Here is a 230,686-nt window from a genome sequence, read left to right as displayed (position 1 = left end):
GATTATCGTGACCAGCTGCAACGTCAGCGCGATGCACTACTGGAGCTCAAGCCCGTACTCAGCGAGCAGATCAGTGGCCTGGCCCGCCGTGATGAGGTGCAGCAGCGTCTTGTCGAGCTGGAGCAGCAGCTGCCCCGACAGCAACAGGCGTTGCGGGATGTGGCTGGCCGGCAGGCGCAGGCATTGCAGGCCCGTGATCAGGCGCGCCACGAGGAAGACGCCGAGCGCCGCCAGCAGGAGCAGGAGCGTCTGGCGCGCAGCGACAACGTGATGGCGCTGCGCCGCGGGCTGGTCCAGGGCGAGGAGTGCCCGGTGTGCGGCAGCCACGAGCACCCCGCCGCCGGCCAGGCCGCACCGGCCGAGGCGCTGATCGCTCAGCTGGAACAGCAGGCCCGCGAGCGTCTTGACCAGCGCCGCCAGGCCACGGCCACCGCGCAGCAAGCCATGGAGACGGCCAGTCACGAGCATGCGCGCCTCGAGGAGCAGCTCGGCTATCTGCAGCAGGAACAGACCCAGCTGCATACGGAGCTGCAACGCCTGCAGCAGCAGGCGCAGAGCTGCCAGACGAACCTGACCGAGCTTCTGGCCCGGCACTCGCTGTCAGAGCAACCCCAACTTGCCCCCTTGCCGCAGCTGCCGGCTGCCCACGCACTGCAACTGATCGAGCAGCGCCTTGGGGAACTGGACGCCCGCCAGAACACGCTGGTGACGACACTGCGCCAGCTGACGCCGCTGCGTGAGCAACGCCAGGCACTGGCAACACGTCACGCCACGCTGACGTCGCAATGCCAGCATGGCGAGGCGCAGCTTCAACAGTGCGAGACGCAGATCACTGCGCTGGCGAGTGAGATCGAGCAGCTCAGTGACACGCTTGCCCAGCAGCTGAGCGCAGACCCCAAGCGACAGCATGCCAGCGTGAGCGACTGGTCCGACTGGATCGAGTCGCTGACCACCCGGATGCGCAACGAGCAAGAGGATGCACGGCAGGCACTGCAGGAATTGAGCGACCAGCAACAGCAGCTGACGCAGCAGCAGGCCAACCTGCAGCAACGCCAGACGGAGCTGCGCGAGGAGCAAGACTCGCTCGACCGCGAACGCGCGCATTGGCAGGCAGCGAATCCCGGCCTGGATGACGCGCGCATCGCGGAGTTGCTGGCCGTCGAGGATCACGAGTTGCAGGCACTGCGCCAGCAACTGCGCAGTGCCCACGAGCGAGTCGCACGCGCGGATGCCCTGTGTGAGGAGCGCAATGCGCGTCAGCTCAAACACTGGCAGGCCGCTCGAACCTCCAGCTGGCAGACGGTACTCGAGCAGCTGGCAGGACTCGAACAGCTGGCAGCGCCCGCCGAGGAGACGCCGGGAGCAGGTACCGCTGGAGAAGGTGTGGCGGGAGAAGGCAAGGCGGGGACTGGAGAGACGGGCGTCATCCGCGCCCAGGCCCAGCAGGCACTGGCGCTGCATGCTCGCTTGCAGACTCATCTGCAACCCCCGCAAGAAGAAGCCGCTGGTGCGCCGGAGGATGCGCAGCCACAGCCCGAGGAAGATATCCACGCGCTTGGCGAGGCGTTGGCCACTCTGATCGCGGCGCTCAAGACACCCCTCACTGCCGTGCGCGAGGCCCATCAATCGGCGCAGGCGGCGATACTCAATGATGATCGGCGCCGCAGCGGCAGCGCCGAACTTGGCGAGCAGCTGGCCCGCGCCCGCGCAGTCCATGAACGCTGGGGCGCGCTGTCGGAGCTGATCGGCAGTGCCAGCGGTGCCAAGTTCCGCACCATCGCCCAGGCCTTCAATCTCGAGCGCCTGATCGAGCATGCCAATCTGCATCTGGCCAATCTGGTTCGTCGCTATCGTCTGGCGCGCGGCGCCAGCCCGCTGGGGCTGGTGGTGGTGGATACCGAGATGGGTGACGAGCTGCGCAGCGTGCACTCGCTGTCCGGCGGCGAGACCTTCCTGGTCTCACTGGCGCTGGCGCTGGGCCTGGCGGGCATGGCCTCCGGTGAGCTGCGCATCGAATCGCTGTTCATCGATGAAGGCTTCGGTAGCCTCGACCCGGATTCGCTGGCCCTGGCGATGGAGGCGTTGGATGGCCTGCAGGCCAGCGGCCGTCGCGTCGGGGTCATCTCGCATGTGGCCGAGATGCATGAACGCATTCCGGTGCGTATCGCGGTGCGCCCCTCGGGCAACGGCCAGAGCCGACTGGAGATCGAAGGCTAGCGGCGGTCAGGCATCACGAAGCCGCTTGAGGCGGCGGCTGGCGAGCTGGTCCGCCAGTCGGGTCGGCTCGGGCAGCTTGGTCTTGCCCAGACAATGCAGGGTCATCGCCAGCGCCGTGTCCAGGTTCATGCGCTGGCCCGGCGAGACGAACACCGGCTTGACCTTCGCGCGTGAGCGCAGCACGGCGCCCAGCTGGCTGCGCTGTTCGCGTTTGGGCAGCTCGCTATTCTCGATGACGCCGAGCTCGCCATCCGCCTCACGCACGCGATCCGTCAGCGCGACCCAGTCGCCGCGCGCATCGCCCGGTTCACCATGCTTGCCGCACAGACGCTTCTTGGCCACGCCGAAGGATGGCAGGTCACACCACAGGCCGAGATGCGCCGCCACGCCCAGGCGGCGCGGGTGCGCGATGCCGTGGCCGTCCACCATCAGACATTCAGGCGCACGCTCCAACGATTCGAGGGCAGCGATGGCGGCAGGCAGCTCCCGAAACGACAGCAAGCCCGGAATATACGGCATGCGTGTCGGCTGGCGAATCAGCTGCTGCTCGAGGGGCTCCAGCGTCGCCAGATCCAGCGTCACCACCGCCGCGCGTGTCACCTCGCCCCCATCCTCGAAGCCGATATCGACCCCCGTGATGGTCGCTGGCCACTCGCCGGGGCTTGCTCCCCAGGGCGGCGTCAGCGTCAGTCGTGTGGCCATTTCGCGTTGCTTGGCAACGGCGGCGGCAGGGTCGAGATTCCAATCGTGCAGTGCTGTCATCCACTCACTCATGCATTCCCTCACGGTGGTTGCGGGTCTCTCCCCCTCAGATGCTATCGATCGCCCTCACCTTCAAGCTGCTTGCCCAGTGAACGCAGCACCTCCGCCGCCTGATTGCGGAAGGTGTCCAGCCCGTTGCCGACCTCCCCCATGCTGCGTTCCAGCTGACGCGACAGGCGATTGGAAAGCGGCTGGTCCGCGCGGGCCGTCAGCTGCTCCGGCGTCATGTCGAGCACCAGTCGGTAACGGATGTCGCCGGGGGCCGCGGCCGCCAGCGGGTCACTGACCGCCTCACGAGTGAAGCGCGCGAAGTCGATGCTGGCCGCCTTGTCACCGCCGTCAGGGCGAATCAGCAGGCGATGGATCTGACCACGGGTGTCGCTGAGCACATCCTCGACCTTGCCCAGCGCCTCGCCCTGCGGTGAGACCACCGGCGCCAGACGCAGGGCCTCCAGCGAGACCAGCGGCACGCGAATCTCCGGCGTGGCGCTGCTGGCCGGCATGTCGGACTCGGCGTGGGCCGCACTGAGCGACAGCCAGGATGTCGCCAGCAGAGCGCACAGCATCAGCTGGCGGGCAGGCGTGGCCTGCAGGCCACGGCGCAAGGCATCGAGTGAAGAGATCATGTGGGCATCCTCGGGAAATGATGAGCGGTGGAGCTATGATGAGCGGTGGACCTACGCCAGCACAGGATACCAGCCCCTGTAGCGCCTTTCGTCCAGACACAAAAAAACCGGCACCTCGTGAGAGGTACCGGTCTTTTCAGAAGCCGTGGCCAGCACTGCGATCAGTGCCGGCCCGACTCAGGCCTGATCAGGCGCGACGACGGTCGTCGTTGCCACCTTCACGGCGCTGCGGACGAGCGCCCGCACCGTCTTCTGCCAGTTCCAGCGGACGGCCAGCGACGCGAGCACGCGCCATCTTGGACACGATGCTGGTCGGCAGACCGCTCGGCAGTTCCACGACACTGTGCGTGTTGCGGATGTCGATGCGACCGATGCGTGAACCTTCGATGCCGCCTTCGTTCGCGAGAGCGCCAACCAGCTGGCCCGGCTTGACGCCGTCACGGTGGCCGACGGCCACACGATAGAGCTTCATGCCTTCACGTGCGACCGGCGCGGAGTTGCGACGCTCACCGCGTTCCGGACGCTCGGTGCGCTCACCGCGCTCGGAACGCTCGTTGCGACGCGCACCCGGCTTCGGCAGAGACTGGATCGGCGTCTCTTCGGCGCGAGCCATCTTGACGAAGACAGCGGCCAGTTCGACCGGATCGTGACCTTCTTCGACCAGGCTCTGGACCAGAGCGCGGTGACCGTTGGAGCTGCTGCCCAGGGCTTCGACGACGCGAGCACGGAAGGCGGCGTCACGGTGGCCACGGATCTCTTCTTCGCTCGGCAGCTGGCGTTCGGTGATGCGCTGGCCCAGGGCCTGCTCCATCCAGCGAACCTTGCGCATTTCGCGACCGCTGACGAAGGTGATGGCGCGACCTTCACGACCGGCACGGCCAGTACGGCCAGTACGGTGGACGAAGGATTCGCTGTCACCCGGCAGGTCGTAGTTGAAGACGTGGGTGATACGCGCCACGTCCAGACCACGAGCGGCGACGTCGGTCGCGACCAGCACGTCGACCTTGCCACGCTTCAGGCGAGTCACGGTGCGCTCGCGCAGGGACTGGTCCAGATCACCGGACAGTGCTGCCGCGGAGATACCGCGAGCGATCAGCTGTTCGACGACAGTGGTACAGGCGGCACGAGTGCGCACGAAGACGATGGCCGCATCGACGGTCTCGACTTCCAGCAGACGGGACAGCGCTTCCAGCTTGGCACCGCCTTCGACACGCACCATCATCTGTTCGATGGTGGAAGCGGTGCGCGATTCGGACTTGATGGCAACCTTGACCGGATCAACCAGGTAACGGTTGACGATACGCTCGATCTCGGTCGGCAGCGTCGCGGAGAAGAAGACGCGCTGCGCTTCCTTCGGGGTATCGGCGACGACGCGCTTGACGTCATCGATGAAGCCCATGCGCAGCATCTCATCGGCTTCATCCAGCACGAGGGCTTTCAGGCCGTTCAGGTTCAGGCTCTTGCGGTCCAGGTGGTCGATGACACGACCCGGGGTGCCGACGACGATCTGCGCGCCGCTCTTGAGGCTACGCATCTGCTCGCGGTAGTCCTGACCACCGCAGAGAGTGGCCACTTCCAGGCCACGCATGAACTGACCGTAACGTGTGAAGTTGACGGCGACCTGTTGGGCCAGCTCACGGGTCGGGGCCAGCACGAGAACCTGCGGTTCACGGCGGTCGAGGTCCAGACGGGTCAACAGCGGGAGTGCAAAGGCAGCGGTCTTGCCGGTACCCGTCTGTGCCTGGCCGATCATGTCACGGCCTTCGAGCAGACTCGGGATGGTCTGAGCCTGGATCGGGGACGGAGTTTCGTAGCCCAGCTTCTCGAGAGAGGTCAGGACGGCAGGCAGCAGGGCAAGATCGCTGAAGCGATCGACGACGGAAGTCGTGGTCATGTATATCTCACACCTAAATGGCTACAAGTAAGGCTTGCAGCTGAAGAATGGGTCGGGTTGAACCGACACGAAGCGTAAGGGCTCCGTCTGGCGATGCAGTCAGGCACGAGGCGCTGGCATCATCAGAAAAAACGTACGAGTGCTGGACGTCTTGGCATGGACGGGCCCGGGTTGCTCTGAAGGTGGACGCAATTCCACTTTCAGGCACAACGCTGCGGCGACCGTACAGCAACCAGAGGCTCTTCTACTCAGAGTCTCGGGGCGCTCCATCATGCACACTGTGGACAGGGACGGGTCTTGCATCGCGGCGGCCGGACATCGATCGAATCGAGGGGTCACGGATGGCTGGGGCAAGCTACGCCACGCGGTCCGGGAGGCGCGAAATACCGGCTGATGGCCACAAGATAACGGCGATCACGTCGGGCTCGGCTACTCAGGATGGTGGGTCACTACATGCGAGGAGCTGGCATTCTAGCAGCCTCTCACGCATTCTGCATCCTTTCTTTTGACCTTGGTCGCAGGCCGGCCGCCTTCGGGCAGGCATGCGCCCCGCCATCACGACTCGCTGAACAGCCACCTGACAGGAGCCTGCATGACTGACGCGCAAGACCATGACGCCCCCTCCCCACAACATCCCGCCGAGCATGTCACCACGCTGTGGGTCGACGCCGATGCCTGTCCGCGCGCCGCGCGTGACATCCTGGTGCGCGCGGCGGAACGCACCGCGACCCCTACCTGGTTCGTCGCCAATCATCAGGTGCCGCTGCCGCGCTCGATGCACGTCAAGGCGCTGTCGGTCCCACAAGGGGCCGATGCTGCCGATCAGTTGATCGTCGAGCGCGCCCACCCCGGTGACATGGTGATCACCTCCGACCTGCCGCTGGCGCTGGAGGCGATCGAGAAAGGCGCTCTGGTGATGACGACCCGCGGCGAAGCGCTGGATAGCAACAACATTCGCGCCAAGGTGCAGATGCGCGACTTCATGGAGAGCATGCGCTCCAGCGGCGAGCACACCGGCGGCCCGTCCGCCTATGGCCAGCGCGAGCAACGCGACTTCGGCAATGCACTGGACCGCTGGCTGGCGAAGATCAGACGCCCGACACCGCGCGCCTGACCCAACCGCCGCTGCTCGCCATCAACTCGGGCGCGATCAACTCACACTTCAAGACCTCAGGCGTGACGACGAATGCCCTGGCCCGGCAGACGCTCGCGGTCATGGGGAGCGTCGAGCGCCAGGCTCGGGCCGACCGGCACGATAGCGGTGGGATTGATGGTCTGCTGACTGGCGTAATAGTGAGTCTTGATATGCGCAAGATCGCAGGTCTCGGCGATGCCCGGCCACTGATACAGCTCGCGCAGATAGTGCGAGAGGTTGGGATAGTCGGCGATACGGCGCTGATTGCACTTGAAGTGCCCGAAGTAGACGGCATCGAAGCGGATCAGGGTGGTGAACAGGCGGATGTCGGCTTCGGTCAGCCACTCACCGGTGAGATAACGCGAGTCGGCCAGCCGGCGCTCCAGTGAATCCAGGCACTCGAACAGCGCCGTGAAGTGACGCTCGTAGACCTCCTGCCGCGTGGCGAAGCCGGTCTTGTAGACGCCATTGTTGACCTTGTCATAGACCTCGGCATTGATCGCATCGATCTCGCCGCGCAGGTCTTCGGGATAGAAATCCAGATCATTGCCGGTCAGCGAATCGAAGGCGTCATTGAAGATGCGTACCAGTTCCGCGGACTCGTTGTTGACGATGCGACCGGTCTGCTTGTCCCAGAGCGCCGGCACGGTGACACGGCCGGTGTAGTGCGGGTCGGTCAGGGTGTAGAGCTGGTGGTGATAGCGCACGCCATTGATCGGGTCACCGCTGGAGCCTTCTTCCTCGAGATAGCTCCAGCCATGTTCGAGCATCAATGGGCTGGTGTAGGACATGCCGACCAGCGGCTTGAGCCCCTTGAGAGAGCGCATGATCAGCGCGCGGTGCGCCCACGGGCAGGCCAACGAGACGTAGAGGTGGAAGCGGTCTGCGCTGGCGGGCACGGCCGCTTGTCCCTGCGGCCCTTCGAGCGGGGCATCGGGCGCCACGACCCAATCCCTGAGCCGCGCGCTCTCGCGCTTGAATTCACCGCCGGTGCTGTCGGTGTCATACCAGCGATCCTGCCACTTGCCGTCGACCAGTAAGCCCATCTTGCACGCTCCTTATATGGCTGAGGGGATGCCCCCAGCCTAAGAGCCAAGCGCGACAGCGCAAGCGAATTCACTGCGTGGCAACGATCGAGTTTCTCGAACGATCACGTCGCGCGCTCTTCTCAAGCCCTCACGCTTTTCAGACCCTATACGCTTTCAGGAGCGCCGCTCGCTTGCGTCCTGCTCGACGGCAGCGTGCAGCTGCGCCTTCATCGCGCGGACGGCGGGGCCCGCGCGATCATCGTCCGGCAGATAGAGCATCAGCGATACTTCGCGTTCGCCGCTATTGGCCAGCGGCAGTGGCAGCAGCCGCCCCCGGGCCAGAGCCTCGCTCATGCGGGTGCGGGGCAACCAGGCGAAGCCCAGTCCGCGTTCTGCAAGATCGACTGACGTGGCCAGGTGGCTCACCGTCCAGCGCGCCTCGGCCTTGAGCCAGCCGGCATCCATGCCGCTGGAACGACTGCTGTCGCGTACCACCAGCTGGCGATGCTGCACGAGATCACGCAGATCCAGCGGCCGTCCGAGAGCATGCAGCGGGTGCCCCGGCGCCGCCACGGCGATGAAGGTTTCACGCAGCAACGGGGTGCCGAGATGGCCATCCAGCATCAGGCCGCTGATCAACAGGTCCGCTTCCTTCTCCTCGAACAGCTCGCGCCCGCCGGTCAGCGTCGTTTCGTGCAGCTGGACACGCACCTGAGGGTAGGCCGTCGAGAAGGCTTCCAGCGCCCGTGCCAGCACATCCGACGGAAACAGCTGATCCACCGCGATGGCGATCTCGCTCTCCATGCCCGCCGACAACGCATCGGCCACATCCTCGAGTGCCCGCGCATTCTCGATCAGCTGACGCGCCCGGCGCAGCAGCAATTCACCCGCCTCGGTCAGCCGGACATTGCGCCCGACCGGCTCCAGCACCTGCACGCCCAGCAAGGCCTCCAGGCGATGCACGGCGTGATTCAGAGTCGAGGGGCTCTTGTGGATCGCGGCCGCCGCGCGCGCGAAGCTGCCGTGGTCCACCACGGCGGCCAGCATCTGCCACTGAGCCAGTGTCACGCGTGACGACATCAGGATTCCTCTTGCAGAACGTACGGGAATGCACGGGGCAATCCTGACATGCCAGACGCAAAAAACCAGACACCTGATACTGCAACCCGACGGGAGCAAAAGAGCATTCTGTGCTGTCAGACTCCCGACATCTGGTCGCAATCCTCGGACATCAGGACGGCATCCTCTGAAATGCAGGAGGCCAAATACGCTATTTTGCGTAACTTTACAAAATTTAACACCAAGCAGGATTTACTGCCTGAACAGCGTTTCCTAAGCAAAAATGGCGCTATTTTCGCCAGACCTCATGTTGCCGGTACCGCCAATTGCGCCGTCAATGATCTAAACAGGGTTGAATTACTCATACTGGACATGCGTCCAGCCTATCGAACGATGGGAACCTTGGTTAAGGTTCGAATGCCTCATTGTTGCCATCTTTTCATTTCACATAACTTTATCGGTCACATATGCTGCGAATCCTTCATTCGCTCCCTCGCGCGCACAAGTATCTTCTTTTACCTGTTGCCACCATGGTTACCGTGCTGGGTGCTCACAAGCTTCTCGAAACATTCGATGCTCCTGATGTCTCTACGGCCTCACAGTCCATCGCCATCGACCTGGCCAGTGCAAATTCCAGCACCCCGGCCAAGCTGCCGCTGGCGATTGCTGCCGCCGATGACACTCAGTCTCCTCTGAGCCCGGCGCAGCTCGCCAATCAGACAGCGGCCAGCTCGGCCTCCGGTGACATTCCGCTGGCAACACTGACGCCCAGCGAGATCGTCGCCATCGATTTCGACATGCCGACGCTGCTGACGGATGCCAACTATCATCCCGACAGCCAGACGGCAGGCCCCATCGTGGCACTGGCGCCGGCGGCAGTGAAGACCGCAGAAGCCGTCATCGGCACCGCGACCGACGAACAGGCCGGCGGCACCTCCTATGACGACCTCTCCGTCGACCCGGTCGAGCTCGGCGAAAGCCCGACGCTGCAGACCGAGCTGGCGGCCGAGGAAGTCTATGTGCCCGAGTGGCAGACCTATACCGTGCAGGCCGGCGATACCTTCGCCGTGATGGCGGAGCGCTCGCTGGGCCTTGGCTACAGCGAAACCACGCGCATCCTCAAGGCGCTGCCTGACAAGCGTGTGCTGACGCATTGGCGCATCGGCGACAGCTTCGATTACAAGCTGGATGAAGACGGCAACCTGCTGGCGTTGCGCATCATGAAGGACGCGCGTCGCGGCTTCATGGTCAAGCGTGAGTCCGGCGGTGAAAGTTTCAATGTCGCCAAGATCGAGAAGGCAACCCAGGCCACTCAGCGCATGTTCGCCGGTACGGTCAGTGGCAGCTTCTCCCTGTCGGCGGAAGCCACTGGCCTGGGCGTCGCGGAAGTCAGCCAGCTGACCCAGGTGCTGGGCAAGAAGATCGATTTCCGTCGCGATACGCGCAAGGGTGACAGGTTCCAGGTGCTGGTCGAGTCCGACATGATCGACGGCACCAGCATGGATTCCCGCATCCTCGCCGCACGCTATGAAGGGTCTCGCAAGTCACTGACCGTGGTGCGCAACAGCAGCGATGGCCGCTACTACACCCCTGATGGCAAGGGCCTCGACCCGGCCTTCAATCGCTATCCGCTGGCGCACAAGGCGCGCATCAGCTCGCCGTTCAACCTCAGCCGTCGCCATCCGGTGACCGGACGCATCAGCCCGCACAAGGGCACTGACTTCGCGGTGCGTATCGGCACGCCGGTGCTTTCCACCGCGGATGGCGTCGTCGAGCTGGTCGGCAATCACCCGCTGGCCGGTCGCTATCTGGTGCTGCGCATGGACAACGGCTACAAGACCCGTTATCTGCACCTGTCACGCCCGCTGGTCAAGAAAGGTGAGCGCGTGACCATGGGTGAGAAGATCGCCCTGTCAGGCAACACCGGCCGCTCCACCGGCCCGCACCTGCACTACGAGGTGATGGTCAACAACCGCCAGGTCGATGCCATGCGTGTTCAGCTGCCGAACAACAAGTCTTTGTCCGGCAAGGCGCTCGCCAACTTCAAGCGTCAGTCAGAGAACATGCTGGCCAAGCTGGAAGCCGCCGACAACACTGGCGCCATCGCCAAGGCCTCTACCCCGAGCCAGGGTGACGAGAGCTAGAGGCGAACCCAGGCGCGGGCCCGCAAGCACAGGGCCTGCGCCTGACATGAAATGCGCCTGGCATGAAATGTGCCCGATAAAAGAAAAGGCCCCTCACCTCACGGTGGGGGCCTTTTCTTTTATCGGTGTCTCATGCCAGAGATCAGGTCACTTCTTCATACCCTTGTTGGACGCCTGCTCCAGCAGCTCTTCCGCTTCGCTGCTCGCGCCCTCCTCTCGCATCTTGGCCACATCGGCATACAGGCAGACGTAGGTGCCGCAGGATGCACAGAACACCTTGTCGTCGGGATTGTGGACCTGCGAGACGCGGACTCGCTGGCTGCCACAGTCCGGGCACGGCTTGGGGATACGCAGTTCCTCGGAAAGATCTGACATGAAGCATTCTCCTGTTCGGTGTCTGGGCAGCTCGCCTTGAGACTGGTCGATTGACGTCTCCCCAAGACATGGGGCCACTCACACGGCATGCAACCCCGCTGGCGGGGAGTCGCTCGTCATTCGGCTCGAGCTACCTTACCGAGATACCTCACCGAGCTACCTCGCCCTGGCACTGCCAGGCACTGCGCTCAGACGCAAAGCCCCGGCACGGTGGCCGGGGCTTGAGAGGCAGGCGCGAACAGACGGATGTCAGGCGGCGCTGATGCTGCCGGCAAGCGACTCATGGCTGGTGCCGTGGCTTGCGGTGTTGGACATGCGCGCGACGGGGCGCTCCGGTACACGGTGCTGGCCGTGTGACCTGGCGCCATCACGCGTCAGGCGGAACTCTTCCTGCAGCGCCATCTCTCGTGCCGCCAGGCGAAAATCGCCCATCGAACACAACGCATGGCCGTTGGGGCACTTGAGGATGTGATCATCCGGCAGATCACGGGCAGGCCAATCCAGCGCTTCGTTGCATTCGGGACACTGAGGGCCATTACGGGTCGGGACTGATGGGGTAAACATGCGCGAACTCCTTTTCGACGCAAAAGATGACGATGTCATGACCAGATTCTCAGTACAGAAAACATCAAGACGTGGCTCGGTTTGCGTGCGCATGATGGAGACAGATAGCGACAGACTCCATTGCACTTTCGGTTAGATGCCACAATTTTATCGCTGGTCAGTCTCTGCGCTCACGGCTGCGGAAGGTATCGCGCAGAGCGCGGAACACACTTCATGGCAGCGCGACGGGCAAGAGTCTGACAGCACTATCTTACAGTCTGATAACACCTCGCGAATGACGCAGATCAAACGCATACCAGATCAGGGGGGTGTCCGCCGCACCGTTCTTCAGACGGGCGTCAGACGGGCATTCATGGGCTTGAAGCCAAAAAAATCCCGACCAAAGGCCGGGAAAACACTCTCAGGCAGAACAGGACCTATCGCGGAAGCAACGCGGCTCGCCGCAGGTCGACCAGGACGCTGAACAGTCGTCAGCGGTATCACGGAAATCTCGACTCCACCTGCAGTGCCATAAATTCAGTTTCGTTGCCTTGGGCAACAAGCCCGCGACCAGGGCGAAACAGCGAATCCGACTGGCACTGAGGTAAAAATTCTTGTGCGCCCTCACACGCACTGGCGAACACTGGGCCTTACCGGCGCTTGCTTCAGGCCGAGGCGTCCAGCTGCTGGACCACCTTCTGCGCCATCAGGGCCGGGTCAATCGCAGCTCGCTTGCGGGCACTGACTTCAAGGCGATCACGCAACATGAACCAGACACCCAGAAACTCATCACATTCTGCACAACTGACGATGTCATCATCTGCCGGGGAATCTTCGAGGTGAACCCGGTTGCTGCCACAGCGTGAACACTCCATGGGAACCTTGCGTACTGTGTTCATCTCAATGCCCTCCACTGGATCCATGATGAAAACCTTGTGCTCGAAACCGGTGGAGCGGGCGGCATGACGATGTGAAAACTTGCGGCAACCTGACAAGGGATTGAAAAAGCGGCTCTGCAGCTCCATCAATGCTGTATCAGGTGATCTCCTGCCTGCCCCGCCGTGCTTCGACAGTTGCAAAGTTAGACACTTCCAAAACCGTGTACAAGTTTTAACGCGTATCAGAACGTATCTGTATAGCTAATGTAGACGCATTGGCAGGCGTTTTCGTGTGCGCTGATCAAGCGTTTACCTCTCCCCATGCGCCCGCTGTGGCACGAGAGCGCCCCGCCAGAGCCGTGTAACACTTCGCTACAAAAAAGCCTCTTTTGACGTGCAAAAACATCTTGCCCCTCTCGTCAGACAGCCAATCAGCGAGCAGAAAAAGACTTGAACGCGCACTGATTGCGGCATATCCACGTGCCTTGTCTCGACTTCTTGCCTTGAACGGCGCGGGCCTTGGCATCCAAGCGATCCTTCAGCACCTCACCTCCCTGCTCGGCCCCTCTACTCGAACCCTTCGTCAGGGCCCTGCTGACAGAGCGCTTGCGGGCGGCCTGTTCGCGACAGGTACGGAGCACCAGAAAGCTCACTCTCTTGGCACGACGACATTGCTCCACTACACCTTGCATGTGACAGACAGAGGAATTCTCGTACAAGTTTTTCTTTCACCCCCTTGAAACTTGTCGGTCTCGTCAGGATCTCAGTGGGTAGGGTCATGGTTCTGGCGAATCATTTGCGCCACGAGCGAGAAGGAAGCGCTTGAGGGACCGGACCAGAAGTACCGATTCAACACGCAAGGAGTACGGCATGAGCAATATGAACCGCAAACAGATTCTGGGTGCGATCACCGCGACCACGCTGCTGTCCACTACCAGCATGGCCATGGCCAGTCCGCAGGGGCTCTACTCCGCAGATGAGCTGATGGATGCCGATGTCTACCTGCAGAACGATGACAACAACGTGATCGGTGAAGTCGAGGACATCCTGCTCGACGACAATATGCAGGTCGCCGCTCTGGTCGTCGAAAGCGATGACTCCATGGGGCTGGACGAGAACCAGTACGTCGTGGAAACGGGCAAGTTCACCCTCGAGACCGAACAGGGCGATGATCTGGATGCCCTGGAATACCGCATCCACCTCGACATGGATGTGAGCGAGTTCGAGCAGCAGCCGAACTACACCACCGACTGGTGGCAGGACACGCGCAAGAGCGCCGCAGCGGCCTGGGATGAAACCAAGAACACCGCTGCCAGCGCCTGGCAGGACACTCGTCAGGCGACCGCCAATGCGCTGACCACCGCCGGCAACGCCATCAGCGGTGCCGCCAATGACACTGAGCAGGAAATGGAAGAAGAGACTCAGTGATAGCGACCCTGCAAGAGATCACCCGAACCGGATGATCCGCGCCAATGCAGAGGAAAACGCCTCATGCCCCATGGCATGGGGCGTTCGTGGTTCAGGACCACGAGAAATCACGCCATTGATGCACTGGTGGGGGGAAAGAAGGGAAAGAAGAGAAAGAAAGAACAGCAAGAGAGGCCAGAGTGACAGGCACAAAAAAAGCCGCCATTGGCGACTTGTCGGGGCACTGGAGCTTTTGAGCATCAGCTGAATGTAACTCCACTGGCATGCATGGTGGGCCCAGCAGGACTTGAACCTGCGACCAATCGATTATGAGTCGAGTGCTCTAACCAACTGAGCTATGGGCCCATGCAGCGCGCATATGATAGCGAAAGCATGAGCCTCGGGAAAGCCCGAAAACTCAACAACATAGCGATTTCCCCCTCCCGGCTGCGACGCGAGATGTGCGTTGATCATCCCCGTCAGCCTGCGGCTGCGACGAGTGTCGCGAACCCTTGGAGCCGCCGCCTGTCCAATGTCCCATCTGCAGCATCGAATCTTTTCCAGGCGCTCATGGCGGGCCTCGCCCGATCAAGCCCCTGGCCATCAGGAGTCATGACATGTCATTGCCTTTCTCTCGCTGGACCCGCGCCCTGAGTCGCACGCTTGCGCGTCGCTCGACCGGCAAACCCGCCAGCCGCCTCACCGCCACAGCCGCCAAAAGCCGCTTCGGCGCCCCGATCAAGGCCGCGGCACTGGCCTTCGCCATGAGTGGCATCGGTGTCAGCCTGCCGACACAAGCCGCCTGGCAGCTGGTGCCCGACAGCAGCGGCGCCACCGCGACGCTGACCGCGCAGGGAAGCCAGGGCAATGTGGAGCACGTGCATCATCTCAATGGCCTGAGCGGCACCGTGGGAGATGACGGCAAGATGAGCATTCCCTTGAGCGTCGGCCAGACCGACCTGCTCGACAAGGTCGGCGAGCTGCCGCCGTGGCTGTCCGGCGTCAGCCAGATGCGCCTGGCCACGCTGACCCTGAATCTTGATCCGCTGGCCATCGCGGCGCTGGAACCCGGTCAGACGACGCGCATGCAGGTGCCCTTCTCGGCCACCGATGGCAACCGCACCCACCGCGAGACCCTGCCGCTGGAGGTCACCCGTCAGGATGCCACCCACCTGACCTTCATCAACGCCGACCCCATCTCACTGGACAGTGCAGAAGTCGCCAGGAATCAGGTCGGCAGCACCCTGCTCAACCTGCTGGGCTACGGCAAGCTGGTAGGCGACATCCCCGTCACGCTGCAGGGCGAGATGGTCGACCAGTAACCTTCAGCACAGCGCGACGCCGCCAGGCGAGCGCGACCCAATCGCAAGCCTGCGCATCGCGTCATCAGAACCGCCCTACGGGGCGGTTTTTTTGTGTTGGTAGCAGCCGAGGATGAAGCCTGCGCCAGCCAGCGAGAGCGCGCATGACGGCGATGGTCAGCCCTCATGACGCCACGACATAAGAGAATGATAAAAATAATTCTCATTCATGGTTCAGAAAGCTGTCATCTGAACGTCTACCCACAGGAGAGAACGACGAACAAGAATCATTCCTATATAAATCATTCCGGATGGAACACCGCGCTCATGAAAGACTCCGCCGCACATAAAGCCACTCGCTCCCTGCTGATGACCCTGCCCAGGCACCCTCTGGCACTGGCGATTGGCCTTGGCCTGCCCTTCGCCGGTCAGGCCATGGCGGCCGACCACCGTGAGTCTCAGGACGAGACCCTCGACACCATGACGGTGACCACCACAGCGGCTACCAAGACCGATACCGGCTATCTGGAAACCCCACAGGCCGTCTCCACCATCACGCGCGACGATATCGACAAGCGCGCAGCCGAGACAGTCCAGCGTGCCGCGGACTACACGCCGGGCGTCTTCACCAACCAGATCGGTGCCTCCAACCGCTATGACTATCTGGTGCTGCGTGGCTTCTCCGATGGCAGTGTCAGCAACACCTTTCTGGATGGCCTGAAGCTGATGGGCGACTCGGGTTCCTACAGCTCGATGACCATCGACCCCTACTTCCTCGACAGCATCGAGGTGGTGAAAGGGCCGTCCTCCGTTCTCTACGGACGCTCCTCGCCGGGTGGCCTGGTCGCGATGCAGTCCAAGCGCCCCGAGTTCCAGGACTCCGGCCAGGTCCGCTTCACCGTCGGCGACGACAACGAACGCAGCGCGGCCTTCGACCTCACCGGCCCGCTGGATGACGAGAAGCGTATCGCCTATCGCCTGACCGGCCTCGCCAGTGCCGAGGACACCCAGGTCGACTCCGTCGAGGAAGAGCGTTACGCCTTCTCGCCGCAGATCACCATGGACGTCACCGACGACACCACCGTCACCCTGATGGGCTACTTCCAGAAGGACCCGGAAGGCGGTTACCACTCCGGTCTGCCCTATGAAGGCACGGTGGTCAGCTACAACGGCACCAAGCTCGGCAACGATTTCTACGAAGGTGACGAGGACTACGAAGAGTTCGATCGCACCGAACGCATGCTTGGTTACGATTTCGAGCACCGCTTCAACGACGATGTGACTGCACGCCAGAAATTCCGCTATCTGCGCTCCGATGTGGACCTCGAGCAGGTCTACGCCTATGGCTGGGCCTCGGACACCGAGCTGACCCGCTACTACTCCGGCGGCGAAGAAAGCCTGCGCGCCTGGACCGTCGACAACCAGCTGGAGAGCCGCTTCTCCACCGGCGCCTTCGATCACACCCTGCTGTTCGGTGCCGACTATCAGACGCGCACCAATGACGTGGACTGGGAATACGGCACCGCCAGCACGCTGGATGTCTCCAGCAGCAGCGATGCCGATGTCTCCATCTATGCCACCGAGAACCAGAAGCGTGAACTGGACCAGACCGGTGTCTACCTGCAGGACCAGATCAGCTGGGGTCGCTGGAACCTGGCCGCCGGTCTGCGTCAGGACTGGGTCAACATCAAGAACACCGATCGTGACTACAACACCACCAGTGAGCTGAACGACAACGAGATGAGCGGCCGCATCGGCCTGATCTACGGCTTCGACAACGGCATCTCGCCCTATGTCAGCTACTCCACGTCCTTCTCGCCGAACTCCTACACCGATGAAGACGGCGACCTGCTCGACCCGACCACCGGCAAGCAGGTCGAGGTCGGCATGAAGTACCAGCCCAACGGCACGCGTGATCAGTACAGCGTCTCGCTGTTCCGCATCAATCAGGAAAACGTCGCCTCCAAGGACCCGGAAGACAGCTACTACACCGCCTACGGTGAAATCGAGTCCCAGGGCCTGGAGCTGGAAGCCCGTACCCAGGTGACCCGCGACTTCGCGCTGCAGGCCGGTTACAGCTACACCGACGTGACCTATGCCAAGGCGGAAGATGGCACCGAAGGCAACGATGCCAACCAGGTGCCCAAGCACCAGGTCAGCGTCTGGGGTGACTACGCCTTCAATGAAGGCCCGCTCACGGGACTGAATGCCGGCCTCGGCGTGCGCTACTACGCCGACATGTGGGCGGATTCCGAGAACACCGAGAAGGTGCCGAACTACGCGCTGGTCGATGCCCTGGTCGGCTACGACCTGAGCCAGATCGGCTGGAGCGGCACCAGCGTGCAGCTCAACGTCAGCAACCTGTTCGATAAGGAATACATCGCGTCCTGCTACAACACCAGCTTCTGCTACTACGGTGCCGAGCGCAGCATGACCGCGACACTGACCTATGATTTCTGATTTCGAAAACCCCGCAGTCCGTCGATTCTGAATCGACCCGCACGACCCGCCGGCGGCAAGGATGTCGCCGGCACCATCGCCCTGAACCACTCATCGTCTGATAGCTCTGGCGTGTCCAGCACATGCCACCGGGGATGCCGGCCACCGGATTTGCCCGATACAGGGGCACTCGGTGACGACTCACTCTGCCGATGCCCACGGCAGACGTGACTGATCACGCCGACGGCTTTGCCAACAGCTTCACCAACAACAACGACCGCAAACGCGGCACTTGATGAATGTCCTGACTGGTCCTCGCACCTGAGCCATCTGTCCCAGCTGGCTGCGAGTCTCTTCCAAGTCTTTATCTGCGAACATTCGCATAAGGTTATGTAATGCACAGCCTTCAAGATTCCGCCGCCACCTACGGCGCTGCCGCAGGATCCTCCGTGTCTGACGACCAGACCGACGCCTGTGCGCACTCACTGTCCAGCTCGCCGCGCGCCGCCTTGTTCTCGCCTGCCAACATGGATGCCTGGCAGACAGGCATGGACCGCATCAGCCAGCTGGTGGCTGAACAGCTCGACAGTGTTCAAAAGCCGTTCAGTGGCATCACCCCGGAGGCCCTGCGTCCGGCCTTTGCCGACCTCGATCTCGAGACGCCCCTCGAGAACCTCGAAGCCGGTCTGGAGGAGCTCAAGTCGCTCTACCTGAAGGATGCCGTCTACTTCCATCACCCTCGTTACATCGCGCACCTCAACTGCCCGGTCGTGCTGCCCGGTGTATGGGCCGAGAGCCTGCTGGGCGCGATCAATTCCTCACTCGACACCTGGGACCAGAGCGCCGGCGGCACCCTGATCGAGCAGCGCCTGATCGACTGGACCACCGAGCGCCTGGGGCTGGGCCCGACCGCCGATGGCATCTTCACCAGCGGCGGCACCCAATCCAACCTGATGGCACTGCTGCTGGCACGTGATGCGGTCTGCGAGAAGCTGCCCAACCACCCCGGCAACCAGACCCACGGCCTGCCGCCGGAAGCCGGACGCCTGCGCGTCTTCGCCTCCGGCATCAGCCATTTCAGTCTGCAGAAGGCCTGTGCCCTGCTCGGCCTCGGCCACAATGCCGTCATCCCGGTCGCCGTGGATGAGCGCCGCCGCATGGACCCCGTGGCCCTGCGTGACGCCCTCGACAATGCCCGCGCCGAAGGCCTGATCCCGATGGCCGTGGTCGCCACTGCCGGTACCACCGACTTCGGCAGCATCGACCCGCTGCAGGCCATCGGCCGTGAGTGTCATGCCCGCGGCATCTGGTTCCATGTCGATGGCGCCTACGGCGGCGGCCTGATCACCTCGCGCCGCCACGGTCACTGGCTCAAGGGCACCGAGATGGCGGACTCCGTCACCATCGATTACCACAAGACCTTCTTCCAGCCGGTCAGCTGTAGTGCCTGCGTGGTACGTGATCGCACCCAGCTGCGCCACGTCACCTATCACGCCGACTACCTCAACCCGGAGCTTCAGGCCCGCGAAGGCACGCCGGATCAGGTCAACAAGAGTCTGCAGACCACGCGTCGTTTCGACGCCCTGAAACTGTGGATGACACTGCGCCTGATGGGCGCCGATGCCCTCGGCGACATGCTTGATTGCGTGATCGACCTCACCCGCGAGGGCTACCAGCTGCTCGAGGCGGCGCCGGACATCGATGTCGTCCAGGCGCCGGAGCTCAGCACCCTGGTGTTCCGCTTCCATGACGCCAACGAAGAGACCCTCAGCGCCGAGCAGTGGGACGCCTTGAATCGCGAGATCCGCAAGCGCCTGTCGCGCAGCGGTGAGGCCATCGTCGCCGCCACCAAGGTCTCGGGCCGTCAGTACCTGAAGTTCACCCTCCTGAACCCGGAAACGCGCCAGGAAGACCTGGCCGCCGTGGTCGAGTTGATCCGCCAGCACGGCCAGGCGCTGGTCAAGGCGCATCATCTGGCCGTCAGCACCACCGCCCAGCCGAACCATGGCGCACCACTGGCCGACATTCCGGCCGCCAGCCGTCGCAGTCACACCACAGAAGCCAAGGAAAGCCGTCATGCATGACACCTCGAACCCTCACGTCACAGACACTCTGGAAGCGCGCGATGATGTGCTGGACTTCGTTGCCATCGGCATCGGCCCCTTCAACCTCAGCCTTGCCTGTCTGAGCGAGCCGCTGGAAGACGTCCAGGGCGTCTTCCTCGAGCGCAAGGCCGCGTTCGACTGGCACCCGGGCATGCTGCTGGAAGATGCCAGCATGCAGACGCCCTTCATTGCGGACATGGTCTCGCTGGCCGACCCGACCAGCCACTTCAGCTTCCTCAACTATCTGAAGCTGCACGACAAGCTCTACAACTTCTACATCCGCGAAGACTTCTTCCTGCTGCGTCGCGAGTACAACCAGTACTGCCAGTGGGCGGCGCGCGAGCTGAGCTGCCTGCGCTTCGATCACGACGTCCAGGACATCCAGCATGTCGGCGACATCTATGTCGTGCGCGGCACTCGCCCCAGCACCGGCGAAGCCTTCGCCTATCGCGCACGCAAGCTGGTACTGGGCACCGGCACCCAGCCCTACCTGCCGAAAGCCGCCGACGCCGTGCGTGACGTCGTGCCGGTCGCAGGCAGCCGCGTGTGCCACAACGCCCACTATCTGGCGCGCAAGGATGAGCTGACCTCCCAGCCGGCCATCACCATCATCGGCTCCGGCCAGAGCGCCGCCGAGATCTATCTCGACCTGCTACGTGAGATCGACCAGCACAGCTACCAGCTCAACTGGATCACGCGCTCGCCGCGCTTCTTCCCGCTGGAATACGGCAAGCTGACGCTGGAGATGACCTCGCCGGATTACATCGATTACTTCCACGCCCTGCCGCGTGAGCAGCGCAACACCCTGCTGGCGACCCAGAAGGGCCTCTACAAGGGCATCAATCTCGAGCTGATCGACGAGATCTACGACACCCTCTACGCCAAGCAGCTGCAAGGCGTGGTGCCCACCACCCTGATGACCAATACCGAACTGACCTCGCTGAACAAGCAAGAGACCGACGGCGACTTCACGCTGGGGCTCTATCAGCGCGAACAGCAGCAGGCCTGGCGTCATGACACCAGCGCCGTGGTGCTGGCCACGGGCTATCACTACGTGGCGCCGCCCTTCCTGCGCAGCATCGAATCGCGCATTCGTCGTGACGAGGAAGGCCGCTACGCCGTCGGTCGCTTCTACGCCGTCGATACGCAAAGCACCGCAGACGCTGACGGCAACGAGGGCGATCAATCACCGTTCGCCGGCGAGATCTTCGTCCAGAATGCCGAGCTGCATACCCATTCGCTGGCCGCGCCGGACCTGGGCATGGCCTGCTATCGCAACAGCTGCATCCTGCGCGCCATCACCGGTCGTGAGGTCTATACCATCGAGCGCCGCATCGCCTTCCAGAGCTTCGGCGCGCCCGGCTCTGAAAAGGGCTGTGGCAATGGCTTCACACCGCTGCCCGCCGCACACCTGCCCTACGGCGAGACGGATATTCACGCCGGCACCTCTTCTACCGGCCCATCCTCTGCCGGCACCGCCTCTGTCGACACCATCTCTGCCCCCCAGGCCGACACGACTCACACCGCTGCACCGCAACACCGGGAGACCACCGCATGAACATGCCAGTCGACATCACCAGCGCCGCAAGCACCGAACAGTCCAGCAGCGCGGCAAGTTCTCACAGTGCAGCGACCCCGTCACAGCAGCTGTTCGGGACGACCTCACTCGCCGCGCCCGCAACGATCAATCTGCTCAGCCCGGCACCGGGAACGCGCTTCACCCGCCGCGCGGTGGAGCTGGAGCAAGCCCAGGCACGCCTGCGCAAGCCGCAGGACGACAGCACGAGCGAGCGCGCCGAATTCGCGCTGCGCCCGCTCGACCTTGCCGCCGACATGGCGATGGTGGATGAGTGGACCAGCGGTGAACGCGCCAGCTTCTGGGGCATGAGTGATGACCTCATCACCACCAAGTACGACTTCTACCAGGGCCTGGAAGAGAGCCAGCACGCCCAGGGCTGGGTCGGTTTCTACAATGACCAGCCGGCCTTTCTGGTCGAGCTCTATGACCCGGCGCACGACCCGCTCGGCAAGCATTACAGTGTGCAGCCCGGCGACTTCGGCATGCACTTCCTCGTCGCGCCGCGCAGCGAGGACCAGGCCCCCATCAGCGGCTTCTCGCGGGCGGTGATCGAATCGATCATGGCGATGATCTTCGCCGGCCAGTTCCGCGATGAGCATGCCGATGAAGGGAAAGATGCAGTCCGTCCCGTGACCCGTGTGGTAGTGGAGCCGGACAGCCGCAATCGCGCCATTCACCCGCTGAATGCCGCGGTGGGCTTCGTCGATCATGGCCCGCTGGATCTCGACGGCAAGCCGGCGCGCCTGTGCTTCTGCACCCCGCAGGACTTCCGCGCCGCCCTGGCCAGCCGCAGCCCGCGTCTGGACAGCGGCGTGACCGCCAACCCGGCCGCGGCCAGCCAGCATCTCACCGGCCCGGACTGGCAGCAGGCCAATCGCCTGCTGGTGCGCAAGGCGCTGGCCGAGTTCAGCCACGAGCGTCTGATCCACCCGCAATGCGCCGATGACTGCGGCACCCGCACCGCCTGCCAAAGCCATGACAACTGGCATCACTTCCGCCTGCCGCTGGCAGCGCAGGTCAGCGACACGCCGCCGGTCAGCCGCCGCGCGGTGGAATATCGCTTCGTGGCGCGCCGTTTCCAGCTCGATCACTGGCTGATCGATGCCGCCTCCATCCAGCGTCTGGATGCCGACGGCAACGCCCTGCCGCTGGACGCGCGTGAGCTGATTCTGGAACTCAATGACGTGCTGGAGATTCCGCCGCGCCTGCTGCCGGTCTATCTCGAGGAGGTCAGCGCCACGCTTGCCTCCAGCGCCTGGAAGATGCAGCGCGCCGTGCGCGAGAATCAGTCCGCCCGCGTGCTGGCGGGCGCCTCCTTCCAGACACTGGAATCGGCAATGAGCGAAGGTCACCCGTGCTTCGTCGCCAACAATGGCCGCATGGGCTTCGATGCGCTGGACTATCGCGCCTACGCGCCGGAAGCCGCGCAGCCGTTCTCGCTGGTGTGGATCGCCGTGCATCGCGACAACGCCCATTACTCGGCCGTGGATGGTCTCGATCCGCGCCGTCTGCTCGAGGAAGAGCTGGGTGAAGCCGAACTCGCCCGTCTGGAGCAGCAGCTGACCGAGAAGGGCCTTGCGCCCTCCGACTACCTGATGATGCCGGTGCATCCGTGGCAGTGGAGCCACAAGCTGGCGATCACCTTCGCCGCCGAGATCGCCAGTCAGCACATCGTCTGTCTCGGCCTGGGGGAGGACCGCTATCAGGCGCAGCAGTCGATCCGCACGCTCTACAACCGCAATCAGCCGAATCGCCGCTATGTGAAGGTCGCGCTGTCGATCCTCAACATGGGCTTCATGCGCGGCCTGTCGCCCTATTACATGCGTGCCACTCCGGTCATCAATCAGTGGCTGCAGGGCCTGATCGATTCGGACCCGTCCTTCGAGAAGTGGGGCTTCCGCCTGCTGCGTGAAGTCGCGGCCATCGGTTATCGCGATGATGTGCTGGAAGACGCGGACCCGGCGGCAGTCGGCTATCGCAAGATGCTGGCCAGCCTGTGGCGCGAGAGCCCGGAAGACGTCAAGGACGAGGGCGAGCGCCTGATGACCATGGCCGCGCTGCTGCATGTCGACAACGATGAAAAGGCCTTGCTGCCGGCGCTGATCGAACGCTCCGGCATCGGCGCCGAAGCGTGGATCGACAAGTGGCTGACGGCTTACATGACGCCGCTGCTGCACTGCTACTTCAAGCACGACCTGGTGTTCATGCCGCACGGCGAGAACCTGATCATGCGTCTGCGCGATGGCGTGCCGTGCGGTGCGCTGATGAAGGACATCGCCGAGGAAGCGGCGCTGTTCGCCACCGAGGAGACGCGTGCACTCGAACTGCCGGCAGGGGTCGAGCGTCTGGTGGTCGAGGTGCCGGAACCGATCCGCATCCTGTCGCTGCTCACCGATGTCTTCGACTGCATCTTCCGCTTCGCGGTACCGCTGCTGGTGCGCGAGCAGGTGATGACGGAGGAGGCCTTCTGGTCTCGCGTCGCGGCCTGCATCCATGACTATCAGGATGCCCATCCGGAGATGGCCGACAAGTTCGCGCGTCATGATCTGTTCGCGCCGCGCTTCACGCTGTCGTGCCTCAACCGCCTGCAGCTGCGCAACAACCAGCAGATGGTCGATCTCACCGATCCGTCCGGCGCCCTGCAGCTCAAGGGCGAGCTGGATAACCCCATCGCGGCCTTCGCCCGTCGCTGAGCGCTGACACATCTGGCGATCACCAGGTCGCGATGACCTGGTGATCGCCATGACCCGTCAGCTACGACCCGTCAGCCAAGACCAGCTAACTACGACCATCTAACTACGACCAAGCAGCACCGGGACCGCCCTCGTCATGCACGGGGGCGGTCCTTGGCGTGTCTGACACTCAATCATTGATAATGATTCGTAACAACAATACCATTACCCTCCCATCACGACAGATCTCATTGCGAGCCGTGGATGTCCTCTCACGCCAAGCCCCCAGTTCGGCCTCATCGCGACACGGATGAGCGAACGCCTGACGCACACGGGCCAGAAGCTGAAACGCCCGCTGAGCTGCAGGCTTGTGCTGCACAGCAATACCGCCACTCGCTGGACCAGCTGTTTGCCGAGCATCGTCACGAACTGACCGGCTTTCTGGTGCGCCAGCTGGGCTCGCATGAGCTGGCGGAAGACATCAGCCATGAGGTCTATCTGCGTCTGCGCCTGACCGGAGACTGGCCCGCCAATCCGCGCGCCTGGCTATTTCGCATCGCACGCAATCTGATCATCGACCACCACCGTCACCAGTCCCGCGCACCGGAATTCGAATCGGTGTCCGAGGGCGATGAGCGCGTGGCGGCCGCCCATCTGGACCCGGAGAGGAGCCTGGCGCGCCGCCAGAAGCTGCAGGTCGTCGATGCGGCACTCTCCGAGCTGGCGGGCCACTTTCGCCTCGCCCTGACCTGGTATCGCCTCGAGGGCCTGACCAAGCGCGAGATCGGCGAGCGACTCGGCGTGTCCGAGCGCATGGCGGGTCGCTACGTCACCCAGGCGCAGCAGCACTGCGAGATGCGGCTGGCCGCGGCGGGCTGTTATCGCAATGAAGTCAGCCGCGACTGTGCCGCCTGCCAACAGGACACCGCGGATTCGCCGCCAGCCGTGCGCCAAACGTCAACCGCGCCCGGCAAGGCGCGACGACGAAGCCGGCGTGATGACATCCCGACAGCAAGAGGCGATCAGCACTGATGGCCCCGCGGAGCACGGATGGGCGAACGTCTCCGCGTCATGTCGCCCAGAATGAATCGCCCTTAGCCTGACGCCCTGACCACGGATGACGATGCTTTCATGTTCACTCTCGACCACCTGCGCTTTGACCTCGGCGAGCGCTGCCTGCTCAAGACGCAGTCTCTCGATTTCGCCCCCGGCCAGGTGCATGGCCTGATCGGCCACAATGGCTCCGGCAAGTCGACACTGCTCAAGCTGCTGGCGCGTCAGAACACGCCGACCAGTGGCAAGCTGGCGCTGGATTATCGCCCGCTCTCGCAGTTCGGCAGTCGGGAATTCGCGCGGGCGGTGGCCTACCTGCCGCAGCACCTGCCGGCGGCCGAAGCGCTGACCGGCCGCGAGCTGGTCGCCTTCGGCCGTTATCCGTGGCACGGCCTGCTCGGCCGTCCCGGCCCCAAGGATGAAGAAGCCATCGAGCGCGCCATCGCGCTGACCCACACCGAAGCCTTCGCCGAACAGCAGGTCGATACCCTTTCCGGTGGCGAACGTCAGCGCGTGTGGCTGGCCATGCTGCTGGCCCAAGGCAGTCGTTATCTACTGCTGGATGAACCGCTGGCGGCGCTGGATATCGCCCATCAGATCGAGGTGATGGAGCTGGTCTCGCACCTGAGCCACACCCTGGGGCTGGGCATCATCATCGTGCTGCACGACATCAATCTGGCCGCGCGTTACTGCGATCGCCTGGTGGCGCTGCACGGCGGCCAGGTGCTGGCCGAAGGCGCGCCCGACGCGATGATGAACCCCGTCACGCTCAAGGATATCTACGGCGTCGAGATGCAGGTGATCACCTCGCCGCAGAGCCAGCAGCAGATCGCGGTGCCGCTATGAAGTGGCTGTTGGCACTGATCAGTCTGAGCCTGCTGGCGGTGGGGTCCGCCAGCGCTGCCGCAACGGAGGAGGCAGTGGCAGACGAGGCAGCGGCGGACGTGGCTGCGATGAAACAGACAGCGATGACCGAGACAGCCCAGCCACCGGCCGGCTTCGTCGATCGCCCCATCGTGGCACTGGACTGGACCCTGGCCGAGACCCTGACCGGGCTCGGAGTGCGCGCCATGGGCGTAGGCCAGGTCGCGACCTACGCAAGCTGGGTGGCCCAACCGGCGCTGCCGCAGGGCACGCGGGACCTCGGCCTGCGCACCCAGCCGAACCTGGAGCAGCTGGCCGCTCTCGCCCCCGCCGACATCCTGATCAGCCCGATGCTGTCCAGCCTCGCGCCGCGCCTGTCGGCCATCGCGCCGGTCACCAGCATCGCCATCTATACCCCGGACGCCGACACCTGGCAGACACTGGTCAAGGCGACCCGCCAGCTGGGCAAGCTGACGCAGCGCGAGCCACAGGCCGAACAGCTGATTCGCCTGAGCACCGCTCGCCTTGCCGGTTACAACGCCGCACTGCGCCAGCAGGCGGCACGCAAGGGCCAATCGCCCCTGCCACTGTTAATGGTGCAATTCATGGATGACCGCCATGTGCGCATCTTCGGCGACAACAGCCTGTTCCAGGCCGTGATCGAGCGCATGGGCATCGACAACGCCTGGCAAGGGGACACCAACGCCTGGGGCTTCGCCACCGTCAGTCTCGAGAAGCTGGTGACGCTGAAGGGCCGCATGGTAGTGGTGGAACCGCTGCCGCCCGGCGGACACCAGGCACTGGCGCATAACGGTCTGTGGCGGGCCATGCCGGGCGTGCGCGAGAACAGCCAGGCCTCGGCGCCGCTGTTCCTGCCACCGGTCTGGAGCTTCGGCGCCCTGCCCTCGGCCAATCGTTTCGCCGCACTGCTTGCCAGCCATCTGATTGATGATGAGGCGACACTTGAGGGGGAGACCACCGATGGCAACCACTGAGCAGGCCATGAGCACTCGCCCCACATCAAACCATCGCCCGCTGCACCTCACGCCGGGCCGGGCCTGCAGCCTGTTGACCTTGGCCCTTGTGGTGCTCGGCAGCCTCGCGCTCAACCGTGAAGGCCTGAGCCTGATGCAGGGCCTGACCGCACTGTGGGCATCGCCCGACTTCAGCGCTGCGGCCAGTCTCGGCCAGGCAGACAGCGCGCTGCTTTCTGCGCAGCTGGTGGCGCATGTCAGCTGGTGGCCGCGTCTGGTCTGCGCGCTGCTGGCCGGTGGCGCGCTGGGCATGGCCGGCGTGCTGATGCAGCAGGTGCTGCGCAATCCACTGGCCGCGCCCACCACCCTCGGCGTCGCCAGTGGCGCGAGCCTGGCGATGATGCTGGCGACGCTGTTCGCCCCGGCGCTGATGGCCGGCACGGGTCTTGGGGGAGACGGCTTCCAGCTGGGCCGTGAATGGGTCGCGCTGGCCGGTGGCCTGGCCGCCATGGGGCTGGTGTTCGCGCTGGCCTGGGCGCGTGGCATGTCGCCGACCGTGGTGGTGCTGGCAGGGCTGGTGGTCAATCTCTACATCGGCGCGCTGGGCATGGTGCTGTTGCTGTTCAATCAGGAGGCCCTGCACGGCACCCTGGTATGGGGCGCAGGCTCGCTGGCCCAGAACAGCTGGGATGGCGTGATCACGCTGCTCACCCGCCTGCTGCCGGGCATGTTGCTGGCGCTGGTGCTGATGCGCCCGCTGGCGGTGCTGGACCTCGACGAGGCCAATGCCAGAAGCCTGGGCGTCTCGCTGCGCAAGCTGCGCCTGATGAGTCTGGGACTGGCGGTATTTCTGAGCGCCTGCGTGGTCAGCGTGCTGGGCATCATCGGCTTCATCGGCCTGGCCGCGCCGGCCTGCGTGCGTCTGATGGGTGCGCGCCGTCTGGGCCAGCGCCTGCTGTGGGCACCATTGTTCGGGGCGCTGCTGCTGGCGGTGACGGACCAGGTGGTCGCCAGTCTCGATGGCCTGCTGCCCAACCTGATTCCGACCGGCGCGATGACGGCGGCCCTCGGCGCGCCGCTGCTGCTGTGGCTGATTCCGCGCCTCAAGATGGCGCAGGGGGCTGGCCCCGCCAGCCATCACGGCATGTCACTGACGCATCGTCATCCCCGCCCCGACCGCCTGCTCGGCTGGTTGCTGGCCGGGGTCTGCGTGGCCCTGATGCTGGCCCTGCTGGTCGGCAATGGCGCCGATGGCTGGACCCTGGGCAGTGACATGCTCCAACAGCTGATGGCCGGCCAGGCCAGCGTGCTGGACTTCCGCCTGCCACGGGTACTGGCGGCGGCAGGCGCCGGCGTGCTGCTGGCCCTGGCCGGCACCCTGTTGCAGCGTCTGACCAGCAATCCGATGGCCAGCCCCGAGATTCTCGGCATCAGCGGCGGCACCGCCATCGCCCTGATGCTGACGCTGCTGCTGGTCCCGTCACCGGGGCAGCTGACCCTGCTGGGCGCAGGCATCTGCGGGGCGCTGGCCTGTCTGGCGCTGCTGGTGGTGCTCAATCATCGCAGTGGCTTCATTCCCGAACGCGTGCTGCTGTGCGGGGTGGCGATCACGGCGCTCTACGATGCGGTGCGCGGCATCATCCTCGCCGATGGTGACCCGCGCGGTCAGCAGATTCTGGCCTGGCTGTCCGGCTCCACCTATTACGTGGGTCTCTCCGCGGCGGTCGGCGTGCTCGCGCTGGCGATCATCGCGGTCCTGCTGGCGCGTCCGCTGGCGCGCTGGCTGGATATCCTGCCGCTGGGCATGGCGAGCGCCAGTGCGCTGGGCATCGGCGTGACCCGCGCCCGCCTGGTGCTGCTGGGCGCGGTGGCGGTGCTGACCGCGCTGGCGACCCTGATCGTCGGCCCACTATCCTTCGTCGGCCTGCTGGCCCCGCATCTGGCGCGCCTGCTGGGGCTGAGCCGCGCCCGCGAGCACATGCTCGGCGCGGTGCTGTGCGGCGCGCTGTTGATGGTGCTCGCCGACTGGCTGGGCCGCCAGCTGCTGTCGCCCTACGAGATCCCCGCCGGCCTGATGGCCTCGCTGATCGGCGGCAGCTACTTCCTGTGGAGCCTGCGCAGAAGCTGACGCGCATCCGCACACGCATAAACGACGAAGCCCGCCACCGAAAGGTCGCGGGCTTCGTCGTTTGTGGAGTCTGTGGAGTTCATGGATGGAGTGAGCTGGCGGACGCAGCCCGGACTCAGTTGCCGAACACCACCGTGCGCTTGTCATGCAGGAAGACGCGACGCTCGAGGTGATAACGCACGCCACGCGACAGCGTCAGGCACTCGATATCACGGCCCTTGGCGATCAGGTCTTCGGGATAGTGGGCGTGATCCACCGTCTCGACGCCCTGGGTGATGATCGGCCCTTCATCGAGATCATCATTGATGTAGTGCGCAGTGGCACCGACCAGCTTGACGCCCTTCTCGTAGGCCTGATGATAGGGGCGCGCGCCCTTGAAACCCGGCAGCAGCGAGTGGTGGATATTGATCGCCCGCCCCGAGAGCTTCTCGCACATGTCGCTCGAGAGCACCTGCATGTAGCGCGCCAGAATCACCAGCTCGGCCCCGGTGTCCTGCACGATCTGCCATACCTGGGCTTCCTGCTCGGCCTTGGTCTCGGCGGTGATCGGCAGGTGGTGATACGGCAAGCCATGCCACTCGGCCAGCGGTGCCATGTCCGGATGGTTGGAGATGACGGCGGTGATATCCATCGGCAGCTGGCCGATGCGATGGCGATAGAGCAGGTCGTTCAGGCAGTGGTCCGAGCGCGAGACCATGATGACCACCTTCATGCGCTCATCCGGCGCACTCAGGCTGACGTCCATCTCGAAGTCGGCGGCACGCGAGCCCAGGCCCTGCTCGAAACTCGCGGCATCGAAGCCGTCATCGAGGGCACCGGCCTCGGTCTGCGGACGAAATTCGGCCCGGATGAAGAAGCGCCCCGACAGACGGTCATCGAAGGAATTGAGCTCGGTGATATAGCAGCCCTGCTCGCGCAGGTAGCGTGTCACGACGTCCACCGTGCCGATGCGGCTGGGACATTGGGCGGTCAGAATCCAGGTATCACGCATACGTAGGTGCCTGTCATGTAAGGATTATCTATTGTTGGAAGCAGCAACGTCAGGGTTGCATCCGAGGCTCTGCGCGACAAACCAATATTATTGAGGCGGGCTTCAGTATTTCTGAAGCCCGCCTCCTGTCCCGGGCAAGGCCCCTGGCAGCCGATTCAGGTCATGGCGCGCGCCTGCGACAGACCTCTCTCCAGACGCAGATCTCTCTCCAGACGCAGATCTCAGGCCTCAGATCTCAGGCCTCAGATCTCAGGCCTTGATGCAGACCCCGAATTCCTCGCTGGCATCCAGCAGCCAGCGGCCGAGGTAATCGGCGAAGCTTCTGCGCACCACCAGCTCGAATTCGCTCTCGCTGACGCGGCGCAGCACCAGTGTCGCCTTGGCGAACACCGCCGGCACGCCACGTCCGACCGGGAAGGCACGCGGGTGCACATCAGTCGGCGTCGACTTCATCAGCACCTGACGCGCCTGGTCGCCACTCAGCGAGATGACGGTCTGGCCACCGCTGACGTTGACCACCTGATAGCGACCGGCCAACGCCTCATGCAGCGCCTTCTCGACAGTGAAGGCTTCCTCGCCGGGCACCAGGATCAGCCACTCATCCGGTGACAGCCACTGGATCGAGCGACCGCCCTCATTCTGATGGAGGGTCGCCGGCGTCAACGGCAGCGCCAGACCCAGCGCCGCCTCGACACCCGCGGCGAAGCCCGGCTGCGCGGGGTCACCGCGCAGCGTCAGGTGTCCGAGAAACGCCTTCTCCTGCAGCACGACGCCGGCATCGCCGTCATCGCGGGCCGTGAACAGATGCGCCAGTGGTGAACGGGCGCACTGAGCGTGGACCTCGGGCGTCGGGCGCTGGTCGATCACCGACGTCTGAGAACTAGTCATGTCCTGCGGCTGCGCATCGACGGCGGCACCCGCTTGCGGGTCGAGTGTGGTGGCATCAGACATGCTGGCGCTCCCCTTTCTTGTCGTAGAACACCGGTGAGGTGATTTCGGCTTCCAGCGTCGTGCCATCGGCCTGCGGCAGGAACACCGTCTCGCCGATGCGCTTGGCACCGCCCTTGACCACCGCCAGCGCGAAACCATGCCCCAGCGTCGGGCTGTAGTAGCTGGAGGTCACGTGGCCGACCATCGGCATCGGGATGGCATGCTCAGGGTCGAAGACGATCTGCGAGCCTTCCGGCAGCACGATGCGTTCATCGCCGGCCTTCTTGCGTGTCGGTATCAGGCCGACCATCTGCTTGCGGTCGTCGCGACGGGTATCCGGGCGCGACAGCGCACGCTTGCCGATCCAGGAATACGGCTTGTTGTAGCCGACACACCACTGCATGCCGAGATCTTCCGGGGTGATCGAGCCATCGGTGTCCTGACCGACGATGATGAAGCCCTTCTCGGCGCGCAGCACGTGCATGGTCTCGGTGCCGTAGGGCGTGAGGCCGTACTTCTTGCCGCACTCGAACAGGCGCTTCCAGACATGCAGCCCGTAGTTGGCCGGCACGTTGAGCTCGTAGGACAGCTCGCCGGTGAAGGAGATGCGGAAGATGCGCCCGGGAATGTCGGCGATCAGCCCTTCACGCACTTCCATGAATTTGAAGCTGTCACGGTCAAGGTCGATGTCGGTCAGCTCGCCGACCAGCGCACGCGCCTCGGGGCCGGTGACGGTCAGGGTCGCCCAGTGATCGGTGACGCTGGTCATCTGCACGTCCAGTTCCGGCCATTCGGTCTGGTGCCACAGCTCCAGCCATTCCAGGATCGAGGCCGCGCCACCGGTGGTGGTGGTCATCAGGAAGTGGTCTTCGGCCAGACAGGTGGTGACACCGTCGTCCATCACCATGCCGTCGTCGTGACACATCAGGCCGTAACGCGCCTTGCCGACGCCCAGCTTGGCCCAGGCGTTGGTGTAGATGCGGTTGAGGAATTCGCGCGCATCGCGACCGGTGATGTCGATCTTGCCCAGGGTCGAGGCGTCCAGCACGCCGACCTTCTCGCGCACCGCCAGACACTCGCGCTCGACCGCGGCATGCATGTCCTCACTGCCTTGCGGGTAGTACCAGGGGCGCTTCCACTGGCCGACATCCTCGAACTTGGCGCCCTGCGCTACGTGCCATTCGTGCATCGCGGTGTAGCGGATCGGGTCGAACAGCTCGCCGCAGTGACGGCCGACGATGGCGCCGAAGGTCACCGGCGTGTAGTTGGGGCGGAACACGGTGGTGCCGGTGTCGGGGATGGTCTGCCCCAGACAGCGCGCGGCAACCGCCATGCCGTTGATGTTGCCCAGCTTGCCCTGGTCGGTGCCGAAGCCCATCGCGGTGTAGCGCTTGACGTGCTCGATGGACTCGAAGCCTTCGCGGGTGGCGAGCTCGATACCGGCGGCGGTGACGTCGTTCTGCAGATCGACGAACTGCTTGGGCGCGCGTGCGGTGGGCTTGTCATGCGGCACCTGATAGAGCGGCAGCATCGGCGTTTCCGCAAGTTCGGAGACCGCAGGCACCTCGGTCTGGGCGGTCTCGAACTCGCAGGCTTCCACCGCGGCGACACCGCTGGCGTAGGCCGCGACCAGCACATCTTCCAGCGCGAAGCTGCCATTGGCGGCGCCGCAGGCATCGAAGCCCTTGAGCATCGGTGCGCCCAGCGCGGGCAGGAAGCCGTGGATCTCGTCGCTCCATACCGGACGCGCACCGGTGTGCGCTGCCAGGTGAACCACCGGGCTGTAGCCGCCGGAGCTTGCGATGGTGTCGCAGGCGAGCTCTTCCACTGCCCCCGTCACGCTGAAGGCATCGATATCGATGGCCGCGATGCGCGCGCCTGTCACGCGGCGCTCGCCCTTGGCCTCGATCACGGCGGCGCCGGCGATGATGCGGATGCCCGCGGCACGCGCCGCCTCGACCATCACGCCGGAGGGCGCCGGACGCGCATCGGCGATCGCGACCACTTCACGACCGGCCGCCGCCCAGGCAAGTGCCGCGCGATAGGCGTGGTCGTTGTTGACCGACAGCACCAGCTTGTCACCGGCGGCGACGCCGTAACGGGTCAGATAGGTGGTGACGGCACCGGCCAGCAGGTTGCCCGGCACATCGTTGTGGCTGTAGACCAGTGGCCGCTCGTGGGCGCCGGTGGCCATGATGACGCGATGGGCGCGCACGCGGTGCAGGCGGGAGCGTGCCTGCTGGGCGCCACGTGCATTGCGCGGTGCGAGGTCGGCCTGATGCTCGGTACGGCGCTCGTGCAGGGTCACGAAGTTGTGATCGTGATAGCCATTGGCGGTGGTGCGCGGCAGAAGCTGCACATCCTCGCAGGCTTCGAGCTCCGCCAGCACCGCGTCACGCCATTCGATGGCAGGCTTGCCGTCCAGGGTCTGATCGAGACAGTCCGCCGACATGGAGAGCAGCGAGCCACCCAGCTCTTCCTGCTCGTCACACAGGATGACGCGCGCGCCGCTGCGGGCCGCGACCAGCGCCGCCATCAGGCCCGCCGGGCCGGAGCCGATCACCAGCACATCGGTGTGCTGATGCAGGTGATCATAGATATCCGGGTCGTCCTCGAGCGGAGAACGCCCGAGACCGGCGGCCTTGCGGATGTACTTCTCGTAGGTCATCCACAGCGAGGCCGGCGCCATGAAGGTCTTGTAGTAGAAGCCCGGCGGCATGAACTTGCCGCCCAGCTTGCCGACCTGCGGCAGGAAGCGGCTCATCAGGTCCTTCTGGGCCTTGACCCAGCCGCTGACGGCGTGGGCTTCCAGGCCGTCGTAAAGCGCCTGCTGGGTAGCACGCACGTTGGGCACCTGGCCGGCTTCGGTGCTGCCCAGCTGCAGGATGGCGTTGGGCTCTTCAGCACCGGCGGCGACCAGGCCGCGCGGACGCGCATACTTGAAGCTGGCGTTGAGCACGTCGAGGCCGTTGGCCATCAGTGCCGAGGCGAGGGTATCGCCTGCCAGGCCCTGATAGCGCTTGCCATTGAAGGTGAAGGTCAGCGGCGTGGCGCGGTCGATGCGTCCACCCGAGGCGAGACGGCGCGGGGCAGCGGCGGTCTGGTTGTCTTGCTGGCTCATGCGCTCACCCCCTTGGCTTGCGTGGTCGGATCGGCTTTCGTCTCACCGGTGATGGTGGGCTGCTCGCCCATGCGATAGGTCTCGAGAATCTCGTAGGTCACGGTGTGGCGGGTGATGTTGAAATACTTGCGACAGCCCACGGCGTGAATCCACAGCTCGTGGTGGACGCCACGCGGGTTGTTGCGGAAGAACAGATAATCCCCCCACTCGGCATCGGAGCAGGCTTCGGGGTCCTTCGGGCGCTCGATATGCGCCTGACCCTTGACGTGGAATTCCTCTTCCTCGCGCAGCTCGCCGCAGTAGGGACAGAAGATATGCATCATGGTCGGTCGTCTCCTGACGGCAGGTTCAGTGCGCGACGCCAGCGGCGCCATGTTCGTCGATCAGCTTGCCCGTGTTGAAACGGTCATAGGAGAAGGGCTCTGCCAGCGGATGGGTGCGCCCCTTGGCCAGTGTCCAGGCAAAGACGTTGCCGGAACCCGGCGTGGCCTTGAAGCCACCGGTACCCCAACCGCAGTTGAAATAGAGCCCCTTCACGGGCGTCTTGGAAATGATCGGGCAGGCGTCCGGGCAGGTGTCGACGATGCCGCCCCACTGACGGTTCATGCGTACCCGCGAGAAGATCGGGAACATCTCGACGATGGCCTGCAGGGTGTGCTCGATGGTCGGGTAGCTGCCACGCTGGCCGTAGCCCACGTAGCCGTCGATGCCGGCACCGATGACCAGGTCGCCCTTGTCCGACTGGCTGACATAACCGTGGACGTGGTTGGACATCACTACGGTGTCGAGAATCGGCTTGAGCGGCTCGGAGACCAGCGCCTGCAGCGGGTGGGATTCCAGCGGCAGACGGAAGCCGGCCTTCTCGGCCATCACGCCGGAGTTGCCGGCGGTGACCACGCCGACACGCTTGGCACCGATGAAGCCGCGCGAGGTTTCCACCCCGACGATGGCGCCATCCTGCTTGCGGAATCCGGTGACTTCGGTCTGCTGGATCAGGTCGACGCCGAGGCTGTCGGCGCCGCGCGCGAAGCCCCAGGCCACGGCGTCGTGACGTGCCACGCCACCGCGCGGCTGCCAGGAGGCACCGAGAATCGGGTAGCGTGCGCGGCTCGAGCAGTCCATCGCCGGCACCAGTTCCTGCACCTGCTGGGCGTCCAGCACTTCGCCATCGATGCCCTGCAGACGGTTGGCATTCACGCGGCGCTGGATATCACGCATGTCCTGCAGGGTGTGGCCCAGGTTGAGCACGCCACGCTGGGAGAACATCACGTTGTAGTTGAGATCCTGGGACAGGCCTTCCCACAGCTTCATGGAGTGCTCGTAGAGCGCCGCCGCCTCGTCCCACAGATAGTTGGAGCGCACCAGGGTAGTGTTGCGCGCGGTGTTGCCGCCGCCCAACCAGCCCTTCTCGATCACCGCGACATTGGTGATGCCGTGTTCCTTGGCCAGATAGTAGGCCGTGGCCAGACCATGCCCGCCGCCACCGACGATGACGACGTCGTATTCCTTCTTGGGTTCTGGGCTACGCCAGACCTTCTGCCAGTTCTCATGGTGGCTGAGCGCATGCTTGACCAGCCCGAATCCCGAGTAACGCTGCATTTGCCACCCTCCTCACATCTTTGCCACCGCAAGCGCTGTCCGGTGCTCTCGCCCGAGTGATGTCTGTTGTTGTCACCCGAGTGATGTCTCTGCGCTTGCGGCATGTGTCGTTGTTATCGTTGTCTCTCGCCAGCGCCTTGTTCAGGCAAGCGCGGCGGGGTCGGTCACGCTGGCGGAGGCGTAGACCGGGAAGCGGGCACAGACTTCCTCGACCTTGCCGCGCACCTCGGCTTCCACCTTGGCGCTCTCGCCGGTGGACAGCGCGTCGAGCAGATCACAGATCCAGCCGGCCAGTGCCTCGCATTCCGCCTCGCCGAAGCCGCGCGTGGTGGCGGCAGGGGTGCCGATGCGCAGCCCGGATGTCACGAAGGGGCTCTGCGGGTCATTCGGCACGCTGTTCTTGTTGACGGTGATATGGGCGCGGCCCAGTGAGGCATCCGCGTCCTTGCCGGTCACGCCCTGACGGATCAGCGAGACGAGGAACAGATGGTCATCGGTACCGCCGGAGACCACGTCATAGCCGCGTGCCATGAAGACCTCGGCCATCGCGCGGGCATTGGCGATCACGCGGGCCTGATAGCTGACGAAGTCCTGGCTCATCGCTTCCTTGAAGGCCGCGGCCTTGGCGGCGATGACGTGCATCAGCGGGCCGCCCTGCTGGCCGGGGAAGACGGCGCCATTGAGCTTCTTGTGCAGCGCTTCATCACCGGTGGCGGAGAGAATCAGGCCACCGCGCGGGCCGCGCAGCGTCTTGTGGGTGGTGGTGGTGACGACATGGGCGTAGGGCAGCGGGCTCGGGTAGTGACCCGCCGCGACCAGACCGGCCACGTGGGCCATGTCGACCATCAGCCAGGCGCCGATCTCGTCGGCGATATCGCGGAAGCGACGCCAGTTGACCACCCGCGAGTAGGCGGAGAAGCCAGCGATGATCATCTTCGGCTTGTGCTCGCGCGCCAGACGCTCCATCTCCTCGTAGTCCAGCTCGCCGCTTTCGGTCAGGCCGTACTGGATGGCGTTGTAGTGCTTGCCGGAGAAGTTGGGTGCCGCGCCGTGGGTCAGGTGACCGCCATGCGCCAGGCTCATGCCGAGGATGGTGTCGCCCGGCGAGACGAGTGCCATGAACACGGCCGCGTTGGCCTGGGCGCCGGAGTGCGGCTGCACGTTGGCGTAGTCACAGCCGAACAGCGCACAGGCGCGCTCGATGGCCAGTGACTCGACCTTGTCGACGAATTCGCAGCCGCCGTAGTAGCGCTTGCCCGGATAGCCTTCGGCGTACTTGTTGGTCAGCTGGCTGCCCTGGGCTTCCATCACCAGCGGGCTTGCATAGTTCTCGGAGGCGATCAGCTCGATATGCGCTTCCTGACGCGCTGTCTCTTCGAGGATGGCCTCGGCCAGTGCAGGGTCGAGTCTGGCCAGTCGGTCATCACGGGTGTAGCCATGTTGCTGAGACATTGCGCGCCTCCGGTAAGCGGATCGTTGTTGTTGGAGTGGTTCGATGAAAGGTGATCAGTGATCGTCTGTTCGCTCAAATCCTGTCGAGTCAGCCCGGCGCCAAGGCCTTGAGTGGCTGTCTTGACCCGATACTAGCCCTGCCCCCCTGCGGCAAACTGCTTGTCAGCGTCACCCCGCAGCGCGAATGCGACATCGGCAGGCAAAAGCGACATCTCGACGGCCCGCACAGAGCTGCTGCGAATAGTGGCTGCCCGCCACTGGCGCTACACCGAAGCCCTTGCGGGCAGGTATGCTAGACACCGATATCGTGCGATCAGGCGCCGGATGACGACTGATCCATGCAAGCGCGCGCCTGAGGAAGGGAGTTGAGAATATGCTGATGGAATTGCTGGCGGTGATGGCACCGGTACTGTGTGGCGCCGCCATCGGCTTCTTCTGGGTCAGGCTGGGCAACGACTACCCGATGGCCTTCGTCACCCGGCTGGTGCTCTACATCGGCACGCCGGCGCTGATCCTCAATGCGCTGGGCAGCGCCGAGATCGACAACTCGAGCTTTTTGCGCACGGGCCTGGCGACGCTGTCCGTGATGGCCCTGCTGCTGGCGCTGAGCTGGCCCTTCGCGCGCCTGATCGGCAAGCCCTGGAAGGTCGCGGTGGCGCCGTTGCTGTTCTCCAACGTCGGCAACATGGGCCTGCCCGTCTCGCTCTACGCCTTCGGCCAGGCCGGCTTCGCCTACGCCATCACCATCATGGTCACCATGTCGCTGCTGCAGTTCACCCTCGGCGCCTGGCTTGCCAGCACCAGCGGCAACCCGCTGCGCAGCGTGGTGCGCTCGCCGACCATCTGGGCCAGCATCGTCGCCACCCTCATGCTGCTCTGCGATGTGCACATGCCGCGCTTCGTCGCCAACAGCCTGGAGCTGATCTCCGGCTTCACCGTGCCGCTGATGCTGATCACCCTGGGCGTGTCGCTGGCCAGCATTCGTGTCAAGAATCTGGCGGCGGGCGTGGGCTTCAGTGTCCTGCGCATTCCCTTTGCCGCCCTGTGTGCCTGGGGGATCGGCACCCTGCTGGACCTGCCCCCGCTGGCGCTGCACGTGTTGACCATGCAGATGGCCATGCCGGTGGCGGTCTACAACTACATGTTCGCCCAGAAGGCCGGGCGTGAACCGGAGTACGTCGCTACGCTGGTGTTCTGCTCGACGCTCGCCGCCTTCCTCTATCTGCCCATGCTGCTGGCGGCGATGGGGGCGACACTGGGCTGACCCGACGGAAGCCGCCCGAGCCTTCCCGCAGAGAATGACAGGCACAAAAAAACCACGCGAGCCTGAGCTTGCGTGGTCGTGTGACACCTTCCTGCGGAAACTGCCGTGCCGTGAAGAAGACGGTATTGCACCATCCCGATATTGAGCAGCACGGCGCTTCCTGTTGCGACGATCAGCCTTGTAGTCCTGCTGGCACCCGCTCCCGGCCTGGAGGTGGCGCACCGTTCCCCTGTGTCATCATTGCCCTTTTGACCAAACCCGTGACTGGAGTGGCAGTCGTGGACCTGACGTGAACGCTCTCCGCTCTCGACCCGCAGCTGAAGAGGGCATGCAGCCCAACGGGGCCTTGTGCTTATGGCACCAGGGCGAACCCTGGCATGGCCTGGCGGGACTTCCCGCAGAGCCCCCTGCACTGCATGCGCTCATTCACGTGGCAACATCTGAAGGGTAGCCCCGAAGTCGTCTGCACCTCCAGATGGTTTGTGCCGTCTTCCTGCGCGAGTCGACTTGCTCATGAACCTGAGCATGAAGTCTTAGAGCACTCATGCCGAGCAGACTGTCAGCGCACCTCGGGCGTGGCGGCTGGCAGTCCCGCCAGGCCCTCGGCCTGCTGCTGACGCAGCTGGGCCAGCGTTGTCACGGCATGTCCCCTGGCTTGCCATTCGGCACGCTCATCATCATCGGCCCGGATGATGAAGCGTCCAAGCAGGGTGTAGAGCAGCCCCAGCAACGGTGACAGCCAGCAGGCGAATGCCAGCGGAATGTAAAGCAGCCCCTCCATGCCCGCGCCACCGGCCATCAGCCCCAGCGAACTGATCACCACCGCACCACTCGCATTCCAGGGCACCAGCGGCGAGATCAGCGTGCCGCCCTCTTCCAGTGAGCGTGACAGATTGAGCGTCGAGTAGCCTTCTCCGCGGAATACCGGCGCGTACATGCGCCCCGGCAGAGCAATGGAGAGGTAGGGGTCGCCCGCGATGACATTGGTCAGCGCCGCCGTGGAACTGGCCGCGACCTGCAGCCCGAAGATACCGCGCACCTTGACCAGCACCGCGGCGCACAGCACCTCCAGACAGCCGATCACCTCCAGCATCCCCCCGAAGGCCAGTGCGATCATCACCAGCAGGATGACCCAGGCCATCGACATCAGGCCACCGCGATTGAGCAGGCTGTCAATCTCGCTCACCCCGGTGTTCAGGGTGTAACCACTCTGCATATAACCGAACAGTGCCTTGATGGCCTCGCCCTGGACACCATAGGCCACCACGGCGCCCGCCAGCACCCCGACGAACAGCGCCGGGAGTGCCGGCATGCGCGCGATCGCCAGCGCCATGACCAGCAGCGGCGGCACCAGCACCCAGAGATTGAATTCGAAGGCACCTGACAGCCCAGCAGTGATGGCAGTAATTCGCTCGAGATCCAGCGACTGGCCAGCGGCGAGCAGGTTGCCGGCGATCAGGTAGATCACCAGCGCGATCAGCATGGAGGGAATGGTGGTCGGCATCATGTTGCGGATGTGCGCAAACAGGCTCACGCCGGTGACGGCAGGCGCAAGGTTGGTGGTATCCGACAGCGGCGAGACCTTGTCACCGAAGAAGGCGCCGGACACCACCGCACCGGCGGTCCACCACGGCGGAATGTCGAAGCCGGCCCCGATGCCCATCAGCGCAAGCCCTACCGTACCCACGGTGCCCCAGCTGGTACCCAGCGTGACCGAGACCACCGAGCACAGCAGCATGGCCGCCGCCAGGAAGTATTCCGGCGAGACCAGCTTGAGCCCGTAGTAGATGATCATCGGCACGCTACCGGAGGCGATCCACACCCCGACCGTCATGCCGACCAGAATCAGGATCGCGATGGAAGGCAGGCCGACACGCACGATGCGCATCATGCCCTCTTCCATCGCCGACCAGCCGTAACCCAGCTTCCAGCCGACCAGCGCCGTCATCGCGACGCCACAGATCAGCGGTACGTGCGGAGTGAATTCACCGAAGACAAACAGTTGCAGGGCCAACACGGCCAGCGTTGCCAGGATAGGCAAGCTGGCCATGGGCAGGGAGGGGCGTTGCGGTGCATCGACATCACGAGTCATGAGACATTGCTCCATTAGCCAGTTGTACTTGTTGTACCCCCACGCTAACCGACCCATGTCCCGACAGATGACTGACAGCGTCACCGGCCTCCCTGTATGCGACATCGTCTACGACTTTCCGCCTATCACTTGCGCAAGATTCATTCACCTCGCCGGGGACTGTCACCAACTTCATCTTGTGGTGAAAAGACGCTCTCCACTAGAACCTCAGATCCTCAGTAATCGATCACCACATCGCCATTGGGCACGCTGCAGCAGGACAGGATGAAGCCTTCGGCGACGTCTTCATCGGTGATGCCGCCGTTGTGTTCCATCTCGACCTCGCCCGCGACCTTCTGCACCCGGCAGGTGCCGCAGATGCCCATGCCGCAGGCCTTGGGAATATGCAGGCCGAGCTTGGCGGCAGCGGCGTGGACGGTCTCGCCCGGGGCGATCTGCACCGACTTGCCGGTGGCGGAGAACTCGACCCGCGTGAGATCGGAGCGGTCCAGCTCATCGGCCAGCACCTCGGCCTGTTCGGCCTGCTCGATGGCCTCTTCCTCGACATCGACCGGCGTGGCACCGAAGGACTCCTCGTGATAGCGACTCATGTCGAAGCCGTGGCTGCGCAGCAGATGCTTGACCGCATTCATGTAGGGCGTGGGGCCACAGCAGAAGATCTCGCGCTCCATGAAGTCCGGCGCGATCATCTCGAGCATCGCGTCGGTGAGATAGCCGCGATAGCCGGACCAGGTCTGGCCGGTCTCGAAGCGCTCACAGATGACGTGCATGTTGAACTCCGGCACGCGGGAATCCATGAACTCGAGCTGACGCCAGAAGATGATGTCGCGTGGGCTGCGCGCACTGTGCACGAAGGAGATGTCCACATTGGCATTGGTATCGAAGTACCAGCGCGCCATCGACATCAAGGGCGTGATGCCCACGCCACCGGACAGCATCAGAATGCGCTCCGCCGGGTAGTCGATGCAGTTGAAGTTGCCGACCGGGCCGTGCACCGCCAGCACATCGCCTTCATTGAGGTTGTCGTGCAGCCAGTTGGAGACCAGCCCGCCCGGCACGCGCTTGACGGTGATCGAGAAGCTGTAGGGCACCGACGGTGAGCTGGAGATGGTGTAGGAGCGCATGATCTGCTGGGCATCGATCTCGAGCTCCAGGGTCACGAACTGCCCCGGCTTGAAGAAGAACATCACCGGCTGTTCGGCCATGAAACAGAAGGTGCGGACGTCCCAGGTTTCCTGAATGACCTTCACGCAGCGCACGCTATGTCGACCGTTGGTCCAGGTCTGCGTCGTAACCGGATTGAAGTTGCTGAGAGTGGTGCTCATGAAGGCCTCGCTGGGCATGTTGTTCTAGGAGACATGTTCTTGAAGAGACAGTGTCAGGCCACCCTGCGCTGCGTGCGCGGCCAACGGTGGGACATGCTCAGGATTGTCGAGTCAGCGCCCGGCAAGCATTTATCCGTGCACGACAGAAACATGCCCGATCACTCCAATCCCGCCCCCGCAGCGCCCTGTCCCCGCCTCATCGCTACGCCTGCCTGTGCCTCAAAGCCCCTGCGCAGACGACCGGCGTCGGAAATACATCATTGAGCGTCGCCATCAGACATAAGTCGCGACTTGACCTCAGCCACACTGCGATCCATGCGTGGCAATGCCACTCAGATGTCATGCGGGCTGCCTGAACTTCCACGCTGACTATCCTGTCGAGCGAGCGGCACTCTGCCAGCGCCGCCCTCGACACCCGAACCGACCAGGACGGGATGACGCACCGCGCGATGCATCGGCACTCCCTCATGGGTGCGCCGATTTCGCCCCGCGGTGCTGCCCGGCAATGGTCTGTTCACTCGTTCCCTCTGTCCCGGCTTCACAACAACAATGATCAGCACACTCACTCAACCCAAGGCGACCCTGCTCCCGGCGCCTACCGACCGTGCGAGGACACCGCGATGAGCGACTTACTGGAACACGCTCAGGATCAGCAGCGTCAGGCGGTACGCGAGGCCGCCGCGCGGCTTCTAGAGGCCCGCAGCCCCGGCTACACCCTGCCCCAGCCCTTCTACAATGATCAGCGCCTGTTCGATCTCGACATGAAGGAGATCTTCGAGCGCGAGTGGCTGTTTGCCGGTCTCAGCAGCGAGATCCCGCTCAAGGGCAACTTCATGACCATGGACGTGGGCAACAGTCCGATCATCATCGTGCGCGGTGACAACGGGGCCATCCATGCCTTCCATAACGTCTGTCGCCATCGCGGGTCCCGCCTGTGCAGCACCGAGCGCGGCAAGGTCGCCAAGCTGGTGTGCGGCTATCACAAGTGGACCTATGAGCTGGATGGTCGCCTGCTGTTCGCCGGTTCCGACATGGGCACCACCTTCGACACCAGTGAATACGGCCTGCACCCCGTCCACGTGCGCTCAGCCGGCGGCATGCTGTTCATCAACCTCGCCGAGCAGCCCGAGAACTGCGAGCCGTTCTTCAAGACGCTGGAGTTCTACCTCAAGCCCTACGACATGGAGAACGTCAAGGTCGCGGCCAGCTCCTCCATCATCGAGGAAGGCAACTGGAAGCTGGTGATCGAGAACAATCGCGAGTGCTATCACTGCGATGGCTCCCACCCGGAGCTGCTCAACACCCTGCAGGAATTCGATGACACCGATGACCCGCGTGCCACCGAGGCCTACAAGGCGCTGGTCGCCAAGAAGCAGGCCGACTGGGATGCCGAGAAGGTGCCCTATCAGCTGGTGCGCTTCGGTCGCCGCAATCGCATGACGCGCACGCCGCTGCTGGAAGGCACCGTCTCGATGACCACGGACGGCACCCCGGCATGCAAGAAGCTGTTGGGTCGCCTGCAAAGCCCCGACATGGGCTCGCTGCGCATCCTCAACCTGCCCAACTCCTGGAACCACTTCATGGGCGATCACGCCGTGGTCTTCCAGGTCGACCCGATCGGCCCCCTCAAGACCCGCGTGACCACCAAATGGCTGGTGCACAAGGACGCGGTGGAGGGTGTCGACTACGACCTGGCGAAGCTGCGCAAGGTGTGGGACGCCACCAATGATCAGGACCGTCAGCTGGTGGAAGAGAACCAGCGCGGCGTCAACTCCAGCGCCTATCAACCCGGCCCCTACTCGGCGACCTTCGAGTTCGGTGTCGTCGACTTCGTCGACTGGTATGCCGAGCGCATGCAGGAAGCGCTCAAGGAACAGCAGGAGCCGCATCTGCAGCTGGCCTGAGGATTTGTGAGCTTCTACTAAAAGACAGGCAAGAAAAAACCCGCCACCGGCAAGCCGGTGGCGGGTTTTTTTGGCTTTCACCCGGGCAACACGCCGAAGGCGGGTCACCCGAGAGGTACTACGGCTGGATTACAGCTGCGTGTCCAGACTCATCATCAGGCTGAGCGCCATGACGATGATGATGGAGAAGCCGAACAGCTTGCGTGCCCAGGAGGCATCAGGCTGATCCTTGAGGCGCCAGGCGGCCAGATACAGCCACCAGCCACCCGTGACGGTCGCGACTACCAGATACCAGATGCCGGTATATCCCCACAGTGTCAGCAACAGCGACACCGGGATGAAGCCGGCAATGTACCCCGTCACTACACGCTTGGCATGCTCCATGCCTCGCGCTACCGGGAGTACCGGAATATTGGCGGCCCGATAGTCATCGACACGAAACATGGCAATCGCATAGGAATGCGGCATCTGCCACATGCTGAAGATGATCAACAGCAGCAGCGCCCCCATGTCCGCCTGACCGGTGACGGCCAGGTAGCCGACCACTGGCGGCGCAGCGCCGGACAGTGAGCCGATGAGGGTGCCATACACCGAACCACGCTTGAGCCACATGCTGTAGGCCCCGACGTAGATCACGAAGCCCAGCCCCACGGCGATCATCGCCATGAGATTGGTCATCGCGGCCAGAAGCCAGAAGCCTGCAAGGCCCAGCACGCTGCCGAAGACGAAGGCCCCCTTCAGCGAGATGTCGCCCTGTACCAGAGCACGGCCCTGGGTACGCGCCATGTGGCGGTCGATATCGCGATCGATGCAGTTGTTGAACACACAGCCTGAGGCCACGATCAACGCCACCCCGACCAGGGTGGCGATGAACAGCGCCCAATCCACCTCACCACCGGAAGCGAGAAAGAAGCCGCCGCTGACGGTGATCAGGTTGCCGAAGATAATGCCCGGCTTGGTGGTACGCAGGTAGTCCTTGATCATCAGGCTCACGCTATCAGATGGGCATCATGTTCTGATTCAGCTCGATCATGATCCACATGGAACCACCAACGACGATTGCCACGATCACCAGGGTGAACAGCATGGCCATGACATTCCAGCTCTGCTCCTTGGAGCCGTCCAGGTGCAGGAAGAAGTACAGCTGCACGAAGACCTGAGCGATGGCGAAGCCGTAGACGGCCCAGATCACGCCGACACCCGGATCGTCCATCATCATCACCATCCCGAACGGGATGATGGTCAGGATGATGGAGAGAATCAGACCGGTCACGTACTGCTTGACGCTGCCGTGATTGTCGTTGTGGTCGTTGTTGGAATGGCTCATAGCATCACTCCTGTGAGATAGACGACGGTGAAGACGCAGATCCAGATGACGTCCAGGAAGTGCCAGAACAGGCTGAGCATCATCAGACGACCGCGATGCATTTCCGTCAGGCCCTTCTGCTTGACCTGGAAGATCAGCAGCGCCATCCAGATCAGACCGACGGTCACGTGCAGACCGTGGGTGCCGACCAGGGTGAAGAAGGCAGACAGGAACGCGGACTTGTCCGGACCATGGCCGTTCACGATCAGGTGGTGGAACTCATAGATTTCCATCGCGATGAAGCCTGCGCCACAGGCGAAGGTGATCATCAGCCACTTGATCACCGCGGAGCTGTCTCCGCGGTTCATGCCCAGCATCGCCAGGCCGTAGGTGAAGCTCGAGGCCAGCAGCAGCGCGGTCTCGACCAGCACGAAGTCCAGCTCGAAGATCTCGGCGCCCGTCGGGCCACCGGCATACGCCTGGCTCAGTACCACATAGCCCGCGAACAGCATCGCGAACAGGATGCAGTCGCTCAGCAGATAGAGCCAGAAACCGAAGACCTTCAGGCCGTTGGTATCGTGATGCTCGTGATCGTCATGGGCGTCATGCGCCCCATCGTGAGATGTCATTGCATTATTCGCCATGATTACCCCTGAACCACTGTGTCGTTAGGTGTGCGGGCGCTGGGCAGGGCGCGACGCTCGCGACCCTCACGCTCGACACGCTCCACTTCCTCGACGGACACGTAGTAGTCGATGTCGTAGTTGAAGGAGCGCACGATGAAGGTGGCGATCATGCCGACCAGCCCGACCACGGCCATCCACCAGATGTGCCAGATCAGTGCGAAACCGAACACCAGGCTGAAGGCGGAGATGATGACGCCAGCAGCGGCGTTGCGCGGCATGTGGATCGGCGCATAAGGCTTCTTGGCCTCCTGCTCGATGCCACGTTCCTTCATTTCCCAGAACTCGTCGAGCTCGGAAACCTGCGGCTCGTGAGCGAAATTGTAGAACGGTGCCGGTGAAGTGGTGCTCCACTCCAGAGTACGACCGCCCCAGATATCGCCAGTGGTGTCCTGCAGCTGCTTGCGGTTCTTGATGCTGACCGCGATCTGGATCACGGTGCAGGCGATACCGATCATGATCAGGCAGGCACCGATGAAGGCGACGACCAGGTACGGCACCCACAGCGGGTTGTCGACGTGCTGCAGACGACGGGTCATGCCCATGAAGCCGAGGATGTACAGCGGCATGAAGGCGAGGTAGAAGCCAGTGATCCAGAACCAGAAGGAACGCTTGCCCCACTTCTCGCACAGCATGAAGCCGGTCGCTTTCGGGAACCAGTAGGTGATACCGGCCATCGCACCGAAGACCACGCCGCCGATGATGACGTTGTGGAAGTGAGCGATCAGGAACAGCGAGTTGTGCAGTACGTAGTTGGCGCCCGGAACGGCCAGCAGAACGCCGGTCATGCCACCGATGGTGAAGGTGACGATGAAGCCCAGGGTCCACAGCACCGGAGAGGTCATTTCGACGCGACCGCGGTACATGGTGAACAGCCAGTTGAAGATCTTCACACCTGTCGGGATCGAGATGATCATCGTCGCGATACCGAAGAAGGCGTTCACGTCAGCGCCGGCACCCATGGTGAAGAAGTGGTGCAGCCAGACGATGAACGACAGGACGGTGATGACGAGAGTCGCCCACACCAGCGAGGTGTAACCGAACAGCTTCTTCTTGGAGAAGGTGGAGATGACTTCGGAGAACACACCGAAGACCGGCAGCACCAGGATGTACACCTCAGGATGGCCCCAGGCCCAGATGAGGTTGACGTACATCATCATGTTTCCACCAAGGTCATTGGTGAAGAAGTGGAAGTCGAGGTAGCGATCGAGCGTCAGCATCGCGATGGTAGCGGTCAGAATCGGGAAGGCCGCGACGATCAGGACGTTGGCGCACAGTGCGGTCCAGGTGAAGACCGGCATCTTCATCAGGGACATGCCCGGCGCACGCATCTTGAGGATGGTGGCGATGAAGTTGACACCTGTCAGCAGGGTACCGACACCGGAGATCTGCAATGACCAGATCCAGTAATCCACCCCGACCCCGGGACTGTAATTGGCCCCCGACAACGGCGGATAGGCCAGCCAACCGGTTTTGGCGAACTCACCCAGACCCAGAGAGATGTTGACCAGCAGCGCGCCGACCACGAACAGCCAGAAGCTGAGCGAGTTCAGGAACGGGAAGGCCACGTCACGTGCGCCGATCTGCAGCGGCACGACAACGTTGATCAGACCGATGACCAGCGGCATCGCCACGAAGAAGATCATGATCACGCCGTGGGCAGTGAAGATCTGGTCGTAGTGATCCGGGGGCAGATAGCCGTGCCCGCCGGTGGACGCCAGCATCTGCTGGGAACGCATCATGATCGCATCGGAGAAACCACGGATCAGCATCACCAACGCGACGATGATGTACATCATGCCGATCTTCTTGTGATCGACAGAGGTGAACCACTCATTCCACAGGTAGGCCCACTTTTTCTTTACCGTGATGAAGCCGAACAGGGCTGCACCACCGAGGATTACCGCCGCAAGCACGATCATGACGATCGGCTCGTGATACGGAACAGCCTCTATTGTGAGTTTTCCAAGCATTGCTTATTCCTCGGTTGCCATCGCAGATTCAGCGTGACCAGAAGCGTCATGATCGGACATGCCGTGTTCGGCGCTGTCGTGATGCATTCCACCCTTCTTCATGTGGCGCATCTGATCATCGCTCATGCCCAGCTCCATGCCGTCCATGTAGGGCGCCATGATCTGCTCATACAGGTTCGGCTTGACCTGACCATAGAAGGTCGGGGCGACGTCCTCGCTCGGCTCCTTGAGAGCGGCAAGACCAGCGTCATCCAGCACCTTGCTGCTGCCGCGTGCCTTCTCGATCCAGGCGTCGAAGTCGCCTTCGCTCATGACATGCGCCTTGAAGTGCATGTCCGCGAAGCCGGCGCCGCTATAGCTGGCAGAGATACCGTCGTAGGTACCCACTTCACTGCCGATCAGGTGCAGACGGTTTTCCATCCCCGCCATTGCATAGATCTGGCTACCGAGCTGCGGGACGAAGAACGAGTTCATCACCGTGTCGGATGTGATGTGGAAGCGAACCTGACGATCCACCGGCATGGCCAGTTCATTGACCGTCGCGATCCCCTGCTCCGGATAGATGAACAACCACTTCCAGTCCATGGACACGACCTGCACCTCGATCGGCTCACCGCCGTCGACGATCTCGGCACGCGGGTCCAGCTCGTGCGTGCTCTTCCAGGTCAGGATGCCCAGAGCGAGGATGATCAGGCACGGAATGCCCCAGACCACGATCTCGATCTTGGTGGAATGCGCCCAGTTGGGCGTGTAGGTCGCCTTGCTCTGCTTGGTATCGCGATAGCGCCAGGCGAACCACAGCGTCATGAAGATGACCGGGATAACAACCACGAGCATCAGGTAGGTAGCAGTCAGGATCAGCGACTTTTCGGATTCACCGATAGGCCCCTTGGGATCGAAGAGTACGGCGTCACAGCCGGACAGCATCAATAATCCCGCGAGGATAGGGAGTCCCCGCAGAGCCCCCCGCATTAGGCTTTTTCTCATCTCACGACCTCGTTGGAACACGCCATGGCGTCATGACGAGCCCACATGTGGAACACAGCGTTCGAAGAAATGACCAACAGGAAGCCGTCGATCTTTCGAACGAAATCAGAAGATTTCCCGCAGGCGGGCACAGGATAGAGAAAAGACAGGGGGGCTGACTACGGGGCAGGATGACGCACCAGGGGCCACATGCGGATGACTTCGGCCATCCGGTGCGCGCCAATCATGCCTTGAGCGGCATGAGTTCTCTCACGCTCGAGGGAGGTTAAGGCAGCGGGATCGGGTGGGGAAGCCGACACTCACGGCGATGATGTCGCGACAGCGCATGCCTTGCAGGGCCAGACAGCTCGTCATTCACCGGCCTTCTCCGCGATGCCAGCCCCCCTGCCCTGCTTGATGATGCCCGTGAGAATCACGACCTTGTCGCGCCACAATTCAGTGCATCCCCGCAGATGTCCTCGCCATCGGCGCACCAGGTGGCGTCGAAGCAACCACTACCACTACACGATACCGCGCAACAAAAATCCAATAAATGACCATAATTTGAAATTAAATGCCAAAAATTTTGCCGCTGAGCCTTTCAAAAGTTGCTGAAGTACTCCCCCAACCCGGGCGAGAGAGGCATTTTCCCGACATGATACTTGTATGAGGCCGGCGTTCATTGACGAGAAAACATGCATCATTATCGATCATGACCTGACAGGTAAATGCACCATGATGCGTCTCACACGATGCTGGCATTCCCGATCAACAGGGGACACTTTTTCGCAACCTTGGCATGCCATTCTCATGATCAATGCCGAACCAAATGACCTGATGAGTGTCATTTTCCGCCATTCATTTACGCGGACTCACCACCTTTCTGCCAGATGACGCCCGGCCCGCCATCATAAAAAACACACAAATAAACACAATGCAGAAACCATCTGGTTACCAATTTTGCACAAAAATCCGGTTTCCCGCCCCCATTGTGTGACTTGAGTCAGACAAGGAATGAACTCGACCGCGGCGTCAGGAACAACATCCTCGAAAAAGGTCAATACCTGCGACAATTGACCACACCAAAAATAGGGACAATGATCTGGGAGAATTTCCCGGGGCCTTTTCCACGCCCAGCGGCCACACAGGCCACTCTTCATCAGCACCACCGGCCTGTGGTCAGGCGCGATTCGCGCTCTACATCAGCGATGATTCGCGGCCGCCACTCGCCGCGACGGCCAGATTCTCGAGCTCTCGGTCTAGCGACCTCTTGGCTTATCGGGCTCTGGGCCTGGCGGGCTCTCACTCTCTCCAATATCAGGCGCCGTGCGACATGCTGGCTGAGCGGGTCGAGAGCCATGCCCTGTGACGGCAGCTCTGCAATGACAGCTCTGCAATGACAGCTCTGCGACGAAAGCTCTCTAACGACAGCTCTATAACAACGGCCCTACAACCAGAGCCCTGCAATGAGACCCTCACCATGACTGCCTCCTCGACCACGCATTCCCTCATCGCCGCCGACCAGCTTCCCGCAGGCATCCTCTATCGCCTGTTCTCGGGCAGCATCGCGCCCCGGCCGATCGCCTGGGTCTCGACCATCGATGCGGCAGGCAACACCAACCTCGCGCCCTTCTCGTTCTTCACCATCGCCAGCATCAATCCGCCGGTGCTCGCCTTCAGCCCGCTGCGCAATGGCGAAGGCAAGACCAAGGACACCCTCAACAACCTCGGGCAGGTGGCGGAGTGCGTCATTCACATCGGTGGCGAGGCGATGAGCGAGGCGCTCAATCTCACCAGCGCCAGTCTTGCCGCCGACGAGGATGAGTTCACCCACGCGGGCCTGAACAAGGTGGCCATGCCGCCGCTTGCGGTTCCGCGCGTGGAAGGCGCTCCGATCGCCTTCGGCTGTCGACTGCGCGACATCATCTCGTTCGGTGATCAGCCGCTGGCCGGTTCACTGGTGCTGGCCGAGGTGGTGGTGATGCATGCCGACGCAGCGGTCTGGGATGGGCGGCATGTCGACAATGAGGTGCTGCGTGCCATCGGGCGCATGGCCGGCAGTGACTATGCACGCACGGACAGCCTGTTCAGCCTACAGCGCCCCGAATGAGTTTCCGGCACGGACAGGAAATCCATAAACCTCAATACAATCAATGCCTTTCAGCGCATAACAAGGATGACTCAAGGTTTGACGCCGTCATCTGCAACTGGCAGAAAGGCGCATGTTGCACAAGGCTTCAGACCAAGGTCTGAACGCTTCCACCAGGCGGGACAAGGTCCCTCATTCTGACTCGAGATGCCCACAGGAGCGGCTATCGAAAGAAAACATACGAGGTAACTCCATGTCATCGAATCCGTATGTGACGGATTACCAGATCGGTCAGGACAATGTTCAGCGACTCGGGCTGGATGTCCACAAGCCGGTCTTCACCATCAGTGCGCTGCTGATCGTAGGCTTCATCCTGTTCACGCTGCTGATGCCCGAGTCGGCCGAGTCGGCACTGGGCGGTGCCAAGGCATGGTCCATCACCCATGGTGATTGGCTGTTCATGCTCTCCAGCAACTTCTTCATCCTGTTCTGCCTGCTGCTGGTCCTGCACCCGGTCAGCCGCCTGCGTCTGGGCGGGCGCGACGCCAAGCCGGAATTCAGCCGGATGGCCTGGTTCGCGATGCTGTTCGCGGCCGGCATGGGCACCGGCCTGATGTTCTGGGGGGTCGCCGAGCCAGTGGCGTACTACACCGACTGGTCCGGCACGCCACTGAACGCGCCACCGCGCACGCCGGAAGGCGCGACGGCGGCACTCTCGGCCACCGTCTTCCACTACGGGCTTCACCCCTGGGCCATGTATGCCGTGATCGGCCTGTCGTTGGCCTTCTTCGCCTACAACAAGGGCCTGCCGCTGACGCTGCGCTCGGTGTTCTACCCCTTGCTGGGTGAACGTGTATGGGGCTGGAGCGGCCATATCATCGATATCGTCGCGGTGCTCGCCACCCTGTTCGGCCTTGCCACCTCTCTGGGGCTGGGCGCGGCACAGGCGGCCTCGGGGCTGGACCATCTGTTCGGCATCGGCGATGGGCTGGTCAGTCAGATCGGCGTGATCGTGGCGGTCACGCTCGCGGCCATCTACTCGGTGAGTCGCGGTCTGGATGGCGGCGTCAAACGCCTCTCCAATCTCAACATGATGCTGGCCGCGCTGCTGGTGGTGTTCCTGTTCATCGTCGGCCCGACCATGGACATCATCACCGGACTCGGCACCACCAGCGTCGGCTATCTGGAATATCTGCTGCCGCTCTCCAACTGGATCGATCGCCCCGACGAAGGCTGGTTCCATAGCTGGACCATCTTCTACTGGGCCTGGTGGATTTCCTGGTCGCCGTTCGTCGGCATGTTCATCGCGCGTATCTCGCGCGGACGCAGCGTGCGCGAATTCGTCACCGCCGTGCTGGTGGTACCGACCCTGGTCACCATCGTGTGGATGACCGTCTTCGGCGGCACCGCACTGGAAGAGGCACGAGCCGCCGGCAGCGAGCTGGCCCAGGGCATCGACACTCCCTCGATGGCCATGTTCCAGATGTTCGACAGCCTGCCGCTGTCCTCCATCACCTCCTGCGTCGCCATCGTGCTGGTGCTGGTGTTCTTCGTGACCTCCTCCGACTCCGGCTCGCTGGTGATCGATTCCATCACCGCCGGTGGCAAGCAGGATGCCCCGACGCGCCAGCGCATCTTCTGGGCAGCGGCCGGCGGCCTGATCGCCTGTGCCCTGCTGTATGGCGGCGGCAGCACCGCACTGAGTGCGCTGCAGGCGGGCGCCATCTCCACGGGTCTGCCCTTCACGATGGTACTGCTGGTGATGTGCTTCTCGCTGTTCCGCGGTCTGCGCTGGGAGAAGCGCGAATACGATCGCGCCAACGCATCGAGCTGAAACACTGCGCGCAGTGAAAAGAGGCGAGTGAGCACCCACGCAAAAGGGCCTGTCAGTCGACAGGCCCTTTTGTTCATCTGGCAATCAGTGTCAGTGCGCGGCGCGCAATCTTTCAGGAGTGTCGCGCCTAGCGCAGCCCCGGCAGCAGATACTTGTCCAGCGCCTGGCGCACCGATGGCAGCAGGATATCGGAGTGCATCACCAGCTCGCGCACCAGTTCCTGCAGGCCCGGCACGCCCACCTCGGCATGCTTTCTGAGTGCCATGCGCGCGCAGGTGTCCGCGCAGGCATGCTCGGAAATCTGCACGCCCAACGCCACCAGCCGCTCACGAAAGTCTTCGTGATCAATCAGCTCCACGATCATCATCGTCATTCTCCTTGCTCGCTGACGGCGGGCATTGTCATTGGTATTGACCCACTCTGTTCTGAGCATAGCCCTTGTGAGGATAGCCGAAATGCACGACGGGCTGTCTCCGACATTCTGGTCAGACCGGGGCGCCCTCTGCGTGCCTGCCCACGCCACTGGCGTAGGCATTTGCGTCAGGCGCGTCTGGCTCGATTGCGGTCTATTGCCTCAATCTATCCGCTCGGTCCAGCCCGTTTGCCATGCCCACCTCACATGTCCGCCTTACATGTCTGCTTCAGCTCTCCACACCCGCCTCGGCGGGTTCGGCTCTGGCCAGACGGCAGGCGGCGTACTTGAACTCCGGAATCTTGCCCACCGGGTCGAGCGCCGGATTGGTCAACAGGTTGGCGGCGGCCTCGGCGTAGCAGAAGGGCACGAAGACCATGCCAGCCGGCGTCAGCGGATCGGCGCGGGTAGCAAGGGTGATCTGGCCACGTCGCGTGGTAATCGAGAGCGGCTCACCCGGCGTGATGCCCAGGCGCTCCAGCTCCACCGGATTGAGCGTGGCCACGGCGGCCGGCTCGAGATTGTCGAGCACCGCCGCGCGGCGCGTCATCGAGCCGGTATGCCAGTGCTCCAGCTGACGACCGGTGGTCAACACCGTCGGATAGTCGTCATCCAGCGTCTCATCCGGCGGCGTGGGCCAGGTCGGCACGAAGCGGGCACGGCCGCTGGCGCGCGGGAAGCCCTCGCCGAACACCACATCCTCACCCTCGCCCCCCGGCGTCAGGCACGGATAGGTCACCGAGTTCTCCGCGGACAGCCGCGCCCAGTCGATGTTGTCGAGGGAATCCATGCCCTCTTGCATCTCGGCGTAGATCTCCTCCGGCCCGGCGTAATCCCAGCCAAGCCCCATGCGCCGCGCCAGCTGCTGGGTGATCCACCAGTCCGGCTTCGCCTCGCCTGGGGCGCGTAATGCCGCCCGCCCGCGCTGCACCTGCCGGTTGGTGTTGGTGACGCTGCCGTCCTTCTCCGGCCAGGCGTACGAGGGCAGCACCACATCGGCGAACTGTGCCGTCTCGGTGACGAAGATGTCCTGCACCACCAGGTGCTCCAGATGCGCCAGCGCACTGCGTGCATGTTCGAGATCCGGGTCCGACATCGCCGGATTCTCGCCGAGAATGTACATGCCGCGGATCTGATCGGCGTGGATGGCATGCATGATCTCCACCACCGTCAGGCCCGGCGTCGCCGAGAGCGGGGTCTGCCACAGCGCTTCCAGCCGCTCGCGCGCCGCCGTGTCGCCCACCGGCTGATAGTCGGGGAACACCATCGGAATCATCCCGGCATCCGAGGCACCCTGAACGTTGTTCTGGCCGCGCAGCGGGTGCAGGCCGGTGCCTTCACGCCCGACATGACCACACACCAGCGCCAGCGCGATCAGACAGCGCGCGTTGTCGGTGCCGTGGGTGTGCTGCGAGATGCCCATGCCCCAGAAGATCATCGCGCGGCTGGCGGTCGCGTACTCGCGGGCCACGGCGCGTATCTCTTCTGCCGCCACGCCACACAGCGGCGACATCGCCTCCGGCGTCAGCGCCGCGACATGCTCCGCCAGCGCAGCGAAGTCCTCGGTGTGTGCCTCGATATAGGCCTGATTGGCCAGCCCCTCGGTGATGATGACGTTGAGCATGGCATTGAACAGCGCCACGTCCGCCCCCGGCGTGAACTGGATCGAGCGATGCGCCTGACGACGCAGCGCCAGCGCACGCGGGTCGATCACCACGATGCGCGTGCCACGCTTGGCGGCGCGCTTGAAGAAGGTCGCCGCCACCGGGTGGTTGACGCCCGGGTTGCAGCCGGTCAGCACGATCAGATCGGACTGCTCGGCCTGCATGAAGGAGGCGCTCACGCCGCCCGAGCCGACGCCTTCCATCAGCGCCGCCACCGAGCTTGCATGACACAGGCGCGTGCAGTGATCGACATGGTTGGAACCGAAGCCGGTGCGCACCAGCTTCTGGAACAGCCACGCCTCCTCGTTGGTGCACTTGGCGCTACCGAAGCCCGCCAGGCTGTCGGGGCCATGCACACGCTTGAGGCGCATGAGCCCCTCGGCCGCGACCTCGAGGGCCTCGTCCCAGCTGGCCTCACGGAAGTGGGTCAGCGGGTGGGCGGGGTCAAAGTTCGCGTCCAGCCCCCTGGCCACGCCGTCACGGCGAATCAGAGGGCGGATCAGACGCTCCGGATGGCGCGGATAATCGAAGCCGAAGCGCCCCTTCACGCACAGCCGGCCGTGGTTGGAGGGCCCATCGCGCCCACTGACCGCGATGATGTTGTCCAGCCGCGTATCCGCGACACGTTGCCGGCGCTTATCAGTCTGGAGGGAGTCAGCGCCCGCCATGCACTGCTGGGTATCCGCCAGGGTCGCGACCGGCTGACCCTCGACACTCAACGCCTCGCCGCTGCCGCGGCTGACCTGATACTCCAGCTGACAGCCCACGCCGCAGTACGGGCAGATGGAGGCGACGCGCTCATCGACGGCGGCGCTGTCGCCGAAGCCCTGCTCATCCACCTGGGCAGCGGGCATCAGGGCGCCGGTCGGGCAGGCCTGCACGCACTCGCCGCAGGCGACACAGGTGCTGTCGCCCATCGGGTCCTCGAGATCGAACACGATGCGCGTATTGCTGCCGCGCCCCGCCAGCCCGATCACGTCATTGACCTGCACCTCGCGACAGGCGCGCACGCACAGGCCGCAGCTGATGCAGGCATCATGATTGACCGCCATCGCGGTATGGGAGTGATCGAGAGCTCTGGCATGCGTCGGCAACCACTCCTCCACGGCCTCCCCCAACCACTCGCGGACCGTCTCGCGGGCGCCGCCTAGGGTCTCGCGCGCGTGCCCGACATCCACCGCCAGCAGCTCGGCCATCGCCATGAAGTGGCTGCTGACATCGGGGTTGTGCGCCTCGGCGGGCATGTCGGCGGCGAGCATCTCCACCACCATCGCGCGCGCCTCGCCGGCACGCCGTGAACTGGCACTGCGCACCACCATGCCCGCCCGCGCCTCGCGGATGCAGCTGGCAGCGAGAGTGCGCTCGCCGTCGATCTCGACCATGCAGGCGCGACAGTTGCCATCGCCGCGATAATCCGGCGCTTCGCTGTAGCAGAGGTGGGGAATCGTCTCGCCGGCACGCTTGGCGATCTTCCATAGCGTCTCGCCGGGATAGGCCGTCACCTCGGCGCCATCCAGCGTGATGGTGAAGCCATCCTCGCGCAGCGGCTGATCATCCGAGGACGAGTTGCCCAATCCTGTCAGCGCATTCATGCCTCACCTCCCGTGGTGTCAGCCGCGTGGCTCGTAGCGATCAAGCGCACCCCGCTGCTGGCGAGGGTCTCCCGGAAGTCCTTGAGCAGGCCGAGCACCGGATTGGGCGCGGCCTGGCCAAGCCCGCAGATCGAGGCGTCCATCATCACCTGCGTCAAGCGCGTCAGCAGCGTCTCATCCCACTCATCACCACTGAGCGCCGCCAGCATCTGGCGCGTGCCGACACGACACGGCGTGCACTGGCCGCAGGACTCGTCCATGAAGAAGCTCATCAGATTGCGCGCCACCGCCGCCAGGTCGTCCTTATCCGACAGCACCACCACCGCGGCCGAGCCGATGAAGCAGCCGTGGGCCTGCAGGGTGTCAAAGTCCAGCGGCAGGTCCGCCTTGCTGGCCGGCAGAATGCCGCCGGAGGCCCCGCCGGGCAGATAGGCACGCAGGCGATGGCCGTCGGCCATACCGCCGCCATATTCCTCGACCAGTTCGCTGAGCGTGATGCCAGCCGGTGCCAGATACATGCCCGGGCGTCTGACGCGCCCGGAGAGCGAGAAGCTTCGCAGCCCCTGACGTCCCTGACGCCCGGCCGCGACGTAGTGGTCATGGCCTTCGCGATGGAGCCGCACGATCCAATAGACCGTCTCGACGTTGTTGACCAGGGTCGGGCGACCGAACAAGCCACATTGCGCCACGAAGGGCGGGCGCTGACGCGGCTTGCCGGGCTTGCCTTCCAGCGACTCGATCAGCGCCGATTCCTCGCCACAGATATAGGCGCCGGCGCCACGCCGCAGCTGGATATAGCCCGGCGCGACGAGGCCTGCGGCTTCCAGCTCCGCGATGCAGTCGCGCAGCACCTCATTCAGGGTGGGGTATTCGTCGCGCAGATAGAGATAGAGCGCCTCGGCCTCGATGGCATGCGCACTGGCCAGCGCGCCCTCGAGGAAGGTGTGCGGCTCACGCTCCAGATAGCAGCGGTCCTTGAAGGTGCCGGGTTCGCCTTCATCGGCGTTGATCACGCAATAGCGCGGCCCCGCCTCGGCACGCACGAAGCCCCACTTGCGAAACGTCGGGAAGCCCGCCCCGCCCAGGCCACGCAGACCGGCCTGCTCGATCATCTGCGCCAGGTCCTCGATGCTGACCTCGCCGCCATCCAGCGCGGCGAGCAGCCCATAACCGCCACTGGCGCGATATTCCGCCAGCCGCGGATAGTCGAGACTCGCAGCCGGCGCAGCATGCACATGACCTTCGGCAATCGCCGCCGTGACGTCTTTCACGCTGGCGTGGCCGAGATGGTAATGCCCGACCTCCGCCACCGGCGCACTGTCGCAGCGCCCCATGCAGGGCGCACGCAGCACGCGCACCTGTTCGGGGTCCAGCCCCGAGGCGAGACCGGCGCGCAAGGCCTCGGAGCCGGCCAGCTGGCAGGACAGCGAATCACAGACGCGCACGGTCAGCGCCGCGGGCGGCGTCTCGCCATCGCGGACCACGGTGAAGTGGGCATAGAAGGTGGCCGTCTCGTAGACCTCGGCCATCGGCAGGCGCATCCACTCGGCCAGCGCACGCAGATGGGCCAGCGTCAGGTAGCCGACCTCATCATTGAGCACATGCAGATATTCGAGCAAAAGGTCACGCTGCGCCGGGGCATCGCCCAGCAGGCGCTGTACCTCGGCCCAGGCCTCGGCATCCAGCGGACGGCCGCGCAACTGGCTGCGCGAACGGCGGCGAGCGACAGGTGTCGGCTCGGTCAGGGTCTCAGGCGTCATGGCGGCACCACGGTGTTGTTATTGGGCAGGAGCAGGCAAGTACTGGCGTATCGCGCGAGGAGTGAAGTCTCGGGCGCGAAAGTGGTGCGCGGTCAGGGAGTACGCACCACTTTCCTTCACTGTAGATCGCAATCTACAAAGCGGGCACACCTGCGACAACCGCTCTGAGCGCTGAATCGCCCCCTGTGTCAGTCACGCATATGCCGGCGTCGTATCCAGCTAACTCGCTCTCGCCCAGCCCTCACACAATCACGAGGGCCTGGCGCAGCATGCCTGGCACGACGCGCTGTCGTGGCTGGCTGATAAATCTGTCGCAAGCCGGCCCACTCGACGATTCGTCCGTGTCCTGATGAGGCAGCGACCGTCGAGGGTCTTCGTCACCGAGGGATATTCCTGATCGCCATTGCACTGGGGATCCGTGCCATCCCGGGTGACAGCACTCCCTGCCCTGCACTGGCGTCTTCCGCTCCAATGGCTCCTTCAGCACCACCCGCTCCTCACAGGTGGCAACACCAATAACAATATGAGGTAACTCCATGGCTTCGAACCCGTACGACACGGATTACGAGATAGGCCGGGACAACGTCCAACCGCTGGGCCTTGATATCCACAACCCAGTCTTCGCGATCAGCGCCGTGCTGATCGTCGGCTTCATTCTCTTCACGCTGCTATTGCCCGAGCAGGCCGAAGTGGTACTTGGCGGTGCCAAGGCCTGGTCCATCTCGAATGGCGACTGGCTCTTCATGCTCTCAAGCAACGTCTTCGTGCTGTTCTGCCTGCTCTTGATCGTGCATCCGGTCAGTCGGCTGCGCCTTGGCGGCAGCAAGGCCCGACCGGACTTCTCGACCCTGGCCTGGTTCTCGATGCTGTTCGCCGCCGGCATGGGCACCGGCCTGATGTTCTGGGGCGTGGCAGAACCCGTCGCCTACTACACCGACTGGTACGGTACGCCACTCAATGCCGCACCACGCACTCCCGCCGGCGCCGAGACCGCACTGGCCGCCACCGTCTATCACTATGGATTGCATCCGTGGGCCATGTACGCCGTGGTCGGTCTGTCACTGGCCTTCTTTACCTACAACAAGGGCTTGCCGCTGACGATGCGCTCGGCCTTTTTCCCGATTCTCGGTGAACGTACCTGGGGCTGGGCGGGACACATCATCGATATCCTCGCCGTGCTGGCGACCATCTTCGGTCTGGCGACATCACTGGGGCTGGGGGCGGCGCAGGCCGCGTCAGGGCTCGATCATCTGTTCGGCATCGGTGCGGGTCTGCCCAGCCAGATCGCCATCATCGTGGCAGTGACACTGGTCGCGATATTCTCGGTCAGCCGCGGCCTGGATGGCGGCGTCAAGGTGCTCTCGAACTTCAACATGATCCTGGCCGCCGCACTGGTCGCCTTCATCATCGTCGTCGGCCCGACGCTCGCCATCTTCACTGGCCTGCCCACCACTGCCATGCACTACGTGGAATATCTGATCCCGCTCTCGAACTGGATCGATCGCCCCGATGAAAGCTGGTTCCACGGCTGGACCGTCTTCTACTGGGCGTGGTGGATCTCCTGGTCACCGTTCGTCGGCATGTTCATCGCACGCGTCTCACGCGGACGCACCGTACGCGAGTTCGTCACCGCCGTACTGGTCGTCCCGACGCTGGTGGGCATCGTGTGGATGACCGTCTTCGGCGGCACGGCGCTGGAACAGGCCATCGATGGCGTCGGCGCGCTGGCCAACGGTATCGACTCACCGTCGATGGCCATGTTCCAGATGTTCGAGAACCTGCCGCTGTCCAGCGTGACCTCCTTGATCGCCATCGTGCTGGTACTGGTGTTCTTCGTGACCTCGTCCGACTCGGGCTCGCTGGTGATCGACTCGATCACCGCCGGTGGCAAGATCGACGCCCCGACCAGCCAGCGCATGTTCTGGGCAGCGATGGGCGGCCTGATCGCCTGCGCCCTGCTCTACGGCGGCGGCAGCACCGCACTGGGCTCGCTGCAGGCGGGTGCCATCGCCACGGGTCTGCCGTTCACGCTGGTACTGCTGGTGATGTGCTATTCGCTGTTCCGTGGTCTGATGCAGGAAAAGAAGGCACAGGACATGCTCATTCGTCCGGTCGCCGGCGCCTGACATGCGGCGCTGACCATAGCTTTACTGACCAAGGCGGTACTGACTGACAGGCCGCAAGACATGGGCACAAAAAAACGCCGCCCCCGGCAACCGGGGGCGGCGTTTTCATTGGATGACCCGAACGTCATCCAGGCGAGATCAGGAGTTTTCCTGAGCCAGCTTCTGCACCTTCTTCATCAGGTCCGGGTCGTTCTGGACCGCTTGACCGATGGAGTTGAAGGTGGCGACTTCCAGACCGGAGTCTTCGACAGCGCTGACCATCTCGTCGTTGGCTTCCTGACGCACGCTCTGCTTGGCAGTCTCGTCGTCGGCTTTCTGCAGCTTGCCGGCGAATTCCTGAGAGATGCGTGCGATGTCCTGAGAGGCCGCAGCGAACTGTTCCAGCTGAGCGTCAGTGAAATCGCCAGCCTGAGCCTGTGCCGCCTGGGCAGTAGACTGACCCTGGGCCGGTGCGTCAGCAGCGAACGCCGGTGCCGACATCATGCCCGCGGAAATCAGGGCAGCCGTCATGTATGCAGTCATCCGTTTCATTGCAGCCTCCAGCAGTGATCAATAAGTGTTTGCCCTAACTCAGACGGGCCTGACGACAGGATGTTCATTTTTTCATGCAACTCTTTGAAAACATTCTGTATCTCCAGAGTTACATGAGTCGCAGATCAGCAACGTAAAAACCGCGGGGCCGCGCATGGCGGGCGTCATGACGGCTGGACGCGCATACAGCTTGCACCACGATTGTGAAAATATCTGCAGCAAGCCGCGTGAAGTCTGCCCGCCATGCACTCGACCCGCCCTCGATACAGACATGCCTCTGCGCTCGCTACGCGCTCTAGCAAGGCATGTCTCCTGCTGCCGCCGCTATCGGCATGTCGCCATTGGCCTTTTCACAGGCTGAATGAGGGCGGCATGTCGTGAAGTACCACCTAAACCGCGCGCCAACGGGCAGCAAACTCTCGGCGACTGTCTTAGTCTTGAAGGAGAGGCTGTCATCCGGGTGTGCCATTCTCCTGTGCAACCTGCTTCTGCAGCCCAGGCTGGCACGCCCAGCTCATATCATTCGTTGCCGGAGGACTGCCATGTCCACGCACATACCGTCTGCGCAGATACTGTCCAAGCAGAGACTGTCCTCGCAGGTACTGTCCACACAGATACCGCCCGCGCTGCCTCGTCTGCTCTCGCATCACAGGCTGATGCCGGGCCTGATGAGCCTCTTGTTGCTGGCCCTGCTGCTGAGCTCGCCGGTGCATGCCATCAGCCTGCTGGATTCGGACGCCGACCTGAACGCGCCCGCCGAGACATCCACTGGCGCACCACCGCCCCCGACCTCACCGGAAACCGCGGAGACCACCATGACCGCCGCCAATGTCGACCCCGCCGCCAACCCGCTGCTGGGCGAGACCTGGAACCGACGCTCGCTGGTGCTGATCGCGCCGGATGAGCAGGACCGGGACCTCGAGCGTCAGCGCGAGGAACTGCGTGCCACGCGTGGCGAGATGCAGCAACGCGACATGACGCTCTATACGCTGATGGGCACGCGCGGCATCCACGATGGCGTGCCGATGAGCTTCGAGGAGGTGCGTGCCCTGCGCGATGCCATGCAACTGCGCGAGGGCGCGCCCTTCACCGTCATTCTGATGGGCAAGGACGGCGGCAAGAAGATGCAGCAGGAAGGCTTCGTCTCCCCCGACCAGATCTATCAGGTGATCGACAACATGCCGATGCGCCAGCGCGAAGCCAGTCAGGCAGCGCGCAAGCCCCCCCAAGGCACCGACGAGCACACCTCGCCCGAACCCTTGAACGATGAGGACTGGCAGTGGGAGGAGTGATCTTTCTGTGAGAAACGACCTTCTGTGAGAAGCGACCTTCTGTAAGGAGCGACCTTCTGTGAGAAACGACCTTCTGTGATGCATGAAAAAGCCCCTGCCAGCCGAGCTGACAGGGGCTTTTTACCGTCTGCGCGGCTTCAGCGCAGTACGCCTTCCTCACGCAGCAGCTTGAGGATTTCCGCCGCGCCCTCCTCGGCGCTCACGCCTTCCAGACGCTTGCCACCGCCCCCTTCGGCCTTGGCGGCCGCAGCCTTGAAGCGGTCCCGCGCGCTGGTCGCCTTGATGCGCTTCAAGCGCTTGGGACGCTTGCGAGCCGGGGCCACGCCGAAGGCCTCGGCCTGCGCATCATGGACAAGCTCGCCACTGGCCAGTGTGGACAGTTCACCACGCCGCGCCTGCGCGAAGGCCGACTGACGCGCCGCCGGCGCCGCGGAATCGACACTGACAAGCGCCGGCAGCTTCACGCGCAACCGTCGCCGCTGGCCACGCGGCAGCGCCTGCAAGGCGGTGAGATGCGCGCCATCGCAGCTCTCGATCGCGACGATACCCTCCACCAGCGGCCAGCCAAGACTCTCCGCCAGCAGATGCGGCAGCAGGCCACTGCCCTCACCGGTCTCACCCTGGCCGCCACACACCACCAGCTGCGGTGCCGCCTGCTTGAGGCGCGTGACCAGCAGTGGCCAGACATCAACAACCGGTTGATCAGCAGCCTTGAGCGACGAATTGTCAGCCATGAGCGAATCAGCAGCCTTGAGCGACGAATCGTCAGCCATGAGCGGATCAACAGCCTTGAGCGGATCAACAGCCTTGAGCGGGTCAGCGCCGAGAGCATCCGGCGTCACCAGCGTCAACGACTCCAGCCCCATGCCCAGATAGCCGCGTAGCGCCTGATCCTGCTCGCTGCCGGGCGCGATCTCGCTGCCACTGGCGTGCCAGGCGCTGAGGCTTACGGCACCGGGTGCCGACTGACGCTCCAGCGCCAGACACAGCTCCAGGGCGCGGGCGTCCTGCTCGGCGCGCCGCAGACGTCCCGAAACCGGGTGCTGCCCCAGCGACACCAGACTCACGACCTCAAGCGGCACCGAGGCCTGCTGCGCAACGGACGAACGATCTGCCTTCATGTTCTTCTCCTTTCACCTGTCGCAGGCGCGAGTTCAGGCCGCGTCGGCGGCAAGCGTGGCGGATGACGTAGCGGACACGGTAGACGACTGCCCCGCCGCCGAGGCAGTACCTGCCGCCGACGAGGTATCACCGCCGGCACTGCGTTCGGCCTCGAGCTGCTGGCAGAGACTGGCGAGAATCGCCCCGGCGTCACCGATCACCGAAAGATCGGCACGCTTGACCATGTCACAGCCGCCATCGGTGTTGATCGCCACCACCTTGTCGCAGCGCTGGATGCCCTGCAGATGCTGGATGGCCCCCGAGATGCCCACCGCGACATAGACCCGCGCCGTCACCCAGGTACCGGTGGCACCGACCTGACGGGCACGCGGCATGAAGCCGTCATCCACCGCCACCCGCGAGGCGCCTTCGGTGGCGCCCAGCAGGCTGGCGGCGCGGTGGAAGCCATCCCAATCGCGGATGCCGTTGCCCGCCGAGAGAATGAATTCGGCCTCACCCAGCGCGATCGCGGAGGGATCGACAGCCACCGGGCCAAGATCTTCGATCACGTCTGGCACGGCGCGCGCGGTGCTGGCCGCCTCCCACTCGAGCGGCAGCGCGGCGTGGCGCACATCTTCCACCGGCTCGGCGCATTCCGCCTCGCACAGCACGATACGGCTCAGCGGGCGGGTCAAGTCCTGCTGACCATTGCCGCTGCGCCCGGTGACGTTCACCTCGGCAAGCTCGCCACGCCCGATGGCGGCAAGCTCGCCGTCGAGCTGATAGGCATTGCCGCTGGGCCGCGCCAGCGCATCGCCCTGGCACAGCAGGCGCGCACCGAGACGTCGGCCGCGCTCGCCGCCGCCGGTGCGGGATTCCGGCAGCAACCACAGCCGTGGTGCCAGCTTGCCATCGATGGCCTCAAGCTCCGCCAGCTGGGCCAGCGGCGCGTAGCCATCGTGGAGAGTATCGGCAAAGTGCAGCCAGCGATCGGCACCCGCCGCGCCGAGTCCGACACTGTCGGCGGCGTCACCATCCTCACGCAGCGTGCCGAAGGTGACGGCCAGCACCGCGCCCTGATGGGCGGGGTCGGCATCGGCGATCTGACGCGCCAGCCCCAGTACATCGCGGTCCTGACTCGAGAGTCGCCCACCGGTCATGTCCGGCACCACCGCGATCAGGAAGGCGGGTGATGCGATCTCGACCAGCGGCAGCACGCGCGCCTTGGCCACGGCCGCGGGCTGGCCAGCACCCGCCGCGGCAGGCCCGGAGCGGCCACTGCGGTCGATGCGCTTGCGGCCATTGGCGGCGATGAAGTGGCCCACGTGGGGGTCGCGACGCATCACACCCTGCGGGCCCATCCAGCGTTCCTGAGGGGCTGTCGCGCCGCGGCCCAGCGCCTGCAGCGCGATGAGGTGCTGCGGGTGCAGGCGATTGCGTGCCTGCTGCTCCAGACGCGGGTCACGGCGTGGCAGTGACTCGCGCTCGGATGCGTGTGGATGCCCTGATGGGTGTGGATCTGGGGAAATCGTCATGCCGCCACCTCCGCGTCAGTGGGCTGCGTGGTCGACGCCGCCAAGCCTTGCGTGGACGCTTCCAGTACCAGAGCCCGCGCCATCAGTTCCGCCAGATCCAGCACCTGGGGTTCGGCTTCACCGGCCGGAGCTACCACGCCTTCCAGCATCGCGGTGCACTGCGGGCAGCCGACCGCCACCACCTCGGCGCCGGTCTCGCGCACATCGCCCATGCGCATGTCGGGGATACGCTGCTTGCCGGGGATATCCGTCACCGGCGCGCCGCCACCGCCGCCGCAACAGCGTGAGCGGAAGCCGGAGCGCTGCATCTCGCGCACTTCCAGTCCCAGCGCCGCCAGCAGGGTACGCGGCGCCTCGAATTCACCGTTGTAGCGACCCAGATAGCAGGGGTCGTGCCAAGTGACCGCGCCGAGCGTGGCCAGTCTGGTGGCATCGAGGCTCAGGCGACCGGCCGCCAGCAGCTCATTCATGTAGCTGGTGTGGTGGTTGACGAGGTAGTCGCCACCGAAGGCGGCATATTCACGTCCCAGCACATGGAAGCTGTGCGGATCGCAGGTGATGATGCGCGCGAAGCGATACTTCGACAGGGTGGCGATATTGCGGGTGGCCAGCGACTGGAAGGTCGCCTCATCCCCCAGGCGGCGCGCCACGTCGCCACTGTCACGTTCTTCCGCGCCAAGGATGGCGAAATCCACCCTGGCGGCGCGCAGTACCTGCACGAAGGCACGCAGCGTGCGCTGGTTGCGCATGTCGAAGGCGCCATCGCCCAGCCACAGCAGCGCTTCCACCGGACGCGGATCACGCGCCGCCTCGCGGGCGGCCTGAAGCTCGGCGATGCGCGGCAGGTCGAGGTCCGCCGCCCAATGCAGACGCGCTTCGAGCGCGAAGCCGCCCGGATTGTCGGTGGCGATCAGGTTGTCGAGCACCTCGACACCCTTGCCCGGCGTCGCGCCCTGCTCCAGCGTCATGTGACGGCGCATGTCGACGATGGCATCGACGTGCTCGATCATCATCGGGCACTCCTCGACGCAGGCGCGACAGGTGGTGCAGGCCCACAGGGTTTCCGGCTCGACCAGTACCTTGAACTCGTGGATCAGCTTGTCGCCATCTGTCGCCTCACCCGCAGCACCCGGTGCCGCCTTGATCTGGATCGGCCCAGAGGCAACGGTCTGGCTATCAGAGTCAACGGCCTGAGCTGCCGGGCGAGCATGCGGAGAGGCCCCGACGATGGTCTGCTGCGGGCCGCCGCCATGCTGGCCGGGCGCGCGCCTGGGCTCATCGCCCGGATAGGGCGAACCGGCGTAGGCGGCATCGCTGCCACCGGCCATGCCGACCACCATGTCCTGGATCAATTTCTTGGGATTGAGCGGCTGACCGGCCGCGAACGCCGGGCACACCGCTTCACAGCGCCCGCACTGCACGCAGGCATCGAAGCCCAGCAGCTGACGCCAGTTGAAATCGGACGGCTTGCCGACACCCAGCGGTGCCTCGGGGTTGGTCAGGTCCAGCGGCAGCAATGCGCTGTCGCGGATGCCCGCACTGTCACGGGTGCTGAAACGTGCCGGACGCCGATGGAAGGCCAGATGCAGCGCGCCGGCGAAGGCATGCTTCATCGGCCCGGTGATTCGCGAGCCGCCGCCGGTCATGCCGACGATCATCTCCAGCAGCCCCCAGGCGATGCCCGCTACCAGCACCAGCCCGAGGATGCCGCCGGAGATCATGCCGCCGACGCCTTCCGGCAGCACCAGTGACAGACTCATCACGAACAGGCTGGCGGAGAACACCAGCAGACTCTTGGGCAGACGCATCCACGGGCCACGCGACAGGCGCGCCGGCGGGTCGAGGCGACGACGACGCACGAACAGCGCGCCACCGAACATCGCGCCACTGGCCAGCAGCAGCAAGACGCCCAGCCAGGCGGAGTCGATGCCGAAGCCGTAGACCACCACCATCAGCAGCGCCGCGGCCACGAAGCCGCCCCCGGTGGCGACGTGGGTGTTGGCCATGTAGCGGTCCCGCGCGACCACGTGGTGCAGGTCCACCCCGTAGCGGCGCGGTACCTTGGCAAGGCTCGCGATCAGCTCTCCTACACTCATGGACGTGGCGTCCGCCCGCCCCTGGCGCCACAGGCCGATGCGCTTGACCGCGCCGATGGCAGCCAGCGCCAGCGCGGCGAAGATCAATACCGACAAGATCGTGTCATTCATGCTGCTCACCCTCTTTCTTCAAGCCCGCTGTCGACCGGACGACTGCCGAGCCGGCGCATAGGAGCAGCCGGCTCGGCAGATCACGTCATCAGAAGTCCTTGCACAGACGCAGGGCGTCATAGATGGCGGCGTGGGTGTTGCGCGGTGCGTTGCAGTCACCGAGGCGGAACAGCAGGTAATCATTGCCCTCGGTGGCCTGGCTCAGGCACGGCTGCGGCTTGATGGCGTAGAGCGACTCGACGTCGATCTGGCCCTTGTTGAGCGAGCCGTCCTTGAAGGCGTAGTAGAGCGCCTCATCCGGGCGCACGCCGTTCTCGACCACGATCTGATCGACGACGCGCTCTTCCAGCGTGCCGGTGTATTCGTTCTCGAGCACCGCCACCAGGCCCTCGCCTTCGCGGTAGACCTCATGCAGCACCATGTCGGAGGTCATCACGACTTCCTTGGCATACAGACTGCGGTAGTAGGTCGGGAAGGTGGTGCCGCCGACCGCCGCACCCGGCTTGATGTCGTCGGTGACGATCTCGACCCTGGCGCCCTTGTCGGCCAGATAGTCGGCCACCGAGACCCCGGAGAACTCGCAGATGCTGTCGTAGATCAGCACATTGCTGCCCGGTGCGACGCGCCCATCCAGCACATCCCATGAAGAGACGATCAGGCTCTTGGCCGGGTCTTCGTCATAGCCCCAGGACGCGAACTGGTCCATGAACGGACGACCGCCCACCGCGAGGATCACCACATCGCCGCGCAGGTCACGGATGGTGGCCTCATCGGCCCGCGTGCCCAGGCGCAGGTCGACCTTCAGGCGTGCCAGTTCCAGCTGGTACCAGCGCGTGATGCCGGCGATCTGATCGCGCTGCGGCGCCTTGGCCGCGATGGTGATCTGGCCGCCCAGCTCGTCACGGGCCTCGAACAGCGTCACGTCGTGGCCGCGTTCGGCGCACACGCGGGCCGCCTCCATGCCGGCCGGACCGCCGCCGACGATGACGACCTTGCGCACCGGGCCGCTGGTCTTCTCGATCTGATGCGGCAGGCCCATGTATTCGCGCGAGGTGGCGGCATTCTGGATGCACAGCACGTCGAGACCCTGATACTGGCGGTCGATGCAGTAGTTGGCGCCGACGCACTGCTTGATCTGGTCGAGCTGGCCCATCTTGATCTTGGCGATGATGTGCGGGTCGGCGATATGGGCGCGGGTCATGCCGACCATGTCGACATAGCCGCCTTCCAGAATGCGCTCGGCCTGGTTGGGGTCCTTGATGTTCTGGGCGTGGATCACCGGAATCGAGACGACTTCCTTGATACCGGAGGCCAGGTGCAGGAAGGGTTCCGGCGGGTAGGACATGTTGGGAATGACGTTGGCGAGGCTGTTGTGGGTATCACAGCCCGAGCCGATCACGCCGAAGAAGTCGAGCAGACCGGTGGCGTCGTAATAGGCCGCGATCTGCTTCATGTCGTCGTGTGACAGGCCATCGGGATGGAATTCATCGCCACAGATGCGCATGCCGACCACGAAGTCGTCGCCGACTTCGGCACGCACCGCCTTGAGCACCTCGAGACCGAACTTCATGCGGCCCTCGAAGCTGCCGCCCCACTCATCGGTGCGCTTGTTGACGCGCGGGCTCCAGAACTGGTCGATCAGGTGCTGGTGCACGGCGGACAGCTCGACGCCGTCCAGGCCGCCTTCCTTGGCACGCCGCGCCGCCTGGGCGAAATCGGCGATGATGCGCTGGATCTCCTCCACCTCGATGGTCTTGCAGGTGGAGCGGTGCACCGGCTCGCGGATGCCGGACGGTGACATCAGCGAGGTCCAGTCGAAGCCGTCCCAGCGCGAGCGACGGCCCATGTGGGTAATCTGGATCATGATCTTGCCGCCATGCTTGTGCACGGCATCGGCCAGATTCTGGAAATGCGGAATGATGCGGTCGGTCGACAGATTGACGGAGCTCCACCAGCCCTGCGGGCTGTCGATGGAGACCACCGAGGAGCCACCACAGATGCACAGACCACACCCGCCCTTGGCCTTCTCTTCGTAGTAGCGCACGTAGCGCTCGGTGGTCATGCCGCCATCGGTGGCATACACCTCGGCGTGGGCGGTACTGACGACGCGGTTGCGGATGGTCAGCTTGCCGATCTCGATCGGCTGGAAGAGTGCGTCGAATGCCATGGTGAGAGCTCCTCGCCGGGGAGAGCGCCGCCTCGTCACGCTGGCCTGGCCTGCCCGCCGCCACGAGTCGTTGCTGGTGGCGGCGGGGTCGGCGTCAGGCGTCTTGCATGTCAGGAAAGGCGGCGCTCAGGCGTTGCGTTGTCGTTGTTGTGGGTGGTGAGTGTCGTGACAGAGAGATGCTCGGGCAGCCGGCTTGTGCTGTTGCCTTTTGCCTGGGCCGGGCCTGGGCCTTGACCCGAGCCATGGAATAGAGAGTGGCGGATCCGAAAACGTCACACTGTTCCGGGAGCGACCTCGAAATACCCCACGTCACAGCCTTCCTCACCGCCGCTCTGGGTCTGCACGGCGACGGTGCGCAGCTCGCTGCCACGCGCGGCCAGAATCTGGTCCATCGCGCCGGCGAACCAGCCGGTGAACATGTACTCGAGCCTGGTGCCGGTCTTGCCCTGCTGATAGACGAAGCAGGAGTGTTCCAAGCGCACTTTGCAGGTACCGCGCTCCAGATCGATCTCCTCGGTGATGAACAGACCCCAGCCACGCTGCGACAGGCGCTTCATGTAGTGCTCGAAGACTTCCACGCCGACCAGGCCATGCAGCTCGGCTTCCTTCTCGCACCAGTGCCAGGCGCTCTTGTAGCCGGCGTGATAGAGAATCTCGGCGTATTTCTCCACGCCCAGCGCCTCTTCCACCGCGACATGGTTGTTGATGAAGAAGTGGCGCGGCACGTACAGCATCGGCAGCGCATCGGACGTCCAGACGCCAGTCTCGCTATCCACTTCGATCGGCAGTTCAGGGGCCATCTTGCTCATGTCGGTGTCCTCCAAAGGGGGCTTGAGGGAATTGCAAAAGAGAGATCAGGAAAGAGAGATCAAGTAAGAGCGATCAATAAAGGGCACGGGCAGCCAGACTCAGCCGCCCCAGACGTTTTCCAGCGTGCGCAGCCAGTTCTCGCCCATGATCTTGCGCACCTGATGCTCGCTCATGCCGCGACGCAGCAGCGCCTCGGTCAGATTGGGGAACTCGCCGATGGTGCGGATGCCTTCCGGATTGACGATCTTGCCGAAGTTGGTGAGACGACGGGCGTAGCCCTTGTCGTGGGTCAGCCACTCGAAGAAGTCCTGACCGTGGCCCTGGGTGAAATCGGTGCCGATGCCGATGGCATCCTCGCCGACCAGGTTCATCACGTATTCGATGGCCTCGACGTAGTCGTCGACGGTGGCGTTGACGCCGGCCTTGAGGAAGGGGGTGAACATGGTGACGCCGACGAAACCGCCGTGTTCGGCGATGAAGCGCAGCTCGGCATCGGACTTGTTGCGCGGGTGGTCCTTGAGACCGGCCGGCGCGCAGTGGGAATAGCAGACAGGTACCTTGGATTCGAGGATGACTTCCTCGGAGGTCTTCGAGCCGACGTGGGAGAGATCACACATCACGCCGACGCGGTTCATCTCGGCGACCATCTCGCGCCCGAAGCCGGACAGGCCGCCGTCGCGCTCGTAGCAGCCGGTGCCGACCAGATTCTGGGTGTTGTAGCACATCTGCACGATGCCCACGCCGAGCTGCTTGAAGACATCGACATAGCCGATCTGGTCTTCATAGGCGTTGGCATTCTGGAAGCCATAGATGATGCCGGTCTTGCCGGCGGCCTTGGCGGCGCGGATGTCGGCGGCCGTGCGCGCCACGCAGACCAGATCACTGCTCTCGGCGATCAGCTGGTTGCTCTTGACGATGTTGTTGACGGTCGCCTGGAAGCCTTCCCAGACCGAGACAGTGCAGTTGGCAGCGGTCAGACCGCCCTTGCGCATGTCCTCGAACAGCTCGCGCTGCCACTTGGCGATCACCAGACCATCGATGACGATGCTGTCATCGTGCAAGGCGCGGGCCGCATCGGACCCACCGAAGGAGGAGGAGAATTCGGACATCATGTCGCTCCGGCGCTGGGCAGGCGGCTCTGGAAGTCAGGTCACTGCCCGTACCCGGCGGACAGGGCCTGCCGGAACACGATCTCCAGCAGGCTGTGCCAGCATAGTCCTGCCCTCTTTCCCCTCTGACGCCAGATGCGACCCGTGGCTATCGAATCGCGTCAGGGCTGTCGTTTCTGAAACGACGACGCCCCGACTCGAGAGAGCCGGGGCGTCGTGGGACAGCCGATGGTGTAGCGTCAAGCCGGTCAATGCGCGGGGGACAGCTCCTTGAGCGAAGGCAGCAGGTCCCAGCTCAGCCAGCCACGCGGCTGTTCCAGACGCTTCAAGTAGCCCATGCCGAGATTGTTCATCTGACGGCGCGTCCAGCTGGCGCGGCGCTGGATATAGGCCGAGGGCTTGCCGGCATTGAAGCGGATCGGGTTGGGCAATACCGCCGCCAGCAGACTGGCCTGGTAGGCGGAAAGGCTGGCGGCATCGGTATTGAAGTGATGCTCGGCCGCGGCCTCGACGCCGAAGACGCCCGGCCCCCATTCGGCGACGTTCAGGTAGACCTCGAGAATGCGCTCCTTGGGCCAGATCATCTCGATCAGGATGGTGAACCAGACCTCCAGCCCCTTGCGCACCCAGCTGCGCCCGTTCCACAGGAAGACATTCTTGGCGGTCTGCTGGCTGATGGTACTGGCGCCGCGCAGACGCTCACCGGCCAGCCGCGCATCGATGGCCTTGACGATCTGATCGACATCGAAGCCGTAGTGATCGGGGAATTTCTGGTCTTCCGAGGCGATCACCGCCAGACGGGCATTGTTGGAAATCTGCTCCATCGGCACCCAGTCATGCTGCAGCGCCATCGGCTCGCCGGTGACCAGGCCATAGCCCCACTTCTCGAGCATCACCATCGACACCGGCAGCGGCACGAAGCGCAGCAATACCACCAGGCCGATGCAGGCCACCATCCAGCAGGCGATGACCTTGAATGTCCACACCGCCAGCCAGCGCAGACGCTCCATCGGGCGCATGCCGGCACGCGGCGCCGGGCGGCGTGTCGCCCCGCGCCGAGCACCCGCCACACGCTCCGTGCCTTCCTGCCTGCGTTGCTGTCCTCGTGCCATCCCTTGCCGTCCCCTGTCGTGCGTGTCGTGGCTCGTCATTCCGCCGCCGAGCCATTGTCGTGTCAGCCACTGCTTCCTGGTGCCTTCGAGTGTACCAGAGCGTGCCGGTGGCTCCTGTGAAAACGACAACGCCCCTGCCGGAGCGGCAGAGGCGTTGGATGTTGCAGGAAACTGGCGTCAGTCGGCAGGTATCAGCCCTGCAGGCGCACGCTGGCGTAGGTCGGCTCACCGCGCGCATTGGCCAGTGCCAGAATCGCCGAGGAGACGGGGGACTCGCTGGCCGGTTGCAGGGGCGCATTGCCGACCATGCTCTGGCCGATCGACTGGTGCAGCAGCCCTTCCAGACTGGCGACACCGGTCAGCTGATGATCGCCATCGGCGCGACACGGCACCTCCAGCACGCTGACACTGCGCTCGCCCCCGATGCGCTCGTCACGCGGCGGCATGCCGAAGTACTCGCGGTAGCACTTGGAGAAGTGCGGCGTGGACACGAAGCCACAGGCCGAGGCCACCTCGATGATCGACAGCGCCGTCTGCTTGAGCAGCTGACGCGCGCGGGTCAGGCGCAGCTTGAGGTAGTAGCGCGACGGCGAGCAGTGCAGATACCGCTGGAACAGCCGCTCCAGCTGACGGCGCGAGACATCGACATAGTGCGCCAGCTCGTCCAGGCCGATGGGCTCTTCCAGATTGGCCTCCATCAGCGCGACGATTTCCAGAAGCTTGGGCTGGGTGGTGCCCAGCACATGCTTGAGCGGCACGCGCTGCTGGTCCTGCTCGCCACGCACGCGATCGCAGATGAACATCTCGGAGATGCCCGCCGCCAGCTCGCGGCCATGCTCGCGACCGATCATGGTCAGCATCATGTCCATCGGCGCAGTACCGCCGGAGGCCGTGGCGCGGTCCTGATCGATGGAGAACAGTCGTGTGGTCAGCGGCACGCGCGGGAAGGCTTCCTGCATCGCGGCCAGACACTCCCAGTGGATGCTGGTCTCATGGCCTTCGAGCAGCCCCGCCTGGGCCAGCGCCCAGCTGCCGGTGCAGACGGCACCCAGCTTGCGGCCGGCACGTGCCTGGGCCTGCAGCCAGCTGACATGCGGACGATGCACGGAGCGCTGGATGCCGACGCCGCCGCACACGATGACGATATCCAGCGGCGGGCAGGCCTCGGTGGAAGTATCGGGCGTGACCTGCAGGCCATCGCTGGCGCGCACGGGGGCGCCTTCCAGCGTCACGGTATACCAGCGGTACAGCTCGCGTCCGGCCAGCTGATTGGCCATGCGCAGCGGTTCCACCGCCGAGGCCAGCGAGATGAGCGTGAAGCTGTCGAGCAGCAGGAAGCCGATGGTCTGCGGCTGGCGCGTCTCGCCGGCCATTCCTGCAGCGGATGAGTGAGCTTCGTACGGGCGGGCGAAACGGCCACTGGTCAATGCCATGAGGGGAGTCCTTCTCTATATCTGCTTGAGTGGCAGACCGGGGCCTCGTGGTGCCCTCTCCCGTGGCCTGATGAGGCCGGCGGGGGTCCGCAGTATTATCGTTATTGGGTCTCAGCAGGGAGCGAACCCTGAGGGGTTGGCTCCAGCAGCGACGACATCGGCGATCGGCCCCATCAGGGGGAGGTCAATAAGCGACCTCTGCAATTCCGATAGCGTCAGGGATGTCGTGATTTACTGCCTGGACGTCGTGCGTTGTCCACCTCTCGACAGTAAACCATCGCGCCTGCCTGGCGCAGTGACTTTATCGCCGCTGTGCAGCAAATCATCGTTGCCGTACGGCACAGAATAACGCCTGAGTTGGCTACCACTGACGCAGCATAAGCAAACGCCACCAAAACGGGCCTTCATGCCTGAAGGTTCTGAAAAACTCTGCTTCTCATGACGAAAAAACGACAGTCCCGCTATCCATCAATCGATAGCGGGACTGTCGTTTCTGTCTTTCACGCAGTGTCTCTGCTCGGCGAGCGATCAGCTGCGATTGGCGCTTTCATACCTCAAAGCAGGTGCTTTGAAGGCTTTTCATTTCTACCGGCGACCACACTCACATCTCAAAGGAGGTGTTTCGCGTGGTAGGTCAAATGCTCATCGATGAAGCTGGCCATGAAGAAGTAGCTGTGGTCGTAGCCGGGCTGACGACGCAGGACCAGCGGGTGATCCAGCTCGGCGCAGACCGCCTCCAGGCGCTCCGGCTTGAGCTGCTCCTCGAGGAACTGATCACTCTCGCCCTGCTCGACGAACAGTTCCTGACGCGCGGCGCCGTTCTTGCTCGCCTGCTTGACCAGTTCGCAGGTGTCCCACTGCGCCCACTGAGTGCGGTCATCACCGAGATAGCCGCTGAAGGCTTTCTCGCCCCACGGGCAGGCCATCGGATTGACGATCGGCGCGAAGGCCGAGACCGAGCGATAGCGGCCCGGATTCTTCAGCGCGCAGATCAGGGCGCCGTGGCCACCCATGGAGTGGCCGGAGATGGACTCACGCTCGCCATCCACCGGGAAGTGACGCTTGACGAGCGCCGGCAGCTCCTCGGTGACGTAGTCATACATGCGGTAATGACGCGCCCACGGCTCGCGGGTGGCATTGACGTAGAAGCCTGCGCCACTGCCGAAGTCGTAGCTGTCGTCTTCGCCGACCAGATTGACGCCGCGCGGGCTGGTGTCCGGGCAGATCAGGGCGATGCCCAGCTCCGCCGCCTTCTTCTGCGCGCCGGCCTTCTGCATGAAGTTCTCGTCGGTGCAGGTCAGCCCCGACAGCCACCACAGCATCGGCACCGGGCCCTGTTCGGCCTGGGGTGGCAGATAGATGGCGAACACCATGTCGCAATCCAGGCTGCCGCTGCGGTGACGGTAACGCTTGAGCCAGCCGCCATGCACCTTGTTGGCGTTGACCAGCTCGAGTTGTTCGGTCGCGGTCATCATGCTCTCCCTTGTGATATCGCCCATGAAAACGGCGTCGGCAAGCCGACGCCGTTTCGCGTTCCAGACCTCACCGGGTAACAGGTGTTTCCCTGTTGCCCGGCGGCAGTTCAGCCCCGGATCAGAAGCTCAGCACGGTACGGATCGACTTGCCTTCGTGCAGCAGATCGAAGGATTCGTTGATCTTCTCGAACGGCATCTGGTGAGTGATGAAGTCGTCCAGATTGATCGCGCCGTCCATGTAACGCTCGACGTAGCCCGGCAGTTCGGTACGGCCCTTGACGCCACCGAAGGCGGAGCCTTTCCAGACGCGCCCGGTCACCAGCTGGAACGGACGGGTGGCGATCTCTTCACCGGCACCGGCGACGCCGATGATGATGGATTCGCCCCAGCCCTTGTGCGCGCACTCAAGCGCCGCACGCATGACATTGACGTTGCCGATGCACTCGAAGGAGTAGTCGACGCCGCCGTCGGTCATGTCGACGATGGCTTCCTGGACCGGCACGGACAGCTTGCTCGGGTTGACGAAGTCGGTGGCGCCGAACTTGCGGGCCAGGTCGAACTTGTCTTCATTGATGTCGATGGCGATGATGCGCGACGCCTTGGCCATCACCGCGCCCTGGATGGCGGCCAGACCGATGGCACCGAGGCCGAAGATGGCGACGGTAGAGCCCGGCTCGACCTTGGCGGTGTTCATCACCGCGCCGATACCGGTGGTGACGCCACAGCCCAGCAGGCAGATCTTGTCCAGCGGCGCTTCCTTGGACACCTTGGCCAGCGAGACTTCCGGCACCACGGTGTATTCGGAGAAGGTGGAGGTGCCCATGTAGTGGTGCAGCATCTTGCCCTCGAGGGAGAAGCGCGAGGTGCCGTCCGGCATCAGGCCGCGACCCTGGGTGGCACGCACGGCGCTGCACAGGTTGGTCTTGCCGGAGAGGCAGAACTTGCACTTACCGCATTCGGCGGTATAGAGCGGAATGACGTGGTCGCCCGGTACCAGGCCAGTCACGCCCTCGCCCACTTCCTCGACGATACCGGCGCCTTCGTGGCCCAGCACGGACGGGAACAGGCCTTCCGGGTCTGCGCCGGACAAGGTGAACGCATCGGTGTGACAGACGGCGGTATTGACGATGCGAACCAGCACCTCACCGGCCTTCGGCCCTTCGACATCGATCTCGACCAGTTCCAGCGGCTTGCCGGCTTCCAGCGCAATCGCAGCACGTGATTTCATGAATCTCTCCTAGTGAGCATCAATAGCGGTAAACTGGCTGCCAATCTCATGCCCCCTGGTGTGGTGACGATCACCACGGAGGCCACCCTGAAAGGTAGCAGCACCTGACAGGTTGCATGGATGAGTCGCCCGAGGGACTCCCCACGCGACAGGCACTGGGCTCGTCCTTGCGGTTCATCCTTGCGGGCTTGGCATGGAGCACAGTCTACGCAGTCATGCGGGTGGGATTAAGCCGTCGGCACTCAGATGATTATTGCCACTCAACAACAATGAAAGAGGAGCCAGCATGCAGCGCTGGGACCGTATCGAAGCCTTCGTGGAAGTCGTCAGAATCGGCTCATTTTCCGGTGCCGCCCGTCATCTCGGGGTGTCCAGCTCACATGTCAGTCGTCTGATCAGCCAGCTGGAAGCCCAGCTCGATACCCAATTGCTCTACCGCACCACCCGTCAGACGCGTCTCACCGATGCCGGACAGGTGTATTTCGAGCACTGCCATCACCTCTTCGATGGCTTCCGCGCCGCCGAACAGGCCATCGGTGACTTCCACGCCCGCCCCAGCGGCGTGCTCAAGCTGACCAGCGCCACCACCTTCGGCGAGCGCTACGTCGCGCCGCTGGTCAACGACTTCCAGCTGCTGCACCCGCAACTGGAAGTGCAGATGCACTTCACCAACCGTCCGGTGGAACTGATCGACGAGGGCTTCGACGTCGCCATCCGCATGGGCGTGCTCAAGGATTCCTCGCTGATCGCAAGACGGCTGGTGGACCGCCGCGAATTCGTCGTCGCCTCGCACGACTACTTCCAGCAGGCACCGCGCCCGCACACCCTGGCCGAGCTCTCCAGTCATCGCTGCCTGGCCGGTTCCAAGCGCGAGTGGCTGTTCGAGGTCGAGGGCCAGCGTCGTGAGGTGCGCATCACCGGCAGCTGGCAGGCCAACTCCGGCCCGGCACTGTTGGATGCTACGCTCAAGGGCCTCGGCCTTGCCCAGATTCCCGACTATTACGTCGCGCCCCATCTGGCCAGCGGCAAGCTGATCTCGGTGCTGGATGAGTACCAGGTGCGCGATACCGGGGTGTGGATCGTCTATCCCCGCCACCGCCACCTCTCGCCCAAGGTGCGCCAGTTCGTCGACTTCATGGTCGAGCGCTTCGAGGGCGGCATCCCAGGACTTGACGCATGACGCGCCGCCGCGGATGAGCTGCCGAATTGATGAGCGAATAAGTTGATGAGCGGATAAGCGGATAAGCTGATGAGCCGACGAACGACAGACGGGCTGCCAATCGGCAGCCCGTCTGTCATTGCACTCACCATGTTCATCAGCGGCGTCAGGCGCGCTGCGCCCCGCTGCCCGGTACTGCCTCGGGCAGATGCACCGGCGGTGCCTTGACCAGCAGCTTGCTGGCCACGAAGTAGACCAGCGCCCCCAGCAGCGAGCCGGTGAACCAGCCGTAGTCGTAGAACCAGGAAAGCCCGGGCTGCGAGAAGCTGATCACCGTCAGCCCCACCGGCACGAAGAAGGCGATGAAGCCTGCCGGATTGAAGGCCGGATAGGTGCTGCCATCCAGATAGAGTGCCGGCAGATCAAAGGACTGACGACGGATCACGAAGTAGTCGACGATCATGATCCCCGCGATCGGCCCCAGCAGACTCGAATAGCCCAGCAACCAGTTGGAATAGAGACTCTCGAGACTGACGTCCGAGACGATCCAGCCCATCTTCTTGATCAGCTCGAAGCCCATCAGCAGCACCCCGACCAGCCCGGTCAGCAGCACGCCGCGCGTCTGGTTGATCAATTTCGGCGCGATGTTCTGGAAGTCATTGGTCGGCGAGACGATGTTGGCCGCGGTATTGGTGGAGAGCGTCGCGATGATGATCAGCACCATGGCGATGGCGACCCAGCCGGGGCTGTCGATACGACCGATCAGGTTGACCGGGTCGGAGATGGTCTCGCCCACCAGCGAGCTGGACGCGGCGGTCAGCACCACGCCGAGCGCCGCGAAGAAGAACATCGTCAGCGGCAGACCGATGATCTGACCGACGATCTGGTCCTTCTGGCTCTTCGCGTAACGACTGAAGTCAGGAATGTTCAGCGACAGCGTCGCCCAGAAGCCGACCATCGCGGTCAGGCCCGCCATGAAGTAGCTGGCCACGCCATCGCCCTCGGGACGATTCGGCGGCTGGGCCAACAGCTCGCTGATCGAGGTATGCGGCAGCGCCCACACCATCAGGCCGACACCCACCGCCAGCAGCAAGGGCGCGGACAGCGTCTCCAGCCACTTGATGGATTCCGCGCCGCGAATCACCACGAACAGGTTGAGCGCCCAGAACACGAAGAAGCCGATGACCTCGCCTACCCCGCCCAGCGCCTTCCAGTCGGCCGAGAGGCTCGACAGCAGCAGGTGGATCGCCAGCCCGCCGAACATCGTCTGGATACCGAACCAGCCACAGGCGACCACCGCGCGGATCATGCATGGCACGTTGGAGCCGATGATGCCGAAGGAGGAGCGCAGCACCACCGGGAAGGGGATCCCGAAGCGCGTGCCGGGGAAGGCGTTGAGGGTCAGCGGAATCAGCACCACCAGGTTGGCGACCAGAATCGTGAACAGCGCCTCGCCGACGCTCAGGCCGAAGTAGGCGGTCAGGACGCCACCCAAGGTGTAGGTCGGCACGCAGATCGACATGCCGACCCACAGTGCGGCGATGTTCCAGCGCGACCAGGTGCGCTCGGCACTCTTGGTCGGCGCGATATCCTCGTTGTAACGCGGGCTGCGGGCGACATCCTGTGCCACCACCAGCTCGATCATTTCCTCATTGCTGCGCACCATGTGCGAGCGCGTCTGTGTCGGGGCCATGAGTCCTCACCTGTTCAGCTGTTGTTATTGTTGAGGGTGATGCACTGCGCTTGCCTTGTGTCACTTGTCGTTTCTTGTCTTCCTCGTCTTCTCCGTCGCTTTCCTGACTCCTTTTCGCTCTTCCCCGTTTGGCACACTTCATCAGGCACACTTCATTCGGCACTGCATGCAGAAGATTCTGATGCAGAGGATTCTGCGGCAGACGAATCTGTGGCAGGCCGTGAAGAAGAAACACCTTGCGCAGTTCACGTGCAAAACCCTGTGGCAAATCGCATGCCGCCGGCCGGATTATTGCCGACAAATCAAACCTGTCTTGCAAGACAACTTGAGATGCAATGGCGCGTATTTTCATGCATGACGCCTGTCAGGTGGCGACAAGCCGTGTTCGCGCCAACTGTCAGTATGGTCAGGTTCCAAGCTGGTGCAAGGCGGTCTTGCGCAATGTCCCCGCAAACGATCACAAACCACTGTTGTGCATCGTCTTTTCCTTTGAAAATCGCGTGAACCATGCTGATTCTGCAGGCACCACAATGGTGAAATACGGCCTTTTCTTGAATAAAAACTCTTTGATAACAACAAGATAAATTCACAAGACTTTATTTGACACTTCATCTTGCCGAACGCGGGAACACTGTCTAATGTTCATTAAGCTGACTGGTGAGACAGGATTTAAATCGGACCTTTCCTGACCCACGATACCTGCCAGCGGCATGCAGATTTGCCAGGCAGGCGGCGTGTTTTTCCTGGGGCCATTTCGCGCTATCCCTGCTCACCCTCTCAGCCCACCAGCACTCATTGAAGACAACAACAACCGGCGCCAAGCGCCCGATGAGGAAGACATGTCGAACGATTCCCGCATCTCCTATACCGAAGATGCCGGCAAGCTGCGCTGCGCCGTCATCCAGATGGGACTCAACGTCTCCACCGACCTCGAGCCCGCGCAGATCCGTGATGCCATGAACGAAGCCCACCTGCCGCTGATCGACCAGGCCGGTGAGGCAGGCGTCAAGATCCTGTGCTTCCAGGAAGTCTTCAATCAGCCCTATTTCTGCCCGAGCCAGGATGCCAAGTGGTATGCCGCCGCCGAGCGCGTGCCCGACGGCCCCACCGTCACCCTGATGCAGCAGTACGCGAAGAAGCATCAGATGGTGATCATCGTGCCCATTTACGAGGAAGTGCAGCCGGGGGTGTACTACAACACCGCCGCCGTCATCGATGCCGACGGCAGCTATCTGGGCAAGTATCACAAGACCCACATCCCGCAGGTGGCGGGCTTCTGGGAGAAATTCTTCTTCAAGCCGGGCAAGTCCGACTGGCCGGTCTTCGACACCGCCTACGGGCGCATCGGCGTCTACATCTGCTACGACCGCCACTTCCCGGAAGGCTGGCGCGCATTGGCGCTCAACGGCGCCGAGATCATCTTCAATCCCTCCGCCACCGTCGCGGGCCTCTCCCAATACCTGTGGGAGCTGGAGCAGCCCGCCTCCGCCGCCGCCAATGGCTGTTACATCGCCGCCATCAACCGCGTCGGCCATGAACAGCCCTGGGATATCGGCGAGTTCTACGGCTCCTCCTACTTCGTGAATCCGCGCGGCCAGATCGAAGCCCAGGCCAGCGCCACCGAGGATGAGCTGCTGATCCACGACCTCGACATGGCGATGGTGCGCGAGGTGCGCAACAACTGGCAGTTCTTCCGCGATCGTCGCCCGGACGCCTATACCCGCCTCACCGACGGCGAGTGACGGACTGACGACCCGCACGACGACAACAAGACGACCTGACACTCAATGCCGGAAAAGGCCGCGCGATGCGGCCGGGAGAGACTCATGGCAATCCTGATCAAGGGCGGCAGCATCCAGACCCACGAAGAGCGCTACACCGCCGATGTGCTGTGTGACGGCGAGACCATCACCGCCATCGGCACCGACCTGGACGTCCCGGACGACTGCGAGGTGATCGACGCCAGCGGCTGTCTGGTGATGCCCGGCGGCATCGACCCGCACACCCACATGCAGCTGCCCTTCATGGGCACCGTGGCCAGCGAAGACTTCCAGACCGGCACCGCCGCGGCGCTGGCCGGCGGCACCACCATGATCATCGATTTCGTGATCCCCTCTCCCCAGCAACCGCTGATGGAGGCCTATCACACCTGGCGCGAATGGGCCGAGAAGTCGTGCTGCGACTACAGCTTCCACGTCGCCGTCACCTGGTGGGACGAGAGCGTCAGCCAGGACATGGCGACGCTGGTCGCCGATTACGGCGTCAACAGCTTCAAGCACTTCATGGCCTACAAGAACGCCATCATGGCGCCGGACGACACCCTGGTCTCGAGCTTCGCACGCTGTCTGGAACTGGGCGCGATTCCCACCGTGCATGCCGAGAACGGCGAGCTGGTCTACCACCTGCAGCAGAAGCTGCTGGCCGACGGCATCACCGGCCCGGAGGCGCATCCGCTGTCGCGTCCTCCGCAGGTCGAGGGCGAGGCCGCCAGCCGTGCCATCCGCATCGCCGGTACCCTGGGCACGCCGGTGTATCTGGTCCACGTCTCCACCGCCGATGCGCTGGAGGAGATCCGCTACGCCCGCGAGCACGGTCAGCCGGTCTACGGCGAGGTGCTGGCAGGCCATCTGCTGATCGATGAAGAGGTCTATCAGAACAAGAGCTGGGAATTCGCGGCCGGCCACGTGATGAGCCCGCCGTTCCGCTCGCTGGAGCACCGCCAGGCACTGTGGGGCGGCATCCAGTCCGGTGACCTGCAGACCACCGCCACCGATCACTGCTGCTTCTGCGCCGAGCAGAAGGAGATGGGCAAGGACGACTTCTCGAAGATTCCCAACGGCACCGCCGGGGTCGAGGACCGCATGGCGATGCTGTGGCACGAAGGCGTCAATACAGGGCGCTTCTCCGCCGAGGACTTCGTGGGCCTGACCTCCACCAATGCGGCCAAGATCTTCAATCTCTATCCGCGCAAGGGTGCGATCCGCGTCGGCAGCGACGCCGACATCGTGGTCTGGGACCCCAACGCCGAACGCACCATCTCGGCCAAGACCCACCACCAGAACATCGACTTCAACATCTTCGAAGGCCGCACCGTCAAGGGCATTCCGCGTCACACCATCAGCCGCGGCGACTGGGCATGGCGCGATGGCGAACTGCATGCCAAGCGCGGCCACGGCCAGTATGTCGAGCGTCCGGCCTACCCCAGCGTGTTCGAGCAGCTCAAGGCCCGCGCCGAGAGCAACGTCGTCAGCGCCGTGGATCGCAGCTGACGGTCGGCGAACGGCCCACCTGAGACCAGTACGACACGGCTAAGACCAGTACGGCACGACTGAACGACGGCCTGGCGGCGCACCTGACGCGCTGCCGGTCCCTTGGCACTGCCAAACAAGCCGCTGCCAACCAAGAAGCACAACCCGACTCGCCTGCAAGACCAACAACAACGACCCCGCGCCTGAGCGCGGGCAGGAGCCACACCGTGACCACATCCTCCACTCCTTCCCACTGGGCCCCGAGCGGGCTCGCGGAAGAGGCGCTGAGTGCGCGTTTCACAGACCTGCATCCGGCGCTCAGCAAGCGCCAGGCCTTCATCGAGAGCTCGCGCTGTCTGTACTGCTACGATGCACCCTGCATCAAGGCCTGCCCGACCAGCATCGACATCCCGACCTTCATTCGCCGTATCCACGATGACAATCTCGAAGGCGCCGCCAGCGAGATTCTCGATGCCAATATCCTCGGTGGCAGCTGCGCCCGCGTCTGCCCCACCGAGATCCTCTGCGAGCAGTCCTGCGTGCGCAATCAGGGCGATGAGTGCCAGCCGGTGCTGATCGGCCTGCTGCAGCGACATGCGCTGGACAACGCCCAGTTCGAAGCCCATCCGTTCACGCGTGGCGCCAGCACCGGTCGGCGTATCGCGGTGGTCGGCGCCGGGCCAGCCGGGCTTTCCTGCGCCCATCGTCTGGCACGTTTCGGCCACGACGTGGTGATCTTCGAGGCCGAGGAAAAGGCCGGCGGCCTCAACGAATACGGCATCGCCCGCTACAAGCTGACCGATGACTTCGCCGCCCGCGAAGTCGAATTCCTGCTCGAGATCGGCGGCATCGAGATCCGCCACGGTCAGCGCCTCGGCGACAACCTGGCGCTGGCCTCCCTGACACGCGAATTCGACAGCGTCTTCCTGGGCCTCGGCCTTGGCACCAGCCATGCCCTCGGCCTGACCGGCGAGGATGCCAGCGGCCTGATGGCGGCCACCGACTTCATCAAGGTGCTGCGTCAGAGTGGCGAACTGAACGCCCTGGCGGTGCCCAGGCACGCTGTGGTGATCGGCGCCGGCAACACCGCCATCGATATCGCCGTGCAGGCCAGGCGCCTCGGCGCGCAGACGGTGGACCTGGTCTACCGGCGTGGCGAGGAGCAGATGTCCGCCACCCATCACGAGCAGGAAATCGCGCGCGCCAATGGCGTGATGATCCACACCTGGGCGCGCCCGCTGGCGATCGATGTGGCAAACGATAGTGATAGAAGCGAAGAAGGTGATGACGCCGCGCTCAGCGCGATGCAGTTCGCGCGCACGCGGGTCGAGGATGGCCGCCTCGTCGATACCGGCGAGACCTTCACGCTGGCCTGCGATGGGGTCTTCACCGCCATCGGCCAGGGCTTCGATGACGCGAGCCTGAGCGATGCACATGCCGCAGGGCTGGCCCGCGAGGGGGCCAGGATAGAGGTGGACGAGATGCTGCGCACCAGCCTGCCCGGCGTCTATGCCGGCGGTGACTGCATCGCCCGCGGGCAGGACCTCACCGTTCAAGCCGTCGCCCACGGCAAGCTGGCCGCCGAGGCCATCCATCACGATCTGATGCTCAAGGTGGAGGCCGCCTGATGACCATTCATACCCCGCTCAATGACGACAACGCCCGCCCGGCAGGTGCTGACTCAAGTGCTGGATCAAGCGGCGATCACGTCGCCAGCTACAAGGCCGATCTGTCGGTCAACTTCGCCGGCATCCGCGCCCCCAACCCCTTCTGGCTGGCCAGCGCCCCGCCCACCGACAAGGCCTACAACGTGGTACGCGCCTTCGAGGCCGGCTGGGGTGGCGTGGTCTGGAAGACGCTGGGTGAAGACCCGGCCGCGGTGAACGTCTCCTCCCGCTACTCGGCGCACTATGGCCCGAATGGCGAGGTCAGCGGCTTCAACAACATCGAGCTGATCACCGACCGCTCGCTGGAGATCAACCTGCGCGAGATCACCCAGGTCAAGAAGGACTGGCCGGACCGCGCGCTGATCGTCTCGCTGATGGTGCCGTGTGAGGAGGAGGCCTGGAAGACCATCCTGCCGCAGGTCGAGGCCACCGGCTGTGACGGCATCGAACTCAACTTCGGCTGCCCCCACGGCATGCCGGAACGCGGCATGGGCGCGGCGGTGGGCCAGGTGCCGGAGTATGTCGAGCAGGTCACGCGCTGGTGCAAGACCTACAGCTCGCTGCCGGTAATCGTCAAACTGACGCCCAACATCACCGACGTGCGCGAACCGGCCAAGGCCGCCTGGCGGGGTGGCGCCGATGCCGTCTCGCTGATCAACACCATCAACTCCATCACCCATCTGGATCTCGACCGCATGGTCGCGCATCCCATCGTCGGTGACCGCAGCACCCACGGCGGCTATTGCGGCAGCGCCGTGAAGCCTATCGCGCTGAATATGGTGGCCGAGATAGCGCGCACGCCGGAAACCGCCAATCTGCCGATCTCCGGCATCGGCGGCATCTCCAACTGGGAGGATGCCGCGGAATTCATCGCCCTCGGCGCGGGCAGCGTGCAGGTGTGCACGGCGGCAATGCTGCACGGCTTCCGTATCGTCGAGGAGATGAAGGACGGCCTGGGGCGCTGGATGGACAGCAAGGGCTATCAGCGTATCGACGAGTTCTCGCGCGCGGCGGTGCCCAACACCACCGACTGGAAGCAGCTGGACATGAACTACCAGGTGATCGCCCGCATCGACCAGGACAAGTGCATCGGCTGCGGACGCTGCTATATCGCCTGCGAGGACACCTCGCACCAGGCCATCATGCATCTGGCCAAGGACAACGGCACCGCCCGCTATGAGGTGAAGGACGCCGACTGCGTGGGCTGCAATCTGTGCGAGATCACCTGCCCGGTTGAGGACTGCATCACCATGGAAGTGCAGGACACCGGCAAGCCGTACATGAACTGGATGGAGGACCCACGCAATCCGCATCGCGCGGCCTGATACCTGATCGCGGGATGCAGGTAGCAATAGATGGGAACCAAAAAAAGGGGCTGCCAGCAATGGCAGCCCATTTTTCATTGGCTTGATGCCCCACCAATGATAACCATGATTAGCTTAATGACAATTAAATCATGAAGTCACCTGCTGACTCAGGCGGACAAACCGACACCCTTCAGCAGCACCCGCGTCACGTTCTGCACCGCCTGCTCGAATTCCCGATCACTCAGCGCCTTGCCCTGATTGAGCACCGCGATCTGGTGGTCGAAGTCGGCGTAATGCTGGGTGCTGGCCCAGATCATGTACAGGTAGGCGGAGGCATCGATGTTGTCGATGCGGCCCTCGCCGATCCACTGGCGCAGGCGTGACTTCTTCATCTCGGCCCACTCGTCGAGCCACACCGTCAGCTCTTCGCCCAGCACCGGCGCGCCCTGCATGATCTCGCTGGCCCACACCTTGGAGCCATAGGGGCGCTGGCGCGAGTGCATCATCTTGGCGCGAATGTAGGTGGAGAGCACCAGCTGCGGGTCGTCGTAGGCCTCGAAGCACAGCGCATCTTCCTTCCACAGCGCCAGCAGGCCATCGAGCACCGCCCGATACAGCGCTTCCTTGGTGCTGAAGTAGTAATGCAGATTGGACTTGGGCAGCTCTACCTCGGCGGCAATATCGACCATGCTGGCGCCGACATAGCCCTTGAGAGCGAAGATCTTTTCGGCGGCGAGCAGGATGCGGCCGACATTATCCTTGCGAATCTGAGACTTGCGAGTGGTCATGCGATCCCCTGACGCGGTGCTGGCAGTGCGATGAGAATATCACAACCGCACTGCCAACATGTCTGAGCCGTCAGGTTTGCCCTGCCATCCGGCAAGGACGACGACTTCTCTGCAAGTGCTGTGCAATCCCGCGCCAGCGCGGATCGGCAAGGACCGCGCCCGCGACATCACTCGAAGACCGCACCATCGATGAAGCCATCCGCCGGCATCGGCACCTGGCCCGCCTCGCCGCTCAGCCACCAGGGCACCGGATGCGTGCCTTCACTGCGCTCATCCGCCACCGGCACCACCATGCCCAGCTTGCGGGCCGCCGTGCGGTAAAGATCCGGGCGCACACAACGTGTCAGCGTCGCCTCGAGATCCTCGTCATTGAAGCCCTGCAGATGCCCCCAGCGCTGCATCTGGGCGATGTACCAGCGCGTCTGGGAACGCCACGGGAAGTTGGCTGCGTAGCGATGGAAGATGGTCCAGCCGGGATTGTGCTGCTGAAACTCCTCCACCGACTGCTCGACATCGACGTCTTCCAGCCCGCGCGTCACCACGCTCATCGGCACCTCCGGCATGCCCTCGTCGTGCAGCCACTCGGCGGCCCTGTCCCGATTGCCGGGGCGGTCCAGCCAGGCGCAGGCATTGAGCAGCGCGCGAATCAGCGCCTGATGCGCCAGCGGATGCTGCTCCGCCCAGTCCTCGCGCACGCCCAGCACCTTTTCCTGCCCGAAGCGCCAGATATCGTGACTGCCCGCCACCACCTGCCCCATGCCCTGCGCCGCCGCCAGACTGTTCCAGGGCTCACCGACACAGAAGCCATCCAGCGCACCGCTGGCCAGCTGCGCCGCCATCAGCGGCGGCGCCACGGCGCGCATCTCGACGTCGCGGTCCGGATTGATGCCGCCCGCCGCCAGCCAGTAGCGCAACAGATAACGATGCGAGGAGAACGGGTGCACGCTGGCCAGCTTGAGCAGCGGCTCGCCGCGCTGTTTGCGCTGGTGCACATGCGCCGCCAGCGCCTTCGCGACCTGCAACGGGCTGGAGAGGTCGTGGCCGTCCTCGCCGAGGGTGGCCATCAGCGCGCGCGACAGCGTGATGGAGTTGCCGCCCAGATTCAGTGTCATGGCACTGATCACCGGCGTGGCGCGGCCATCCAGGCCCAGGGTCGAGGTCAGCGGCATCAGTGCCAGCATCTGCGCGCCCTGCAGCACGCCGGTCTGCAGGTCATCACGCAACGCCGCCCACGAGGGTTGCCACTTGAGTGTCACCGCCAGCCCCTCCTCGCGGAAAAGCCCCAACTGCTCAGCGACCACGAAGGGCGCGGCATCATTGAGTGGCATCAGGCCCAGCGTCAGCTGATGGCCATTCAGGGGTACATCTGTGGGCATCACGCACACCTCTTGAACGATCGAGAGAGAAGGACAGTACGGCGACCGGCTCAGCGCCGACGCGCGGCCTTGAGCAGCTCATCGGCCAGCTCATGCAGGGCCAGGCGCCGGTTCATGGCGGTCTTGCGCAGGTATTGGTAGGCGGCATCTTCACTGAGCCCACGCGTCTCCATCACCACGGCCTTGGCACGATCGACGCTGCGCCGCTGCACCAATGTGGTCTGGGTACGGTTGAGCTCCCCCTTGAGCGCACGGTGCGCCTCGAAGCTGGTGATGGCGACCTCGACCATGCTGCGCACCATCGCTGGCATGACGTGGTCCACCACATAGGCCGAGACACCGGCGCCGGCCGCCTCACGCACGAGGTCCGGGGCATCTTCACTGGCCAGCATGATCATCGGCTTGGGATAGCGTCGCCCCAGCTGGCCGAGATGCTCCAGGGTGTCGCGGCTGGGCAGGTCGGCGTCGATGATCACCGCATCGGGCTGATGCTGCTCGACCAGCGCGTGCAGGTCCTCGTGCTCGTCAACGCGCAGCGCCACCTCGAAGCCGGCGCTCAATAGCGCCTGCTCCAGCGCGGCGGAGCGCTCACTGCGGACATCGACGATCAGCACGGTCACGGGCATGTCAGGTTTCCTTGGGTCGGGCATGAGACTTGCCGTACACCCAAGCAGGATTCGTGCCGCAATCTGGTGCAACCTTGCGGCCAAAGGCCTTCAGAGCGGCCGAGCCGAAAGCGTCGCTGCACTGCAATGAGGCACGCGCCTGCCCGACCCTCCCAGCGCCAGTCGCGTGCGCCAGACTGGTACCTCGCGCCTCGATGACGCACCGCCAGCGCGCATCGAGCGCGCCTCCAGCCCGAGACACCGCCTGCGCGTGCCAACCTACTGCCCTCGCCAAGCCATTGATCTTCTGGGACTTGTCCCGCCCACACCCCCGCAACTGGCGCGCTACTTGCTTTGTTCCTGTCACTTGCCGCACAGACGCTCTGCTGCCGGCAACCATGGCATCACCGACTGCTGCCATCGCTATCCATGACGTGGACCAGGCTCTTCGGAGTACGAGTGCGTCGAACCAGGCCCCTCAATGACGAGGCGCCCTTGCTGTCGTTCATTCACAGCCGTTCGACCACTCGCCGAGCACACCTGACTTCGTGCCCGGCACCGACGCTGAATCAGGAGCCCACTCATGGATATCCGCAACAAGGCCAGCCGCATTCGGCTGTTCAGCTTCAACACCCCGCAAATGCGCGCCTTCCACATGTCGTGGTTCGCCTTCCACGTCTGCTTCTTCGGCTGGTTCGGCATCGCGCCGCTGATGGCCGTGGTGCGTGACGACCTTGGCCTGACCAAGACCCAGATCGGCAACACCATCATCGCCTCCGTCGCCATCACGGTGATCGTGCGCCTCGCCATCGGCGTGCTGTGTGATCGCATCGGGCCACGCAAGGCCTACACCTGGCTCTTGTGCCTCGGCTCGCTGCCGGTGATGTGCATCGGCTTCGCCGACAGCTTCGAATCCTTCTTCCTGGCCCGTCTGGCCATCGGTGCCATCGGCGCCTCCTTCGTCATCACCCAGTACCACACCTCCGTGATGTTCGGACCCAACGTGGTCGGCACCGCCAACGCCACCACCGCGGGCTGGGGCAACCTGGGCGGCGGCACCACTCAGATGCTGATGCCGCTGGTGATGGCCGGCCTGCTGATGCTGGGCGTCGAGCAGACCCTGGGCTGGCGTCTGGCGATGGTCGTGCCGGGCATCGTGCTGTTCCTGACCGGTATCGCCTACTACTTCTTCACCCAGGATGCGCCGGACGGCAACTTCAGCGAGCTGCGTGAGCGTGGTGAGCTGCCCAAGGCCGAGAAGGAATACAGCATGCGCGCCACCTTCGGCGCGGCGGCACGCGACATTCGCGTCTGGGCCCTGTTCCTCGTCTATGGCGCCTGTTTCGGGGTCGAGCTGACCATCAACAACGTCGCCGCCATCTACTTCTTCGACCACTTCGATCTCGATCTCGCCACCGCTGGTCTCATCGCGGGCCTGTTCGGCCTGATGAACCTGTTCGCCCGCACCCTGGGCGGCGTGTTCTCCGACCTGTTCGCGCGCCAGTCCGGCCTCAAGGGCCGCGTGCGCTGGCTGTTCATCGCGCTGCTGTGTGAAGGCGTGGCGCTGGTCGGCTTCGCCCAGATGGAAACCCTCGCAGTCGCCATCGGCATCATGCTGGTCTTCAGCCTCTTCGTGCAGATGGCGGAAGGCGCGACCTTCGGTATCGTGCCCTTCGTCAATCGCAAGGCACTCGGCGCGGTCGCCGGCATCGTCGGCGCGGGCGGCAACGCGGGCGCGGTCGCCGCGGGCTTCCTGTTCCGCAGTGAAGAGCTGACCTACCAGGAAGGCCTGATGTACCTGGGCATGGGCGTGATCGTGATCTCGCTGTTCGCGCTGCTGGTGCGCTTCAGCGCCGCCACTGAAGCCGAGGAAAGCCGCGCCTACGACGCCGCCGTCGCGGACCGCAAGCAGCAGAGCGAGCAGCAGCCCGCCTCGGCATAAGCGGATTGCTTTCTCCCCGAGCCAGACACAAGAAGGCCCCGCCTCATGGGAGGCGGGGCCTTCTTGTGTCTGATGACAGCTCAGGTCAGCGGCGACTCATCGCAGCGCTGGCAGCCGAGCCTCAGCTATCGGTGGCGTTCTCGACGCTATCACCGGCTTCCTCGACGGCGTTGTCCATCTTCTCACCGGCCTTCTCCATCGGGCCTTCGTCCTCGCAACCGGCGAGCGACAGGCCACCGAGACCGAGCATGGCAATCATCAGCGAACTACCCAGAGTCTTGAGCTTCATGATGTCTCTCCTTAAATCATCGGTCGGAATGACGCGACAGCTGCCATCACGCGCAGGCTGTCACGTGGTGTTACCCATGACATGGAGCGGGAGCCTTGCTGTTTCAAGGGTCACGCAACGCCGAGTTGCCTGTTGCTGATCAAAACCAATCGCTCAGGGCTGCTCAGATACCCAGCTCAGAGAAGGTATCGGGAAACTGCACTTCACCGCCCAGCCCCTCCAGATAGTCCGGCAGCAGCTCGAAGGCGACGAAGGAACCCGGCACGTCGTCATGATGGCAGTAGAGCCCGTAATGACACGCCGGATGAAAGCCCAGGTGGGTATAGAAATCCGCATGGCCTGCCGCCACCACGGCCCCCGCCCCCAGCAGCCGGCAGCGCTTGACCGCCGAGATCACCAGCCGCTTGCCGATGCCGTGACGCTGATGCTGGGGCAGCACCGCCAGCGGCGCCAACGCCATCAGCACGCGGTCCGGGTAGCCGGAAAGCTCCACGCGCGACACCATCACATGCCCCAGCAGGCCGCCCTCGCCTTCACTGAGGTGACGGCCGGTCTCCGGGTCGGTGACACGCTCGGCCACCAGCGAGATCTGCGCCAGATTGCCTCGACGCAATCTGTCACCCAGGCGCGCTTCACGATGGCCGGCAAAGACGGACTCATGAATGCGGTAGATGCGCTCATGATCAATGAGACGTTCTTCACGGATGCGAAGATTATCGACGGCGTTGGCAGTCATCACGAGGTACCGAATCAGCGCCCTGATGGTCAGGGACGTTACCTCAAGCTTAGCCACCGCCCGCAGCGGCTGCGAGCGTCAATCTGCTGCTCAAAAAGCACGATGCCCGCCGTGGTGGCGGGCATCGCTTGGGGTGATATCAAGGTCGCATGGCAGATGAAAAGCCTGGTTCAGTCCCTCTCAGGCTTCTCGCCGCTACCGGTCAGGCGCGTCACCGACGCTGCCCGCCTCAGCTCTTGAGACGACGCGCGCGGAAGGAGCGCCCCTTGAGCTTGCCATTCATCAGCTGGGTGAGTGCCGACTTGGCGACATCACGCTCCACGGCGAGGAAGGTGGTCCGCGCCAGTACCTTGATCTTGCCGATCTTGCTGCCTTCCAGGCCGCCGTCACCGGTCAGCGCGCCGAGGATGTCGCCGGGACGCAGCTTGTCCTTCTTGCCACCGTCGATCTGCAGCGTCGCCATGCGCGCATGGAACGGCTCGCGCGTCAGCATGCTTTTCGAGGGCAGCGGCTCGGCTTCCAGCGTCTGCTCGAGGAATTCACCCAGCTTGGTCAGGCGATAGTCTTCCTTCTCGGTGTAAAGCGTGCAGGCGATACCGGAGCTGCCGGCGCGGCCGGTACGCCCGACACGGTGCACGTGGGCATCGAGATCACGCGCGATCTCGTAGTTGAACACCGCATCCAGCGCTTCGATATCCAGCCCGCGCGCCGCGACATCGGTAGCCACCAGAATCGAGGTGCTCTTGTTGGCGAACATCACCAGTGTCTGGTCGCGCTCGCGCTGTTCGAGGTCACCGTGCAGCGCCATGGCACTGAAGCCATGCTCATTGAGCGCATCGCTGACTTCCTGCGCCTGACGCTTGGTGTTGCAGAACACCACGCTGGATTCCGGGCGGTACTTGAGCAACAGGATACGCAGCGCCTCGAAGCGCGCCTCGTCATCGGCGACACGGTGGAACAGCTGACGGATGCTGCTGTCATCGTGGGTGGAGGCCACCTCGATGCTGACCGGATCACGCAGCATGCGCTCGGCGATCGGACGCACGCCATCGGCGAAGGTCGCGCTGAACAGCAGCGTCTGACGCTCCTCCGGGGTCTCGGCGACGATGGCATCCAGCACCTCGGCAAAGCCCATGTCGAGCATGCGGTCGGCTTCATCCAGCACCAGGGTATTGAGCTCGACCAGGCTCAGGCTGCCCTTGCGCAGGTGCTCATCCACGCGCCCCGGCGTGCCGACGATGATGTGCGCGCCGTGTTCCAGCGAGCCCAGCTGCGGGCCGAAGGGCGCGCCGCCGCACAGAGTCAGCACCTTGACGTTGTGCAGGCCGCGCGCCAGACGACGGATCTCGCCGGCAACCTGATCGGCCAGCTCACGTGTCGGACACAGCACTAGTGACTGCACACGGAAGCGCGAGACCTTGAGGCGTGACAGCAGCCCCAGGCCGAAGGCAGCGGTCTTGCCGGAGCCGGTCTGGCCCTGGGCGATGACATCGCGGCCTTGCAGCATCGGCGGCAGGCTCTGCGCCTGAATCGGCGTCATGGTGTGATATTCGAGCGTGGCGAGGTTGTCGAGCAGCTCGGGCGCCAGCGCCAGAGAGGCAAAGGCAGGGGTGGCGGTGGCGTCAGTCACGGGGACATTCCTTCAATCGATGAACAGGCACGAGCCGAACGGGCTTACGCGCGGGCGCAGAGCATAGCAGAGCGTGGCCACTAACGCCTGCCACGGATGCCAGCATCTGATACCGGCTCCCCAGGCGAGATAGCCTTTTTGAGCAACGCCCTCTCTTGCCCGCCAGACTCACCTCTCAGCACACCGTATGAGCCAGCTCGAATGTGACTCAACTCAAAGCATGATTTTCGTCACGACAGGATTCGATTCCCGCCAAATATCATTTATTAATTATCGTTAATTAAACAAAATGGCCAACGGTCAGTTGGCATGTCACGAAATCCCATATCAGGCGGTGGCCGAGTCGCTGCATATTTCACGCCGTGCATTTCCTGCAGCGCACTTCACGAAAATGGCGCCGACATTCGTGACGGGATAATCATCAAGACGTTCTTGTTATCTGCCTCAGACTATCAGTGCCAATGACACACCAGGATTGGCGCATACCGAGATGGGCCCACCCCCATACCGGGTATGAGGAATGCCACCTCTCATCAGTGATGTGCTGCTGGATACCGCTCGGCTACCGCAGCGGTGCCGCTGCGCGTCCAGAGGCTCTATCTGAATCGATGTCATTAATATCAATGACTTGCAGATAGCGAAATGCTGTCCGTGCCGCACAGGCGTTTTCGATCTCGGGGTGGTCTCCCGAATTGGATCGTTGCAAGCGTACTGACAGCTCGTGCGAAGCCGCTCATCACGCTGGTCATGAAACCGGTCATCAAGCCCGGTGCAAGGCACAGGTCGCCGGCACTCAGAACCGGCACTCAGAACCGGCAACACCATGGAAACAGCATTGACGTGAATCCCGCAGCTTCACCGCCGCAATGCACGGCACCACACGCATGCAAGTTGCTGTAATAGCACGTCAAAGAGCAAATGATATCGCACGGACAGGCGATCTTTGCCACCCGCAACACCACGGTCACCGCTGCCCCGACGACAGGGGATCAGCAATAGAGCGGCGCAGTCTTCAAGCCGCCAGCTGTCAGAGGGGATCACACCTCTCTACCCAAACAGCCACAAGATGTCACTACGACCCAGGGAGCAAGACGACATGAAGGACCTCTCAAGAATCACGGGCTACGGATGTATCGTGGCCGGTGTCGGCCCGGCAGGCATGGGGTTTCTGTTCAATGCCCTCAAGACAGGCCAGATCACGACACTGGCCCGCCACGGACTGTTGATTCTCGATGCCGGCGGCACCCACGCCAGCGGCAAGCTTGGCGCAGGTCGGCTGGGCGAATATCGCATCACCGCCAACTCGGTCGGCGATGTGTTCCTCGACTGCCTGCGCGACCCGGCACTCGTCGACGTGCTGGCCCCGCTCGAAGGCGAACCCTGTCTGGAGCGAATCCGCGCCGATCCCTACTCCTCCCCGCGACTCGATGAGATCGGCGAGCTGCTGGAAGCCGCCAGTGCCCTGGTATTGGCGCACATCACCGCCCTGCCGGGCGTCGAGATGTGGTGCGGCACCAGCCTGGACACGCTGCAGTACCTCGACGGCACCAGCATTCTGACCCTCTCGCATGAACCGGAAGTGGCCCAGCGCACGTCGCGGCTGCGCACCGAGAACCTGGTGCTCAATCTGGGCGGCCAGCAGTGCCCGGAGCAACTGACCCAGAGCCTCAATCGTCAGGGACTGACGCCGTCGCGGCGCGCACGCATCTACAGCGGCGATGAGCTGTTGCGCATGCCGCCGGGACAGCTGCGCAGCCTGCTGCTGCCGCGCCTGCGGCGTGGTGGTCGCGTCTGTGTGGTGGGGGGCTCGCACAGCGCCTTCTCGATGCTCGACGTGCTGGCCGACGCGCTGCGCAATACCCGCGTCAAGGAGATCACCCTGCTGCATCGCTCGCCGATTCGGCTGTTCTTCGAGAATGCCGAAGAAGCGCGCGCCGCAGGCTATCACTATGATGCCGAGCGCGATGTATGCCCGATCAGCGGTCGCATCAACCGCTCCGGCGGGCTGCGCTACCGGGCGCTGGTCATCGGTCAGGAAATTCTGGCCACCGGCCGCATCGAAGAGTGCGCAATGGATATCCAGCTGGTACAGACCGGCCCCGGCAGTGCCCAACGCCTGGAACTGGCCAGCGAAGTGCTCGCCGACGCGCCCATCGTGGTGCAGTGCAACGGCTATCAGCCGATTCTGCCCACCATCAGCGACGCCCATCATCAGCCCATCACATTGCGCGAGGTGAATGGCGGGCTGGATTCCGATGCCAACGGCAACCCCTGCGATATCCACGGCCAGCGTCTTGCGGGCCTCTACATGTTCGGGCTGGGCGCCGGGCTCGCCGTCGACCCGACACTGGGCAGTGAAGCCTCCTTCGATGGCCGCATCTATGGCGTCTGGCAGTTCCACAATCACGCCAGCCTGCCGGCCCTCCACGCCATCATCGCGCGCAACGCCAGTGACGACGCACTCGGCAGCGACACTGCTCACTCCGTCGGTCAGGTGATCGCCAGCGATCGCGGCATGGCCAGCGTCAGCGGCAGTGGAATGACCAGCGCTAGCGACAAGACCATCGCAAACAGTGTCGTCAGCGAGAAGGCCAGCGCGGAGAGTCTCGCAGAGGCGAGCGACGCCGAGGACTTCTCCAGCGCCCTCAAGGTGCTGAGTGACTCACTGGGCCTGCAGCAGAAATCCCGCATGGCGTAGCAAGGCATGGCGTGACCTGAGCAAGCACAGTGCTGCCTGTGGGCCTTGCCATCAGATGATTACGTAATGCCGGTTATGGAGCACAGAAGAAACAATCATCGGCTTCACCACCTGCACACAAGCCAACCGATTGCCTTTTGGATAAATATAACAAGAAACAACACATAACGACGCTGGATCCCCCACTCTCCCCGGCGCAAGCAAGCAAGGCCACACGACGACGCACGATGGCGATACCTCCCCACATGAAAGCGCCGCCCGGGTACGTCCCGAGCGGCGCTTTTGTGTGTCATCTCAGCAAGGGCCATGGCCGAACCTTGCAGCCAGCTCGGCCACGGGCACTTAGCGTGCCGCTTCTTCCTCAAGACGCGCCTGCTTGCCACCGAGGGTGAAGCAGGTGTCGATCTCGCGCAGCATGAACAGCGCGACACAGGCGGCCAGCATCGGCCAGGCGGCGAAGAACAGCAGGTGATCGAACGGGTCCAGATACTGCTTGAAGGCAGAGAAGGTAGACCCGGCGTGCAGCAACAGCACCAGACCGTAGGTGAGGGTCTTCTTCACGCCGGTGACGAACAGCAGCAACAGCACCATCTCGATGACGGCAATCGCGATGACGATGCCCTCACCCATGCCACCGATGGCATAGAACTTCTCGAAGATGGCGGCGGCGTGGCCAGGATTGAAGAACTTGTCCAGTGTCCACATCGTGATCACGAGGAAGACCCCGAGGCGCAGTAGCAACAGGGAAATGCGGATTCGATCGGCGTACTTCGTCATGTCAATTCTCTCCAGGGGGAATGGGCCTGCGCTGCAACGCAGCGGGCACGTGTTGCTGTGTACGCACCAAGTGGCTGCCTGGTTGCATTGATCGATGATTTTTCACGCAAAATTAATCACTTGGCAGCCTAGCCCCACCTCGCGCCTCTTTGGCGCAAACTCCTGCTTCATCTGCGGGTTTAGCATCCGATAGCTGCCATTGTTGGGCAATACAGCAGCAGTGACTGCCGCGCAAGAGACGCTGACTCGCCCGCCATCCAACACTCTGCCTTTCTCGCTGTCTGATTCATCAGCGGCTATCGCTTTGCTGTCTCGCCCTGACCCTGGACCCTCGACCCTCGACCGGCCTGCCGGCTCGCCCTCCGCGCTGGAGTTTATCCACATGGCCTCCAAGACTGATCATCCGTCTGATTGTGTGTCGTCAGACGCTTCAATGCCGGGCTCTTCCACCCAGCTCTCTCCTGCGCTGCGCCGCTGGCAAGCGCCCGAGCCTGGCGACTCGCAGCTGCCGGCCCGCATTGCAAAGGCGCGCTTTCCGGCCTTGAGCACCCAACTGCTGGCGCATGCCGCGCGCATTGCAGCAGAACGCGAGCGCGGCGAGATTCTCGACTACGCCTGTGCCATGAGTGCGGTGCCGACGGTGATTCAGGAGATCTGGCTGGCCAGTGGCGAGCTTGAGACATTCGCATTACGCGAAGGCATCCAGATCGAGAGCCTGGCGGAGCTGCTGGGTGAGCACACTCCGCTTGACAGCCCCGTCACCGCTGCACAAAGTGGCGAGCCAGCGCGGGTCGTGAGGCTGCTTGATACTTTCGACTGGCTGCATCTGGCGCTGGAGCAGCTGTTGCAGATACATCAGGATAAGCAACGTTTACACTCAGACTGATGTATCTCGGCGCCAAAACTCGTATGGTGAGGGAGAGGCTCGGCCTGTCGTCGATCAAGATGACGCGCGAGCCTCGAGCACGACTGTCATATGCACGACTGGAACGCATTTCTGGTACGAGCAACAAGGCACGACATCAAGCACAGCACGCGGAGCAGAACATCACGATCGATCATTGAAAACGACCAGCCGAGGAGGTTCACATGAAGGTCTACAAACCTGAATGGCGTTGCACGCTCGACGTGACGGAAGGCCCCGACCCCACCGCCCGCTGGAAAACACGGCTTGCCTGGCGCTTGCGCGCCCTCGCCGACCGCTTTGATGGCGGTAGTCGTACGATGAAGATTGACTGCAATGTCACCCCGGCGCTCACCCGCGAAGAGGTCGACACCTGCTTGGGCAAGGGCTTCGCCCTCAGCCAGAATCTGATGCTGCAACTGGCCAACCACAGCGCCTGCGAAGATGTCCTACGCGACGCCAAGGCCGAGCTCTACGAAGAAGAGCAACACCCGATGTAATGGTCTGATCTCAGTAGAACCCCGCAGATCACCCCATCGGTGAACGTAGTCCGCAAGACGCACAAAAAAGCCCTCCCGGCGATGCCGGGAGGGCTTTTTTAAACCATAACCTTTTTACTAAAATAGCTAAGTAGTTGTCCATTTTGGAGTAAGACCTAGATCGCTATATATCTTTTCTAGGATCTTGTCATCCAGAGGCCAATATCGGTGAAGGCTACTTTTAAACCTAAAGGACAGAAAGTATGTCAGCAGGATTATAGAAGTTCTGAACTCTGCATAGTCGTCCTGTCTATTTCTAATTCTATCATAAATATAACCATAGGATTCGTTATCTAGAAAACTTAAGAATTCTTCTACTGACACTCTATTCAGCAGGACATTCAAAGAGGATATAATATAATCGTTCAACTTATTATCTGTAACTATGTTGGTATCAGATAATCGTTTTTTCGCTTCACGGTCAACAGCAGCCCTCCAGGAATTAAACTCTTGTGCCTCTTCGTCCAGCTTAGCCTTGGCATTACAAAGTAGTTCATCCGTGGTTTCCATAAGAGCCATGCTTTTGGCAAAACTTCTATATACTTCTGGAGAAGCCACGCTGCTACTTTTATATATAGTATCATGTGCTAACTCAGCGTAAGCATGCTGTAACAAAGTTCTTAGCTGAATCTCGCAAGGAGTATCTTTTACTATTTGAATATCGTTATACACTATGTCATTAGAGGCATAGACTACATAGTGAACCGATTGATAGTCAAACATTCTAGGATCTTGCGTCTTCCAATCATCAAATTCTTTATCTTTTGAAAATTTCCAGCTATCACATTCTTGCACTATATCAGACAGTAACTCCAACTGCGATGTAAGCAGTACAACGAATCTAACACCGGCTTTATCTGTTATTTCAAGATATGGGTCGGCGTATTTATCACGCTTCCTTACAAACGCTTTTGTAGCTAATGAGTCACTACTTTTTATTCTTTTCGAAGGGGGGATTTTCACCCACTCGAAATAATTCTCATTGCCTCCAGCTCTTGATCTTATTTCTTTATCGATTTTAGTTAATACGTAATCGGCCCATGCTGTATACATGGGAATCTCTGACTCATATAAGCTAACGAACTCGTCACGGTTCATCATTCTTGCTCTGTTAGTGTTCCATGTATCTGAATTTTAGTATAATCGTCTGTTACTTCAAGGACTTGAACCATTTCATCGAAGCTTTCTGCCGGAGCAATGACTCTCACACTTGTAGAAAAACTCATCTTCCTATGCTGAAGCTTTCTCTTTATAAGTGATGTATCTTTCAGAATCGCTTGAGCAGGAAAGTTCTTTCCAGTCAAATAATGACAATAATCATCTTTGTATTCCTCAAGCATGTAGCTCTCAGCAAAATCACTACTCTGTATTGTAGTTTTTTGATCTGTTTTAAGATAAGTATGAAGAGCTTGCTGCAAGTCTACTTTATCTTCTACAGACATATCAGAGTCATTTATAAAATTCTTAGTATATTCGTAAAAATTGCGAGTTAGCTGCTCTGAGTTTTCTGGGACTCGTAAACCTAGGAAGCCTGAGTAAAAATATCTTGCTGCCTTTCTATCATCTTTTGCGGTTATATTGTTATCAAATACATATGCTTCAAAACCATCTATGTTACCAGCATCCTCTGCTCTATCTTGTGTTATAACCTCTACAAAAACACCTACTTTATAGAGCTTAGCCTGCGGTGTTAAAATAAGATTCTCCAAATACTCCATTACAACTTTGTTATCTACTTCTTTTTCAACAAAACCTGCTTGCTGCTCAGCCTTAATAATAAACAAGCAACGTTTATTAGCAGCACCTGCAGTCCCATCAATTATTATTAAGGTCCCTCCCGGCCACTTTTGGCTTGTATGTGCTGCAGTATGAAGTTCAGCAAGTGCAGCTGACTGACTAATAAATCCAGCATCATTACTGCCAAGTAACTTAACTGCATTATGAAAGCAACTTACCTCACTATTCTGTGCAATATCCATTTGTAGGCTATGAGAACCATTACCAAGAACACTACTAATTCTTTGTTGAAGTTTCTCTTGCCCTATAGGGTCGAGCTCAGTAAGCACTTTACTAAGGAATGGAGCCACGCTACCTTCTGAGTTAGGCTTATATACATTATGTAGAATTATTCTTGAAAACTGCAAGTTATCAAACACAAATGACATTCTAAGCACCTCGCGGACAACGGTATATCAAATAATATTATTGATATCGCGATTAAAAAGAATATTGCTTAACCTAATATTTCACAATGCACATGGTTATTCAAAACAATCAAATATACTTCACCCTAGCATAGTACTAATGAGATTCTGTGCTAAAAAACAATTACTCCAGATAAACATATTTCATGAAGATCAAAAACATCTATCCACTTCGACCTATGTCTAATTTCTATTCCCAAAACATCATGTGCCAAAATCCCTCTAGCCATGATGAACATAAACCATATAATTACAACCATTGAATTCTATAGAACATACACCCCTGAAACTAATACTCTCTTAGTCTATAGAAATTATATATTAGCTAAAATTTAAACAATATCCATCTTAGGGTTTATCATTATCGGCAAATGAGCTTATCTTACTACCCATATCTAGAATGAAAGCTTTCCCTTACTGACAACGCCGCTCTCCGCCTCACCCTGTACAATGGCTCCCTCAAGCCGCTCCCCACGAACTCAGGCCCGCCATGTCCATTTCCGCGCGTCCTTCCAAGCTGAGCCTGCCTCAGGTCAATCCCGGTGTGACGACGGTGCTGGAGTATCTGCTGCTCAAGTTTCCGGCGATTGCCGAGTCACGCTGGCGCGAGCGCATGGCCGAGGGCAAGGTGCATCGCGATGATGGCTCGCTGATTACGCCAGAGTCGCCCTATCAGCCACATCTGCGCGTGTTCTATTACCGCGAGGTGGCAAGCGAGCCGAGCATTCCCTTCGCGGAGCGGATTCTCTATCAGGATGAGCACATTCTGGTGGCCTACAAGCCGCACTTCCTGCCGGTGACGCCCGGCGGCCTGTACGTGAACGAGTGCCTGCAGCAGCGACTGCGCAAGCGCACCGGGATAGAGGCGCTGCAGGCGGTGCATCGACTGGATAGGGTCACGGCGGGGCTGGTGCTGTGCTCCGTCAATCCCGATACGCGCCCCCTCTACCATCAGCTGTTCAAGTCGCGGAATATCCACAAGACCTATCAGGCCATTGCGGAGACCCACAGCGATGAGTCCCTGGTGGGCCAGCAGTGGGAGGTGAAGAATCGTCTCGAGCAGAGCGAGCAACGCTTCCGCATTCATGTCACCGACGGCGCGGCCAACAGCCACTCGGTGATTCGCTGCGTGCAGCAGACAGACCGCCAGGCATTGTTCGAGCTGCACCCTGTCACCGGCAGAACCCACCAGCTACGCGTGCACATGCAGACGCTGGGCTGGCCGATCCTGAATGACCGCTACTACCCCGTGCTGCAACCGCTCTCGCCGGATGACTACGCGCGCCCCTTGCAGCTGCTCTCCAAGGGGTTCGAGTTCATTGACCCCGTCACCGGCGAGGAAAGACGCTTCGAATACGACGGAGACCTGACACTGGCGTGAGCCGTGACATGGCCCGTAGCTGTCGTCGCCAGCCGACGCACAGGCCACGGCATGTGCACAAAGAAATCATCTGGCGAAGGCTTCCTGCTCGACGTCAGGCGGGCTAAGGTTTTCCTCCTGTCCCCGGAAAATAGGCCCATCGATGTCCCGACGTCTCGCAGTGACCGGAGGAGCCGCGCTGGCCGCGCTCCTGTCCTTCCCCGTCCTCGCACAACAGGGGCACGACGGGCCGCCGCCCGATCACGATGGCCCGCCGCCGATGTCAGCGGAAGACCAGGCGCTGCGCGCGCGCATGGGCGACACCAGCACCCAGATGCAGAGCGTGCCCATCCCCGAGAGCGCCGCCGAGTGCGGCGACACACCCGGTTATGAGCGCATGCTGTGCCTGATTGATCTGCTCAAGGCGGATATCTCCGACGATGACATCCTGCAGTACCTGCAGCATGACTACTCCCTCGCTGAGGCCGAGAACTGGAGCAATCTGCCCGCTGGCGCCTTCCCGAAACGCCCCGGCGTGCTGCTGGGCGAGCTGAACATCAAGCAGCGCGGCCTCGTCAAAGCCATCATGCTGGAAGCCACCGGCCACGCGCCCGATGAAGGCTTCGACGAGATGCTCCAGACGCTCAACGCCGATGACTACATCAACACCGTCAGCACCGACTACAAGGCCGGTTACTCCTCCTACAACACCAAGTTCGCCTTCCTCGGCACGCCCGGCGAGACCGGCACCTGGGAGCTGTACTACGGCGGCCACCACATGGCCTTCGCCAACACCTACACCGACGGCAAGCTGGCCGGTGCCACGCCCTCCTTCCGTGGCGTGGAACCCTTCCCCTATTTCGAGATGAACGGGCGCGTGAACGAGCCGCTGACCCAGGAACGCGACGCCTTCGCCACCCTGTTGAGCTCGCTCTCCGATGATCAGCAGGCCGAGGCCACGCTGGAAGGCACCTACCGCGACATCCTCGCTGGCCCCCAGGCCGACGATGCCATTCCCGAAAGCTATGAAGGCCTGCCGGTCTCCGAACTGGATGATGACCAGCAAGCGCTGCTGCTGACGGCCATCGAGACCTACGTGGACGATATCTCAGCCCCCGAAGCCGCGGCCTACATGGAGAAGTACACCTCCGAGCTTCCCGAGACCTATCTCGGCTTCTCCGGTACGCCGCAGGTCAGCGCCGAAAACGATTATGTGCGCATACACGGCCCGTCGCTGTGGATCGAATTCTCGTTGCAATCGAACAAGTCCACCGACAAGGTCGGCAACCATCCGCACTCGGTATGGCGTGACCGCACCGACGACTACGGCGGCCAGAGCGAATGATCCGCAGCTCGCCGTGGCGCGCGGCGCTGCTCACGCTCGCGGTGATGATCGGCGGGGCCACGCTTGGCGCCAATGGCATGAGAATCAGCGGCATGGGCATCATCCAGACGGCTCACGCCCATGCCCTGCCCGGCAGCACGCTCATCTTTGAGCAGCAGCCACAGCACACGCTCAAGCTCACTCTCCAGTTCCCGCGTGAAGACCTGCTGATCGCCGCGCCGGAACTGGCAGCGCTTGGTGACGCCAAGCCTGATGCTCCCTTGCCTCAGACGCTGACAGATCAGCTCGGCGACTATCTCAGCCAGCACCTGTCGCTCTCCAAGTACGGCGACACGCTGCCGCTGACGCTCACCGAGGCGCATCTCACCTCCACCTATCAGCCACAACTCGGCGACTACCTGCTGGTCGTCACACAATGGGATGTGAAGACCGAGCAAGCCGAACCGGACTCACTGCTGCTGAAATACGACGCCGTAATGCACGAAGTCCGCAATCACCGTGCCGAAGTCGAATGGCAAACACCCGCAGGCGACACCCGCCTGATGGCCGACTTCGGCTTCTTCCACTCCGCCCACGGCGTACGGCTGAACCTGCAGAAGGCCAGGCAAGAGCCAGCCAAGCAGGAGTGAGCCGAGCTGGAGTCAACAAGGCATTAAGCGTTTCCTGAATCGTGCCCACAAAAAAGCCCTTCCGGCCAATGGCCAGAAGGGCTTTTTGCTTGCTGCGTTCTCGCCTCGATCAGTTCAAGAGACCGTCTCGACAGAACGCTGCGTCAGCTCCGCGAGGGGTGATCGTCAGGCGATCATTCCCACTCGATGGTGGCCGGCGGCTTGCTGCTGACGTCATAGGTGACGCGCGAGACGTGCTCCAGCTCGTTGATGATGCGGTTGGAGACCTTCTCCAGCAGCTCATACGGCAGGTGCGCCCAGCGGGCAGTCATGAAGTCGACGGTCTCGACGGCACGAATGGCGATGACCCACTCGTAACGACGGCCATCGCCGACGACGCCGACGGACTTGACCGGCAGGAAGACGGCGAACGCCTGGCTGGTCTTGTGGTACCAGTCGAAGTTGTGCAGCTCTTCGATGAAGATGGCGTCGGCTTCACGCAGGATATCCGCGTATTCCTTCTTCACTTCACCGAGGATACGCACGCCCAGACCCGGCCCCGGGAAGGGGTGACGGTAGACCATGTCGTAGGGCAGGCCGAGTTCGAGGCCGACCTTGCGGACTTCGTCCTTGAACAGTTCGCGCAGCGGCTCGACCAGTTCCATCTTCATGTCGTCCGGCAGGCCGCCGACATTGTGGTGGGACTTGATGACGTGGGACTTGCCGGTCTTGCTGGCAGCGGATTCGATCACGTCCGGGTAGATGGTGCCCTGGGCGAGGAAGTCGACATCCTTGAGCTTGGCGGCTTCGGCATCGAACACTTCGATGAAGGTGTTGCCGATGGCCTTGCGCTTGGCTTCCGGGTCGCTGACGCCAGCCAGCTTGCCGAGGAAGAGGTCTTCGGCGTCAACACGGATGACCTTCACGCCCATGTGGCGGGAGAAGGTTTCCATGACCTGGTCGCCTTCCTTCTTGCGCAGCAGGCCGTTGTCGACGAAGACGCAGGTCAGCTGGTCGCCGATGGCCTTGTGCAGCAGCGCCGCGACCACGGAGGAGTCGACGCCGCCGGACAGGCCGAGCAGCACCTTGCGGTCACCGACCTGAGCGCGAACGCGATCGGTGAGGTCTTCGATGATCTTGGCCGGAGTCCACAGACGCTCGGACTGGCAGATCTCGATCACGAAGTGCTCGAGGATGCGCTGGCCCTGCAGGGTGTGGGTGACTTCCGGGTGGAACTGCACGCCGTAGAACTGCTTCTCTTCCCACGCCATGGCGGCGATCGGGCAGCTCGGGGTGGAGGCGGTGACGGTGAAGGTCTCCGGGACCTTCGCGACCTTGTCACCGTGGCTCATCCAGACGTCGAGCAGCGGGCGGCCTTCGTCGTCCAGGTGGTCCTTGATGTCCTTGAACAGCGCGGACTCACCATCGACACGAATCTGGGCATAGCCGAATTCGCGCACGTTGGAGCCTTCGACCTTGCCGCCGAGCTGCTCGGCCATGGTCTGCATGCCGTAACAGATGCCGAACACCGGCAGACCCATCTCGAACACGCACTCAGGCGCACGCGGCGAGTCCAGCTCGGTGACGGATTCCGGGCCACCGGCCAGGATGATGCCGTTGGGGTTGTACTCGCGGATCTCTTCTTCGGTGATGTCGAAGGCACGCACCTCGGAGAACACGCCCAGCTCACGCACGCGACGCGCGATCAGCTGTGTGTACTGGGAACCGAAATCGAGGATCAGGATCTTGTGGGAATGGATGTCTTGCATCTTCAGTCTCTCATTGGGGAGTCGTGAGACCCGCTTCGGAGCTGCGAGGGAGCGCAGGGCCGACACAATCTGGCGTCGAGGGTAGCCGATACCGAAAGTTCGTTCGACCCAAGCAAAGCGGGAACCCGTGTTGGGCTCCCGCTTTGCGTCGCGCTTCGCTATGTATCAGTCGCGCCGATAGTTGGGCGCTTCCTTGGTGATCTGCACGTCGTGGACGTGGGATTCGGCGAAGCCGGCACCGGTGATCTGCACGAATTGCGGCTTGGTGCGCATCTCTTCGATGGTCTGGCTACCGGTGTAGCCCATGGAGGCACGCAGGCCGCCCATCAGCTGGTGCACGATGGCGCTCATCATACCCTTGTAGGGCACGCGGCCTTCGATGCCTTCCGGTACCAGCTTCTCGACGCCGGCATTCTTGTCCTGGAAGTAACGGTCGCTGGAACCCTGGGTCTGGGACATGGCGCCCATGGAACCCATGCCGCGATACGCCTTGTAGGTACGACCCTGGAACAGCTCGACTTCGCCCGGCGCTTCTTCCGTCCCGGCGAGCAGACCGCCGATCATGACGATGCTGGCGCCTGCGGCGATGGCCTTGGCGATGTCACCGGAGAAGCGGATACCGCCATCGGCGATGACCGGCACGTCGTACTTGGCCATGGCGGCCGCGACGTTGGCGACGGCGCTCATCTGCGGCACACCGACACCGGCGACGATACGCGTGGTGCAGATGGAACCCGGGCCGATGCCGACCTTGACGCCGTCTGCGCCGGCTTCTGCCAGGGCGATGGCGGCTTCAGCGGTCGCGATGTTGCCACCGATGACCTGAATCTTCGGGTGATGCTCCTTGACCCAGGCGACGCGGTCGATCACGCCCTTGGAGTGACCGTGAGCGGTGTCGACGACGATGACGTCAACGCCGGCTTCGGCCAGTGCAGCGACGCGGTCCGGGGTTTCCGGGCCGGTGCCGACGGCGGCGCCGACCAGCAGGCTGCCGTTGCTGTCCTTCGCCGCGTTCGGGTAGGTCTTGACCTTCTCGATGTCGCGAACGGTGACGAGGCCGCGCAGGCGGAATTCGTCATCGACGATCGGCATCTTCTCGATGCGGCTTTCCTGCAGCTTGGCCTTGATCTGGTCCAGCGGCGTGCCTTCCAGCACGGTGACCAGCTTCTCGCGGCCGGTCATGATGCCGGCGACGGTATCGCTGAAGTCAGGCTGGAAGCGCATGTCGCGACCGGTCACGATGCCGACCAGGTATTCGCCCTCGACCACCGGGAAGCCGGAGTAGCCATGCTCCTCGGACATTGCCAGCAGATCCTGGATCTTGGCCTTCGGGCTGACAGTGACCGGGTCACGCACGATGACGCTTTCGTGCTTCTTGACCTTGCGGACTTCCGCGGCCTGCTGGGCGATGCTCATGCTCTTGTGGATGATGCCGACACCACCTTCCTGCGCCATGGCGATGGCCAGGCGAGCTTCGGTGACGGTATCCATCGCAGAGGAGATAAGCGGGATATTGACGCTGATGTCGCGTGTGAGACGTGATCTCAGGCTGACGTCCTTGGGGAGGACCTCGGAGTAGCCGGGGACGAGAAGAACGTCATCAAACGTCAGAGCTTCTTGCGCTATACGTAGCATGTCGAACGCCCAGTAGCAGTTTATGAGGGATGCGCGAAAGCCGCAGTGCAGGGCCCGATGGACAGGCGCCATGACTACGGTTCTAGCGGTTGCTGCGAGGTAATCACCCATGATAACCCATTCGCCCCGCCCGAGACAAACGTCGCAGGCTATCAAACTCGCAACTTCACGTCCCGGCGGCACTAACCATCTGGTCAACTAAAGCCACGGATGGCGCGGCCTGCGGGCTGGCGGGCGGTGAGAGCGTAACGACTGCCTGCCACCGCGAAGGCGGCCATCAGGGCGTCGGGGCGCCACCCGAATAGGCATCGAACCAGCGGGCCAGAAAGTCATTGCGACGCGCGGTGTCCAGCATGCTCAGCGAAGAGGCATCCAGCGGCTGCGGATACAGGCGCTGACCGACCTGATCACGCAGTGACTGGGCGGTGAAAGGGCCGACGATATCGTCCCGGATGCTGTAGAGCGGCGTCTCGCCAGCCACGACATGCTGCCCTTCGCGACCGATGAGGAAGTTGATGAAGGCGCGCGCCTGCTCCGGGTGCGGGGCATCGCGGTGGATGAAGGCGGTGCGCATCGAGATCAGCGCATAGTCAGAGGGCATCTGCACGATGATGTCGGGATGCGTCTGCGCCCATTGCAGCGCATAGGAGCCCAGCAGGTTGTAACCCAGCCAGTAGCGCCCGTCACTCAGGCCTTCCAGCATGCGCTGGGTGCTGGTCTCGAGGGTGGCATCGACCCGCCCCAACGCCGCGACCAGCTTCCAGAAGCGCCCCGAATAGCGGGAATCCTGCAGGTAGAGCGCATAGCCCAGCGCACTCTTTGAGGGCGAATAGGCCACTACCCGCCCGGCCAGCGTCTCGGCGTGTTGCGTCAACAGATTCAGGACATCCGCATGCGAGACAGGCGGCAGCATCCTGGCGGCGAGGTCCAGCCGGTAGGCCATCACGATGGGCTCGAAGGTGAAGGCGAAGACCTCATCGCGCCACTTGGCCCATTGTGGCCATTGCCGCGCCTCGTCGCTGTCGAGTCGTTGCGCCAGCCCCTGATTGACCAGCGCCACCTGCCACGGCATCGCGGAGCTGAGAATGACGTCAACCCGAGGGTCTGGCTGCTGGGCTCGCGCATTGACGGCCATCGAGCTGCGGTCGCGGTAATCGAGCTCGACGTCGGGATAGCGGCGCGTGAAGGCCGCCAGCAGGGGCGCCGCCACCTCGCGATCCATCGCCGCCTCGACCACCAGACGAGCCTGGGTGGGCGCCGCAGTCGCCTTGACTGGCATCGCCGCCGCGAGAATGGCCACACTGACCCACAGCGCGAGCAGCAGACGATACATGACCCGGCGTGCCCGCGTGGGAACGGTGATGGGTGCGATGATAGGCGCGCTGGAGGGAACGATAGCGAAGGCCATGACGAGCGGCCTGTCAGGCGTGAACTTCATGGCTGTCTCCCCGGAAAGCGAATGTGCACGCACAGCCCTCCCGCGTCGCGATTGCTGACCTGCAACTCGGCCTGATGACGCAGGGCAATCGTCTCGACGATCGCCAGCCCCAGCCCCGAGCCATCAGTGTCCTGACGCCCTGCGCGCTCGAAGGGCTGACAGAGTCGTTCCAGCATCTGCGGGTCGACGCCGGGGCCGTTGTCCTCGATGCTCAGCACCACTCCCCCGCCCTCTGCCTCAAGGCTCAGCCCCAGGGTGATCTCGCTGCCCACTGGGGTGTAGCGCAGCGCATTCTCGATCAGATTGCCGATCATCTCGCGCAGCGCCCACGGCTCGCCAATCACGCAGATTGGCTGTGCCGGCAGCTCGGCCAGCCCCAGATCATGCTGGCGCGCGAGGTCGTGATCGACCCACTCCAGCACCACGCTGCGCAGCAAGTCAGCGAGATCCAGCGCGTCCTGCTCCGTGGGCAATGCCAGATGGCGCAGCCGCGTCAGGTTCAGCAACTGCCCGGCCAGACGACTGGTGCGCGCGGCGCTGGCATGGATATCGCTCAAGGCTTGATGCCACTGCGCCGGCGAGTCACTGCCCAGCGCGAATTCAGCAGCGTTCTGCACGCCGGCCAGCGGTGTGCGCAGCTGATGGCTGGCATCGGCGGTAAAGCGCAGCAACGCATCGCGGGATTCCCCCTGGCGGTGGAAAAGCTGCTCCAGGGTATCGGTCAGCTCACGCATCTCCTCGGGCATGGTGCCCGACAGCGGGCTGGCATCCTGCGGTTGGCGGCGACGCAGCTGATGACGCAGACGCTTGAGCGGCGTCAACGCCAGGCGCAGGGTGATGAAGATCATCATGGCGGCGAACAGCCCCATCACCAGAATGCGCCCCATGGCACGTGTCAGAAGCTCTCGCGCCAGCTGCTCACGCCCTTCGATGGTATGTCCGACCCAGACCTGCACGCGGAACTGCCGCTCCCAGCCCGCCGAGCGCACGCTACGCGCATGCAGGCGCCACTCGACGCCCTGATAGTGGATGTTGTGCCACACATCGCCTTCGGCGGCCTCGCGCTGCAGCTTCGCGGAGAGCGCAATGTCGAGGTTGTTGGCCAGTACCCGACCCTCATCATCGATCAGACGGTAGAAGACGCGCTCCTGATGGCGCGTGGAGAGAATCTTGAGCGCGGCGGGCGGCATCATGATGCGCGGCTGATCATCCTGCCACTGGATGGCCTCGGTCATGGTCAACAGCGCATCTTCAAGCTGACTGTCGAAGGCACGCTGCGCCGAGCGCTGACTGGTCACCCAGGCGTCCATCATCAACAGGCCGCCGACGATGAGCATCATGCTCAGCAGCCAGCCCAGCAGGCGATTGCGCAGCTTGCCGTGAATGATCATCCGGCGTCGATCAGCTCGAGCCGATAGCCCAGCCCGCGCAGAGTGCGGATCTGGATCTCACTGCCCGTCAGGCGCTTGCGCAGCCGACTGATGTAGACCTCCAGCGCATTCGAGCCCACCTCACCATAGCCGAACACCTTGCCTTCGATCACCTCGCGCGACACCACCTTGCCGGCGTGCAGCATCAGGCTTTCCAGCAGGCGGCGTTCGCGCGGCGGCAGGTCCAGCGTCGTCTCGCACAGCGTGAACATGCCGCTGCTGGTCGACAGCGACAGCGGCCCGAAACGCACGCTGTTGTCGCTGCGCCCCTGGCTGCGCCGCAGCAAGGCACGTACGCGCGCTTCCATCTCCACCAGCGAGAACGGCTTGGCCAGATAGTCATCGGCACCGAGATCCAGCCCGCGCACGCGGTCATCGACGCCGTCCCGCGCCGTGATGATCAGCACCGGGGTCAGGTCATTGCGCTGGCGCAGCTCCGCCAGCAGGTCCATGCCCTGTCCATCGGGCAGGCCGAGATCGAGCAGGATCAGATCGAAGCCGCCCTGGCGCGCCGCGTCCCGAGCGGGGGCGAGGCTATCGAAGACATCGATGGCATAGCCCAGCGCCGTCAGACTGCGCTGCAGGGTGCTGGAAATGAGGGGGTCATCCTCGACGACGAGCAGGCGCATGCGTCCAAAGTCTCAGTAAGGTGAAGGGAAAGTGACAGGTTGATGAAAGGTCGCGCTCATACCATGCCGGTATCGCATCCACGCCTGCGATGCATTGCCCAGCCAGCGCCATTGCCGCCAAGAACATAAAGCAAAAGGCGCTGCGAAGACAAAAACAACAGCCATCAGGAGCACACCATGCCCCAGACTCGACGCCTGCCTTCATCACTGCGCCACTTCACGCCGCTGCGCCTCGTCGCCGCGATGACTGCCCCCATCGCGCTGGCCGCGGCAAGCCTGGTCGCCATGCCTGCGGCGGCGGCCGACAAGAGTGAATGCATCGCCCCGGCCAAGCCCGGCGGTGGCTATGACCTCACCTGCCGCCTGGCCGCCAACGGCCTGCTGGAAACCGGCGTCATCGATTCCCCGATGATGGTCACCTACATGCCGGGCGGCATCGGCGCGGTCGCCTACAACCACATCATCGGCGTGCGCAGCGATGACCCGAATCTGGTGGTGGCCGCCAGTACCGGCGCCGCCGTCAATCTGGCGCTGGGCAAGTTCGGCAAGTACAGCGCCGATGACGTGCTCTGGGTCGGCGCGCTGGGCGTCGATTACGGCGCGGTGGTGGTAAGCGCCGATGCCCCGTGGCAGACCCTCGATGAGCTGATGCAGGACCTCAAGGACCACCCCGGTGAGATTCCCTTCGGCGCCGGTGGCACCGTGGGCAGCCAGGACTGGATGAAGGCCGCGCTGATCGCCAAGTCCGTCGACGTCTCGCCGCGCAAGCTGCGTTATGTGTCCTTCGAAGGCGGCGGTGAAGCACTGGCCGCTCTGCTGGGCAATCACATCAAGGTCTTCACCGGTGACCTGTCCGAGCTCAAGGCCCAGCTTTCCAGCGGCAAGATTCGCGTGCTGGCCGCGCTGTCCGAAGAACGCATGGGCGGCCCCTATGCCGACATCCCCACCGCCATGGAACAAGGCTATGACGTGACCTGGCCGATCTGGCGCGGTTACTACATGGGCAACGACGTCAGTGACGCCGACTACAACACCTGGGTCGAGCGCCTCAAGCAGCTGAACGACAAGCCGGAATTCGCCGAGATTCGTGAAGCCCGCGGACTGTTCCCGATCCAGAAATTCGGCGCTGATTTCGATACCTACGTGAAAGACCAGGTCGCCGACTTCAAAGACCTCGCCAAGGAAGTGGGACTGACAAAATGAGACTCGCCGCCGATCGCATCCTGGGCTTCGCCCTGATGGGACTGGCGGCGTTCATCGTCGCCCAGTCCCTGAGTATCGAAGTTCCCTTCGCCTACGACCCGGTAGGCCCCAAGGCCTTTCCCATCGGCCTCTCGATCCTGATGACCATCTTCTCGCTGGTGCTGATCCTGCGCCCCGGCCCGGAAGGTGACTGGCCATCGGCCAGCGTGATGCTGCAGCTGGGACTGGTGATGGTGATCCTGATCGCCTTCGCCTTCTTCTTCGTACGTCTCGGCTACCCCATCACGGCCGTCGCCGCCATCACCGCCATCGCACGACTGTTCGGTGCCAGCTGGCGCGCCGCCTGCGTGACCGGCGTACTGATGGCCGGAGCAAGCTATGTGCTGTTCACCGCCGTGCTGGAAATCTCGCTGCCGACCGGGCTGTGGTTTTCCTGATTCCGAGAGGGTTTTCTCATGTTTGATTTCATCATCCAGGGCTTTGGCGTCGCACTGACGCCACTCAACCTTGGCCTGGCCTTCAGTGGCGCACTGCTGGGCACCTTGTTCGGCGCCCTGCCGGGCATCGGCCCCATCAACGGCATCGCCATTCTGATGCCGCTGGCCTATACCCTCGGTCTGCCGGCGGAATCGGCGCTGATTCTGCTGGCAGGTATCTATACCGGCGCCGAATATGGCGGCCGGATGTCGAGCATCCTGCTCAATGTGCCGGGCGATGCAGGCGCCGTGATGACCACCCTCGACGGCTATCCGCTGGCCAAGCGCGGACTGGCCGGGCCGGCGCTGGGCATCTCGGCGATCAGCTCCTTCGTCGGCGCCAGTATCGCGATCCTGGGTCTGACCCTGTTCGCCCCGCTGCTGGCCACGGTGGCCGTGCAGTTCGGTCCGGCGGAACTGTTCACCATGATGGTGTTCGCCTTCGCCTCCATGTCGGTGATGATGGGCAATGACCCGGTCAAGACCGCACTGGGCGCCATCCTCGGCGTATTGATCGGCACCGTCGGCGTCGATTCCGGCACCGGTATCCAGCGCTTCACCTTTGATATCCCCGATCTCTACGACGGCATCGATTTCGTGGTGCTGATCATCGGCATGTTCGCGATCAGCGAAATCCTGCTGATGCTGGAAAGCCGCCTGCAGCATGGCAAGTCCGGCGCTCTGCCTGTCATCGGTCGCGTCTTCGTGACGATGAAGGAAATTCTCTACTGCAAAGGCGCCATGCTGCGCTCCGGTCTGCTCGGCTTCCTGATCGGCGTGCTGCCGGGCACCGGCGCCTCGGTGGCGGGGGCTGTTTCCTACACCACCGAGAAGCGTGTCAGCGACAAGGACAACACCTTCGGTACCGGCGACATGCGCGGCCTTGCCGCGCCGGAAGCCGCCAACAACGCGTCCGCAGCGGGCTCCTTCGTGCCGATGCTGACCCTGGGCATTCCGGGCTCCGGCACCACCGCCGTGCTGCTGGGCGCGCTGATGCTCTACAACATCACCCCCGGCCCGATGATGTTCAGTGAGCATCCCAAGGTCGCGGGCGGTCTGATCGCCTCGCTGTACATCGGCAACATCGTGCTGTTGCTGCTCAACCTGCCGCTGGCCGGCTTCTTCGCTCGCGTGCTGACCATCCCGCGCTGGGCGCTGGTGCCGGGCATCGTCATCCTGTCCTTCGTCGGGGTCTATCAGCTGCATTCCGACATGGGCGCCATCTACCTGATGCTGGGCATCGGCGTGCTGGGCTATCTGCTGCGCAAGCTGAACTTCTCGCTGGCGACCATCGTGCTGGGCTTCGTGCTCGGCGGGCTGATGGAAGAGAATCTGCGCCGCGCCCTGGCCATCAGCGGTGGCGACAGCAGCATCCTGTGGCAATCGGGTATCTCGCAGGGCCTGTGGCTGGCCTCGCTGTTGCTGCTGCTCGGGCCCTTCCTGCTGTCTCGTCTCGGCAAGCGCAAGGCACAGACGGCCTGATCAAGGTACGCCCTGTGGCAACCCCCAAGCCCCCGCTCTCCTTCTGGAGTGCGGGGGCTTTTTGGTGGCAGCGCCATCGCCTGTGGCATCATTGTCTTGTTCTCTTCACAAGCTTCAATAGTCGCCCTCACTCAAGCTTCCGTCAGCTCCAGCACAAGGAATGTCGCGTGTTCGAAACCTCGTCTGCCGCCAACGCCATCAGCGTGACCCAGCTCAACCGCGAGGCCAAGGGCCTGCTGGAGCGAGGCCTGGGAGAGCTCTGGATCGAGGGGGAAATCTCGGGCTTTTCGCAGCCGCGCTCCGGCCACTGCTACTTCACGCTCAAGGATGACAACGCCCAGGTACGCTGTGCGTTGTTCAAGAGCCGCGCCCAGTTTCTGCGCGAGAAGCCCAGGGACGGTGACCGGGTGCGGGTGCGCGCCAAGGTGTCGCTGTTCGAGGCGCGTGGCGACTATCAGCTGATCGTCGAGGCGTTGCAGCAGGCGGGGCTGGGGGAGTGGCTGGCGCGACTGGCACGCCTGAGAGAGCAACTGGCGGCCGAGGGCGTGTTCGCCAATCAGCGCGCCCTGCCCCATCCGCCGCGCCATCTGGGCGTGATCACTTCCGCGACCGGTGCGGCGCTGCAGGACGTGATCGCGGTGACGCGCAAGCGCTGGCCGCAGGCGCATCTGAGCGTGCTGCCGGTCGCCGTACAGGGCCCGCAGGCGGTGCCGCAGCTGATTCGCGCAGTGGCGATGGCCAATCGCGACAGCGACTGTGATGCGCTGCTGATCACGCGCGGTGGCGGCAGCCTGGAAGACCTGTGGGCCTTCAATGACCAGCATCTGGCGCGAGCCATCTTCCACTCGCGCCTGCCTGTCGTCGCCGCCATCGGCCACGAGACCGACACCACCCTGGCGGAACTGGCCGCCGACCTGCGCGCGCCGACGCCCTCCGCCGCAGCCGAGGCGCTGTACCCGGACCAACGCGCCCAGGTGCAGCAACTTACCGCCCTCAAGCAGCGCCTGTGGCGCGCGCAGCGGGCCCGCCTCGATCAGGCGGCGCAGCGGCTGGATCATGCCCGCTCGCGCCTTCGACATCCGGCCCGTGAGCTGGAAACCCAGCGCCAGCGTGCCCGCGAGCTGGAACGCCGCCTGCACACCGCAGTGCGCATGCGCATGACCAGTGAGCAGCAGAAGGCCGATCAGCTGACTCGCCGCCTGCAGCAGGCCAGCCCCGCGCGCGACATCCAGCGCCATCGTCAGCAACTGGCGATGTTGACCCCGCGCCTCAACAACGCCCTGCCACGTCGCCTGGCCGCTGATCGTGAGCGCCTGGAAGGCGCGATGCGCGCGCTGAATGCGGTCAGCCCGCTCAATGTGCTCAACCGTGGCTACGCCATCGTCGAACGCGTCGGCAGCAGCCAGACGCAGTCACCCGGCGACAGCAAGGTGATTCGCGCCGCCCACCAGACCCAGCCCGGCGAGATGCTCTCGATCCGCCTCGGCGAAGGCCGCCTCGCCGTCGAGGTCAAACGTCGCTACAAGCCGCGCCCCTGATCCTCTGATCGGCACTGTCGCGCTACCAAACCGAAAAAGCCCCGCTACCTGAACCGGTAACGGGGCTTTTTCATGGGCGCTTCACGTCCGCCACACCGAGCCGCTTTTGACCACTCACCTTGCGCATAACTCACACTGACACTCGTGAACTGTTACGCAGGTCTTGACCCTGGTCTTTCGCGTGGCGCCGGGCCGCTTTTGACCTCATGCCTTTCGCGTGGCCTCGGACGCGATAACCCTAGAAGTCAGGCGGACCCTGCTCAGCGCCCGGCTTGAACACGCCCGGCTCCAGATCATGACGTCCCAGCAGCTTGTAGAAGTCGGTGCGGTTACGCCCGGCGATACGTGCCGCCTGGGTCACGTTGCCTTCGGTGATCTTCAGCACCTTGATCAGGTAGCTGCGCTCGAAGCCGGCACGCGCCTCGGAGAAGGACGGCAAGGCGTTCTCTTCCGCGGCCAGCGCCTGGGAGACCAGCGCTTCCGGAATCATCGAGGAGCTGGTCAGGGCGACACACTGCTCGACCACGTTGACCAGCTGACGCACGTTGCCCGGCCAGGCACTGGAGGCCAGCAGGTTGAGCGCTTCCGGCGAGAAGCCCTTCACGAACGGCTTGTGGCGCGCGGCGGCCTGACTGATCAGATACTTGGCCAGCAGCGGCACATCCTCGGCACGCTCGCGCAGGGCGGGCAGCTTCAGATTGACCACGTTGAGGCGGTAGTAGAGGTCTTCGCGGAAGTCGCCGTCATGCATCGCCTTGTCGAGATTGCGGTGCGTGGCGGAGATGATGCGCACGTCGATGGGCACCGAGGTGGTGGAACCCAGCGGCCGGATCTGACGCTCCTGCAGGGCACGCAGCAGCTTGACCTGCAGCGCCAGCGGCATGTCGCCGATCTCGTCGAGGAACAGGGTGCCGCCGTCCGCGGCCTGGAACAGGCCCTGGTGGGCACTGACCGCGCCGGTGAACGAGCCCTTGGCGTGACCGAACAGCTCGCTTTCCAGCAGCTGCTCCGGCAGCGCGCCACAGTTGATGGCGACGAAGGGACGCGAGGCGCGCGGGCTGGCGTTGTGGATGGCCTTGGCCATCAGCTCCTTGCCCGAACCGGACGGGCCGGTGACCAGCACGCTGACATCGGATGCCGCCACCATGCGCGCCTGCTCGAGAATCTGCTCCATCTGCGGGGAGCGAGTGATGATGCCAGCGCGCCAGGCATCGTCACCCTCCTTTACGGGCGGCGCCTGAGCCAGCGCCTCATCGATGGCGGCGAACAGCTCGTCCTTGTCGACCGGCTTGGTCAGGAAGCTGAACACGCCCTGACGGGTGGCACTGACGGCATCAGGGATGGAGCCGTGTGCGGTCAGCAGGATGACCGGCATGCCCGGCTGACGCTTCTGCAGCTCACCGAACAGGGCCATGCCATCCATTTCATCCATGCGCAGGTCGGACAGGACCAGGTCTGGACGTGCGGCTTCGAGACGGCTGAGCGCCTCGCGGCCACTGCTGGCCGTCGTGACCTTGAAGCCACGGCTTTCGAGACGCATGCCGAGCAGCTTGAGCAGGCTCGCATCATCATCGACGAGCAGAATATGCGCTTGTGCGTATTTCACACTAACTCTCCTTGCGACACCCGAGGGCCTGGGACATCGACGTCGGGGCCGCACAGTCTTGCGTCATGCAATCGCGGGGATTGAGTGACAGGGTCGTGGCCAGAGTCTGCCGCTGAGGGTTCAGGGCGTGCTCTGGCGGCGCGAATTGATCGATTCTTCGATGGCCGTCAAGGCTTCCAGCTTCTTGGTCAGCTGGGCGTTCTCGGCGCTGAGCTTGCGACGGGCACCGTCATTCTTGTCACGCTCGGCGATCAGACCGCGACGCTCCTCGAGGCCATTGAGCCACTGACGAAGCAGCGGCTGCAGGCGGCTCGGGGCGGTGGGCAGGTCCGCCTTGTAGAGGTCGGAGGCCAGCTCCCAGTCCGATTCATCGCCCCAGCTGAGCACGATGGCACGCGCGAGGCGACGGTCGTGGCGGTTGCCTTCCAGCTGCAACAGGGTGCTTTCACGCCAGCCGCTGTTGCCACGCTGGGCCTGCAGCGCGAAGGCGACCCACTCATCCAGCAGGCAGTCCTCGCCGGTGAAGTCCGGCAGGTCGCCGGCGCCGTAGCAGCTCTCCCGCACACTCGGGCTGACCACTTCCGGCTCGCTGCCCGGCATGGTGATATTGGTCAGGGCGCCACAGGCGCTAAGCGTACTGAGCAACACGCCTGCAGCCAGGCGCATCAGTAGTCGTTGACCCTTCATCACTTCAGTTCCTTGCGTGCTTGATGGCGTTCAATGACGCCATTTCATGTGGTGTGGACTGCTGATCCGCTCCGGCGGCATCCCTGTCTGCCTGCGGTTCATGCTCGCTGCCTTCCCCTGACGTCAGCGAGCGACTCGGTGTCGGCAATGTCAGCCGGAAGCAGACATCCGCCTTGGGGTCATCCACCAGCGCCAATTGACCAAATTGGGCGCGGGCGCTGTCAGCAGCGACCGAGAGACCGATGCCCGAGCCCTTGAGCGGGCCCTTGCGCTTCACCGCGCCCTGATAGAAGGGCTTGAACAGGTGGTCACGGTCCTGGGCGGCGATGGGTTCCCCGCTGTTGGCGACTTCGATGATCAGCTTGCGACGCTCCTTGCGGGCTCTCAACCACAGGTCACCGCTGTCTTCGCCATAGGCGATGGCATTGGAGATCAGGTTGTCGAGAATACGCCCGGTACGCGGCCTGTCCGCCTCCCAACTGAGGCTGGCTGGCGGAAGATGCACGCGCATGCCCTTCTTTTCCAGTGCCAGACGATGTTTCGCCAGCACTTCCTTGAACACTTCATGCACATCGAAGCGGCTCTGTTCGAGGCCCTGATTGTGCTGCAGCAGATTGTAGTCGAGGAGTTGCTCGATCAGCTTCTGCAATTCCTTGCTGGAGTCATCCAGCAGGCCAAGAATCTCGGTCTGGTGCGGGCTCAACGGCCCGGCGACCTCGTCGATCAGCAGGCCGGTGCCTTCACGAATGCTGGCCAGCGGGGTCTTGAGCTCATGCGACATGTGACGCAGGAACTGCTGCTTCTGCTCCTCGAGCTCATCCAGGCGCGTCGACAGCCAGTTGAGACGCTCGCCCAGCTGCACCAGCTCCGCCGGCCCCTTGATGACGATGGGTCGCTCGCTGTCGGTGCCGCTGCCCAGGCCATTGATGCGGCGCTCCAGCTGCCGGATGGGACGGATGATCAGCCAGGTGAAGAACAGCATCAACAGCAGACTGATGGAGACCAGCGCGGCGGTCTGCCACCACAGCTGATTCTTGACCTGGGAGGCGCGGGCGCGGATGCCTTCGATACGCGCATCGACGAGTTCACGCGTGGAGTTGAGCAGGCCGCTGGCCTGGATCGAGAAGGGCCCGAAGTCTTCCAGATGGCGACTGACCTGGTCGACGCTCATCTCGGGCATGCGCTCGAGCTGTGACAGCGTCGCCTTCAACTCGCTGACGCGGGGGTCCCCCTCGCCCAACAGGCGCGCCTGCTCATCCAGCAAGGTGCGGAAGCTGTTGGCCTTGTCGGCGTAGATCTTCATCAGATCAGGATTTTCCAGCACGGCGTACTGGCGGGCGCTACGCTCCATCTCGACGGCGAGATTGGTCAGCGTGCGGGCGCGGCGGGTCTGGTCGACGGCCTGGCGGGCACTGACATCCGCCAGTTCCGACAACTCCGACAGCGCCTGCCCTGCTTGAAACATGAGCACGGCAATCGGCAGCATCACCACCAGAAATGCCATCAGAACCAGCTGCGGCAGCGAGCGGGGACGCCAGCGTCGTGACACTGTGGAGGCCATGGAAAGAACTCTATGCAAGAAAGGGGTGGTCATCATCGAATCACGTCTTCCTAGAATACCAGAGTTCACCAGCGTCCATCGCGGTTGCCAGTTCGTTAATAAATATGACTCTTATTCAAATCATTACGCCGCCACGAGACAAACCGCCCCATTGGCAACGTTTCGCATGAAATTGTTGGCCATTCAGCGCTAGACGCACAAAAAAAGAGGGCCGGCATAGCCGGCCCCAAGTACGCAGGGAACTGAAGGGTCAGTCATCACGTGGTGCCTCTGGTACCTGGAGACCAGAGGCACCACGTGATTGGCGGGTCTGACAGGTGGTCTGCCTGTCAGTCCCGGGAGAAAAGAACGTCACCTGGTGGTCGTTCCAGGTCAGTTGACGTTCACGCCGGACAGCGTCCGCGCTCCCTATCGGATGTGAAGCAGGGGGCAACACATCGCAATGTGGATGATCGAGTCGGATGGCTTGCCGACTTGCCCGCCTCGATCGTCAATTCGGGGATGACGGCAGCCAATCTCTCCGGCTACCGCATCGGTTTCGGGCATCCTTGCCCGGGCGTCCTTGCCCTCAAGATACTGTCCATGCCCACCAGGGGCCGTACCTGTCTCATCGCAACCTGAAGTCACACATCGCGTGGAGCAGACGCTTGGCCTGTCAGCGATCACGGAGCGCACAGGGTAGTGAGTACCGTCATCGCTGGAAGGCCAGAGAAAGGGCCGGTGATGCACCTCATATCTCTTGCTCACGGTACCTATTGCCAAAGGCGTGCCATAAACGCGAAAACATATTACAAAACAATGACTTGAAATGAGGGTCGCGACGACAGGCATGCCAATGTTGCCCAGGGCGGCACACAGAGTCGTGTTTTACTGGCCGATTCGTCGCGATTTGCCAACACATATATGGGACATGCTATTTTTCCCTTTTGAATCAATGCTTTGAAACGTCTCCTTTGCAAGACAATCCCGCAAGGGGTGAGGGAAAACTGCGACACCTACGCAAGAACACCCGCTGATCAGCCCTCATCGAGGGGGTCATCAGCGGGTGTTCTCTGAGCGATTCACACTGGCAGGCAAGTGAGGTGTGACTAGAGCGACTTGAGCAATACCTTGGAGTTGCGCGCCGAGTTGTAGGCCTCGCGACGCATGGGCGGCAGGTCTTGCAGGCCGGCCGACACGAAACCGTGCTCGATGAACCAGTGGACGGTATGGGTCGTCAGCGCATACAGACGCTCGACGCCGGCGCGACGCGCGCGCAGCTCGATCTCGGCCAGCAGCTGCTCGCCGCGCTGTCCGCGGCGATAGTCATCATGCACGGCCACGCAGGCCAGCTCGCCCATGGCGGCGTCACGGCTGAGATGCAGCGCCGCACACCCGATGACCATGCCATCGCGCTCCAGCACCACATAGTCGTCGATCTCGTGTTCGAGGCGCTCCCGCGAGCGGGCCACCAGAATGCCACGCTGCTCCAGCGGCCCCAGCAGTGCCAGCAGGCCACCGACATCCTCGAGCCGCGCCTTGCGCAGCTGCTCATAGCCCTGACGCGTGATCATGGTGCCGATGCCGTCACGGGTGAACAGCTCGCCCAGCAGGGCATCACGGTCGCGCCAGCTCAACAGGTGAGTGCGCCCGACGCCGCGCCGTGCGGCGCCACAGGCAGCGGCCAGATGGCGCGACAGCTCGCTGTCGTCATCGCGGGGCGGCGCCATCAGCGCGGCTTCCTCCGGATTGAGCTGACGCAGCAGCTCGCCGTCTTCGCCGAACAGGCCCTCCCCTTCGCCAAGCAGGATCAGCTTGTCAGCGGCCAGCGCCACGGCGGCGTGTTCGGCGACCTCAGCAGCGTCCAGATCGAACACCTCGCCGGTGCTGGAATAGCCCAGCGGCGGCAGCACGACGATGGCCTGCTGCGAGAGCAGCCCCTGGATCGCCTCGCTGCGCACGCGGCGCACCTCGCCACCATGCAGGAAGTCGACGCCATGACGCACCCCCAGCGGCTTGGCCATCACCAGATTGCCGGAGACGGCGGAGAGCTCCACGCCATGCAGCGGCGTATTGGGCAGCCCCTGGGACAGACTCGCCTCAAGGCGCAGACGCAGCGTGGCGACCTGCTGCTCCAGATGGCCGAGAATCTCGCGCGTCACCACCCAGCGGCCCTGATGACGGTCCGCCTCGATACCGGCAGCCTGCAACGCCTCGGCCACCTGCGGGCGCACCCCGAACACCACCACCAGCTTCACGCCGAGGGTATGCAGCAACGCCAGATCCTGTATCAACTGCGTTCGTCGTGATGAGGACAGGGCATCGCCCTCGATCAGAATGACGAAGGTGCGGCCACGATGGGCATTGATATAGGGAGAGGAGTTGCGAAACCAGTCCGCGAAGGGGAAACGCGTGTTCAAGAGCCAGCTCCGGGCAGGAGAGAGGGAAAATGGCATGTCAGGCATGCCCGTGAATCATCATATCAGCGCCGCAGCCTGCACGGCGAGCGGTGCCCCTGACATCCATGTGTCAGACACGAGAAAGGCGACCCGAAGGTCGCCTTTCTCGTTTTTCCAATTCAGCTCTGGATCATGCGGCGGCTTAGCCGAACATGCCCTTGAACATGAAGAAGAACAGGATCGACAGGATCGCGCCGGCCGGCAGAGTGATCAGCCAGGACATCACGATGGTGCCGATGACACGCAGGTTGAGCGCTGCCATGCCGCGTGCCAGACCTACCCCCAGCACCGCACCGACGAGGGTGTGGGTGGTGGAGATCGGCAGGCCGGTGCCGGAGGCCAGCACGACGGTCGAGGCGGCGGCCAGCGTGGCCGCGAAGCCGCGTGACGGCGTCAGCTCGGTGATGCCGGTGCCGACGGTGGCGATGACGCGACGACCATAGGTGACCAGGCCGACGACGATACCGCCGCCACCCAGCACGAGGACCCACCACGGCATGCTCGCCTTGGCGCCGATCTGACCGGCAGAGTCGACGACGCTGATGATGGCCGCCAGCGGACCGACCGCATTGGCCACGTCGTTGGAGCCGTGGGCGAAGGCCATCGCACAGGCGGTGAACATCATCAGCAGGCCGAATACCTTCTCGACGCCGCTGAAGTCGAAGTCGTCACCGGTGGCGCGATTCTTCTCCTTGAGGCGTGAACGCGCGACCTTGCGCTCCATCAGCACGCCGATACCCATCACGATGGCGCCGATGACGACGGCCAGCAGCAGGCTGGATTCGAAGCTCAGGTGCAGGCCGACATGCTTGAGGCCCTTGACCATGGTCACCATCGAGATGATGAAGCCGACCAGGAACATGTACATCGGCACGTAGCGCTTGGCGGCCGCGAACGGGTCTTCGTTGTCGAAGATCAGCGTCTGCACGGACTTGAACAGCACGAAGGCGATGGAGCCCGCCAGCAGCGGCGAGACCAGCCAGGAGGCCGCGATCTGACCGACCTTGGTCCATTCGACGGCATCCACGCCCAGACCCGCAGCGGAGAAGCCGACGATGGCGCCGACGATGGAGTGGGTGGTCGAGACCGGCCAGCCCTTCATGGAAGCGATCAGCAGCCAGATACCGGCGGCCAGCAGCGAGGCCAGCATGCCGTAGACCAGGAACTGCGGATTCTCGATCAGCAGTGACGGGTCGATGATGCCCTTGCGGATGGTGTCAGTCACCTCACCACCGGCAAGCCAGGCACCGAGGAATTCGAAGATCACGGCGATGATGATCGCCTGCTTGATGGTGATCGCCTTGGAACCTACCGAGGTTCCCATGGCATTGGCGACGTCATTCGCACCCACACCCCATGCCATGAAGAAACCGAACAGACAGGCAAGAATGACGAGCACATCGCCGTATTGAGCAATGATGGACATAGAAGACTCTTGGACAGATGGCAGGACGTCCTGATGGCGCTCAGCGCGCCATCAGGATCTGCAGTCGGGTACCGACCTTTTCCGCTTGGTCAGCCACATCGCCGACCCAATCGATGATCTTGTAGAGGAAGATCACATCGACGGGCGGGAGACTGGCTTCCAGCGAGAACAGGGTCTGGCGGATGGCGATCTGCTGTTCGTCGGACTGCTTCTCGAGCTCATGCAGCTCGTTGATCAGCTTGTCGACCAGCTCGCTCATGTTGCGCCCGAAACCGGACTCGACGAGGTCTTCCAGTTCACCCAACGCACGACGCGCCTGGCAGACCGATTCGACCGCAGTCTTGAGATACTCACGCATGGCGGGCACCAGTGCGGTGGGTATCTGCATATGACGACCCAGCATGATCCCGGCGATGTCCTTGGTGACATTCGCGATGGAATCCTGGACATGGATCAGCTCGAGAAGGTCGGAGCGCGAGACCGGCAGGAACAGCGAGTTGGGCAGGTTGAGACGCAGCTGCGTCTTCAACTCGTCCGCTTCACGCTCCAGCCCGCTGATGGTCTTGCGAATGCTGGCTGCCTGCTCCCAATCACCCTGCTCGCAGGCGTCGAAGAAGGTCAGCAAGTGCTGGGCGCACTCGTCGGTCTTGATGATGTGGGTGTGCAGCGCCTTGAAAGGCGAGCGCCCGAACATCGAAGAGAAAGGGTTGGTCGTTACCATAGTGGCCGTCGGCGTTAAGGATTGACGCGCGGAGTGTAGCAAAGCCTTTGTGACGATCACATAACTTTCATCGTAACGTCATGATACCGCCATGCTGTTGTCATTTACGCAACAACAGCGGCAGTTCGGGGGAACACGAAGGATTCCAGAGGAGAGATTGTCATGTAGCGGCAGGACCCGTGGTCGCTGGCTTTATCCACTGTTCGTAATATAACCAAGGACGTGACGACAGGCAATTGCTGTCACTTCAATGTCATCATGCTGTCATATAAGTGTGATTCCGCCGACAGGCCGATATCCCGCATGCCCTTCCGCCCTCCCCGCGCTTGCCTTGCCGCGGGCCAGGCGCGAGCATGAGACACACGAGCCTTCATCACCATGCACCACGCTTGCCGAAGGCTCTGCGGTCATGGCGCCGCTGTCATCCTCATCCGTCAGCATCTGTCTTCTTTCATCCGTACAGGGAGTGCCCATCATGGCGCAGGAAATCGAACTCAAACTGGCACTGTCTCAACCCGTCATTGATCGCGATGCCATTCTGGAGACACTGGCGAGCATTGCAGAACTGGCAACGGTCGCCCCCAGGCGGCGCTGGCTGGCCAACACCTACTTCGACACCCCCGAGCATGCGCTGGAGCGCGCGCGCATGGCGCTGCGTCTGCGCCAGAGCGGTGAGGATGCCGACAGCACGGGCGCCCTGCGTCAGACGCTCAAGACCAGCGGCGAGAGCCATGGCGGACTGCATTCACGCGGCGAATGGGAGTGGGAACTGCCCGAGGGCCAGACCGGCCTCGACCTCGACGGCCTGCGTGGCCTGCCGCCCTTGCAGGCGCTGGAAGACGGCGCCCGCGAGCAGCTGCTGAGTGCACTCGCGCCCAGCTTCAGCACCGATTTCGAGCGTCATGCCTGGCAGATCGACGTCAAGGCGACACGCAGCGACGAGAATGTGAGCGACGAGCAGGTCACCGTCGGCGTCGAGATGGCGCTGGACCTGGGCGCGGTGAAGGCCAGTGGTCGCGAAGTGGCCATCCAGGAAATCGAGCTCGAGCTGACCGGCGGCGAAGAACTCGCCCCCGAGGTGAGAGAAGGCGTGCTCTGGCAGCTGGCGGATTCACTGGCCAGCCGCCTGGCACTGCGCCCGGCGGATGCCAGCAAGGCCAAGCGCGGCGCGGCGCTGCGGGATGGCGAATGGCATGAGAAGACGCTGGATACCGCAGACCCGGGCGCGCTGCTGTCCGCCGCCATCGATGCGCTCGATGCCCACGCCGACCGTCAGGCGAAAGACGACCTCAAGTGGCACGCGCATGCGCTGGCCGCCCTGTCGGCCCTCGCATCACGGCTGGCCGCCAGCCAGCATCCCGGCCATATCCATGCGGTGGCGCTGGTCGAGGCGCTGGAAAGCAGCGACGGCGACGCCTCACAGGACTGGGCGACTCGCGACTTCGGCCAGCACAGCCTGTCACTGCTCGCGACGCTGCGCGGCTGAACCTCAGCATGACACTGACTGCCCAGCCGCCAGGCGCTAGACCACTGGCTGATGGACAACGGCCGGGCAGTCACTGAAGGTCACACACTGAGACATCCCCGATACGCCCTGACATTCATCCGGCGTCGTCACGCCCGTCAAGGAAGCCTGCATGCCTGAACGCCAGGGCCCTGCCAATGAATATGGCAGCACGCCGCAAAGCCCCCCAGCGACACCCTCGCAACCCAGCGACTACGAGCCCGCGACGGGCCGCCTGCGCGCGCGGCTGTTCCACTGGATCTTCGAATCCGACACCAAGGCGGCCAAGGCCTTCGATATCGGCCTGATACTGATGATCTTCGCCAGTGTCGCCGTGGTGATGCTCGACAGCGTGCCCTCGCTGAATGCGCAATACGGCGAGCTGTTCCGCATCATGGAGTGGGGCTTCACGATCATCTTCACGCTGGAATATGCCGTCCGCCTCTACTGCCTGAAGCATCCCGGCACCTGGGCCAAGGGCTTCTACGGCGTGCTCGATCTGCTGTCGATCGCCCCCACCTGGCTGTCGCTGCTGATTCCGGGCGCCCAGGCCCTGCTGGTGGTACGCGTACTGCGTGTGCTGCGCCTGTTCCGCGTGCTGCGCCTGATGGCCTTCGTCGGCGAGGGCCGCATGCTGGTCGAGGCCATGACGCGCAGCCGGCGCAAGATCCTGCTGTTCTTCATCACCGTGCTCAGCATCGTCACGGTGTTCGGCGCCCTGATCTATCTGATCGAGCCACCCGAGGCCGGCTTCACCTCCATCCCCAAGGCGCTCTACTGGGGCGTGGTGACGCTGACGACGGTGGGCTACGGCGACATCGCGCCCATCACGCCGCTGGGGCAGTTCATCTCGGCGCTGATGATGATTCTCGGCTACTCGATTCTCGCCGTGCCCACCGGGGTGTTCTCGGCCGAGGTCCTCAACGGCCTGCGCATGCAGCAGACCAGCGACGAAGCCTGCCCGGGCTGTGGTCGTGAAGGCCATGATCGCAACGCCAAGTACTGCAAGTTCTGCGGCACCTGGCTGGACGAGGACACCCGCGACCCGCGCGAGCCGGAACCGGAGCCGGAACCGGAGCCGGAATCTGAGCCTGAACCTGATACAGAGCCAGAGCCCGAATCTGAAGCTGACGCAGAGACGCCATCAGACGATCAGCCAGAACCTCCCGATAGCGGGCCTCCCGAGAGCGGGCCTCCCGACCGCGACCGCAGCTGACGAAGCCGAGAATCACTCAGCACACGACAACGCCTCGGAAATGACAACGCCTCAGAAATGACAACGCCCCCGCGACCGCAAGGTCCGGGGGCGTCTTCGTATGGCAAGGCGATGTCAGCGCCGTGAAGCGCTACGCTGTCGCGATCACTCCGTGAAGCTCGAGATATCGCCGCGCCCTTCGCGCACGATCACCGGCGGCAGCTCGCGCAGGTCCACCACACTGGTGGTCTCGAAGCTGCAGGCGCCGCCGTCGATGACCAGATCCAGCGCGTGTCCGAAGCGTTCGCGAATCTCTTCGGCGTCCGTCATCGGCAGCTCCTCACCCGGCGGAATCAGCGTCACGCTCATCAGCGGTTCGCGATGGGTTTCCAGCAGGGCGTGGGTGATGGCGTGGTCCGGCACGCGCACGCCGATGGAGCGACGCTTGGGGTGCAGCAGCAGGCGCGGCACTTCGGAAGTCGCCTGCAGAATGAAGGTATAGGCGCCCGGCGTGTGACTCTTGAGCAGGCGGAAGATGGCGTTGTCGACCTTGGCGTAGGTGCCGATTTCCGAGAGGTCAGAACACACCAGGGTAAAGTTGTGCTTGTCGTCCAGCTGACGCAGGCGCTTGATGCGCTCGATGGCCTTCTTCTCGCCCAGATGACAGCCCAGCGCGTAGCCGGAGTCGGTCGGATAGGCAATCACGCCACCCTGCTGGATGATGGCGACGGCCTGATCGATGAGGCGTTTCTGGGGATTTTCGGGATGAATCTGGAAGAACTGTCCCATGCGGTGCTCCTTGCGTCTGGGCGCCAGCCCGGCAGGCGGGCTGGCGTCACGGTGATCTCTTGATATCACATGGAGGCAGCGTCGGCCGCAAAAAAGGGCGCGATGCGCGGATGACACCACACGGGCGGCACCTTGGTGCGGGGCGGCGGACTCATGCTGCCGGGCGCCAGCGGGCCGCCGGGGAAGTGGAAGTCACTGCCGACGGAGGCGTAGAGGCCCAGCTCATCGAGCTGACGCGCCAGGTCACGCGCGCGATCGATATTCTGGAAGCCGCTGACCAGCTCCGCGCCTTCGCCACCGGCGGCAATGAAGTCACGCAGCAGCTCGCCACGCTTGGTACGCGTCAGCTTGTAGCGCATCGGGTGCGCCATCACGGCGATGCCGCCATCGGCACGCACCCAGCCCACCGCCTCTTCCATCTCCGGCCAGTGCGCCTTGACGTCGCCTTTCTGGCCTGCGCCCAGGTGTCGCTTGAAGGCGTCCTGCAGGTTGCGTGCAATCCCGGCCTCGACCAGCGCGCGGGCGAAATCCGGGCGTGACAGCGGGCGGTCGCCTGAGCCACTCAGCGTGGCCTGCTCACGGGCGCGCTCGAAGGCATTCACGAGCCCGAGCTTTTCCATGCGCGTGGCGATCTCGTGGCTGCGGCGTTCACGCGCCTCGTGCTGCTGCTTGAGACCGGCACTCAGCGCATCGCCGGCGCCCTCGGGCATCAACGCCACGATGTGGATGGTCTGGTTGCGCCAGCGGACCGACAGCTCACAGCCGGGCAGCAACGAGATTCCCTCGGCGCGGGCGGCCTGCTGGGCCTCGAAGATGCCTTCCATGCTGTCGTGATCAGTCAGAGACATGCGTGACAGACCGCGCCGCGCGGCCAGCGCCACCAGCTCTGTCGGTGCCATGCCGCCATCGGAGGCGGTGGAATGCATGTGCAGGTCGATGTCCGGCACCTCGATATCGGAATCGAAGCGCTCCGGCAGCGGGCGAAACTCGATCGGCTTGCGGGATGCGGAAATCGGCGAAGAGTCGGACAGAACGTCGGACACGGGGAACCTCTCGGGATGAACGTCTGTGCCACGCGATGCCTGAGATGCAGGCGATCCAGCGGGCCAGACGTCGGGCAGTATTGGCTGCGTTGCGCGCCCGGACACACAGGGGCTTTGTCAGCAGGCAGCAATGGCGGCAGAATGAGCACATGCAGGCAGGGGCGCGCCGCTGGTGTCAGACAGGATACCACTCGCACAGGCCCTTGCCTTCCCGACGGCTGCGTCGTCGTGTTCAGGAGTGCGCATTACCCATGAAGATGTTGCTCGACTTTCTGCCGATCGTGATCTTCTTCGCCGTCTACAAGATGACTGGCGACATGATCATGGCTACCGCCGTGTTGATTCCCGCGACCCTCGCGCAGGTGCTGTACATCTACTGGCGCCACAAGCGCGTCGAGAAGATGCAGCTGGTCACCCTGGCGCTGGTCGTCGTGCTGGGTGGCGCGACCGTGCTGTTCGGCAACAGCTCCTTCATCCAGTGGAAGCCCACCGTGGTCAACTGGCTGTTTGCCGTCGCCTTCCTGCTGTCACCGCTGTTCGGCGGCAAGCCGCTGGTGGAGCGCATGATGGAAAAGGCGATTCAGCTGCCACGCCCCATCTGGCACCGCCTCAATCTGGCCTGGGTGGTATTCTTCCTCGCCATGGGCGGCCTCAACATCTACGTCTTCAGTCACTATTCGGAAGATATCTGGGTCGATTTCAAGCTGTTCGGCATGCTCGGTCTGACACTGCTGTTCGTCATCGTTCAGGGCGTCTACCTGTCCCGTCACATGGTGCAGGTCCCTCAGGAAGAGAACGCTTCCTCGACCAATTCTCAAAAGGATGATTCGTGATGCTCTACTCCATTGTCTGTCAGGACGTCGAAGGTAGCCTCGAAGCGCGCATGGCGGCGCGCCCGCCGCATCTGGCACGTCTGGAAGCGCTGCACGCCGCCGGTCGTCTGGTCATCGCCGGCCCCAACCCGGCCATCGACAGCGAAGCACCGGGCGAAGCCGGCTTCAGCGGCAGCGTCATCATCGCCGAGTTCGATTCCCTCGAAGACGCCCAGAAGTGGGCCGATGCCGACCCCTTCGTCATCGCCGGTGTCTATGAAAGCGCCGAAGTGAAGCCCTTCAAGCAGACCCTGCCCTAGCCCGGCGCCCGGCCGATCACCTGATCGGCGGTTTCTCACAGACGACGGACAGCCTGGCTGTCCGTCGTCTGCGTTGCAGACCTTGCTCTGCCGCTGTCTCGCTGTGCTGCTCTCCCGCTCGACCTCCTGCCAGGAATGCCCGTGAACGATCGCCCCTCCTCCCCCCGCCAGCCCGCACCCGGCCAGTCAGCTTCTGAGCAGGAGCTGACTGATCAGACCGCCTCGTCAGCCCGCCAGACTTCGCCGCAGCAAGCCCCGGCCACCGCGGCACGCAAGCCTGCCACGACGCCACCGAGCGCGATCGAGCCGGTCACGGCGCCCGGCGTGGTGCCGGACGTACCACTGGCGCCACTGGCGGCACTGGAGGAGGCGCAGCTCGAGTGGGACGACACCGCGCCACAGGCCACCGATTACGGCGATGTGTACTTCTCGATCCACGATGGCCGCGCCGAGACCGTGCACGTCTTCCTCGACAGCAATCGTCTGAGCGAGCGTTTCCGTGACTGGCGGGAAGCGCGCCCCTTCGTGATCGGCGAGACCGGCTTCGGCACCGGTCTCAACATCCTGTGCGCCGCCCAGCGCTTCCTGGCGACGGCGCCCGCCGAGGCGCGCCTGCATGTCGTCTCGGTGGAAAAGCACCCGATGCGCGCCGCGGACCTCGAGCGGGCACTGTCCGCCTGGCCGGATCTCGCCTCACTGGCGAAACCGCTGGTCGCTCAATGGCCCGCTGCCGTCCTCGGCGTGCACCGCCTGTGGCTGGATGAGCGCATTACCCTGGACCTGCACTTCGGCGATGCGGTGGAGCGCCTGTCGCGCCTGGAAGGTGGCGTGGATGCCTGGTTCCTCGATGGCTTCTCGCCGTCGAAGAACCCGCAGATGTGGTCACCCGAGCTGTTCGCGGCCATGGCGGGTGTCTCGCGCCCCACGGCGACCTTCGCCACCTTCACCGCCGCGGGCTTCGTGCGGCGTGGCCTGCGCGCGGCAGGCTTCGCGTGGCGCAAGGTACCCGGCCACGGCATGAAACGCGAGATGATCTGCGGCGAGCTGGACGAGCCGACCGCCGCCGCGCGCGCCAAACTGATGGGACTTGATGCCTCACCCGCATCCGGCCATTCCCCCATGAGGGAGCACGCGGTGCGTGGCGCCCTTCACCCGCTGCGTCGTGAGCAGCCCTGGACTCAGCCCCCGCAGCCCGCGCCGATCGCTCGCGAGACGCATGTCGCGGTACTCGGCGCTGGTATCGCCGGCACCAGCTGCGCCGAGGCGCTGGCACGGCGCGGCGTGCAGGTCACGCTGATCGATGCCGAAGCCCCCGGCGCGCGCGCCTCCGGCAATCGCCAGGGCGCGCTCTACGTCAAGCTGGCCGCCGAGACCAATCCCGCCAGTCGCTTCCAGCTGGCAGCGCTGCAGTACAGCCGGCGCTGGCTGGCAAGCCTCGACCCCGAACAGACCCTGTGGTCCGCCAGCGGCGTGCTGCAGCTGGCCACCAGTGAACGTGAGCGCAAGCGCCAGCAGCGCTTCCTCGACAATCACCCACTGCCCGAGGCGCTGCTCAAGCCGGTCAGCGCCAGCAAGGCCAGTCGAATCGCCGGCAGCGAGATCGCCTTCGACGGCCTCTTCTATCCGGTCGCGGGCTGGGTGCGCCCCAGCGCACTCTGCCAGCATCTTGCCGCCACCCCGGGCATCCGCTTCCTGCAGGCGCGCATCGAGGCCATTCAGTCGCTGGAGGCCGAGGAAAGCGGGGCCACTGGCAACGGCGCGCCACGCTGGCAGCTGCAGACCAGCGACGGCACCAGCATGGAAGTCGATCAACTGATCGTCGCGCTGGGGGAGCAGACTCACCTGCCCGAGCCACTCGCGCACCTGCCGCTGCAGCCGATTCGCGGTCAGGTCAGCGAGATCACGGTAGCGCCGGAACACGCCGCGCACCTGCCCGCGCTCGACAGCGTGGTCTGCGCCGGTGGCTATGTCTCGCCCTATCAGCGCCACGCCGATGGCAGCGTGACACTCAGCTTCGGCGCGACCTTCGCCCCGCGCGATGAGGATGATGCGGTCCGCGAGGCGGACCACGCCGCAAATGTCGCGGAGCTGCGCAGTGCCCTGCCCGCCTTCGTCGCCGCCTGGGAGCAGGCGCTTGGCGTCAGGCTGGAAGACGATGACTGGCAGGGACGTGTCGCCTGGCGCGCCGCCAGCCCGGACAAGAGCCCGCTGGCCGGCCCGGCACCGGACGCCGCGCAATGGCGTGAGGATTACGCCGCCATGGCCTTCGATGCGAAAAAGCGCGTGCCACAGTCGAGCGGCGCCCACCTGCCCGGCCTGTGGCTCTCCACCGCACACGGCTCACGCGGCTTCACCACCGCCCCGCTGTGCGCCGAACTGATCGCCTCGCAACTGTGTGGCGAACCGCTGCCGCTGGAACGCGAACTGGCCGAGCACCTGCATCCGGGACGCCGTCTGATCCGCGATATCGTCCAGCGGCGCTGAGAGGTCGGTATCACTCAGGCCTGACGGCACTGTCTGGACAGGGCCTGACGGTCGATGACCTGATAGGTGAAGGATGGCCGGCCGATCTGACCGTAGTGGAAGGCCTCACTGAGCATGCCGCAGGCCGCGAGATGGCGCAGGTACTTGCGGATGGTCACACGCGACATGCCGGTGGCAGGCAGCAACGCCTCACTGGTGAAGCTGCCTTCCTCACGCGGCAGCGCCATGATGGCACTGGCCACCAGGGCAAGTGACGCCGCCGTCACGCCCTTGGGCAGGCGCCCCTCGGGTACCGCGCCCGCAGCGCCGCTGACCAGCCCTTGCACGCCGAAGAGCTGGTCCAGTTGTTGCTGGCTGACTTCACCCTCTAGGCTCTCCAGCTGCTGGCGCCCGCGACGCGCCAGTGCCAACGCCTGCTGAAAACGGGCGAAGCTGAAGGGTTTGACCAGGTAATCGCACACCCCGAGCGCATGTGCGCTGCGCACCGTGTCCGCCTCACTGGCGGCGGTGATCAGGATCACCTGGATATCGGGGGCGGCGTGGCGCCTCAGCCATCGCAACACTTCCAGCCCGCTGCGGCTGCGCAGGTAGACATCCAGCAGCACCAGGTCCACCGCTTCCTGCGCCAGTACGTCGAGTGCCGTCGCGACATCCTCGCACTGGGCCACCAGGCGCATGCCGTCGATGCGACTGAGGTATTCGACATTGAGACGCATGACCATGGGGTCGTCTTCGACTATCAGCACACGCATGCGCTCTGGCTCCTTCGTTGTGCAAGTTCCGGCCGCAACGCCATCCCGTGATGCGCGGCCCCCTATCAGGGCGCCGCGCCAGTCAGCAGTCGGCAAGGCAGGGTCAGCTCGACCAGGGTACCGCCGCCCGAGGGCGCATAGAGGTGCCATTCGCCCTCACGCACGGTCACGATCTCCTGCACCAGCGACAGGCCCAGCCCGCGGCCTTCTCCATGACTGCTCACCCCCGCCATGCGTGCCGTCTGCCTCAGCTCCGTCGGCAGGCCGGGGCCGTTGTCCGCCACGCTGATCGACAACTGCGCCTCTGCCGACGCCTCCAGTGATTCCAGCATCAACCCCAGGGTCACAGACGGGGCGTGAGCGTCAGCGCCCACCTCCTCCAGCGCTTCAAAGGCATTGTCGAGCAGATTGCCGATCACGCTGACCAGATCATGACTCAGGCTACGCTCCAGCACCGGAAACTCGGCCTGAGCGCCCTCGTCCTGTGACATTCCCCACTCAGCGCAGCGGCCATGATGGCACTCGATCTCCAGCTCGACCGCCAGCGCGATGCCACGCTCGCGAGCCTCGCTGTGCTTGCCGATCAAGAGGCCTGCCAGCAGAGGGTCCGCGATGCGCTCGGCGGCCGCGGCATCCGCCGGCAACTCCCGCTCCACCAGCAACGCAAGATAATCGCGCAGACCGGCGAGGTCCTGCATCTGTGTCAGGCCCGACAGCACATGCAGCCGATTGCGGAACTCATGACGCGCGGCACGCAGTGATTCCGCCTGACGGCGGACGCCAGTCAGCTCCTCGGCGAGGCGCTGCATGCGGTCGTGCTCGCGCAGTACCAGCACGCCGCCCATCAGCAGCTCGCCATCATGCACCCGCTGGCAACGCACCAGCAATCGCCGCCCGCCGTGAGTGACCTGGCGCAAGCGGGCCTCTTCCTGCTCGCTCACCGGCTGGCGCGCGACAAGGCACTCACGCATGCCGGTGTCGGGCAGCCAGTCATCAAGGCGCTCGCCCAGCGTCGGCAAGGCCCCCAACAACTCGCGCGCCGCGGCATTCACCAGCGTGATCCGCCCCTCGGGGTCGACCACGATGATGCCCTCTTCCAGGCTGGCCAGCACCGCCTGATGCTCCTCCACCAGCCGCGCGATGGCCGCCGGCTCCAGTCCCTTGAGCTGCCTGCGCAGATAGCGCGCAAGTCCCAGTGCGCCCAGCGTGCCGAACAGCATCAACACGCCCAGCCCGAGCAGCAGCTGACGCTTCTCATCGGCCAGACGCCGCCCCAGGGAGTCCAGCGTGATACCGATGGCCACCGCACCGACGACGGCGCGCTCACCGCCCTTGGACGCATTCGCCATGACCGGAACGAAGCTGCGCAGGCTTTCGCCGAGCGTGCCGCGGGATTCGGAGAGGTAGGAGGCACCGGCAAGCGCACGCTGTTCGTCGCCACCCTGGAATGGCTGCCCGATGCGTGCGGGGTCCGGGTGACTGAGCCGCAAGCCATCCGGACGCATCACCACGATGAAGTCGACGGCATTCTCCTGACGCAGTCGCTCGATGCGTGCCGCCAGGCGGCTGTTCGCGACGGGAGGCGCAGCCTGCGGTGAGCTGGCCTCGCTCAGGGCAGAACGCACCTCGGGCAGACGCGCGATACGCTGGGCAAGAGCGGCAATGCGCTGGCCCTGGATCTCGCGCTGGGTCCGCTCCAGCTGGACACTGAAGAGCCAGGCCGCGACCAGCAGGCTGACGATCACCATGCCGGCGGCGAGCAATGAGGTCAGCGCGCTCAGCCCGGGTTGAGAATGCCGCAACACGCCGGACAAGCCATGTGCCCCCTTGGTGGCATGGCCATTCGGCCCGGCGCATGGGCGAGCGGCAGCCGGCGCTTTCATAAGTTTCAAAAGGCTTTCTTTAATTCGCAAAACTTGGCCCTCGGGAGCCACACCGTAAGCTCCCTGTGACGCGCATCCAGTGCGCGAACATGATGTCCCTTCCCCGCCCCAAACGATCCCGCGATGCCACGCCAACGCGTCCGGGCATGACAACAGGTCCTGCAACGACAGAGTGCAGGACAAGGAGCATGCATGACACATTCCTCGCAGACCGCCACGGCCACGCCTGCCGCAGAGTCCCCCTGGCAGAAGACGCGCATCTTCGGCATGTCGCTACCGATCTTCGCCCTGTCCTTCCTGGTTCTTGTCGCCGCCATCGCTACCGACACCCTGCCTGCCGGCATGATCGGCGCGCTGCTGGTCATGATGATTCTCGGGGAGCTGCTGGGATTTCTGGGTGACCGCCTGCCGATCATCAACAGCTATCTGGGTGGCGGCGCCATTCTCGCCATCTTCGGCGCCGCAGCGCTGGTCTACAGCGGCTGGCTGCCGCAGGAAGTCACGGCGAATGTCAGTGAGTTCATGAAGGCCGGTGGCTTTCTGAACTTCTACATCGCGGCGCTGATCACCGGCAGCATTCTCGGCATGGACTCCCGCGTGCTGGTCAAGGTCGGGGCCCGCTTCGCGCTGCCACTGCTGTGCTCAGTGCTGTTCGCGGCGCTCTTCGCGATGCTGGTCGGCTGGGTCATGGGCTTCTCGCCCAAGGATGCCGTCATGGTCATCGCCCTGCCCATCATGGGCGGCGGCATGGGCGCCGGCGCCGTGCCGATGAGCCAGATCTACGAGCAGCTGCTGGGGCAACCGGCCAGCTACTATATCTCGATCCTGGTGCCGGCACTGGCCCTGGGCAATGTCTTCGCCATCATCATTGCCGGGCTGCTCAACGGGCTTGGCAAGCGCTTCCCGTCGCTGACCGGTGGCGGCCAGATGATGCCGGGCGTCAATGTCCGCGAAGAGAAGAGCACGCCTGACCTGTCCCAGCTGGGCATCGGCATGGTGATTGCCCTGAGCTTCTTCGTCGCCAGCCAGATTCTCGGCAAGGTCATTCCGCTGCACCCCTACGCGCTGATGATCATCGCGGTCGCCGTACTCAAGTGCGCCAACCTGGTACCGGAGAACATCAATCAGGCCGCCGCCCAATGGTTCCGGTTCGTGGCAGGCAACTGGACCTTCGCGCTGCTGTTCGGCATCGGCGTGGCCTATACCGATCTGGGCCAGGTGATCGATGCCATCACGATCACCTACGTGGTGATCGTGTTCGGTGTCGTCGCCGGTGCCGCCTTCGGTGCGGGTCTGGTGGGCAAGCTGGTCGGCTTCTATCCCATCGAGTCCGCCATCACCGCTGGCTTGTGCATGGCCAACATGGGCGGCACGGGTGACGTCGCCGTACTCTCGGCGGCCAATCGCATGCAGCTGATGCCCTTCGCGCAGATTTCCTCGCGCCTGGGCGGGGCCTTGATCCTGCTGATCTCGAGCCTGGTCGTGCCGATGTGGTTCGCATGATCCGGCGCATCGCCAGACGCCACTAACCGCACCAACTGGTGCAACAACTGGCGCTTCATGAACGACAACGCCCCTGGCCTGTGCCAGGGGCGTTGTCGTTTCCGGCCCCGAGGTCAGGGGCAGAGCAAGGATCAGGGCATGCTCAACACAGCATGACCGCTGGCTGGGCTCAGTCGCCCTCTTCCTCGTCGTCCGCCAGCTGGCGACCGAAGGACTGCCATTGCTCCAGAGTCATCACCTCGGTGGATTCGGTGCCGATGTCATGGACGATCAACAGCTTGCCGCGTGACAGCTGGCCTTCCAGCTCCGCGACCCAGCCGGCCATGCCTTCACCGACATCGGTGGTGTCGTAGCCCTGACGGGTGACGAAGGCTTCCAGCAGGGCGCGCCGTGTATCGGCGGGCAGCATGGTCTGCGGCACCTCGATGAAGCGGTCCCGCGGGTCCATCTGATCAAGTGGCATCTGGCTCATGGGTAGCTCCTGTCCATCATCAGGGTGGCGTGGCGCCGCCTGCGGTGCATCGTTCAGCGTATCCGTACTCATGCATCCTCTCCCGCGCTGTCTTGCGCACTGTCTTGCGGATTGTCCTGCTGTGCATCAGCACCGGATTCCCATTCGGCCAGGCGCTTCACGAAGGTCTCTTCGTCCAGCACCGTGAGGCCCAGCTGCATGGCTTTCTCGAGCTTGCTGCCCGCTGCCTCGCCGGCGACCACACCGGCGGTCTTCTTCGAGACACTGCCCGCCACCTTGGCGCCCAGCGCCTGCAGACGCGCCTTGCCTTCATCACGCGTCATGCTGTCGAGGCTGCCGGTCAGCACCCAGGTCTGGCCTGCCAGCGGCTGGGGGCGCTCACCGATCTCGACCTCCTCCCAGCTCAGGCCACAGGCGAGCAACGCTTCCAGCGTCTCGTTGTTGGTCGGCTGCTGGAAGAAGGTATGGATATGCGCGGCGATGATGGGGCCGACATCTTCCACCGCCTCCAGCGCGGCTTGATCGGCTGCGCGCAGCGCTTCAAGCGTGCCGAAGTGCGTGGCCAGATTCGCGGCGGTGGCTTCACCGACTTCCCGAATGCCGAGGGCATAGATGAAGCGCGCCAGGGTGGTGTTGCGGCTCTTGTCCAGCGAGGCGACCAGATTGGCGGCGGACTTCTCGCCCATGCGCGGCAGCTCGGCCAGGGTGGCAGCTTCCAGATGGAACAGGTCCGCCGGCGTCTTGACCAGCTCACGCTCGATCAGCTGCTCGATCAGCTTCTCACCGAGGCCATCCACATCCAGCGCCTTGCGGCTGGAGAAGTGCTTGAGGGCTTCCTTGCGCTGCGCGGCGCAGATCAGTCCGCCCGCGCAGCGTGCCACCACCTCGCCTTCGAGGCGCTCGATCTCGGAGCCGCACACCGGGCAGCCGTCCGGCAGCACGATGGCTTCGCGGCTGGCGCCTTCGCTGGCGACCCGCACCACCTGCGGGATGACATCGCCGGCGCGGCGGATGATGACGCTGTCACCGATCTGCACGCCGAGACGTTCCACCTCGTCCATGTTGTGCAGTGTGGCGTTGGACACCACCACGCCGGCGACCTGCACCGGTGCCAGCCGGGCGACCGGTGTCAGCGCGCCAGTGCGTCCGACCTGAAAATCGACGCCTTCCAGGGTGGTTTCCTGTTCCTGCGCCGGGTACTTGTAGGCGATGGCCCAGCGCGGCGCGCGCGCCACGAAGCCCAGTTCACGCTGCAGACGCAGTGCATCGAGCTTGATGACCGCGCCATCGATGTCGTGATCGAGGCCATCACGCTGCTCGCCGAGGCGGCGGGTGTAGTCGATGATGCCCTGAGCGCCGCGCACCACCTCAAGCTGCGGGCTGGTGCGGAAGCCATAGTCGTTGAGCAGCGCCATCAGACCGGAATGATTCTGACCGGCCTCGCTGGCAAGCAGTGCATCGTCCACCCGCGCGACCTGATAGGCGCAGAATTCCAGCGGACGCGAGGCGGCGATATTGGAATCCAGCTGGCGCAGGCTACCGGCGGCGGCATTGCGCGGGTTGGCGAACACCTTGCCATCCTCGTCGCGGCCGCGCGCGTTCAGCGCCTCGAAACCAGCGTGGCTCATGTAGACCTCGCCGCGCACTTCCAGCAGCTCCGGCAGATCATCACCCCGCAGCTTGAGCGGGATCGAACGGATGGTGCGCAGATTGGTGGTGATGCCTTCGCCGGTGCGGCCATCGCCGCGCGTCACGCCTTGCACCAGCACGCCATTCTCGTAGATGAGCGACACGGCCAGGCCATCGAGCTTGGGCTCGCAGCAGAAGCTCAGCTCGTCACCCGCATCCTGGGCGTCTCCCAGCTCCAGCGTTTTCGCCGCACGTTGCACGAAGGCACGCAGTTCATCGTCATCGAAGGCGTTGTTGAGCGATAGCATCGGCACCGCATGCTGCACTTCCTCGAAGCCGCTGGCCGGCGCGGCTCCGACACGCTGGGTGGGCGATTCCGAGGTGATCAGCTGGGGATATTCGGCTTCCAGCGCCTCGAGGCGACGCAGGCGCGTGTCGTAGCCGGCATCAGTCAGCGTCGGATCATCCAGCACGTAATAGCGGTGGCTGGCCTCGAGCAGCTCGCGATGCAGCTGCGCGACCTCCTCCATCACCTTGGCAGGCACGCCTTCCACCGCGGTCGGTGCAGCGGAGCGGGAAGCGCTCGCGGCGTTGGAATCATCGGCGGGCGCCGAAAACAGATCATCCTGGGCTGACATGACACTCACTCGAAACAGTGGCTCGCCAGCACTGCCAGAAGGCAGCGCTGAGCGACCTGAAAACGGGTGGCGAACCCTCCGACCTGACGCACTTGCAAGAGCTTGCAAAGGCTTGCATGCGGAGGGGTCGCCTTGATGCTGCCATTGTACTCAATGTGATCGACAGGCCACACATTCAAGCACTCAGGGCGACTGGCAGGGGCTGACAGGGAGCATCAGAGGCTGCAAGAGGCCGGCAGGATATGAAAACGCCAACGGCGACCCGAAGGTCGCCGTTGGCGTTCTGGCATGACTGGTCGACTCAGAGAATGGCTGGGGAGTCGATCAGTTGGCCTGGTAGCGATGCAGACGATTGCGACGCTCGAACTCATGCACCTGCTGGCGCTTGAACTCGATGGTCTGGGCCGTCATCACACTGTGGTTCTCGTCTTTCAGCTCACCACCCAGACGACGCACCAGCAGCATGGCGATCTCGACCATGGTCTCGAAGGCGGCAGAGGTGTCATCCGCGCCCGGCAGCGGCATCAGGAAGGTGACGCCATCCAGCTGGCTGTCCACCATCTCGGCCGGCTTGAAGATGCCCGGCTTGACCACGTTGGCCATCGCGAACTGCAGCGGGCTGTCGTCGTCATCTTCCTCGTGGCGCAGGAACAGCCCCATCTCGGAATGACGCAGACCACAGGCCAGCGAGATGCCCAGCACGTCTTCACCGCTGAAGCCTTCATCGCCACGCGCCATCACCGAGATGATGATGACTTCACTGGCATCGGCCAGGGTGTCACGTGCGAGCTGGTCATCGACCTGATTGCGTTCGGCACGCAGCACCAGCGGATGACGATCATCCTCGGGCGCTGTGGCATCGGCAGCAGGCGCGGCGGCCGCTTCCAGTGAAGGTTCCTGGCGCTGGGAAGCACTGTCGGCGACATCGGCCGGCTTGCCAGCGGAGGACGCCTCAGTCCTGACATCCTGACCTTCCTCGATCTCGGCCATCGGCTCGAGATCATCGGCCTGGGTGGAGGAGACGCTGATGCTGTCGTCCTCGGCGGTGATCACCGGCTTCTCATGGAAGTCGTCTTCGCGCGCCGTCTCGGCCTGCTCACTGGAGGCGCTGCCGAGCACGGGCTCACGATGCGCCTCGTCGTGCTCGTCATCACGCCGTGCGCCCAGACTGGCCGTCACGTCGCGCATTGACTGGCTGGCACGTGCACCGAAGGCAGCCGCACGCTCGCCGAAGCCCTTGCGCTCCGGCGCTTCACGACGCTCCATGGGCTGCGCTGGACGACTCGGTTGAGTCACCCGCGAGGCCTTGATGCCGTGCGCATTGTCGAGCACGACATCTTCCTCGTCCTCGGCATGCGTCTCGGAATCGCCAACCACCCGGTAGCCGCCGTTCGGCAGCTCCCAGTTGTCACGTTCTTCCTCTTCTTCCACCGCGGGATTGCCCGCATCGTCGGTGGAATCCTCTGTACCCGCTCGATCCAGTCGGGGTACTCGACGTTGACGTTGGAGCCTGCGCACACCGTCAACGACGATGATTGCGACCAGCACCAACCCCAACAAGATGAGCCACTCTCTCAATTCCATGGGTCATTAGCCTGTTTGCTTGGGCACCATGCACGTGAACAGCATAGCGCGATTGCAGAAAAAGGGGACATTTTTTCGAATGTCAATCCTGTGGTGGTGACCTGCGCAATCGCCCTTCAATTATCCCTGACTGACACTATGACGCAAACTCGTAGTGCTTTCGATCTCTAGATGCAACACGATCTTGCCAACTAGGCCGCCAAGGCGGCCACTGGCTACCGCGCCGGAGGATGACCTTGCCCTCCTGAACGGCTTTTCCCTCACGCTTCGGCAAGCACGGCAGCTTCTTCTATCCCTACAGAGACAAGGCGCGAGACGCCGGGTTCCTGCATGGTGACACCCATCAGCCGATCTGCCGCTTCCATGGCGATCTTGTTATGGGTGATATAGATGAACTGTACGCTTTCCGACATCTCCTTCACCAGCCTTGCATAGCGTCCGACGTTGGCATCATCCAGCGGTGCATCCACCTCATCGAGCATGCAGAACGGGGCCGGATTGAGCTGGAAGATGGCGAAGACCAGCGCCAGTGCCGTCAGTGCCTTCTCGCCGCCTGACAGCAGGTGAATGGTGGAGTTTTTCTTGCCCGGTGGCCGCGCCATGATCGCGACTCCCGTCTCCAGCAAATCATCACCAGTCAGCGTCAACCATGCGGTTCCGCCCCCGAAGATCTTGGGGAAAAGCGCCTGGATTCCGGCATTGACCTTGTCGAAGGTGTCCTTGAAGCGCACCCGTGTTTCCTGATCAATCTTGCGGATGGCGCGCTCGAGGGTCTCCAGCGCTTCGCTCAGCTCGGCATGCTGGGCTTCCAGATAGTTGCGACGCTCGGCCTGCTGGTCGTATTCCTCGATGGCCGCCAGGTTGATGGCCCCCAGCCGCTTGATGCGTTCGCCGATCTGCTCAAGGTTGTGGCTCCAGGCCGATTCGGTGGCATTGGGGTCCAGCTCGTCCTCGAGCTGCGCGATCGCCGCCTCGTCATAGCCCAGTTCCACCAGTTGCTCGTCCTGCGCATCGCCCTTGAGGGACAGCGCCTGCACCTGCATGCGGCCTTCCTCGAGGCGCTGGCGAATCCCCTCGAGATTGCGCTCATGAGTCTGACGCGACTGTTCCGCCTGACGCATCTGTTCGACCAATTCATGAGTCTTGTCACGACAGGCGTTGAGCTTGGTTTCCTGATACAGACGCGTCTCGAGCAGCATCTCGAGCTTTTCGCGCTCTTCTTCCTGCGGCAGTGAGGCTTCTTCGCGGCTGGCCTCGAGCATCTCGATGCGCTCGGCGAGCTTCTCGCGCTGCTCGACGGCTCGCATGCGCTGGCCCTGCATGCCGTCACGCTCGGTGGTCAGGCGCTGACGCTCCATGTCGAGACGGTTGACCTGCTCACGCGCGGGCGCCAGCTGGGCACGCAGCCCGGCCAGCGCCTCCTGATGTTCGCGCCGTGAACGCTCCAGCGACTCGCGCGACTGGGCATTGTTCTCGACCGCCTCCAATGCCTGCTGCCAGCGCTCACGCGCCTCCTCCAGCGTCAGGGCCTGAGTTTCGCGCGTTTCCGCCAGCTGCTCGAGCTCCTCATCCAGCTCACGAGCGCGGCCATCGACATGCTCCAGGCGGCTGGCGATGCCGGCCTCCTTGAGACTGAGTTCACGCTGGCGCTCGCCAAGCTCCCGCTCTTCGACGCGCAGATGCTCGAGCTGCTGCTCGGCGCCGGCAATCTGTTCGGCGGCTGCGGCCAGACGCGTCTCGATCTCCTCGAGACGCTCATCCAGTGACTCGAGTTCCAGCACGACCTGCTCGAGGCGCGCCCGCTGGGCGATGACGCTATCGGCACGTTCACCGGCCACCTGACGGCGGCTCCAGCCCTGCCCCAACCACAGGCCATCCGGGGTCAGCACGCTCTCGTGCGCGGCCAGAGAATCACGCCTGGCCCAGGCGGCTGCCTGCGACTCGACACAGTGGATGCTGGCCAGCCAGCCGGCCAAGGCATCCGCGCCACTCACCTGCGCCGCCAGGGTGCCAGCGGGTCGGTCTGCCGCGCTGGACGCCGGCGTGCCATCGACCAGCAACAGCTCGCCGCCGGGCAGCTCATCCATCAGCGTGGCCAGACGCGACGGCTCGCTCGCCGCCAGGCGCGCCTTGAGGAAGGGGCCCAGCACCCAGGCACTGGCCGATTCCCAGCCCTCGGCGACCTCGAGCCCCTCGGCCAGCGCCGGGGTCTCGGCGAGCCCGTGCTGCTCCAGGTGGCTCGCCAGGCTGTCATCGTCGTCACGCAGCGCCGCGTCGATCAGTGCCTCAAGCGAGGCCTTCTCGCCCTGCAGGACGTTGCGACGCTGGCGCAGCTGATCGCGCTCTCCATCCAGCGCCAGACGATCAGCCTGGGCCTGCTCACGGGCTTCACTGGCCTGCTCGCGACGCGACTCCAGCGATTCGCCGCTGAGCGACAATTCATCGAGCTGCTCGCGCAGCTCCTCGCGGGCTTCACGCAACTCGGCGACATCCGGCAGCTCCGCCAGCTGCTGGCGACGGCGCTCGCGCTGGCGCTCGGCATCGGCGATGGCATTCTCGAGCTGCTGGATCTCGCTCTGGGCCCGCTCGGCGCCACGCTGGGATTCGTTGTCGGCCTGACTGAAGCGCTCCCACTCGCTCTGGCTGTCCTGGCGGCGCTCTTCGGCCTCCTCCAATGACAGCTCGAGCCCTTCGAGGGTCTCGCGGGCCAGCTCGAGTTCCGGGGCGATATCTTCCAGGCGCGCATCGATCATCTCGAGGCGCTCGCCGTCCTCACCCTCGACGCGCTGGATGTCGCTCAGCTCACGCCTGGCCATCTCGAGATCCGCCGCCAGCTGCTGCTCACGGGTGCGGGCGTGCTCGAGACTCTGCTCGAGGCGCGCGATCTGGGCGCCGGTCTCATAGAAGGCGGCCTGATGGGTTTCCAGCTCTCCCGCCAGCTCGTCGTGCTGATAGCGCTGCTCTTCCAGCTGGCTCTCGCACTGACGCTGACCGAGAATCTCGCGCTCGACGCCGGTTTCCAGCTCCGCGACGCGTGACTGCTGCTCGCGCTGCTGCGCACGCAGGCCCCGCCGACGCAACACGGCCAGCTCGCCCTTGAGGCGATATTCGTCCTGTTTGAGGGTCTGATAGCGCTTGGCGGCCTCGGCCTGACGCTTGAGGCGCTCGAGCTGCTTGTCGAGCTCCTCACGCAGGTCATCCAGGCGCTCCATGTTCTCCTGGGTGCGCTTCATGCGGTTCTCGGTCTCGCGGCGGCGCTCCTTGTACTTGGAGATGCCCGCGGCTTCCTCGAGGGTGCTGCGCAGGTCATCCGGGCGCGCCTCGATCAGCTGCGAGATCATGCCCTGACCGATGATGGAGTAGGAGCGCGGCCCGAGGCCGGTGCCGAGGAAGACGTCGGCGATATCACGCCGGCGACATTTCTGGCCATTGAGGAAGTAGCCGGACTGGCCATCGCGCGTCACCAGACGCTTGACGGCGATCTCGGCGTACTCGGACCAGGCGCCCCCGAGGCTGCCATCGGCATTGTCGAAGGTCAGCTCGATGGAGGCCTGCCCCACCGGCTTGCGCCCGGTGGAGCCATTGAAGATGACATCCGTCATCGACTCGCCGCGCAGATTCTTGGCGCTGGACTCGCCCATCACCCAGCGCACAGCATCGATGACGTTCGATTTCCCGCAGCCGTTGGGGCCGAGAATCGCCGTCATGTTGCTGTCGAAGGGCACGGTGACCGGATCGACGAAGGATTTGAAGCCGACCAGCTTGATCGATTTGAGCCGCATTGCGCCTGGCGCGTCCTTGAGTCTGGAGAAAGAAGGTCTGAAGAAATAACTTCTGAAGAAATAAGTTCTAGAGAAAGAAGCTCTGACGCAGAAAAACCTGAAATACCGCGGCGTCGCAGGCCTTTCGATAAGAGCCCGCACCGCCACAAGGTAAACATGTCCTTACGACGAGACAGCCGGTCATCGAGGGTATTTTCGAAAAACCAGCGCGCAGTCTACCCAAAAGCGGCGATGGCCCCAACCGGCGCAATGACAAACGAAGCCGTCATCGCGCGGGCCGGGGGCCAATCGCGACTTACTGAGTGACGCGGTGATCGATGCGCAGTGCCAGTGGCGCCTGTGTCGCATCAGTGCCCTTCTCGTCATCGGCGTCAGCACTGCGGGTGACGATGACATTCTCGAGCTTGCCTTCGAGATCTCCCGGCTGGGCCGTCGGCTGCCCGGAAGCGGAGATGCGCGCCACGAGCGTGACGCGCTCGGCCATCGAGAGCCGCGCCATCGGGGCCATGGCATTGTCGTCCGACAGAGTGAGCGTCAGCGGCAGCTTGTCCGCGGTGGTGCGCACCACTGCCAGCGGCGGCAGCTTGCCTTCGCCATCGCGCGCCACGATGAACAGGGTCGCCGCTTCGGCACTGACCGGCAGCGCCGCCAGCTGCGCCTCGAGCGCCGGGTCCAGTGACACCTTGAGCGTCAGACGTGCAGCGCCCTCCTTGCTGTCCTGATCAGCCGCAGTGCTCTGATCCGCCGAGCCTTGATCTGGCGCGACCGAGTTGGCCAGGGCGACCGAGGCATCGACATCACCGGCACTGGCCATGCGCTGGCGTGCGGCCTTGATACCTTCGCGCAGCGCCTTGGCGGCATCGGGATTCTCGAAGCCGGCAATCGCCTTGCGCCAGTAATCGATGGCCTCTGGATAGCGGGCATGATCGAAGGCCTCGATCCCGAGCAGGCCGAGTACCGTCGGCTGACGCGGATCGGCCGCCAGCACTTCATCGACCAGCGTCTGGACCTCCTCGGTCAGGGTGCGCTGGGCGGCGAAGAACTTGAGCTGCGCCAGCTGCGCGATCAGCGCAGGCACGCGGCCTTCGAGCGTGATCAACGTCTCGAGCGACTGCATGGCCTCATCGAGACGTCCGGCATCGCGGTAGAGCGGAAACAGCGCCATCCACACCTTGGCGTTGTCGGGCTGGGCCTCGGTCTCGGCGCGCAGCCGGGCGATGCGCGCCTCGAAGCTGGCGGCATCATGGATCGGCGTGGCGGCAATCGCCTGCGCCAGCGCCAGGTCCCCGCTCGCGCCTTCGCGCTGATACCAGTAAAGCGAGCCCGCCACCATCGCCACCAGCAACAAGGGCACCAGCACACGGCCACTGCTGGCCGCCTTGAGCGGAGATCGCTTGAGGGATTCGGCATCTTCCAGCAGGCTGCGTTCCAGCTCGACCCGCCCTTCCGCCAGCGCCGTGTCATCCAGCTCACCGCGCGCATGGCCGCGCTCCAGCGAGGCCAGTCGACGCCGATAGACACGCACGTTCTCGGCGCCGAGGCTGTCGTTGTCCTCGAACGCCTGCTGATCGGCATGCACACGACGCGCCCGCCGCAACGGCAGCAACAGCAGCCAGCCGGCGGGAATCATCAGCACGGCAATCGCCAGCCATAACAGGATCATGAGCGCTCCTTGGCAGTGTGTTGCCCAGCGCCGGGTTGCTCATCAACGGCCTGGCGATGCGTGGCGAGCAATGCCGACAGGCGCGCCTGCTCATCATCATCCAGCGCACGCACACGCGCACGCCGCCGGGCGCGCACGATCAGGGTCACGACCAGCAAGCCGAGCAGAATCAGGACAGCGGGGCCGCCCCACAGCAGCCAGGTGCGCCCATCGAGGCGCGGGTTGTAGAGCACATACTCGCCGAAGCGCGCGACCATGAAATTCTGGATCTCGCTGTCACTGCGGCCGTCCTTGAGCAGGTCCGCCACGTTCTGGCGCATGTCACCGGCGATGGGGGAGTCCGAGTCACCGATCGCCTGGTTCTGACACTTGGGGCAGCGCAGCGCGGCGGTCAGGCTGTCGTAGCGCTTCTGCAGCACCGGATTGTCGAACTGATGCATCTCGATGGCGGCCTGCGCCTTGCCGGCAGACAGCCAGGCAAGAAACATCAGCACCACCAGCGCCTGCACCAGCGGGATGGCGAAACTCCTGAGCACGGATTTCATGAGCTGGCCTCCTCATCGGGCGTGCTGGCGGCGTCAGTCGCGGGCTCCGCGATGCGCTCCAGCGTCGGCAGGATGACGTCGCGGACATCTTCGGGGCGGATGTAGCCGGTGTGGTGATAGCGGATCACACCCTCGGCATCGACCAGGAAGGTTTCCGGTGCCCCATAGACGCCGAGATCAAAGCCCAGCGAGCCCTCGGGGTCGAACAGATTGACGCTGAACGGGTTGCCGAATTCCTCCAGGAACTGGCGGCCCTTGGCGCGGGTGTCCTTGTAGTCGACGCCGACCATGTGTACGCCGCGGCTGGCGAGATCCAGCAGCTGCGGCATCTCGTGCTTGCAGGTCGGGCACCACTCGCCCCAGACGTTGACGAGGCTGACCTGCCCCTTGAGCAGCGAAGCATCGAGGCGCGCCTGCGGCTCACTCAAGGTGCTGAGCGAGAATTCGGGGAAGGGCCGCGACAGCAGCGCGGAGTCCCGTGCATAGGGGTCATCATCGAGGCGCTGGTAGAGGAAGGCACCCAGCCCCACCACGACCACCAGCGGCACGAACAGCACCAGACGACGAACATTCATGGGTGAGCCTCCTGCGTGGCGAGGGAGCGGGTGTCAGAGGCCGTGCTGGCCTCGACACGGCGGCGATAACGGCGATCCAGCACGGCGATCACACCGCCCGCCCCCATCAGCAAGGCGCCCAGCCACAGCCAGCGCACGAAGGGTTTGACCTGGATGCGTACCGCCCAGCTGTCGTCATCCAGCTTCTCGCCCATGGCGACGTAGAGGTCACGCGTGAAGCCGGCATCGAGCGCGGTCTCGGTCATCGGCATGCCGCTGGCCAGGAACAGACGCTTCTCGGGGTGCAGTGTCGTCACGGGGTCACCATCTCGGCTGACTTCCACCGTGGCGCGGTCCGACAGGTAGTTGGGGCCGCGATATTCACCAAGTTCAGTCATGCGGAACTGATAGCCGCCCACGCTGACTTCCTTGCCCTGCACCATGCGCACGTTCTCGGCGACCTCGGTATTGGAGACCAGCGTCACGCCGACGATGGTCACCGCCAGCCCCAGATGCGCCAGCTGCATACCCCAGTAGCTGGGTGTGAGGCGCTTGAGCCCCGCCCAGCGACCCGCCTTCGAGGCACTCTTGTCCCACAGGTCGCGCAGCAGCGGCAGCACCACCCACAGCGCGATGACCAGTCCGAGCGCCACCGAGAAGCTCCACTCGATATCCAGCGTCAGCGGCAGCAGGCCGCCGATGACGAGTGCCGCGCTGCCGGCCAGCGCCAGACGACGCGTAAGCTCGCGGCCCGGCATCTGCTTCCAGCGCGAGGCCGGCCCGAGGCCCATGAAGGCACACAGCAGCGTGGTCAGCGGCACGAACAGCGCATTGAAGTACGGCGGGCCCACTGAGATCTTGCCCAGCCCCAGCGAGTCCAGCACCAGCGGATAGAGGGTGCCCAGCAACACGGTGACCATCATCACCAGCAGCACGAGGTTATTGACCAGCAGGAAGGCATCCCGCGACAGCCAATGAAAGCCCAGCGTCGAACGCACGCGCGGTGCGCGCAGCGCGAACAGCAGCAGCGAGCCACCGACGGTAATGCCGAGTAGCACCAGAATGAACAGCCCGCGATCGGGGTCACTGGCGAAGGCGTGCACCGAGGTCAGCACGCCGGAGCGCACCAGGAAGGTGCCCAGCAGTGACAGCGAGAAGGCGAAGATCGACAGCAGCACCGTCCAGCTCTTGAAGGCGCCGCGCTTCTCGGTGACCGCCAGCGAGTGGATCAGGGCGGTACCGGCCAGCCACGGCATCAAGGAGGCATTCTCCACCGGGTCCCAGAACCACCAGCCGCCCCAGCCGAGCTCGTAGTAGGCCCACCAGCTGCCCAGCGCGATGCCGACGGTGAGGAAGGCCCAGGCGATGTTGGTCCAGGGGCGCGCCCAGCGTGCCCAGGCGGCATCGAGACGCCCGCCCATCAGTGCCGCCATTGCGAACGCGAACGCCACCGAGAAGCCCACGTAGCCCATGTAGAGCATGGGCGGATGGATGATCAGCCCGATGTCCTGCAGCAGCGGATTGAGGTCCGCGCCGTCAGCCGGCATGTCCGGCAGCAGGCGCGCGAAGGGATTGGAGGTCAGCAGCACGAAGGCCATGAAGCCGGTGGAGATCAGCCCCATGATGCCCAGCACCCGTGCCAGCATGTCGCGCGGCAGATGGCGCGCCCCCAGCGAGACGGCAAAGCCCCAGCCGGCCAGTATCAGGCTCCACAGCAGCACCGAGCCCTCGTGGCTGCCCCACACGGCGCTGAACTTGAAGTACCACGGCAGCTGGCTGTTGGAGTTGTTGGCGATATAGGCGACGCTGAAATCATCCAGCAGGAAGCTCGCGGTCAGGCAGGCATAGGCGATCAGCACGAACAGGAACTGCCCCCAGGCCATCGGCTGGGCGAAGCTCATCCACAGCGGGCGGCGCGTACTGGCCCCCGCCAGCGGCACGACCGCCTGCACACAGGCCAGACAGGCGCCCAGAATCAGCGCGAAGTGGCCGATTTCCGGCAACAATTGCGTCACCATCACGGGGTCTCCTGCGGATCGAGCGCGGCCTTGGCAGCGCTGCTGTCGCTGGTCAGGTTGCCCGTCCTGTTACCAGACACATCACGCCCGGAGGCCTTCAGCGCCTCCGACACCTCCGGCGGCATGTACTTCTCGTCATGCTTGGCCAGCACCTCGCTGGCCTCGAGATGCTCACCATCGAAGGTGCCCATCACCACCACGCCCTGCCCTTCACGGAACAGGTCCGGCAGGATGCCCTGATAATGCACCGTCACGTCATGATCGAAATCCGTGACGGTGAAGATGGCATCCAGCGTCTCGTTGTCGCGCCTGACACTGCCATCACGCACCATGCCGCCCGCACGGATCTGCCTCCCCTGGGGCGCTTCGCCACTGGCGATCTGCGTCGGGGTATAGAAGGCGTTGATGTTGGCGCGCAGGGCATAGAGGGTCAGGCCCACCGCGAGGGCGGCCAGCAGCACGATGGCCGTGACGATATACAGGCGCTGCTTGCGTTTGGGAGTCATGGTCAGGGCTCGATCAGGGCAAGGGACGGTCAAGCCTCTCGCGGTCAGCGGGACAACCGCCGCGGGAGGGAGAAAACAGGTTCAATCACGAGAGCTGTGGCGCGAAGCCTGATGTGACGAACGATGCGAAGCGCGGTGTGAAGAAGGGTGCGAAGAATGGCGAGAAGCGTCACGGCGCAGGCGGCGACGGATATCCGCCTCCAGCGCGCGACGCGACAGCCGCGTGGCGATCACCAGCCCCACCAGACACGCCGCCGTCAGTCCCCAGGCCGACCACACATACAGCGCATGGCCGCCCATGGCGAAGAACTCGCTGACACTCGAGAAGGCGATGCCCGGCAGGTTCATGATTTATCCCCTTCTGCCGCGACCACCGCAGCATCGGGGCGCGCACGCGCAGACGGACTCAGCAGATCACGCACCCACTGCTTGCGACTCTCGCGTCTCAGCACCTCGACCCGCGTGCGCATAAGCACCAGCGCGCCGAACAGGGCGTAGAAGCCGATCACCATCATCAGCAAGGGGATCCACATGCTGGCCGGCATCGGCGGCGCTTCGCTGAGCGTGAAGGTGGCCGGTTGATGCAGTGTGCTCCACCAGTCCACCGAATACTTGATGATCGGGATGTTGACCATGCCGACCAGCGCCAGGATCGAGGCCGCGCGCGAACCGCTGTCACGGCTGGCGAAGGAGCCACGCAGCACGATCACGCCCAGATACAGGAACAGCTGGATCAGCATCGAGGTCAGCCGGGCATCCCAGATCCACCAGGTGCCCCAGGTGGGAATGCCCCACACCGAGCCGGAAAACAGCGCCAGCGCCGTCATCAGGGCACCGACAGGCGCGGCGGCCATGGCGACCATGTCCGCCAGCTTGATCTTCCACACCAGGAAGAGCAGCGCGCACACCGCCAGCAGCATGAAGCACGACTGGGCGAGAATCGCCGCCGGCACATGCACATAGATGATGCGGAAGCTGTTGCCCTGCTGGTAGTCGGCGGGCGCGAAGGCCAGCCCCCAGACACTGCCGGCCACCAGCGCGATGATGGCCAGGGCCCAGAGCCACGGCAGCCAACGCTGGCTGGCCGCGAAGAAGGTCGCCGGTGCGCCCATGCGATGCAGCCACGGCCATAGCCCGCCCTTGCGGGGGCGAACCTTGCGGGCAGGCGCTTGCGGAGAGTCGGAGTCGGCGGTCACACGGGCCTCTTGTCAGGGGCAATGAAAAGCCTTGCGAATACCCGAGAATGCTCGGGCAGCGTCATGCAGTTCTTGATCGGGCTAGCCATTGATGCTCAGCCTGAGTCCGGCGGCGATGGCGAGCGGCGCCAGCAGCAGGGCCAGCGCCAGCATCGCGCCCAGAATGGCCAGATGGGCCAGGCTGGGCATGCCGTTGACGGCGCTCTGTACGGCGCCGGCACCGAAGATCAGCACCGGAATGTACAGCGGCAGGATGATCAGCGAGAGCAGTACTCCGCCGCGACGCAACCCCACCGTGAGCGCCGCACCGATCGCGCCGATCAATGACAGGCTCATGCTGCCAAGCGCCAGCGAGGCGATCAACACACCAAAGGCGCCGCTCGGCAGTCCCAGCATCACGCCCAGCAAGGGTGCCATCAGCGCCAGCGGCAGGCCGGTCAGCAGCCAGTGGCCCACCACCTTGGCCAGCACCAGCAACGGCAATGGCTGCGGCGTCAGCAGCAGTTGCTCGAGACTGCCGTCCTCCAGATCCTGCCGGAACAGACCATCCAGTGACAGCAGCGTCGCCAGCAATGCCGCCACCCACAACAGGCCCGGCGCCAGCGTCGCCAGCAGCGCCTTGTCCGGTGAGATGCCCAGCGGAAACAGCGTGATCACCAGGGCGAAGAACACCAGCGGATTGATCAGCTCACTGCGTCGGCGCAGCGCCTGACGCAGGTCGCGCGCGAGGGTCGCCTTGAAGGCCCCGGCCAGCGAGCTGGTGGACGGGGCCTCGGGCAGTGCCGTCAGCAGCTCATGGTTCATGCCGAGGCGCCTTGTGTCGAGGCTGTGTCTTTCCCGCCCACGCCCTGCCCTGAACCCTGTTCTAGCCTCTGTTCTAGCCCCTTTTCTAGCCCCTGCTCTGATCCCTGTTCGACCTTCATCCCTTCTTTCGCGCCCAGGCACAGGCGGCGCAAGCGCGAGGCCGGTGAGAAGCGATGATGAGTCGTCATCACCACGCTGCCCCCACGCTGGGCGTGAGCCAGCAGCAATGCCTCCAGTGCCTGAACACCATCACGATCAATGGCGGTGAAGGGCTCATCGAGCACCCACAGCCGGCGTGGCGTCAGATGCAGCCGCGCCAGCGCGATACGTCGCTGCTGACCGGCGGACAGCTGCTGTGCAGGCACATCCTCGAAACCGGCCAGCCCCACGGCGTCCAGCGCCGCCCAGGCGAGCTCGCTGCGGGCCTCTGACTTTGCCTGCGGCTGACCGCCAAGCGCCTGATACCAGGCAAGGTTTTCCAATGCGGTCAGGGTGCCCTTGATGCCGGGCTGGTGACCCAGATAGAGCAGTGAGCCCAGAAAGTCGTCACGCACCCGCGAGGTGGGCTGGCCGCGCCAGAGCACCTCGCCCTCGTAGTCATGGAACTGACCGGACAGAATCTTGAGCAGGGTGGTCTTGCCACTGCCATTGGGGCCCTCGACCTGCAGGATCTCTCCCGCATGCAGCGAAAGATCCAGACCCTCGAACAGCCAGCGCTCATCACGCTCACAGCCGAGCGCCACGACCGCCAACAGAGGCGGCGCGCTACAGACTTCATCGCTGGCAGGCAGGCTGGGCATCCCGGATTCTCGCGGCTGAGCCGTCGCGGAGTGCGACATCAAAAGCAGACCCAAAGGGTCACTGCGAGCCATTCTACGAGCTGAGGTCGACACTGACCACCGAGCAGCCGATCGCCTGGCCTCGCAGCCCCGCCATGACGGGCAGTCAAGCACTCGAGAAATATATCAGCGACATGTGGTGCACATTCATACGACACACTTTCGCTGGATTGGCGCTGGTCGATCCGCTCACCTCTTGCCACTTCGCGAGAGCTTGCTATGATGCAGACACTGTATACAAAAACAGTATCCATACAGTACCTTCATCACACGCCTGCCGAGTGCAGGCACAGACTGATCGGGTCGGCTCAACGCGTTGTCAGCATGTTCGCGGAGCCTAGCAGGCGACAGATGAACTCAGCCTGACGACCCTCCACGCTGCACCGCAGGCCGACGCACCATCCGCGCCGACCGCACGGCATCAGGGGATAGCTCATGTCACGTCTTCACGCTCCGCACTACCTTCAGCGTCTTCACAACCTGCCGCTCAATGACCAGGCCTGGCAGGAAATCACCGCCAGCGACATGATGGATATCCCGCTGCTCGGCAACATCACCGCCGGCATGCCCATCGAAGCCATCGCCGACTGCGGTACTGTTGCCGTGCCGACGCGCATGGTGCGCCGCAATACCTACGCCCTGCGCGTGCGCGGCCATTCGATGATCAACTGCAATATCCATGATGGCGACATCATCATCATCGAACGCAGCGAAAGCGCCGAGAACGGCGAGACCGCCGTGGTGATGATCAATCAGCAGGAAGTGACGCTGAAGAAGCTGTATATCGAGAAGACCGGCGTGCGCCTGCAACCGGCCAACGACAGCATGGCCCCCATCTATCTCAAGAATGCCGATATCGAAGTGCTGGGCATGGTGATGGGCGTGGTGCGCGGCAACGCCGTCACTCACTGAGGGCGACGCTTTGGTAAGATGGTGCCATGACCTATCTGATACCGGCACTGGCGCCCGAGGCGCACCATGAACACAGCATCGAGATCGAGAAGAGCCGCTTCATCGCCTGGCTGGCCCATGCCCCGACGCCAGAAGGCATGACGCGACTGCTGGCTCAGGCGCATCTCGCCCACCCCAACGCACGCCATCACTGCACGGCGTTCATCGCCGGGGCACCCAATGAGCAGAACGCCATCGGTTTCTCCGATGATGGCGAGCCGGGCGGCACTGCTGGCAGGCCGATGTATCAGGTGCTCGAAGGCAGTGGCGTCGGCCAGGTGGCCTGTGTGGTGATCCGCTACTTCGGCGGCATCAAGCTGGGCACCGGCGGCCTGGCGCGCGCATACAGCCGCGCGGTGCTCGAGGCGCTCGAGCACCTGCCCACCACGACCTTCACGCCGCGCACGCCAAGGCGTCTGAAAGTCGGCTTCGCCCATGAGGCCGATGTTCGCCACTGGTTGAGCGGCTACGATGTGCCGGTGGATGCCAGCGACTATGGTGCCGATGGCGTGGTGTTGACGGCGGGCTGGCCGCAAGGCGGCGCCCAGCCGCCGCTGGAAGAACTGCATGCGCGCCTCAAGGGAGCGCTGGAAGTGCTCGACTCCCGCGACTGATCTGCACCAGCGACTGACCGGCGCCAGCGCCTCCCTTTGGCTCTCCACAAACACGAACGCCATCGCCGCCCTTGTCAGGGCGGCGATGGCGTTCGTGTTTTCACTTCTCTCAGCTGAACTGCAGGGCTTCCACCTGATTGGCGATGGCAGCCTTGGCCTCGGCCAGCGAGGCGGCCCTGGGCTCATCGCCCATACTGAGGCCTTCGGCATACACGAAGTGCTGATCCGTGATGCCCATCAGCCCGAACATGGATTTCAGATGTGGTGTCTGGGAATCCATTTCAGTGCCCGCGTACATGCCGCCACGCGCCGCCAGTACCAGCGCCTGCTTGCCTTCCAGCAGGCCCACCGGCCCTTTCTCGGTATAGCGGAAGGTCTCGCCGGCGCGCAGCACCCGGTCGAACCACGCCTTCATCTGCGTCGGCAGGCCCAGATTGTAGAGCGGTGCCGCAACGACCAGCAGGTCTGCCGCTCTCAGCTCGGCCAGAAAACCATCGGAAAGTGCGGCGAGCTTGCGTTGCTCGGCGCTACGCTCATCCGCCGGCGTCATCCAGGCCTGCATTTCCGCGCCATCGAGATGCGGCAGGTCACGCTCGACCAGATCATGATGCGTCAGCTGAAATGGCTGCCCGGAGGCCTCGAGCGCACTGACGAAGGATGCGGCCAGCGCACGTGAATTGCCCTTATCGGCGAACAGGGAAGCAGACACCAGCAGGACATTGAGCGAAGCTTTTGACATGTGGAGGGTCTCCATGAAAGTGAGGCGCGATCCTGTCGACGGTGTTCGACCCGATCCGCATGCACAGCATGATAAATGAACCATTCCACACGAAAAGCGACTTAAATCGCCCATATCATTCGAAAAAAGCGAACAATTAGTCAGTCATCACCCTTATTCGACTGCCGACTGATAACGGAACGCCTCGCCACAGCCCTTCAATTTCTGCCCTGCAATCGTCAAGGTCGCCGTCAGTGGATAGGGCGCGCCCTGCATGGAATCGAAGCAGGCGCCCGGCGCGACCACCAGCTGCAATGGCTCGCCCTGCTTGCCGTCAGCCGGGAGTTGCGCCTTGAGCACACGGCTATCGTTTGCCTCATGGGCGACCCGATAAGGCAGCTTCACCACCTGGACACCTGACGAGCGAGCACCAGCCTCCGTTTCTGCAGAGCGCTCGGATGCCTGCGCCTTGTGCGGCGAGTCGAGCAAGCCCTGCATGGCCGTCAGCGTCAGCATGTTGTGCTCGCTGTCGAGACTGACCTGCCAGCCGGGCTCATTGCCCTGCGCCACCAACAGCGGCTTCTGCGTCGTCGGATGAATCACGCGCCGATCATCCTGCACACATTCCAGATTGCCGCGGGCATTCTGCAACATCGCCTCGGAACCCTTGAACCACACCTCCAGTCCCTCTTCACCGGGCAACGCCTTCACATCACCAGATGCCTGCTCGGCCGGCGATGCACCGGTATTGGCCTGATAGCGCTCGCCCGAGGCACTGACGACCCGCTCCAGGGTATAGGCATGCCGCCGTGACCACAGCCGCAACCAGTCATGCGATGCCTCGGCGTCGCCTTCGCTGAAGGCCATCAGCAGATCCTGCGCCGGAGTACAGCGCCACACCTGATACTCACTCGCCCGGGGCGGTGGCAGAAAGCTGGAGGGCAAGGTCACCGCAGCGGCCTTGCCCAGCGATTCCGCACTGGGCGGCGCAGGCTTCTTCGCCACCTCATGCACCACGGGGCCCGGGTCCTGCGCGGGGGCCGGCACCTTCAGCGGCGGCTGGCCAGCATCCGTCCCTGTCGTGGCATCCTGACTCCACGGCAGGGAGGTACATCCCGCCAGCAGCAGGGGCACCGCCAGAGGCGACATGCGCAAGCCCGCTCGACCGGCAGCGATCATCCCTGGTGTGAGACTCGCGGCCCATCTATGGGGCAACGCACGGGAAATGGCAAAAAGACGACAGCAATGACGTGACACGATGAACCCTCCCTGGGCATGTCGGACGACAAGATGCAGCGCAGGACTCTCGCGACGAGACACTGCGGCATGGCTGGACTTCAAGGCGGAGACGGCGGCCTTCCTGGCGCACCCTGCCAAAGTCTATCAAGCGCAGTGAGGCTTGTGGGGATGGGAATGCACTGAGGGTACAAGGCGCGTGTTCTGCCGGCCTTGCATGACCCCCTCCTGGCGCCTGACTCCGGCGCCCTTCGTGTTCCGCCGCCCCGAGTGATACGCGAATCGCCATGAATATGAGACAGTGTCATGAGCGCCCTCGGGCAGCCGCGCGTCACGATGGTGGCCTGGCAGGGGGAGGTCCCGCTGCCACTCTCCCACTGATCCAGTCACGCGGGAGTGATTGACTCGCTCGCGGCTTGCGCCAGGACTTTCAACTTAACGTTCTCGGCTTGCCTGTCTCCACTTGCCGTTCACAACGCATCTTTCTCACTCAACCTCTCAACATGAGCACCATTCATCATGCTTGAATTGCGCCATCTGCGTACCCTGCTGGCCCTGCGTGATGCTGGCTCGCTGGTCGAAGCCGCGGAGCGTGTCCACCTCACCCAGTCCGCCCTGTCCCATCAGCTGAAGGACCTCGAGGAGCGCCTGGGCGCGCCGCTGTTCATCCGCAAGACGCGCCCCGTGGAGTTCACCCGCGCCGGACAGCGCCTGTTGTCGCTGGCAGAGCAGGTACTGCCTCAGTTCCGCATGGCTGAGCGCGACATTGCTCGCATGGCGGGTAGCGAGCAGGGCCGGCTGCACATGGCCATCGAGTGCCATAGCTGCTTTCAGTGGCTGATGCCGACGGTGGATCGCTTCCGCGATCACTGGCCGGAGATCGAAGTCGATATCCCCTCGGGCCACAGCTTCGCTCCCCTGCAGGCATTGGGCCGCGAGCAGCTGGATCTGGTCATCACCGCCAACCCGGTGGAGATGGCCGGCATCCAGTACATTCCGCTGTTCCGCTATGAGGTCATGCTGGCCGTGGCACGCCAGCATGCACTGGCCATCAAGGGCCATGTGGAGCCACAGGACCTGTGCGACGAGACCTTGATCATCTATCCGGTCGAGCATGATCGCCTGGACGTCTTCACCCAGTTCCTCGAACCGGCCAACGTGAGCCCGCGCGAGATCCGCAGCGCGGAGATGACGGTGATGATGATGCAGCTGGTCGCCAGCGGCCGCGGCGTCACGGCGCTCCCCAACTGGGCGCTGGCCGAGTATCTGACGCGCGATTACGTGCGTGGCCTGTCGCTGGGTGACGGTGTCTGGGCGACACTTTACGCCGCCGTCAGAGAAGATCTGCTCGGCACGCCGTGGATGGACGACTTCCTGCGTACCGCCCGTGAGACATCATTCGAGGTGCTGAGTGGCGTGAAGCCTGCCTGATACCCGAGCCTCAGCGCTTACGAGGAATGGATACACGAAAGCCCCACTACTCGATGCCTTGCGGCCTGTCGAGTGATGGGGCTTCTTGTTAGTACTGTTCAATGCTTGTTCACGCCATATCACTACGGCTTGCGTCCAAGACTTTTTCTTCAGCACAAACAGAACCGCCCCAGCATGAGCTGGGGCGGTTCTTGACATCTATCATCTCAAGCGGAAAGCATTCCGCAATGAGTGATGATCAGTCGATAGCCTTGACGTTGGCTGCCTGCAGGCCTTTCTGGCCCTGAGTCACGTCGAAGGAGACCTGCTGGCCGTCCTGCAGGGTCTTGAAGCCATCAGCCTGGACTTCGGAGAAGTGAACGAACAGATCGTCACCACCGTCAGCCGGAGCGATGAAACCAAAACCTTTAGCGTCGTTGAACCACTTAACTGTACCTGTAGCCATGAGAAATTCCTCTCTGATTAGCATGTTTGAAATAACGGGCATTACCCGAAGAGCGTGGGCAAAGCAAAACCATGCATCAAATCAGCGAGGCTTCTCGGGGCGCTCAAGGCGATTTACCGAGCAGCACAGGCGACTGAGTGGTGCGTCTTGCTATCCAACAGGGGCTACATTGCACGCTAACCCATGATCACGTCAAGCCTTTTCGACAATCACTTCACACAGTCGCCAAGCGATGCCACTCCAGCCAGGTCAGAAATCCCCCTTCCGGCAGCTGCAGATTCGGCGCATCGGTGCCCAGTAGCAGGTAGTCTCCCTCGAGCGTGACGCGCCGCACAAGCGTCACCTCATCCCAATCGGCGATCGTGGCCAGCGACAGATGATGGCAGACCTCCTCCCGCTCACTGTCCCACTGCCAGCGCCCACAGTAGGCAAAGCCCTCACGAAAGGCGGCGACCAGCTGATCATCCGTCGGCGCCATCCCCAGAGGCTGACGCTCACAGGACACCAGCTGCACGCTCATATAGCCATTGGCCATGTAATGCAGCTGGCCCTTGCACTCGCCCAGCGGCTCCAGCTCGCGTCCATCCGGCCAGGCATACCAGAAACGCTCGAGCCGCCACGCGCCGATCAAGTCAGGATGCAGTGACAAGGAAGATTGCCGCATGGCCGATTCCTCAAACGGTCGTGATCAGGTGGCGTGCTCGTCCTGGAGTGACGGCGGCTTGACCGGCGGCAAGGGCACAGGCGCCTTGCGTTCCAGCTGGCTGGAGGTCAGTGGCAGCAACAGGCTGAAGCGCGCGCCCTTGAGCGACCTGCCCTTGTCCACCACCACGCTGCCACCGTGGGAATGCAGGATCTTCTGCACGATGGAGAGCCCCAGCCCGTAGCCGCCGGAGGCACGCGTACGCGAATCATCCAGGCGCGCGAAGGGCTTGAAGACCTTCTTGCGATCTTCCTCATTGATGCCGGGGCCATCGTCCTCGACATCGAGCCTGACCACCTGCGGGTCACTGGTGATGCGCACCAGCACACGGGAGTCCGCGTGACGGCAGGCATTGGAGACCAGATTCTGCAGCGCCCGCTGCAGATAGCGTGCCTCGGCCTCGACTTCCAGCGCCTCGCCTTCGATGCTCAGCAGCAACTCAGGATGCAACGGCGCCAGCGTCTCGCAGACCTGCTCCGCGATCTCGCGGCAATCCACCATGCCGAGGTCCAGCTGGATACCGGCGGCATTGTTGAGGCGTGCGTAGGTCAGGATCTCGTCGATCAGCTTGTCGAGTTCCTCGATGTCGCCGTCTGCGCCCTTTATCTGACGCTGGACGAAATCATCATCGACCATGTCCTCGATCATCTGCAGCGCGAAGCGGATGCGCGCCACCGGCGTGCGCAATTCATGCGAGACCGCCCGAATCATGTCCTGCTGCGCGCCCAGCAACCCCTGCACCCGCTCGGCCATGCCATTGAAGGCCATGCCGAGACGCCCGAGAAAGTCATTGGACTCGATGCGCACCCGCGTATCGAGATAGCCGCCCGCGATGCGGGTCGCGGCCTTTTCCAGACGCGTCAGGCGCGCCTCCAGTGAACGCACCACCAGATAGATGACGCCGCCCAGCAGACTGATGACCGCCAGTATCATGGCGATGATCAAGGCCGGCGGTGTCGTCTCGAAGCCGCGAATGGGCCCGACCTTGAGCATGGCGCGGTCCCCCAGTCGAGTATAGAGCGCCATCGCCTGACCGTGACTGGCCACGTTGAGCACCACCCGACCGGCCTCCAGGCGACTGGCCTGCTGTGCATCGAGATTCTGCGGAATGTCCGGCAACAGCGCGAAGGACAGACCGGAGGCCTGCTGCAGCTGGGCCAGCAAGTCGCTGCGCTGCTCGGCATTCATGGGCTGCAGGGTGTCATGCAGCGACACCATCAACCCGCGCAACTGCCGCTCCGCGAGATGCAGCAACCGGAATTCCAGCACTCTCTCTTCGCCCGGCACCGCCATCAGCAGCTGCCAGCCGGCATCATCATGGGGCCGCACCAGCGGCCGCCCGGCTTCAAGGCGGCGCTGCTCCCACCAGCTGAGGTCAAAGACCGCCGCTGGCGCCAGCAACAACCGTCCATCCAGCAGCCGGGCGGTCCGATTGAGGAAGGCCCCGCGCTCAGCCTCCGGCGTGGCCGCGATCTGGCTCACCAGCAGGCGCATCGGCGCCGCGCCCAGACGCGTCTGGTAGGCCTCAAGCCGGACCATATTGGTCAGCTGAAAGCCACCCAACGCGATGCCCAGCGTGAGCACCAATGCCACCAGCAAGGCGACATAGACACGCAGGAAGATGCTGTCGGAGAGAGCCCGGCGCATCGTCTAGAGGTCCTTGACGAACAGGTATCCCTTGCTGCGCACCGTCTTGATCCGCTCAGGATGATTGGGGTCATCGCCAATCTTGGGGCGGATGCGCGAGACACGCACGTCGATGGAGCGGTCTTGACCGTCGTACTTGATGCCGCGCAGCGCAGAGAAGATTTCCTCGCGCGTCAGCACGCGCCCCGCATTCGAGGACAGCAGCCACAGCAGGTCGAACTCGGCACTGGTCAGCTCGATGCGCTCGCGCGCCAACCATGCCTCACGGGTGGCGTTGTCGATCTCAAGATCATTGAACACCAGGCGCGTCTCACCGGCGGCCACTTCGGGGCCATCGGCGCGACGCAGCAAGGCTCGCATGCGTGCCAGCAGGACACGCGGCTGAACCGGCTTGGGCACGTAATCATCGGCGCCCATCTCCAGACCCAGCACCTGATCCATGTCATCGGTGCGCGCCGTCAGCATCAGGATCGGCCCGGCGAACTGAGGCCGCACGCGACGACAGATGGACAGGCCATCCTCGCCCGGCAGCATCAGGTCCAGAATCACGATGTCGGGGCGCAGACTGATGATCAGGTCCACCGCCCGCGCGCCGTCATTCTCGACGCTCACGCGGAAGTTGTTGGCTTCGAGGTATTCGCGCGTCAGTGTCGCCAGACGCTCGTCATCCTCAACAATCAATACATGTTCTTGCGCATTGGTATCCAAGGGCATTCCATCCGCATCGTTGGGTCAACGTGGCCAGCAGCTCACAAGCAGTTACTTTCCTGTGCCACGTCGTAACCTTTTCAGGGTGATTTGTCACGAATGATACGCCAATTTGGGCGTTTACGCGCCAGCAGCGCAGGCACCATCTGCATTGACGGAGCGCAGAAAATTTAACACCTGAACTCTTGACATCCCCCAGCGGCAAGGCCGGATTTTCAACCACACCTTACCCACAAGTTATCCACTTGCACGCCCCACCAAACAACACTATCTTGTGTCCAAAATCAGCTCACACCCCATATGTAGGGTTTTGGCGACGTCGACACCCATAGATCATGGCGACGATTGTCAAGCCCCGAAAGCATGAATCAGCGTATGGGAAGGCAGTCACGCAAGGCTGCTGGAACCGTGTCTCATGAACGCTATCAGGCTCAGCCCGGGCGCCGATTGCCCCGCCTGAGCCTGATCGAGTTTCTCGACGACAAGGCTGACGACGACAGAATATCCCCGGGCGCAGGCAGGAATTTCCAGCCTGCGCCCCGATACGAATTGCCCTCGAGCCCTAACGGGCAACGATTCACCTTCAGACGATTCAGGAAGGCGTCATGGATTCCACTTTCAGCACCGATCAGGCGACAGTCGACGTGACTGCCCCCCAGCGCCTGCGCGTCATCAAGCGCAATGGCGATGTTGCGCCCTTCGATGCCAGCAAGATCTCCGTCGCACTCTCCAAGGCGTTCATCGCCGTGGAAGGCGATCAGGTCGAGTCCAGCTCGCGCATCCGCGATCTGGTCCAGCAGCTGACCAGCCAGATCACCGATGCCTTCCAGCGTCGCATGCCTGATGGTGGCACTCTGCATATCGAAGACATCCAGGACCAGGTCGAACTGGCCCTGATGCGCTCCGGCGAGCACAAGGTGGCCCGCGCCTACGTTCTCTACCGTGACGAGCACGCCCGTGCCCGCAGCGCGCAGAACGACGGCATCGCCAAGCCGCACCCGACCATCAATGTCACGCACCTCGACGGCAGCGTGCGTCCGCTGGATCTGGGCCGTATCGAGACACTCGTCTTCGATGCCTGCGCCGAGCTGTCCAACGTCGACGCCCAGAAGATCGTCGATGACTCGCTGAAGAACCTGTACGACGGCGTGCCGGTCGATGGCGTGTCCACCGCGCTGATGATGACCGCGCGCACGCTGGTCGAGAAGGACCCGAACTACACCTACGTCACCGCCCGCCTGCTGCAGGACAACCTGCGCCGCGAAGCCCTGAGCTTCCTCAAGGTCGCTGACGAGGCCACCTTCGGCGAGATGAAGGACCACTACCCGGTCGCCTTCAAGGCCTACATCGAGAGCGGCATCGCCTTCGAGCAGCTGGATGAGCAACTGGCCACCTTCGATCTGGATCGCCTCGGCGCCGCCATCGATCACACACGTGACAACCAGTTCACCTATCTCGGCCTGCAGACTCTGTACGACCGCTACTTCCTGCACCAGAACGACGTGCGCTATGAGCTGCCGCAGGTCATGTTCATGCGTGTCGCCATGGGTCTGTCCCTGAACGAGGAAGACCGCGAAGGTCGCGCCATCGAGTTCTACGAGCTGCTGTCCAGCTTCGACTACATGGCCTCCACGCCGACCCTGTTCAACGCCGGTACCCGTCGCAGCCAGCTGTCCAGCTGCTACCTGACCACCGTGCCGGATGCCCTAGACGGCATCTACGGTGCCATCCGCGACAACGCCATGCTCTCCAAGTGGGCCGGCGGTCTCGGCAATGACTGGACGCCGGTGCGCGCACTGGGGTCCTACATCAAGGGCACCAACGGCAAGTCCCAGGGCGTCGTGCCCTTCCTGAAGGTCGTCAACGACACCGCCGTTGCCGTCAACCAGGGTGGCAAGCGCAAGGGCGCCGTCTGTGCCTACCTGGAAACCTGGCACATGGACGTCGAGGAATTCCTCGACCTGCGCAAGAACACCGGTGATGACCGTCGTCGTACCCACGACATGAACACCGCCAACTGGGTGCCGGACCTGTTCATGAAGCGTGTCTTCGATGACACCGAGTGGACCCTGTTCTCGCCGTCCGACTGCCCGGACCTCCACGACCTGTACGGCGCGGCCTTCCAGGCGCGTTACGAGCAGTACGAGGAGATGACCCGTCAGGGCCAGCTGAAGCTGTTCAAGCGCGTCAAGGCGCGTGATCTGTGGCGCAAGATGCTCTCCATGCTGTTCGAGACCGGCCACCCGTGGATCACCTTCAAGGACCCGTGCAACCTGCGCAGCCCGCAGCAGCACGCCGGTGTCGTGCACTCGTCCAACCTGTGCACCGAGATCACCCTCAACACCTCCGAGGATGAGATCGCGGTCTGCAACCTGGGCTCGATCAACCTGGCGCAGCACGTCATCGACGGCAAGCTGGATGGCGACAAGCTCAAGAAGTCGGTACGTACCGCCGTGCGCATGCTCGACAACGTCATCGACATCAACTACTACGCCGTTCCGCAGGCGCGTCGCTCCAACATGCGTCACCGTCCGGTCGGCCTCGGCATCATGGGCTTCCAGGACGCGCTCTATGCGCAGTCCATCGCCTATGCCTCCGAAGAGGCCGTGACCTTCGCCGACGAATCCATGGAACTCGTCAGCTATCACGCCATCGAAGCTTCCAGTGATCTGGCGGCCGAGCGTGGCCGTTACGAGAGCTTCGACGGCTCTCTGTGGAGTCAGGGCATCCTGCCGATCGATTCCATCGAGAAGCTCAAGACCGAGCGTGGCGCCGACTACATCGAGATGGACGAAAGCCAGACTCAGGACTGGGACTACATCCGCGAGAAGGTCCGCACCCAGGGCATGCGCAACTCCAACGTGATGGCGATCGCGCCGACCGCGACGATCTCCAACATCTGTGGCGTCTCGCAGTCCATCGAGCCGACTTACCAGAACCTGTTCGTCAAATCGAACCTGTCTGGCGAGTTCACCGTGGTCAACGCCTACATGGTCAACGACCTCAAGGCGCGCGGCCTGTGGGATGAGGTCATGATCAACGACCTCAAGTACTACGACGGCAGCGTCCAGCCGATCGAGCGCATTCCGGAAGACCTCAAGGCGCTGTACGCCAACGCCTTCGAAGTCGAGCCGAAGTGGATCGTCGAAGCCGCCTCGCGTCGCCAGAAGTGGATCGACCAGGCGCAGTCCCTGAACCTGTACATCCAGGGCGTGTCCGGCAAGAAACTGGACGTGACCTACCGCATGGCATGGTTCCGTGGCCTCAAGACCACCTATTACCTCCGTGCTCTAGGTGCGACCGCCGTGGAGAAGTCCACCGTCGATCGCAGCAAGCACAACGCCGTCGGCAACGCACCGACCCCGGCTCCTGCTCCCGCGCCGACCCCGGCACCGGAAGCCAAGCCGGAACCGCGTGGCATCGAAGACTTCCTGCAAGGCAAGAGCGGTCAGCGTGCCCCCTCCGCCAGCAACATCGATGAGCTGGGCTGTGAGGCCTGTCAGTAAGCGATTGCGCAAGACTCGAGTCAGGCCCTGCCTGACTCCCCGCCTGCGATGACATCCCCGGCAGGCGGGCTGCGGCACTTTCTCAAGACCGAGCCTGGCTCGGTCTTGTGCCGACACAACAATCACTGCCTCCTGACATTGTCTCGAAACACGGCCCGGGCCTGACCTTCCCTCTCGGCAGATCACGCCTCTCGATGGCGCCAGCGTCGCAGGACGCACCGCCAACGCCTTCTTGTCACGCTGATTGCCCGCGTGACCACTACGAACACGAGGAACGCAACATGTTGAACTGGGACGATTTCCACGAAGACGAAGCCCCCGCTGCCGAGAAGCCGGCCGCTGCCAAACCGGCGCCGCAGGCCGAAGCCCCGGCGGCTGAAGTTGCCGTCGCGAGCGAGAACAGCGAAGGCTACGCGGTCAGCGAAGCGGAACGCATCGCCCGCGCCCAGCAGGCGCTGGACGATCTTGACGTGGCCAAGGGTCTGGAAGAACTGGAAATGGGTGCCCAGCGCATTCAGGTCGACGAGAAGCGCATGATCAATGCCCGCGCCGACGTCAACCAGCTGGTGCCCTTCAAGTACGACTGGGCATGGCAGAAGTACCTCGACGGCTCCGCGAACCACTGGATGCCGCAGGAAGTGAACATGAACGCGGACATCGCGCTCTGGAAGAGCCAGGACGGCCTGACCGAAGACGAGCGTCTGATCGTGATGCGCTCGCTGGGTTACTTCTCCACTGCCGACTCGCTGGTCGCCAACAACCTGGTGCTGGCCGTCTACAAGAACATCACCAACCCGGAGTGCCGCCAGTACCTGCTGCGTCAGGCCTTCGAAGAGGCGATCCACACCCACGCCTACCAGTACTGCATCGAGTCCCTGGGCATGGACGAAGGCGAAGTCTTCAACATGTACCGTGAAGTGGACTCCGTGGCGCGCAAGTCCGCCTGGAGCCTCAAGCACACCCAGGCGCTGGCGCGTGCCGACTTCCACACCGGCACCCCGGAAGCGGACCAGGAATTCCTGCGCAACCTGATCGGCTTCTACGCTGTCACCGAAGGCATCTTCTTCTACTGCGGCTTCTCCCAGATCCTGTCCATGGGTCGTCGCAACAAGATGACCGGCGTCGCCGAGCAGTTCCAGTACATCCTGCGTGACGAGTCCATGCACCTGAACTTCGGCATCGACGTGATCAACCAGATCAAGGTCGAGAATCCGCACCTGTGGACCGCCGAATTCCAGGACGAAGTCACCCAGATGATTCTGGAAGGCACCCAGCTCGAGATCGAATACGCGCGTGATACCATGCCGCGCGGCGTACTGGGCATGAACGCGGCCATCATGGAGGAATACCTCCACTTCATCTGCAACCGTCGCCTCGCGCAGCTGGGCCTCAAGGAGCAGTTCCCGGGCGCCAAGAACCCGTTCCCGTGGATGTCCGAGATCATCGACCTGCGCAAGGAGAAGAACTTCTTCGAGACGCGCGTCACCGAATATCAGGTCGGCGGTGCCCTGAGCTGGGATTGATCGCTGATCACTCCCTCTACTGGAGACAGGCACGCGACTGACGCCTGTCTCCGCTGAGCACCCCAACGGGCCATGTCATTGATATGGCCCGTTTTTGCGTCCAGCGCCCGCACAGGGTAGGCTTCGCGCCGTCCCGACTCTCCCCGGCTTCACGTGAAAGGAACGAACATGCAACTCGGTATCATCGGACTCGGCCGCATGGGCGGCAACATCGCCCGCCGCCTGATGCGCAATGGCCACGAAGTGGTCGCCCATGACCGTGACGAGGCGATTGCCCAGTCACTGGTCGCTGACGGCGCCACCCACGTCGACAATCTCGCGGCGCTGGTCCAGCAACTGAAGGCACCGCGTGCCGTGTGGGTCATGTTGCCGGCGGGCGAGATCACCGAGCAGACCATCAGCGCACTGGCCGAGCTGATGGAAGCCGGCGACACCATCATCGATGGCGGCAACACCTTCTACAAGGACGACATCCGTCGTGCTGCCACGCTGAAGGACAAGGGTCTGAACTACGTGGACGTGGGCACCTCCGGTGGCGTGTGGGGCCTGGAGCGCGGCTACTGCATGATGATCGGCGCCGAGAAGGCCGTGTTCGATCATCTCGAGCCGCTGTTCGACACCCTCGCCCCCGGCTATGGCAACCTCGAGCGCACCAAGGGTCGCAATGCCCCGGATGAGCGCGCGGAACGTGGCTATATCCACGCAGGCCCGGTCGGTGCCGGTCACTACGTGAAGATGGTGCACAACGGTATCGAGTACGGCCTGATGCAGGCCTACGCCGAAGGCTTCGAGCTGATGCAGAGCAAGGGCTCCGAGGACCTTCCGGAAGACCAGCGCTTCGACCTCAACCTGGCCGATATCGCGGAAGTCTGGCGTCGTGGCAGCGTCGTCTCCTCCTGGCTGCTCGACCTGACCGCCCAGGCGCTCGCCGGCGATGCGCGCCTGGATCACTACAGCGGTGCCGTCTCCGACAGTGGCGAAGGCCGCTGGACCGTCGATGCCGCCGTCGAGCAGGGCGTTGCCGTGCCGGTGCTGGCAAACGCGCTGTTCTCGCGCTTCAGCTCGCGCAAGGAAAACACCTACGCCAACCGTCTGCTGTCCGCGATGCGCTTCGGCTTCGGTGGCCATGTCGAGCCGCCCAAGCAGGACTGATCTTCCGCTGACGCGTCAGACGTGAAACGCCCCGCTCATGGTGATCATGAGCGGGGCGTTGTCGTTTGCGCAGAGCGGTGGAGTGTCAGCTGCCCTTTTTGCCAGCCCTGTCAGCCATCTGTGTCAGCCACTGGCGTTATCGAACGCCGCCAGCGCCATCCACCGGCGTCAGCGTCATCTGCTGACCGCGCATGTTGATATCGAACTCCCCCAGGAAACTCATACCCAGCAGCACCACCTCATCGTGCATGCCCGGCACGATGGCCCCGCGCACCTCGCGCTGGCTGAGTCCCGCCAGACTGACGGCATCCAGTGTGGTCAGGGCGCCGTGGCTGACGCCATTGGCGGTGGTGAAGCGCGCATCCCGCCCGCGTGGCAGCTGCAGGCGCTCGGCCAGCGCTTCAGACACCGAGACATAGGTGGCGCCGGTATCGAGCAGGAAGGTGACCGGCTGATCATTGATCGTGCCGGGGGCCACGAAGTGCCCGGAGCGATTGCGCGACAGCGTCAGTGGCTCGCCAGATGACAGCGACTGGCCAGCCAGCGAGGCATTGGGCCGGGTGCGCTCATCAAGCTGGCCCTGAAACCACCACACCAGCATGGCGAGAATCAGCGCCCAGCACAGCACCAGCATGCCGACACCATAACGGCGGGTCGCGCCGCCCCCTGAATCACTCATCCACCACCACCCCGCAACAGCAGACGCAGGCCGACGGCGCACAGTGCGAAGCCGAGAATCAACGGCACCCCGATCAGCCAGGCGCGCGTTCCAGGCAGGCTGGCCTCATGCGGGGCGTCGAGGCGATAGACCAGCGCCACGCTCTCCCCCACGGCGGGTGTCGGCGAGGGCACCGCCAGCGGCGAGATGATCTCGTGCCAGCCATCACGCTGATCCTGATAGCGCACCACGGGCGCATACTGGATCGACTCGATATTGAAGCGCCCGCCCGGCGGCAGGCCCGCCATCGCCAGGGCCTCATCCTCGCTGAGCCTGCCGCCCTTGGGCAGATGGATAGGGCCACGCCCTTCGACGTGCAGCGTGCGGTCGTGGTTGATGACCTCGCCCATCACCTGTGCGCTGTTGCGGGCGAAGGACTGCGCCTGCTGCCAGCGATAGCCACCGAGCAGCAGCAAGGCGATGCCGATGATGATCAGTCCCCAGGTCAACGCCATGCGATGCCTCCTTGTGGTCGGTGCCATCATGCACGACGCGGTGTCGAGGTACGGGCCTGGACGTCGTCGCTCACGTCATGGGCCACGCCCTGCTCGTGTCCGCCGGCCGCTTCCAGCCTCTCGCTCAGCGCCTCGAACTGGCGCCAGCGCGCATGCGCCAGCGGCGTGACACCTTCGGCGTCCGCCAGATTGACGTCGGCACCGTGGGCCAGCAGCTGCTCGACGACCCGTTGATAGTCAACGCCGCCATCCCCCAGCAACACGGCCTCGATCAGTGCCGTCCAGCCGAGCGTATTCTGGTGATTGACGTCGACATCGGTCTCCTCGAGCAGCTGACGACAGATATCGGCATGACCACGCTCACTGGCCGACATCAGCGCAGTGGAAGAGAAGCGATTGAGCACCGTCGCCGAGGCGCCATGCGCCAGCAGCCGGCTCAGGCAGCGGCCATAGCCGAGCGCGGCCGCGGCCAGCAGGGGCGTGTCGTGCAGGGCATCGGTCTGCTCGCAGTCGGCGCCGGCGGCCAGCAGAGCCTCCACCGCCTCCGGCTGATTGGCCTGCACCGCGACCAGCAATGGCGAGCGCCCGCGATAATCCACGTCATTGACTCGCTCGTGCGCATCGGGAGCGGCCAATGCCTGCGCCAGGCCCTCCAGATCGCCATGCTGAGCACACATTGTCATGTCCTTCATCACCACCTCCTGACGCCCGGCAACGGATGCTTACTCTCTGACAGCCTATGCGATCCTGAGCGTGACCGTTAGCCCCGCCAGCGTTCAATCGGCGCCTTGAGCATCGCCGATCAGGCATGGCGCGACGAATGACAGGCAAAAAAAAGCGCTCCCGAAGGAGCGCCAGTTCGTCATCACCGCAGGGCGCGGCAGACGAGACTCAGAAACGAAGCCCGTCCGGCTGCCAGCCGGACACCGTCAGAATACGGTGTCGTCCTGGCCGCGCCCAATCATCTCTCGGGATGGCTGTGATAGCGCTTAGCTATCAAGACAAGACCGCAGATAAACGAAGCGGCGCCCTGTCACTCCGTCGGCTGTGCCCCGACCAGCGGGGAGCTCGGCAGCCAGACGCGTGCCGCCAGGCCGCCCAGGCTGGAGCGCTCCAGTGCCAGCTCGCCCCCGTAGAGCGCCATCAGATCATCGACGATCGCCAGTCCCAGACCGGAACCGGAGCGTCCCTCATCAAGACGCGCCCCACGCCCCAGCGCGGCAGCACCCTCTTCTTCATTCATGCCGGGGCCATCATCCTCGATGATCAACAGCACGCCGCCATCGCGGGTCTCGCTGCTGACGCGCACCTGCTGACGAGCCCACTGCAAGGCGTTCTCGAGCAGGTTGCCGACCATTTCCTGCAGATCCTGCGGGTCGACCCGCACGCTGGCGTCGTCCTCCAGCGCCAGACTGAGCGTGATGCCACGCCGACTCGCCAAGCGCCCGAGCCCCTCGAAGACCGGCCCCGCCGCCTCACGCAGGCTGATGCGCCCGCTGAGATGCGCGCCACCGGCGGCACTGGCACGCGCCAGGTGGTGGCGCACGGCTTCATCGATGCGTTTGAGCTCGGCGTCGATCCGCGCACGGTCCTCGCCGTCGAAGCGCTCGGACTGCGCCTTGAGCACGCTGACCGGCGTCTTGAGGGCATGCGCCAGATTGCCGGCCGCCGCACGCCCACGCTCGATCAAGCGCTGATCTCGCTCGAGCACGGCATTGATGGCGCGGGTCAGCTCGGTCAGCTCCGGCGGCAGGCGGGTCTCTTCCAGCCGCTCCGCCTCGCCCTCGGCGACCTTCTTGAGGCGAGCCCGCAGGCGCCGCAGAGGCGCCAACCCCCAGCTAATCTGCGCGGCAGAGCCGCACACCAAAAGCGATGCCAGCGCGACCAGCGCACCCGCCAGCAGCCACTCGAAACGCGCGACCTCGGCGTCGACCTCGCTACGACTGGCCGCCACCATCACGTGCAGTGGCTGGTTGCGGCCGGGCAGACGGATATCGCGCTCGAGGGAGCGCAGCACCTGATGGCGCGGACCCTTGAGATCTCGACTGATGATGACGCCCTTGTCCATGTCTTCCAGCGGCGGCAGGCGTTGGTCCCACAGCGAGCGCGACGTCAGCACATTGCCGTTGCGATCGGAAATCTGCCAGTACCAGCCCGAATAGGCCTGATCGAAGCGTGGGTCGCCCAGCGAGCGTGTCAGGCCGGGGCGGCCCTTCTCGCGGTCGAACTGGATGGCGGCGATCAGCACCTTCGACAGCGACAGCAGGCGCTGGTCGAAGGCGGTAGTCACGGCGTCACGGAAGCTCCAGGCCAGACCAAGTCCAGTCAGCGGCATGACGATCAAGGCAATGACCAGCGAGCCGCCCAGCAAGCGGCGGCCGACGGACAGTGGCTTCATGCGTCGCTGCCATCCGCCGGCGTCTGTGTCTCGGCGTCCGGATCACGCAGACGATAGCCACGCCCGCGCAGCGTCTCGATGCGCTCGGCACCCAGCTTGCGGCGCAGACGGCTGATCTGCACGTCGATGACGTTGGAATCGGGTTCGTGGTCGCGGTCATAGACATGCTCGACCAGTTCAGAACGGCTGACCACGCCGGGCACGGCGTGCATCAGGTGCATCAACAGGCGCGTTTCCTGGGCGGTCAGCGACACGGGGCGCCCCGCCAGACTGACGGTACCGCCGTGGGTGTCGCAGGCCAGATCACCCAGCTTGAGCACGGGGTGGGCATGGCCGCGTGAGCGACGCACCAGCGCCCGCAGACGGAAGATGACCTCGGCGGTCTCGAAGGGCTTGGTGACGTAATCATCGGCGCCGGCAGAGAAGCCGGCGGCCTTGTCAGACCAGCGCTCGCGCGCGGTCAGCACCAGCACCGGCACCTCGATGCCGGCTTCCCGCCACTGGGCCAGCCAGCGCGTGCCATCACCGTCCGGCAGGCCGAGATCCAGCACTACGGCATCGTAGCTCTCGGTCTGGATCAAAAAGTCGGCGTCTCCCCCGGTGGTGGCATGCTCGACCAGTACATCGGCTTCCCCCAGGCGCGCCATCAGCGCTTCGGCCAACGGCATGTCATCTTCAACCAGCAATATCTTCATCGATTCTCGGGCTCCTGACGCAAGCGGCGTTCTACCGGTGGCGCAATGGACAATGGCACTAGCATACCGTTCCTCAGGGCCGCCAGGCACCCTCAGCGCCCTTGTCACAGCCTGCGCTGGCACTGCCTGGCCAGGCCACTGCCTGCCTCGTCCTACTGACTCTCGACCTCGGCATTGGCGCCGTCAGTCACGAGCGGCGCGTCGTCCGTCTCGGGCAGGGGCCTGGTCAGGGGCTTGGTCAGAGGCTCAGACAAGGAACCGTTGCCAGCGCGACGCATAGCATCCAGATTGACGCCGCGCACCTCACGCAGGCTGCCATCCGAGGCGCGCACGGTGAATCTGGCCATCTGGCCCTGTGGCCCGAGCATCTCGACCTCATAGATCAGCTCGCCATGCGTCTCTTCGAGCTCTACCTCGACCACCTGACCCAGCCAGTCGCGCTCGAGGCTATCGAGCAGCTCGGACAACGAAATGACACGTCCGGCGGCGACTTCGTCGTGCAGGCTGCGCCAGCGCTCGCTGTCACACAGCGCATGCGGCGGCAGTGCCAGTGCTCCGACCAGCAGGCTCCCGAGCCCGAGGCACAGCCAGACATAGCGTTGCCGCCATTGACTGCCACGCGCTGCACGGGCGTCTGGCTGAGCCTTGTGGGGAGTCTGCATGAAGAGGAACCTCGTGAATGACGGCGGGGCTGGTGTGCGCCCAAGGCGGGCGCTTGCGCGTGGCGAGCAATCTAACAACGGAATGTGCAATCAAACCTGCGTTGGAACAACGCGGACAATCCCGAGAGCAACCACTGACCCTGTAATGCAGAGACTGACAGGAGGCAATGAACCTCAGATGAATTCACGTCTCAGCGTCGCGCAAGGTCGCTTGGCCCACAGTGAGTGCCATGCCCAGCCATCCTTGAGGAGGGTGTCATGTCCCCATCAGCCGCGTCCCGTATTGCTCCCGCTCGTGAATCAGACTCCGCATCCCGGCAGCCGCCGTCCTCGGCCTCAGGCGCCGCCCCGTCGCGCTTCTGGCTCGCCAGCCGCGCAGTCCAGCACTGGCGACACGGCCTGGGCGTCAGCGCACTCGGCCTGATGCTGGGCTCGGCTCCCGCCTATGCCAATGGCATCGAGGACCTGCCGGTGCGCCATCAGCTGTCGGCGGCAGAACTCTCGACCGCAGGGCTCTCTGCAAATGGGCCCTCGACCAGCGAGCACTCAGATGACGGCAAGACGCACGCCACGCTCGGCGATGATGCCGGGGATAGCACGCTGGACACGGCCGCCACCCGCACAGCCGGTAAGCCTGCGACAGATATCTCTGACGCCGCGTCTACTCAAGGGCTCGCGCCAGAGCTGCTCACGCAGATGATGATCCACGCCAGTCGCAAGGGCATGATGGAATTCAGCACGATGGATATCCGCGACGATCATGTTCAGTTCACGGGCTGGGGGCATAATGGGTGGCAGATGGAACTGGCCATCAATCTCGCCGATGGAGAATTCATCAGCGAAGCGCTGCGCCAGAGTGATTCCGCGCCCGGCGACAAGGCCATCGATGGCGACAGCATGCGCCAGACCTTGAATTTTGCCGCTGTCGACGGCATCAAGAGTGTACAAAGCGTCGAAGTCGCTGCGCACGCCATCCAGATTCACGGGCGCGATGCGCAAGGCAGGCCGCAACGGATGACATTGAACATGCCGCTGCCGGGCAACGCTTTCAACCTCGCCGCCAGCGTGTCCATGAATCCGGATTATCGGCCGTGAACTGATCGACCCGCTTGTCCAGCCGCCGTGCCTTGAAGTGGTTCGAGGACTAAACCCGACATCCAGCGCTGGATCAACGCCGAAGCCGCTTGACGGCAACGATGCCAACTTCGATGCTGAACGAGTCAACCGGCCGCCCGATGCCATCAAGCGCCTCATGCAAAAGTGCGTCGCATCGAGCCCCACTTACCCATCCCCCGGCCCAGAGCACGAATGCCAGTTGAGCCGGGAGGGCAATACCCCTGTTTCCTGACCCGATATCCCCGACCACCCACTTTCACCTATCGGGTCATCCTCGCCCGGCCTGACGGCCCGGCTCTATCGTGGAGAAGACACATGCAAGGCCAACAGCACAACACTCTGTGGAACCAGGCTCGCCAATGGCAGGCCAATGCAGGCAACCAACGCCCCTCCAATGGCCTGTCCGGCCTCAAGCTGGTCGCCGCCTGGCTGATCGGTGGCGTGGTCATGATCTTCAGCCTGTTCGCGGCGCTGGTGATGATGGTACTCGGCATCATCATGCTGCCCTTCATTCGCCGTCGCATGAAAAAGCGCATGAGCGAGATGCAGCAGCGCATGCAGGAGGCCCAGGACAAGGCCAGTGGCCGCCAGAACTACTCGCGTGATGCCACGCGTGAAGACGGCAGCAGCACCGAGACGCTGGACGGTGAGTACCAGGTCAAGGAATAAGCCCTGACGCCAGAGACCGCTGAGCGTCTCACATTGGCCGACTCGCACTGGCCGATTCGCAATGATCGTCTCGTATTGATCATCACGACGTTCGCCAAAAACGCAAAAGGCCGCCCCATGGGGCGGCCTTTTGCGTTGCAGCGTCCTGAAGCTGCCAAGGCAGGCTCCGGCGCCTGACCATCACACTCGATAGACGCTGGCCGTCATCACCTTGGACATCAGGCGCATCGCGCTCTTCAGCGGCCCCGGGAAGCGATGACCACCGGCTTCCAGCGCCCACTGCTCATGATGGGCTTCGTCGATTTCCATCTGGCGCAACACGGCACGTGAGCGCTGATCGCCCTCGGGCAGCGTCTGCTGGTGCTTCGACAGGTGCTCGCCGACCAGTTCTTCGGTCGCGGCCACGAACCCGAGGCTGACCTTGTCGTTGATGGCACCCGCTGCTGCCCCGAGCGCGAAGCTCGTCATGTAGAACAACGGATTGAGCAGGCTGGTATTGGCATCCAGCTCGACGAGTCGTGCATCGCACCAGGCCAGGTGATCGATCTCTTCCTGGGCGGCCAGCTCCATCTGCGTGCGCGTTTCGGGCAGACGCGCCGTGAACCCCTGACCCTGATAGAGCGCCTGGGCACACACCTCGCCAGTGTGATTGATGCGCATCAGGCCAGCGGCGTGCTGACGCTCTTCGTCGCTGATCGCTTCGTCATGGATGTCGCCCGCCGGAGAGGGACGTGACGGCTGGGCGGCATGTGGTACCAGGGTACGCAGTACGGTGTCGAACTGATGGATCAACTGATCGGCGCGGCTATGATGACGTTGCGCCGAAATGGCATCGGAATGCGGCATGGGAAGACTCCTGCACGGCGTGAGCAATGAGGCCATCTTACGCAAGCCAGCCCGCGACGGTAAGGGGCAGAGTGTCGCCGGGCGAGGCCTGACCGGCTCCCTTGCGCCGTGGCTTCCCCAATGAAAAACCGGCAATGCCGTTTTCACGACATTGCCGGTATGCGCCTGTGTGCCGCGCGCTTGTTATCGCTAGCCGCTACCTGCCCGCGAACCGCCGGTACAGGCGCCTGCTCTATGCCGGCTCAGCCAGCCGGCCATGTGAAGCGGCGACCACCCATCAGGTGCATATGAATATGATAGACCGTCTGGCCGCCATCTTCATTGCAGTTCATCACCACGCGATAACCGCCCTCGGCAAAACCATAGTCCTTCGCCAGTCTGGCGGCGGTGTACTGCAGGCGCCCTACCGTGGCCAGCTGATGCTCCTCGATATCGTTGAGCGTGGCGATGTGCTGCTTGGGGATGATCAACACATGGGTCGGCGCCTGCGGATTGATGTCATTGAAGGCCAGCACCTCATCATCCTCATAGACGATATCGGCGGGAATCTCGCGGTTGATGATCTTGCAGAACAGACAGTCCATGACACCTTCTCCCTTGAAGTGGGGCTGCCCACGGCAGCGTGGCCTGCCAGCGTAGCGCCAGCCGGGCAACAGGCCAAGGGCAGACGCAGGAAAACGCGGGCCAGCTGGCGGACAGGGCAATGTCGCCTTTAGGGAAACAGACTGATTCACCGCTGCCAGTGGGCGAATGAGGAAAACAGTAGGATAATCATTGTTATCCCGCTAACGAGAAGTCGCCCGTCATGCCCGTGTTCACTCGCCAAGATTCCTCCCTGCGCAAGGCCAACCACGAACTGGAGGCCGGCCTTGGCGCTCACGGCGAGACACAACCGGCCACTGTCGGCGCCCCCGCCGTCGATCGCGCTGAGCCTACGCGCGCCGAGAAGGCGCGGGCGGCACTGCGTGCCGCGCCCAGGGGCGCGCGTGTTGACGGCGAGCAGGCCCCGGGCGAGTTCCTGCAGCGTGCCAAGGGCTTTCTCAAGGCCGAGGTCTATATCACGCACCTCAATGGCCAGCCGGTGGTCTGCAAGGATTATCGCCGCTATGCCGGCACGCCGGCGGCATTGGTGGCACGCTGGCTGGTACGCCATGAGCTGAAGATGCTCGAGCGTCTGGGCGACTGGACGCATGCCCCCCGCGCCGTGGCGCGCCTGTCACCGCTGTCGCTGGCGATGGAATACATCCCAGGGCCGTTGCTGAGTGACGCCGCCCTGAATGACGTGACGGACGCCCACCTCAGTCAGCAGCTGATTCTCGTCGTGCAGCAACTCCATCAGCGTCAGATGGCCCACAACGACATCCGTGGCTCCAACGTCGTGCTGCGCGATGGCGTGCCGGTCCTGATCGACTTCACCTCTGCCGTCCGCCTGCCGCGCCTGCCGGGCACAGCCTCCCTCGCGCGCATGATGCGCCGCTTCGACCTGCGTCACTCGCTGAAGCTCAAGCAACGCACTCTCGGCCTGCCGCTGAGCACCCGCGAGGCGCGCCTGCTGATCCGCAGTGGCCGCCTGAATCGCACCCTGCGCGTCTGGAAGAAAGGCATCCTGCCACGCCTCAAGGGCCGCAAGCACTGAGCCAGTCCGAGCCCAGCCCCCTTCATGTCTCCCGCTAGCGAAACCGCCGCTGCGCCAGCAGGCCCTTGACCAGCGACGTGATGATCAGCTCGATGGCAGCGCCATCAGCGCGCCGCCAGCATGGGCCGACCAGGGCCAGGCCCAGGACTGGGGCAGGCATTCACATGGCGACATCAGTACTCATGAGTCCATCTTGAGCGCTTTGTTCAGGGCTACCTTGAAGCGCTCGAAATCCTCCACTTGTGGCAGGTGCCCCAGGCCCTCCAGCTCGAACAACTCGGAATCCGGGATCAAGGCTGCGGCGTGCTTACCCAACTTGTCATAGCGCCCCAGCTCCCGCTCCACGCCTTCCTTTTTCCAGTTGCGCCCGGGTGCGGTTCTGTCACGTGTACCAATGATCAATTTGACCGGGACAGTAAAGTCACCAAATTCAGTGATCACTGGCTGAGTGAAGATCATGTCGTAGGTCTTGGCATTGACCCATGCCATGGTGTCCTTGTCCGGCCCCTGTATCTGGCCGGTGATGAAGTCAGTGAGCGAGGAATATTCCGCGTTCCATTCGCCTGCATAATAGTTCTTCTGCTGATAGCGTTTGACACTTTCCGGGGTCTTGGCCAACTCGTTTCTGTAGAAGAAGTTGGTGTCCTTGTAGACCTCATACTCGAGGTAGTTCTCGAGCCCGATCGGATTTACCAGTATCAATTCCTGCGTCGTATCCGGGTACATCAACGCGAAACGACTCGCCAGCATGCCGCCCATGGAATGTCCCAGCACTATCGAATCCTTGATCTCGAGAGAGTCCATCAAGTCATGTGTGTGCTTCGCCAAGGCAGCGAACGAGTATTGATAATCCACCGGCTTGGAGGATTTCCCGAACCCGATCTGATCCGGAATCAGCACGCCATAACCCAGTGACTGCAGATACCTGGCCGTTGGCGTCCAGTAGTCAGCATTGAAGTTCTTGCCATGCATGAGCGTGACGACAGGCATGCCAGCGGATGGCTTCAGATAGATATAGGCCATTTTCAATGACTGGCGCTGCGAGTCGAACGCAAAATGATTCACGCTGAAGTCGTACTCATAGCCGCTCAACAGAGCGTCATACGAAAGAGACGACGTATCGACGGGCTTGTCGGCAAAGGCATTGCCTGCCATCAGCAGGAAACCGCAGAGACACAAGGCCTTTATCGGGGACATTCAATGATTCCTGTATCGAGAAAAGATGAAGCCTTCAGTGGTGTTTCGCATGTCCCATCACGGGAGAATATCGCCCTCGTCTCCCGCTCAGCGGAACCGCCGCTGTGCCAGCAGGCTCTTGACCAGCGGCGTGATGATCAGCTCGATGGCCAGTGCCATCAGCGCGCCGGGCACCACCAGCGTATGCGGACGCGACATGAACGAGCCCTGGATCATCGCGAGCAGGAACGGGAAGTCGACACTGCCGGGATCGCGGAAGTGGATCACGACCATCGACTCGGCATCCGTCGGGATATCCTGCGGCTCGAAGGGGTTGGAGGTATCCACCGTCGGCACGCGCTGGAAGTTGATGTGCGTGCGTGAGAACTGCGGCTGGATGTAGCGCACGTAGTCATCCATGCGGCTCAGGATGGTGTCCACCACTGCTTCCTGGGAGTGCCCGCGCAGCTTGGTGTCGCGATCGATCTTCTGGATCCACTCCAGATTCATGGTCGGTGCCACCCCGATCAGCAGATCGACATGACGCGCGATGTCATGCTCCGGCGTCACCAGCCCGCCATGCAGCCCCTCGTAGAACAGCAGGTCCGTACAGTCCGGCAGCGACTGCCATTCGGTGAAGGTGCCGACCTTGTAGCCGGCCTCGATCATGCGCTTGTCTTCGGCATGGATGTAGTGACGATGCGTGCCGGAGCCCTGCTCGCCATATTCGACGAACAGCGCTTCCAGACGATCCAGCTGGTTGGCCTCGACGGCGAAGTGAGACAGCTCGCGCTTGCGCTCCGGCGCCTCCTGAAACATGCGCACCAGCTCGTCACGGGTATAACGGTGAAAGGCATCTCCATCCACGTAGGCGGCATGAATCGCCTCACGCGAGAACATGCGCTCGAAGGTGCGCATGACGGTGGTGGTGCCCGCACCGGAAGACCCCGTCACGGCGATGATCGGATATTCCCGCGACATCAGTTGGCTACCCGGGACGACATGGCTGAGACGGCCTGCTCGATGGCGGCACTGGCGCGCGCGCTCGGTTCCGCCAACCCCTGCTCGCCAGCGAACACCAGCCCGACGCGCAGCGTCGCCAGTACCGCGTCATCGCTGACACGCAGCAGGCGGTGATGGACACCAAGCCCCTTGCCGGACACGCTGTCGATGGCCGTTTCCACCATGAGGGCGTCGCCCAGCCGGCCCTCGCCCTGATACTGCACGGCGAGATCCGCGACGATGCTCATCAGCCCATCGATGTTCCACTCGGGGAAGCCCAGCGCCTGCCAGGCCTGGCCCCGCGCCTCGTGCGCCAGGCTGACTACGCTGTCGTGGCCCAGGTGCTGGCCATAGTTGATGTCGCTGACCCGAATCGTCATCGGGTGGCGATGTACCAGGCGGGAAACCGGAAATTCAAGCCGGATACGGTCCATGCAGACTCCTTGTCGGCGAGACAGGAAAAGGGTTCAGGGCGGACGGCGACGCCATCTTTCGACGCCGGTCAGCCTCAAGAAGGAATATAGGATGACTAGGGTTATCGCATGCCCGACACCGACATGACCAGACCCCGACACGATGGTCGTAGGCGCTCAGGGCGTCGAGAGAGCCCCCAACGACAAGACCCGGCCTGAGGCCGGGTCTTGTCGTGAAGCAGGCATGTCGCGGGGCGATGGCCCGTGCGACTCAGCGCTTTCAGCTATCGCCGCGCTCGCGAGCGATGGCGCGCCAGGCGATGTCGCGACGCACCAGCATGTCCTGCCAGCTGATGGCATCGACGCCTTCATAGGCACGCTCGGTGGCCGCCGCGACGCTGTCGCCCAGTGCGGTGACGCACAGCACGCGACCACCGCTGGTGACGACCTGGCCGTCCTGCTCGGCGGTGCCGGCATGGAAGACCTTGCAGCCGGTCGCTTCGGCAGCGTCGAAGCCACTGATGACATCGCCCTTGCGGTAGCTGGCCGGATAGCCGCCAGCTGCCAGCACCACGCCGACCGCCGCGCGGGAATCCCACTCGCAGGTCTGGGTGTCGAGACGCCCGTCTTCGGCGGCCAGACACAGCGCGACCAGATCGGACTTCAGACGCACCATGATCGGCTGGGTTTCCGGGTCACCGAAGCGGCAGTTGTATTCGATGATCTTCGGCGCGCCCTGGGCATCGATCATCAGGCCGGCATACAGGAAGCCGGTATAGGGATGGCCTTCAGCCGCCATGCCACGCACGGTGGGCAGGATGATCTCGTCCATCACGCGCTGGTGAACGTCAGCCGTCACCACCGGCGCCGGAGAGTAGGCCCCCATGCCGCCGGTGTTGGGGCCGGTATCGCCTTCGCCGACGCGCTTGTGATCCTGACTGGTGGCCATCGGCAGCACGTTCTCGCCGTCGACCATCACGATGAAGCTAGCTTCCTCGCCGTCGAGGAATTCCTCGATCACCACGCGTGCGCCGGCATCGCCGAAGGCGTTGTCCTCGAGCATGTCACGCACCGCGGCGCGGGCTTCCTCGTCGCTCATCGCGACCACGACGCCCTTGCCCGCCGCCAGGCCATCGGCCTTGATGACGATGGGCGCCGGATGGGCCGCCAGGTACTCAAGCGCCGCATCGACCTCCGCGAAGGTCGCGTAGTCGCCGGTCGGGATGGCATGACGCGCCAGGAAGTCCTTGGTGAAGGCCTTGGAGCCTTCCAGCTGGGCGGCACCGGCCGTCGGGCCGAAGCACTTGAGCCCCGCTTCACGGAAGCGATCGACCACGCCGATCACCAGCGGCGCTTCCGGGCCGACGATGGTCAGCTCGATGGCGTTGTCACGCGCGAAGGCGACCAGCGCATCGAGATCGTCAGCGGCAATCGCCAGATTGGTCAGCTTGGACTCGCGCGCCGTACCCGCATTGCCGGGCGCCACGAAGACCTCCTCGACACGGGATGACTGGGCGGCCTTCCAGGCCAGCGCATGTTCGCGGCCACCGCCGCCGATGATCAGGACCTTCATCTTTTCAACCTTCATGAGCCAGTGAGGATCAGGGCTACCCGCATGGCGCGAGCTACCGAGGAAATATCAGGCTGCGCATTATGGCAGAAAGGCGCCCTGCTCGGGGCGCCCCTTTTCACATCACGATGAATTTATGTGAAAGCTGGATCTGACACGGCGTCACACTCAGCGTCGCTCATCGTCCGGCGGCGTGTCCGACTCATCAGGCGCCGCATCCGCATCACTCGGCTGTGAGCGTGAGGCATTCTTGCCAGCGCCCATGCCAGCGCCCATGGCCTGTTGCCAGAAGCGCAGGTTCTCTTCGGCGACCTCGCGCATCATCTCCATCGGCGAGTGACGCATGGCCTGAGACCACTGCTCCTGCATGCGCTGCTGCTGCTCCATCATCAGACGCGTGCCCTGCTCCAGATAACCGGCCAGCGGCAACGGCTTGGCCATCGCATAGATACGGATGAACTGCTCCAGCAGCTCGTTGGAGAAGACCTCGGCCTCGCCCTCGCCCTGCTCCTGCTCGATGATGATGGTCAGCAGGATGGTGCGCGTGAGGTCCTCACCGCTCTTGGCGTCCTCGACCTTGAAGACCTCTTCCGCCAGCACCAGGCTGCGCAGGTCTTCCAGGGTCACGTAGCGGCTCTGCTCGGTGTCGTATAGGCGCCGATTGGCATATTTGCGGATCACTCGCACGTGTCAGGCTCCTGTCGATTTTTCTTCATTGTGCACTCAAGGGGGGGGACTGCAAGAAAAGGCGTCTCCACGCGTCAGCCATTGATGCCATGCCAACGCTGTCCCCGTCGGGTCAGCATGCACGACATGCTAGAATAACGCCCGCTTGCCGCTGTCTGTAAGCGATGCATCCTGCCCTCCACTGCCCCGGTATTGCCATGAATCTGATTTTGCTCGGCGCTGACGACCTGACCGCTCAGGACCACGCACGTGTCACGGACCCACGCCGCCTGCGCCATCTGCGTGAGGTGCATCGTGCCAACGTCGGCGACGAGATGACGCTGGGGGTGGAGGGTGGCCTGATCGGCCGTGGCCGCCTGGAGCGACTGGACGCGGACAGCGCCGAATTCAGCCTGACGCTGGACCGTCAGCCGCCGGCGCCACTCGACGTGCATCTGCTGCTGGCGCTGCCGCGCCCGCGCATGCTGGCACGCTCGCTGGAACACGTCACGGCATTGGGCGTAAAGCACATCACCCTGCTGCATACGCGCCGGGTCGAGAAGAGTTATTGGCAGTCGCCGGAACTGAAGGAAGACAAGATTCGCCAGCATCTGGTGCTGGGACTGGAGCAGGCGCGTGACACCATCATGCCGACGGTGACCCACGAGAAACTGTTCAAACCCTTCGTGGAAGACCGCCTGCCGGCACTGATGACACCAGCATCAGGCACGCCTCCGCGTGGCATCATCGCCCATCCGGGCATGCCGGATGAGTGCCCACGCGCCGTCAGCGAGCCGGTGATTCTGGCCATCGGCCCGGAAGGCGGCTTCGTGGACTATGAGGTCGAGAAATTCATGGCGACAGGCTTTGAAGGGGTGCATCTGGGCGAGCGCATCCTGCGCGTCGAGACGGCCGTCACGGCGCTATTGGCCCGTCTGGGCTGAAGAGCGGCAGGTCATAAAAGCAGGTCATAGATGAGGTGCCACCAGGGCCTGGATCTTCCTAGACGACTCGCGTGATATCGACACCGTCCGATCACACATCGAAGCCCGCCAGATGCCGCCATTCGCCCCAGTGGATGGCGGCGTCGTAATCAAGCAGGCAACGCTCGAACCAGCGCGCGCCCAGCCGCCAGTCGCCGCCGCCCTCCAGCCAGGCACCGGCCAGATACTTGCGCTCTGACCACGGCAACCAGCCTTCACGTACCAGCACCTGCATGGCCTTGTCGGCCCGGGCATCGCCGGTTCGCCCTTCGCTCCAGCGCGCAAAGGCGGCGTCATTTGCGGCGTCTTCCCGCAACGCAGCGCCATACCAGGCCGCGCGAGCCTCCTCATCCTTGTCACGCAGCATGCGCTGCCAGCACTCGCGCTGCAGCACGATGGCCAGCAGCTGCTGATTGATCGCCTCATCACCCGCCTCGCGGCGGCGGGCATCCAGTACCTGCAGGATGCGGCGCGGACTGATGCAGCCCAGCGCCAGCCATGCTGCCAGTGGCCATGCATCCGCCGGGCGCGCCATCAGCTGCATATCGTCCAGCGTCTTCCCCGCCTCCCGCTGGGGCGCCAGCCCCGCCGGCACACCAGCGCCTTCGCCATCGGCAGAGTGCGATCGCTGATAGGACGCCCCTTCGATCGAGTCGTCATCGCCCTTGCCGGCATCTCCCTTCGCCCAAGCCTTGCCCCACAGCAAGGTCGACAGGTATGCGCGGGCTGGCTCCTCGCCGCCCTGCAGCTCCGCAAGCCTGGCAGTCGCCGGCTGCCAGGCTTGCGCCGAGCCACAGATGACATCCAGCGGCGGAAAGCCACGCGAGGCAGAATCGGGCCACGGCGGCAGGGAATAGGGCAGCCCCTGCAAGGGGGACTGCGCCTCGCACAGCGCGCGCCACTGCGCATCGTTCAGCCCTGTTGGCAAAGCCTCGCGCTGGGGGCGTGCCTGCAAGGTGCCGGGCGTCGGCGTGAGCACAGCACAAGGCGGCAGCATCAGGTCGGCCACGCCAGAATCATCGCCACCACTGGCCCGCAGCACCTGCGAGGCAAGCTCGGCGCAGGTCGCCAGGGCGTCATGATCGTCTATTGCGCCTGTGTCAGCAGAGGCTGTGTCACGCATAGTGAGATCACTGGAGGGAGTCGCACGCTCATCTACAACGCGGGACGCTGCATGCGCCACACGCAGGCGCGCCGTCTCTTCGCGGGGGAGTCTGCCCGGCAGCAGGCGATCAAGCAGTGGGCCATCCAGCAGCTGGCTGTCGAAGGCGATCTGGTCAGCGGGATGACAGTGGAGCCGGGTCGAGGCCGGCAGACGCCGTGAGAGCTGCTGCAGGGCGCGGCTGTCTTCCGGCGCGGCGGCGAGGCTGACTTCCAGGCACTGGACATCATGCTGGGCGACCTGCGTCAGCACTTCCTCGACGGGGTCCCCGACGCGCACCAGCAGGTCACTGCCGCGGCGCAGCAGCATGCCACGCAGGTTCATCAGACTCTGCCACAACAGGCGCAGACGCGCTGGCCCCAAGCGTGGCAAGCCGTCACTCGGTGTCAGCCAGCGACGGTCGAATACATACATCACCAGCATCTGATGCGGGCGACGTGACAGGGGCAGCGCGAACAGCGGGTTGTCTTCCAGCCGCAGGTCGTGACGCAACCACACCAGAGAGGTTTCCGGTGCGTTGCCCGAATTCATGCTGGCGACCTCGTGCATGATGACTCCGTGGAACGTATGGCGTGCAATATTTGTACAAGAAATTCTACATCTTGTACAACACTTCACACGGTCCATGTCGCGTTCCTGCGGGTCGGGCATGCGCTGGCGAGGGGTGCAAGTGCGTGATACATTCGAGAGGTTAGGTCACGTTCCATCAATGTTTTCAACAAGATCGCGCAAGTGTCTCCACTCGAACACACACTTGTCATCCAGGGGCTTCAGGAGGAATACGGCCATGCTCGCAAGACATGACATGACCGCACCAACCCGGCATATTCGCCGTCTGCCCGTTGCGGGCAGCCGGGGACGCGCTGCGGACCTCATCCCATCCTGGATGCTGGCACCCCGTGCCGTGCGACTCCCCTTCCTGACGGATCCGCCCCTTGCGACGGTAACGTCATGCCCGGAGCGATTGACGCGCTGAACCCGCGCCAGACCCTCCGTGCAGCCTGAGCCAGCCACTGCCAACCCTTGCTGCCGCGTGACGCATGTCGTGTCTCGCATGGCCCCATGAGAACGTCTTCCTGACAGAGTCTCGTGTGTCCGGCACTTCATCGCGGCAACCTGCAGTGCGCTCGCCTATTCTGTCGGCACCCAGTGGCCGAAACTCCGCCTCCCGATCTCGAAGCTGGCAGTCCGGCCCTGAGCCTGTGTCTGCGCTGCCCACGAATGACGGACTACGTACTACAACAACGACTGGAGCGAGTCTTCCATGACCCTGCTGTTGATCGTGCTATTGCCGTTACTCGGTGCCCTGGTGCCCTTGATGGCCAGAAATCTGCCCCGTGCACGCCTTGCCTGGCTGACCGCGGTGGCGCCTGCCATAGCACTCGGTATCGCCGTCTTCCACCTCGGAGACGTCTTCTCGGGCATGGTGCCCCAGTTCCATCTGCCCTGGATCGCGGAGCTGGGACTCAACCTGTCGCTGCGCTTCGATGGTCTGTCGGGGCTGTTCGTGCTGCTGATTCTCGGCATTGGCCTGCTGATCATTCTCTATTCCCGCTATTACCTGTCTGGCGAGGATTCGCTGGCACGCCTCTACAGCTTCCTGATGCTGTTCATGACCGCGATGCTCGGCATCGTGATGGCAGACAACCTGCTGCTGATGTGGGTGTTCTGGGAGCTGACCAGTCTGAGCTCCTTCCTGCTGATCGGTTACTGGTACCAGCTGAGCGAGGCGCGCAAGGGTGCCCGCATGGCCCTGACCGTCACCGGCGCCGGGGGTCTGGCACTGCTGGCCGGTATCCTGGTCATCGGGCATATCGTCGGCAGCTACCAGTTCGATGACGTGCTGGCCGCGGCGGACCAGATCCGCTCCCACGAGCTCTATCCGGTCGCGCTGGTGCTGGTGCTGCTGGGCGCCTTCACCAAGTCGGCCCAGTTCCCGTTCCAGTTCTGGCTGCCCCATGCGATGTCGGCGCCGACGCCGGTGTCCGCCTTCCTGCACTCCGCCACCATGGTCAAGGCCGGTGTCTTCCTGCTGGCGCGCATGCACCCGGTGCTCGCGGGGACAGACCTGTGGTTCTACATCGTCAGCCTGACCGGCCTGGCCACCCTGCTGTATGGCGCCTGGTTCGCGCTGATGAAGCAGGACCTCAAGGGCGTGCTGGCCTTCTCGACCATCAGTCACCTGGGCCTGATCACGCTGCTGTTCGGCTTCAACAGCCAGATGGCCGCCGTCGCGGGCCTGCTGCACATCATCAATCACGCCACCTTCAAGGCCTCGCTGTTCATGGCCGCCGGCATCGTCGATCACGAGTGCGGCACGCGTGACATCCGCAAGCTCAACGGCCTGTATCGCTACATGCCGCATACCACGGTGCTGGCGATGGTCGCCTCGGCCTCGATGGCCGGTGTGCCGCTGCTCAACGGCTTCCTGTCCAAGGAGATGTTCTTCGCCGAGAGCCTCGATGCCCAGCTGCTGGGCGGCCTGTCGTGGCTGATTCCGGCGCTGGCGACCCTCGGTGGCATCCTGTCGGTGGCCTACTCGCTGCGCTTCATCCACGACGTCTTCTTCAATGGCGAGCCGAAGGATCTGCCCAAGACTCCGCATGAGCCGCCGCGCTACATGAAGCTGCCCATCGAGGTGCTGGTGCTGATCTGTCTGCTGGTCGGCATCCTGCCGTCGCTGGTGATCAAGGACCTGCTGGTCAGTGCCTCCGCCAGCGTGCTGGCCGGACCGGTACCGGACTTCAGCCTCGCCATCTGGCACGGCTTCAATCTGCCGCTGCTGATGAGCGGTATCGCGCTGGCGGGCGGCGTCGCCGTCTATGCCCTGCGCCACCACCTCTATTCCTTCCAGCGCCAGTTCCGCGCGCGCAACGCCCTGCTGGTGTTCGAGGCCAACGTGCAACGCCTCGTCAAGCTTTCCGAACGCAGCATGGACAGCTTCGAGAATGGCTCGCTGCAGCGCTACATGCTGTGGCTGCTGCTGACCGCGCTGCTGTTCGTCGGCATCGGCCTGCTGGCCGTGCCGCAACTGGGTGGGGAGCTTGAGCAACAGCCCTTCGATGGCATGCTGCTGACCGGCGCCGTGATCACCGGCCTGGCCGGCCTCGGCACCGCGATCACCCACCGCAAGCGTCTGATCTCGCTGCTGATGCTGTCCGTGGTCGGCCTGATGACCTCGCTGGCCTTCGCGCGCTTCGCCGCACCGGACCTGGCACTGACCCAGCTGGCGGTCGAGGTGGTGACGATGATCCTGCTGATGCTGGCGCTGTTCTTCCTGCCCCAGCGCACGCCCAAGGAATCCAGCGCACGCCGCATCATGCGCGACGTGCTGCTGGCCAGTGCCTTCGGCGTGGTGGTAGCGAGCCTCAACTTCGCCATCCTGACCCGCCCGGTGGAGTCGATCTCCGACTTCTTCATGGCCAATGCGGTCTCCGGTGGCGGTGGCCATAACGTGGTCAACGTGATTCTGGTCGACTTCCGTGGCTTCGATACGCTGGGTGAGATCACCGTACTGGGCATCGCGGGTCTGGCGATCTTCAAGCTGCTCAACCGCCTGCGCCTGTTCATGCCGTCCAGTGACCTGGATGGCCGTGGCTGGTCGCCGGATCGCCATCCGATGATCCTGGCCACCGTTTCCCAGACGCTGCTGCCGCTGGCACTGCTGGTCTCGGTCTACATCTTCCTGCGAGGCCACAATGCGCCGGGTGGCGGCTTCATCGCCGGTCTGGTGACGGCAGTGGCCATCATCCTGCTCTACATCGCGCGTGGCGTGGACTGGACGCAGCGCTGGCTGCGCTTCCCCTATCAGCCCGTCGCGGCGGCCGGGGTGTTGATCGCCGGCCTGACCGGCGCCGGCAGCTGGGTGTTCGGCTATCCGTTCCTGACATCCTCCTTCGGCCACTTCACCCTGCCCGTCATCGGGGAAATCGAGCTGGCCACCGCGCTGCTGTTCGACCTCGGCGTCTACCTGACCGTGGTCGGCGCGACCCTGATGATTCTCGCCAATCTGGGCAAGCTGACGACTCCGCATCGCCCGACCAAGGAGAAGATGTGATGGAAGCCCTCTACGCCACTACCACCGGCCTGCTGGCCGCCTGCGGTGTCTACCTCACCCTGCGCGGCCGCACCTTCCCCGTCGTGGTCGGCCTGACGCTGCTGTCCTACGCCGTCAACCTGTTCCTGTTCTCCATGGGTGGCCTTGCGATGCACGGCAATCCAGCCGTGGTCGGTGCCGGCTCACCAGCAGCTGACCCGCTGCCCCAGGCGCTGGTGCTGACCGCCATCGTGATCGGCTTCGCCATGACGGCCTTCGTGGTCATCCTGGCGATGCGCGCGCGCGGCGACCTGGGCAGTGACCACGTCAACGGCAATCGCCTGGATGATTCGAAAGAGAAAGAGGACACCAAGTGATGCTGCAACACCTGATTGTCCTTCCGATTGTCCTGCCGCTGCTGGTGGGGGCGGGCCTGCTGCTGAGTCGTGCCACCTCACCGACCCTGCGCCGCACGGTCAGCCTGGTGGCCCAGGCATTGATGGTGGCCATCGCCATCGCGCTGGTGGTGCAGGCCGGTGATGGCACCATCCGCTACTACGCGCTGGGCGACTGGCAGCCGCCGTTCGGGATCGTGCTGGTGCTGGACCGCCTGTCGGCGACCATGGTGCTGCTCAGCTCGCTGCTGGGCCTGCTGGCCTGTCTGTACGCCACGGCGGGCATCGATGAGACCGGCTCCAACTTCCATGGTCTGTTCCTGCTGCAGCTGATGGGCATCAACGGTGCCTTCCTGACCGGCGACCTGTTCAACCTGTTCGTGTTCTTCGAGGTGCTGTTGATCGCCTCCTACGCCCTGCTACTGCATGGCGGCAGCAAGGCACGCACGCTGTCGGCGCTGCACTATGTGGTGCTGAACCTGATGGGCTCGGCGTTCTTCCTGATCGCGCTGGGTATCCTGTACGGCGTGACCGGCACCCTGAACATGGCCGACATGGCGGTCATCGTCACCACGCTCGACCCGGGCCGTGCCGGCCTGATGGAAGCCGGTGGCCTGCTGTTGCTGGTGGTGTTCGGCCTCAAGGCGGCGATGCTGCCGCTGTACTTCTGGCTGCCACGCGCCTATGCCGCGGCCTCGGCACCGGTAGCGGCGCTGTTCGCGATCATGACCAAGGTCGGCATCTACTCCATCCTGCGCGTCTACTCGCTGATCTTCACCGACAACGCTGGCGCACTGGCGGACCTCGGTCGTGACTGGCTGTGGTGGGCGGGACTCGCCACCCTGGTGGTGGCGATGCTGGGCGTGCTCTCCGCGCGTGATCTGCGCACCCTGGTGGCCTATCTGGTGATGGTGTCGGTGGGCACGCTACTGACGGCGCTGGGCATGAACACGATCGAGGCAGACAGCGCGCTGCTGTTCTACCTGATCCACTCGACGCTGGTCACCGGCGGGCTCTTCCTGCTGGTCGACGTGGTCGCCGGTCAGCGCGGCAAGGCCGGGGCACGCATCGTGCGCTCGCGCCCGCTGCTGCAGGCAGGCCTGCTGGGTGGCCTCTTCCTGATCGGCACCGCCGCCGCCGCCGGGCTGCCGCCGTTCTCGGGCGCCATCGGCAAGGCGCTGATTCTCGCCTCGGCGACGCCGGAGCAGCAGATCTGGCTGTGGCCGCTGCTGCTGCTGGCCGGTCTGTGCTCGCTGGTCGCCTGCTCACGCGCCGGTTCCAGCGTGTTCTGGCGCACCAGCAAGGCCGAGCCCAGCGGCGAGCGCATCGGCGTAGCCCGTGGCATCGCCACTGGCGGGCTGATCTCGGCCGCGCTGATGCTGGTCATCTTCGCGGGGCCGCTGGCGAACTGGACCAAGGCCACCGCCGAGCAGCTGTCCAACCCGGCCCCCTATCTTGAATCCTTGCTCGGCAAGGACGCGGCACCGGAAACCGCACCGCCGCTGAAGGGAGATGTCTCATGATCAAGCCTCGTTCCCGTCTCTTGCCCACGCCGATGTTGTCGGTGCTGCTGCTGATCGTCTGGCTGATGCTGCAGAACAGCGTCGCGCCCGGTCAGATCCTGCTCGGGGCAGTGCTGGCCATCGCGATTCCCATCCTGACCTACCGCTTCTGGGAGCCGCAGCCCGACCTCCAGAAGCCCTGGCGACTGATCAGCTACTTCCTGCGCGTGATCATGGACATCATCATCGCCAACCTGCAGGTGTCCTACCTGATCCTCAATCCGCGCGCCAAGTTCCGCCCGGCCTTCGTGCGCTATCCGCTGGAGCTTGAGGAGAAGTTCCCGATCACCCTGCTGTCGAGCACCATCACGCTGACGCCGGGCACGGTCTCGGCCTATCTGACGCTGGATGGTCGCCATCTGATCATCCACGCGCTGGATGTCGAGGATGAGCAGGAATTGATCGACGAGATCCGCCAGCGCTACGAGCGTCCGCTCAAGGAGATCTTCGAATGCTAGACATCGCCCTGTGGATCAGCATCGCGCTGTTCGCCGCCTCGCTGGTGCTCAACGTCTTCCGGCTCGCCATCGGGCCGGACCTGCCGGACCGCATTCTGGCGGTGGACACCATGTACGTGAACTCCATCGCCCTGATCGTGCTGTTCGGCATCCAGCTCAACAGCAAGTCCTACTTCGAGGCGGCGCTGTTGATCGCCATGCTCGGTTTCGTCAGCACCGTGGCAGTCTGCAAGTACCTGCTGCGCGGCGACATCATCGAATGACCTGAGCGGAGACTCCCCATGCCCACCTGGTTCTATCCTGTCCTCGAAGGCGTGATCGCCTTCTTCCTGGTTGCCGGCGGCCTGTTTGCCTTCATCGGCTCTCTGGGACTGACGCACCTCAAGGACTTCTACATGCGCCTGCACGGCCCCAGCAAGACCACCACGCTGGGGGTCGGCTGCGTGCTGATGGCGTCGATGATCTACTTCCGCGCCACCACCGGCCATTTCAGCTTCCAGGAAATGCTGGTGTCCATCTTCCTGTTCATCACCGCCCCCGTGACCGCTCACCTGCTGTCAAAGGCGGCGCTGCACCAGAAGCTGGTGGCGGACAGCCGCACACGCAACGTGCCGGAGCGACTCGAAGTCGCCGAGGAGCCGGACGAGGTCAACGCCGAGGCCAGCGAATCCCGCCTGCCATGATCGTCACTCGGCTCTCGGCTCTCGCCAGGCAGGCCCTCATCAAGCGGGGCCAAGCCACGAGAGCGGATTCACGAGCGCTGATGCGCAGGAACGGATTCACGAACAGCAGGCCAGCAACATGAAAACGCCCCACCAGTGATGACTGGTGGGGCGTTTTCATTTCTCGGGCAATGGCAGTATGACGGGCCTGCTCGTTACCAGCCCTGAGTATGCTGGCGACACAGCGCCTCGAGCAGATCGATATGGTCACTGCGATCATTGAGCGCCGGAATGTAGCGGAAGTCGCCACCACCCGATTCGGTGAAGTAGCCGCGGTTCTCTTCCTCCAGCTCTTCCAGCGTCTCGAGACAGTCAGCCGCGAAGGCCGGCGAGATGACATCGACGCTTTCCAGCCCTTCACCACCCCACGCCTTCAGCGTTTCATCGGTGTACGGCTTGAGCCACTCGGCCTTGCCGAAGCGCGACTGATAGGTCATCGCCCACTCATCGTCACCAAGCCCCAGCGCCTCGGCCAGCAACTGGCTGGTGCGCTCGCATTGCGTCGGGTAGGGGTCGCCTGCGGTGGCATAGCGCTTGGGAATGCCGTGATAGCTCATCAGCAGGCGCTTGCCGCGCCGACCTTCCTTCTCCCAGTGCTCACGCACGCTGGTGGCCAGCGCCGCGATGTAATCCGGGTGGTCGTGATAATCGCGCACGAAACGCAGCTCCGGCAGATGCGGGCACGGCTTGAGCGCACGCGCCAGGCGATCGAAGACCGCGGCGGTGGTCGTGCGCGAGAACTGCGGATAGAGCGGCAGGATCAGCATGCGGTCGGCACCGCGGCTGGCGAGCTTGCGCCCCACCTCTTCCATGGTCGGCTTGCCGTAGGTCATCGCCAGTTCGACGGGAATATCCTCGCCCAGTGACTCGGCCAGGCGTGCTTCCAGCGCGGCGCGCTGACGCTTGCCGATCGCCATCAGCGGCGAGCCGTCTTCCGTCCACACCGAGGCGTAGGCCTCGGCCACCTTCTTGGGACGCGTCGTCAACACCAGGCCATGCAGAATCGGCAGCCAGAGCAGACGCGGCAGGTCGATCACGCGCACATCACCAAGAAACTCCGCGAGGTAACGGCGCACCGCCTTGGGGGTCGGGGCATCGGGGGTGCCGAGATTGACCAGCATGACGCCAAAACGCGGGGTACTCATGGATGATGGACTCCTGACTAGGGGCAAGAAGAGAGGGAAAGCGGCAGCGCAGCCACTTTCACCGCAGCGCAGCCAACTTCACCGACAGCGCAGCCATATTACCAGCTCGCCCTGTGCGTGAGGGATGAAGTTATACTATCATCACGATTTGTATAGCTTTAAGACAATTATTGTCACAACCCCTCCGGAGTCCTCGTGTCCGATCCCTCCACTCTGCAACTTGCCACTCGTCACGACTTCGCGCGGCCACTGGTGCTGATCCTCGGTGACCAGCTCAGCCATGAGCTGGCAAGTCTCAAGCAGGCGCCCGCCGACAGCGTGATCGCCTTCTGCGAGGTCGAGGAGGAAGGCCGCTACGTGCCGCACCACCCGCACAAGATCGCGATGATGCTGGCCGCGATGCGTCATCACGCCCAGGAACTCAGGGAGTGTGGCTGGCAGGTACATGAAAGCCGACTGGAGGATCCGGACAACCTCCAGCGTCTGGCCAGCGAGGCAGAGCGTCTGGCCGCCCTGTATCAGTGTGATGGCGTGCTGGTGACCCGCCCCGGCGAGTGGCGGCTGCTGGACGACTTTCTGGCGCGGCGCGAGGCCGGCAGCGTGCGCTGGGAAGTCCTCGAGGACACACGCTTCTTCACCACGCCGGCAGCCTTCGCCGGCTGGGCCGAGGGCCGCAAGCAACTGCGCATGGAGTACTTCTATCGTGAGCAACGCCGTGACACCGACCTGCTGATGGAAGGCAGCGAACCCGCCGGCGGCAAGTTCAACCACGACCACGACAACCGCGAACCGATTCCAGACGACTTCCACGCCCCACCACCACCGATGCATGCCCATCACGAGAATGCGACGACCCGCGAGGTGCTGGCGCTAGTCGCGGCGCGCTTCGGAGAACAGGCCAGTGACAAGGAGCGCCACTTCGGCAGCCTCGAGAACTTCAACTGGGCCGTCACGCGCGCCCAGGCCCGCTGTGACCTCGCGCATTTTCTCGATCACTGTCTGGCGGACTTCGGCCGCTATCAGGATGCCATCGAGGACAGCGATCCCTTCCTGTTCCATTCACGCCTGTCTGCCGCGCTCAATATCGGACTCTTGAGCCCGCAGGAGGTCTGCAGCGCCGTGGACGCCGCCTGGCGGCGCGGTGAGGTGCCGATCAATTCGGCGGAGGGGTTCATTCGTCAGATACTCGGCTGGCGCGAATATGTGCGCGGCATCTACTGGACGCGCATGCCCGGCTACAAGCGCGAGAACCGGCTGGAAGCCAGTCGCAACCTGCCGGAATTCTTCTGGACGGGGGACAGCGGCATGCGCTGTCTGGATCAGGCCATCGCCAGCACCCGCGAGCATGCCTACGCCCACCATATTCGTCGCCTGATGGTCACGGGCAACTTCGCGCTACTGTGTGGCGTGAAGCCCGAGGCGCTATGCGACTGGTATCTGGCGGTCTATGTGGACGCCTGTGAGTGGGTCGAGCTGCCCAATACGCTGGGCATGGTGCTGCATGCCGATGGCGGCCTGATGGGCTCCAAGCCTTACTGTGCCTCGGGCAAGTACATCGATCGCATGTCCAATCACTGCGCCAGGTGCCAGTACTCGCCGAAGAAGGTCACCGGCCCGCATGCCTGCCCGTTCAACAGCCTCTACTGGCACTTCATCGAGCGCCATAGAGAGGCGTTGTCACGCAATCCGCGCATGTCACTGGTCTACGGCAGCTGGCGACGCATGAAGGACGACAAGCGCGAAGCCCTGCTGCGACAGGCTGACGCCTTTCTGGCTCGCCTCGACAGCGCCGCGGACTATGGCAGCGATGCCCATCGCGCCGGTTACTACGCCGCACCCTCCAGTCTCACGACCGACAAGGAATCCTCATGAGTCGCATCTGGCAAGCCAGCGCACCGGTCACGCTCTACCACGATGGCAAGTGCCCCCTGTGCCAGCGCGAGGTCGCCTGGCTGGCCAGGCATCCCGGGCGGGAGCGAGTCAGAACGGTGGATATCCGTGCACCAGATTTCTCGCCTCAGGCGCTGGGCTTGAGCTTCGAGACGATGATGGGACGCCTGCATGTGCAGGACGCACGCGGGGAGTGGTATGTCGGCATGGATGCCAGCCGAGCACTCTATGCGGTACTCGGCTACCGGCGCCTGGTGCGCCTGTCGCTGCTGCCGGGCCTGCGCCCGCTGATGGACTGGAGTTACCGCTTCTTCGCCCGCCATCGCGAGCGCATTGGCCGCTGGGTGCCTCAAAAGCACACCTGAGCAAGAAGGCGCGGACTCAGAAGCTCAACGGAATACGCGAGCTCAAGGGCTGGTGATACTGCGGCGGGCGGCCGATCATCTCGTCGTTGGCGACCTGCGAGACCAGCCACGCCCGTGACATCCCGCCCCGCTTGAGCTCGCTGTAGACATCCTCCAGCGAGCGGAACAGCATCGGCTTGCCGCGCTTCATCAGCAGCTCACTGCGCTCCTCCTCCTCTTCTTCGCCGGCGGCTTCCAGCACCAGCTGGACCTGATAGAAACGACTGGCGGCATGACTGATCACGCGTGCCTCCAGTGCAGGGTATTCGGCCATCAAGGATTGCAGATTGCTGGTAAAGATGGCGGACGGCGTGAAGATGCTGGCGGTTCTGGACATGTAAAGACTCCTGCGCGTCCAGGGGACTGCGCATGGTAAGGCCGTAAGTCGACGATATGGTACAAGGATAGCCCGTGAAAACAGGGGCTGGGCGACTCAGACTCCCAGCAGCCCGACACTTCAGGATGAACTTCAAGGCTTCACGCCAGACTGATGGCCAGCGATGACAGTCATGGGGCAGGCGGATGACGATTGAGTGACTCGCAGGTCGAGATCACTGCACTGGTGAGGCACATGCCTCGATGACACGCCCGGAGTCCCGCGCCTTGGCCTCGCTCTTGAGCTCGCTCCAGCGCGCGGCGATCCGGGTCGTCTCGCACCCGGCAAGGCCATGCAGCGCTACCAGTGACAGTCGCGTCAGCGGGAAGAAGCGCGTGGTACCGAAGCGGTCGTGGCCCTGAAAGCCTCCCGCTGCCAGCACATCGGCCGGATACAGGCTGGCGACCGCATGCTGGAATGCCGACTGCAGGCCGGCCAGGCGTTGCTCGAGCGCTGTCAGGCGCAGTGCCCGGTGAGATTCGGTCATGCACAGCGTCATCACGAAATCATCGCCGCCGACATGGCCGAGAAAGTCACCCTCCTGCAGCGCATCGCGCAATACCGTCGCCAGCGCCAGCAACATGCGGTCGCCCTGCGCGTGGCCGAAGCGGTCATTGAAGGGCTTGAAGTTGTCGAGATCCAGATAGATCGCCACCCATTCGGCACTGCGCGCGCTGCTGTCCTCGCCCAAGCCCTCTCGCAAGCCCGCGCCCAAGCCCGCGCCCAAGCCCGCGCCCAAGCCCGCGCCAGCCACGCACTCGAGCAACTGACGCTCGATCGGCCCGTTGCCCGGCAGGCGCGTCAATGGGTTGGCCTCCTCGGCGCTCGCCACCTGCAGCTCCGTGATGATGCGCAGCAGATCCAGGGTGCGCCCCAGTCCCTGATAGCGCCCGCCCCGCGTGATGATGAAGTCCTCATCGCGATCGCTGCCTTCGCGGCCGGTCACCTTGGCCGAGACGCGCTCCAGCGTCTCATCCGCCTCGACGCGCAGCGGACTGGACTGCATGACCTCATGGATCAAGCGTCGCGCATGCAGCTCCGGCCCGAAGCGCTGGCTCAGCAGCCCCAGCAGGCGATGGCGGATGATCAGGCCCACCGGTCGCTGCTGTTCGTCCACCACGGCCAGCGACATCACCTCCTGCTCGGCATGCAGACGCTGGGCGACCTCATTGACGGTGACACCCTGCTGCACCGGCGTCACGGCGCGCGCCAGGCTGCCGATGCTGCGGCCAGGCGGCGGGCGCTGCTGCAGCCTGCGACTCAGCTGGCGCAGATGCCGGTCGAGCGCAGCGCGCTGGCCAAGCGGGTCGGCCTCGGCTGGCGCGAACAACCAGCCCTGCAGATAGTCGGCCCCCAGCTGGCGCACGCACTCCATTTCCGCCTCATGCTCGATGCCCTCGGCGATCACCTGACTGCCACTGCCGTGGGCGATATCGATGATCGAGCGCACGAAGCGCCGCTTGAGCGGGTCGGCATGGATGCCACTGATGAAGTGACGGTCGATCTTGACGAAATCCGGCTGCACCGACGACCACAGCTTGAGGCTGGCATAGCCCTCCCCGAGATCATCCAGCGCGATGGCGAAGCCCATCGATTGATAGTGGCTGACGGCTTCCCGCATCAGCGCCGAATCCAGCCCCGGCGTCTGCTCGGTCAGCTCGATCACCACCTGATGCGGACGCAGGCCGAAGCGCCGCAGCAGGCGACGCGTCAGGCCGGGCGAGTGGGCGCCATCCAGCAACACGTCGGGAGACACGTTGATGAACAGCCGCTCCGTCAGGCCCAGCGTCGACCACTGCTCGAGCGCACGCTCGCGACACAGGCTGTCGAGCTCCACCAGGCGGCCGTGTTCGCGCGCCGCCGAGAACATCGTCAACGGTGAGGCCAGTGGCCCTGCGGCACTCCCGCGCGCCAGCGCCTCATAGGCGAAGACCTCACGGCCGTTGGATGACACGATGGGCTGGAAATGCATGCTCACCTGGCGCAGACGCAGCAACGCCTCCAGTGCATGACGGGATTCGACGACAGGCTGGCCATGAGCGGCTTGCAGGGACGGGGATGGGAGCATGTCAGAATCTGAACATGCTGATATGACAGGGGGATGACAAAGGTGCCACGCGGCGCATCAGGCGCCTCATCCGGCAGAGGGGATGCCAGACGTCAGATCGACTAAGTCGATGTGTCGACTATCTCGACGTACCGCCTATCTCGATCAAAACAGGATCACGCCATGCCGGCCTGGCAGCCGGCATGGCGTGGTCCTCAAGCGCCAAGGTGACGCTTACAGCGAGTTGGGGTCGATGGCCTTGCCGAGGGAGTTGCGGTCGATCCACTTGCCCGCCTTGGTCTCCTTGTAGCGGAAGACGACCATATCACCGGCCACCACCGGCACTTCGCTGTCTTCGGTCTGGTAGCTGTAGCTCTCACCTTCCACGACCAGCGTGAAGCGGTAGAGGTCCGGCATGCCCAGCCATTCCTTGAAGGGCCCTTCACGCTCCAGGCTCTCCAGCGTGCCGCGGCCCTGCAGCTTGGGGGTACGTGCGCGTCCGCGCCCAAATCCACCTGCCATGCTATCTCCTCCCCGTCAGTGCGGGTCTTGCGAGGCAACGGCGATGCCGCCGCCCGGGTACATGATTGACGCGCGTACGCATCACGTTATTCAGCGAAGGCCTGGCCATAACTGTCGGGCGCCAGGTCCTCGAAACGGGTGTACTTGCCGATGAAGGCCATGTGAACGGTACCGATGGGGCCGTTACGCTGCTTGCCGATGATCAGCTCGGCCAGTCCCTTGTTGTCGGGATTGTCCTTGTTGTAGACCTCATCACGGTAGACGAAGGCGATGACATCGGCATCCTGCTCGATGGCGCCGGATTCACGCAGATCCGACATCACCGGGCGCTTGTTGGGGCGCTGCTCAAGCGAGCGGTTCAGCTGCGAGAGCGCCACGACCGGGCAGGCGAATTCCTTGGCCAGGCCCTTCAGCGAGCGCGAGATCTCGGAGATCTCGGCGGTACGGTTCTCGGAAAGCCCCGGCACCTGCATCAGCTGAAGGTAATCGATCATGATCAGGCCGATGCCGCCATGCTCACGCGCCATGCGTCGACAGCGCGAGCGCATCTCGTTGGGCGACAGCGCCGCGGTGTCATCGACGAACAGCTGTTTGTCCTTGAGCAGGTTGACCGCCGAGGTCAGACGCGGCCAGTCCTCGTCTTCCAGCTGGCCGGTACGCACCTTGGTCTGGTCGATGCGGCCCAGCGAGGAGATCATGCGCAACATCAGCGATTCGGCGGGCATCTCCATCGAGAACACGGCGACCGGCTTGTCGCCGGAGACCACGGCATGCTCGACCAGGTTCATGGCGAAGGTGGTCTTGCCCATCGAGGGACGGCCGGCAATGATCACCAGATCAGACGGCTGCAGGCCGGAGGTCATGTCATCAAGATCACGGAAGCCGGTCGACAGGCCCGTCATCTGGCCCTTGAGGTTGAACAGCTCATCGATGCGGTCCACCGCGCCGGTCAGCAGCTGACTCATGCCCTTGGGGCCGCCGCTCTTGGGCCGCGACTCGCTGATCTGGAACACCAGGCGCTCGGCCTCGTTGACCAGCTCATCGGCATCACGGCCCTGCGGGCTGAAGGAGCTCTCGGCGATCTGGTTGGCCGCCTGGATGAGCTTGCGCAGCGTGGCGCGCTCGCGAACGATGTCGGCATAGGCCTTGATGTTGCTGGCCGAGGGCGTATTGCGCGCCAGCTCGGCAAGGGTCGCCAACCCGCCGACCGACTCGAGCTGGTCACGACTTTCCAGCAGCTCGGACAGCGTCACCACATCCAGCGGGCGGCTGCCGCCGACCAGCTGAGACATGGCGTTGTAGATGAGTCGATGCTCATAGCGATAGAAGTCGTCGGCCACCAGCCGCTCGGAGACCGTATCCCAGGCGCTGTTGTCCAGCATCAAGCCGCCAAGCACCGACTGCTCGGCCTCCAGCGAATTGGGCGGCACCTTGAGCGCTGCCGTCTCGCGATCCTGATCCTGAATCTCGCTCATGCCTGGCTGACTCCTGCTGATGACTGACATGCCCGCGGGGGCTTCTAGTTTCACGCATTGACGCAAGCCTGCCAACCGCCGCGCCCACGCCGAAGCCGCTTCCTGACGGGGGCAGGCATTCTACCGGATTTTGTGCGTCATCGCCTCGCCGGCGACCAGGCAAATGCCACAGCGATGACAAATCGCGCCCATGAAAAAACCGCCTTCGCATCGAGGATGCAAAGGCGGCTTGGGTACCGCAGCAGTCGCTACACCGGATCACCGGCCAGCCACTGCAAATCAGCGATTACTCGCCGACCACGACCACACGGACAGTGGCAGTCACTTCAGCGTGCAGCTGCAGCACGATGTCGTATTCGCCAGTGTTGCGCAGCGGGCCTTCCGGCATGCGGACTTCGCTCTTGGCGATGTCGATGCCAGACTGGGCGATAGCTTCGGCCAGATCACGCGGACCGATGGAACCGAACAGCTTGCCTTCTTCGCCAGCTTTGGCGACCAGGGACAGTTCGATTTCGTTCAGCTGAGCGGCACGCGCTTCAGCTTCGGTCTTGCGCTCTGCAACCTGTGCTTCCAGCTCAGCGCGCTGAGCTTCGAAAGCTGCCTGGTTTTCAGCAGTGGCCGGAACTGCCAGGCCGTACGGCAGCAGGTAGTTGCGACCGAAGCCAGCCTTGACGGAAACCTGGTCACCCAGGTTGCCCAGCTTGCCAATCTTGTCGAGCAGAATGACTTGCATCTCGTAAACCTCTTATCGATGACTGCCGGCGAGACGTGCGCGAAAATCCGCAAAGACGTCCACAAGCGCCAACAGCAGCAAAATCAGAATCGTGGGCCAGGTGGTCAGCATCATGAAATAGACGCCGACGAGCCATAACCCGCTCATCCCCTTTAACCCGATGTAACCATGTACCAGGGCAATGCCCGCCACCAGCAGCGGTATCCAGATCAGCAGGAGCACTGCAGGCACATTGAGCAGTACGCCAATGATCCCGCAGGCTGCCAGTATCAGGATTTCGGGCAAACTCAGCCGAAAGGCATGGAATTCGCTGCGAAACCCACCCGGATTGTAGAGCCCGGACTGCCAACTGCGCGCCAGGGCCAGACAGCCCGTGGCGGCCAGCAGGACCACCAACCCGGTAATACCACCGATGACCAGCCCTGCGAGCTGTTCAGTCGGCACACCTTGAGCGGCAAAGTCGTTCAAGCGTGCGTCAAGCTCAGGGGCATTCTTGCGAATGCTCTCAAGCAGTGGACCGGCTCCGCCTGGTGGCAGGAATATCCCGGACTGCACCATCAGTGCCGCCGTCAGGCTGGCGCCTATCAGCGCCTCACCCCATCGCACGCGAGCGCGCAACAGGGTTGCCATCAGGGTGACCAGCAATACGGTTGCCAGAGGCACCGGATCGCCTTGTACCCACCACCAACCGGCCGGAACGGCGGCGGCGATGACTACGGGTGCGGCAGGCGCAAGGCCACGCCGAAGCGTGACCAGCGCACTGATGGCGGCACTGAACCAGAAGAACCAGGGCACGATTCCCGTCAGCAATGCAATCGCGATGCATTGCAGGGGGCCGCGCATGGCCCAGCGTGCCAGTGCCAGCATCATGGTGTCGCCTTACTGGTGGCTGTCGCTGTACGGCAGCAGAGCCAGGTAGCGAGCACGCTTGATGGCAGTCGCCAGCTGACGCTGGTAGCGTGCCTTGGTGCCAGTGATACGGCTCGGGACGATCTTGCCGGTCTCGGTGATGTAAGACTTCAGGACTTCGATGTCCTTGTAGTCGATCTGCTTCACGCCTTCAGCGGTGAAGCGGCAGAACTTGCGACGACGGAAAAAACGTGCCATTGCAATGACCTCCTGGGGTGCGGTATCAGTTAGCGTCTTGAGCTTCGGATTCGTCACGCTTGTCTTCGCGACGCGGACGCTTCTCTTCAGCCGGCTTCATCATCGGAGACGGCTCGATGGCCGCTTCCTTTGAACGCACAACCAGGTTACGGATGACGGCGTCGTTGAAACGGAAGATGGTTTCGAGTTCTTCGACCACCTCACCGGTAGTTTCGACGTTCATCAGCACGTAGTGGGCCTTGTGGATCTTGTTGATCGGGTAGGCCAGGTGACGGCGACCCCAATCTTCCAGACGATGCACAGTACCGCCGGCTTCGGTCACGATGGAGGTGTAACGCTCGATCATGGCCGGAACCTGTTCGCTCTGGTCCGGGTGGACCATGAACACGATCTCGTAGTGACGCATGGCTTGGCTCCTTTCGGTTTGACAGCCCCCACGGCGCGTCTCGGGCCGGGAAGCAAGGAGTGGAGTGATTACTACGGTTGTGCCATTCAGACCCGAAGGCCACGAAAGACGCGCGCGGGCGAGGACAGGTGCCCCCATGCCGCGCATTCACTGCAGACTGCACTTCACAGAACCGCAGTATTGTAGAGAGGAGTCAAGGGCTTGGCAAGCGGCCCGTGAAAGACAGCCAGCCCCGTTCCGCCGGCCGTCTCTCTCTTGCCACTCTCTTGCTTCTACCCTGCCTGCCTTCCTGACTATCCCCTGCCGACAATTGCCTCAGTCGCGGCGCTGACGCACGGCCTCGAACAGGCAGATACCCGCGGCAACCGAGACATTGAGGCTGGAGACGCTGCCCGCCATCGGCAGCTTGATAAGGCTGTCGCAGTGCTCGCGGGTCAGACGGCGCATGCCCTTGCCCTCGGCACCCATCACGATGGCGACCGGGCCGGTGAAGTCGGCTTCGAAGGCCATGGATTCGGCTTCGCCCGCCGTGCCCAGCACCCAGACACCAGCTTCCTTCATGGCGTCCAGCGTGCGGACCAGGTTGGTGACCTGATAGACCGGCACCACTTCCGCGGCCCCACAGGCCACCTTGCGCACGGTCGCGTTCAGTGAGGCCGACTTGTCCTTGGGCACGATGACGCCATGGGCGCCCGCGGCATCGGCACTGCGCAGGCAGGCACCGAGGTTGTGCGGATCCGTGACGGAGTCCAGCACCAGAAACAGCGGAGCTTCTGCGTGGGACCAGCCATCGAGACGCAGCTTGAGGCCGGTCTCGTTCTCGGTGGCCAGCGGCGCGCACAGCGCGACCAGCCCCTGATGGGCGCCACCGCCGACGGCCAGTGCATCCAGCTCCTCGCGCCCCTTGAGGGTGACGCGCGAGCCGGCGGCACGCGCCTGCTCGATGATCTCGCTCAGGCGCAGCTCGGCCTCGCCCGCCTGCACCCACAGCTCGCTGGGTGCGCGGTCACGTGCCAGCAAGGCTTCCACGGCGTGCACGCCATAGACGGCTTCCAGGCCACCGGGAATCTTCGGCGCGGCGGCGCGAGCGCCACCCTTGCGCGCCCCGCCACGCTCATGACGCTGAGCGCCGCTGCGCTCACCCCGGGATTGCTCACTTCTGGCGTGGCTAGCACGCTCGCCGGCGGGCTTGCCGCGGCCGGGCTTGCGCCCCTTGTCCTGACTCATTGTGCCTTCCTGACTGATGACCCGACGGGCCCTGTCACATTGACGGAAACTGAGCTGCCGCCGACGCGACAGCCTTGAAATCGTGCAGCCTGACGACTGCCCAACGCATCAGCCCCGACCGGAGCCGGGGCTGATGCAATGACGCGCGAGGAGCAGAGCCGAAATCAGCTACGGCCGTTACCGCGACGCCCGCGCGAGCGCGAGCCCCGCTTGCGCGACGGGTCGTCCTTGCCTGCGGCACCCATCGGCGCAACCGGCGCGAACGGGCTGTCGGCGGCTTCCGGGCCACTCGGCACGGCCGGACGCGCCGCAGCCGGCGCCTCGGCGGCGGGCTGCTGCTCATTGCCAGCGGCGACCTTGCGCTCTCCACGGCCCGAGCGATCACTGCGCTCGCCACGCTCACCGCGCGGCTTGCGCGGCGGACGCTCACCTGCTGGCTTTTCGGCCGCAGCCGCGTTGCCATTGCCTTCCTGACTGACTTCCTCGGTCAGGGACTTGAGGCGTTCGCGCTCACGCTTGCCGGGACGTCCCTTGGCGGCGGCTTCCTTGCTGGCAGCGGCACCACTCTTGCCGGCTGCCGGCTTGTCGCCCTCGCTGCTGCGTGCCTTGCGCGGCTTGCGCTTGGGACGCGGCGTCGGGTCGCTGAGCATGAAGTCGATCTTGCGCTCATCCATGTCGACACGGGCCACCTGGACGGTGACGCCATCGCCGAGACCATAGCTGACGCCGGCACGCTCACCCTTGAGGCGATGCTTCTCGGCCTCGTAGTGATAGTAGTCGGACGGCAGCGAGGAGATGTGCAGCAGGCCTTCGACGTAGTAGGCATCCAGACGCACGAACAGGCCGAACTGGGTGACTGCCGCAACGGTGCCTTCCAGCACTTCCCCGACCTTGTCCTTCATGAACTCGCACTTGAGCCAGTCGTTGACGTCACGCGTCGCCTCATCGGCGCGGCGCTCGGTCATCGAGCAGTGCTCACCCAGCTCGAGCATCTGCTCGAAGGTGTACGGGCACCACTTGGTCGGGCGCTCGGTCACGGCATCTTCGGCGCGCAGCACGGTGTCGGTCTTGCGCGGGCCACGGATGACGGAACGAATCGCACGATGCACCAGCAGATCCGGATAGCGACGGATCGGCGAGGTGAAGTGCGCGTAGGCATCGTAGGCCAGACCGAAGTGACCTTCGTTCTGCGGCGAGTAGACCGCCTGGGTCATGCTGCGCAGCATCACGGTCTGGATGATGTCGAGGTCCGGGCGCTCGGCGATCGAGGCACGCAGTGCCTGGAAGTCCTTGGGTGCCGGCTCGTCGCCACCTTCCAGCGTCAGACCCAGCTCACCCAGGAAGGCGCGCAGGTTGTTCAGACGCTCCGGTGCCGGCTGCTTGTGGACACGATAGAGGGCCGGGAGATCGTGCTCATCCAGGAAGCGTGCCGTCGCGACGTTGGCCGCCAGCATGCATTCCTCGATCAGCTTGTGCGCGTCGTTGCGGGTACGCGGCACGATCTGCTCGATCTTGCGCTCATCGTTGAACAGGATCTGCGTTTCGGTGGTCTCGAAATCGATGGCACCACGCTTGTCACGCGCCTTGCGCAGCACGCCGTACAGCGCGTGCAGGTTGTGCAGCGACGGCAGCAGCTCGTTGTACTGCTGGCACAGTGCCTGACCTTCCTCACTTTCCGGGTCGGTCAGCATGGTGCCGACCTTCTCGTAGGTCAGGCGAGCATGCGAGCGAATCACGGCCTCGAAGAAGCGATAGTCGAGCATCTCGCCACTGCTGGCAGAGATGGTCAGCTCACAGACCAGCGTCAGACGATCGACATGCGGGTTGAGCGAGCACAGACCGTTGGAGAGCAGTTCCGGCAGCATCGGCACGACCTGACCCGGGAAATACACCGAGTTGCCGCGCACATAGCCTTCCTGATCCAGCGGGCTGCCGCCACGCACGTAGTGGGAGACGTCGGCGATGGCGACCAGCAGCTTCCAGTTGCCATTGTCGTCCTGCCAGGCACAGACGGCGTCATCGAAGTCCTTCGCGTCTTCGCCATCGATGGTGACCAGCGGCGTCTCGCGCAGGTCGATACGGCCCTTCTTGTCTTCTTCCAGCACCTCGGCGGAGATGGTCGAGATCTGGTCTTCGACTTCCGGCGGGAATTCACTGGGGATATCGTGGGAACGGATCGCGATATCGATTTCCATGCCCGGGTCCATGCGCTCACCGAGCACCTCGACCACTTCACCCACCGGCTGCACGCGGGTGGCGGGCTGCTGAGTGATGCGCACGGACACCACCTGACCGTCCTTGGCACCATTGGCCACGCGGTTGGGGATGATGACTTCCTGCGCGATGCGCGAGTTCTCGGGAATCAGCACACCGAAGTCCGGCTCGGACTGACGATAGATGCCGACCAGGGTCTGGGTATTGCGCGCCAGCACCTCGACGATGGTGATCTCGTCACGGCCACGACGATCACGGCCGCTGACGCGAGCCAGCACCTGATCGCCATGGAAGACGCGACGCATCTGGCGCGGCGGCACGGCGAGGTCCGGCTTGACGCCATCTTCGCGCGCCAGGAAGCCGAAGCCGTCGCGGTGACCGACGACGCGGCCACGGATCAGGTCCAGCTTGTCGATCAGGGCATAGGCACCGCGACGATTGCGCAGCACCTGACCATCACGTTCCATGGCATTGAGGCGACGGCGCACAGCTTCCTGCTGCTCCTCGTCCTCGAAACCGAGCATGCGGCTCATGTTCTCGTGGGTAATGGGCTTGCCATACTCTTCCAGCTTGTCGAGCAAGAACTCTCGGCTGGGGATGGGCTTGTCGTACTTATGGGCTTCGCGTTCCGCGTGCGGGTCGTCGCTGAGCGTCCATTGGGTCATTAATCAGGATTCCTTGACGATGAATTCGAGACGGGCAGCGATCGCGGCACGGAATGACAGGTTGTCTCTCATCCGCGCATTATAGCCTCTACCCTTGGGCCGACCCAACCATTCCCCGCCACTCATCACGGCGGAGGGGCCATTCAGTGCTCTCAATGGCGGCCCGAGGCCAGACTCTCAAGTCTGAAAGCTCGCCAATTGATGAGCTTCATCTGTCTGTTCTCTCTCTGTCCTCTGTCTGTCCCCTGTCTGTCCTCATCAAGCGAGAGAGACTTTCTGCGGCTCGCTCAACAGGGCATGAAAGAAAAAGCTTGCATTCCCACAGTACATCCGTATTATTCGGCACCACTTGCCCAGATGGCGGAATTGGTAGACGCGCTAGCTTCAGGTGCTAGTGTCCGTATGGACGTGGAGGTTCAAGTCCTCTTCTGGGCACCAATTTCAGGTTTCATGTTGGCGTGACACACGTTAAGATGGATACCAGAAAACGGGTAAAGCATCTAAGTTTCAACAACTTGACTGCTGATCCGGGTCTGCGGACCGAAACGAGTTCTGATGTCTGCCCAGGTGGCGGAATTGGTAGACGCGCTAGCTTCAGGTGCTAGTATCCGTAAGGATGTGGAGGTTCAAGTCCTCTCCTGGGCACCACGGACGTCAGACTCACAACGAACGACCCCTGTATCGCGCTTCGCCCAGATGGCGGAATTGGTAGACGCGCTAGCTTCAGGTGCTAGTATCCGTAAGGATGTGGAGGTTCAAGTCCTCTTCTGGGCACCACGATGCGCACTCGAACAGGGAACATGGCATCCACTACCAAGGATTTCATGCTCGTTCAGCTGCAAGACTCAGCTCTTGAGACTTCAGCACACAACTTGATGCCCAGATGGCGGAATTGGTAGACGCGCTAGCTTCAGGTGCTAGTGTCCGTATGGACGTGGAGGTTCAAGTCCTCTTCTGGGCACCATCAAGTTGATATCCGATGCATCCTCGCAGCGCCTGCTGCTCACATCGCGATACTCCCCCTCGCAATATCCTGACTGACTTACCCTCTTGTTTTGCCCAGACCCACAGCGCCCTGCGTTGTCTTTCGCATGTCGCGAAGAAAATACCGCCCTCCTCATGCGCAACTTGTCCACACCCATTACTACGCCTGGCATTGTGGATAACTCTTTTCAGCTGCACCCCTTCAGTCGGCACCTGTCCGCCGAACTGCTTCAGTACGTTCCTGTCAGTCGGGCCTTGGCTGTGCGCTCAATAACGTGATGGCATTCGACTGAAACTGTCGACCTGCTAGCCATCGCGCGCGACCTGCGCCTCGAGGCGCTGCTCGACGTCATCGGGGAGCTCATGGAAGAAATCCAGCCCTGTCAGAGACTCGATGCGATCGATGCTGACCAGAAAACGATCCAGCGGCTCATCGCCCCTCACCTGCTGCGGAAAGAGAAATGCCAGCGCACGTGGTGCCTGCCGACCCGAGCCGGGCGAGATGATGATCTTGTAGAAGGCATCGGGAATCTCGATCAGATTGGGCAGCCGCTCGATACTGCCGCTGAAGACCGGTCCTGCCGTGATCCACAGCGCGCCTTCGCGCGGCAGGATGCTGTCCATGATGGCGGCTTCCAGCCGTTGCCAGAGCTTGCGGTTGAGCGCGGGTGTCTGTGGCGAGATATTCGTCATGCGGAAGGTCTGATGCTGCGCCTTGACGCCGTAGATCTTGCCGATGGCGTAGTTGGGCGCCAGGTGCCCACGGTCGTAGCCACTGTTGCGATAGCTATCCGGCGTGACGGGCCATAGAGAGCGCCAGTCGCGCTCGAACTCGTCAGGACGCTCCCCCAGCCGCGACCCTTGAGTATTCTCGAGTCGCCATGTCACCCACAACGGGTTGGCGCGCAGATCAGACCAGCCCACCAGATAAGCATCGCTGCGCAAGCCGCGCGCCAGCGTCTTCCAATCCAGTGCACGCGCCTGCGGCACGCCCTGCCAGACGTAGAACTGCTGGTAGTCGCGCTCCTGCCACCACCAGAGCCCACCCCCTACCAGTGCAAACACCACGCTGACCCCGAAGCCCCGCCACAGCTTGCGGCCGGCCGAGCGAATATCGTCCATCACATCCAGCATCCCGCCATTTCCTTCTTGTCGTTGCAGTTACCTCGGCAAGGCATGCATCCATCATTTCGCCATGGCTCGCGGGCGACAGCGACGCCATTCACGTTCCTGCGTCGATTCCATCATGGCAGAGTTCTGCCAGCGAGGCTGACGGTTGCCCCAACTCAAGCCACAATAAGCAGGTAGCACCCGCTGATGCACCATCGGCGAGCAGAGACCTCCTGACAAATCTGCCCGCACACCGATGGCGCAGAACCTGACCACATGTTCAGCATCTGGCATGCCACCTGCATCCATGAATGCCAGCAAGCGGTCAGCAATGCCACACAGAGTGCCCATCAAGGCACCGGTGGCACCCGCGACATTGCAACGACTGACATGCAAGCGCCTCCTGACAGGCGAGCCGTGACCGCAGCACATCCCGACGGTTGTGCTCCATTGATGAGAAGGAATCCGACCATGGCCAATCAGAGCCGCCGTAACTTCATGTGCAACAGCCTGCTGGGGCTCGCTGCCCTGCCGCTGGGCGCCGCCATACTCTCACCCCGCGCCCTTGCCGCCGACCTGCCGCGACTGGATAACTCCAATCCGCAAGCCAAGGCGCTCAACTACGTGGAAGTCGCCAGTGAAGCCAAGGACCACCCCGCCTTCAAGCCGGGTTCGGACTGCGCCAACTGCATGTTCTACAAGCCCGAGAACGAAGGCTGCCAGCTTTTCCCAAGCCATAGCGTCGAGCCGAAGGGCTGGTGTCAGTCCTGGACCAAGCGCCCGGCCTGAGGTGCGCAACCGGAACCCTCTGGCTGAGAACACGAGCATGAACACGAGAGCCGATTGAGACAAGAAAACCGCCGCGAGGGTGACCTCACGGCGGTTTTTTCATGCCTGCCTTATGCCGATTGCGCGCCGGTCAGGGCTGGCATCCCTCGCCCCCCCCTCGATCCGCCATGAGCGTCACCTGACGCCCTGTCAGCCGGAATTGGCGTCCTCCGGCAGTGGCCACTGGTAGCGCCTTGCCACCTCATCGTTCTCCATCGACTCCAGATGGACAGGGAAGCCCCACAGCTGATGCAGATAGCGCATCACGGGGTAGACGCTGCGCGCCAGCGGGCGCCGATCATCCTGCACATGGCGCAGGGTCAGCGAGCGATCACCGCGAATGTTGGCGGCCCACACCTGGATATTCGGCTCACGGTGGCTCAGTGCGTACTGTACGCACAGCGCCTCACGAATGCGCTTGTAACCACGACTGTCGTGAATGGCGTCGATGACGAGATGCTCATCGCTGTCGTCATCGACCAGCGAGAACAGCTTGAGATCCCGGATCACCTTGGGCGACAGGAATTGCTGGATGAAGGACTCATCCTTGAAGTTGCGCATCGCGAAGTGCACCGTTTCCAACCAATCGCTGCCGGCGATATCCGGGAACCACTCACGATCCTCATCGTCGGGGTGCTCACAGATACGCTTGATATCGGTAAACATCGCGAAGCCCAGCGCATAGGGGTTGATGCCGTTGTAGTGCGGGTGATCGAAGCCGGGCTGCTGCACCACCGAGGTATGCGACTGCAGGAACTCGAGAATCACGCCCTCGCCGATCACCCCCTCATCGTAGAGCTGATTCATGATGGTGTAGTGCCAGAAACATGCCCAGCCCTCGTTCATCACCTGCGTCTGGCGCTGCGGGTAGAAGTACTGCGCCAGCTTGCGCACGATACGCACCAGCTCGCGCTGCCAGGGCTCCAGCAACGGGGCATTCTTCTCGATGAAATAGAGCAGGTTCTCCTGCGGCTCCGGCGGATAGCGGCCGCGGCGATGCAGACCGAGGGGGTCATTGACCTCATCGACCACCTCATCCTCTTCGCCCGCCTGGGGAATCGTGGTCCACAGCGCATTCACCTGGGCCTGCAGATAGGCCTCACGCTCCTGCTGACGCTGGACCTCCTCCTCCGGCGAGATGGCTGAAGGACGCTTGTAGCGATCCACGCCATAGTTCTGCAGCGCATGGCAGGCGTCGAGCAGCTGCTCGACAGCGTCCACGCCGTGACGCTCCTCGCACTCAGACACGTATTTCCGCGCGAAGACGAGGTAGTCGATGATCGCCGAGGCATCCGTCCAGGTGCGGAACAGATAATTGCCCTTGAAGAAGCTGTTGTGGCCATAGCAGGCGTGCGCCATGACCAGAATCTGCATCATCAGGGTGTTCTCTTCCATCAGATAGGCGATGCACGGGTCGGAGTTGATCACCAGCTCATAGGCCAGCCCCATCTGCCCCCGCCGATACGCCTGCTCCACCGACAGGAACTGCTTGCCGAACGACCAGTGATGGTAGCCGACCGGCATGCCGATGCTGGCGTAGGCATCCATCATCTGCTCGGACGTGATCACCTCGATCTGGTTGGGGTAGATATCCAGCTTGTACTGCGCGGCGATGCGCGCGATCTCGCTTTCGAAATGCTCGAGCAATTCGAAGGTCCAATCCGACCCGCTGGCCGGCTGGGTGTCTTCGAGCCGGCTATCGATGCGCTTGCTCATTCGGTCATCAAGACCGCCATCAAGACCATGACTCATGAGGCCTCCTGGCCCGGCACAACTGCCGGGCACGTCGCATGATGTGATCAGGCGCTGATGCGGCGCTTGAACAGCTCGCGGAATACCGGGTAGATATCGCCTGCCTCGACGATCTGCTGCATGGCAAAGCGTTCCGGAAATTCCGCCTCGACCCGCTCGTACTCCTCCCATAGCGCCTGATGGGCATGCGGCGTGATCTCCACATAGGCGTAGTACTGCAGGCGCGGCATCAGCTTCTTGATCATCAGTTCGCGACAGTTGGTGGAATCGTCGTCCCAGTTGTCGCCATCCGAGGCCTGCGCCACGTAGAGATTCCACTCACCGGCCGGATAGCGCGATTCGATCACCTCATCGAGCAGCGTGAGGGCACTGGACACGATGGTGCCGCCGGTCTCGCGGGAGTAGAAGAACTCCTCCTCGTCGACCTCCTTGGCAGCGGTGTGGTGACGGATGAAGACCAGCTCGACCTTCTCATAGTTGCGCTCCAGAAACAGATACAGCAACAGGAAGAAACGCTTGCCGATGTCCTTGTGCGCCTGGGTCATCGACCCCGAGACATCCATCACGCAGAACATCACCGCCTTGTTGGACGGCATCGGCTGATTGATGAGGTGGTTGTAGCGCAGATCATAGGTATCGAGGAACGGCACCGCCTTGAGGCGCGCCTCGAGCCGCTCGATTTCCGCCTTGAGCTCACTGATGCGCACCTTGTTGCGCAGCACCGGGTCCTTGCGCTCCTCCTGCTCCAGCGCTTCGACAGCTTCCTTCAGCGCCCGCTTGATCGGGGAACGCATCGCGATGCGCCGCGCCTGTGCCGAGCGCATCGAGCGCACGATGTTGATACGTGCCGGTGTGCCGTCACGCGCGATCCCCGCGCGCACCGGGCGCACCTCTTCCATGTCCGCGATCTGCTTGCGCTCCAGATGCGGCAGTTCCAGCCCGTCGAAGACGAACTCGAGAAATTCCTCACGCGACAGGGTGAAGGCAAAGTCGTCTTCCCCCTCGCCCTGATTGGAGGCCTGGCCCTCGCCACTGCCGCCTCCCCCACCACCGCCACTGGGACGGCGCATGCGGTCCCCTTCGACAAATTCCTTGTTGCCGGGATTGATCACACGCCGCTTGCCGCCCTGCCCGTGCTGGAAGACCGGCTCGGAAATGTCACGCGTCGGAATGGAAACTTCCTCGCCGCGCTCCATGTCGGTGATGGAGCGCCGATTGACGGCATCCTCCACCGCCCGCTTGATATGACTGCGATAGCGCCGAATGAAGCGCTGTCGATTCACTGCACTCTTGTTGCGTGCATTGCTGCGTCGATCAATGAAATAACTCATTCGCCCTCCTTGCCGGCCCCGCCCTCAGCGGATGGCCGGATGGCAAGTGCCGGCGGCAATCGTGCCCGCCGGCAGGCCTGTCGTCAGTCGGCAGGGCTTACTGCGACTTGCGTACGCGCAGATACCATTCGGACAACAGACGCACCTGCTTCTCGGTGTAGCCGCGATCCACCATGCGCGCCACGAAGTCCTCGTGCTTGCGCTGGTCGGATGCCGAGGCCTTGGCATTGAAGGAGATGACCGGCAGCAGCTCTTCGGTATTGGCGAACATCTTCTTCTCGATCACCGCACGCAGCTTCTCGTAGGACTGCCAGCTCGGGTTGGTACCGTTGTTCTGCGCCCGTGCGCGCAGCACGAAGTTGACCACCTCGTGACGGAAATCCTTCGGGTTGGAGATGCCCGCGGGCTTCTCGATCTTCTCCAGCTCCTCGTTGAGTGACTGACGGTCCAGCAGTTCGCCGGTCTCGGGATCGCGATACTCCTGCTCCTGGATCCAGAAGTCGGCATAGGTCACATAGCGATCGAAGATGTTCTGCCCATACTCGGAATAGGACTCGAGATAGGCGGTCTGGATCTCCTTGCCGATGAAATCGACGTAGCGGGGCGCCAGGTATTCCTTGATATATCGCAGGTAGCGCTCGTGGGTTTCCTTGGGCAACTGCTCCTGATCGAGGCGCTGCTCCAGCACGTAGAGCAGATGGACCGGATTGGCCGCGACCTCACTGGCATCGAAGTTGAAGACCTTGGAGAGAATCTTGAAGGCAAAGCGTGTCGAGAGCCCATCCATCCCCTCGTCGACACCGGCGCTGTCGCGGTATTCCTGGATCGACTTGGCGCGCGGATCGGTATCCTTGAGGTTCTCGCCGTCATAGATGCGCATCTTCGAATAGACGCTGGAATTCTCCGGCTCACGCAGACGCGACAGCACGATGAACTGGGACAGCATGCGCAGCGTATCCGGAGCACAGGGCGCCTGGTTCAGCGACGAATGCTCCAGCAGCTTGGCGTAGATCTTGACCTCCTCGGAGGCGCGCAGGCAGTAAGGCACCTTGACGATATAGACGCGATCGAGGAAGGCCTCGTTGTTGCGGTTGTTGCGAAATGCCTGCCACTCGCTCTCGTTGGAGTGCGCCAGCACCACGCCATCGAAGGGAATCGCACCCATGCCTTCCGTCGGGTTGTAATTGCCCTCCTGGGTCGCGGTCAGCAGCGGATGCAGCACCTTGATCGGCGCCTTGAACATCTCGACGAATTCCATCAGCCCTTGGTTGGCCTTGCACAGCCCGCCGGAGAAGCTGTAGGCATCCGGGTCGTCCTGGGCATAGAGCTCCAGCTGACGGATATCGACCTTGCCGACCAGCGCGGAAATGTCCTGGTTGTTGTCATCGCCCGGCTCGGTCTTGGAGATACCGATCTGATTGAGGCGCGAGGGGTAGAGTTTGACCACGCGGAACTTGCTGATATCGCCGCCATATTCCTTGAGGCGCTTGGCGGCCCACGGCGACATGGCACTGCGCATGCAGCGCTGGGGAATGCCGTACTCCTTCTCGATCAGCTCGCCATCTTCCTCCGGCGAGAACAGCCCCAGCGGAGACTCGAAGACCGGCGAGCCCTTGATGGCATAGAAGGGAATCTGCTCCATCAGCAGCTTGAGACGCTCCGCCAGAGACGACTTGCCGCCGCCCACCGGGCCGAGCAGATACAGGATCTGCTTGCGCTCCTCCAGTCCCTGCGCCGCATGCCGGAAGTAGGAAACGATCTGCTCGATAGCCTCTTCCATGCCATAGAACTCGGCAAAGCTTGGATAACGGCGGATCAGCTTGTTGGAAAAGATACGGGAAAGACTGGGGTCCTTGGCGGTATCGATGACCTCCGGTTCACCGATGGCCGCCAGCATGCGCTCGGCAGCGCTGGCGTAGGCAGTAGTGTCCTGCCGGCACAACTCCAGGTACTCCTGGAGACTCATCTCTTCTTGCTGAATCCGCTCGTAGCGGCTCTGCACGTGATCGAAGATGCTCATGGAAGCCTCCTTGTCGCGACATCAGTCGCTGGGACCATCGCCGGGCCCACTCAGGTAAGACCGCAAGATTCGTTCGTCCGCTCAGCCTGGATAGCGTACGCAGGACGACTGCCTCGGCGTGTTTATCAGCATAGGTCGATATAGGGTGCTGGTGTCCAATACAGTGAATGAATGCATTCAACGAACTTTCCGCCGGCGGAGCCAGTTCTGCCAAGCACCGCAGGATCTACGGCAACCAGTGGGTCAGCAGACACTACGATGGCGCCTGAACGTCCCTGACAACGCGTTGAAGAAAGCTTCGAAAGACGCGAAAACTCGACCAATGCTTCTACTGTCGCGGGTGATTCACTCATGTCATGTTGCACCGCAGCACACCTTGAGCATAGGAACAGACTGACGGTTGACGCCAGTCACGCTCACGACCAGGCGACACTGCATACCAGCCAGTCGAGCAAGAATGGCCGCGCCCACACCTCACACCCGACCGCCTCCGCCACGCTTCATAAAGCCTCCTGATTCGCCATAAAGACCATGAAAACAACGACTGGCGACGAAGTGGCTACCAACCTAATCAGACTCTTGCCTCAATCACGCATGACGTTGACAAGACCGGACAACCGGCCACAAAAAAATCCCCACCGCCGGGGCGATGAGGATCTCGAGGGAGGCGGTCACGCCTTCGGGACTGCCTGAATCAAGAGACTCACAGCACGTCGCGAATATCCTTGAGCAGGGCATCGAGCAACTCGGTGGTGGTATTCCAGGAGCAGACGAAGCGCGCGCCACCCGCACCGATGAAGGTATAGAAGGTCCAGCCACGCTCACGCAGCGCCGCCAGCACATGCTCGGGGAAGCTGGCGAACACGCTGTTGGCCTCGCTGGGGAACAGCAGCTCGATGCCCTCCAGCGCCTCGAGACGCTCGGCCAGATACTGCGCCATGCCGTTCGCATGGCGGGCATTTTTCAGCCAGACATCATTTTCCAGCAGCCCCATCCAGGGCGCCGCGATGAAGCGCATCTTGGAGGCCAGCTGACCGGCCTGCTTGCAGCGGTAATCGAAATCGCGTGCCAGCTTGCGATCGAAGAAGATCACCGCCTCCCCCATGGCCAGACCATTCTTGGTGCCGGAGAAGCACAGCACGTCCACGCCCGCCTTCCAGGTCAGCTCGGCCGGCGAGACACCCAGCGCGGCGCAGGCATTGGCGAAACGGGCACCATCCATATGGATCTGCAGATCATGACGGTCCGCCACTTCACGAATCGCCTGCAGCTCTTCCAGGCTGTAGACGGTGCCGACCTCGGTGCACTGGGTCAGGGAGATCACGCGCGGACGCGGATAGTGGATATCGCTGCGCTTGGTGACCAGCTGCTCGATGCCTTCCGGCGTCAGCTTGCCGTCGGGGCCCGGCGCGTTGAGCAACTTGGACCCGTTGGAGAAGAACTCCGGCCCACCGCATTCATCGGTCTCGATATGGGCCAGTTCGTGACAGATGACACTGTGGTAGGACTGGCACAGGTGGGCCAGCGACAGGGAGTTGGCGGCGGTGCCATTGAAGACGAAGAACACCTCGCACTCGGTCTCGAACAGCTGACGGAAGCTGTCGGTGACCTGCTGTGTCCAGCGGTCATTGCCGTAGGCGAGATCGTCATCACGATTGGCCTGCATCATGTACGCCATCGCCTCGGGACAGATACCGGACGTGTTGTCACTGGCCAGAAAGCGTGAAGTGCACGCTTCATCGGCAGCAGAGGTCGCAGCGGGGGTCGGGGCAATGGCGTCAGTCGTCATGGGAATTTCCAGAGCGGGACAGGGGGTCACCCTGTCCGGTGAAACAGACACGGCTCCCGGATGGCAGGAGCCGCTGCAGAAACTCCATCATAACAGCGCTGCACGCCGCCGCCAGTGGCAGGTGAAGGCTGCACGCAAGCCACCGGATGGCGCCTCGCGGGAGGGGACGAGCCAGATGACACTCGCCTCGCCAGCACCCTCAGATGGCCTGCAACGCCGGATACCCTCGCCGCCCCTGCAAGCCCCCGCTGTGCAGCACGCGAATGCGCGTACCGCGTGCGATCAGACCATTGGCCAGATGGTGCGCCAGCGCCGCGAACAGCTTGGCGGTGTAGACCGGCTCCACCGCAACGCCGGTCTCGGCCTCGAAGCGCTGAATGAACTGGATCAACCAGTCAGGCGCCTTGGCAAAGCCGCCGGCCTGCGCTCCCAGCCACAGGCCCCACTCCGGCGTCTTCTGCTGGCTGCCACCACTCTCTGCCAGCAGGCGACGCACCCGATGGTAGAGCTGATCGCCATGATTCATGGTCGGCACCCCGATGACCCGCAGCCCATCGCGCTCGCCCAGCGCACTCAGCACCCCGGCAAGCGTCGTGCCGCTGCCACAGGCCAGCAGCACCAGCTGCGGCGCAGATTCGCCCGGCACCGGCTCGGCCAGCGCCTGAGCCAACGGTGCCAGCCCGGCGACGCCTTCCACGCAACCGCCACCCTCGGGAATCCATACCCCCTCGCCATGGCGCCTGGCAAAATCAGGCTGGTCGCGCTGCCGGTACTCGGCTCGCGAGACGAAACTCAAGCGCATGCCATTGTCGCGCGCATCGGCGAGCGTGGGCGTCAGCGGCGCTTCGGGATGCCCGCGCACCAGGCCATGTGTCTCGATGCCCAATCTGGCCCCCGCCGCCGCCAGCGCATGCAGATGGTTCGACCAACCACCCCCACAGCTGATGATGCCCCGCTTCTCGCTCAACGCCCTGGCCAGCGGCAGGCGCAACTTCCAGGCCTTGTTGCCGGAAATCTCGCTGTCCAGCGTGTCGGCGCGCAGGCACTCGACGATCACACCGGCCTCATCGGCCAGCGGCCACGCCAGGCGCTCGACCGCTGGGGGCGTGAAGAGATCCAGCAGGCTGTCCAGTGTCTCGGCTACCGGCGGGGAGGCGGCCAGCGATGATGAAGCCCGAGCATCCTCCCTGTGTGGCGGCAAAGGACTGTCCTCGGTGTCCGGCATCAGAGCCTCAGCGGTGGCATGGCGTGAGGCGGCAGCGTGCGGTGACATGAGCAGATCCCATCGTGGCGGCAAGGCAGAGATCAGAGCGCATCGAGCCGCTGGCGCGGCGCCCGAGGCAAACTCTGAAGACGACAAAGCCACCACGGAGGCACATGCAGCAAAGGCACGGCGTCCGCGGTGGCTTCCATCAGTCTAGGCAGTGGTCAGGCTCAGCTCAACGCTGAATATCCCCATGCGTGATCGCGGTCAACTCAAAGGGCAGCGGCCGCCATGGTGCCCTGCGCGATCGCGCGCTTGGCATCCAGCTCTGCCGCCTTGTCGGCGCCACCGATGATGTGCAGCTCCACCCCCGCCGCCTCCAGAGGCGCCTTGAGTTCCAGCACCGAATCCTGCCCGGCGCACAGCACGATGCTGTCCAGCGCCAGATGCTGCTCTTCGCCATTGAGGCTGACGGTCAGGCCTTCGCTGTCGATCGAGCGATACTCACAGCCGGCGACCATCTTGACGCCACGCTGCTTGAGGGTCGCGCGATGCACCCAGCCAGTGGTCTTGCCCAGCCCCTTGCCGGGCTTGGAGGTCTTGCGCTGCAGCAGCCACACCTCACGAGGCGCCTGCGGCACCACGGGTGCCTTGAGGCCGCCAGGCGTGCTGACCGAGAGATCCACCCCCCACTCTTCGCACCACAGCTCACCATCCAGCGAGGGCGACGGCTCGACGTGAGTCATCAGCTCCGCGACATCGAAGCCGATCCCGCCAGCTCCGATCAACGCCACGCGCCGCCCGACCCGCTCCGGCGCACTGATCGCCTCGGCATAGCTGAGCACCTGCCCCCGCTCGATACCGGCTTCGACACCCTCGATATCCGGCGTCCGCGCCTTCACCCCCGAGGCCAGAATCACGGCATCGAATTCCGCCAGCATCTCGGCGGTGGCGCGGGTATTGAGACGCACCTCGACCCCACAACGCACCAGCTTCTCGTTGAAGTAGCGCAGTGTCTCGTCGAACTCTTCCTTGCCGGGAATGCGACGCGCGAAATTGAACTGGCCACCCACCTCGGACTGCGCCTCGAACAGCACCACCTCGTGACCACGCTCGGCCGCCGTCACGGCGGCAGACAGTCCCGCCGGCCCTGCACCCACCACTGCCACGCGGCGCTCATGTCGCGCAGGCTCGATCACCATCTCGGTTTCATGACAGGCGCGCGGATTGACCAGGCACGAGGTCAGCTTCATCTGGAAGGTGTGATCGAGACACGCCTGATTGCAGGCGATGCAGGTATTGATGATGGCAGCATCGTCCGCCAGGGCCTTGCTGACCCATTGCGGGTCCGCCAGGAACGGCCGCGCCATCGACACCATGTCGGCATGGCCCTCGGCCAGCACCGACTCGGCAACCTCGGGCATGTTGATGCGATTGGTGGTGATCAGCGGCAGGCTGAGCTCCTGCTTCATGCGCTGGGTCAGCCCCGTGAAGACAGCGCGCGGCACGCTGGTGACGATGGTCGGCACACGCGCCTCATGCCAGCCGATGCCGGTATTGATCAGGCTCGCCCCTGCCGCCTCGATGGCCTTGCCGAGCGCGACCACTTCCTCCCAGGTGCTGCCCTCATCGACCAGATCCAGCATCGAGAGGCGGTAGATGATCAGGAAGTCCTCGCCCAGCGCGGCACGGATACCGGCGACGATCTCCACCGCCAGGCGGATGCGATTCTCGAAGCTGCCACCGTACTCATCCTCGCGCTGATTGGTGCGCCGACAGATGAACTGGTTGATGAAATAGCCTTCCGAGCCCATCACCTCGACGCCGTCATAGCCGGCCTCGCGGGCCAGGCTGGCGCAGCGCACGTAGTCAGCGATCTGCTCCTTGACCTCTGACGTGCTCAGCGCGCGTGGCGTGAAGGGGTTGATCGGCGCCTGAATCGCCGAGGGCGCGACCTGATCCGGCGAGTAGGCATAGCGCCCCGCATGCAGAATCTGCAGACAGATGCGTCCATCCTCGGCGTGCACCGCCTCGGTGACCTCGCGATGGTGCTCCGCCTCCTCCGGGGTGGTCAGCTTCGCGGCCCCCTGCATGACAGCCCCTTCCGCGTTCGGCGCGATACCGCCCGTGACGATCAGCGCCACCCCATGGCGCGCGCGCTCACGATAGAACGCCGCCAGGCGCCCGAAGCCATCGGGAGTCTCCTCAAGCCCCGTATGCATAGAGCCCATCAGCACACGGTTCTTGAGCGTGATGTGGCCCAACGTCAGCGGACGGAAGATATTCGGATAGGCAGTCATTGCGGTCTCTCCTTGGCTGTCTCGAGCACCTCGGACAATCATTGTTATAGCGCGCCGCCGCCACTCTCATCAGCAACACTCACTCAGTCATGGTCGTCAGTAACAGGTTGTCAGGACATCAACGACTGATGACAGGTGGCAAACGGTCGTATGAAACGAGTGATCCCAGTGTAGAGCATCGCGCCATGGGCTCAATACTCCCAAAGGCCACATTGCGAATGACATCAGTGATGACATCAGTGATGACATCAGAGAGGTGAGCAACCGCGCAGGACACCCATCAACGGGAAAGAGCGAAATGTCGTGATGTGCCCAGGGAAGGCCGACAAGCCTGGAGCATGGCCAGGTCGAGAAGAGAGAAGAGAAGAGAGAGAGGAAAGAGGCAAGGGCAGGGAGACAAGCGGGCCGGGCCAGTACAGAAGACTTTCCGACAGCCAGAAACGCAAAAACCCGAGCTCGAAAGCTCGGGTTTCACGAATTCTATGAGATCGAATGGCGGACCGGACGGGACTCGAACCCGCGACCTCCGGCGTGACAGGCCGGCATTCTAACCAACTGAACTACCGGTCCGCATTGGTGGGTGATACTGGATTCGAACCAGTGACCCCAAGCATGTGAAGCTTGTGCTCTAACCAACTGAGCTAATCACCCAACACAAACGATCTTTGCTGCAAGCAGCGGTGATATCTCGCGATTCTGATGGCGGACCGGACGGGACTCGAACCCGCGACCTCCGGCGTGACAGGCCGGCATTCTAACCAACTGAACTACCGGTCCACTTCAGAACAACTCAACATCGGGCGCATGACAAACGAGAATGGCGGACCGGACGGGACTCGAACCCGCGACCTCCGGCGTGACAGGCCGGCATTCTAACCAACTGAACTACCGGTCCACGACAATCGCTTGCTTCTGCTAACGAACCAGGCCATTTAATCAAGTAACGCTTTGAAAAGCAATGACTTTTTTCAAATGGTGGGTGGTACTGGGTTCGAACCAGTGACCCCCAGCTTGTAAGGCTGGTGCTCTACCAACTGAGCTAACCACCCCTGTCTCGTTGGCGCTGCATTCTACGGAATCCGGCCCATGAGTCAATACTTTTTTTGCGCGCAATTTCAGCAATCGTCCGCGACAGAGTATTGATAAGACAGGACTTTCCCACTGCATATCGCCTGCAGGCCAGTAAACATCAGCGTTGCGTCATCATTCTGACATGCCGCTGTCGCCATCGAAGGCCAGGGGTAATGCCCCTCGCAGGGTGGCGATTCACTGCCGTTTTCCGCCCAGCGCCGGGTGATTGGCCAAGGCCTGCGCCGCACGCGAAATCAGTCCTTCACGCGTCTCACCACTCGCTTTTCGTGGCTTGAAATCATGTTCGCCATCATTCAGCCAAAGCAAAGTGAGGCTTTCCGGCAACGGATATGCCGTCACTTCCTCGCGAGTTCCGAAGGGATCGCGGCTGCCCTGACAGATCACACCGGCCATCGGGATATCCGGCAGATGGTCGATGCGCAACTTGTCGGGCTTGCCCTTGGGATGAAACGGATAGCCCAGCGCGTACCACCCGACCGGCAACGGCGCATGCGCCGCCCGGGTCAACTCCACCAGCAGATGGGAGGCCACACGACTGCCCATCGACTTGCCGCCGACCAGCCAGGGCAGTGATCGCAAGGAGTCGACGGCCGCCACACACGCCATCAGCGCCTGACACCAGCGCGCCATCTCCTCGATCAGCCCGGGCAGCCGGGGCGGGGGTCGGCGACGGCCTTCACAGCGCATCCTGACGAGATAGCCGAAATCGAATGCCAGCCACGCCATGTCCTGCATCAGGCAGGCAGCGCCGAACTGTTGATGGAAGTCGGTCTCACGCCCGGCGCCGGCACCATGCGCATGCAACAGCAGGGCACGCCCCGGTCGCCCATGGATCTCAAGCGGGCCCAGTTCCGCCAACCAGCCTCGCCACGGCCCTCGCGCGGCCAGCGCGTCGTGGGACATGGTCTGGCGGGCAGCAAGCTCCGAGGCGACATCGGCCAGGCTGGCGACACGAAAGCCTTCCTCGGCGTAAGGGCTGGGAACCTCAGCCGTATTGGACGCATTGACATCTTCGTCCGATGATGAAGTGACGGCGGGCAAGCGAAATTCTCCTGTTGATCTCGTACGGCTCGCGCCAGACAACGCTGGAACCGATGAGGGGTAAACGCTGCATTCCAGCGCGAGGGATGGCCTGTCAGTCGGTCATGGTCGCGCGTGATATCGGTCAGCGCCAGCCCTGCCGCCCTGACAGGGGCGTCGATGACCTGGCCGCTCCCGCAGCGCCGCTTCCAGCACCGCCACCACCAGCACTGCGCTTTCGCCCACTGCCGACGAGGTCGTGATATGCGTACAGCTCTTGAGGCTTCGGCCTGCCATCCCCGCGTGAACCACCATCATCACGCAAGCCATGATTTCGCTCGCATGGCCGTCATCTGGGGCCTGCTCAGCCTCTGTCTGGCGGTGTGGCTCAACCTCATCTGGCTATGGCCCTCGCTGGGGCCGGAAGTGGCCTGGCTGAGCTACGGCCGCCTCGCGCCCTTGCAACACCACCTGCTGCTCTACGGTCTGGGCGGCTCGGCAGTGATCGCCGGCGGCTACTCCATCGCCATGCACAGTGTCCTGCAACGCGAATCACGCACGGACGCCGAGAAGGCGATACCGGATATCGCACTGACTCCCTTCACGCTCAAGCTGATGCATTTCACCTTCCTCGGCTGGCAGGCCGTGGTCGCGCTCGGCGCACTGGCGATTGTCGCAGGCTACTCCTCGGGCCAGTACATGGCCGAAGCGCCCTGGCTAGTCGATCTCCTGATGACCCTCGTCTGGCTGGCCGTGGCGTGGGTCTTCTTCACGGTGCTGGAACAGCGCACGCTGCGCCGCCTGCCGGTGGCCTGCTGGTACTTCATCGCCGGCCTGATGCTGGTGTTGATACAGCATGTGTTGATCTCGCTCAGCGTGCCGATCGGCCTGCTGGAATCGATACCGCTCTTCACGGGCAGCCTCGAGGCACTGGTTCAGCGCTGGCAGGCAGGGCCACTCCCCGGCGGCATGTTCGCATTCGGCCTCATTGCCTTGCTCCATCACATGGTGACGAGCCGCTCGCAGCTGACGCTCTACTCGCATCGGCTGGCCGCCACCAGCTTCTGGATGCTGGTGCTGCTGGTGACATGGGGAGGTGCTCCGCTGCTGTTCGCGAGCGCCCTGCCGGCCTGGAGCCAGACGCTGGGCATGGCAATGGGCCTCCTGCTGCTGGCGCCGGGGCTGGCACTCAGCCTCAATGGCCTGATGACACTCAAGGAGGATTGGCACTCATTGCGCCGGGATCCGCTTAACTGCCTGCTGGCGGCAGCTCTGGTCAGCTTCGCCCTGGCGGTACTTGAGTACAGCCTGCTGTCATTGCCGACACTCAACGCCCTGACCTTCAGTGCCACCAACAGTCTATCGCCGGCAGCAAGCCTGGGGGTGGTCGCGACAGTCGCCATCGTGATGGCCTATCACCTGCTGCCCCCGATGCGCTCCCTCGCGCTGCTCAAGACGCACGCCCTGCTGGCCATCATCGGCACCCTGCTGTGCGTTGCCGCCAGCTGGGCGACCACGCTGCTTCAAGGCAGCATGTGGCATGTGCTGGCAGATGACGGCAGGCCGCTATACACCTTGAGCGAGGTGCTGGAAGCGGCCCGCATGCCGATGATGATCTCGCTGGGCGGGCTCGCCTGCTGGGCGCTCGGCATGCTGCTGATGCTCCTCAACGTGACGCGCACCCTGGCTGATCAAAAGAGCGAACGCCAAGCCGCTCACGAGCGCCAGCGCCTGAGCCCCGGCTCGCACAAGGCATCATCAGAGCCTGCCATGCACTCTGCGTCCACCTCTACCACGCCCCCTGCCACATCCTCGGGAGGGCACTACGCATGAGACATGTCCTGCTCGAACGTCACGCCGGCCTGATAACGGCACTATGCCTGCTCACCATGAGCCTCGGCGCCCTTGCCCAGCTGGTGCCGCTCGGGGCTCACCCCAGCCTCGCCAGCGCACCCGAAGACCTCAAACCGCTGAGCGCCCTGGCGCTGGAGGGCCAGCGCATCTACCAACGCGAGGGCTGTCAGCAGTGCCACACACGCATGGTGCGCGATCTACCTGGCGATACGGCGCGCCACGGCGATGCGACGATCGCCCGGGCGCGCTACTACGACCGTCCCTCGCTGTGGGGCGTCGAGCGCTGGGGGACGGATTTGAGCCAGCTGTCTGCGCAGCATGACGATGCCTGGCAGCGCCTGCACCTGCATGACCCGCGCAGTCAGGTGCCGGGCTCAGCGATGCCCGCCTACCCGTGGTTGTTCAAGCGGGCGTTGAGCGGCGAAGGCATCGCGGCACGCATGCGAGCCCTGCAAGGCCTGGGCGTGCCCTACGCGGAAGACGAGATTCTCGCCGCCCCCAATGACGTACGTGGCACTGCCGAAATCACGGCGTTGCTCGCCTACCTGCAGCAGGCCGCCCCCGCGAGCGACATCGCCAGCCGCGACCCATGACAGGACACCGCTCAGGAGACACGACATGAATCTGCTGGAGACAACTGGACTCCCCCTGTTCTGGAATCTCTGGGTGCTGGCCCTCACGCTGGGCAGCCTGGTGCTGTTTGCCATGCTGGCACTGGGCAGTCTTTCGCGCGCTGCAAGCGCTGACAGCGACGAGCGCGAAGGCGATGGCCCCATGCAGGAACATCGCATCAACGGCGTACGTCAGCCTGACACACCAGCGCCACGTGCCTGGGGCATACTGGCACTGGCGACGCTGGCCGCCGCACTGATCCTGCTGCTCGGCGCAGCTGGCTGAGGCAGGTCGTCGCGGTATGGTCACGCGGGGCCAACCAGGCCTAAAGTTCACACACCTTGCAACGCCCATGGGTTGGGCAGGATAATGAATTAATAAAATCTAATATTATGGCGCCACGAAATTGCGCTGCGCCAGCCGATGAGCGCTCAGACTCTGGCCGCTCGAATCAATTCGGCTGAGCAGGGTAGCGGCGGGCGACAAGGCCCCGCCCCACCGTTCGTTGCGCCCGAAAGACCCCTCCCGCTGCCCTGCCCCAGGGGTAGCGGTGACATTCCTCAGGAGAGTCACCATGACGGCCAATGCACAGGCATCACACCGCTTGCGCGCCCATGAAGCCCGCTGCCAGACCTGTTCGCTGAGTTCACTGTGCCTGCCACTGGCACTGAACATGGAAGATATCGACCAGTTTGACGCCATCATCCGCCGTCGCGCGCCACTCAGAAAAGGGGAAGTGCTCTTCACCCAGGGCGATGCCTTCGATTGCGTCTTCACGGTGCGCTCCGGCAGTCTCAAGCAGATCACCAATGAAAACAGCGGCATGGAGCAGCTGACCGGCTTCTACCTGCCCAGCGAGCTGGCCGGACTCGATGCCATCGACAGCAATTGCTATCCCGGCACCGCGGTGGCGCTGGAGACCACCACCGTCTGCGAGATTCCCTTCGACCGCCTCAATGCGCTCTCGGAGCAGATGCCGGAGCTGAGAACCCAGCTGTTCAAGAGCCTGAGCAAGGAGTTGCACGAAGACCGCCGCATGATGATGCTGCTGTCGCGCAAGACAGCCGATGAGCGACTGGCGAGCTTCCTGGTCAACCTGTCACAGCGCTTCCGTCGCCGTGGCTATTCGCCGTACAGCTTCCGCCTCTCGATGGCACGCGCCGATATCGGCAACTATCTGGGGCTGGCCGTCGAAACCATCAGCCGTATCCTGACCCGCTTCCAGACCCAGGGGCTGGTCGACATTCGTGCCCGCGAGGTGCATATCCTGCATCTGGATGGCCTGATCGAACTGGCCGAAGGCGAGTGTCAGGGCGGTCGCTGATGACGCCTGCTGACAGCACATCACGCTGAGCGACACTGCGCTGATCCACCGCCAGGGCGCCATGTCGGCACCACACAAGACAGAAGCCCGCCACGCAATTTGCGTGGCGGGCTTCTTCTTTCTGTCAGGCCAGTCGTCAGTCGTCCTGACAACCCTGACAGTCCTGGCAGCCCAGACAGTCATGACAATAGGCCTTGTCTCGGCCTTCGCTGGCGATCAGCGGTTCTCGAGGCGGTTATAGTCCAGCATGCCCGCTTCGACAGGGCGATCAGCATAGTTGGTGCGCAGCACGCTGTCGGAGAACTCCCAGAAGCGCGGATCAGTCCGGCGCACCCCGATATCGGCCTGCAGGGCGCGATAGTCCTCTTCGGTCTCGAGTGCCGCCACCCGCTCTGCCAGCCCCGTCAGGGTGTCAGGCGTCAGACGCCAGAAGGCATTCGGGTAATCGCCCGCCACGCCACGCAAGACATCGAGAGTGTCTTCCTCAGGACGGCGATTTTTCTCCTCATCGAACAGGCTGGTGATGTTGGCGTGGGCGGAATTGCGCAGCACGCTGTAAAGGCGCGGCGAGTCATCAGTGCCATCCTCCAGCGCGACGATCGTCACCTCCGGCATCAGGCTGGCCGAGACTCCCTGCACCGCAGCGAGGGCCTGCAGCTCATGTCGCACGTGCTCGTCCTCGACATTGCTCAGGCTGCGCTCATGGCCGAGTTCCGGCGCGAGGCGCTCCTGCATGCGCCGCATCAACCCAAGGCGAGCCTGGTTCGGCGATGACAGCTCCTGCGGCGTCCAGACGATGCCACTGGGCGCATCGAACTGCGGCGGCTTCTTGAACAGCAGCTCGACAAGCCCGGGGCTGACATCGCGATACCAGCTGTCATGCACCGCCTGGCGCTCGCCTGCCGGCAACAGCACCAGCAGGTTGTTCTCGCCTTCCATGCGCAGGAAGTCCATGTACAGACGGGTGACCAGCTGATGGCCGAGGTTGCCATAGACATCGAAGCCGGCGACCAGCAGATAGTGGATGCGCTCCAGCATCGGGTAATCGATAATCCAGCCCGTCTTGGGCACGCCACCGACCAGCCCCTTCATCACCGCCGCATTGTCGAAGTGACGATAGATGGTCAGGGCCGCGTTGGGGTTGCGACCCTGGCCGGGGCCCTCGGCCCAGCCGCTGCCGTCCCACAGCACTCGCTCATCCAGGCGCAGATCGCCATCGAGATAGGCCTGGGACATCAGGCGCTGCTTGGCCTTGAGATAGGCGGTCTGTTTGCTCTCGAACTTGACCCAGGAGCTGATCGGCAACGCATTGCTGCTCTGCTCGGCGGGCAGGCTGAGATTCTTCCCTTCCTCGGCCAGGGTGCGTTCCACTTCCGGGTGACTGAACATCTTCGGGTCAGTGAAGCCGACCCAGAAGTGATCATTGATCACATCCACCGCGACCTGCCCGCGACAGACCGGCCCCTTGATGAAGCCCATGATGGTGTTCTGCGACTCATCCAGCATGAAGCGATAGCGTGACTCGGCCGGAATGGCCTCGAAGGTCAGGAAAGGATTCGAGGCCGTCTTGAGGTCGTAATCCGGCAGGTCATCCACCGGGTAATCCGGCGTCAGGAACAGCGCCTGCCAGCGCTTGAAACGAGCATCATCGAGCGCATAGGGCAGATGATTCTTGGCCAGGATCGTCGCGCGCTCCTGCCACAGACGGTAATAGACCCGCGGGCGCCCGGCGTCATCGTGGGGCATGCTCGCGCGTTCATCGGCGGTGTAGGAGGCGTAGGGTGGATCGTAGGGGCGGCGCGTGGAGATGCGCTTGATCGGCTCGCCCGGCGGGGTGCTGGAACGCACCAGCTTGAAGAAGACCGGCCGTCCATCCGCGCCATTGATGCCCGGGAAATACACATGACTCAGGAAGAGGTGCTCGTAGATATAGCGATTCATCAGGCGCTGCTTGAGGCTGTCGCCATTGAAGAAGCGCTCGGCCTGCTCGATGTGCGGCATCAGCGCCTGGGGCAGCGGTGCCGGGCCCGTTATCGCGCCACCCTTGGCCAGCCAGTTCACCAGTGTGCGGTGCTCTTCATCGCTGACCTGTGGCAGGGCGTAGGGCATGCCCCAGTCAGGATGGTCTTCGGCGAACTTGTCGTAGCCCTCGACGGGGGCACACACCTGACTGCGATTGAGCGACAGGTCGAAGCGGTCTTCCGGCAGCAGGCCATCTTCCGTCACCGGCAGCGGCGCCTTGCGCTTCTGGCTGAGCGCACGGAACAGCACACTGCCCTCCAGATTGGCAGCCGGAGAGTCGAAGCGCTCATTGAGCACCGGCGAGAAGTCCATGCTGCGCCACTGCTCGGTGGTGTCCGCGTCCTCGAACATGCGCGTCAGATTGGCCGCCAGCAGGCGCGTGCCATCGTAGACCGGCGCCGGATTCATGCCGCGATCGATCCCGGCGGCCGATGACATCTTGAGCTGACAGGGAGCGTCGTAGCAGCCATGACAGACCACGCAGCGCGTCTCGATCACCGGCTTGACCTCATCCTCCCACTGACGTCCGGCAAGACTGTCGTGTGACACCCCCCGCTCACGCGGTGACGCGGGGCCGAAACGCTCATCGAGCTGATGAATCGCGACGGCACTGCAGCCCCCCAACAGTAGAACGAGCACGATGCTCCAGCGCCAGCGCGGTATGCGCCACAGGCGTCGAAGTAGGTCCGGCATGGGAAACTCCAGCAAGAGGAAGGGATATCGGCAATCGGGCAGATGATGGCGAAAGCGTACCATAAGCAGGCTCACTAATTCGGCAAGACTGCCTTTCCAAGCATAGTGAACAATGATGTCAGATTTTTTTGGCGCTACCGCATCCAACTTTATTTTGACGGCGTATGACTTCATGACCCGCCTGAACGAGCTGTCTGACGCAAGCGGGTGCCACGATGTTCCTGATCCATAATTCAAAAAATACGGGCCCTGCCCGATAGGAAGCCATCATGACCATGAAGAAGACCGTTACTGCTGCCACCTTCGCCGCCGCTGCCGCCGCGCTGTTCTCCACTGCCGCCCTGACCTCGCTGCCGGTGCACGCCGGTGACAATGCGGTGAAGTGCTCCGGCATCAACTCCTGCAAGGGCACCTCCGAATGCGCGACCGCCAACAGCGCCTGCAAGGGCCACAACGCCTGCAAGGGCCAGGGCTGGTCGTACACTGCCAGCGCTGAATCCTGTGTCGGCGAAGGTGGTACTGTCGTCGAGGGCTGATCCTCAGGCACGCAGAGGCGTCTGCCCTGGCAGGCGCCTCTGGCGAATTCCCGACGGGAGGACGGCACACCGTCCTCCCGTTCCTGATTCTGGGTCTAGCTCTGGTTCTGGCTCTCTTTCTGTCCGGGAACCCTGGCGGGTGTCTTTCAGCTCTCCTGACTCGCCCTCTGCCTCGCCCTTTTCCACACCCTCTGCCTTAGCTCAGAAGAGGACTCACGCATGACGACAGCTGTCACCGCTCGCCTGCCCACGCCCGCCAGCGCCGGCATTGGTCAGGGGCTGGGCCTGCGCCCCGAGTACTACCACGAGATTCTGACGACGCTGCCGGACATCGACTGGTTCGAGGCCATCAGCGAGAACTACATGGGCCACGGCGCCAGCGAATCCGGCGGCCTGAGTACCGGTGGCCTGAGTACCGGTGGCCTGAGTACCTGTAACCTGAGTGCCGGCGGCAAGCCACTGCATCATCTCGAGCGTGTCCGCGAGCACTACCCCATCGCCCTGCATGGCGTCTCGCTGTCCATCGGTGGCAGCCATCCCATCGACAGCCGCTACCTGCGCGAGCTGCGCGCCTTGTGCGAGCGCATCGAACCGCTGTGGGTCTCCGATCACCTGTGCTGGACGCGCACCGGCGCGCATCAGTTCCACGACCTGCTGCCGCTGCCCTATACCGATGCCACCATCGACCATCTGGCCGAACGCATCGATCAGGTCCAGAACGCGCTCGGCCGTCAGTTATTGCTGGAAAATGTCTCCAGCTACCTGACCTGGCGCCCTGACGAGATGAGCGAATGGGAGTTTCTGGCCGAGGTCAGCCGCCGCGCCGACTGCCTGATCCTGCTCGACCTGAACAACGTCATCGTCTCGAGCCACAATCATGGCTTCGACCCGCTGACCTATCTGGATGCCATGCCGGCAGAGCGCGTCTGGCAGCACCATCTGGCCGGGCATATCCGGCAGGAGGTCTCCGGCGGCGAGCTGTGCATCGACACCCATGACCAGCCCGTCCCGGACACCGTGTGGACGCTGTATGACGCCGCGCGGGAGCGCTTCGGCGATGTCGCCACCATGATCGAGCGCGACGACAACTTCCCGCCCTGGTCGGAATTGATGCAGGAGTACGCCGAGCTGCGCCGCCGCAGTGGTCGTCCGCTGGCGGATGCCACGCGCGCGAATCAGACGCCAGACCACGGAGGGCTGCGCGCATGACGCAAGCGAGCCCCGCAGGCGGTGCTGATCGCAGCGCCCTGATGCAACTGCAGGAGACCACGGGCGCCTACCTCGCGACGCCGAGCCCTGACACCCGCAGCGCGGCGGCCGAGGCCGTCATCAGTGATCAGCTTGCCAGCGCCGAGGAGCGCCTCGACATCTACGCGATGGCCTATCGGCTGCGGCTGTTCGAGGTCTTCGGCGGGGATTTCGAGGCCGTGCACACCCTGATCGGCGATGACGCCTTCGGGCTGCTGTGTCGTGACTACCTCGCGGCCCACCCGCCGAGTCATTATTCGATTCGCTGGGCCGGCCAGCATTTCCCGGCCTTCGTCGCGGCGCGCGAACCCGAGCGCTCCCTGGTCACCGAGATGGCCGCCTTCGAGTGGGCTTTGGGGCTGGCGCTGGATGTGGTGGACAGCACCCCGCTGAGTGTCGAGACCCTGCAGACGCTGGCCCCCGAGGAGTGGCCAGAGCTGCCCCTGGCAGCGCATCCGTCCCTCAAGCGCTTATCGTTTCACTTCGATACGCCGGCCATCTGGAAGGCCATCGACAACGATGAGCCGCCACGCGCGCCGGTCGAATCCGACACGCCCACGCCCTGGATCGTCTGGCGTCAGCCCACCGCTGGCGCGCCCGAGGTTCACTATCGCTCTCTCGAGCCGCTGGAAGACCTGGCTCTCGGCGCCATCCTCGCGGCCGGAGACGAGGGCCTGAGCTTCGGCCGGCTCGGTGAGCTGCTGACGCCGCAGGTGGGGGCAGAGCAAGCCCCGGGCGTCGCGATCAACCTGCTGGTGCAGTGGCTCGCCGCCGGTCTGCTGATCAGGCCCTGACATAGGCAACCGCGCGCCCGACGCCACAGCGGACATGACAGCCAGCGGCGAAAGCCGGACAATACACGCCGACCCTCATTGCGATGGTCGGCTTTCGTCTTCCTGCTGCCGTGATGCCCATGCCCTCTTCTCCTGATGCTCCGCACTCCGACGCGCCGACGGCGCCTCAGACACCTGCGCCGATGGCGGACGCCACGCCCACGCCTCTCGAGGCCAAGTCTGCTGAGGTGACTGAGCCGGCTGAGCCTGCTGAGATGACTGAACCCGCCGAGCCACTCGACATCCTGTTCCAGGATGAAATACTGGTGGTGGTCCACAAGCCATCGGGCCTGCTGGTGCACCGCAGCCCCATCGACAAGCACGAGACCGAGTTTCTGCTTCAGCGTCTGCGCGACCAGATCGGCCAGCATGTCTTCCCCGTGCATCGCCTTGATCGCCCCACATCAGGGCTGATGGTGTTCGGGCTCTCGCCCCAGGCGGCGCGCAAGCTGAGCACCGCCTTCGAGGAGCAGCAGGTCAGCAAGCGCTATCTGGCGATAGTGCGCGGCGTCGCGCCCGAGCAGCAACGCCTCGATTACGGCCTGCGCAAGGAAGATGGCAAGCTGCCCAAGGCCGAGATGCCGGAGCAGGAAGCCATCACCGACACTCGCCGCCTGGCACAGGTCGAGCTGCCCATCGCCATCGATCGCTATCCGCAGTCGCGCTTCTCGCTGGTCGAGGCCCGTCCGCTGACCGGCCGCCGCCACCAGATTCGCCGTCACCTGTCACGCCGTGGCTACCCGATCATCGGCGACGCCAAGCACGGCAAGGGCAACTACAATCGCTACTTCGCCACGACACTGGAATGCCCCCGCCTGCTGCTGGCGGCTGTCGGGCTTGAGCTTCCTCACCCCGAGGGTGGCTGGCTGAGCCTGTCGTGTCCGCCAGAAGGCGCCTACGCGGCACTGATGGAGCGCTTCGGCTGGCTGGGCCATCTACCCGAACGCTACGCTGAACACCTGGCAGAGCGCCCGACCAGACACTGGCTCGATGCATCCGCCGACGACCTGGCTGACTGAGCGCGCCCCAGCCGACTGCCACCCGTTCCCCCGAGATTCGCGAGCTGCGCATGACCACCTCTTCCGACACCCCGGACTCGACCGACATGAGCCCAGAACAGCAGAGCTCTGACCATAAAAGCTCTGAAAACAAAAGCTCTGAAAGCAAAAGCCCTGAAGAACAGAGCCCTGACCGCAAGCCCTCAGGCGAGCCGTCGCCCCACGACAGCACGCCCTCCGCCAGCGAACGGATGCTGGAGAGCTTCTTTGCGGCCGGCGCTGCCAGCCAGGCCCCCGCAGAAGACGACTACGACTTCCGCTTCGGCGGCATCCGTCGCCTTTACGGCGCCAGCGCCTTCGCCCACTTCCGCCACGCGCATGTCGCAGTGATCGGTGTCGGCGGCGTCGGCAGCTGGAGCGCCGAGGCACTGGCTCGCTCCGGCATCGGCGAGATGACGCTGATCGATCTCGATGATGTCTGCGTCTCCAACGTCAATCGTCAGCTGCATGCGCTGGATGGCCAGATCGGTCGTCCCAAGGTCGAGGTGCTGGCCGAGCGCTGCCAGCTGATCGCGCCGCAGATGAAGATCCACGCCATCTCGGCCTTCGTCACGCCGGACAATCTCGCCGAGCTGATCCACGACGACCTCGATCACGTCATCGACGCCATCGACAGCGTGCCCGCCAAGACGGCGCTGATCGCCTGGTGCAAGCGGCGCAAGCTGGGCCTGACCGTGACGGGCGGGGCCGGTGGTCAGCTCGACCCGACGCGCATCCAGATCGGCGATCTCACCCGCACCGAGCAGGACCCGCTGCTGGCACGCGTTCGCTCACTGCTGCGTCGCGACTACAATTTCAGTCGCAACCTGAAGCGCCGGTTCGATGTCGAGTGCGTCTATTCCGACGAGCAGCTGACCTACCCCGGCGCCGACGGCGAGGTGTGTGCCACCAAGCCCGGCGACAGCGCCACGCGCCTGGATTGCGCCGGCGGCTTCGGCGCGGCCACCTTCGTCACCGGCAGCTTCGGCTTCACCGCCGCTGCCCGCGCGCTGGCGCGCATCGCACGCCGCGGTGCCAAGGCCACGCCTGTCACTGATGACACGTCTGTGGCTGATGCGCCGAACGCTGTCGACTGATACGCCTGCTTTTCGCCTCTTGCTGTTGGCTTCTTGCTTCTCGCTTCACCCTCAAGGAAATCGCCATGACTGACCTGCCTGCCATGCCGCCGCTGCCGGAAAATCGTCCCGTGCCGGGCC

General features: G+C 63.6%; 185 protein-coding genes, 10 tRNA genes and 1 pseudogene (2 of these 196 cut by a window edge). 75 read left to right on the top strand and 121 right to left on the bottom strand.

Going from position 1 to position 230,686, the window contains the following annotated elements; genetic code table 11:
* A protein-coding gene (locus QD356_RS11335; protein ID WP_192838572.1) for an AAA family ATPase crosses the window boundary here: on the top strand, positions 1 to 2,217 show its 3' portion. It extends 1,344 nt beyond the left edge of the window; 2,217 of the gene's 3,561 nt are visible here — the last part of the coding sequence; the start codon falls outside the window, past its left edge; it ends in the stop codon at positions 2,215 to 2,217.
* A 6-nt stretch (positions 2,218 to 2,223) separates the two neighbouring features.
* On the opposite strand, the gene QD356_RS11330 is transcribed toward QD356_RS11335, so the two are convergent.
* The 3 genes from QD356_RS11330 to QD356_RS11320 all read right to left on the bottom strand — a co-directional run bounded on the left by QD356_RS11330 (position 2,224) and on the right by QD356_RS11320 (position 5,499).
* Positions 2,224 to 2,979: an endonuclease V gene (locus tag QD356_RS11330; RefSeq protein WP_192838573.1), complete on the bottom strand. Its 756-nt coding sequence runs from the start codon at positions 2,977 to 2,979 to the stop codon at positions 2,224 to 2,226.
* Between the two features lie 53 nt (positions 2,980 to 3,032).
* A complete protein-coding gene (locus QD356_RS11325) occupies positions 3,033 to 3,605 on the bottom strand; it encodes a PRC-barrel domain-containing protein (protein ID WP_192838574.1) in 573 nt (190 codons plus the stop codon).
* A gap of 187 nt (positions 3,606 to 3,792) precedes the next feature.
* Positions 3,793 to 5,499, bottom strand: a complete 1,707-nt coding sequence (locus tag QD356_RS11320) for a DEAD/DEAH box helicase (RefSeq protein ID WP_043333127.1) — start codon at positions 5,497 to 5,499, stop codon at positions 3,793 to 3,795.
* A 592-nt stretch (positions 5,500 to 6,091) separates the two neighbouring features.
* Here QD356_RS11320 and QD356_RS11315 point away from each other — a divergent pair.
* Positions 6,092 to 6,613, top strand: a complete 522-nt coding sequence (locus QD356_RS11315; RefSeq protein WP_084589335.1) for a YaiI/YqxD family protein — start codon at positions 6,092 to 6,094, stop codon at positions 6,611 to 6,613.
* 56 nt (positions 6,614 to 6,669) lie between these two features.
* Here QD356_RS11315 and QD356_RS11310 read toward each other — a convergent pair whose 3' ends face one another.
* Together QD356_RS11310 and QD356_RS11305 are read right to left on the bottom strand one after the other, a co-directional pair.
* Entirely contained in the window at positions 6,670 to 7,680 is a 1,011-nt protein-coding gene (locus QD356_RS11310; RefSeq protein WP_192838575.1) for a glutathione S-transferase family protein, read from the bottom strand.
* 156 nt (positions 7,681 to 7,836) lie between these two features.
* Complete coding sequence (locus tag QD356_RS11305) at positions 7,837 to 8,742, bottom strand: LysR family transcriptional regulator (protein ID WP_192838576.1); 906 nt, start codon at positions 8,740 to 8,742, stop codon at positions 7,837 to 7,839.
* Between the two features lie 509 nt (positions 8,743 to 9,251).
* On the opposite strand from QD356_RS11305, the gene QD356_RS11300 reads away from it, so the two are divergent.
* A complete protein-coding gene (locus QD356_RS11300; RefSeq protein ID WP_225996512.1) occupies positions 9,252 to 10,865 on the top strand; it encodes a peptidoglycan DD-metalloendopeptidase family protein in 1,614 nt (537 codons plus the stop codon).
* 147 nt (positions 10,866 to 11,012) lie between these two features.
* Here the strand turns inward: QD356_RS11300 and QD356_RS11295 are convergent, their stop codons facing one another.
* From QD356_RS11295 to QD356_RS11285, 3 genes are all read right to left on the bottom strand, one after another.
* Positions 11,013 to 11,240, bottom strand: a complete 228-nt coding sequence (locus QD356_RS11295; protein ID WP_054555349.1) for a hypothetical protein — start codon at positions 11,238 to 11,240, stop codon at positions 11,013 to 11,015.
* 249 nt (positions 11,241 to 11,489) lie between these two features.
* Complete coding sequence (locus tag QD356_RS11290; RefSeq protein WP_043333132.1) at positions 11,490 to 11,804, bottom strand: hypothetical protein; 315 nt, start codon at positions 11,802 to 11,804, stop codon at positions 11,490 to 11,492.
* Positions 11,805 to 12,448: 644 nt separating this feature from the next.
* Positions 12,449 to 12,862, bottom strand: a complete 414-nt coding sequence (locus QD356_RS11285) for a hypothetical protein (protein WP_192838578.1) — start codon at positions 12,860 to 12,862, stop codon at positions 12,449 to 12,451.
* Positions 12,863 to 13,531: 669 nt separating this feature from the next.
* On the opposite strand from QD356_RS11285, the gene QD356_RS11280 reads away from it, so the two are divergent.
* Positions 13,532 to 14,089 carry a hypothetical protein gene (locus tag QD356_RS11280; RefSeq protein ID WP_052384472.1) on the top strand — a complete coding sequence of 186 codons (558 nt, stop codon included), beginning with the start codon at positions 13,532 to 13,534 and terminating at the stop codon, positions 14,087 to 14,089.
* A gap of 268 nt (positions 14,090 to 14,357) precedes the next feature.
* On the opposite strand, the gene QD356_RS11275 is transcribed toward QD356_RS11280, so the two are convergent.
* A tRNA-Ile gene (locus tag QD356_RS11275) sits at positions 14,358 to 14,434 on the bottom strand.
* A 251-nt stretch (positions 14,435 to 14,685) separates the two neighbouring features.
* Between QD356_RS11275 and QD356_RS11270 the strand changes: the two genes are divergently transcribed.
* The 9 genes from QD356_RS11270 to fhuB all read left to right on the top strand — a co-directional run bounded on the left by QD356_RS11270 (position 14,686) and on the right by fhuB (position 29,183).
* Entirely contained in the window at positions 14,686 to 15,390 is a 705-nt protein-coding gene (locus QD356_RS11270) for a hypothetical protein (RefSeq protein WP_043333134.1), read from the top strand.
* A 306-nt stretch (positions 15,391 to 15,696) separates the two neighbouring features.
* Positions 15,697 to 17,829, top strand: a complete 2,133-nt coding sequence (locus tag QD356_RS11265) for a TonB-dependent siderophore receptor (RefSeq protein ID WP_225996513.1) — start codon at positions 15,697 to 15,699, stop codon at positions 17,827 to 17,829.
* A gap of 428 nt (positions 17,830 to 18,257) precedes the next feature.
* Positions 18,258 to 19,892: an aspartate aminotransferase family protein gene (locus QD356_RS11260; protein WP_279877843.1), complete on the top strand. Its 1,635-nt coding sequence runs from the start codon at positions 18,258 to 18,260 to the stop codon at positions 19,890 to 19,892.
* On the top strand, positions 19,885 to 21,471 hold the full coding sequence (locus tag QD356_RS11255; RefSeq protein ID WP_192838579.1) for a SidA/IucD/PvdA family monooxygenase: 1,587 nt from the start codon (positions 19,885 to 19,887) through the stop codon (positions 21,469 to 21,471). Before QD356_RS11260 ends, QD356_RS11255 begins: the two co-directional genes overlap by 8 nt.
* Positions 21,468 to 24,185 carry a GNAT family N-acetyltransferase gene (locus tag QD356_RS11250; RefSeq protein WP_279877839.1) on the top strand — a complete coding sequence of 906 codons (2,718 nt, stop codon included), beginning with the start codon at positions 21,468 to 21,470 and terminating at the stop codon, positions 24,183 to 24,185. The genes QD356_RS11255 and QD356_RS11250 overlap by 4 nt, the downstream gene beginning before the upstream one ends.
* Positions 24,186 to 24,428: 243 nt before the next feature.
* Positions 24,429 to 25,196 (top strand): RNA polymerase sigma factor, encoded by a 768-nt coding sequence (locus QD356_RS11245; protein WP_192838580.1) that lies wholly within the window; start codon positions 24,429 to 24,431, stop codon positions 25,194 to 25,196.
* A gap of 99 nt (positions 25,197 to 25,295) precedes the next feature.
* Entirely contained in the window at positions 25,296 to 26,063 is a 768-nt protein-coding gene (locus QD356_RS11240; protein WP_192838581.1) for an ATP-binding cassette domain-containing protein, read from the top strand.
* 8 nt (positions 26,064 to 26,071) lie between these two features.
* Complete coding sequence (locus QD356_RS11235; RefSeq protein ID WP_225996514.1) at positions 26,072 to 27,076, top strand: ABC transporter substrate-binding protein; 1,005 nt, start codon at positions 26,072 to 26,074, stop codon at positions 27,074 to 27,076.
* Positions 27,063 to 29,183: a Fe(3+)-hydroxamate ABC transporter permease FhuB gene (gene fhuB, locus QD356_RS11230; protein WP_225996515.1), complete on the top strand. Its 2,121-nt coding sequence runs from the start codon at positions 27,063 to 27,065 to the stop codon at positions 29,181 to 29,183. Before QD356_RS11235 ends, fhuB begins: the two co-directional genes overlap by 14 nt.
* A gap of 115 nt (positions 29,184 to 29,298) precedes the next feature.
* On the opposite strand, the gene purU is transcribed toward fhuB, so the two are convergent.
* From purU to glyA, 6 genes are all read right to left on the bottom strand, one after another.
* Positions 29,299 to 30,174: a formyltetrahydrofolate deformylase gene (purU, locus tag QD356_RS11225; protein ID WP_192838582.1), complete on the bottom strand. Its 876-nt coding sequence runs from the start codon at positions 30,172 to 30,174 to the stop codon at positions 29,299 to 29,301.
* A 249-nt stretch (positions 30,175 to 30,423) separates the two neighbouring features.
* Positions 30,424 to 31,125 carry a sarcosine oxidase subunit gamma family protein gene (gene soxG / locus QD356_RS11220; RefSeq protein ID WP_225996516.1) on the bottom strand — a complete coding sequence of 234 codons (702 nt, stop codon included), beginning with the start codon at positions 31,123 to 31,125 and terminating at the stop codon, positions 30,424 to 30,426.
* Entirely contained in the window at positions 31,118 to 34,225 is a 3,108-nt protein-coding gene (locus QD356_RS11215; protein ID WP_192838583.1) for a sarcosine oxidase subunit alpha family protein, read from the bottom strand. The genes soxG and QD356_RS11215 overlap by 8 nt, the downstream gene beginning before the upstream one ends.
* Positions 34,222 to 34,548: a sarcosine oxidase subunit delta gene (locus QD356_RS11210; protein WP_043333138.1), complete on the bottom strand. Its 327-nt coding sequence runs from the start codon at positions 34,546 to 34,548 to the stop codon at positions 34,222 to 34,224. The genes QD356_RS11215 and QD356_RS11210 overlap by 4 nt, the downstream gene beginning before the upstream one ends.
* 25 nt (positions 34,549 to 34,573) lie before the next feature.
* Positions 34,574 to 35,824 carry a sarcosine oxidase subunit beta family protein gene (locus tag QD356_RS11205; RefSeq protein WP_043333139.1) on the bottom strand — a complete coding sequence of 417 codons (1,251 nt, stop codon included), beginning with the start codon at positions 35,822 to 35,824 and terminating at the stop codon, positions 34,574 to 34,576.
* A 141-nt stretch (positions 35,825 to 35,965) separates the two neighbouring features.
* Complete coding sequence (glyA, locus tag QD356_RS11200; protein WP_192838584.1) at positions 35,966 to 37,276, bottom strand: serine hydroxymethyltransferase; 1,311 nt, start codon at positions 37,274 to 37,276, stop codon at positions 35,966 to 35,968.
* 373 nt (positions 37,277 to 37,649) lie between these two features.
* Between glyA and QD356_RS11195 the strand changes: the two genes are divergently transcribed.
* Complete coding sequence (locus QD356_RS11195; protein ID WP_054555340.1) at positions 37,650 to 38,540, top strand: AEC family transporter; 891 nt, start codon at positions 37,650 to 37,652, stop codon at positions 38,538 to 38,540.
* Positions 38,541 to 39,099: 559 nt separating this feature from the next.
* Here the strand turns inward: QD356_RS11195 and nhaC are convergent.
* Positions 39,100 to 40,632 (bottom strand): Na+/H+ antiporter NhaC, encoded by a 1,533-nt coding sequence (gene nhaC / locus QD356_RS11190; RefSeq protein ID WP_225996517.1) that lies wholly within the window; start codon positions 40,630 to 40,632, stop codon positions 39,100 to 39,102.
* 215 nt (positions 40,633 to 40,847) lie between these two features.
* Positions 40,848 to 41,957, bottom strand: a complete 1,110-nt coding sequence (locus tag QD356_RS11185; protein ID WP_192838585.1) for a hybrid-cluster NAD(P)-dependent oxidoreductase — start codon at positions 41,955 to 41,957, stop codon at positions 40,848 to 40,850.
* Positions 41,958 to 42,577: 620 nt separating this feature from the next.
* Here QD356_RS11185 and QD356_RS11180 point away from each other — a divergent pair.
* Entirely contained in the window at positions 42,578 to 43,861 is a 1,284-nt protein-coding gene (locus tag QD356_RS11180; protein WP_192838586.1) for an aromatic ring-hydroxylating dioxygenase subunit alpha, read from the top strand.
* Between the two features lie 129 nt (positions 43,862 to 43,990).
* Here QD356_RS11180 and cyoE read toward each other — a convergent pair whose 3' ends face one another.
* The 5 genes from cyoE to cyoA are packed head-to-tail and all read right to left on the bottom strand — an operon-like array spanning position 43,991 to position 48,795.
* Positions 43,991 to 44,845, bottom strand: a complete 855-nt coding sequence (gene cyoE, locus QD356_RS11175) for a heme o synthase (protein WP_043333143.1) — start codon at positions 44,843 to 44,845, stop codon at positions 43,991 to 43,993.
* A 13-nt stretch (positions 44,846 to 44,858) separates the two neighbouring features.
* Positions 44,859 to 45,188, bottom strand: coding sequence for a cytochrome o ubiquinol oxidase subunit IV (gene cyoD, locus QD356_RS11170; protein WP_107335551.1), 330 nt, complete (start codon positions 45,186 to 45,188; stop codon positions 44,859 to 44,861).
* Positions 45,185 to 45,811, bottom strand: coding sequence for a cytochrome o ubiquinol oxidase subunit III (gene cyoC / locus QD356_RS11165; RefSeq protein WP_131431257.1), 627 nt, complete (start codon positions 45,809 to 45,811; stop codon positions 45,185 to 45,187). Before cyoC ends, cyoD begins: the two co-directional genes overlap by 4 nt.
* A gap of 2 nt (positions 45,812 to 45,813) precedes the next feature.
* Entirely contained in the window at positions 45,814 to 47,823 is a 2,010-nt protein-coding gene (cyoB, locus tag QD356_RS11160; protein ID WP_054555335.1) for a cytochrome o ubiquinol oxidase subunit I, read from the bottom strand.
* A 3-nt stretch (positions 47,824 to 47,826) separates the two neighbouring features.
* Positions 47,827 to 48,795 carry a ubiquinol oxidase subunit II gene (gene cyoA, locus QD356_RS11155; RefSeq protein ID WP_082388205.1) on the bottom strand — a complete coding sequence of 323 codons (969 nt, stop codon included), beginning with the start codon at positions 48,793 to 48,795 and terminating at the stop codon, positions 47,827 to 47,829.
* 1,474 nt (positions 48,796 to 50,269) lie between these two features.
* On the opposite strand from cyoA, the gene QD356_RS11150 reads away from it, so the two are divergent.
* Both QD356_RS11150 and QD356_RS11145 read left to right on the top strand, forming a co-directional pair.
* Positions 50,270 to 50,899 carry a flavin reductase family protein gene (locus tag QD356_RS11150; protein ID WP_052384477.1) on the top strand — a complete coding sequence of 210 codons (630 nt, stop codon included), beginning with the start codon at positions 50,270 to 50,272 and terminating at the stop codon, positions 50,897 to 50,899.
* A 232-nt stretch (positions 50,900 to 51,131) separates the two neighbouring features.
* Positions 51,132 to 52,712 carry a BCCT family transporter gene (locus QD356_RS11145; RefSeq protein ID WP_192838587.1) on the top strand — a complete coding sequence of 527 codons (1,581 nt, stop codon included), beginning with the start codon at positions 51,132 to 51,134 and terminating at the stop codon, positions 52,710 to 52,712.
* Positions 52,713 to 52,839: 127 nt separating this feature from the next.
* Here the strand turns inward: QD356_RS11145 and QD356_RS11140 are convergent, their stop codons facing one another.
* The 3 genes from QD356_RS11140 to QD356_RS11130 all read right to left on the bottom strand — a co-directional run bounded on the left by QD356_RS11140 (position 52,840) and on the right by QD356_RS11130 (position 58,140).
* On the bottom strand, positions 52,840 to 53,079 hold the full coding sequence (locus tag QD356_RS11140; RefSeq protein ID WP_043333148.1) for a hypothetical protein: 240 nt from the start codon (positions 53,077 to 53,079) through the stop codon (positions 52,840 to 52,842).
* Between the two features lie 274 nt (positions 53,080 to 53,353).
* On the bottom strand, positions 53,354 to 56,380 hold the full coding sequence (locus tag QD356_RS11135) for a molybdopterin-dependent oxidoreductase (RefSeq protein WP_192838588.1): 3,027 nt from the start codon (positions 56,378 to 56,380) through the stop codon (positions 53,354 to 53,356).
* Positions 56,377 to 58,140, bottom strand: a complete 1,764-nt coding sequence (locus QD356_RS11130; RefSeq protein ID WP_192838589.1) for an NADH-ubiquinone oxidoreductase-F iron-sulfur binding region domain-containing protein — start codon at positions 58,138 to 58,140, stop codon at positions 56,377 to 56,379. Before QD356_RS11130 ends, QD356_RS11135 begins: the two co-directional genes overlap by 4 nt.
* A gap of 536 nt (positions 58,141 to 58,676) precedes the next feature.
* On the opposite strand from QD356_RS11130, the gene QD356_RS11125 reads away from it, so the two are divergent.
* Positions 58,677 to 60,266: a BCCT family transporter gene (locus QD356_RS11125; RefSeq protein ID WP_192838590.1), complete on the top strand. Its 1,590-nt coding sequence runs from the start codon at positions 58,677 to 58,679 to the stop codon at positions 60,264 to 60,266.
* Between the two features lie 138 nt (positions 60,267 to 60,404).
* Here QD356_RS11125 and QD356_RS11120 read toward each other — a convergent pair whose 3' ends face one another.
* Positions 60,405 to 60,797, bottom strand: a complete 393-nt coding sequence (locus QD356_RS11120) for a DUF4168 domain-containing protein (RefSeq protein WP_043333741.1) — start codon at positions 60,795 to 60,797, stop codon at positions 60,405 to 60,407.
* Positions 60,798 to 61,339: 542 nt separating this feature from the next.
* Here QD356_RS11120 and QD356_RS11115 point away from each other — a divergent pair.
* Positions 61,340 to 62,089, top strand: a complete 750-nt coding sequence (locus QD356_RS11115) for a DUF4174 domain-containing protein (RefSeq protein WP_192838591.1) — start codon at positions 61,340 to 61,342, stop codon at positions 62,087 to 62,089.
* A 137-nt stretch (positions 62,090 to 62,226) separates the two neighbouring features.
* Here the strand turns inward: QD356_RS11115 and QD356_RS11110 are convergent, their stop codons facing one another.
* The 10 genes from QD356_RS11110 to QD356_RS11065 form a co-directional block, all read right to left on the bottom strand.
* Complete coding sequence (locus tag QD356_RS11110; RefSeq protein ID WP_225996518.1) at positions 62,227 to 63,210, bottom strand: electron transfer flavoprotein subunit beta; 984 nt, start codon at positions 63,208 to 63,210, stop codon at positions 62,227 to 62,229.
* Positions 63,211 to 63,243: 33 nt separating this feature from the next.
* A complete protein-coding gene (locus tag QD356_RS11105) occupies positions 63,244 to 64,725 on the bottom strand; it encodes an electron transfer flavoprotein subunit alpha/FixB family protein (RefSeq protein ID WP_192838592.1) in 1,482 nt (493 codons plus the stop codon).
* On the bottom strand, positions 64,722 to 66,932 hold the full coding sequence (locus QD356_RS11100) for a (Fe-S)-binding protein (protein ID WP_192838593.1): 2,211 nt from the start codon (positions 66,930 to 66,932) through the stop codon (positions 64,722 to 64,724). Before QD356_RS11100 ends, QD356_RS11105 begins: the two co-directional genes overlap by 4 nt.
* Before the next feature lie 88 nt (positions 66,933 to 67,020).
* Positions 67,021 to 69,099 (bottom strand): dimethylglycine demethylation protein DgcA, encoded by a 2,079-nt coding sequence (gene dgcA, locus QD356_RS11095; RefSeq protein ID WP_043333738.1) that lies wholly within the window; start codon positions 69,097 to 69,099, stop codon positions 67,021 to 67,023.
* Between the two features lie 272 nt (positions 69,100 to 69,371).
* Complete coding sequence (locus QD356_RS11090) at positions 69,372 to 69,908, bottom strand: DUF5943 domain-containing protein (RefSeq protein WP_107335564.1); 537 nt, start codon at positions 69,906 to 69,908, stop codon at positions 69,372 to 69,374.
* 99 nt (positions 69,909 to 70,007) lie between these two features.
* Positions 70,008 to 71,018: a dipeptidase gene (locus QD356_RS11085; protein WP_052384560.1), complete on the bottom strand. Its 1,011-nt coding sequence runs from the start codon at positions 71,016 to 71,018 to the stop codon at positions 70,008 to 70,010.
* Between the two features lie 248 nt (positions 71,019 to 71,266).
* A complete protein-coding gene (gene mtgA / locus QD356_RS11080) occupies positions 71,267 to 72,130 on the bottom strand; it encodes a monofunctional biosynthetic peptidoglycan transglycosylase (RefSeq protein WP_225996519.1) in 864 nt (287 codons plus the stop codon).
* Between the two features lie 191 nt (positions 72,131 to 72,321).
* Positions 72,322 to 73,503, bottom strand: coding sequence for a GlxA family transcriptional regulator (locus QD356_RS11075; protein ID WP_043333766.1), 1,182 nt, complete (start codon positions 73,501 to 73,503; stop codon positions 72,322 to 72,324).
* A gap of 668 nt (positions 73,504 to 74,171) precedes the next feature.
* Positions 74,172 to 75,035 (bottom strand): S-formylglutathione hydrolase, encoded by an 864-nt coding sequence (fghA, locus tag QD356_RS11070; protein ID WP_192838594.1) that lies wholly within the window; start codon positions 75,033 to 75,035, stop codon positions 74,172 to 74,174.
* Between the two features lie 121 nt (positions 75,036 to 75,156).
* Positions 75,157 to 76,266 carry an S-(hydroxymethyl)glutathione dehydrogenase/class III alcohol dehydrogenase gene (locus QD356_RS11065; protein WP_192838595.1) on the bottom strand — a complete coding sequence of 370 codons (1,110 nt, stop codon included), beginning with the start codon at positions 76,264 to 76,266 and terminating at the stop codon, positions 75,157 to 75,159.
* A gap of 286 nt (positions 76,267 to 76,552) precedes the next feature.
* Between QD356_RS11065 and QD356_RS11060 the strand changes: the two genes are divergently transcribed.
* Positions 76,553 to 77,446: a LysR family transcriptional regulator gene (locus QD356_RS11060; protein WP_054555324.1), complete on the top strand. Its 894-nt coding sequence runs from the start codon at positions 76,553 to 76,555 to the stop codon at positions 77,444 to 77,446.
* Between the two features lie 145 nt (positions 77,447 to 77,591).
* On the opposite strand, the gene QD356_RS11055 is transcribed toward QD356_RS11060, so the two are convergent.
* Positions 77,592 to 79,070 (bottom strand): NCS1 family nucleobase:cation symporter-1, encoded by a 1,479-nt coding sequence (locus QD356_RS11055; RefSeq protein WP_225996544.1) that lies wholly within the window; start codon positions 79,068 to 79,070, stop codon positions 77,592 to 77,594.
* 4 nt (positions 79,071 to 79,074) lie between these two features.
* Positions 79,075 to 79,470: a hypothetical protein gene (locus tag QD356_RS11050; RefSeq protein WP_192838596.1), complete on the bottom strand. Its 396-nt coding sequence runs from the start codon at positions 79,468 to 79,470 to the stop codon at positions 79,075 to 79,077.
* Positions 79,471 to 79,957: 487 nt separating this feature from the next.
* On the opposite strand from QD356_RS11050, the gene QD356_RS11045 reads away from it, so the two are divergent.
* The 4 genes from QD356_RS11045 to preA all read left to right on the top strand — a co-directional run bounded on the left by QD356_RS11045 (position 79,958) and on the right by preA (position 85,358).
* Positions 79,958 to 80,860: a nitrilase-related carbon-nitrogen hydrolase gene (locus QD356_RS11045; RefSeq protein ID WP_052384559.1), complete on the top strand. Its 903-nt coding sequence runs from the start codon at positions 79,958 to 79,960 to the stop codon at positions 80,858 to 80,860.
* Positions 80,861 to 80,944: 84 nt separating this feature from the next.
* Positions 80,945 to 82,387, top strand: a complete 1,443-nt coding sequence (gene hydA / locus QD356_RS11040; protein WP_192838597.1) for a dihydropyrimidinase — start codon at positions 80,945 to 80,947, stop codon at positions 82,385 to 82,387.
* A gap of 206 nt (positions 82,388 to 82,593) precedes the next feature.
* Complete coding sequence (locus QD356_RS11035) at positions 82,594 to 83,994, top strand: NAD(P)-dependent oxidoreductase (protein ID WP_192838598.1); 1,401 nt, start codon at positions 82,594 to 82,596, stop codon at positions 83,992 to 83,994.
* Positions 83,994 to 85,358, top strand: coding sequence for an NAD-dependent dihydropyrimidine dehydrogenase subunit PreA (gene preA / locus QD356_RS11030; RefSeq protein ID WP_192838599.1), 1,365 nt, complete (start codon positions 83,994 to 83,996; stop codon positions 85,356 to 85,358). Before QD356_RS11035 ends, preA begins: the two co-directional genes overlap by 1 nt.
* Before the next feature lie 149 nt (positions 85,359 to 85,507).
* Here preA and QD356_RS11025 read toward each other — a convergent pair whose 3' ends face one another.
* The 3 genes from QD356_RS11025 to QD356_RS11015 form a co-directional block, all read right to left on the bottom strand.
* Positions 85,508 to 86,128, bottom strand: a complete 621-nt coding sequence (locus tag QD356_RS11025; RefSeq protein WP_192838600.1) for a TetR/AcrR family transcriptional regulator — start codon at positions 86,126 to 86,128, stop codon at positions 85,508 to 85,510.
* Between the two features lie 167 nt (positions 86,129 to 86,295).
* Positions 86,296 to 87,504, bottom strand: coding sequence for a CmpA/NrtA family ABC transporter substrate-binding protein (locus QD356_RS11020; RefSeq protein WP_192838601.1), 1,209 nt, complete (start codon positions 87,502 to 87,504; stop codon positions 86,296 to 86,298).
* 50 nt (positions 87,505 to 87,554) lie between these two features.
* The gene (locus QD356_RS11015; protein ID WP_054555320.1) at positions 87,555 to 88,130 is read right to left on the bottom strand and encodes an ANTAR domain-containing protein; all 576 of its coding nucleotides are present in this window, start codon (positions 88,128 to 88,130) and stop codon (positions 87,555 to 87,557) included.
* A gap of 562 nt (positions 88,131 to 88,692) precedes the next feature.
* On the opposite strand from QD356_RS11015, the gene QD356_RS11010 reads away from it, so the two are divergent.
* The gene (locus tag QD356_RS11010) at positions 88,693 to 90,051 is read left to right on the top strand and encodes a NarK family nitrate/nitrite MFS transporter (RefSeq protein ID WP_043333727.1); all 1,359 of its coding nucleotides are present in this window, start codon (positions 88,693 to 88,695) and stop codon (positions 90,049 to 90,051) included.
* Positions 90,052 to 90,172: 121 nt separating this feature from the next.
* Here QD356_RS11010 and QD356_RS11005 read toward each other — a convergent pair whose 3' ends face one another.
* Entirely contained in the window at positions 90,173 to 90,340 is a 168-nt protein-coding gene (locus QD356_RS11005) for a hypothetical protein (protein WP_166019763.1), read from the bottom strand.
* Between the two features lie 163 nt (positions 90,341 to 90,503).
* Positions 90,504 to 90,953: a GNAT family N-acetyltransferase gene (locus tag QD356_RS11000; RefSeq protein ID WP_165873884.1), complete on the bottom strand. Its 450-nt coding sequence runs from the start codon at positions 90,951 to 90,953 to the stop codon at positions 90,504 to 90,506.
* A gap of 45 nt (positions 90,954 to 90,998) precedes the next feature.
* Between QD356_RS11000 and QD356_RS10995 the strand changes: the two genes are divergently transcribed.
* Positions 90,999 to 91,316, top strand: coding sequence for a hypothetical protein (locus QD356_RS10995; protein ID WP_192838602.1), 318 nt, complete (start codon positions 90,999 to 91,001; stop codon positions 91,314 to 91,316).
* On the opposite strand, the gene dbpA is transcribed toward QD356_RS10995, so the two are convergent.
* Positions 91,306 to 92,706, bottom strand: a complete 1,401-nt coding sequence (dbpA, locus tag QD356_RS10990; RefSeq protein ID WP_043333726.1) for an ATP-dependent RNA helicase DbpA — start codon at positions 92,704 to 92,706, stop codon at positions 91,306 to 91,308. The two genes, QD356_RS10995 and dbpA, sit on opposite strands and share 11 nt — an antisense overlap.
* A 1,096-nt stretch (positions 92,707 to 93,802) precedes the next feature.
* Between dbpA and QD356_RS10985 the strand changes: the two genes are divergently transcribed.
* On the top strand, positions 93,803 to 95,404 hold the full coding sequence (locus QD356_RS10985; protein ID WP_192838603.1) for a pyridine nucleotide-disulfide oxidoreductase: 1,602 nt from the start codon (positions 93,803 to 93,805) through the stop codon (positions 95,402 to 95,404).
* 342 nt (positions 95,405 to 95,746) lie between these two features.
* Here the strand turns inward: QD356_RS10985 and QD356_RS10980 are convergent, their stop codons facing one another.
* The gene (locus QD356_RS10980) at positions 95,747 to 96,181 is read right to left on the bottom strand and encodes a hypothetical protein (RefSeq protein WP_043333725.1); all 435 of its coding nucleotides are present in this window, start codon (positions 96,179 to 96,181) and stop codon (positions 95,747 to 95,749) included.
* A gap of 382 nt (positions 96,182 to 96,563) precedes the next feature.
* Between QD356_RS10980 and QD356_RS10975 the strand changes: the two genes are divergently transcribed.
* Together QD356_RS10975 and QD356_RS10970 are read left to right on the top strand one after the other, a co-directional pair.
* Positions 96,564 to 97,067 (top strand): hypothetical protein, encoded by a 504-nt coding sequence (locus tag QD356_RS10975; protein ID WP_192838604.1) that lies wholly within the window; start codon positions 96,564 to 96,566, stop codon positions 97,065 to 97,067.
* A gap of 203 nt (positions 97,068 to 97,270) precedes the next feature.
* Entirely contained in the window at positions 97,271 to 97,585 is a 315-nt protein-coding gene (locus QD356_RS10970) for a hypothetical protein (RefSeq protein WP_043333722.1), read from the top strand.
* Between the two features lie 126 nt (positions 97,586 to 97,711).
* On the opposite strand, the gene QD356_RS10965 is transcribed toward QD356_RS10970, so the two are convergent.
* Positions 97,712 to 98,677, bottom strand: coding sequence for a (p)ppGpp synthetase (locus QD356_RS10965; protein WP_192838605.1), 966 nt, complete (start codon positions 98,675 to 98,677; stop codon positions 97,712 to 97,714).
* 44 nt (positions 98,678 to 98,721) lie between these two features.
* Positions 98,722 to 99,789, bottom strand: coding sequence for a nucleoid-associated protein (locus tag QD356_RS10960; RefSeq protein ID WP_192838606.1), 1,068 nt, complete (start codon positions 99,787 to 99,789; stop codon positions 98,722 to 98,724).
* A gap of 529 nt (positions 99,790 to 100,318) precedes the next feature.
* Between QD356_RS10960 and QD356_RS10955 the strand changes: the two genes are divergently transcribed.
* The 3 genes from QD356_RS10955 (at position 100,319) to QD356_RS10945 (ending at position 103,162) form a co-directional block, all read left to right on the top strand.
* Positions 100,319 to 101,209 (top strand): pseudouridine synthase, encoded by an 891-nt coding sequence (locus QD356_RS10955; protein WP_192838607.1) that lies wholly within the window; start codon positions 100,319 to 100,321, stop codon positions 101,207 to 101,209.
* Positions 101,210 to 101,351: 142 nt separating this feature from the next.
* Entirely contained in the window at positions 101,352 to 102,533 is a 1,182-nt protein-coding gene (locus tag QD356_RS10950; RefSeq protein WP_225996520.1) for a DUF3500 domain-containing protein, read from the top strand.
* Positions 102,530 to 103,162 carry a hypothetical protein gene (locus tag QD356_RS10945; protein ID WP_192838608.1) on the top strand — a complete coding sequence of 211 codons (633 nt, stop codon included), beginning with the start codon at positions 102,530 to 102,532 and terminating at the stop codon, positions 103,160 to 103,162. Before QD356_RS10950 ends, QD356_RS10945 begins: the two co-directional genes overlap by 4 nt.
* 173 nt (positions 103,163 to 103,335) lie before the next feature.
* Here the strand turns inward: QD356_RS10945 and guaA are convergent, their stop codons facing one another.
* From guaA to QD356_RS10920, 5 genes are all read right to left on the bottom strand, one after another.
* Positions 103,336 to 104,910, bottom strand: a complete 1,575-nt coding sequence (gene guaA / locus QD356_RS10940; protein WP_054555315.1) for a glutamine-hydrolyzing GMP synthase — start codon at positions 104,908 to 104,910, stop codon at positions 103,336 to 103,338.
* A 165-nt stretch (positions 104,911 to 105,075) separates the two neighbouring features.
* Positions 105,076 to 106,545, bottom strand: coding sequence for an IMP dehydrogenase (gene guaB / locus QD356_RS10935; protein WP_054555314.1), 1,470 nt, complete (start codon positions 106,543 to 106,545; stop codon positions 105,076 to 105,078).
* A 277-nt stretch (positions 106,546 to 106,822) separates the two neighbouring features.
* Positions 106,823 to 107,983: an ABC transporter substrate-binding protein gene (locus tag QD356_RS10930; protein WP_225996521.1), complete on the bottom strand. Its 1,161-nt coding sequence runs from the start codon at positions 107,981 to 107,983 to the stop codon at positions 106,823 to 106,825.
* Positions 107,980 to 109,374: a sensor histidine kinase gene (locus QD356_RS10925; RefSeq protein ID WP_192838609.1), complete on the bottom strand. Its 1,395-nt coding sequence runs from the start codon at positions 109,372 to 109,374 to the stop codon at positions 107,980 to 107,982. Before QD356_RS10925 ends, QD356_RS10930 begins: the two co-directional genes overlap by 4 nt.
* Positions 109,371 to 110,042 carry a response regulator gene (locus tag QD356_RS10920; protein WP_107335580.1) on the bottom strand — a complete coding sequence of 224 codons (672 nt, stop codon included), beginning with the start codon at positions 110,040 to 110,042 and terminating at the stop codon, positions 109,371 to 109,373. The genes QD356_RS10925 and QD356_RS10920 overlap by 4 nt, the downstream gene beginning before the upstream one ends.
* 177 nt (positions 110,043 to 110,219) lie before the next feature.
* Between QD356_RS10920 and QD356_RS10915 the strand changes: the two genes are divergently transcribed.
* The 4 genes from QD356_RS10915 (at position 110,220) to xseA (ending at position 114,741) form a co-directional block, all read left to right on the top strand.
* Positions 110,220 to 111,245, top strand: coding sequence for a tripartite tricarboxylate transporter substrate binding protein (locus QD356_RS10915; protein ID WP_192838610.1), 1,026 nt, complete (start codon positions 110,220 to 110,222; stop codon positions 111,243 to 111,245).
* Entirely contained in the window at positions 111,242 to 111,682 is a 441-nt protein-coding gene (locus QD356_RS10910; RefSeq protein ID WP_192838611.1) for a tripartite tricarboxylate transporter TctB family protein, read from the top strand. The genes QD356_RS10915 and QD356_RS10910 overlap by 4 nt, the downstream gene beginning before the upstream one ends.
* Positions 111,683 to 111,700: 18 nt before the next feature.
* Complete coding sequence (locus QD356_RS10905; RefSeq protein WP_107335583.1) at positions 111,701 to 113,203, top strand: tripartite tricarboxylate transporter permease; 1,503 nt, start codon at positions 111,701 to 111,703, stop codon at positions 113,201 to 113,203.
* A gap of 167 nt (positions 113,204 to 113,370) precedes the next feature.
* On the top strand, positions 113,371 to 114,741 hold the full coding sequence (gene xseA / locus QD356_RS10900; protein ID WP_192838612.1) for an exodeoxyribonuclease VII large subunit: 1,371 nt from the start codon (positions 113,371 to 113,373) through the stop codon (positions 114,739 to 114,741).
* A 238-nt stretch (positions 114,742 to 114,979) separates the two neighbouring features.
* On the opposite strand, the gene glrR is transcribed toward xseA, so the two are convergent.
* The 6 genes from glrR to QD356_RS10870 all read right to left on the bottom strand — a co-directional run bounded on the left by glrR (position 114,980) and on the right by QD356_RS10870 (position 123,180).
* Complete coding sequence (glrR, locus tag QD356_RS10895) at positions 114,980 to 116,347, bottom strand: two-component system response regulator GlrR (RefSeq protein WP_054555312.1); 1,368 nt, start codon at positions 116,345 to 116,347, stop codon at positions 114,980 to 114,982.
* Between the two features lie 120 nt (positions 116,348 to 116,467).
* Positions 116,468 to 117,034: a hypothetical protein gene (locus QD356_RS10890; protein WP_052384557.1), complete on the bottom strand. Its 567-nt coding sequence runs from the start codon at positions 117,032 to 117,034 to the stop codon at positions 116,468 to 116,470.
* Between the two features lie 4 nt (positions 117,035 to 117,038).
* Complete coding sequence (locus QD356_RS10885; RefSeq protein ID WP_054555310.1) at positions 117,039 to 118,595, bottom strand: HAMP domain-containing sensor histidine kinase; 1,557 nt, start codon at positions 118,593 to 118,595, stop codon at positions 117,039 to 117,041.
* A gap of 1,088 nt (positions 118,596 to 119,683) precedes the next feature.
* A complete protein-coding gene (gene argA / locus QD356_RS10880) occupies positions 119,684 to 120,994 on the bottom strand; it encodes an amino-acid N-acetyltransferase (RefSeq protein ID WP_043333715.1) in 1,311 nt (436 codons plus the stop codon).
* Positions 120,995 to 121,175: 181 nt separating this feature from the next.
* The gene (locus QD356_RS10875) at positions 121,176 to 122,459 is read right to left on the bottom strand and encodes an inorganic phosphate transporter (protein ID WP_043333714.1); all 1,284 of its coding nucleotides are present in this window, start codon (positions 122,457 to 122,459) and stop codon (positions 121,176 to 121,178) included.
* A 40-nt stretch (positions 122,460 to 122,499) separates the two neighbouring features.
* Positions 122,500 to 123,180: a TIGR00153 family protein gene (locus tag QD356_RS10870; protein ID WP_043333713.1), complete on the bottom strand. Its 681-nt coding sequence runs from the start codon at positions 123,178 to 123,180 to the stop codon at positions 122,500 to 122,502.
* Between the two features lie 475 nt (positions 123,181 to 123,655).
* Here QD356_RS10870 and QD356_RS10865 point away from each other — a divergent pair, with 475 nt between their 5' ends.
* Together QD356_RS10865 and QD356_RS10860 are read left to right on the top strand one after the other, a co-directional pair.
* A complete protein-coding gene (locus QD356_RS10865) occupies positions 123,656 to 124,666 on the top strand; it encodes a CYTH domain-containing protein (RefSeq protein ID WP_192838613.1) in 1,011 nt (336 codons plus the stop codon).
* A 151-nt stretch (positions 124,667 to 124,817) separates the two neighbouring features.
* A complete protein-coding gene (locus tag QD356_RS10860; protein ID WP_192838614.1) occupies positions 124,818 to 125,900 on the top strand; it encodes an ion transporter in 1,083 nt (360 codons plus the stop codon).
* Between the two features lie 144 nt (positions 125,901 to 126,044).
* Here the strand turns inward: QD356_RS10860 and QD356_RS10855 are convergent, their stop codons facing one another.
* The gene (locus tag QD356_RS10855; protein ID WP_054555307.1) at positions 126,045 to 126,668 is read right to left on the bottom strand and encodes an L-threonylcarbamoyladenylate synthase; all 624 of its coding nucleotides are present in this window, start codon (positions 126,666 to 126,668) and stop codon (positions 126,045 to 126,047) included.
* Positions 126,669 to 126,733: 65 nt separating this feature from the next.
* Positions 126,734 to 127,594: a PHP domain-containing protein gene (locus tag QD356_RS10850; RefSeq protein WP_192838726.1), complete on the bottom strand. Its 861-nt coding sequence runs from the start codon at positions 127,592 to 127,594 to the stop codon at positions 126,734 to 126,736.
* Between the two features lie 368 nt (positions 127,595 to 127,962).
* Between QD356_RS10850 and QD356_RS10845 the strand changes: the two genes are divergently transcribed.
* The 3 genes from QD356_RS10845 to mnmC all read left to right on the top strand — a co-directional run bounded on the left by QD356_RS10845 (position 127,963) and on the right by mnmC (position 131,327).
* On the top strand, positions 127,963 to 128,544 hold the full coding sequence (locus QD356_RS10845; protein WP_192838615.1) for a septation protein A: 582 nt from the start codon (positions 127,963 to 127,965) through the stop codon (positions 128,542 to 128,544).
* Positions 128,544 to 128,843: a YciI family protein gene (locus tag QD356_RS10840; RefSeq protein WP_043333710.1), complete on the top strand. Its 300-nt coding sequence runs from the start codon at positions 128,544 to 128,546 to the stop codon at positions 128,841 to 128,843. Before QD356_RS10845 ends, QD356_RS10840 begins: the two co-directional genes overlap by 1 nt.
* A gap of 141 nt (positions 128,844 to 128,984) precedes the next feature.
* Positions 128,985 to 131,327: a bifunctional tRNA (5-methylaminomethyl-2-thiouridine)(34)-methyltransferase MnmD/FAD-dependent 5-carboxymethylaminomethyl-2-thiouridine(34) oxidoreductase MnmC gene (gene mnmC / locus QD356_RS10835; RefSeq protein ID WP_318833288.1), complete on the top strand. Its 2,343-nt coding sequence runs from the start codon at positions 128,985 to 128,987 to the stop codon at positions 131,325 to 131,327.
* A 14-nt stretch (positions 131,328 to 131,341) separates the two neighbouring features.
* Here mnmC and QD356_RS10830 read toward each other — a convergent pair whose 3' ends face one another.
* Together QD356_RS10830 and QD356_RS10825 are read right to left on the bottom strand one after the other, a co-directional pair.
* Positions 131,342 to 132,079: a response regulator gene (locus QD356_RS10830; protein ID WP_043333708.1), complete on the bottom strand. Its 738-nt coding sequence runs from the start codon at positions 132,077 to 132,079 to the stop codon at positions 131,342 to 131,344.
* 65 nt (positions 132,080 to 132,144) lie between these two features.
* A complete protein-coding gene (locus tag QD356_RS10825) occupies positions 132,145 to 133,962 on the bottom strand; it encodes a sensor histidine kinase (RefSeq protein WP_225996549.1) in 1,818 nt (605 codons plus the stop codon).
* Positions 133,963 to 134,154: 192 nt separating this feature from the next.
* Here QD356_RS10825 and QD356_RS10820 point away from each other — a divergent pair, with 192 nt between their 5' ends.
* A complete protein-coding gene (locus tag QD356_RS10820; RefSeq protein WP_043333707.1) occupies positions 134,155 to 135,465 on the top strand; it encodes a 2-hydroxycarboxylate transporter family protein in 1,311 nt (436 codons plus the stop codon).
* Positions 135,466 to 135,634: 169 nt separating this feature from the next.
* On the opposite strand, the gene QD356_RS10815 is transcribed toward QD356_RS10820, so the two are convergent.
* The 13 genes and pseudogenes from QD356_RS10815 to ccmA all read right to left on the bottom strand — a co-directional run.
* Positions 135,635 to 135,913, bottom strand: coding sequence for a YheU family protein (locus QD356_RS10815; protein ID WP_043333752.1), 279 nt, complete (start codon positions 135,911 to 135,913; stop codon positions 135,635 to 135,637).
* A gap of 92 nt (positions 135,914 to 136,005) precedes the next feature.
* Positions 136,006 to 138,096, bottom strand: coding sequence for an NAD-dependent DNA ligase LigA (gene ligA / locus QD356_RS10810; protein WP_225996550.1), 2,091 nt, complete (start codon positions 138,094 to 138,096; stop codon positions 136,006 to 136,008).
* A 432-nt stretch (positions 138,097 to 138,528) separates the two neighbouring features.
* A complete protein-coding gene (locus QD356_RS10805; RefSeq protein ID WP_279877794.1) occupies positions 138,529 to 139,635 on the bottom strand; it encodes a cell division protein ZipA C-terminal FtsZ-binding domain-containing protein in 1,107 nt (368 codons plus the stop codon).
* 413 nt (positions 139,636 to 140,048) lie between these two features.
* Complete coding sequence (smc, locus tag QD356_RS10800) at positions 140,049 to 143,570, bottom strand: chromosome segregation protein SMC (protein WP_192838620.1); 3,522 nt, start codon at positions 143,568 to 143,570, stop codon at positions 140,049 to 140,051.
* Positions 143,571 to 143,865: 295 nt separating this feature from the next.
* Entirely contained in the window at positions 143,866 to 145,233 is a 1,368-nt protein-coding gene (gene ccmI, locus QD356_RS10795; protein WP_192838621.1) for a c-type cytochrome biogenesis protein CcmI, read from the bottom strand.
* Complete coding sequence (locus QD356_RS10790; protein WP_192838727.1) at positions 145,230 to 145,721, bottom strand: cytochrome c-type biogenesis protein; 492 nt, start codon at positions 145,719 to 145,721, stop codon at positions 145,230 to 145,232. The genes ccmI and QD356_RS10790 overlap by 4 nt, the downstream gene beginning before the upstream one ends.
* Before the next feature lie 53 nt (positions 145,722 to 145,774).
* Complete coding sequence (locus QD356_RS10785) at positions 145,775 to 146,353, bottom strand: DsbE family thiol:disulfide interchange protein (protein WP_192838622.1); 579 nt, start codon at positions 146,351 to 146,353, stop codon at positions 145,775 to 145,777.
* Entirely contained in the window at positions 146,350 to 148,350 is a 2,001-nt protein-coding gene (locus tag QD356_RS10780; RefSeq protein ID WP_279877898.1) for a heme lyase CcmF/NrfE family subunit, read from the bottom strand. Before QD356_RS10780 ends, QD356_RS10785 begins: the two co-directional genes overlap by 4 nt.
* Positions 148,350 to 148,856, bottom strand: a complete 507-nt coding sequence (gene ccmE, locus QD356_RS10775; RefSeq protein ID WP_192838623.1) for a cytochrome c maturation protein CcmE — start codon at positions 148,854 to 148,856, stop codon at positions 148,350 to 148,352. Before ccmE ends, QD356_RS10780 begins: the two co-directional genes overlap by 1 nt.
* Positions 148,857 to 148,937: 81 nt before the next feature.
* Entirely contained in the window at positions 148,938 to 149,204 is a 267-nt protein-coding gene (ccmD, locus tag QD356_RS10770; RefSeq protein ID WP_225996522.1) for a heme exporter protein CcmD, read from the bottom strand.
* Positions 149,201 to 149,968 carry a heme ABC transporter permease gene (locus QD356_RS10765; protein ID WP_192838730.1) on the bottom strand — a complete coding sequence of 256 codons (768 nt, stop codon included), beginning with the start codon at positions 149,966 to 149,968 and terminating at the stop codon, positions 149,201 to 149,203. The genes ccmD and QD356_RS10765 overlap by 4 nt, the downstream gene beginning before the upstream one ends.
* 165 nt (positions 149,969 to 150,133) lie before the next feature.
* Positions 150,134 to 150,856 (bottom strand): heme exporter protein CcmB, encoded by a 723-nt coding sequence (gene ccmB, locus QD356_RS10760; RefSeq protein ID WP_192838624.1) that lies wholly within the window; start codon positions 150,854 to 150,856, stop codon positions 150,134 to 150,136.
* A gap of 131 nt (positions 150,857 to 150,987) precedes the next feature.
* Positions 150,988 to 151,656 (bottom strand): annotated as a pseudogene (gene ccmA, locus QD356_RS10755) (cytochrome c biogenesis heme-transporting ATPase CcmA); the annotation flags it as partial.
* A gap of 474 nt (positions 151,657 to 152,130) precedes the next feature.
* On the opposite strand from ccmA, the gene QD356_RS10750 reads away from it, so the two are divergent.
* Both QD356_RS10750 and QD356_RS10745 read left to right on the top strand, forming a co-directional pair.
* Positions 152,131 to 152,607 carry a LexA family transcriptional regulator gene (locus tag QD356_RS10750; RefSeq protein WP_043333703.1) on the top strand — a complete coding sequence of 159 codons (477 nt, stop codon included), beginning with the start codon at positions 152,131 to 152,133 and terminating at the stop codon, positions 152,605 to 152,607.
* Between the two features lie 26 nt (positions 152,608 to 152,633).
* The gene (locus tag QD356_RS10745) at positions 152,634 to 153,260 is read left to right on the top strand and encodes a YigZ family protein (RefSeq protein WP_043333702.1); all 627 of its coding nucleotides are present in this window, start codon (positions 152,634 to 152,636) and stop codon (positions 153,258 to 153,260) included.
* 109 nt (positions 153,261 to 153,369) lie between these two features.
* On the opposite strand, the gene QD356_RS10740 is transcribed toward QD356_RS10745, so the two are convergent.
* Together QD356_RS10740 and QD356_RS10735 are read right to left on the bottom strand one after the other, a co-directional pair.
* Positions 153,370 to 153,999: an NAD(P)H-dependent oxidoreductase gene (locus tag QD356_RS10740; protein WP_192838626.1), complete on the bottom strand. Its 630-nt coding sequence runs from the start codon at positions 153,997 to 153,999 to the stop codon at positions 153,370 to 153,372.
* Positions 154,000 to 154,152: 153 nt separating this feature from the next.
* A complete protein-coding gene (locus QD356_RS10735) occupies positions 154,153 to 155,127 on the bottom strand; it encodes an MliC family protein (RefSeq protein ID WP_192838627.1) in 975 nt (324 codons plus the stop codon).
* A 606-nt stretch (positions 155,128 to 155,733) separates the two neighbouring features.
* Between QD356_RS10735 and QD356_RS10730 the strand changes: the two genes are divergently transcribed.
* A complete protein-coding gene (locus tag QD356_RS10730; RefSeq protein WP_192838628.1) occupies positions 155,734 to 156,645 on the top strand; it encodes a LysR family transcriptional regulator in 912 nt (303 codons plus the stop codon).
* 238 nt (positions 156,646 to 156,883) lie between these two features.
* Here QD356_RS10730 and QD356_RS10725 read toward each other — a convergent pair whose 3' ends face one another.
* From QD356_RS10725 to QD356_RS10710, 4 genes are all read right to left on the bottom strand, one after another.
* Positions 156,884 to 157,090, bottom strand: a complete 207-nt coding sequence (locus QD356_RS10725) for a cold-shock protein (protein ID WP_043333698.1) — start codon at positions 157,088 to 157,090, stop codon at positions 156,884 to 156,886.
* 214 nt (positions 157,091 to 157,304) lie between these two features.
* The gene (locus tag QD356_RS10720; protein WP_192838629.1) at positions 157,305 to 157,754 is read right to left on the bottom strand and encodes a lipocalin-like domain-containing protein; all 450 of its coding nucleotides are present in this window, start codon (positions 157,752 to 157,754) and stop codon (positions 157,305 to 157,307) included.
* 24 nt (positions 157,755 to 157,778) lie between these two features.
* The gene (locus QD356_RS10715; RefSeq protein WP_175089956.1) at positions 157,779 to 159,440 is read right to left on the bottom strand and encodes an ATP-binding protein; all 1,662 of its coding nucleotides are present in this window, start codon (positions 159,438 to 159,440) and stop codon (positions 157,779 to 157,781) included.
* A gap of 3 nt (positions 159,441 to 159,443) precedes the next feature.
* On the bottom strand, positions 159,444 to 160,154 hold the full coding sequence (locus QD356_RS10710) for a response regulator (RefSeq protein WP_043334706.1): 711 nt from the start codon (positions 160,152 to 160,154) through the stop codon (positions 159,444 to 159,446).
* A gap of 599 nt (positions 160,155 to 160,753) precedes the next feature.
* Between QD356_RS10710 and QD356_RS10705 the strand changes: the two genes are divergently transcribed.
* The 3 genes from QD356_RS10705 (at position 160,754) to gnd (ending at position 166,329) form a co-directional block, all read left to right on the top strand.
* Positions 160,754 to 163,654, top strand: a complete 2,901-nt coding sequence (locus QD356_RS10705; RefSeq protein WP_192838630.1) for a ribonucleoside-diphosphate reductase subunit alpha — start codon at positions 160,754 to 160,756, stop codon at positions 163,652 to 163,654.
* A 281-nt stretch (positions 163,655 to 163,935) separates the two neighbouring features.
* The gene (locus QD356_RS10700) at positions 163,936 to 165,177 is read left to right on the top strand and encodes a ribonucleotide-diphosphate reductase subunit beta (RefSeq protein ID WP_084209392.1); all 1,242 of its coding nucleotides are present in this window, start codon (positions 163,936 to 163,938) and stop codon (positions 165,175 to 165,177) included.
* 168 nt (positions 165,178 to 165,345) lie between these two features.
* Entirely contained in the window at positions 165,346 to 166,329 is a 984-nt protein-coding gene (gene gnd / locus QD356_RS10695) for a phosphogluconate dehydrogenase (NAD(+)-dependent, decarboxylating) (protein ID WP_077378886.1), read from the top strand.
* Positions 166,330 to 166,465: 136 nt separating this feature from the next.
* On the opposite strand, the gene QD356_RS10690 is transcribed toward gnd, so the two are convergent.
* The 6 genes from QD356_RS10690 to QD356_RS10665 all read right to left on the bottom strand — a co-directional run bounded on the left by QD356_RS10690 (position 166,466) and on the right by QD356_RS10665 (position 171,257).
* Positions 166,466 to 167,008, bottom strand: a complete 543-nt coding sequence (locus tag QD356_RS10690; protein WP_192838631.1) for a retropepsin-like aspartic protease — start codon at positions 167,006 to 167,008, stop codon at positions 166,466 to 166,468.
* Positions 167,005 to 167,502 (bottom strand): hypothetical protein, encoded by a 498-nt coding sequence (locus tag QD356_RS10685; protein WP_192838632.1) that lies wholly within the window; start codon positions 167,500 to 167,502, stop codon positions 167,005 to 167,007. Before QD356_RS10685 ends, QD356_RS10690 begins: the two co-directional genes overlap by 4 nt.
* A gap of 26 nt (positions 167,503 to 167,528) precedes the next feature.
* Positions 167,529 to 168,194: an ankyrin repeat domain-containing protein gene (locus tag QD356_RS10680; protein ID WP_052384714.1), complete on the bottom strand. Its 666-nt coding sequence runs from the start codon at positions 168,192 to 168,194 to the stop codon at positions 167,529 to 167,531.
* A 341-nt stretch (positions 168,195 to 168,535) separates the two neighbouring features.
* Positions 168,536 to 169,900: a HAMP domain-containing sensor histidine kinase gene (locus tag QD356_RS10675; protein ID WP_192838633.1), complete on the bottom strand. Its 1,365-nt coding sequence runs from the start codon at positions 169,898 to 169,900 to the stop codon at positions 168,536 to 168,538.
* Positions 169,897 to 170,595 (bottom strand): response regulator transcription factor, encoded by a 699-nt coding sequence (locus tag QD356_RS10670; RefSeq protein WP_043334723.1) that lies wholly within the window; start codon positions 170,593 to 170,595, stop codon positions 169,897 to 169,899. The genes QD356_RS10675 and QD356_RS10670 overlap by 4 nt, the downstream gene beginning before the upstream one ends.
* A gap of 152 nt (positions 170,596 to 170,747) precedes the next feature.
* On the bottom strand, positions 170,748 to 171,257 hold the full coding sequence (locus QD356_RS10665) for a hypothetical protein (protein ID WP_192838634.1): 510 nt from the start codon (positions 171,255 to 171,257) through the stop codon (positions 170,748 to 170,750).
* A 258-nt stretch (positions 171,258 to 171,515) separates the two neighbouring features.
* Between QD356_RS10665 and QD356_RS10660 the strand changes: the two genes are divergently transcribed.
* Positions 171,516 to 172,352 (top strand): hypothetical protein, encoded by an 837-nt coding sequence (locus QD356_RS10660; RefSeq protein WP_192838635.1) that lies wholly within the window; start codon positions 171,516 to 171,518, stop codon positions 172,350 to 172,352.
* A gap of 336 nt (positions 172,353 to 172,688) precedes the next feature.
* On the top strand, positions 172,689 to 173,042 hold the full coding sequence (locus tag QD356_RS10655) for a hypothetical protein (RefSeq protein ID WP_052384715.1): 354 nt from the start codon (positions 172,689 to 172,691) through the stop codon (positions 173,040 to 173,042).
* A 180-nt stretch (positions 173,043 to 173,222) separates the two neighbouring features.
* Here QD356_RS10655 and coq7 read toward each other — a convergent pair whose 3' ends face one another.
* The gene (gene coq7 / locus QD356_RS10650; RefSeq protein ID WP_043334772.1) at positions 173,223 to 173,870 is read right to left on the bottom strand and encodes a 2-polyprenyl-3-methyl-6-methoxy-1,4-benzoquinone monooxygenase; all 648 of its coding nucleotides are present in this window, start codon (positions 173,868 to 173,870) and stop codon (positions 173,223 to 173,225) included.
* Between the two features lie 260 nt (positions 173,871 to 174,130).
* Complete coding sequence (locus QD356_RS10645; RefSeq protein ID WP_043334727.1) at positions 174,131 to 174,472, bottom strand: histidine triad nucleotide-binding protein; 342 nt, start codon at positions 174,470 to 174,472, stop codon at positions 174,131 to 174,133.
* 221 nt (positions 174,473 to 174,693) lie between these two features.
* On the opposite strand from QD356_RS10645, the gene QD356_RS10640 reads away from it, so the two are divergent.
* The gene (locus QD356_RS10640; RefSeq protein ID WP_192838636.1) at positions 174,694 to 175,524 is read left to right on the top strand and encodes an RIO1 family regulatory kinase/ATPase; all 831 of its coding nucleotides are present in this window, start codon (positions 174,694 to 174,696) and stop codon (positions 175,522 to 175,524) included.
* A 34-nt stretch (positions 175,525 to 175,558) separates the two neighbouring features.
* On the opposite strand, the gene QD356_RS10635 is transcribed toward QD356_RS10640, so the two are convergent.
* The 6 genes from QD356_RS10635 to phaR form a co-directional block, all read right to left on the bottom strand.
* Positions 175,559 to 175,684 (bottom strand): hypothetical protein, encoded by a 126-nt coding sequence (locus tag QD356_RS10635; protein WP_264158082.1) that lies wholly within the window; start codon positions 175,682 to 175,684, stop codon positions 175,559 to 175,561.
* Positions 175,685 to 175,704: 20 nt separating this feature from the next.
* Entirely contained in the window at positions 175,705 to 176,721 is a 1,017-nt protein-coding gene (locus QD356_RS10630; RefSeq protein WP_192838637.1) for an alpha/beta hydrolase, read from the bottom strand.
* 87 nt (positions 176,722 to 176,808) lie between these two features.
* Positions 176,809 to 177,681: a phosphoribulokinase gene (locus QD356_RS10625; RefSeq protein ID WP_043334728.1), complete on the bottom strand. Its 873-nt coding sequence runs from the start codon at positions 177,679 to 177,681 to the stop codon at positions 176,809 to 176,811.
* The gene (locus tag QD356_RS10620) at positions 177,681 to 178,136 is read right to left on the bottom strand and encodes an acyl-CoA thioesterase (protein WP_192838638.1); all 456 of its coding nucleotides are present in this window, start codon (positions 178,134 to 178,136) and stop codon (positions 177,681 to 177,683) included. Before QD356_RS10620 ends, QD356_RS10625 begins: the two co-directional genes overlap by 1 nt.
* 259 nt (positions 178,137 to 178,395) lie before the next feature.
* Complete coding sequence (gene purD / locus QD356_RS10615) at positions 178,396 to 179,688, bottom strand: phosphoribosylamine--glycine ligase (RefSeq protein ID WP_043334731.1); 1,293 nt, start codon at positions 179,686 to 179,688, stop codon at positions 178,396 to 178,398.
* Positions 179,689 to 179,853: 165 nt separating this feature from the next.
* Positions 179,854 to 180,372 (bottom strand): polyhydroxyalkanoate synthesis repressor PhaR, encoded by a 519-nt coding sequence (phaR, locus tag QD356_RS10610; protein WP_043334733.1) that lies wholly within the window; start codon positions 180,370 to 180,372, stop codon positions 179,854 to 179,856.
* Positions 180,373 to 180,569: 197 nt separating this feature from the next.
* On the opposite strand from phaR, the gene QD356_RS10605 reads away from it, so the two are divergent.
* Positions 180,570 to 181,295, top strand: coding sequence for a 16S rRNA (uracil(1498)-N(3))-methyltransferase (locus tag QD356_RS10605; RefSeq protein WP_192838639.1), 726 nt, complete (start codon positions 180,570 to 180,572; stop codon positions 181,293 to 181,295).
* Between the two features lie 91 nt (positions 181,296 to 181,386).
* On the opposite strand, the gene QD356_RS10600 is transcribed toward QD356_RS10605, so the two are convergent.
* Positions 181,387 to 183,045, bottom strand: a complete 1,659-nt coding sequence (locus tag QD356_RS10600; protein WP_192838640.1) for a deoxyribodipyrimidine photo-lyase — start codon at positions 183,043 to 183,045, stop codon at positions 181,387 to 181,389.
* Between the two features lie 715 nt (positions 183,046 to 183,760).
* On the opposite strand from QD356_RS10600, the gene QD356_RS10595 reads away from it, so the two are divergent.
* The 6 genes from QD356_RS10595 to QD356_RS10570 are packed head-to-tail and all read left to right on the top strand — an operon-like array spanning position 183,761 to position 189,630.
* Positions 183,761 to 186,553 carry a monovalent cation/H+ antiporter subunit A gene (locus tag QD356_RS10595; protein WP_054555277.1) on the top strand — a complete coding sequence of 931 codons (2,793 nt, stop codon included), beginning with the start codon at positions 183,761 to 183,763 and terminating at the stop codon, positions 186,551 to 186,553.
* Positions 186,553 to 186,909, top strand: a complete 357-nt coding sequence (locus QD356_RS10590) for a Na+/H+ antiporter subunit C (RefSeq protein ID WP_043334740.1) — start codon at positions 186,553 to 186,555, stop codon at positions 186,907 to 186,909. Before QD356_RS10595 ends, QD356_RS10590 begins: the two co-directional genes overlap by 1 nt.
* A complete protein-coding gene (locus tag QD356_RS10585) occupies positions 186,909 to 188,450 on the top strand; it encodes a monovalent cation/H+ antiporter subunit D (protein ID WP_052384719.1) in 1,542 nt (513 codons plus the stop codon). The genes QD356_RS10590 and QD356_RS10585 overlap by 1 nt, the downstream gene beginning before the upstream one ends.
* Positions 188,447 to 188,947 carry a Na+/H+ antiporter subunit E gene (locus QD356_RS10580; protein WP_043334742.1) on the top strand — a complete coding sequence of 167 codons (501 nt, stop codon included), beginning with the start codon at positions 188,447 to 188,449 and terminating at the stop codon, positions 188,945 to 188,947. Before QD356_RS10585 ends, QD356_RS10580 begins: the two co-directional genes overlap by 4 nt.
* Positions 188,941 to 189,210, top strand: coding sequence for a K+/H+ antiporter subunit F (locus QD356_RS10575; protein ID WP_043334744.1), 270 nt, complete (start codon positions 188,941 to 188,943; stop codon positions 189,208 to 189,210). Before QD356_RS10580 ends, QD356_RS10575 begins: the two co-directional genes overlap by 7 nt.
* An 18-nt stretch (positions 189,211 to 189,228) precedes the next feature.
* A complete protein-coding gene (locus QD356_RS10570) occupies positions 189,229 to 189,630 on the top strand; it encodes a Na+/H+ antiporter subunit G (RefSeq protein WP_054555276.1) in 402 nt (133 codons plus the stop codon).
* A 194-nt stretch (positions 189,631 to 189,824) separates the two neighbouring features.
* On the opposite strand, the gene hemH is transcribed toward QD356_RS10570, so the two are convergent.
* Entirely contained in the window at positions 189,825 to 190,814 is a 990-nt protein-coding gene (hemH, locus tag QD356_RS10565; RefSeq protein WP_054555275.1) for a ferrochelatase, read from the bottom strand.
* Between the two features lie 195 nt (positions 190,815 to 191,009).
* On the opposite strand from hemH, the gene QD356_RS10560 reads away from it, so the two are divergent.
* Together QD356_RS10560 and QD356_RS10555 are read left to right on the top strand one after the other, a co-directional pair.
* On the top strand, positions 191,010 to 192,686 hold the full coding sequence (locus QD356_RS10560) for a cryptochrome/photolyase family protein (protein ID WP_279877772.1): 1,677 nt from the start codon (positions 191,010 to 191,012) through the stop codon (positions 192,684 to 192,686).
* Positions 192,683 to 193,069, top strand: a complete 387-nt coding sequence (locus QD356_RS10555) for a DUF393 domain-containing protein (protein ID WP_192838641.1) — start codon at positions 192,683 to 192,685, stop codon at positions 193,067 to 193,069. Before QD356_RS10560 ends, QD356_RS10555 begins: the two co-directional genes overlap by 4 nt.
* A gap of 16 nt (positions 193,070 to 193,085) precedes the next feature.
* Here QD356_RS10555 and QD356_RS10550 read toward each other — a convergent pair whose 3' ends face one another.
* The 10 genes from QD356_RS10550 to rnr all read right to left on the bottom strand — a co-directional run bounded on the left by QD356_RS10550 (position 193,086) and on the right by rnr (position 203,880).
* Complete coding sequence (locus tag QD356_RS10550) at positions 193,086 to 193,445, bottom strand: DUF6482 family protein (RefSeq protein WP_225996524.1); 360 nt, start codon at positions 193,443 to 193,445, stop codon at positions 193,086 to 193,088.
* Positions 193,446 to 193,659: 214 nt separating this feature from the next.
* Positions 193,660 to 195,552: a bifunctional diguanylate cyclase/phosphodiesterase gene (locus tag QD356_RS10545; protein WP_192838642.1), complete on the bottom strand. Its 1,893-nt coding sequence runs from the start codon at positions 195,550 to 195,552 to the stop codon at positions 193,660 to 193,662.
* 213 nt (positions 195,553 to 195,765) lie between these two features.
* Complete coding sequence (locus tag QD356_RS10540) at positions 195,766 to 196,053, bottom strand: hypothetical protein (protein ID WP_043334752.1); 288 nt, start codon at positions 196,051 to 196,053, stop codon at positions 195,766 to 195,768.
* A gap of 86 nt (positions 196,054 to 196,139) precedes the next feature.
* Complete coding sequence (gene dnaB / locus QD356_RS10535) at positions 196,140 to 197,528, bottom strand: replicative DNA helicase (RefSeq protein WP_165873876.1); 1,389 nt, start codon at positions 197,526 to 197,528, stop codon at positions 196,140 to 196,142.
* 286 nt (positions 197,529 to 197,814) lie between these two features.
* Complete coding sequence (rplI, locus tag QD356_RS10530) at positions 197,815 to 198,261, bottom strand: 50S ribosomal protein L9 (RefSeq protein WP_043334754.1); 447 nt, start codon at positions 198,259 to 198,261, stop codon at positions 197,815 to 197,817.
* A gap of 12 nt (positions 198,262 to 198,273) precedes the next feature.
* Positions 198,274 to 199,128: a hypothetical protein gene (locus QD356_RS10525; protein WP_043334783.1), complete on the bottom strand. Its 855-nt coding sequence runs from the start codon at positions 199,126 to 199,128 to the stop codon at positions 198,274 to 198,276.
* Between the two features lie 12 nt (positions 199,129 to 199,140).
* On the bottom strand, positions 199,141 to 199,368 hold the full coding sequence (rpsR, locus tag QD356_RS10520; protein ID WP_024952281.1) for a 30S ribosomal protein S18: 228 nt from the start codon (positions 199,366 to 199,368) through the stop codon (positions 199,141 to 199,143).
* A 25-nt stretch (positions 199,369 to 199,393) separates the two neighbouring features.
* Positions 199,394 to 199,774, bottom strand: coding sequence for a 30S ribosomal protein S6 (rpsF, locus tag QD356_RS10515; RefSeq protein WP_043334756.1), 381 nt, complete (start codon positions 199,772 to 199,774; stop codon positions 199,394 to 199,396).
* 315 nt (positions 199,775 to 200,089) lie between these two features.
* Positions 200,090 to 201,001, bottom strand: coding sequence for a 23S rRNA (guanosine(2251)-2'-O)-methyltransferase RlmB (gene rlmB, locus QD356_RS10510; protein WP_192838643.1), 912 nt, complete (start codon positions 200,999 to 201,001; stop codon positions 200,090 to 200,092).
* 164 nt (positions 201,002 to 201,165) lie between these two features.
* Positions 201,166 to 203,880, bottom strand: a complete 2,715-nt coding sequence (gene rnr / locus QD356_RS10505; protein ID WP_192838644.1) for a ribonuclease R — start codon at positions 203,878 to 203,880, stop codon at positions 201,166 to 201,168.
* A 351-nt stretch (positions 203,881 to 204,231) separates the two neighbouring features.
* Here rnr and QD356_RS10500 point away from each other — a divergent pair.
* The 4 genes from QD356_RS10500 (at position 204,232) to QD356_RS10485 (ending at position 204,844) form a co-directional block, all read left to right on the top strand.
* Positions 204,232 to 204,318, top strand: a tRNA-Leu gene (locus QD356_RS10500).
* Positions 204,319 to 204,441: 123 nt separating this feature from the next.
* A tRNA-Leu gene (locus tag QD356_RS10495) sits at positions 204,442 to 204,528 on the top strand.
* 42 nt (positions 204,529 to 204,570) lie between these two features.
* Positions 204,571 to 204,657, top strand: a tRNA-Leu gene (locus QD356_RS10490).
* Between the two features lie 100 nt (positions 204,658 to 204,757).
* Positions 204,758 to 204,844 (top strand) — tRNA-Leu (locus QD356_RS10485).
* 326 nt (positions 204,845 to 205,170) lie between these two features.
* Here QD356_RS10485 and QD356_RS10480 read toward each other — a convergent pair.
* A complete protein-coding gene (locus tag QD356_RS10480; RefSeq protein WP_225996525.1) occupies positions 205,171 to 205,998 on the bottom strand; it encodes a DNA/RNA non-specific endonuclease in 828 nt (275 codons plus the stop codon).
* Positions 205,999 to 206,445: 447 nt separating this feature from the next.
* On the opposite strand from QD356_RS10480, the gene QD356_RS10475 reads away from it, so the two are divergent.
* Positions 206,446 to 206,763, top strand: a complete 318-nt coding sequence (locus QD356_RS10475; RefSeq protein WP_192838645.1) for a high-potential iron-sulfur protein — start codon at positions 206,446 to 206,448, stop codon at positions 206,761 to 206,763.
* Positions 206,764 to 206,952: 189 nt separating this feature from the next.
* Here QD356_RS10475 and QD356_RS10470 read toward each other — a convergent pair whose 3' ends face one another.
* The 12 genes from QD356_RS10470 to QD356_RS10415 all read right to left on the bottom strand — a co-directional run bounded on the left by QD356_RS10470 (position 206,953) and on the right by QD356_RS10415 (position 219,331).
* A complete protein-coding gene (locus tag QD356_RS10470) occupies positions 206,953 to 208,518 on the bottom strand; it encodes a SpoVR family protein (protein ID WP_192838734.1) in 1,566 nt (521 codons plus the stop codon).
* Between the two features lie 83 nt (positions 208,519 to 208,601).
* Positions 208,602 to 209,885, bottom strand: coding sequence for a YeaH/YhbH family protein (locus tag QD356_RS10465; protein WP_043334759.1), 1,284 nt, complete (start codon positions 209,883 to 209,885; stop codon positions 208,602 to 208,604).
* Positions 209,886 to 209,982: 97 nt separating this feature from the next.
* The gene (locus QD356_RS10460) at positions 209,983 to 211,905 is read right to left on the bottom strand and encodes a PrkA family serine protein kinase (RefSeq protein WP_043334761.1); all 1,923 of its coding nucleotides are present in this window, start codon (positions 211,903 to 211,905) and stop codon (positions 209,983 to 209,985) included.
* Positions 211,906 to 212,608: 703 nt separating this feature from the next.
* Positions 212,609 to 213,694 (bottom strand): low specificity L-threonine aldolase, encoded by a 1,086-nt coding sequence (locus tag QD356_RS10455; RefSeq protein ID WP_192838646.1) that lies wholly within the window; start codon positions 213,692 to 213,694, stop codon positions 212,609 to 212,611.
* Positions 213,695 to 213,893: 199 nt separating this feature from the next.
* Entirely contained in the window at positions 213,894 to 214,967 is a 1,074-nt protein-coding gene (locus QD356_RS10450; RefSeq protein ID WP_192838647.1) for a pyridoxal-phosphate dependent enzyme, read from the bottom strand.
* A 203-nt stretch (positions 214,968 to 215,170) separates the two neighbouring features.
* Positions 215,171 to 217,198, bottom strand: a complete 2,028-nt coding sequence (locus QD356_RS10445; protein WP_192838648.1) for an NADPH-dependent 2,4-dienoyl-CoA reductase — start codon at positions 217,196 to 217,198, stop codon at positions 215,171 to 215,173.
* Positions 217,199 to 217,691: 493 nt separating this feature from the next.
* Positions 217,692 to 217,768: transfer RNA gene (locus QD356_RS10440), tRNA-Asp, on the bottom strand.
* 4 nt (positions 217,769 to 217,772) lie between these two features.
* Positions 217,773 to 217,849, bottom strand: a tRNA-Val gene (locus tag QD356_RS10435).
* A gap of 49 nt (positions 217,850 to 217,898) precedes the next feature.
* Positions 217,899 to 217,975, bottom strand: a tRNA-Asp gene (locus QD356_RS10430).
* 41 nt (positions 217,976 to 218,016) lie between these two features.
* Positions 218,017 to 218,093, bottom strand: a tRNA-Asp gene (locus QD356_RS10425).
* A 78-nt stretch (positions 218,094 to 218,171) separates the two neighbouring features.
* Positions 218,172 to 218,247, bottom strand: a tRNA-Val gene (locus QD356_RS10420).
* Between the two features lie 217 nt (positions 218,248 to 218,464).
* Positions 218,465 to 219,331 carry an alpha/beta family hydrolase gene (locus QD356_RS10415; RefSeq protein ID WP_192838649.1) on the bottom strand — a complete coding sequence of 289 codons (867 nt, stop codon included), beginning with the start codon at positions 219,329 to 219,331 and terminating at the stop codon, positions 218,465 to 218,467.
* A gap of 321 nt (positions 219,332 to 219,652) precedes the next feature.
* On the opposite strand from QD356_RS10415, the gene QD356_RS10410 reads away from it, so the two are divergent.
* The 4 genes from QD356_RS10410 to fnr all read left to right on the top strand — a co-directional run bounded on the left by QD356_RS10410 (position 219,653) and on the right by fnr (position 223,100).
* Complete coding sequence (locus QD356_RS10410) at positions 219,653 to 221,143, top strand: cbb3-type cytochrome c oxidase subunit I (RefSeq protein WP_192838650.1); 1,491 nt, start codon at positions 219,653 to 219,655, stop codon at positions 221,141 to 221,143.
* Positions 221,140 to 221,757, top strand: coding sequence for a cbb3-type cytochrome c oxidase subunit II (locus tag QD356_RS10405; protein ID WP_192838651.1), 618 nt, complete (start codon positions 221,140 to 221,142; stop codon positions 221,755 to 221,757). The genes QD356_RS10410 and QD356_RS10405 overlap by 4 nt, the downstream gene beginning before the upstream one ends.
* A 25-nt stretch (positions 221,758 to 221,782) precedes the next feature.
* Positions 221,783 to 222,061: a hypothetical protein gene (locus tag QD356_RS10400; protein ID WP_192838652.1), complete on the top strand. Its 279-nt coding sequence runs from the start codon at positions 221,783 to 221,785 to the stop codon at positions 222,059 to 222,061.
* A 289-nt stretch (positions 222,062 to 222,350) separates the two neighbouring features.
* On the top strand, positions 222,351 to 223,100 hold the full coding sequence (gene fnr / locus QD356_RS10395) for a fumarate/nitrate reduction transcriptional regulator Fnr (RefSeq protein WP_043333190.1): 750 nt from the start codon (positions 222,351 to 222,353) through the stop codon (positions 223,098 to 223,100).
* Positions 223,101 to 223,316: 216 nt separating this feature from the next.
* Here fnr and QD356_RS10390 read toward each other — a convergent pair whose 3' ends face one another.
* Positions 223,317 to 225,815: a fatty acid cis/trans isomerase gene (locus QD356_RS10390; protein ID WP_192838653.1), complete on the bottom strand. Its 2,499-nt coding sequence runs from the start codon at positions 225,813 to 225,815 to the stop codon at positions 223,317 to 223,319.
* A gap of 269 nt (positions 225,816 to 226,084) precedes the next feature.
* Between QD356_RS10390 and QD356_RS10385 the strand changes: the two genes are divergently transcribed.
* The 6 genes from QD356_RS10385 to QD356_RS10360 all read left to right on the top strand — a co-directional run.
* Entirely contained in the window at positions 226,085 to 226,351 is a 267-nt protein-coding gene (locus QD356_RS10385) for a hypothetical protein (RefSeq protein WP_197738697.1), read from the top strand.
* A 219-nt stretch (positions 226,352 to 226,570) separates the two neighbouring features.
* Complete coding sequence (locus QD356_RS10380) at positions 226,571 to 227,560, top strand: DUF692 domain-containing protein (RefSeq protein ID WP_192838654.1); 990 nt, start codon at positions 226,571 to 226,573, stop codon at positions 227,558 to 227,560.
* Entirely contained in the window at positions 227,557 to 228,393 is an 837-nt protein-coding gene (locus tag QD356_RS10375; RefSeq protein WP_192838655.1) for a DNA-binding domain-containing protein, read from the top strand. The genes QD356_RS10380 and QD356_RS10375 overlap by 4 nt, the downstream gene beginning before the upstream one ends.
* Positions 228,394 to 228,647: 254 nt before the next feature.
* Positions 228,648 to 229,451 carry a pseudouridine synthase gene (locus QD356_RS10370; RefSeq protein ID WP_192838656.1) on the top strand — a complete coding sequence of 268 codons (804 nt, stop codon included), beginning with the start codon at positions 228,648 to 228,650 and terminating at the stop codon, positions 229,449 to 229,451.
* 230 nt (positions 229,452 to 229,681) lie between these two features.
* The gene (gene tcdA, locus QD356_RS10365) at positions 229,682 to 230,566 is read left to right on the top strand and encodes a tRNA cyclic N6-threonylcarbamoyladenosine(37) synthase TcdA (protein WP_192838735.1); all 885 of its coding nucleotides are present in this window, start codon (positions 229,682 to 229,684) and stop codon (positions 230,564 to 230,566) included.
* 65 nt (positions 230,567 to 230,631) lie between these two features.
* Positions 230,632 to 230,686 carry the 5' end (the start) of a DUF1653 domain-containing protein gene (locus QD356_RS10360; protein ID WP_225996526.1) on the top strand. Its footprint extends 203 nt past the window's final position, so only the first 55 of its 258 coding nucleotides appear in the window; it begins with the start codon at positions 230,632 to 230,634; its stop codon lies beyond the right edge, outside the window.

Origin of the sequence: Cobetia sp. 2AS (genome assembly GCF_029846355.1) — a bacterium.
Lineage (GTDB): Bacteria > Pseudomonadota > Gammaproteobacteria > Pseudomonadales > Halomonadaceae > Cobetia > Cobetia amphilecti.
This window is presented reverse-complemented; position numbering and strand designations above follow the sequence as displayed.

Bases quoted from the DNA above. Each gene is read 5' to 3' on its own strand.
- QD356_RS11330 (WP_192838573.1), bottom strand. From the start codon at position 2,979: ATGACAGCACTGCACGATTGGAATCTCGACCCTGCCGCCGCCGTTGCC.
- QD356_RS11325 (WP_192838574.1), bottom strand. From the start codon at position 3,605: ATGATCTCTTCACTCGATGCCTTGCGCCGTGGCCTGCAGGCCACGCCT.
- QD356_RS11320 (WP_043333127.1), bottom strand. From the start codon at position 5,499: ATGACCACGACTTCCGTCGTCGATCGCTTCAGCGATCTTGCCCTGCTG.
- QD356_RS11315 (WP_084589335.1), top strand. From the start codon at position 6,092: ATGACTGACGCGCAAGACCATGACGCCCCCTCCCCACAACATCCCGCC.
- QD356_RS11310 (WP_192838575.1), bottom strand. From the start codon at position 7,680: ATGGGCTTACTGGTCGACGGCAAGTGGCAGGATCGCTGGTATGACACC.
- QD356_RS11305 (WP_192838576.1), bottom strand. From the start codon at position 8,742: ATGTCGTCACGCGTGACACTGGCTCAGTGGCAGATGCTGGCCGCCGTG.
- QD356_RS11300 (WP_225996512.1), top strand. From the start codon at position 9,252: ATGGTTACCGTGCTGGGTGCTCACAAGCTTCTCGAAACATTCGATGCT.
- QD356_RS11295 (WP_054555349.1), bottom strand. From the start codon at position 11,240: ATGTCAGATCTTTCCGAGGAACTGCGTATCCCCAAGCCGTGCCCGGAC.
- QD356_RS11290 (WP_043333132.1), bottom strand. From the start codon at position 11,804: ATGTTTACCCCATCAGTCCCGACCCGTAATGGCCCTCAGTGTCCCGAA.
- QD356_RS11280 (WP_052384472.1), top strand. From the start codon at position 13,532: ATGAGCAATATGAACCGCAAACAGATTCTGGGTGCGATCACCGCGACC.
- QD356_RS11270 (WP_043333134.1), top strand. From the start codon at position 14,686: ATGTCATTGCCTTTCTCTCGCTGGACCCGCGCCCTGAGTCGCACGCTT.
- QD356_RS11265 (WP_225996513.1), top strand. From the start codon at position 15,697: ATGAAAGACTCCGCCGCACATAAAGCCACTCGCTCCCTGCTGATGACC.
- QD356_RS11255 (WP_192838579.1), top strand. From the start codon at position 19,885: ATGCATGACACCTCGAACCCTCACGTCACAGACACTCTGGAAGCGCGC.
- QD356_RS11250 (WP_279877839.1), top strand. From the start codon at position 21,468: ATGAACATGCCAGTCGACATCACCAGCGCCGCAAGCACCGAACAGTCC.
- QD356_RS11245 (WP_192838580.1), top strand. From the start codon at position 24,429: ATGTCCTCTCACGCCAAGCCCCCAGTTCGGCCTCATCGCGACACGGAT.
- QD356_RS11240 (WP_192838581.1), top strand. From the start codon at position 25,296: ATGTTCACTCTCGACCACCTGCGCTTTGACCTCGGCGAGCGCTGCCTG.
- fhuB (WP_225996515.1), top strand. From the start codon at position 27,063: ATGGCAACCACTGAGCAGGCCATGAGCACTCGCCCCACATCAAACCAT.
- purU (WP_192838582.1), bottom strand. From the start codon at position 30,174: ATGCGTGATACCTGGATTCTGACCGCCCAATGTCCCAGCCGCATCGGC.
- soxG (WP_225996516.1), bottom strand. From the start codon at position 31,125: ATGTCTGATGCCACCACACTCGACCCGCAAGCGGGTGCCGCCGTCGAT.
- QD356_RS11215 (WP_192838583.1), bottom strand. From the start codon at position 34,225: ATGAGCCAGCAAGACAACCAGACCGCCGCTGCCCCGCGCCGTCTCGCC.
- QD356_RS11210 (WP_043333138.1), bottom strand. From the start codon at position 34,548: ATGATGCATATCTTCTGTCCCTACTGCGGCGAGCTGCGCGAGGAAGAG.
- QD356_RS11205 (WP_043333139.1), bottom strand. From the start codon at position 35,824: ATGCAGCGTTACTCGGGATTCGGGCTGGTCAAGCATGCGCTCAGCCAC.
- glyA (WP_192838584.1), bottom strand. From the start codon at position 37,276: ATGTCTCAGCAACATGGCTACACCCGTGATGACCGACTGGCCAGACTC.
- QD356_RS11195 (WP_054555340.1), top strand. From the start codon at position 37,650: ATGCTGATGGAATTGCTGGCGGTGATGGCACCGGTACTGTGTGGCGCC.
- nhaC (WP_225996517.1), bottom strand. From the start codon at position 40,632: ATGACTCGTGATGTCGATGCACCGCAACGCCCCTCCCTGCCCATGGCC.
- QD356_RS11185 (WP_192838585.1), bottom strand. From the start codon at position 41,957: ATGAGCACCACTCTCAGCAACTTCAATCCGGTTACGACGCAGACCTGG.
- QD356_RS11180 (WP_192838586.1), top strand. From the start codon at position 42,578: ATGAGCGACTTACTGGAACACGCTCAGGATCAGCAGCGTCAGGCGGTA.
- cyoE (WP_043333143.1), bottom strand. From the start codon at position 44,845: ATGATCAAGGACTACCTGCGTACCACCAAGCCGGGCATTATCTTCGGC.
- cyoD (WP_107335551.1), bottom strand. From the start codon at position 45,188: ATGAGCCATTCCAACAACGACCACAACGACAATCACGGCAGCGTCAAG.
- cyoC (WP_131431257.1), bottom strand. From the start codon at position 45,811: ATGGCGAATAATGCAATGACATCTCACGATGGGGCGCATGACGCCCAT.
- cyoB (WP_054555335.1), bottom strand. From the start codon at position 47,823: ATGCTTGGAAAACTCACAATAGAGGCTGTTCCGTATCACGAGCCGATC.
- cyoA (WP_082388205.1), bottom strand. From the start codon at position 48,795: ATGCGGGGGGCTCTGCGGGGACTCCCTATCCTCGCGGGATTATTGATG.
- QD356_RS11150 (WP_052384477.1), top strand. From the start codon at position 50,270: ATGACTGCCTCCTCGACCACGCATTCCCTCATCGCCGCCGACCAGCTT.
- QD356_RS11145 (WP_192838587.1), top strand. From the start codon at position 51,132: ATGTCATCGAATCCGTATGTGACGGATTACCAGATCGGTCAGGACAAT.
- QD356_RS11140 (WP_043333148.1), bottom strand. From the start codon at position 53,079: ATGATGATCGTGGAGCTGATTGATCACGAAGACTTTCGTGAGCGGCTG.
- QD356_RS11135 (WP_192838588.1), bottom strand. From the start codon at position 56,380: ATGAATGCGCTGACAGGATTGGGCAACTCGTCCTCGGATGATCAGCCG.
- QD356_RS11130 (WP_192838589.1), bottom strand. From the start codon at position 58,140: ATGACGCCTGAGACCCTGACCGAGCCGACACCTGTCGCTCGCCGCCGT.
- QD356_RS11125 (WP_192838590.1), top strand. From the start codon at position 58,677: ATGGCTTCGAACCCGTACGACACGGATTACGAGATAGGCCGGGACAAC.
- QD356_RS11120 (WP_043333741.1), bottom strand. From the start codon at position 60,797: ATGAAACGGATGACTGCATACATGACGGCTGCCCTGATTTCCGCGGGC.
- QD356_RS11115 (WP_192838591.1), top strand. From the start codon at position 61,340: ATGTCCACGCACATACCGTCTGCGCAGATACTGTCCAAGCAGAGACTG.
- QD356_RS11110 (WP_225996518.1), bottom strand. From the start codon at position 63,210: ATGAAGGCAGATCGTTCGTCCGTTGCGCAGCAGGCCTCGGTGCCGCTT.
- QD356_RS11105 (WP_192838592.1), bottom strand. From the start codon at position 64,725: ATGACGATTTCCCCAGATCCACACCCATCAGGGCATCCACACGCATCC.
- QD356_RS11100 (WP_192838593.1), bottom strand. From the start codon at position 66,932: ATGAATGACACGATCTTGTCGGTATTGATCTTCGCCGCGCTGGCGCTG.
- dgcA (WP_043333738.1), bottom strand. From the start codon at position 69,099: ATGGCATTCGACGCACTCTTCCAGCCGATCGAGATCGGCAAGCTGACC.
- QD356_RS11090 (WP_107335564.1), bottom strand. From the start codon at position 69,908: ATGAGCAAGATGGCCCCTGAACTGCCGATCGAAGTGGATAGCGAGACT.
- QD356_RS11085 (WP_052384560.1), bottom strand. From the start codon at position 71,018: ATGTCCGAATTCTCCTCCTCCTTCGGTGGGTCCGATGCGGCCCGCGCC.
- mtgA (WP_225996519.1), bottom strand. From the start codon at position 72,130: ATGGCACGAGGACAGCAACGCAGGCAGGAAGGCACGGAGCGTGTGGCG.
- QD356_RS11075 (WP_043333766.1), bottom strand. From the start codon at position 73,503: ATGGCCGGCGAGACGCGCCAGCCGCAGACCATCGGCTTCCTGCTGCTC.
- fghA (WP_192838594.1), bottom strand. From the start codon at position 75,035: ATGACCGCGACCGAACAACTCGAGCTGGTCAACGCCAACAAGGTGCAT.
- QD356_RS11065 (WP_192838595.1), bottom strand. From the start codon at position 76,266: ATGAAATCACGTGCTGCGATTGCGCTGGAAGCCGGCAAGCCGCTGGAA.
- QD356_RS11060 (WP_054555324.1), top strand. From the start codon at position 76,553: ATGCAGCGCTGGGACCGTATCGAAGCCTTCGTGGAAGTCGTCAGAATC.
- QD356_RS11055 (WP_225996544.1), bottom strand. From the start codon at position 79,070: ATGATCGAGCTGGTGGTGGCACAGGATGTCGCCCGCAGCCCGCGTTAC.
- QD356_RS11050 (WP_192838596.1), bottom strand. From the start codon at position 79,470: ATGAAAATACGCGCCATTGCATCTCAAGTTGTCTTGCAAGACAGGTTT.
- QD356_RS11045 (WP_052384559.1), top strand. From the start codon at position 79,958: ATGTCGAACGATTCCCGCATCTCCTATACCGAAGATGCCGGCAAGCTG.
- hydA (WP_192838597.1), top strand. From the start codon at position 80,945: ATGGCAATCCTGATCAAGGGCGGCAGCATCCAGACCCACGAAGAGCGC.
- preA (WP_192838599.1), top strand. From the start codon at position 83,994: ATGACCATTCATACCCCGCTCAATGACGACAACGCCCGCCCGGCAGGT.
- QD356_RS11025 (WP_192838600.1), bottom strand. From the start codon at position 86,128: ATGACCACTCGCAAGTCTCAGATTCGCAAGGATAATGTCGGCCGCATC.
- QD356_RS11020 (WP_192838601.1), bottom strand. From the start codon at position 87,504: ATGCCCACAGATGTACCCCTGAATGGCCATCAGCTGACGCTGGGCCTG.
- QD356_RS11015 (WP_054555320.1), bottom strand. From the start codon at position 88,130: ATGCCCGTGACCGTGCTGATCGTCGATGTCCGCAGTGAGCGCTCCGCC.
- QD356_RS11010 (WP_043333727.1), top strand. From the start codon at position 88,693: ATGGATATCCGCAACAAGGCCAGCCGCATTCGGCTGTTCAGCTTCAAC.
- QD356_RS11005 (WP_166019763.1), bottom strand. From the start codon at position 90,340: ATGAAGCTCAAGACTCTGGGTAGTTCGCTGATGATTGCCATGCTCGGT.
- QD356_RS10995 (WP_192838602.1), top strand. From the start codon at position 90,999: ATGAATGCGGTAGATGCGCTCATGATCAATGAGACGTTCTTCACGGAT.
- QD356_RS10985 (WP_192838603.1), top strand. From the start codon at position 93,803: ATGAAGGACCTCTCAAGAATCACGGGCTACGGATGTATCGTGGCCGGT.
- QD356_RS10980 (WP_043333725.1), bottom strand. From the start codon at position 96,181: ATGACGAAGTACGCCGATCGAATCCGCATTTCCCTGTTGCTACTGCGC.
- QD356_RS10975 (WP_192838604.1), top strand. From the start codon at position 96,564: ATGGCCTCCAAGACTGATCATCCGTCTGATTGTGTGTCGTCAGACGCT.
- QD356_RS10970 (WP_043333722.1), top strand. From the start codon at position 97,271: ATGAAGGTCTACAAACCTGAATGGCGTTGCACGCTCGACGTGACGGAA.
- QD356_RS10965 (WP_192838605.1), bottom strand. From the start codon at position 98,677: ATGTATACAGCATGGGCCGATTACGTATTAACTAAAATCGATAAAGAA.
- QD356_RS10960 (WP_192838606.1), bottom strand. From the start codon at position 99,789: ATGTCATTTGTGTTTGATAACTTGCAGTTTTCAAGAATAATTCTACAT.
- QD356_RS10955 (WP_192838607.1), top strand. From the start codon at position 100,319: ATGTCCATTTCCGCGCGTCCTTCCAAGCTGAGCCTGCCTCAGGTCAAT.
- QD356_RS10950 (WP_225996520.1), top strand. From the start codon at position 101,352: ATGTCCCGACGTCTCGCAGTGACCGGAGGAGCCGCGCTGGCCGCGCTC.
- QD356_RS10945 (WP_192838608.1), top strand. From the start codon at position 102,530: ATGATCCGCAGCTCGCCGTGGCGCGCGGCGCTGCTCACGCTCGCGGTG.
- guaA (WP_054555315.1), bottom strand. From the start codon at position 104,910: ATGCAAGACATCCATTCCCACAAGATCCTGATCCTCGATTTCGGTTCC.
- guaB (WP_054555314.1), bottom strand. From the start codon at position 106,545: ATGCTACGTATAGCGCAAGAAGCTCTGACGTTTGATGACGTTCTTCTC.
- QD356_RS10930 (WP_225996521.1), bottom strand. From the start codon at position 107,983: ATGAAGTTCACGCCTGACAGGCCGCTCGTCATGGCCTTCGCTATCGTT.
- QD356_RS10925 (WP_192838609.1), bottom strand. From the start codon at position 109,374: ATGATCATTCACGGCAAGCTGCGCAATCGCCTGCTGGGCTGGCTGCTG.
- QD356_RS10920 (WP_107335580.1), bottom strand. From the start codon at position 110,042: ATGCGCCTGCTCGTCGTCGAGGATGACCCCCTCATTTCCAGCACCCTG.
- QD356_RS10915 (WP_192838610.1), top strand. From the start codon at position 110,220: ATGCCCCAGACTCGACGCCTGCCTTCATCACTGCGCCACTTCACGCCG.
- QD356_RS10910 (WP_192838611.1), top strand. From the start codon at position 111,242: ATGAGACTCGCCGCCGATCGCATCCTGGGCTTCGCCCTGATGGGACTG.
- QD356_RS10905 (WP_107335583.1), top strand. From the start codon at position 111,701: ATGTTTGATTTCATCATCCAGGGCTTTGGCGTCGCACTGACGCCACTC.
- QD356_RS10890 (WP_052384557.1), bottom strand. From the start codon at position 117,034: ATGAAGGGTCAACGACTACTGATGCGCCTGGCTGCAGGCGTGTTGCTC.
- QD356_RS10885 (WP_054555310.1), bottom strand. From the start codon at position 118,595: ATGGCCTCCACAGTGTCACGACGCTGGCGTCCCCGCTCGCTGCCGCAG.
- QD356_RS10875 (WP_043333714.1), bottom strand. From the start codon at position 122,459: ATGTCCATCATTGCTCAATACGGCGATGTGCTCGTCATTCTTGCCTGT.
- QD356_RS10870 (WP_043333713.1), bottom strand. From the start codon at position 123,180: ATGGTAACGACCAACCCTTTCTCTTCGATGTTCGGGCGCTCGCCTTTC.
- QD356_RS10865 (WP_192838613.1), top strand. From the start codon at position 123,656: ATGGCGCAGGAAATCGAACTCAAACTGGCACTGTCTCAACCCGTCATT.
- QD356_RS10860 (WP_192838614.1), top strand. From the start codon at position 124,818: ATGCCTGAACGCCAGGGCCCTGCCAATGAATATGGCAGCACGCCGCAA.
- QD356_RS10855 (WP_054555307.1), bottom strand. From the start codon at position 126,668: ATGGGACAGTTCTTCCAGATTCATCCCGAAAATCCCCAGAAACGCCTC.
- QD356_RS10850 (WP_192838726.1), bottom strand. From the start codon at position 127,594: ATGCATTCCACCGCCTCCGATGGCGGCATGGCACCGACAGAGCTGGTG.
- QD356_RS10845 (WP_192838615.1), top strand. From the start codon at position 127,963: ATGAAGATGTTGCTCGACTTTCTGCCGATCGTGATCTTCTTCGCCGTC.
- QD356_RS10840 (WP_043333710.1), top strand. From the start codon at position 128,544: ATGCTCTACTCCATTGTCTGTCAGGACGTCGAAGGTAGCCTCGAAGCG.
- QD356_RS10830 (WP_043333708.1), bottom strand. From the start codon at position 132,079: ATGCGTGTGCTGATAGTCGAAGACGACCCCATGGTCATGCGTCTCAAT.
- QD356_RS10825 (WP_225996549.1), bottom strand. From the start codon at position 133,962: ATGAAAGCGCCGGCTGCCGCTCGCCCATGCGCCGGGCCGAATGGCCAT.
- QD356_RS10820 (WP_043333707.1), top strand. From the start codon at position 134,155: ATGACACATTCCTCGCAGACCGCCACGGCCACGCCTGCCGCAGAGTCC.
- QD356_RS10815 (WP_043333752.1), bottom strand. From the start codon at position 135,913: ATGGACCCGCGGGACCGCTTCATCGAGGTGCCGCAGACCATGCTGCCC.
- ligA (WP_225996550.1), bottom strand. From the start codon at position 138,096: ATGGAGGAGGTCGCGCAGCTGCATCGCGAGCTGCTCGAGGCCAGCCAC.
- smc (WP_192838620.1), bottom strand. From the start codon at position 143,570: ATGCGGCTCAAATCGATCAAGCTGGTCGGCTTCAAATCCTTCGTCGAT.
- ccmI (WP_192838621.1), bottom strand. From the start codon at position 145,233: ATGATCCTGTTATGGCTGGCGATTGCCGTGCTGATGATTCCCGCCGGC.
- QD356_RS10790 (WP_192838727.1), bottom strand. From the start codon at position 145,721: ATGTTTCTTGCCTGGCTGTCTGCCGGCAAGGCGCAGGCCGCCATCGAG.
- QD356_RS10785 (WP_192838622.1), bottom strand. From the start codon at position 146,353: ATGAATGTTCGTCGTCTGGTGCTGTTCGTGCCGCTGGTGGTCGTGGTG.
- QD356_RS10780 (WP_279877898.1), bottom strand. From the start codon at position 148,350: ATGGTGACGCAATTGTTGCCGGAAATCGGCCACTTCGCGCTGATTCTG.
- ccmE (WP_192838623.1), bottom strand. From the start codon at position 148,856: ATGACTCCCAAACGCAAGCAGCGCCTGTATATCGTCACGGCCATCGTG.
- ccmD (WP_225996522.1), bottom strand. From the start codon at position 149,204: ATGAACCTGCCGGGCATCGCCTTCTCGAGTGTCAGCGAGTTCTTCGCC.
- QD356_RS10765 (WP_192838730.1), bottom strand. From the start codon at position 149,968: ATGGGCGCACCGGCGACCTTCTTCGCGGCCAGCCAGCGTTGGCTGCCG.
- ccmB (WP_192838624.1), bottom strand. From the start codon at position 150,856: ATGAACCATGAGCTGCTGACGGCACTGCCCGAGGCCCCGTCCACCAGC.
- QD356_RS10750 (WP_043333703.1), top strand. From the start codon at position 152,131: ATGTCACGTCTTCACGCTCCGCACTACCTTCAGCGTCTTCACAACCTG.
- QD356_RS10745 (WP_043333702.1), top strand. From the start codon at position 152,634: ATGACCTATCTGATACCGGCACTGGCGCCCGAGGCGCACCATGAACAC.
- QD356_RS10740 (WP_192838626.1), bottom strand. From the start codon at position 153,999: ATGTCAAAAGCTTCGCTCAATGTCCTGCTGGTGTCTGCTTCCCTGTTC.
- QD356_RS10735 (WP_192838627.1), bottom strand. From the start codon at position 155,127: ATGTCGCCTCTGGCGGTGCCCCTGCTGCTGGCGGGATGTACCTCCCTG.
- QD356_RS10730 (WP_192838628.1), top strand. From the start codon at position 155,734: ATGCTTGAATTGCGCCATCTGCGTACCCTGCTGGCCCTGCGTGATGCT.
- QD356_RS10725 (WP_043333698.1), bottom strand. From the start codon at position 157,090: ATGGCTACAGGTACAGTTAAGTGGTTCAACGACGCTAAAGGTTTTGGT.
- QD356_RS10720 (WP_192838629.1), bottom strand. From the start codon at position 157,754: ATGCGGCAATCTTCCTTGTCACTGCATCCTGACTTGATCGGCGCGTGG.
- QD356_RS10715 (WP_175089956.1), bottom strand. From the start codon at position 159,440: ATGCGCCGGGCTCTCTCCGACAGCATCTTCCTGCGTGTCTATGTCGCC.
- QD356_RS10710 (WP_043334706.1), bottom strand. From the start codon at position 160,154: ATGCCCTTGGATACCAATGCGCAAGAACATGTATTGATTGTTGAGGAT.
- QD356_RS10705 (WP_192838630.1), top strand. From the start codon at position 160,754: ATGGATTCCACTTTCAGCACCGATCAGGCGACAGTCGACGTGACTGCC.
- QD356_RS10700 (WP_084209392.1), top strand. From the start codon at position 163,936: ATGTTGAACTGGGACGATTTCCACGAAGACGAAGCCCCCGCTGCCGAG.
- gnd (WP_077378886.1), top strand. From the start codon at position 165,346: ATGCAACTCGGTATCATCGGACTCGGCCGCATGGGCGGCAACATCGCC.
- QD356_RS10690 (WP_192838631.1), bottom strand. From the start codon at position 167,008: ATGAGTGATTCAGGGGGCGGCGCGACCCGCCGTTATGGTGTCGGCATG.
- QD356_RS10685 (WP_192838632.1), bottom strand. From the start codon at position 167,502: ATGGCGTTGACCTGGGGACTGATCATCATCGGCATCGCCTTGCTGCTG.
- QD356_RS10680 (WP_052384714.1), bottom strand. From the start codon at position 168,194: ATGAAGGACATGACAATGTGTGCTCAGCATGGCGATCTGGAGGGCCTG.
- QD356_RS10675 (WP_192838633.1), bottom strand. From the start codon at position 169,900: ATGAAGCCACTGTCCGTCGGCCGCCGCTTGCTGGGCGGCTCGCTGGTC.
- QD356_RS10670 (WP_043334723.1), bottom strand. From the start codon at position 170,595: ATGAAGATATTGCTGGTTGAAGATGACATGCCGTTGGCCGAAGCGCTG.
- QD356_RS10665 (WP_192838634.1), bottom strand. From the start codon at position 171,257: ATGCAGACTCCCCACAAGGCTCAGCCAGACGCCCGTGCAGCGCGTGGC.
- QD356_RS10660 (WP_192838635.1), top strand. From the start codon at position 171,516: ATGTCCCCATCAGCCGCGTCCCGTATTGCTCCCGCTCGTGAATCAGAC.
- QD356_RS10655 (WP_052384715.1), top strand. From the start codon at position 172,689: ATGCAAGGCCAACAGCACAACACTCTGTGGAACCAGGCTCGCCAATGG.
- QD356_RS10645 (WP_043334727.1), bottom strand. From the start codon at position 174,472: ATGGACTGTCTGTTCTGCAAGATCATCAACCGCGAGATTCCCGCCGAT.
- QD356_RS10640 (WP_192838636.1), top strand. From the start codon at position 174,694: ATGCCCGTGTTCACTCGCCAAGATTCCTCCCTGCGCAAGGCCAACCAC.
- QD356_RS10635 (WP_264158082.1), bottom strand. From the start codon at position 175,684: ATGCCTGCCCCAGTCCTGGGCCTGGCCCTGGTCGGCCCATGCTGGCGG.
- QD356_RS10630 (WP_192838637.1), bottom strand. From the start codon at position 176,721: ATGTCCCCGATAAAGGCCTTGTGTCTCTGCGGTTTCCTGCTGATGGCA.
- QD356_RS10625 (WP_043334728.1), bottom strand. From the start codon at position 177,681: ATGTCGCGGGAATATCCGATCATCGCCGTGACGGGGTCTTCCGGTGCG.
- QD356_RS10620 (WP_192838638.1), bottom strand. From the start codon at position 178,136: ATGGACCGTATCCGGCTTGAATTTCCGGTTTCCCGCCTGGTACATCGC.
- purD (WP_043334731.1), bottom strand. From the start codon at position 179,688: ATGAAGGTCCTGATCATCGGCGGCGGTGGCCGCGAACATGCGCTGGCC.
- QD356_RS10605 (WP_192838639.1), top strand. From the start codon at position 180,570: ATGAATCTGATTTTGCTCGGCGCTGACGACCTGACCGCTCAGGACCAC.
- QD356_RS10600 (WP_192838640.1), bottom strand. From the start codon at position 183,045: ATGCACGAGGTCGCCAGCATGAATTCGGGCAACGCACCGGAAACCTCT.
- QD356_RS10595 (WP_054555277.1), top strand. From the start codon at position 183,761: ATGACCCTGCTGTTGATCGTGCTATTGCCGTTACTCGGTGCCCTGGTG.
- QD356_RS10590 (WP_043334740.1), top strand. From the start codon at position 186,553: ATGGAAGCCCTCTACGCCACTACCACCGGCCTGCTGGCCGCCTGCGGT.
- QD356_RS10585 (WP_052384719.1), top strand. From the start codon at position 186,909: ATGCTGCAACACCTGATTGTCCTTCCGATTGTCCTGCCGCTGCTGGTG.
- QD356_RS10580 (WP_043334742.1), top strand. From the start codon at position 188,447: ATGATCAAGCCTCGTTCCCGTCTCTTGCCCACGCCGATGTTGTCGGTG.
- QD356_RS10575 (WP_043334744.1), top strand. From the start codon at position 188,941: ATGCTAGACATCGCCCTGTGGATCAGCATCGCGCTGTTCGCCGCCTCG.
- QD356_RS10570 (WP_054555276.1), top strand. From the start codon at position 189,229: ATGCCCACCTGGTTCTATCCTGTCCTCGAAGGCGTGATCGCCTTCTTC.
- hemH (WP_054555275.1), bottom strand. From the start codon at position 190,814: ATGAGTACCCCGCGTTTTGGCGTCATGCTGGTCAATCTCGGCACCCCC.
- QD356_RS10555 (WP_192838641.1), top strand. From the start codon at position 192,683: ATGAGTCGCATCTGGCAAGCCAGCGCACCGGTCACGCTCTACCACGAT.
- QD356_RS10550 (WP_225996524.1), bottom strand. From the start codon at position 193,445: ATGTCCAGAACCGCCAGCATCTTCACGCCGTCCGCCATCTTTACCAGC.
- QD356_RS10545 (WP_192838642.1), bottom strand. From the start codon at position 195,552: ATGCTCCCATCCCCGTCCCTGCAAGCCGCTCATGGCCAGCCTGTCGTC.
- QD356_RS10540 (WP_043334752.1), bottom strand. From the start codon at position 196,053: ATGGCAGGTGGATTTGGGCGCGGACGCGCACGTACCCCCAAGCTGCAG.
- dnaB (WP_165873876.1), bottom strand. From the start codon at position 197,528: ATGAGCGAGATTCAGGATCAGGATCGCGAGACGGCAGCGCTCAAGGTG.
- rplI (WP_043334754.1), bottom strand. From the start codon at position 198,261: ATGCAAGTCATTCTGCTCGACAAGATTGGCAAGCTGGGCAACCTGGGT.
- QD356_RS10525 (WP_043334783.1), bottom strand. From the start codon at position 199,128: ATGCTGGCACTGGCACGCTGGGCCATGCGCGGCCCCCTGCAATGCATC.
- rpsR (WP_024952281.1), bottom strand. From the start codon at position 199,368: ATGGCACGTTTTTTCCGTCGTCGCAAGTTCTGCCGCTTCACCGCTGAA.
- rpsF (WP_043334756.1), bottom strand. From the start codon at position 199,774: ATGCGTCACTACGAGATCGTGTTCATGGTCCACCCGGACCAGAGCGAA.
- rlmB (WP_192838643.1), bottom strand. From the start codon at position 201,001: ATGAGTCAGGACAAGGGGCGCAAGCCCGGCCGCGGCAAGCCCGCCGGC.
- rnr (WP_192838644.1), bottom strand. From the start codon at position 203,880: ATGACCCAATGGACGCTCAGCGACGACCCGCACGCGGAACGCGAAGCC.
- QD356_RS10480 (WP_225996525.1), bottom strand. From the start codon at position 205,998: ATGCTGGATGTGATGGACGATATTCGCTCGGCCGGCCGCAAGCTGTGG.
- QD356_RS10475 (WP_192838645.1), top strand. From the start codon at position 206,446: ATGGCCAATCAGAGCCGCCGTAACTTCATGTGCAACAGCCTGCTGGGG.
- QD356_RS10470 (WP_192838734.1), bottom strand. From the start codon at position 208,518: ATGAGCAAGCGCATCGATAGCCGGCTCGAAGACACCCAGCCGGCCAGC.
- QD356_RS10465 (WP_043334759.1), bottom strand. From the start codon at position 209,885: ATGAGTTATTTCATTGATCGACGCAGCAATGCACGCAACAAGAGTGCA.
- QD356_RS10460 (WP_043334761.1), bottom strand. From the start codon at position 211,905: ATGAGCATCTTCGATCACGTGCAGAGCCGCTACGAGCGGATTCAGCAA.
- QD356_RS10455 (WP_192838646.1), bottom strand. From the start codon at position 213,694: ATGACGACTGACGCCATTGCCCCGACCCCCGCTGCGACCTCTGCTGCC.
- QD356_RS10450 (WP_192838647.1), bottom strand. From the start codon at position 214,967: ATGTCACCGCACGCTGCCGCCTCACGCCATGCCACCGCTGAGGCTCTG.
- QD356_RS10445 (WP_192838648.1), bottom strand. From the start codon at position 217,198: ATGACTGCCTATCCGAATATCTTCCGTCCGCTGACGTTGGGCCACATC.
- QD356_RS10410 (WP_192838650.1), top strand. From the start codon at position 219,653: ATGGCCGTCATCTGGGGCCTGCTCAGCCTCTGTCTGGCGGTGTGGCTC.
- QD356_RS10405 (WP_192838651.1), top strand. From the start codon at position 221,140: ATGAGACATGTCCTGCTCGAACGTCACGCCGGCCTGATAACGGCACTA.
- QD356_RS10400 (WP_192838652.1), top strand. From the start codon at position 221,783: ATGAATCTGCTGGAGACAACTGGACTCCCCCTGTTCTGGAATCTCTGG.
- fnr (WP_043333190.1), top strand. From the start codon at position 222,351: ATGACGGCCAATGCACAGGCATCACACCGCTTGCGCGCCCATGAAGCC.
- QD356_RS10390 (WP_192838653.1), bottom strand. From the start codon at position 225,815: ATGCCGGACCTACTTCGACGCCTGTGGCGCATACCGCGCTGGCGCTGG.
- QD356_RS10385 (WP_197738697.1), top strand. From the start codon at position 226,085: ATGACCATGAAGAAGACCGTTACTGCTGCCACCTTCGCCGCCGCTGCC.
- QD356_RS10380 (WP_192838654.1), top strand. From the start codon at position 226,571: ATGACGACAGCTGTCACCGCTCGCCTGCCCACGCCCGCCAGCGCCGGC.
- QD356_RS10375 (WP_192838655.1), top strand. From the start codon at position 227,557: ATGACGCAAGCGAGCCCCGCAGGCGGTGCTGATCGCAGCGCCCTGATG.
- QD356_RS10370 (WP_192838656.1), top strand. From the start codon at position 228,648: ATGACTGAACCCGCCGAGCCACTCGACATCCTGTTCCAGGATGAAATA.
- tcdA (WP_192838735.1), top strand. From the start codon at position 229,682: ATGCTGGAGAGCTTCTTTGCGGCCGGCGCTGCCAGCCAGGCCCCCGCA.